Raw genomic sequence first — 221,654 nt, 5'->3', positions numbered from 1 at the left:
GACGGTGTGTTACGGCTTCGTCTGCCGGCGCCGCGAGATGCTCGACTTCAGCGCGGCCGACCGGGCGGCCCTGGCCAGGATCATGGCCACTGGCCGCGCCAACGCCGCCGCCGAACGCGCGGCCGTGCAGAAGGCCGTGATCTGGTTCGACCGCCGGATGGGGCCGATCCTCGGCACCGACAAGCGCGTGGCGAAAGCCGACTTCCGCGCCAACGACGACAAGCACAATTACGATTGCTGGGACACCACGCGCAACACCACCAGCCTGATGCTGGTGATGCAGTCGTGGAATCTGTTCAAGTTCCACGACGTGGGGGACCCCCACTATCGCGGTTTTCAGCTGATGCAGACGCCGCACAATACCGCCGTGCTGGTGGAGCGCGCGACCAAGGTGGAATGGGCCGTCGATCTCTGGCCCCGCGGCTATCTGCAGCCGCCTGACGTCATGACCGTCGCCAAATGGGTGACGGAAGATTGAACGGCTGAGTGTTCGTGCCGCGCGCGATCCAAGGCGGCCGGAGAAAAGTTCAGCGTCGTGACGCGCGGGCGCCGTGCCCGCTCCGCCGAACGTCACGTCGTATGATGTTGGATCGGCCCTCACTCCCGGATCGTGTCCGAGAGTGCGCCGCTGATCTCGCGCGGTGCGCTAGACCTTGAGGTTCTCGGCTGACGTCTTGCCGCGATTGGCGATCTCTTCGTATTCAACAGACTGGCCTTCGTTGAGGCTCTGAAGACCGGCCTTCTGAACTGCTGAAATATGCACGAAAATGTCCTTGCCGCCTGTAGCGGGCTGGATGAATCCATAACCCTTGGTCGGGTTGAACCACTTCACTGTACCTTTGGGCATTCCAGTCGTCTCCGCGGAATCAATCGAAAACAGACCAGTCGGTCCCCGCACAAACCGGCTTGTCCGTACCGCACAGGATAGCAGTTTGAAAAAAGCTGGGTAGATCAAACCACGGTGTGTTTTCGCCCGGAAACAACCCGGTTTGCAGGGTTTTGCTGCCGGATTGCCTGTTTCGTGGTCAATTGATGCGCTGCAAAAGAGATCGGTTCCAGTGAACCGATTTGGATCAACGGCCCCCGCGCGGGGTTTCTGCCGGTGCGCGGGGGATGAATCGGCCGCGTCTCAATAGGTCGCGGAGAGATACTCGACGATCTTGCTGACGTCGGCCTGGTCGATCGGCGCGCCGTAGACCTTGATCATCTTGGTCACCTCGGCCTGCCAGAAGTCCTTCTTGAACTTCTCGCCCTGCGGCTGGGTCTTGATGTAGTCGGCCGAGTGGCAGGCGGTGCAGTTGTTCTGCACCACGTCGAGGTTGGGACCCGGCTTGAAGGTCGCGGTCTCCTCGGGAAGCGTATAGTTGACGGGCGCGGCCATCGTAGCTCCGATCGACAGCATGGCGATCGCGGCGAGGGAGGCAAGCAGCTTGCTGGTCATGATGCTTCTCCTCAGGCCGCGGTGACGCGCACGGTTTCGACGACGTTGCGCAGATAGCCGGCGGGATTCCACAACGGGTCCATCGGCTGGGTGTCGCCGGCATTGTTGGTGGCGCGCACCTTCAGCTCCGAGGCGCCGGCCGGCAGCGCGACCTTCAGCTTCCATTCGCGGAATGCGTATTTGCCGAGATACTTGCCGAGCTTGGCCGGTGTCCAGCTCTTGCCGCCGTCGGTCGAGACCACGACCTCCTTGATGCCCTTGCCGCCGTCGAAGGCGATGCCGCGCAGCGTGATGCGACCGGCCTTCAGCTTGGCGCCGTCGGCAACGCTGGTGATGAACGAGCGCACCGTGAAGCGGTTGATCGGGATCGTCGCCTTTGGTGCGGTGCCGGGCTCGACCGCGTTGTTCGGCGTGTCCGGAATCCGGTAGGCGGACTTCATCCAGAAGCCCTCGAACACGCTGTCGATCACGGTGATCTCGTTGAGGTGCTTCACCCAATAGGTGCCGTAATAGCCGGGCACCACGAGGCGGAGCGGGAAGCCATTGAGGAACGGCAGGTCCTCGCCGTTCATGCCCCAGGCCAGCATCACCTCGCCGTCGCGCGCATGGTCGATGTCGAGCGCTTTCACGAAGTCGGGCGTCGTCTCCATCACCGGGCCGTCCATGCCGTTGAAGGTGACCTGCTTGGCGCCGGCCTGCACGCCGGCCATGTCGAGCACGGTCTTCAGCGGCACGCCGTGCCAGCGCGCGCAGCCCATCGCGCCGTTGCCGAGCTGGCCGCCGGCGACGCGCGGATTGAAGAAGCCGCGGCTGTTGCCGGAGCACTGGTTGACGGCGACGAGCTCGACGGCTTTCAGCTTCCGGATCTCCTTCAGCGACAGCTTGAGCGGCTTGTCGACCTTGCCCTTGATCTCGAGCGTGAACTTGTCCGGGTCGAGATCGTAGGGGACGCCGGCGAGATGATAGCGGACGAAGAACGCGTTGTTCGGCGTGAGCGGCCCGTCGTTGAAGATCGCAAACGGCGTTTCCAGCTGCGGCGGCCGCGCGGTCAGGCCGATCATCGTGCGCTTCTGCGGGTAGCGCACCAGCGGCCGTTCGCCGTTGCCGAAGGGCATCGTCACGGTGTCGAGGGCCAATGCGCCCCTTGATCCCAGCCCCGTCACCAAGGCGGCCAACCCGGCGCGCTTCATCAAGTCTCGTCGATCGAGCATTCCGCTTCCTCCGAAGCTATTCTGTCGTGGGCTGGTCATCACCAGGCTCACTCTGCCTTGCGCGCCTTCGCATCATGGAATGCGCGCACGACAAATGACGCATCGGGCAATTGCAAGTCAATTGAGCTTTCGCAGCGTCCAACGCCGCTGCGTCGCAATAACGAAAGCCCCGGTCGCATCAGACGACCGGGGCATTTCCATCAAGACGAAGGTTGGATCAGTAGCAGACGTTCACGGTGCGATAGCGATAGCCGTAGGGCGTCAGCACCAGGCGGGTGACGTAGCAGCCGGAATCGACGAAGCCGACCGAGATGCCCGGGCCGCCCCAGAAGTGATGGTGGTACGGATGCCAGAAGAACGGTTTGGCGGAAGCCGAGGTCGGCGCCAGCGCGGCGGCAGCAAGCGTTGCAGCAGTGGCGAGAGCGAGCGTGACTTTGCGAAGCATGGTCGTCTCCTTCAGGTGCGCGTTGAGCTCTGTCGCGGCGCGGTTGCAGTGTTACCCATCGCCGGTCAGTCGCATCCGGCATAGGACGCGTTCGAGCATCTCTGCTCAACGCAGCTTCGGATGTGCGGCAGGTCACATTGAGTGAAGGGGACTGAACCCGGTCAGGCCGCGACGGCACGCCGGTCGTCGACCAGCGCCGACAGGACGCGCGTCGACTCGACGGTGCGCACCGTCATCGGCTCGTTGCGGCCGCGGATCGCGACTTCCTGCGCCGGCAGGGCATCGTCGGCAAGGCCCGCGGTGGCGCGCACCTCGTCGGAGATGACCGCCTCGGAGGCCAGCGCCTTGGTCATGTCCTGCAGCCGCGCCGCGACATTGACGGCGTCGCCGAGCGCGGTGAACACCATGTGGTCGCGATAGCCGATATCGCCGACGATCACCTCGCCGCCATGGATGCCGATGCCGAAGCGGATCGGCTCGCGCAGATCGTGGCTGAGAAACTGGTTCAGCTCGTCGATATTGGTTGCGATCAGTGCGGCCGCGCGCAGCGCCTGGCGGCAAGCCACCTGGCGGTCGGTGCTCAGCCCGAACAGCGCCAGCATGCCGTCGCCGATGAACTGGTTGGGCCGGCCGCCGGCTTCCAGCACCGCCTGCGACACCGCGCCGAGGAAGCGATTGACGATGAACACGGTGTCGAACGGCAGCCGCTTCTCGGCAAGCTGCGTCGAGCCGCGCATGTCGACGAACATGCTGACGAGATATCGCTCCTGGCCGACCCGCGTCGGATTGCCGGCGTGTGCGTTCGCCGACATCGTGTGCGGCAGGAACAGCTGGAAGAAGGTCAGGTCGCCGGTCGGCCGCAACTGGCAGGCCAGCCGGATCGACGGATCGTCGGTGCCGACCCGGTGCAGCACGAAGGCCTCGCGCGGCGAGGGCTCGGGCAGCGCGGCGTGATCGCCGATGATCCGGATACGGCAGGTCGAGCAGCGTGCACGGCCGCCGCAGACGCTGGCATGGGGAACGTTGTAGCGCAGGCTGGCTTCCAGCACGCTCAGTCCCTTCGGCACCCGCAGCGTGCGGCCGTTGCCGTAGGACAGCGCGATCATGCCGCCGCGGCGCTCCAGCAGCGCACGCGCGCCGCGCGCCAGCAGCACGAGGCCGAGCAGGCCGAGATAGCCGATCGTCAGGTCATCGGTGATTCGCTCGAGCATGGTCCCTTGGGCCGCCGTCCCGAGCTTCTGCACCGAGAGCTCCTCGCGCCGCCAGTCGGGATCCTGATAATCCGCGATGGTGGCGCGGCCGGCCTGATAGATGCCGAGTATCGCCAGCGTCGGGATCAGCACCGCCGTCGCGAGCAGGAACGGCGCGGCGCGCGTAAAGAACGCCCGCAGCCGCAACCAGAAATACAGGCCGATGCAGCCATGGACCCAGGCGATCACCAGCACCGCCAGCATCGTCCAGAGCCGGTTCGGCGAGGCGATGAAGAAGGTGTACAGCTCCTGCGGGTAGAGCTTTTCGTGCCCGTACAGGGTCTGGCCGAGCCGCACGCCGACGACGTGCGCGACGATCAGCATTGGGATGCTGAGGCCGAGCGTCAGCTGCAGCGGCTCGATCGCCTTCCAGCGGAACTCGCGGCGCTGGTACAGCGCCCAGATGCCGAGGCCGGTATGCACCAGGCACGCGGAATAGAACACGATCGCGACCGGCAGGAACTGCCAGAACTCGGTGTGGTAATGCACCCCGATCGCCATCGCCTCGGTCGAGATATTGCCGAGCGCGTGGTTGAGGAAATGGCTGATCAGGTAGGCGAACATGATCGTCCCCGTGACCAGGCGAACCTGCCGCTGGCCGATGCCGCGGGCCATGTCCTGCAAATGTTCGCGCGAAGGGGACGCCATGTGATTCATATCGGCAATTCTAGTGCTTAATTCCCGCGCTGAACACCACCGCCGGTCCGGACACGCTGCGGTAGCGGGCATTGCAGCACGTTGACACTCCGTTAAGAGTCGAACAAAAAGCGCCGTGACGATAGCCCATCCCGATAACATCAGCGTCAAGCCGGCCCGGTTGCGTGCGCCGGATTGGCGTGGCGTCATTGCCGTGATCGCCGCCATGACCGCGATGCGGCTGGCCTATGCCCATGCGCTCGATCTGCGCACCGACGAGGCCTATTACTGGACCTGGTCGAAGGAGAACGTGCTGTCGTTCCTCGACCATCCTCCGATGGTCGCCTGGTTCATCCGTTTTGGCACAGCTATTCTCGGTGACACCAATCTCGGCGTTCGCCTCAGTGGCATCGTGGCGATGCTGGCGACCCAGCTGCTGCTCGCGGACATCGTCCGCCGCGTGACATCGAACAATGTCCGCGCCGTGATGCTCGCGCTGCTGCTGCCGGAGGCGGCGCTGTATTACGGATTGTTAATGGCCAAGGTCGCGCCGGATACCGCGCTGATCCCGTTTTCGGTGGCGATGCTGTGGTCGCTGGTGCGACTCGCGCAGAGCAATGACGGGCGCTGGTGGCTCGCCGCGGGGCTGTTCGCCGGGCTGTCGCTGCTGTCGAAATTCACCGCGATCATGTTCGCGCCGGCGGTGCTCGCCTTTGCGCTGGTGCCGGACTGGCGCTGGCGCTGGCTGCGCAGCCCGTATCCCTACCTCGCCGCGCTGATCGCGATTATCGTGTTCTCGCCGGTCTTGATCTGGAATGCGGAGCATGACTGGGCCTCGTTCCGCTTCCAGGCGGTGCGCGCCACCGTCGAGCGCGATCTCACCTTCCGCACGCTCGGCGAGTTCATCGGCATGCAGTTCGGCCTCGTCGGCTTCGTGCTGCTGCCGGTGACGCTGTTCGGCACGGTGCTGACGGCATGGCGCGGCTATGTCAGGCGCGAGCCGGTCGCGATCCTGCTCGCAACATCGGTGCTGGTGCCGTTCGTCTATTTCCTCTGGAAGTCGCTGACCTTGCGGGTCGGCGACACCTGGCCGATGTTCCTGTGGCCGGCCGGCTTTGCGGCCGTTGCCATCAACGTCACGAAGATGCCGTTCGAGGGCTGGTCGCTCGGGCTCATCAAATCGACGATCTCCTGGGCGCGGACCGCGATCGCATCGGGCATCGTCTTTGTCGTCTGCGTCTTCCTCTATTACATGTTCGCGCCGTGGAATCTGATCGGCCGCACCGATCCGATCGGCACCGAGGCGGGCTACGATGTGGTGGCCGCGCGCACGTTGGCGCAGGTGCAGGCGACCGGTGCGAGCTGGGTCGCGACCACGGACTATCGCACCTATGCGATGCTGCGCTGGATGCTGCGCGGGCGGGTGCCGGTCGTCGAGATCAACGAGCGCGGCCGTTTCCAGGGCTTTGCCGATCCCGGCATGAGCGAGATCCGCGACCACGCCGGCATCTATGTCGGGCGCGAGCCCGAGAACAATCTGCCGCTGTGGAGCGAAACATCCGCGCTACGCCAGCCGCTGGAGCGCGTGACGCGGAGCTGGCGCGGCATGGTGATGGACACCTACGCGCTGGAGAAGATCTCGGGCTGGACACCGGACCTGTCGCCGCCGCCGGACACCACCTTCTTCCGCTGGCGCGTGCTGGCGATGTTGAGCGGACCTTGCGAGATCCCCTTCTCCCCTTGTGGGAGAAGGTGGCAGCCGAAGGCTGCCGGATGAGGGGTATGTCTCCGCGCGAGCGGTGCTTGCGGAAAGAAACTCCTCACCCAAGCGGGTTCTTGACGAGCAGCTGAGCTGCCCTCTCCCACAAGGGGAGAGGGCGCAGTAATGGGCACCGCTTTGGGCAGGAAAAAGAAGAACTATTCCTCTTCCTCGCGCTTGCGGATCAGGTCCTTCGCGAGATCGGTCAGCGCGGGGCGCGGCAAAGCACTGAAGGGAAGCGGGCGGGTGACGTCGATTGCCGCGAGGCCGAGGCGGGCGGTCAAGAGGCCGTTGAGCATGCCTTCGCCGAGCCGCTGCGAGAGTTTTGCCGCGATGCCGTGGCCGAGCATCTGCTGGATCAGGCTGTCGCTCGCGGCCATGCCGCCGGTGATGGCGAGATGCGCGATGACGTGGCGCAGCAAGCGGATCATGCCGAGTGCGCCGGGCCGGCCGCCATAGAGCCGCGCCAGCTGGCGGATCATCCGCAGGCTCGCCACGAACACGAACAGCACGTCGAACAGCGCGCGCGGGCTGACCGCGGTGACGACGGAGACGCGCTGCGCGGCTGATGACACCAGCCGCCGCGCCTCCTCGTCGAGCGGCGTCATCAATTCGCGTTCGGCGAGGCGGATCATGTCGGCGCCGTCGATGATGTCGTCGGTGTGGCTCTGCAGCGTGCTGCGGGCGCGGGCGAGTTGCGGGGTCTGGTGCGCGAGCTTGAGCAGGTCGGCAACGATCGCGCGGCTCGTGGCGCGGTCGTCGCTGATCAGCACCTCGGCGGCGCGCAGATGCAGCTTCTCGATGGTCGCAAGCCGCGCCAGGCCGACCAGCTCGCGCATGGTGACGACCGCGAGCGCCACCGTGGCGATCACGGCGAGCCCCAATCCGAGCACGCCGAGGCCCTCGTTGCGCGCGAATAGATCCTCGACCAGGTTGATGACGCCGAGCCCGCTGCCGAGCACCACAAGGCCCGCGACCGCGCTCCAGAACAGCGTGCCCCAGCGGAAGCCACGGCGCGCCGGCAGCATCGGCGTATCGACCGGCACCGGGAGCTGCGCGGGCTCGGCTTCGGGCACGATCTGGATCGTGCCGCGGGAGAGGCGGCCGGCCTCGTCCGGATCCATCACGACCACGCCGGGATCGTCGAGCTTGAACGTCGCCGGCCGCCGCGGGGGCGTCTTCTCGTTCATTGCAGCTTGTCTCCGATCAGGAACTGGAGGGCGCGGTCAAGGCGAATGTGAGGCAGCGCCGGCTCCGCATCGCCACTTCGTTCCAGCTTCGGCGGCCGGAAACGCAGGAAACGAAAGTCGGCGGTATCCGCGCCGGCACTCGAGAGGCCGCGGAATCCGCCGTTGAACAGCTCCTCCGGATTGTCGGGCAGGTCACCGGGAAAGGTCGCGACCTCGGTCTCGCCGTCAAGCGTCTCGCCATTGGCAACTTCGCCCTCAGCCGGCGTGCCGAGGATCGACGGCAGCCGGTCGCGGCCGCGTGCGACCTGCGCCTCGCGCGTGGCGCGCACCGCGGCGAGCGCCACGACGTCGATGCCGGCGCCGGCATATTCGGCGCGCTCGGTGGCCCTGGCCACGATCCGCCGCAGCACGGATTCCAGCCGGTCATGGCTCTGGTGGTGCAGATGGTCGGCCTTGGTCGCCGCGAACAGGATGCGGTCGATGCGCGGCCGGAACAGCGCGCTCAGGATCGTGCTGCGGCCGATCCGGAAGCAGTCGAGGATGCCGGCCAGCGCCGCCTCGAGATCGTGCAGCGCCTCGGGACCGGCATTGAATGCGGCGAGCGCATCGGCCAGCACGATCTGGCGATCGAGCCGCGCAAAATGATCGCGGAAGAACGGACGCACCACGACATCCTTGTAGGCCTCGTACCGCCGCCGCATCATCGCCCACAGCGAGCCGTCGGGCGCGCTGCCGTCCGCCGGCACGTCGAGCGGCGCAAAGGTCAACGCCGGCGTATCGGCGAGATTGCCCGGCATCAGGAAACGGCCGGGCGGTAGCAAGCTCATCGCGAAGCGCTCGTCGCGGCAGGCGCGCAGATAGTCGGTGAACAATCTGGCTTCGGTGCGTGCGGCCTGCTCGTCCTCCTTGGCCTCGGGCTGCAGCGTTGCCAGATGGGCGTGCCAGGGTGCCGCGAGCTTGGCGCGCAGCGGCTCGCGCGACAATGCGAGGCTTTCCGCGGACCATTGCTCATAGCTCTTGTTGAGCAGCGGCAGGTCGAGCAGCCACTCGCCGGGATAGTCGACGATGTCGAGCGTCAGCGTGCGGTCCGCGCTATTTTGCCGCTGATACTCGATCACCAGGCGAAGCTCGGAGATGTCGGTGGTCGAGCTCGGCCAGCTCCGCTCCTCGATCAGGGTGCGGACATGGTTCTCGTAGGCGAAGCGCGGCACCGCATCGTCGGGCTGCGGGGCGAGATAGCCGCGCGCGATCCGCCCGGAGCTATAGGCCTCGAACACCGGGAAGCGGCCGCCGCGGGTCAGGCCATGCACCAGCGCGGTGATGAACACGGTCTTGCCGGCGCGCGACAGGCCGGTGACGCCGAGCCGCACCGTCGGGTTGAAGAAACCCTCGCCATAGTCGAGCAGCGCCCGCGCCGAGAGACGCGCTTCCTCGACGATATCTGCGAAGCTGGGGGGCATGGAGGGTTAACGGAAACCCGGCAAAGGGGGCCAAAAGGGTGGGCGATCACCCGCAAGGTGGCGATTATCCAGGCAAAATCAAGCTTCACATTTCCGGCGCCTTTGCGGGCGAGGGATTGAACGCTGGGCCGCGCTCGCAGTACCCATATTCATCGCCGCACAGGAAAGCGTTACGGCATGACGGTCTTCCGCCTGAAGCAACTTGCCTCGAACTCGATCCACGCAGCCGGCGCCGCGCTGTGGAACTATGACCGCGCCGAGCTGATCGCCGACGGCGTCGTTCATCTCATCGGCGTCGCCTTCGGGCTGGTTGCCGCCACCGCGCTGATCGTGCTGACCGCGGTCTATGCCGGCCCGTTCGACGTTGCCGTGGTCTCGGTCTATGTCGCGGGCCTGCTCGCGATGCTGACGCTGTCGGCGACCTACAATCTCTGGCCGGTGTCGCGCGCCAAATGGGTGCTGCGGCGCTTCGACCATTCCGCGATCTATCTCTTGATCGCCGCGACCTATACGCCGTTCATCGTGGAACTGAAGGACAGCTATTTCGCGCTCGCGCTGCTCGTCGGCGTGTGGTGCGTCGCGATCGTCGGCATCTGGCTGAAGCTGCGCTACCCCGGCCGGTTCGACCGGCTGTCGATTGGGCTCTATCTCGCGATGGGCTGGAGTGGCATCATGCTCTACGACCGCGTCGTGAAGGCGCTGCCGGCGATGGCGCTCGGCTTTGTGCTGGCGGGCGGCATTCTCTACAGCTTCGGGGTGATCTTCCACTCCTGGCGGCGGCTGCGTTTCCAGAATGCGATCTGGCACGGCTTCGTGCTGCTCGGCGCCGCCTGCCACTATACGGCGGTATTCGACGTCGTGCTGACGAGCTGAAGTTCTCGCCATCTGCAGCGGATGAGCTATCATGCTTCGTGATAGCGCATTCAGCCCTCTCACCGTCGCCCCCGCGCAACGGCGAAGCCGTTGTCGCTGGAGGAGCCGCGCAGGGGCGTCTCGAAGGGTCGACGGCCACCAGCCGGGCCGTGCATCCTTCGAGACGCGCTCCGCGCTCCTCAGGATGACGGATGTAGGGGGCGAGGTGAGCAAAGTGAACGACAGTGTGCAAGCAAAGGTATCGGGAGGACAGCCATGCAGGTGGCAGGTAAAGTCGTGGTGGTCACCGGCGGTGGCAATGGCATCGGCAAGGCGCTGTGCGAGGCGTTCCATGCCGGGGGCGCATCCAAGGTCGTGGTGGTCGACCTCGATCATGCGGCGGCCGAGAAGGTCGCGGCCTCGGTGGGTGGCGCCGCGTTCAAATGCGATGTCGGACAGGAGAAGAACATCCTGCATGTGATCGACGAGACCGAGCGCATGTTCGGCCCGATCGCGCTGTTCTGCTCCAACGCCGGCATTGGCGGCGGCTTCGACCCGCTGTCGAAAAATGCCGGTGGCACCTCGGACGAGCCGTGGTCGCGAAGCTGGGCGATCCATGTGATGGCGCATGTCTATGCCGCGCGGCATCTGGTGCCGCGTATGAAGGCGCGCGGCGGCGGTTATTTCCTCAACACGATCTCGGCCGCGGGCCTGCTGTCGCAGGTCGGCAGCCCGGCCTATTCGACCACCAAGCACGCAGCAGTGGGCTTTGCCGAAAACCTCGCGATCTCGCACCGCGCCGACAACATCAAGGTCTCGATCCTCTGCCCGCAGGGCGTCGACACCAACATGCTGCGCTCGATCCCGAAGGGCCCGCAATCCGGCGACGGCGATCTCACGGCGGAGCAGGTCGCGCAGGACGCGCTCAAGGGTATCGAGCAGGAGACCTTCCTGATCCTGCCGCACCCGCAAGTGCTCGGCTACATGCGCAAGAAGGCCGAGAACTACGACCGCTGGATCGGCGGCATGGCCAAGATCCAGGCCAAGATGCGGGAGAGTTACGGGAAGTGAGACCGGTAGCCCGGATGGAGCGAAGCGCAATCCGGGGCCGAACGTCGTTGCGAGAATCCCAGATTACGCTGCGCTCCATCCGGGCTACGAGACCCCCGTAGGATCCCCGCTCAATTCTTCTGCGTGTAGAGCAGCGGCACCGCGGAATCCACCATCACCTCGATCAGGCTGGCGCCCCGATGCGACAGCGCGCGCTGGTAGGCGGCGGGAAGATCGGCCGACTTCGTCACCCGCATTGCGTCGCAGCCCATGCCTTCGGCGAGCTTGACGAAATCGATGCCAGGCAAATCGAGGCCCGGCACGTTGCGGACCTGCATGACCTGACTGAACGAACGCATCGCGCCATAGCCGGAATTGTTCATCACGACGACCGTCAGCGGCAGCTTGCGCTGTGCGGCGGTCCACAGCGCCTGGATCGAATACATCGCCGAGCCGTCGCCGATCAGGCAGACCGTGCGCCCTTTGCTGCGGCCGAGCGCCATGCCGACCGCCGCCGGCAGGCTGTAGCCGAGGCCGCCGCTCGCCATGGTGTAAAAACTGTCCTGGCCGCGCATCGGCATCGCCTTCTGCATCAGCGGGCGATGCGACGGCACCTCCTCGACCAGTGCGTCGTAGGGTCCCATCGCGGCCGAAAGTGCATGCAGCGCATATTCGGCGGGGATCGGGTCGCCGGCCGCGGGCGCCGGCGGCAGCACGCGGCCCGCGGGCGCGGAGCGCTTGGTCTCCGGCAGCATATCGAGCAGCGCCGTCAGCGCCGGCTTCATGGTCGCGACGATGCTGTGGCCGGTCGGCGTCATCGCGGCCGCATCGGGATCGTCGGTGATCTGGAAGATCGCCGTTGTGCCGTCGAAGATCGCGGCATGGCCCTCGACATGGAAGGTGAAGACCGGCGCGCCGACCACCAAGACGAGATCGTGCTCGCGCAGCGCGTCGGACAGCTGGCCAGGTGCGGCATGCAGGAAGCCGGCAAATTGCGGATGGCGCTCAGGGAACGAGCAGCGCGCCGAGAACGGGCTGGCCCAGACCGCGGCTTTCGTCTTCTCGGCGACCTTGACCATAAGGTCGACGGCTTCGGCACGATCGACGGCGGGACCGACGACGAGGCCAGGGCGCCTGGCCGCGCCCAGCGCGGTCGCCAGCGCCTGCATCGCCGACAGATCGGGGCCGACCTCGCGGCTGACCTGGCGCGCCTCGAGCGGCTGCGTCGCATGCGCCCAGTCGTCGATCGGCACCGAGACGAAGGTCGGCCCGCAGGGCGGCTGCATCGCGATGTAATAAGCGCGCGCGATCGCCGCCGGCACGTCCTCGGCGCGCGCCGGCTCGACGGCGAACTTGACGTAAGGCCGCGGAAACTCCGAGGCACGCTCGGCATAGAGGAAGGCCTGCAGCGGCATGATCGAGCGCGCCTGCTGGCCGGCGGTGATCACGAGCGGGGTCTGGTTGCGATAGGCGTTGTAGATGTTGCCGAGCGCGTTGCCGACGCCGGCCGCCGAATGCAGGTTGACGAAACCGGCATTGCGCGTCGCCAGCGCATAGCCGTCGGCCATGCCGACGACGGAGGCTTCCTGCAGGCCGAGCACGTAATCGATGTCGTCGGGCCAGTCGCTCAGGAACGGCAGCTCTGTCGAACCGGGATTGCCGAACACCTTTTTGATGCCCCAGGCGCGCAGGAGGCCGAAGGTAGCGTCCTTGACGGTGACGGTCTTGCCTTTGCTGGCCTCGGGTTTACGGGATGACATCAGGCGGTTCCCATTCCTGTCTTGTTACGTTCCGTCATTGCGTGTCGCAAAAGCGGAAAGGCAATCCACCTCTCGATGGATTGCCTGACGATGTCAAGCCGCAGTCCCCATAGTTGCCGCAGCAACGGCCGAAAGTTGCGGTCTGCTAGTTGGATTTTTGCAGCGCGGCGGTCTGCTTGTCGAAATCCTGCTGGAGCCCGGTCACATAGCTGGTGTTTTCGCCTCTGCGTGCTGGCAATGCCGATCGCAAGCGGCGGGCGGCAAGCCGCCAGTCAAGGCGGCCGTCCGTCCGGCGCATGCCTGTTCCGCGTTCAGCTGGCGTATTGCGCGATGCCGTTGCCGAACGACCAGTTTTCCTTGGCGACCTCGACCAGGTTGATGAAGATATCGTCTGGACGTCCCTGCAGCTGGCTCTGGAAATCGTCGACGATCCGCTTGTAGAACGCCTTCTTCATCTCGACGGTACGCCCGGCATTCAGCGTGATCTGGATCAAGACGAGATCGTCGCTGTAATTGTTGCCGAGATAGTTGTCGGCGTAGTTGAGGTCGCCGCGATCGTGCTCGGTGATGACCTGAAACTTGTCGTTCTCGGGCACGTTGATCACCTCGCGCATCGCCTTGTAGACGATCTCGCCGAGCGTCTTGCGATATTCGGCGGACTTGCCGCGCTTCAGGTCGATACGAACGAATGGCATGGTGGTCTCCTGTGCTATGCGGGGCTCGGCCGGATCGGCCCGGTGTGATCGAGACGCTGCGACGATGCGAAGGCTCTCGCGTCGTCCGCTCGCGCCGGCGGCGTCGGGGAATTCAGCGGGTTGCCTTGAAGGCCTCCCATCGGGCATCGCGCTCGCGTTGATATTTTGGCGTCCGCTCGCCCACCATGTCGGCGCGACGGACCGGCTCGCCGCAGGACTCGCAGACCGGACCGAGCCCGGCCGGCTTGCCGCAGACGAGATGGGTGTAGTTCATTGCCCGGCCTTCGCGCGGTGACTTGCACCAGGTCTCGCCCCAGGCGCGCAGCGCCATCATCACCGGAAAGAACGCTTCGCCCTTCTCGGTGAGGTGATATTCGTGGCGCAGCGGACGCTTGTTGTAGACGCGCCGCGTCACCAGCCCGTCCGCTTCCAGCGTCTTCAGGCGCGCGGTGATCATTTGCGGCGTGCCACCGGTCTGCGCCTGAATCTCCTCGAAGCGATGATTTCGCGCGAACAATTCGCGCAGAACGAGTACGGTCCAACGGTCGCCCACGACGGCTTCGGCGCGCGCGACAGGGCACAGCGTTTGGTCAGTCATGTTGCCCTTCATTCTGCTCATCACGTTTACTTCATCAGGCTTGTTACTATGATTTTCATAGCAATATGGCGCGGCATCGTCGCAAATGCAATGGGCCGTTGATGGCCCGGTCTGTCATCACCAGGGAGCTAGCCATGACCACCGAACAGGCGCCGACAGCGGCCAAAGTCGATTTGAAGCTCGAAGTCGTCGTCATTCCGGTCTCGGATGTCGACCGCGCCAAGCGCTTTTACCAGGACCTGGGCTGGCGCCTTGATGCCGACTTCGTCAGACCTGACGGTTCGCGCGCCCTGCAGCTGACGCCGCCAGGCTCGCCGACCTCGATCCATCTCGGCTCGGGACCCGCGCTGCCGCGCTTCCTCATCGTCAACGATATCGAAGCGGCGCGCACCGAGCTGATCGCGCGCGGCGCCGATGTCAGCGAGGTGTTTCACCGCGGCGCGGAAGGTCGCATCAAGGGCCCGGACCCGGAACGTCCGAGCTACGGGTCGCTCGCCACGTTCAACGATCCCGACGGCAACGTCTGGCTGCTGCAGCAGGTGACGCAACGCCTGCCCGGGCGGGTCGACGGCAACAGCACGAATTTCTCCTCCGCGGCCGATCTCGCCGCTGCGTTGCGCCGCGCGGCAGCAGCCCATGGCGAACACGAGAAACGGACCGGCGGCCACGATGCGAACTGGCCCGATTGGTACGCCGAGTACATCGTCCGCGAACAAGCCGGCAAGCCGCTGCCCGAGTGAACGGAGCGCGTCGTTGAAGCAAATCCAACCGCTGCCTGATGGCCAAGGAGTGATCGATGTCCCAGATCATCTATCCACGCGAGCGAACCGCGCTGCTTCTCGTCGATCCCTACAATGATTTCCTCTCCGAGGGCGGCTTGGTGTTTCCGCGCATCAAGCCGATCGCCGACGAGGTCGGGCTACTCGACAATCTGCGCCGGCTCGACGGCGCGGTCCGGGGCGCCGGGATCCAGGTGGTGATCGTCCCGCACCGCCGCTGGGAGCTGGGCGACTATGCGGATTGGGATCATCCCAATCCGACCCAGCGCTTGATCATGCAGCGCCATAGCTTTGCGCGCGGCGAATGGGGCGGCGATTGGCATCCGGACTTTGCCCCCAAGCCCGGCGACCTGATCGCCGGGGAGCATTGGGGGCAGAGTGGGTTCGCCAACACCAATCTCGATTTCCTGCTCAAGCAGAAAGGCATCACGCACGTGATCGTGGTCGGGCTGCTGGCCAACACCTGCATCGAATCGACCGCGCGCTTCGCGATGGAGCTCGGCTACCACGTGACGCTGGTGCGCGATGCCACCGCCGCTTTCTCGCACGACATGATGCACGCCGCTCATGAGCTGAATGGCCCGACCTACGCCCATTCCATCCTGACAACCACGGAGGTGATCGCGGCGTTGCCGGCGGCCTCTCGTTCCAAGGAGACAGTCAAATGACTGCGACATCGAAGACACCGGCTGCAATCGCAACAGGCCAATCGACCCAGGGAGCCATCGACCGGACCCGGCGCAGGCTGTTGACGGGCGCGGCGCTGGGCCTGGCTGCTGTCGCAGGTGCCGCCAGCCTGTTCCCCTCGCATCCCGTCGGGGCGGCGGAGAATGATGCGATCCGCCCGTTCCGCGTCGACATTCCCGAGGAGGACCTCGCCGACCTTCGCCGCCGTCTGGCCGCGACCCGATGGTCCGACAAGGAGACCGTCAATGACGACTCCCAGGGCGTTCCGCAGGCGATGCTGCGAGATCTCGTCCGCTACTGGCAGACCGACTACGACTGGCGGAAGGTCGAGGCGCGGCTCAACGCGCTGCCGCAATTCATCACCGAAATCGACGGACTGGACATCCATTTCATTCACGTACGTTCCAAGCATGACAACGCGTTGCCCCTGATCGTCACGCATGGCTGGCCGGGTTCGGTCATCGAGCAGATGAAGATCATCGACCCCCTGACCGATCCCACCGCACACGGCGGCAGCGCGTCGGATGCGTTCCATCTCGTGATCCCGTCGATGCCGGGCTACGGCTTCTCCGGCAAACCGACCACGGTCGGCTGGGATCCCCAGCGCATCGCGCGGGCCTGGGTTCAGTTGATGAAGCGGCTCGGCTACAGCAAGTTCGTGGCGCAGGGCGGCGATTGGGGATCGCCGGTCTCCAATGAGATGGCCAAGCTGGGTGCGCCGGAGTTGCTCGGCATCCACGTCAACCTGCCTGGCGTCGTTCCGCCCGAGGTCTTCAAGGCGGTGAGCACCGGCGGCCCTGCGCCGGACAACATGTCCACGGAGGAGCAGCACGCCTTCGACCAGCTCAAGCTTCAATTCGCGAAGCGACGCGCCTACGCGCAGATCATGGGCACGCGCCCGCAGTCGCTCGCGGCCTTTGCGGATTCGCCTGCCGGCCTCGCTGCCTGGCTGCTCGATCACGGCGACCGCTATGCGCAGCCGGCCTCCGCAATGCAATCAGCCGTGCTCGGGCGCGACGTCAACGGGCATTCCGCCGGCGCACTGACCCGCGATGACGTGCTCGACAACATCACACTCTACTGGCTGACCAACACGGCGATCTCGTCGGGCCGCCTGTACTGGGAGAACAAGACCAACTTCTATCTGCCCGCCAATGTCACGGTCCCGGCTGCCGTGACCGCGTTTCCCGGCGAGAGCTTCGTGGCGCCGAGGAGCTGGGCGGAAAAGGCCTACCACAAGCTGATCTACTTCCATCAGGCCGAAGCCGGCGGTCACTTCGCCGCGTGGGAGCAGCCGGACATCTTCAGTCGAGAGGTTCGGGACGCGTTTCGGCCGCTGCGCAGCTGATCTGAACATTCAATGGAACCGAAAGGAGTATTCATCATGCCGAAGCTCGCACTCATCGCCAACGTCGAGGTCGCGCCGGAAAAGAGGGATCAGGTGCTGGCGCTGCTGTCGGCGCATGGCGCCCGGTCGCTCAGCGATGAACCGGGCACGCTGCACTTCGAGATACTGGTGCCGCGCGAAGACGCCGCGAAGCTCCTGATCTACGAGGTCTACCAGGATGACGCCGCGTTCGAGGCCCATCGCAACGCGCGCTCGATCGCGCAGTTCCGCGAGGAGTCCGCAGGGCTCGGTATCAAGATATCGGCGACGCGGTGCACGCCCGCGGCGTAAGCTCGGTCGCGAGCAGCGTCACGCCTGGTTGAGGCTAGCGCCGCGATCCGACAGCAGCTTCTCGGCCTTCGGCGTCAGCTCGTATAGATCGCCGTCCTTGGCGACGTAGCCCTCCTTGATCAGCCGGTCGACTTCACCCTGCACGTCGTCGGCAAAGGCAATGGATTGCGCGATGTCGCAGAGAACCGCGACCTGTTCGTCTCTAAGCATGGCGTCCTCCGTCACGGCGGGGAACGCGCTGGCCGGCGTTCGGTTCCAGTAGCAGCCGAAACTGGATCACACCATCTGACGCAACAAGCCGATCAGGCGGCCGCATTCATCGTCGGTGCCGACCGTGATGCGCAGGAAATCCTCGATCCGTGGTTTCTGGAAATGCCGCACCAGGACGCCGCGCTCGCGCAGTTTCGCGGCGAGATCGGCGCCGCGGTGGCCGGGATGGCGGGCGAACACGAAATTCGCCGACGACGGCAGCACGTCGAAGCCGAGCTCCGTGAGGCCGCGGGCGAGCGCCTCACGGCTGCTGATGATGCGTTGCCGGGTCTCTTCAAACCACGCATCGTCCCCGATCGCGGCGACGGCGCCGGCGATCGCAAAGCAATCCAGCGGATAGGAGTTGAAGCTGTCCTTGACGCGCTCCAAGGCCTCGATCAACGGGCGCTGGCCGATGGCGAAACCGACGCGCAGTCCCGCCAGCGCGCGCGACTTGGACAGCGTCTGGATGACGAGCAGATTGTCGTGGCGCGCGACCAGCGGCACGGCGCTCTCGGCGCCGAAATCGACATAGGCCTCGTCGACCACCACGAGACGGTCGGGCTGTTCGGTCGCCAGCGCCTCGATCGCGGCCCGCGGCAGCGCGATGCCGGTCGGCGCGTTCGGATTGCACAGCAGGATGGCGCTGCCAGGCCGCCGATAGTCGGCAAGGTTGATCCGCATCGCGGCATCGAGCGGAATCGTCTCGTAGCCGACGTCATAGAGGCGGCAATAGACCGGGTAGAAGCTGTAGGTGATGTCGGGGAACAGCAGCGGCGCGTCATGCTTCAGCAGCGCCGGAAAGGCGTGCGCCAGCACCTCGTCCGAGCCGTTGCCGACGAACACCTCGTCTGCCGTGACGCCGTAGCGCGTCGCGATCGCCTCGCGCAGGGCGGTCGCGCGCGGGTCCGGATAGAGCCGCAGCCGATCCGTGGCCGCGGTGATCGCCGCCACCGCGCGCGGCGACGGCGGGTAGGGGTTCTCGTTGGTGTTGAGCTTGATCAGGCCGCCGATCTTCGGCTGCTCGCCGGGCACGTAGGGCGACAGATTGTGGACGACCGAACTCCAGAAGCGACTCATGATCCCGTGATCCGTGGCTGAATGCGATCACAATAGGGAATACGAGGCGTTGATGAAAGCGCCTCGTATTCCCGTCGCATCTTGATGTGAGGCGCGCGCGCGACTACCAGGTCGCTGTGCCCTTCATGGTCGGCTGGCCCTCGGCATTCGCGGTCCACAGCTCCATGCCGCCGTCCTTGTCGTTGGCATTGATCGAGAACTCGCTGCCCTCGAACAGCGGCTGCACACCGCGATAGCTGAGCTTCTTCGGCGGCTTGCCGCCGCGGAGCTTCGCGGCGAGCTCGACGATGAACGAGGCCTGCAGCGGGCCGTGGAAGATCAGGCCCGGATAGCCCTCGACCTTGGTGACGTAGTCGCGATCGTAGTGGATGCGGTGGCCGTTGAAGGTCAGCGCCGAGTAGCGAAACAGCAGCACAGGATCGGAAACGTGGCTCTCGCGATGCTGCGCGGCCGGGGCAGGCGGCGGCGCCTTGGCAGGCGCTGCGGCTTGCGTGCTCGTCATCTCGCGATAGACGATGTCCTGCCGCTCACGGATCGCAAGCCCGCGCGAGGTCGTGACCTCGTGATTGACCGAGACGAAGCACAGCGTGCCGGTCGAGCCCGATTTCACGGTGACGTCCGCAATCTTCGAGGTTCGCCTGGCGTCATCGCCGATGCGCAACGCGTCGAAGAATTCCAGCTCGCCGCCGGCCCACATCCGGCGCGGCAGCGGCACCGGCGGCAGGAAGCCGCCACGGGTCGGATGGCCGTCGGGACCAAGCTGCGACATCGGAAACACGGGCTGCGCCAGGCACCAATGCGTGGTCCAAGGTGCGGCATCGCCGGCCTTCGGCTCGCCGATCTCCTGGAACAGCGTCGCGCGCAGCCCCATCACGAGATACTTGGTGACGACGTCGGAGGATTCGGTGGTCTTGCCGATCCACTGGCGGAGATGATCGAGGTCGAGTTTGTCGGTCATGTCTGTGTTGCCCGGGCAGGAGGGATCTCAGGAACGTTTGATGCGCTCGCCGATCGCGGGCACCTTGCCGTAGTGCCTGTTCTCGCCGACCACGATCGCAGCCGGTGCCGGATAGCTCACCTTGCCGTTCGGCGTGTCGACCTCGATGCGGCGCAGATGCGGATGCCTGGCGAGGTCGTCCATGCTGTTGACCTCGGCGAAGGCGATGTCGGCCTCGGCGAGCTTGGCCAGCAATTCCTCGCGCGTCAGTCTGCTGAAACTGTCGCTGACGATGCCGTCGGTCAGCGCGCGGTTGCGCACGCGCTCCACCATGTTGGCGAAGCGCGGATCGTCGGGCAGGCCGGGCTGGCCCAGCACCTTGGCGCATAGCGTCTTCCACTCGCGCTCGCTCTGGATCGAGATCAGGATCTCCTTGCCGTCCCTGGAGCGGAACACGCCATAGGGCGCGATCGAGGGATGGGCGAGGCCGATGCGTTTGGGCGACTTGCCGTCCTCGGCGTTGAGCAGCGGCACCGTGAGCCAGTCGGCCATCACGTCGAACATCGAGATCCGGATGTCGGCTCCCTCTCCGGTGCGGCCGCGGCCGATCAGCGCTTCGAGGATCGCGGCGTGCGCGGTGGCACCGGTCGCGACATCGACGATCGACATGCCGACGCGCGAGGCGCCCTCGGGGCCGCCGGTGATCGAGGCCAGCCCGCTCTCGGCCTGGATCAGGAGGTCATAGGCCTTGCGGTCGGCGTACGGACCGGTGTCGCCATAGCCGGTGATGGTGCACATGACCAGCTTCGGGTAGTCTTTGCGCAGCCGCTCGCGCGAGAAGCCGAGCTTGTCCATCGAGCCCGGCTTGAGATTCTGCAGCAGCACGTCGGCGCCCGCGATCAGCTGCTCGAGCTGCGCGCGGCCTTCCTTGGTCGCGAGGTCGACCACGGCGGAATCCTTGCCGCGGTTGAGCCAGACGAAATAGCTGCTCTGGCCCTTCGCCGCGGCGTCGTAGCCGCGGGCGAAATCGCCTTCGGGGCGCTCGATCTTGATGACATGAGCGCCGGCGTCGGCGAGGCGTGACGAGCAGAACGGCGCGGCGACTGCCTGTTCGACGGCGATGACGGTCAGTCCCTCAAGCGGCAGCATGATCTGGCAACTCAGTAGGAGCGGGGCATGCCGAGCACGTGCTCGGCGACGAAGGACAGGATCAGGTTGGTCGAGATCGGCGCCACCTGGTAGAGCCGCGTCTCGCGGAACTTGCGCTCGACGTCGTACTCCTCGGCGAAGCCGAAGCCGCCATGGGTCTGCACGCAGGCATTGGCCGCTTCCCAGGAGGCATCGGCCGCCAGCATCTTGGCCATGTTGGCCTCGGCGCCGCAGTCGAGGCCGGCTTCGTATTTGCGGGTGGCTTCCTTCACCATCAATTCGGCCGCGCGCATCGAGGCGTAGGCTTTCGCGATCGGGAACTGGATGCCTTGGTTCTGCCCGATCGGCCGGCCGAACACGCTGCGCTCCTTGGCGTAGTCGGTCGCCTTTTGGATGAACCACTTGGCGTCGCCGACGCATTCGGCCGCGATCAGGATGCGTTCGGCATTCATGCCGGACAGGATGTAGCGGAAACCCTTGCCTTCCTCGCCGATCAAATTCTCCGCCGGCACCTTCATGTCGGTGAAGAACACTTCTGTCGTGGCGTGGTTCATCATGGTGCGGATCGGGCGGATCTCCAGCCCCTTGCCCTTCACCTCGCGCATGTCGACGATGAACACCGAGAGGCCGTCGGTGCGCTTTTTCGACTGCTCCTTCGGGGTGGTGCGTGCGAGCAGCACCATCAGGTCGGAATATTCGGCGCGGCTGGTCCAGATCTTCTGGCCGTTGACGACGTAGTGGTCGCCCTCGCGGCGTGCGAAGGTCTTCAGCGACGATGTATCGGTGCCGCTGGTCGGCTCGGTGACGCCGAACGCCTGCAATCGCAATTCGCCGGTCGCGACCTTCGGCAGGTACTTCGCCTTCTGCGCATCGTTGCCGTGCCGCAGCACGGTGCCCATCGTGTACATCTGGGCGTGGCAGCCGCCGCCGTTACAGCCCGCGCGCTGGATCTCTTCCAGGATCGCCGCCGCGGCCGACAGCTTCAGGCCCGCGCCGCCATACTCCTCGGGGATCAGCACCGAGAGATAGCCGGCTTCCGTCAGCGCATCGACGAACTCCTTCGGATAGGCCATCTGGCGGTCGAGCTTGCGCCAGTATTCGCCGGGAAACTGCGCGCAGAGCTTTGCGACGGCGTCGCGGATGTCGGAATGGTCGTCCGTGTGTTGTTCGTGTGCGGTCATTGGTTCTTCTTGTCGCGAGGTTACGCAGACGCCGGGTGAAGCGCCCGCTGTTGTGGGACCCCGGTAAACTCCCTATGCTGTTTTGTTATAGCGTATGAACCTGCCTTCCAGGATTGGCAAGTATGGATTTCCGCCAGCTTAGGACCTTTGCGTGCGTCGCGGAACTCGGGAGTCTGAGCAAGGCATCGGATACCTTGCGGGTGGCGCAGCCGGCGCTGAGCCGGCAGATCAAGCTGCTGGAGCACGAGCTGCGCACCGAATTGTTCACGCGCAACGGCCGCGGCATGGTGCTGACCGATGCCGGCCGGATGCTGCTGGCGCGCACCGGCGGTATCGTGCGGCAGATCGACCAGATCCGCGACGACATCCAGTCCGCCGGCGGCGCGCCGTCCGGGCGCGTCGTGCTCGGGCTGGTGCCGACGGTGAGCTGCGTGATCTCGGCGCGGCTGGCGCGGCGCACGGTGGAGCGCTATCCCGGCATCTCGCTCTGCATCGTCGAAAGCTACAGCGGTCATCTGATCGAATGGCTGCATCGCGGCGAGATGGACCTTGCGGTGATCTACGGCCCGTCGGTCGATCTGCATCTGGCGGTGCAGAGCCTTGGCCGCGACTCGATCGTCGCGGTCGGCCCGCGCGGCAGCGGGCTGAAGCAGAAGAAGCAGGTCGACATCGGCTGGCTGCTGCGCCAGCGCCTGGTGCTTCCAAGTCATTCGCACGGGCTCCGCGCCATGATCGAGCACGCGGCGGCGAAGAAGAAGGTCACGCTCGACGTCAAGCTCGAGGCGGATTCGTTCCGGGTGCTGACCAGTCTGGTCGAGGAGGGGCTCGGATACACCATGCTGCCGCCGTCCTCGGTGCGCGGCGAGGTCGCCGATGGCCGGCTCGAGACCGCGCCGATCGCCCGTCCCGCGCCGCGGCGCGAGCTGACGCTGGCCTCGCCGGTCGAGCATCCCGGCTCCAATGCGATCACGCTGATCGCCAAATTGCTGCGCGAGGAGGTCGCCGCGTGCCGCGCCGAGGGGCTCTGGGATATCCAGCTCGCCTGAGCGCGCTGGCGGCGTAGCCCTATCATCGTCATTGCGAGGAGCGACAGCGACGAAGCAATCCATGCCTCCGCGCATGCCGCGCGATGGATTGCTTCGCTTCGCTCGCAATGACGGCGGTGCGTGCATTGTGATCTCAGCGCACCTGGAAACCGAGATGGCCGCGGAAGCGATTCTTGAGATACGTACCGTCGCGCGGCGGCAGCGCGCGCTCGACTTCGCCGGCCGCGATACGGATGCGCGCCAGCCGCGGGCCGCCAGCGAGATCGCGCAAGCTTTTGCGGAAGCGATCGATGCCGGCCATGTCGGCGATATCGGATACATGGCCGATGCCGGCGCCGCTTGCGATCACCTCCAGCTTCGCCCCGAGGCCGGAATGGCTGAGCTGCATCCCGGTCTCGCCGAAATGGCCGTTGTCGAGCACCGCGATCGAGAGATTGCCGGGCTGCTTGGTGGCGATGGTGAGGAGGCTGCCGATCCCCATCAGCTGCTCGCCGTCGCCGGTGACGACCAGAACCGGCCGCTTCGGCTGCGCCAGCGCGAGCCCGAGACCGACCATCGCGGCGCCACCCATCGCGCCCCAGAGATAGAAATTGCCGGGATGCTCGCCGGCATCGAACACATCGTAAGACGAGGAGCCAAGCCCGGAGATCACGAGTAGATCGCCGCGGTCGGCGAGCAGCGCCTTCACGGCGGCGCGGCGATCGAGCGTGCCTGTTGATGCCGACATCAATGCGTCTCCTTCGTCCACTTCTTGCGGCCGATCATCCGCTGCGAGATCAGCACCGCGACCTGCTGGTCGCCGTCAAAGGCGAGCAAGGCGGCCGCCGAGATCACCTCCTCGGCGTCATCGGGATGGTCGAGCCGCAGCACGGTGGTGCCCATGATCTCGAACGCCTGCGGCGTCGCGCGGCCCATCGGGATCTGCCAGGGATTGAACTCGGCCCATTCGCCGCGCATCGTCACCAATGTCAGCAGCGGGAAGCGGCAGCTCGCCATCAGTGAGAGCATATTGATGCAATTGCCGACGCCGCTCGATTGCATCAGCAGCACCGCGCGGTCGCCGCCGAGCCAGGCGCCGGCCGACAGCGCGACGCCTTCTTCCTCGGTCGTCAGCACCGTGGTCTTGATGTCGGCATCGGCATGCGACAGCTTGATCAGCTTCGAGTGTCCGGCGTCGGGGACGTAGGACACCTGCGCGACGCCAAAATTCTTCAGCGTGCGGTAGATCGCAACCGGCCAGTCGGTGCTGGTCGCGCTGTCCTGGTGAACGGCAATCTGGTCCATCATGGCCTCGGCTCGGGCCGCACATTGGCGCGTCCTCGCCGAAGCCTTTACCGCGCGGGCAGCCTTACTTCCCTTCGCATCTGGCTCGCGCAGCTATACCGGATTTGTATACCCGCGCGCGACCTTCGAACTCAGGGGTTCGGCAGCAGGAACCTGCCGTACTGCTTGCTCGCGACGACCGCGGCGGCGGCCTCGCCGATGACGCGCATCGCCGCCAGCATTGGCCACGGCCCAAGGCTGATCCGGCGCACGCCGGCGCGGGCGAGCTCGCCGATCTCGGGAACGCCCCGCGTTACCATGATGTTGACCGGCGCCGGCGACAGTTGAACGAGCCGCTCGATCAGCGCGAGCTCGGTGAGCCCCGGCACAAAAATGCCATCTGCGCCCGCATCCGCATAAACCTTCGCGCGCCGCACCGCTTCATCCAGGCATTGCTCCGGCGAGCCGAATTTCAGCAGAAACGGATCGGTCCGGGCATTGATGAAGAGACGAACTCCGAGCTGTCGCGCAGTGTCCCGCACCGCCCTGATCTTGGCGGCATGCAGTTCGGGGCTGACGAGCTGCCGCTTGCCGCCGAAGAGCCCGTCCTCGATATTGACGCCGATCGCGCCGGCCTTGAGGATTCGCGCCGCCGAACGCGTGGTGGCATCGGGAGTGTCGCCATATCCTGCCTCCAGATCGATCGATACCGGGACTGTTACGGAAGCAGTCATCCGCGACACCAGGCCCTCCACCATGTCGAGCGGGGCATTCTCGCCGTCGGCATAGCCGAGTGCGGAGGCGACCGCACCGCTGCTCGTTGCGATGGCTGGCGAGGTCTTCGCGATCGCCTTGGCGGTCGCGACATCCCAGGCGTTGAACAGGACGAGCGGATCGCCCGTCCTGTGAAGGGCATGAAAGGCTTCGGCGTATTGCTGCTGTGTCGTGGCGTCCATTGCGCGCACTCCCGCTTGGAGAATTTTGAAAGATGTCGCGGCTGAGCGGCCGCTGCCTGCGGGCGCTCAGTCGGCGGCGTGGGTCTTGAACCAGTCCATGATCAGGCCGTTGACCTCGGCCTCACGCTCGAGATGCGGGAAGTGACCGACATCGGGCAGGACGATGCGCTGATGTGGCCCCTTGAACAGCGGCTCTTCCTTGATCGAATAGCGCGCGGTCGGATCGTTGCCGCCATAAATCGTCAGCGTCGGCGTATGCATGTCGTTGATCGGTAGCCGGCCCGCAACTCCGGCATCGACCAGGCCGTTGTAGTATTTCAGCGCCGCCTTCATGGTGCCGGGAGAAGAGAGCGTCTGCTTGACCGAGCGGAGATGCGCGTCGTTCTCTAGGGCTGGCGACCATAACTTCCAGAGGTAGTCGACGAAGGGAAGTCCCTCGATGTTGACCGCCGCGTGCGCGCCGGGCACCGTAAAGAAATAGACGTGGAAGACCGATCGAACGGCATCGGGATCGCTCCTGAGGCTCGGGATCGTGACCGGGTGCGCGGTGTTCATCACCACCGCGGCCTTGATCGCAGACGGCGCCGTGGCCAGCACCTGGAATGTCGAGGTGCCGCCCCAATCCATGCCGACGACGTATGCCCGTCCGTCGTCGCTCAGCGCGGCGATCAGCGCTTCGAGATCCTGTCCCAGCGCGATCGGATCGAAGATGCCGTCGGCCGGAATCTCGGTCGGCGCATAGCCGCGCAGAAACGGCGCGACCGCGCGATAGCCCGCATCCGCGAACACCTGCAACTGCTTGCGATACGACCAGGCATTGTCGGGGAAGCCGTGCATGAACATGACGAGCGGCCCGCTGCCCTGTTCGAGATAGGCGAAGCCCACGCCGTTGGCCTGCACGTATTTCAGGGCGGGTTCGCCGCCGGCGGCATCAGGCGTTGCCAATGCGGTGCTTCGGATCGTCATCGCTCCACTCCATTTTTCGTCGTTGCTATGCTCTGGGATAAATATGTGCGTAGCGCACGTATCAGGTCAAGTTGTTTTTTGTGCGCAGCGCACATATTATTCTCGGCATGGAAAACGGAATCGCCAATCTGCTGGGCGCGCTGTCGCTCGCTGTCATGGATCGTATCGAGCAGGGCGCGCGCGAGGTGGTCGGCCGCGGCGGCGAGACGCCGGCGGCCCTCATCGTCATCGGCTATGGCCAGGGCATGACCAACGACAAGCTGAGGCGGATCCTCGGCCTGTCGCATTCCGGAACGGTCCGCCTAGTGGATCGTCTGGTGTCGGATCGGCTAGTCGAACGCCGCCCGGGCAAGGACGGCCGCGAGGTCGCCTTGCACCTGACTTCGACCGGCGCCGCGGCCCGCAACAAACTGCTGGCGTCGCGGATATCAGCCGTGACGTCGCTGCTCGACGTGCTGTCACCGGCCGAACGCAAGCAGCTGGCGATATTGATCCGCGAACTGCTGGGACGGCAGGACACCTCCGAGATGGATCGCTTCACCATCTGCCGGATGTGCGACGACCGGGTCTGCACCAATTGCCCATTGCCGACCAGCAAGGGCCAGCACGCGCACTAGGCTGGCGCGAACGAAGCGAGGCTCAACCCGGGATGCGCACCGGCAGGTTCTCGATGCCGCGCACGAAGCTGGAATAGACTCGCTTCGGCTCGCCGACCACCTCGATGCGGTCGAAGCGCTTCAGCATCTCCTGCCAGACGATCTTGAGCTGCAGCTCGGCGAGCCGCATGCCGACGCAGCGGTGGATGCCGAAGCCGAACGACAGATGGATGCGAGGCCGGGCGCGATCGATGATGAATTCGTTTGGACGATCGATCACCTCGTCGTCGCGGTTGCCTGAGACGTACCACATCACGACGCGGTCGCCCTTCCTGATCGTCTTGCCGCTCAGCTCGGTGTCCTGCAGGGCGGTGCGCCGCATATGCGCGAGCGGCGTCTGCCAGCGGATCACCTCCGGCACCATGGTGTCGATCAGCGCGGGGTTCTCCTTCAGCTTCCTGAACTGGTCGGGATGCTCGTGCAGCGCCAGCACCGAGCCGCTCATGGTGTTGCGCGTGGTGTCGTTGCCGCCGACGATCAGCAGGATGATGTTGCCCATCAGATTGTCGGGGTCCATGTGCCGCGTGGCGTCGCTATGCGCCATCATCGACAGCAGGTCGTTCCTGGGCGGCGCGTTGACACGTTCGTTCCACAACCTGGAGAAATAGGCGTAGCACTCGTCCATTTCCTGCCGCCGCTGTTCCGGCGAATTGACGATGCCGCTCTTCGGCAGCGCGGTTGAGACGTCGGACCAGCGCGTCAGCTTGCGCCGTTCTTCCCAGGGGAAGTCGAACAGCGTCGCCAGCATCTGGGTGGTCAATTCGATCGAGACGCGCTCGACGAAATTGAAGGTCTCGTTGCGCGGCAGATTGTCGAGCACGCTCGCCGAGCGCTGGCGTATCAGCTTCGCCAGCTCGTCGAGATGATCAGGCGTGAACATCGGCGACACGGTCTTGCGCTGATGGGCGTGCTTCGGCTGGTCCATCGCGATGAAGCTCGGATAGTCGTAGCCGGGCGGCACGTCGCGGATCGAGATGCCGCCGAGCGTGGAGTCCGAGGAGAAGATGCCGTGGCTGGTGTCGACATGCATGATGTCGTTGTACTTCACGACCGACCAATAGGGCTCGATCGGCGCGTTGGTGCAGTAGTGCACCGGCTCTTCCTTGCGCAGCCGCTCGAACCAGGGCCACAACGTGTCGTTCTGGAAGAGTTTTGGTGCGCCGGGATGGAAGTCCTTCAGTGGCGTCGCATAGGCTTCGTCGCGCGCCTGGCGGAGCAGATCGGCCCGGTCGGCACGGATGGCGGTCTGAACGTTCATGGTTCCTTGATCCCGGTTGGCTCGCGACGCATCAGGCGGCGATGCGCACTGGCAGCGTCTCGTAGCCCTTGATGAAGCTGGAATACACCCGCTGCGGCTCCTCCACCACCTCGATGGTGTCGAAGCGCTTGAGGATCTCCTCCCAGATGATCTTGAGCTGCAGCTCGGCGAGCCTGAGACCCACGCAGCGGTGGATGCCGAAACCGAATGAGATGTGGGTGCGCGGCCGGGCGCGGTCGATCAGGAACTCGTAGGGCCTCTCGATCGCCTCTTCGTCGCGGTTGCCTGAGACGTACCACATCACGACCTTGTCGCCCTTCTTGATCTGACGGCCGCGGAACTCGACGTCGGTGAGCGCGGTGCGCCGCATATGGGCGAGCGGCGTCTGCCAGCGGATCACCTCGGGCACGAAACTGTCGATCAGTGCCGGATTCTCGCGCAGCTTGCGGTACTGCTCCGGATGCTTGCTCAGCGCGTAGATGCTGCCGGACAGCGTGTTGCGCGTGGTGTCGTTGCCGCCGACGATCAACAGGATCAAATTGCCGAGGAAGTTCTTCGGATCCATGTTTCGCGTGGCGTCGCTGTGCGCCATCATCGAGAGCAGATCGCTCTTCGGCGGCTGGGCAGCGCGTTCCTTCCACAGCCGTGCGAAATAGGTCGCGCATTCCATCAATTCGGCCTGCCGCTCGTCCTCGGTGGCAACGAGGCCGCCGGCGCCGGGCAGGGTCGTCGCGACGTCGGACCAGCGCGTCAGCTTGCGGCGGTCTTCCCAGGGGAAATCGAACAGCACCGCGAGCATCTGCGTGGTCAGCTCGATCGAGACCTTGTCGACCCAGTCGAACACCTCGCCGCGCGGCAGATTGTCGAGACACTCGGTCGAGCGCTTGCGGATGTTGATGGCGAGCTCGTCGAGATGCGTCGGCGTGAACATCGGCGCCACGGTCTTGCGCTGCGCCGAATGGCGCGGCTGGTCCATCGCGATGAAGCTTTCGCGGCGCAGGTCCGGCGGCACGTCGCGGATGGTAATGCCGCCGAGCGAGGCGGCCGAGGAGAACACCGCGTGGTTGGTCTCGATGTCCATGATGTCGTTGTAGCGGGTGATCGACCAGTACGGACCGAACATCGAATCCTTGCACCAGTGCACCGGATCCTCTCGGCGCAGCCGGTCGAAATACGGCCAGAAGGTATCGGTCTTGAACAGCTCGGGATCGCCGGGATCGTAATCCGAAAGCGGAAGCGTGTTGGCGCGTTCGCGTGCGGCATCCAGATTGGTGCTGTCGACCAGATCGATGGTCCCGTGCATGAGCGGCTCCTCAATCGTTGCGCGCCGGGGCGTCGCCGGCGCGGCATGTTTTACCGAATTACATTCTCATTCCATCGTTTGCGCAAGTGCCCTCAGCGCGCATTTGGCCGCATTGATGCCGGGCCAAAGCGGCCGAATCCGGGCTTTTCGCGCCGATCGGGGGCGGCGGCGTGACGCGGCCTGTTTGAAACGATGTTTGATTCTGGTCCAGCGTCGCGCGGACGGCGCGGCTATTGGCTCGCTGGTTTTTCGCAGGGATAGGTGTCCTGCATGCCCCACAGCAGCAGGGACGCGACCAGCACGTCGCCTTTCGCGCCCCGCTTGTCGGCCGATTTGAGCATGATCTCCTCGGTCTGCTCGGCAGCGGGCGCTTTGGTACGGCGGTGGTCGATGCCCGATCGACGACCGTGCTTCCGGCATGCCATTAAGGCGTGGCCAACCGCACCCCGCCAAAAAATCACCCCGCGATCTCGACCTTGTGTGAAACCTGCATCACACTCAGAGCGACAAAGCTGTGCTCTTTGTAGCGCAGAGATTGTCACGTTTTGGAGCTACCCCGTGAACGATATGAGCTGGACCCCGCTGGGGCCGCCGCAACCACCACCGGTTCCGCCGCCGATGCCGGTGGCCTTTGCAGGAAACCGGAAGGACTTCTTCCGCCTGGTCGCGCGCGGCGCGGGGCTCGAGCTCGTCACGCTCGGCTTCTACCGGTTCTGGCTGACCACCGACATCCGTCGTCACCTCTGGTCGCACACCCAGATCGATGGCGACGCGCCGGAATATACCGGCCGCGGCAAGGAACTGCTGATCGGCTTTCTGGTCGCGCTCGCGATCCTGATCCCGATCTATGTCGGATACTTCCTGATCGGCATCGAGGCGGAGCATCTCAAGGCGTTCGCCTCGCTGCCGCTGGTCGCCTTCTTCTATCTGTTCGGGCAGTTTGCGATCTACCGCGCGCGGCGCTACCGCCTGACCCGGACGGTGTGGCGCGGCGTCCGCTTCTGGATGAGCGGCTCGGGCTGGCTCTATGCGCTCAAGGCCTCGCTGTGGGGCCTCTTGGTCGTGTTCACGCTCGGCCTGGCGCTGCCATGGCGCGAGGCGGCGCTCGAACGCTACAAGATGCGGCATTCCTATTACGGCGATCTGCAAGGCTCGTTCGAGGGCCGCGGCTGGGATTTCTTCAAGCGGGGCTGGTGGCTCTGGCTGCTGATGCCGTTCGCGCTGTCGTCTTACGTGTTTGCCCCGTTCGCCTATGCCGCATTCAAGGCGATCGAGTGGCGCTGGTGGCTGTCGGGCATCCGTTTCGGCGAGGTACGGCTGGAATCGACGCTTCCGCGCAGCGCGCTGGTCGGCCTGTACTGGAAGGTGATCGGCTGGATCGTGCTGCTGTTCGCGGTGTTCGCGGCCTATCTCCTGCTCTGCATCTTCCTCGCCGCCCGCATCGACGGCTCCTCGATCGAGAGCTTCTTCAGGACCGAGGCGTTCGCCAGGAGCATTCCCCTGATCGTTCTGCTCGGCATCGGCTATCTTGCCTTTGCGCTGGCGATGAACGTGGTGATGCGGGTCTATCTGATGCGCGATCTCTGGCTCCGGGTGCTGTCCTCGACCATCGTGCACAACATCGAGGCGGCGGCCAACGTCACCGCGCGCGGCGATCTCGCCAATGCGCTCGGCGAAGGTTTTGCCGACGGCCTCGACGTCGGTGGCTTCTAGCGCCATGGAATCCGATTCCAGCCAGACCAACTCCGCGGCGACGCCGGCTCCTGGCGGCGTCTTCTTCGACGGCCTGTCGAACCGTCGGCGCATCGTCGCGCTCAGACTGTCCGATACGCTGGAGATCAGGGAGGGCGGCGAACTGCTGGGGCGCTGGCCGTTTGCCGACATTCGCCGCGCCGATAGCCCGTCCGGCCTGTTGCGGCTGAGTTGCCTGACCGCGCCGGCTCTGGCGCGGCTTGAAATCCGCGATGCGCAGCTGATCGCGGCGCTGGTCGCGCGCTGCGAGGCACTCGAGGCGGACCTGCCGAACCGCAAGGGCGTCGCCGCGATCGTCGGCTGGTCGCTCGCGGCTGCGGTGTCGATCGTGCTGGTCGTGCTGTTCGGCGTGCCGCTCGCCGCCGAGCGGCTGACGCCGCTGGTGCCCGACGCTTTCGAGCGGCGGCTCGGCGACGTCGCGGAGGCGCAGGTCAAGGTGGTGTTCGACGGCAAGCCGTGCAGCAACGCGGCAGGACAAGCGGCGTTCGCGAAGCTGGTCGGCAAGCTGCGGGAGACCGCGGGCCTCGACAATTCGGTGCAGTCGGGCGTGCTGGCGACCTCGGTGCCGAATGCCTTCGCGCTGCCGGGCGGCAAGGTCTATCTGTTCGACGGGCTGCTCGAGAAAGCGGAAAATCCCGACGAGATCGCCGGCGTGCTGGCGCATGAGCTCGGCCATCTCCGGCATCGCGACAGCATGCGCGAGCTGATCCACAATGGCGGCACCTCGTTCCTGATCGGGCTGTTGTTCGGCGACGTCACCGGCTCCGGTGCGCTCATCTTCGCCTCGCGCTCGCTGGTGACGTCGTCCTATTCGCGCGACGCCGAGACCAATGCCGATAGTTTCGCGATCGAGACCATGCACAAGCTCGGCCGTCCGGCGAAACCGATGGGCGAACTGATGTTCCGTGTCACCGGCAAGGAAGGCGGCAAGGGGCTCTCGCTGGTCTCAAGCCATCCTTTGACCGAGGACCGCCTCGCGCGCATGGACAAGGCCGATGCCGGCAGCCGGCCGAGCGGCCCGCCGCTGCTGTCATCAGCCGAATGGCAGGCGCTGAAGGGCATCTGCGGATCGGGCAGGGGCAAGGTGTGAGGCCGGCGATTTTCTGAATTGGGATTTCGAGAACTGGAGCGATCCCATGCCGCTTGACGACAGATACTGGTTTCCCGCCAAGCGCTACGGCTGGGGCTGGGGACCTCCGAACAACTGGCAGGGCTGGTCGGTTCTGGCAGGATTCGCGGCGCTGATTGCGGTCGGCGCCGCGCTGATCCTCCCGCACGCTCCGGCTCGCTTCATCGCCTATGTCGTCGTGCTGAGCGCCTTGCTCACCGCCGTATGCTGGTGGAAGGGCGAGCCGCCGCGCTGGCGCTGGGGCGGCGACTGACCCAACCGCTACTTCACCAGCCTGAACTTGCCGCCCTCGACCTTGATCAGGAATGCCGACCGCTCGTCATAGCCGTTGTGATCGGTCGGGCTCATCGTCGAGAGGCCGTTGTTCAGATAGACGTCCTTGCCGCGCTCGAGCTCGTCGCGCAGCGCGGCGCGGAATTCCGGCGTGCCGGGCTTGGCCGTCTTCAGCGCGTTCGCCGCCGCCCGCTTGAACAGCGTCACGGCGTCCCACAGATGCGCGCCGAAGATGTTCGGCTTTTGCCCGTTGACCTTCTCGTAGCTCGCCACGAATTCGTCGCGCGCCTGGCGGAACGGATCGTTCGCCGGCAGATCGTCGGCGATGGTGAAGGCCTCGCCGGTGAAGATCGCGCCCTCGACATTGGCGCCGCCGAGCTTGATGAATTCCTCCGACGCAACGCCGTGGGTCTGGAAGATCTTGCCAGCATAGCCGCGGCTGCGCAACGCTTCCTGCGGCAGCACCGCCGGCGTGCCCGCGGAGGCGATGAACACCGCCTCCGGGTTGGTCGCGATCACCTTCAGCGCCTGGCCCATCGCGCTGGTGTCGGCGCGGGCATAGACCTCATGCGTCGTGACGGTGAGGCCGAGCTGAGGCGCCAGCCGCGACACCTCGGCGTAATAGCCTTCGCCATAGCCGTCGGAGACGCCGATATAGCCGAGCGTCTTGATGCCCGATTTGGCGATGTATTTCAGGATCGCCGCCGCCATTAGGTCGTCATTGGGGACCACCTTGAACGCCCAGCGGCGGCGCTCGTCCATCGGGCGCACGATCGCGGTCGCCGCCGCGAGCGAGATGATCGGCGTCCTGGATTCGAAGGCAACGTCGAGCATCGGCATGGTCACCGGGGTCAGCGAGGAGCCGATCAGGATGTCGACGCCGTCCTGGATCACGAGGCGGCGGGCATTCTGCGTCCCCTTGGTCGGATCGGACTCGTCGTCGAGTGCGATGTAGACCACCTTCTCGCCGCCGATCTCCTTCGGCAGCGCGGCGATGGTGCGCATCTGCGGCTGGCCGAGCGCCGAGCCCGGCCCGGATCCGGACACCACGACGCCGACCTTGATGTCGGCCCGCGCGTCCGGCGCGACCAGCAGCGCGCCTGCGAGTACCCAGAGTCCGGCCATCGCCAACTTCATTGCAATTCCTCCCGGTCAAATGCTTTTTGTCGTATGGTGGCCGACGATAGCCAACCGGCCTTCAGTTTGGCATCATACCAATTCCGCCTGATGTGTCTGTCCCCTCCGCGGGGGACATGATCGGCTGCGGGCGGGCGCTGAAACCTGGCGTTTACCACTCCCTTAAAGGCCGTGAGAACCAATTTCCCTAATCGGGCGGCAACGACCTGCTGTTATCGAAGGAGGGGAAAAGGGAGTACGAACATGTTCAGCATCGTTCGGATCCTGGTCTTGATCGCATGTGCGCATGCGGGATCCGCGTACGCGGAAATGCCGTCTGACGGCTCGCGGCCTTTGCAAGCAGTTCACGCAGTCCACGCCGATGGGTGAGCCTCATCCGATCGCGCCCGAGCACGCGCGCGCCATCTGCGAGGAGATCGGCGAGCGGCTGCGCCATGCGCTGCGCGGCGATTACGCCGATCTGCCGCCCAGGCTGCAGGAGCTGATGAACGCACTCGCGCTGCAGGATCATGAGGCGCCGTCGGCGGCGCCGGTCATGGCGCGAGCGTTGGTGGTCGCGGCCTAGAGCATGATCCGGACCGGAACGGCCGCGTTGGCGAAAAGTGCGAACCGGCTTTCCGAAAAGAGCGTGCTCAAACAAAGAGCTCAGGCGCGATGACGCTTCAGTCTGATCTCCTCGCGCTTTAGGCCCCGGTTCACGGTGACCGACCGGCCGCGCCGCCGCCTCACACGTTCTTCGCGACCTTCCGCGTCCGCGTCGGGCCGGCGCCGGCGATCGCCGGCTTGATATTCCACACCGCGCGCACCGCCGTGAAGGCGTGCGCGATCACCGGCTCCTGGCGGCGGGCGGCAAGGCAGGCGAAAGAGAGATCGCAGGTGAGCTTTACCTTGTCGGCGACCACGAACTGATGCGGGCGCGCCATCCGCGGCGCCAGCACGCTGTCGCGCGCGAGGCTGAGGCAGAGGCCGGATTCGACGAAGTCGATCATCGCCTCTTCCTGATCGGTGTAGCCGACGCGCTTGGGTAAGGCGCCGAGCGGACGGAAGATGTCGTCGAGCAGCCGGCGGTGGCCGGAATGCGGCGGTGTCGCGAGCCAGGGCAGCTCGGCGAGTTCCGCCCAGCCCTTGCCGATCACCCGATCCCGCCAGCCGATCGGCGCGATCACGCGGTAGTGGTAGCTGAGCAGCGGCGCCAGCTGGTAGCGGCCATCGGCGATGGTCCGTTCCGCGAAGCTGTGATGGACCAGCTGCTCCGGCGGCGTGGCGTCGACATAGTAGCCGACGTCGAGCTCGCCCCGGCCGACCTGCGCCAGCACGTCGTCGCTGACGCCATGGCGCAGAAACACTTCGGTGCGTTGCGAGGACATCGCAAGGCTGCGCACGAACGGCCCGAGCCGGGTGAACTCGGGGTCGAGGATGGTGCCGACGCGCAGCGTGCCGCGCTGCGCCTCGTTGAGCTGATCCGCCATCGCCTTGAAGTCGGATGCGGCCGCCACCGCCCGGTGCGCCAGCGGCAGCAGCGCGGCGCCGGCCTCGGTCAGCGTGAAGCCGCTCGGCGTGCGGTTGAACAGCAGCAAGCCGGTGCTTTCCTCGAGCGCCTTGAGTTGCAGGCTGACCGCCGGCTGGGTCAGTTTCAGCATCGCTGCAGCACGCGATACAGTGCCTTCACGGGCAACCGTGATGAAGCAACGCAAGGCCTGGGTACGGGGAAGCTCGGTCATTGTGTGGGCTTATAGCACACTTTTTCGCCGTGCATCCGACCTGCGCAGTGCATTGTTGTGTAATTATAATACAACCAATGCGAGAAGTCAGGATGGCCGCCACGCAACCATGCCTTCGGTGCGCGCCCGCACCGCCGGCGAGGCGAGGCAGGTCGCAACCGCCTCATAGCCCGCCGCGCCGGGCACCGGCGTGACGGAGATCGGCACGCTGTGATTGGCGGGGCACAGGATGATCGCTTCATCGTCGCCGACCGCGTCGAGGTCCAGGATCGCGTTGGAGCGCGTGAGGAAGAACAGCGGCCGCGCCGCAGGTCCGCGGCGGCGCAGATGCGCGATCACGGCTTCCTGGCTTGCCGCATCGAGCCCTTGCTCGAGCATGTCGATCACCAGGATGGTGTCGCCGTCGGCTTCGAGCGCGGCGAGCAGGGTGGTCAGCGCGACCGAGTCCACCGCGCCATCGGCGAGCAGGACGGCAAGGCTCGCCTCGACCCTCGCTTTGTGTGCCGGGTCCGCATCGAGCCGCGCGCGAACGGCCGCGCCGCCGCCGGCGGTGCGGTCCAGCCCCACGAAACTGGCGCCGGGCAGCACTTCGGCCAGCCGCTGCGCGAGGCGCGTCTTGCCGCTGCCGAGCGGGCCGACGATGTAGTTCAGCAGTTTGATGTCGTGCAGCTCGAAGCGCTCGCCGCCCCACGGCCACGGCAGATCGAATGCGACGCCGATCCCGGGTCTTGTCCTGACTGCACCGATGAGGTCGTGCGTCGCGGGCATCTTGCCGCGGGCGAGGTCAGCCCGCAGTCGTCGCACCTTGGCGATGCTGTCGCCGGATTGGCGGATGCCCGCTTCGAGCGCGGCCTGGTGCGCGGCCAGCACGCGATCGAGGACGGCGGCGTCGCCGCTCAGGATCCGCGCCACTTCATTGATGCTGAGGCCGAGCCCGCGCAGCGCGACGATCTCGGCGCCGCGCGCCATCTCGGCCGCACCATAGGCGCGCCATCCCGCCGGCGAGCGGGTGGGCGCGATCAGGCCGCGCTCCTCGTAGAGGCGCAGTGCTTTCGCCGAGATCCCGAGCTGCCTTGCAGCTTCGGACGGGCTGAGGAAACGGGCAGCAGGAGCATTCATCGAATCACCTCGCGTTGTCTGACCGCACCTCTATGGAGGCGGCCGCAGGGGCAAGGTCAAGCGGCGAGGGTGGTGATTCCCACGTTGCGAATTGAGCAGTGAGGTAAGCACGCCGGTCAGGCTCCCTCTCCCCTTGCGGGAGAGGGTGGGGAGAGGGGGGCCCCCGGGCGAGATCGATCGATGAGCGCATCGCTCTCGCATCTTGTTCGCTTGTCGTCGCGACGCATACGGAGAGCGCACGTCGCGTGGCACCCCTCTCCCCCAAGAGGGAGCCCTGCTGCCGGTGCTCACCTCACGTGCGCGTTCCGCTTGATTCACAAGCGGTGCAACGTTCTCGATGTCGTCCCTACGAAAGCAGGGACCCATAACCACGAATGGTTGTGGTGAGCAATGTTGGTATGACGAGTTCCCTCAATAACATCCGCCGCGGAGTATGGGTCCCTGCTTTCGCAGGGACGACAGCGGTGTGTGCCGCGAGCGTCTGTGCCCATTGCGGCAAAAGCTCACCCTCACTCCAGATGGTTCACCTTCGCCACCCAGGCGCGGACGTCGGTGAGCACTTCGGGCAGCGCGGCCTTGACCTCCTGGACGTTCATGCCGGGCTTGATGCGGGGATCGTAGAGCAGGTTGAGCAGGTATTGGTCGTAGATGTCGAAAAAGCCCATCGAGACGCTGTCGTTGAACATGGTCCACGGCACCGTCGCAGTGTCGTTGATCGGGCCGAGCGACTGCAGCAGCTCCTCATAGGCGCAGTCGAGGAAGACGAAATCGCCGTTGTCGACGGTGAGGATGACGTCGGAATGCTCGATCTCGTAGTTCTCGTTCTTGCGGAAGCCGGACAGGCATTGCGGGTCGAGCGAGGTGCGGATTTCCTTGGCGCGCTCCTGGCCGTAGAAGGTCGCGATGGTGCGGTTTAGCTCGCGGTCGCGCACCAGCTTGACCACGACATTGGCAGCGTCGTTGTCGTCGGTCATCGCGATGTCAAGATGCTGCACCTTGGCTCGGATGTCGGCGATGACCTTGGCGAGCTGGACCTTGCGGTCGGCACGGTTGCCGTCGGCGAACACGCGCACCGGCCTGTCGTATTTGCGGATGCGGTCGACCCGGCCGGCGAGATGATATTCGGCGCCGAACGCGGTCTTCAGGAAGCCCTCGACGATCTCGGCGTCGGTGAAGACCTTCTTCTCGTTGCGCTGGCGCGCCGCGATGGCCGGTACCTCGGCGGCGGCCGGCACGGTGCTATCGGTGAGGCAAACGGCGAGCGCTGCGGCGAGAAGCAGAAGTATCGAAGGACGATGCTGAGACATTGCGACGACGCTGCCGCAAGGTTTGCGACAGCGCAAGCTGCGATTGACGATCTCGCCGGATGGAAGCGCCTGGTTCCGTCGAAATCGACGCGGTCAGTTCTTCACCACCACGGTGGCGCCGACCGAGACGCGATCATAGAGGTCCTTGACGTCCTCATTGGTCATCCGAAAGCAGCCCGACGAGACCGCCTGGCCGATCGTCTCCGGTTCGTTCGAGCCGTGGATGCGGTACAGCGTCGAGCCGAGATACATCGCGCGCGCGCCGAGCGGGTTCTCGATGCCGCCGGCCATGTGGCGCGGCAGATCGGGGCGGCGGCGCAGCATCTGCGACGGCGGCGTCCAGGACGGCCATTCCTTCTTCGCGGAGATGCGGTGCACGCCGCTCCAGCGGAAGCCGTCGCGGCCGACGCCGATGCCGTAGCGCAGCGCCTGGCCGTTGCCCTGCACCAGATAGAGCCGGCGTTCGGCGGTGTTCACCACGATGGTGCCGGGGGCATAGTTGGTCGGATAGTTGACGGTGGTGCGCGGGATCGGGCTTGCGCCGCCACCGCCGAAGAAGCTCGGGGCTTCGGACTGGTAGCCCCGGGAGTCGAAGAACTGGGCCTGGGCCTGGCCGGCGCCTGCCAGGATCGTGAGCGCGGCAAACATCAAGGCAATCTTGCGCATCGTCGTCGTCCTCGCGAACAATCAAATATTCCGCCAAAAAGGCCACAACCGCCGGCCTTTCGCAAGCGACGAAGCCGTGACTTCATGCACTTTCGAGCAACACGGTTTAAAAAGGCAACAGACCGGAAGCGATAGCTGCATTGTCCCGCCAAACCTTTGACGAAGCGGACGAAGAATGGTTGATCTGGAGCGTTTTCAAGCGAAGCGGAAACCGGTTCGCGTCAAGGAAACGCGGCCAAGCAAAAGCTTGAGCGTTTTCAGAAAACGCGACCAAACAAAAGGATACCAGCATGCTCCGATTCGATCGGATCATGCCCTGGAGCGACCTCAAGAACATCTCGAAACGGGAGCGTGAGCATGAACGGTGCGGAAAGTCTGGTGCGGACGTTGGTTGCGGGCGGCGTGGACGTCTGCTTCACCAATCCCGGCACCTCGGAGATGCATTTCGTCGCGGCACTGGACAAGGTCCCCGGCATGCGCTGCGTGCTCGGCCTGTTCGAGGGTGTGGTGACCGGTGCGGCCGACGGCTATTTCCGTATGAAGGGAACGCCGGCCTCGACGCTGCTGCATCTCGGGCCCGGCCTTGCCAACGGCCTCGCCAATCTGCACAACGCCAAGAAGGCGCATTCCGGCATCGTCAACATCGTCGGCCAGCACGCCACCTATCACATCGAATACAACGCGCCGCTGACATCGGACATCGAAGGCCTGGCACGGCCGATGTCGGCCTGGGTGCGCACCTCGCCGGACGCCAAGTCGGTCGCCCGTGACGGCGCCGCCGCGATCGCCGCGGCCAGCGGCGCACCGCCGCAGGTTGCGACCCTGATCCTGCCCGCCGACACCGCGTGGAACGAGGCCGACGAGGTGGCGCAGGTGCCTGTGGAATCGCAGCGCCGGAACTATTCGCCGCAGGCGGTCGAGAGCGCCGCCAAGGTGCTGCGCAGCGGTGAACCGACATTGCTGCTGATGACCGGCAGCGCGGTGGCAGAGCCGGCGCTGGCGCTGGCGGCGCAGATCGCCGGCAAGACCGGCTGCAAGGTCATGGGTCAGCTGGCGAGCCCGCGGATGGCGCGGGGGCGCGGGCGGTTTTCGATCGAGCGGGTGCCTTATGTGGTCGAGCTGGCGCTCGCGGCGCTGAAGGGCTTTCGACACATCGTTCTCGTCGAGGCCAACGAACCCGTCGCGTTCTTCGCCTATCCGAACAAGCCGAGCCTGCTGAAGCCGGAGGGATGCGAGGTGCATCGCATGACCTCGATCGGCGAGAATTCGGTGGCGGCGCTGCAGGCACTGGCCTCGGCGGTTGGCGCCAAGCCGGCCGATGTGAAGCCGCAGGCGACCGTCGAACTGGTGAAGCCGACCGGTGCCTTGAACCACGCGTCGATCGCTCAGGCGATAGCGGCTGCGGTTCCTGACAATGCCATCCTGGTCGACGAATCCATCACGACCGGGCGCGGCTTCTTTCCGCTGACGGCGGGCGCCGCTCCGCATGACTGGATTCAGAACCTGGGCGGCTCGATCGGCTATTCGACGCCGGTCGCGACCGGCGCCGCGATCGCCTGTCCGGACCGCAAGGTGATCTGCATGGTCGGCGACGGCAGCGCGATGTACACGATCCAGTCGCTGTGGACCCAGGCGCGCGAAGGGCTCAACATCGTCACCATCGTCTTCGCCAATCGCATGTACCAGATCCTGCGCGGCGAATTCGATGGCGTCGGCGCCGGTGAACCGGGCAAGCGGGCGCAGGACATGCTGAGGATCGACAGCCCGACGCTGGATTTCGTCGCGCTCGCCAAGAGCATGGGCGTGCCGGGCCGGGCGGTGACCACTGCCGACGAGTTCAACAAGGCCTTGGCGGAAGCCGTCGCCGAGCCGGGCCCGCGGCTGATCGAAGTGCAGGTGTAGCAGCGCAATTTGAAAAGGCCGCGGCGGTGGTCCAGTCCAGTCGGAGGCGACAATGCAGACCGAGCTGAACAAGCTGATCGCCGCGGTCGCGGAATTCTACGCGCAGGAGACCTTCCTGCTGGAGCGCGATCTCGGCGAGCGAACGCTCACCCACCGGCTTGCGGTCCATGTCGAGCGGCAGTTTCCCGGCTGGCAGGTCGATTGCAACTACGACCGGCTCGGCGAGCGCACGCTGCGGCTGCCGCGCGGCTCGGGGAGTTCGACCGACGACCATCTCGGCAAGTCGATCTATCCCGATATCGTCGTGCACCAGCGCGACATCCCGAACAATCTGCTGGCCATCGAGCTGCGCAAGGACAGCAATCACCAGCCGCTCGACCACGATCAACGCAAGCTGCAGGCGCTGACCGATCCGAATGTGTGGTTTGCCTATGCGATGGGCATTCTGGTGATCGTCGGACGGCACGGCGTGAGCTTTTCCGAGATCTATGCCGGCGGCGCCGTCGACAGCGCCACGTCGCGCTGGTTTGCGGCGCGGATACGCGAGAGCGGGCTCGAAGGCGGGCGCGACGACGGCGCCCAGCATTAGGCCTGTCGATGAATCGTTCAACGCATCGCAGTGATAGCCCGTTTGGATCATGCGTTGCTGCTGCACGCGCGTCAAAACAGAACGTGCGGGAGGTGGAGCAATTTCTGGAGCTGGTGGTCAATTTTCAGAACGATCCGATGGCGGTGCGGATTATCGGCTCTGCGCCTCTTTCGCTCCCTCTCCCGCACTTGAATTCAGTTCTCGCGGCCCCGACAATCACTGCCCCAAGCGGCCGGCGCATGTGATCGCGACGCGATGCGATGGGCGAGGCGGCATCCGCACCGAGACAGCAACAAAAAAGGCCGCCTTCGGGCGGCCTTTTCCGTGATCGCCAGATTCGCGATCGGCTATCGCGTTTGTTTCTGTTTATTGCTTGGCCGCATCGTCGCCGGTCGCGGCGGCGCCGCCCTTTGCCGCTCCCTTGGCGCTCGACTTCTTCTTGGCTTTCTTCTTCGGCGCCATCTTGGTCGCCTCGCCCTTGGTCGCCGTGTCGCCGCTTTGCGCTGCGGGGGCCGGGCTCGCGGCCTTGTCCTGCGCGAGCGCTGTGGACGAGACGAAGGCAAGCGCCGTGGCGGCGAGGATCAGTGTTCGCATCGGATGGTTCTCCCAAGTTGGTTTCCGGCGCCCCTCAACGGGACAGAATGTCGCAGGTTCCGCAGCGTCGATCAGCAGTCCGTGAGCTGCCCGTGAACGGTGCCGCCGGCGCGAGATGGACGGAACCGGGAACCGCGCGCCGCGTTATATCGCTGGGCAGGAGTTCCGAGGAGAGGCGCCATGCGTTGGCGATCAGTGACGGAAACCACCAATACGGTGCTCGACACCGCCCCCGAGGATACCTTCTACACGGTGGGCTGGACCATCAGCGGGCTGGCGACACTGGCCGCCATCGTCGCGGTCTGGATGTTCGGGATCTGAGGGCGAACGATCCGCCCAGGCGACCGGCTGATAGACGCCGGCGCGCGGTCGTGGCCTGCGCCCGGTCGGCTATTTCCGCAAAATGATCAGCGCTTCCCGGTAGAGCTGCGAGAAACCGAGCAACAGCGAGCTCGACAGCAGGAACGTCGCGATGCTGTCATAATCGTCGGCCGTCGGCCAGGCGAACTCGAAATAGGGGGGCATGAACACCCACCACACCAGCGGCACCGTGATGATGGTGGCAAAAGCCCCAGCCGGCGCGCCGCCCAGCAGCCCAGCGATCAGGATCGCTGGCACGAAGGCCGCGAAATGGAGCTGCATGCCGAAGCTTGCGAACATCTCCTGCGTCGCGGTGGCGAGCACCACGGCCAGCAGGGCGACGACGAACGTCGACAATGACCAAGGCCGCAGCTTCAGAATGTAGTCGTTGCCCTTGCGCATCGAGACGTCCCGGCCTCCGCGAGTTCCGGGACGGTAGCCGAGGAGGCCTGCAAACAAAACCCCGTAGGACTCCGAGGGTCAGCATTGTGCTCGGCACAGTGAAAAGGAACCGGCCCGGTCAAGCCGCCGCCGCATTGTCGCGCTTATTGCGTTGCAGCAGGGTGATGGTGGGACGACACGATGCTGGAATTCTTGATTGTCGTGCTGGTCACCGGGATCGGGTTCGTATCGGGGTACGGCGTGCGCGAACTGATCTCGCGCCGCAGACGGCGGTCTGCTCCGCAGGTGCACCCGCCGAAGGTTCGCGCCGCGAATGACGACATCTCCGCCCGCGGCTGGTATCGGCCGGCCGGCGCGCAAGGCGCCGACCAAGCCACCCTGCCGCCTGACGAGCTCGACGGCGCGGTTCGCGACCTGCTCGGCGAGCTTGGCCGGCGTAACGCCAGGCCGTCATCCGCCCCGCACCGCCGTCGGCAATGAGCTGGATTGGCCGGGGCCGCCGCGGCGTCGGCTACTGTGCATGGGGTTGCTTTCGACATTTTCGATCAGGCGGTCACGATGGCCACCAGAATGTCGACAATCGTCCGCGCTCGGGGGGCCGAAGGGCATGGTGGACGCACAAGGGATCGAACCTTGGACCTCTCCCGTGTGAACCACAATCCGTAGATCCAGGCAGACCGCACGCAGCCATAGTGTTGTCGAAATAATTCATTCTATTACATCGGCTTATGTTCGTTTTGACCCCAATGGGCCATAAGCGGCCATACTGCATTTTGTGTGCCCCCGTTGTGCCCACCGCAGTTTTTCCCTTGGGGCACACAAATCGGGGAAGGTCTGTGCCCTTGTGTTCTTTGAGAGGCCGTCCTTCCACGCTGGGTGCGCCCCGAGACGCGAAAAGCGAAGGAAGGTCAATGACCACTTTCCCGTCGCTTGGATGATCCGGGCGTCTGCGGGGCACACCGCGACAGGGAGCGCAGGACCATGCCGGAGCAACTGACACTCACCGACGCCGTAATCCGCAACGCCACGTTGCCGCCAGGCAAGGCGCAGCATTATCTCCACGACGACAAGCTGCCCGGCCTCGCCTTGCGCATGCGTGCCACTGGCGGTCGAACGTGGGTTTATCTCTTCTCCAAGCCAGGAGTGAGGGGAACCCAGCGCAAGACCCTCGGCCCGTGGCCCAAGTATAATGAGAAGGCCGCCCGCAAGGCCGCCACTATCGCCGCTGGTGAGGTGTTCAAAGGCGTGGACCCGAACGATGCTAAACGCGAGGCGAGGCGGCAACAGTCCGCCGAAAAGCTGCGCACCATGCTTGCTGACCTCATCGTTGAAGGTGGTCCCTACGAGACGTCGTTGACCGGACGCCAGGTCGTCAACTGGAAGCCGGCAATGTCCGCGTTGCGGCGCGGGCTCAAGGAGCACGCAGATAGTGGCGTCGGAGACCTGACGCGCCGGCAAATCATGGCAGCGGTCGACAGGGTTACCAAGACCGGTAAGCGTGGCGCAGCCAAGGACCTGCGCAAGCACACCCACACGTTCCTCGAATGGTGCGTTAGCGAGGGCTATGTCGACCACAATGTGCTTGCAGGTTATCGCGAGCCCAAGGAAACCCGTGCGCAAAGGGTCGGACGCCGAACGAAGGGCCGCGCCTTAACTGACGAAGAAATCATCAAGGTCTGGCAGGCATCCGGCAAGCTAGGGACCTTTGGGCTTCTGGCAAGGACGTGCTTGCTCGGTGGTCCGCGCCGGAGCGAGCCAACCATGATCGAGTGGTCGAAGCACGTCATGGAGGACCGCATCACCTTCGATGCGGCATGGACCAAGATGGGCCTATACCACGATGTACCGCGTACTCATCTCGTTGATGAGGTGCTCACTGCCGCGAAACATTTCCAGCGGGCGACTTCAGACTATGTCTTCCCGTCACCGAAGACCGGCGGCCAGATGTCGGGCTTCACCAAGATGGTCAATCGTTTGATTAAGGAAGCGGGTGTTGACAAGTTCACCATGCATGATTTGAGGCGCAGTCTGCGTACTATCATGTCCCGCTGCGGCTACGACAATGAGATCCAGCGGCTGTGTGTCGGGCAAAAGCCAGGCGGAATTGATCAGGTCTACAATCACGACGAACAGTGGATCATCCGCAAGATGGCGTTCGAAGCGGCGCATGATTACATCGCGGAGCTGGTCGGTGCGATACGGAGTGGCAAGGTGGTGCGCCTGCAAAGAACGAACCCGCTCGATCCGATCAAGGCCGAGTTGCTCGGCCGTCTCCGGGAGCACTATGCGGCTGAGATGGCTTAGCGGTTTTGTCGCCTCCGGCCAAATAGTTGCGCACCGCGTCTACTCGATAGAGCGGGCGCCCGTCGACGTGGCGCCATTTCAGTGGGTGGTTTGGATTGCGTCGCCACTGCTCCAGAGCGCCGGGCGTGCGCCGGATGACCGCGGCCGCCTCCAATGCCGTCAAATTTGAGCTTCCCGGCAGCGTTTCGATATCGAAAGCCGCGGGCGGCGGCACGCCACGGTTCTTCCGGTAGCGCTTTGTGGCGCGCCCGCTATTCCCGCAGACTTGCGAGCCAAAGGCCTCAATCCGGTTCTTTTCGCCCTCGCCGCCCATGCCTGTTTCCCGACCATGATCGGTCAGAAACATTAAGGTCGAAACTTTTCGAGCAAAAAGGAGATTCTGGCAGATGTAGCGGCTGGGTGGCTGTGGCGTACAAATAGGACGAGGCATTTGCCGTCGCCACGAGGATGGCGAGCAACTAGATTCAAGTTTGTTCCCGATCAAACCGAGCTTGCGTCCCTGTCACGCCGTGAAGCATCGCTCTGACGCTTAGAATCTCATCAGTTGGTCTGGTCGAGATGGTAGTCAAGCAAACCAAATTCTCTCTGCCCGAGCGATCGCCGGTGATCGGTGCCCGAGCCATCGGTAATTCGCGAGCCACTGTTGTCAATTGGGATTGGAGGACGTTGCATTAGGATGCGATGAAGCGTCCCCGCACTTTCTTGGAATACGGGCAAAAGCGATGGATCACGTTCGCACAGGACACCAGCGATACACAGTGCAAGGGCCTCCACGCCCAAGCAAGAAAAGATGGCAGCAGATCCGTTAGCTCAAGCGAAGATGCCCTCCATCAACGGAGCTTTGATGCGTCCGAATGAGCCGAAGCCGCGGAAGGCGTCATCAGCCAATTCCTCATCGGGACGATAGGCAAAATGGCCCTCGCCGGGGGAGCGGCGTCAACTCATGCTCGCCAACCGTGCGATTGACGCTCACCGGCAAAGCAAACTTAAGGCCGCATGATAAATCCAATGAGCACGTTCGACCCGGAGCGACACCCCGTGAGGACTCCAGTTCGAGAAGGGGCGGAGTCCACTATCACGATGCGACCTTTTCCAGCTTTTGGGCTGGCAAGGCCGTAACGTATTCCGCCCAACGCTCGAGTGCCTCGCGCATCTCGGCCACGTACCGCGCTCGGTTATATACACCAGCTACGCCAGCCCGGTGGCCGCTGACGTGGTTTAGGATCGCCTCCACTATGTGGGGCAACACGCCAAGCCGGTCGGCCATCACCGTGGATGCCGATCGGCGAAGATCATGAACGGTCCAATGGGGTGGGGATCCACCCAGGGCGTCCGCAACGCGCGCATCAAGCGCCGCCTTCGACTTTGACCAGCCGGAGAACCCACGATGCGGGTCGCCGCTGCGTCGCGGTCCCTCACCAAAGAGAAAGTCTCGGCCTTTTTGGCGCGACGGGAGCAGGGCCAAGGCGGCTGGAACCAACGGTAGCAAGTGTTCGCGATGATTCTTGGTCCGGGCAGCCGGCAGCGTCCACTGCCCCGAACCCGTATTAAGTTCGGCCCATTGCATGTTGCCCACTTCATTACGGCGTTGGGCCGTGAGCAGCAACAAACGTACGATGCGTCCGTAATCGTCATCACCGCAGGCCCCCCAGACGGCTGATAGCTCCGTCTCTGTGAGGACCCGTTCGCGACTTCCCGGCTGCGCGGGTCGATTGGTGCCGAGAACCGGGTTCGCGGGAATGTCGAGTCCCTCGCGAATGGCCCAGTTGAACATTGAGGACAGGGCGGTACGGGCGCGGGCTGCTGAGACCTGTCCGTGACGTGATGCGATGTCAGCGATACGAGCCGAGATATGACGCCGCGCGATTTGGAAGACCGAGACAGGATGCAAAGGTTTCCAACTGACCAACAGGTACCGTTCCATTCCCGAATAGGTCCCGGGCCTCAGCCTTTGTTTGGCGTACCGGAGATATTGATTTGCGATCACCCGAAGGGTGTCGGCCGCCTGCATGCGGGCTTTGGCTTTCTCGCCCGCCGGATCTTTGCCATCGGCAACCAGGCCCAAAAGCCGCTTGGCCTCCTTGCGTGCGAGCTCGGGTGTCCAGGGGGCGCCGTGAGGACCGATCGTGATGAAGCGCTGTCGGCCGAACACTCGGTACTTGAGGACGTAGGTCGCCTGGTCACGCTGACGCCGAACGCCAAAGCCTCGCACCGCTTGGCGGTGGTCCGCGTCCCAAATAGCTTCGCCTGGCTTGAGCGCTTGTACTGCGCGAATCGTTATACTCGAGACCGCCATCGGTCGCCTCTGTAGCTACCACGTAGCTACCACCATCGCGCCAATTGGAGCGCAGATAAGGCGAGGCGCGGCGGGCTTACATATTGATAATAATGAGATTTTCGTACAAACGGCGGGAATATCGTAATACCGGCGAAGCCTTTGTTTTGTCTGTGGAACAGGAGGTCGGTGGTTCGAGCCCACCCAACTGTACCATCCACAAGGTCAGCCGCTGCGATATCGCAGGATCGCTCGCCGTCTGCTCATCGCCCGTGGCGTGGCATCTCGCCCGCTTGCACTTCCGCGTGCCTTCACCCACACTCCGCGAAACGACGCCTTAACGACGCCTTAACGACGCCTAGTGACACCTTTGGGGGGATGCATGGGGATCGCCAGTTCAAGGAGATTTTCGTTTGCGTTGATGCTCTCGATCGCCCTTGCAGCTTTGTTGCTACCGGACCGAAGCGAGGCCTACACGCCCGACCAGCAGCAGGCGTGTACGCCGGATGCGTTCCGGCTTTGTGGGCCCGAGATTCCCGACGTCGATCGCATCACGGCCTGCATGATCAGGAACAAGGCGCAGCTGTCGCCGGCCTGCCGCGCGTTCTTCCGCGGAGGTCCCGAGCCGCGCGAGGCGAGCGAGCGCGAGGAGCGGCCGCCGGTCGCTGCGAAGCGGAAGGTCCACAAATCGCACAAGGCGAAGAAGTCCTCCCACTGACGTCCACCAACGAGCTGGTTCCCATCGCGCGCACGCAAGAGCCGCAAGTCCGGTACGTTGTCGCGATGCGAACCTTGGCGCGAAGGCGCGCGCTGGATTCCTGGCTGCGATTTCAAGACCGCGATGCGCGACAGACTGACGCCTTGTGACGCTGTCACGCAGCATCATCTCTGGGGCATGTGTTGTTTGCCAAATCCGTTCCCGCTTGCGGATCGGATGGAGAGAGGCACGTGAGCCAGTACTACAAGCAAGAGATCGATCGGCACTTCGCCTGGTTCGAAGCCAGGCTTCCGGAAAAGCCGGCACGCTTCGTCGCGTGGCTGCGCAAGCCGTCGTCGCGCTATGTGCGGAATCCGCTCGCGATCCTCCTGATCATCGGCGGCATCTTCAGCTTCCTGCCGGTGCTCGGACTCTGGATGCTGCCGCTCGGACTCCTTTTGTTCGCGCAGGATGTGCCGCTCTTGCAGAAACCGACCGCGCAATTGCTCGGCTGGATCGAGCGCAAGTGGATCGCGCGCCAGCGCGCCAAGACTGCCGAAAAACGCTAGGGGTGAGTCATATCAAACGCTTAGCGCTTCCATTTGCGGTTGCGTCATAAGTATAGTGTGACTCAAAAAGCAGAATGCACCGGTAATCTTGGCCGCTTTGCGGATTGCAAGAAGTTTCTTCTTTCGCGAATCAGCATGCTGATTCATTTTCGCCTCCTGGGGTCAATCTGGAGGCCAACGTATGAACGTGATTGTTTTCGCTTCGCGTAAGGGGGGCTCGGGAAAAAGTACCCTGGCTGCTCACCTCGCCGCGCAAGTGCACAAGGCAACGAAGCCCTGTCTGCTGATCGATGCCGATCCGCAGGGCTCGCTGACGCTCTGGCATAAATTGCGCGGCACCAACGAGCCGGCGATCAAGACGGCAGTCAACTCGGTCAGCGGGATCATTGCCCAGGCCAAGCGCGACGGCATCGAATGGGTGTTCATCGACACGCCGCCGAATCTGTCGGCCGTGGTCGACGACTCCATCAAGAATGCGACGATGGTGATCATTCCGGCGCGGCCCGGTGTGTTCGACGTCAACGCGGTGCAGGAAACCATCCAGACCTGCCGCTCGATGCGCAAGCCCTATGCCGTCGTGATCAACGGTGCGCCCGCGCAGCGCGACGGCGCCGAAAGCCGCATCGTCGCGATCGCCCGTGAGGCGCTGGCGAAATTCCGCGCACCGGTGTGGAGCGGCCAGATCACCAACCGCGCCGACCTTCTGATGGCGCTCGGCCAGGGTGAAGGCGCCCGCGAATACTATGCGGAAGGCCGCGCTGCCGCAGAGATCAATCGGCTGTGGGCCGCGATCGAGCGCTCGATCAAGGCGATCCGCGGCACGGCGTCGGCATCCGGCGCGATGCACAAGCAGGCGGCGTAACAACGCCGCTCTGGTTCGAACTGGAAAGAACGCGCGGCACTCGCGCGTTTTTTGTGTGCTGAGGTAACGAGGCAATCTCGAATTGCCTCGGCCTGAGCTCGTACTTCCGCGATGGATGGCGTTACGCCACCATCAGCAGATAGAATGCGATCACCGGCGCCAGGGTCAGGATCACCGACCAGATGCCGACAGCCCACAAAATATCCTCGGTCGTGAAGGCCGGCTCGGCAGCCGGCCTCACGGCAATAAAACCATTCCTGGAATTCACGACGCCCCCGCGTTGGTCTTAAGCGCAATGCGGAGGTTGATACGCGAGCGGCTTTAAGATCCCGCCCGGAATTTCGCTGGCATTTTCGCGCGGGTGCTACTTCGGATTAACCACAGCCGGGGCGGCAGGCCGCGTCCGGCGGGAGGCCGAAGGCCTCAAGCGCGACGAGATTGGGCTGAATTGTCATCGCGCTTTAGCTCTTTGTTTGAGCATGATCTTTTCGGAAAACCGCTTCGCACTTTTCCGGATCATGCTCTAGTGCATGCTTCCGTCGCGATCGCGGATCGCGCCGAGATGCTCGTTGATCCGGAATACGATCAGGATGAACTCGGCGGCGATGCGCGAGAACACGATGCCGACGAACACGCTGGCGATCGAGGCGAGCAGCTGGATGAAGCCGACGAACGGGCTGATCGCCATCGCGGTGAGGCTCCACAGGATGCCGGAGATCCCGAACAGCACGATGACCGCGATCACCAGCCAGTAGAACGTCTTGATGATCGTGGGCGTGATGAAGCGGTCCCACTGAAACAGATCCTGGAAATCGAACATCATGGTTCTCCCGGCCAGCCGAAATATGATTCGCGTCGCGTGCATCCTACTGCGTCACCTCCGGCGTGATCACTTCGTCGCGGGCCGCGCAGCAGGCGTCCGTCAGAACGAGGCGTGTCTCGCCGGGCCAATGGTTCGGGGCGGCACCAAAGCGCCGCCGCACCCAAGGGGGTCGATACCGCAGAAGCCCGATCAGTCTCGCCAAAGCCAAGCCCCGGACCGGGCGCCGGCAGTCCAGGGCGAGCTATGCGAGTGGGCTGGTTGTGATTGCTGCAAATAACGGCCACAATCGGGCTCCCCTCCATCATATCCTCACTCAATGACCACGCTGACCTTCGAAGACTTCAAGCCCGGCCGTTTCGGCACGTTCGGCCCGCGCCATGTTTCGCGCGAGGAAATCCTGGCCTTTGCCGCCGAATTCGACCCGCAGCCGATGCACCTCGACGAGGAGGCGGCGAAGAAATCCATGCTCCGCGGCCTGTCGGGCTCGGGCTGGCATCTCGGCTCGCTGATGATGCGGATGATGTTCGACGGTTTCATCGGCCGCACCGCCTCGTTGGGGGCGCCCGGGGTCAACGAGATGCGCTGGGTGGCGCCGCTGCGCCCGGGCGACGATTTGACGCTGGATGTCGATGTCGTCGAGGCGCGCGTCTCGAAGAGCCGCCCCGAGACCGGCATCGTCACCTTCAAGAGCACGATCCGCAACGCACGCGGCGAGATGCTCTGCGAGATGGAGGCGCCGATCATGATCAGCCGCCGTGATGGTTTGAGCGCATAGGAGACATCATGCGCTTTTTTGAAGATATGGAGATCGGCGCCCAGCGCGCGTTCGGCTCATTCACCTTTACCGCCGAGGACATCAAGCGGTTTGCCGCCCAGTTCGATCCTCAGCGCTTCCATCTCGACGAGGAGGAGGGGCGCAAGTCGCTGTTCGGCGGGCTCGCCGCGTCGGGTTGGCACGTCGCCAGCGTCTGCATGAAGCTGCTCGTCGCCGACGGCAAGCGGCTCGCCGCCGAAGCCGCCGCGCGCGGCGAGACGGTTGCGGTCTGGGGACCCTCGCCGGGTTTCCGCGAGCTGCGCTGGATCCGCCCGGTGCTGGCCGGCGACACCATCAGCTTCACCAACCAGGTCGAGACCAAGCGCACGTCCGAGAAGCGGCCGGAATGGGGCATCATTCAAGCCCGCAATACCGGCGTCAATCAGCGCGATGAGGTGGTGTTCTCGTTCCTCGCGACCGCGTTCGTGCCGCGCCGGAATCCCGGTTCCTGATGTTGCTCCAGCGCCCCTGATGTTGCACGGACGCCATGGTCGGCAGCTAGTTCTGCTGCCGACGTAGTTGTGCGTTGCGTGGAACTGATTTTTTGCTAACGCATTTTGAACCTTTGTCCCTGCCTATGGTTTGCGGGCACGGACATCTGGGCAAGCACTACTGGGGATACCATGGCAGATCGTAGCGCGCTGAAACTCGTCGGAATCATCTTCGCGACGGTCACGGTTGTCGTGATGCTGGCCACCGGAATGGTCGTGAAGGGCTTTGCCGACGGCAATTATTCCTTCGAGACCACGGCGAGCATCGATCGCTGATCGACTATCTGTAACCGTCGGCGCTCTCCGGAGCGCCCGGCAGCGCATTCGCGCTCTTCAATGTGACCCGTCGGCAGGCTGCGTCACACTTCCTTCAAGTATTCTTAACGATTCCAGATCAGCACCAGCACGATGGTCGCGGTGGCCAATATGCCTATGAACCGGATCATCATGGTGCCGATGCCCTGCTGCGGCTGACGCAGCGGTATCGGATCGGCGTTCTCCGGCCGGACGCTCTGCATGAATTCTCTCCAAATGAATGCCGCCACGTCGCGGTCCGGATGCAAATTCCGGATCGGACGCGGGCTCGCCATCTCAAGTTCAAATCGGCTTCTGCAAGAATCGATGCCGCACAGTTTACGCCGTGCTGAATAATGAATCGTTCTGCGCCGAATCGGCCCGCGCAAAACAAGGCCGCCGCCCCTTGTTCGGGAGGCGGCGGCCATCAGTCCCGAAAACTGATCGGGATCAGCTGTTGCGCAGGCCGTCGGCGGCACGCTTCCACTGCGAGACGTTGTCGGCAATCATCCGCGTCGACTTCATCGCGGCCTGGCTGAGCTGGGCATAGCCGGAGATCTCGCGCTGGACGCGCTGGCCCTCGGCATGCAGCAGGTCACGCAGGCTCTCGAGCTCGCCGATCAGCTTCTCGATCTCGGCGAGCGAGGTGCCGGCGACGCGCTGGATCAGCGAGTTGACGTTGCTGACGGTGGCATCGGTATTGGTGTCGGTCGGCGCGGTCTCCGGGCTCGCCACCGGCCGGCGCAGATAAGCGATGTCGTTGCGCACGAAGTCGCGGATGCCGGCTTCGACTTCCGAGACCGCAGCAAGGTTGGAATCGACCTCGGAAGTCGTTTCGACTTCGGCTTCCTCGGTACGGTTGGTGGCGTTCATCGGCTTTCCCCTGGTTCGCAATAGCGAAGCGCGGCTTGTCCCCCGCACGACGAATTGATGAAGTTACGGACCTATCAGTGCCGCCGAATTTGACCGCATCTGGGCCAAGTTGGGGCAATGCCTGATCATTAGCGCGACAGGGCTAACAGATCGTTCACCATGAGCGCTTGAAGCCGGCGCCGATGCTCTTGTTGATCGTGCCCTGGGCGGTCTCGCCGACCGATCCGGAGACGGTGACGCCGTCGAACAGCTTCTGCTCGGCGCCGACCCGGCGCAGCCACCTGTCCTCGGCCGTCGACAGCGTCTGGCCGGCGGTGATGCTGGTGCCGGTGTCGGTAACGGACAGGCGTGCCGACTGATCGGTGTCGTAGCTGCGCGACGGATGGCCGTCGACGCCGGGCACCGGGACCACCCCCTGCTGGATCAAATTGTAGCCGCTCTGCAGCGTCAGTGAATACTGCTCCGACAGCGGCACCGATTTGCTGAGCGAGGTGCCGATCTTGCTCTGGTCGGCGCCCGGATCGACCCGCGCCTCGACCGAGGTCTTGTCCCAGATCGAAGCCACGCCGCCGGCCGAGATCGACGCCCAGGCCGAGCCGCCGGATTGCGGCAGGCTGCCGCCATTGGCGAGCCGCTCCGACAATTGCTCCGACGTCGTCATCGTGCCCTGTTTGGCGACCGTCATGTCGGCGCCGATGCGGGTGTCGAGCAACGGCGAGATCGATTGCTTGACCGACACCGCCGACGAGCCGTTGGCATTGTTGTTGGTCGACCAGGACGGATCGTTGCCGGCGACGCTGCTGCGTTTGGCTGCACTTTTCGGCGCCAGCGTGGGCAGGCTGGTGGAGTCGGTGTCGAGCTGGCTCCAGTCGAGCTTGCTCTGGTCTATGTCCTTCAGGATGTCGGCGTCATTGGCATCGGCTGCCGGCGGCGCCTCATCGGCGGTAGCCTCGGCGTCGTCAGCGGGGCTGCCTTTCGCGACCTCTTGCGCAGCGGGAGCGACTGGCCATGGTGAGGTCTGCGCCGTGGCCGAAGACGCTATCGCCATGCTGAAGCCGGCCGCCAGCACCGGCAGCCTTGCCCAGCCAAATCGCAATGTGGAAGTCATTCCCAGCCCGCAAATTCCAGAACGGCAGCATGCATTTGCCGTGGTGCAAGAATGTGGCAATGGCGCCGCAAAGGCAAATGATCAACGCGTGATCGTCATGTCCGGGACAAGCGTGCGCGTACGCAAGGCCCCCGCGCGGCCGGTTCGGGGCTGGTGAAACCGGCCGCGTCCCGCCGGAGCGCCGAACACGCGAAGACGCGCTTCGCGCTCGAGCCCGGACATGACGAAGGCGTGAAATCGTTCGGACTGTCAGACCGCGATGCGCGGCAGGTGGATCGGGTAACCGACCGTCTGCTCGACCAGGTCGAAACTGTCGACCAGCACGCGGAAGCTGGTGAGCTTGCCGAACTTGAATTGCGCGAAATGCGCGATCCTGAGCGAGATCGGCTTGTTGGAATCCAATGCCGTCAGCGAATAGCGCAGCATCGAGGCTGCGGAATCCGCGCCCAGCATGATCGACTCCCGATCGAAGCGGTGAACCCTGAGGTTCTCGCCGATCTGCCTGATCACCTCGAGCACGGCGGCCTTGCCGCGGCGCGAGCCGAAGAAGGAAAACAGGTCGATCGGCCCATAGATGGCCCATTCGATCTCGTCATCGAGCAACGGCTCGATGTCTGCAAGCTGGCGTTCGTTGATCGCGCGATGCAATGCACGCGAAAAACGCCAGAGGCTATGCTCTGTCATTTTGGTCTCGTCCTGAAACTGGATCGTCAAAGCAAACGGATGGCGGGCGGTCAGCGCCGACGCCCTGCCAGGTTGCTGCACGTCACTATTGCCGCCTCAAATAGGGCGGAATGGCCAAAACGCAAATGACTTTTTTGCAATGCACAATTGCGCCGCACTTGACCGGAATGTGACCGCCCGCCCGCTTGTCACCGCAATTCAGCGGTCGCGTTGCCGCAGCGGCTGCTGCTCGATCACGATCTCGGCGTCGCGGATCGCCACCACCGCGAACAGCAGCGCGCCGCCGATGCCGCCGATCGCGGCGCCGAGCGGCATGAAGGTGAAAAACACCAGCGTTCCGCTGTCGAGACCCGAGGTTTTGGCGAGTCCGATCCAGGTGAGCCCGGCTCCGATGCCGAGAGCGGCGCCGCCAAGGACGCCCAGTGCAAGGCCAAGCACAGCGAGCAATGCGACTTTCATGCTGATTTCAGCCCCGACCGCAACAAGCCCAGTGATAGGTCAGCGCCGGGCCTGCGAGGTTCAACGCTGGCGGGGACGAATTTGCGGGGCGGGGGCGCCCGCATGCTTTGCCAGATTTCCCGGGAGCTAGCCCGCGCTTGGCCCGATCAGCGTCGCCGCGACGTCGCGCTCCAGCACCTGCTGGACGAGGTCGAATGTGTCGATGATCTCGCGGATCTCGGTGATCTTGCCGTCGCGCAGCGTGTAGAACACCGCAACGTCGAACTGCACGACGCGGGCGTTGTTGCGCTTGCGGAAGAACACCCGCAGCTGGGCCGCGACCTTGTCGCCTTCGGCCACAACCATTGGCGCCTCGTAGCGCATGTCGGAATAGCGCTCGTGGATCGTGGTCCACATCTGGCGCAGCGCGCCCTTGCCGCGGTGCTGGCCCATATGCGGAAGAATGTCGATCGGCGCGTTGGCCAGAAATGCGACGTCGTCGCTGCAGCGGTCCAGCGCGCCCTCGATGCCGCCGGCATAGTAGACGTCGAGGAAGTTCAAGACGCGCTGCCGGTTCAAATCCTCGCCCATGATCTGCTCCGCCGGTTCAGTCCGCCTCGCCTTTGACTGGCCTTTGACTTGCCTTGGCCCGCATTGTGAACCGAAGCGTTCCACTCTCAAACATATGTTTTGACGTACGAGACGCAATTAGGTTTGGCAACCGCAGCGTGTATTGCGGCGATCTTCCGTCCTGGATGAGCCCGGCCAACACGAACGATGGCCTGCCGTCGCAGGGCGCACGACCGAAATATCGAAAGCAACCCCATGCATAGTAGCCGGCGGCTGCCGGCATTCGACCCGACCACTCGACATGTCGGGCAACTCGGTGATGTTTTCGATTATTCAGAAATATTGCCAGCGCTTCGCTCCGGGGCTACGCCGTAGCTCTGTCACGGTGCGCTAATCCGCCGGCGCGGCCTTGCCGGTCAGAAGATCGATCGTGAACCGCTTCGTCTTCTCCGAGCCCGGCGGCACGAAGGCCTCGCCGGGCGCAAGGTCGTGGTAAAGCTCCTTCGGCTTCGGAAAGCCTTCGCCGCAGGCGGTGCGGATGGTCTCGTCGTCGGCGAGGTCGACGTCGACCGCCACCGTGTTGCGCCGCGGCCCCGGGGCGAGGTGGGAGAGGCTGAAATATTTCGGGCCCTCGTTGCACATCACGACATTGGAGCCGTAGGCGCTGACCGCATCCTCGGCCCTGAGCAGGAAGTCGGGCGCGATCTCGATCCGCCGGCCGGACTTTCTGGAAAACTCCATCCTCGCCACCGCGCTCTCGACGATGCCCTGGCCCATGTGACCGACTGCGCAGATCAGCAGGTCCTGCCGCTCGTCCTTGGGCAGGACGATGCAGTCGTGGCCCTGCGCGCCGGGCAGGAAGCGGATGAAGCGAGTGGCCGTGCCGTTCTGCTCGAACAGCGCGACACCGCCGAAATCGGTCGCGTGCGGCTCGCATTCGCTTTCATAATTGACGGCGAGCAGCGCGTTGCCAGCGGCGAGGAAGCGGCCGACATAGCGCTCCTGGGTCAGCTTGACGTCGCAGGCACGGCCGTCGGGATAGGATTTCGCCCGCGTGCAGGTCGATCCCTTGATGTTGGCAGTGGCGCAGAATGTCGCGAGCAGCGCGCGGTCGTTGTCGGCCGCGCGGGCCGGGCTCGGTATGACCAGCATCGCCGCGCCGAGCGCCGGCGCGAGAAAGGCCGCGATGAAGGCCGGGAGGAGAGCAATGTGTGATGTCCGCATGATCTTCAAGACGCTGTCCGCAATGCGGCGGCATTTAGAGCATGATCGTAACAGGCGCGCAGCGAATTTCTGCGGCAAAGCGACGGGAACCGGCAGGGTGGCTTGGCCGTTAATGCCTGAGAATTCCATTGGAGCCGCATCATGAAATCGATTCTTCTCGCGTCCGTCATTGCCATCAGTGCGATTGCCGCCACCTCGCCCGCCGACGCCAAGGGCTGCATCAAGGGCGCTGTGGTCGGCGGCGTCGCCGGTCATTATGCCGGCCATCACGGCGTGCTCGGCGCCGCCGCCGGCTGCCTCTACGGCCGCCATCACGCCAAGGAGCAGGCAAAGGAGCAGCAGCGCCAGCAGCAACAGGCGCAACCGTCGCAGCAGGAGAAGCTGTAAGGCTTGATCGGTTGTAATGTCTCGTTGCCGGAACGCCGTCCGCTTGGGCGGCGTTGTCCGCTTGCGTAACGGAGACGATGATGACGAAACCTTCGAACAAGACCATCCAGCCCGTTCCCGAAGACAACAAGAGCCACAAGGGCCCCGGCAGCACCCCCGGCGTTCCCCTCGATACGACCAAGGGCCATCGCGACGACGAGAAGCACAATATCCGCGAGCAGGCCGCGCACGGCAATCTGATCCAGAACACCAGCAACAAGCGGTCGGGGTAGGGCAAGGCGGTGCCATATCCCCGGGCGCGTCGTCCTGGAGAAAGCCAGGACCCATAACCATCGCTTTCGATTGTAAACGGGATCGTGGCCCCAGCGTCGCGCGACAATGCGCGTCCGGGGTAATGGGTCCCGGCCTTCACCGGGACGACGAGGGGAATCCGATTCACCTGTCAAACAGCGATGAGGATGTGCGCACTCGTTCTCGCGACATGAATCGCCCGAGCTTTGCATTTCGCTTGCCCTCTCATCAGGCAGAGGGCGCAGGGAAGACCGGGTGCCGATCGCACCCATGGGCCCCGAGCAATGGATAGAAAGCTCGGGGGTAGGACCACAGGTGTAACCGGAAACAACCCGGCCTTCCCTGCGCGATGGTTGTGCGGCTTATACGTGCTCACCCCGGCGAGACTTGGCTTTGTTGTCACCGTCTCCGCACGCGCAATGCGCAATGGGAAAGACACCTGCCACTAGGGTGTCAGGCCTGCACGATTTCGCCGTCGCCTGATCGCGCACTCGTCAGTTGCGCAATCGGCGTCCACCGCATCTCACCGCAACACTCCTGACGATGCGCAGCGCCCCTCGATCGGGTGAGACATGCATATTGAACATCTGAGTTGGGTCAAACGCGAAGCGAAAATTTGCCCGTCGGGGTGATTTGTCGCACCCGGCGATCGCGTGCCGGGCGTGACGCGCATCACGCCGCGGCCCGGCGCGCGCGGCTAGCGTGGCGGCATCGGATCACCCGATCGCCTGACGAGGGAAAGACCGCCATGAACGCCATCGCCGCACCTAAATCATCCGCGCTAAACCGGCTCGAAGGCTTCGCGCTCACCGCCATCCTGCAGGGCCTGCCGACCTTCGCCGCCGCCGTGCTGGTGCTGAAGATTCTTGGCGCGCGCGAGATCGTCGGCGAACGCTATGGCGCCGCGATCTTCGTCGTGCTTGCCTCGCTGATCTACGCTGCGATCATGCCAAAACTTGCCGCCAAATTCCCAAGGCGGTTTGGGAACGCCTATGCGCCGATGTTCTTCAACGCGGGCCTGTCGTTCTCCGAAAAGATCGCGAGGTGGCGGACCCAGCCCAACGTCTCGCTGCAACTCGTGACCACGATGATCATGCTGTCGCTGTTGGCGGTTGCGGTGGTGAGTGCGGGGTGAGACAGTTGTGCTGCGGGTCGCACAGAATTCCAACTACAAACACCGATGATTGAACGCAAGTTGACCGAGGAATCAGGTGACAATCAATCTTCGTCTTCCTCGTCCTCATCCACAGATAAACACGGCGATTGGAAATACGCTTGCGTCTGATCCTCAGCACTTTTGGTATTACAATAACGGAATTACGATCATTGCCAACGGCTTCAAGAGGCAGGCCATTGGCGGCAATGATAGATCCGTCGGTATTTTTGATTGCACTGGTGTGACCATTGTCAATGGCGCCCAAACGGTGGGTACGATTGGCCGCTTTCTGACTGGCGATGAGAGCGTGTCGTTCCTTCAGGCGCGCGTTATCGAAGTTAGCGATCCGGAATCATTGCTCGGAAAGCAAATCACCCGAGCCTCAAATACTCAGAACAAGATTGATGCGCGCAACTTTGTGGCGCTCGATCCTGAACAGGAGAGAATTCGGACCGAACTTTTGATCGAGAAAATTATCTATGAGTATCGAGAAGGAGAGCCGCTCGAGTCCACCGTTGACGGGTTTGAATTTATCGAGGCCGTGACGACTCTGGCCTGCGCTAGCAATGAAATGTCGTTTGTGGCTCTGTCAAAAGGATATGTTGGCGGCCTTTATGCCGACATAACGACGACGCCGTATAAAGCTCTTTTCAATCCTTCTACATCGTCACGACGTCTTTGGAGTCTTGTCCAGTTGGCGCGAAGGATCGACAAGTCGATAAAGGCGAAGGCAGATCCGTCGCTTCCAACTCAGCGAGGGCTTGTTGTTCACGGCAATCGATTCACGCTGCACTGCATTCTGCGCCGGATTGGGAAGAGTGCAGATCTCGATGCTGGTGAGGCAATCTCGGAAGGTGTTCTGGATGACGCTGTCTCGCACGTGCTATCCGGGGTTGGTCAGATTATCGACAAGGATTATGCAGACGCATATCTCGCGCCTCTGTTTAAGAACGTGAAGAAATGCACTGACATCCGCGAGAAGTACGAGAAGCTTTAGAGCAAGAATTTCTCGTTACCGCTTCTTCCACCCGCCGCGCTTGCCCGGCGTTCCTCCGCTAGACCGCGGCGACGGCCCGAACTCCGGGCCCGACTGCCGGGAGTCGGTCGGCTGGATGATGCGGCTCGTGGTGCCGAACGGCTTTGCGGGAAGCGCGCCGCTCGGGCGGAAGGGCAGCGATTCCGGGCCGTGCATCTCGTCGAGGTCGGGCTTGTGCACCCGCGAGCCGGACTTGCCGCCGCGGCTCGCCTTGAGCGAGGTCTGCGCCGACTTGTTCTTCAGCGCACTGACCGGCAGGTTGGCGGCGTCGCCGTATTTCCGGGTGCCGGCATAGGCGCCGGCCTGCTTCTGGACGTTGCGCTGCTTGGCGGTGGGGTCGTCGACCACGGCCATCTCGGTGGCGCGCAGCCGCTTGACCTCGTCGCGCAGCCGCGCGGCTTCCTCGAAGTTCAGGTCGGCGGCGGCCTCGCGCATCCGGGTTTCGAGGTCGCTGAGAACGGCCTCGAAATTGTGCCCGATCGAGATCACGTCGTCGGCCATGCCGCCGTCGCCGATCTCGACCAGCACGTGGTCGCGCTCATAGACCGAGTTGAGGATGTCGCCGATCGACTTCTTGACGCTCTCCGGCGTGATGCCGTTGGCCTCGTTGTACTCGACCTGCTTCTCGCGGCGGCGGTTGGTTTCGGCGATGGCGCGCTCCATCGAGCCGGTCATCTGGTCGGCATAGAGGATCACCTTGCCGTCGACGTTGCGCGCGGCACGGCCGATGGTCTGGATCAACGAGGTCTCGCTGCGCAGAAAACCTTCCTTGTCGGCGTCCAGGATCGCGACCAGCGCGCATTCGGGAATGTCGAGGCCTTCGCGCAGCAGGTTGATGCCGACCAGCGCGTCGAACGCGCCGAGGCGGAGATCCCTGATGATCTCGATGCGCTCGATGGTGTCAATGTCTGAGTGCATGTAGCGGACGCGGATGCCCTGCTCATGCAGATATTCGGTGAGGTCCTCCGCCATGCGCTTTGTGAGAACCGTGATCAGCGAGCGATAGCCCGCCGCCGCCGTCGCACGGACCTCGCCGACGAGGTCGTCGACCTGGGTGCGCGCCGGGCGGATGTCGACGGGGGGATCAATGAGCCCGGTCGGGCGGATCACCTGCTCGACGAACACGCCGCCGCTTTCGTTCAGCTCCCAGCCACTCGGCGTTGCCGACACTGCGACGGTCTGCGGCCGCATCATGTCCCATTCCTCGAAGCGGAGCGGGCGGTTGTCCATGCAGGAGGGCAGGCGGAAGCCGTATTCGGCGAGCGTCGCCTTGCGGCGGAAGTCGCCGCGGAACATGGCGCCGATCTGCGGGATGGTGACGTGGCTCTCGTCGGCAAAGATCAGCGCGTTGTCGGGGACGTATTCGAACAGCGTCGGCGGCGGCTCGCCGGGGCGGCGGCCGGTGAGGTAGCGCGAATAGTTCTCGATGCCGGCGCAGCTTCCGGTCGCTTCCATCATCTCGAGGTCGAAGGTGGTGCGCTGCTCGAGCCGCTGCGCCTCCAGGAGGCGGCCCTGGTCGTTGAGCTGGTCGAGCCGCGCCTTCAATTCCGACTTGATCGACTTGATTGCCTGCACCAGGGTCGGGCGCGGCGTCACATAGTGCGAATTGGCGTACATCTTGATGAACTCGAGCTCGTCCTGCTTGTGGCCGGTGAGCGGATCGAATTCCTCGATGGTCTCGATGGTGTCGCCGAACAGGTTCACGCGCCAGGCGCGGTCCTCATAGTGCGCCGGGAAGATGTCGATCACATCGCCTCGGACGCGGAAGGTGCCGCGGGTGAAATCGGCCTGGGTGCGCTTGTATTGCAGCGCGACCAGGTCTGCGATCAGCTGCCGCTGGTCGATGCGCTCGCCCTTCTTGAGCGCGAAGGTCATCGCGGTATAGGTCTCGACCGAGCCGATACCGTAGATGCAGGACACCGACGCGACGATGATGACGTCGTCGCGTTCGAGCAGCGCGCGCGTCGCCGAGTGGCGCATGCGGTCGATCTGCTCGTTGATCGAGGAATCCTTCTCGATATAGGTGTCGGTCCGCGGCACATAGGCCTCGGGCTGGTAGTAGTCGTAATAGCTGACGAAATACTCGACCGCGTTGTCGGGGAAGAAGCTCTTGAACTCGCCATAGAGCTGCGCGGCCAGCGTCTTGTTCGGCGCCAGGATCAGCGCCGGGCGCTGCGTTGCCTCGATCACCTTGGCCATGGTGTAGGTCTTGCCCGAGCCGGTGACGCCGAGCAGCACCTGGGTGCGGTCGTTGCGGCCGATGCCTTCGACCAGTTCGGCGATCGCAGTCGGCTGATCGCCCTTCGGCTCGTAGGACGATTTGATCTCGAAGCGCACGCCGCCTTCGGATTTCTCCGGGCGCGGCGGCCGGTGCGGGGTCCACACCCGCATCGAGCCGTCGTCCTTGCGGAACTCGGGGCGGCCGTCGCGGATCAGGTTCTCCAGCGCGTCGGCGGTCGCCTTGACCCCGAGCGCCTCCATCTTGCTGCGCGGCGGACGGGCCAGCGCCTCGTCATCGTCCTCGGCGGTCGGCAAGCCGAGCTGCCGCGCCAGTTCCGGATCGAGCGTCGGGATCGTGGCCGAGGTGCCGTAATTGGCCTGCGGGGCTTCATCGAGCCCCTCGGGTCTGGTTCGCGCGCCCGGCGGTTGCGGATTTTGTCGCAACGGCATCGGATAGGGATCGGCGGAACTCTGGGGGAAGTTCTTAGGCGTCGACGCCCGCGCGCGATGCGCCGCGGCCTCGCCGCCGGCGCGGCGATCCCAGGAATTGTCCGGCGGCGGCTGCAGGCCGGTGCCCGAACCCATGCCGGCATCGCCGCGATTGATCGCGGGATTGAGCAGCTCGGCCAGTGCCGGTCCGATCGGTTGGACTTCGGGCCGGTGTGCCTTGGATTTGGGGGATTTGCCGGGCTTTTTCGGAGTGTTCGGTGCTTTCGCCATGGCCGGAATATGGGACGAGTCCGGCAGCGAGAAAAGGGCAATCGACGGTGGGATTGGCGCGCAGGCGAGGCTGCTGACAGCAGGCTGTCAGCAGGCGGCGCGTTCCGGCGCCTCAGGCGCGCGGCAGGTCGACGATGTCGAGATGAATCGCGCCGCAGCCGTCGCAGCGCATGGTCCAGTATTCGGCGGCGCGGCCGGGAATCACGCGCAGCAGCGAGAGCCGGGCGGCGCATTCCGGGCAGCTGGTTCTGACCTGCGCCGGCCAGACCGGATCCGGCTTGCATTCCGGGGCGATTGCGACCACGACATTGCCGGTCACTCCGACGGCATTGTCATGCCATACCGTTGTGGGAACCGGTCGATAGTCCGCTTCGCGTCGTCGATCGCCGCATCCGGATCGGACCACGCAAAGCCGATGTCGAGCATCGGAAACGGCATGCCATCGATGACGACCGGCCTTTGATCGACCCGTTGAATCCTGGCGTGCCATTGCCCCTTCCCCACCTCGAACGATTTGATCTCAAAACCGCTGTAAATCATCGCGACCTCGGGATGCCCTTCTCATAGGAAGCACGGGCGCAAGGCGCCCTATGTGAACCAGATCACAAATCGCGCGGTTTATTTCCGACGGGCAAAGCAGTTCCAGCTTTTTGCTTTGGCATGGTCTTCAGCCAAACCGCACCAACGCGCCAATCAGGCGCGGGCCGCGATGTGATCGGCGAGCACGGCCGCGTCGTCGCCAACGCCCGACAGGAACGAGGATTTCATCTTCGACAGCCATTGCAGGCCGAGAAAATACAGGCCCGGCTCCTCCGAGACGCCGTGGCGGTGTCGTGGTGCTCCATTGCCGTCCAGCACCGGTATGTCGATCCAGTTGAGATCGAGGCCGTAGCCGGTGGCCCAGATCACGCTGCTGATCTGCTCAGTGCCGAGGTCGATGGTGCGCAGCGGCGCAGTGAGGCACGGCGGATCGGGCAGGCGGACGCGCGCCAAGGGATCGTCGGGATAATCCAGGCCGCGAGCTGCGATGAAGTCGTCGACGATCCCGAGGAAGGTCGCGTAGTAGGCATCGCCATTGGCGATGTTGGTGGCGAGATCGGGCGCGATGGCGAGCACGCCGTCGCGCGCCGCCGTGACGCGGCCGAGCAGCGTCACGCCGTCGGCGGCAAAGCGGCGGAAATCGATGGTGTGGCCGCCATGGGCGCCCGTAATCACCGGCAGCAGGCGTGATGGGCCGCGCTGCTCGACCGGCGTCTCGTCGATGCCCATCTCGGCCAGCCACCACAACAGGTCGCGGCCGCGATAGCGGCGCGGCAGGCGGTTGTGACGTCCGACCGAGAGGAAGACATGGCGTCCGGCGCGCACCAGTTCATCGGTGATCTGCGCGCCCGAGGCGCCGGCGCCGATCACCAGCACCGCGCCGTCAGGCAATTGCGCGGGATTCTTGTAGCCGCTGGCACGGACCTGAAACAGGCCGGGCTGCTCGCGCAGCACGTCGGGCCGCAGCGGCCGCTGATACGGGCCGGTGGCGATGACGACGTTGCGGGCGGCGATGTTGCCGCTGGCGGTCTCGGCAAGGAAGCCGCCGGCGTCGCGGCGCAGCTTCGTCACCTCGACACCGCAGCGGATCGGCGGCGCGACGAAGGCGGCGTAATCCTCGATGAAGGCGATGATGGACGCGGTGTCCGAGAAGCCGTCGGGATCGCTGTGCGGATACGCAAACTCCGGCAGCCGCACCGACCAGTTCGGAAACTGGAACATCAGGCCGTCCCAGCGTTCGCTGCGCCAGCGCTCGGCGATCCGCCGCCGCTCCAGCACCAGATGGGCGATGCCGCGCTGCTTCAGCCGATGGCTCATGGTAAGCCCGGCCTGGCCGCCGCCGATCACCAGCGTGTCGATGGTCTCCTCACGCATTGCGCGCTTCCTTGCGGCGCGCGGCCGGCTCCGCGGCGGCGCGGATGATCCAGCGCCGGAACGCGGCGAAATCGCGCTGCTCGGCGTGGAAGCCGCGATAGACCAGATACCAGCGCATCCCCTTCGGCACGCTGAGCGCGAACGGCGCCACCAGCCGGCCGGCGGCGAGATCGTCGTCGATATAGGGCCGGATGCCCATCGCGATCCCGAGCCCGTCGCTGGCTGCCTGCAGCGCCTGGCCGTAGAACTGGAATTCCGGCCCGCGCGCCGTCAGGCGCGGCACGCCCGCAGCCTTCAGCCAGGACGGCCAATCGTCGGGCGAATGCGCGACGCGGATCAGGCTCGGCCCCTTCAGGTCGGCCGGGCGCTTCAAGGCGTTGGCGAGCCGCGCGGTGCACACCGGCATCAGGTCGGCGGCGAACAGCGGCTCGGCGACCAGGCCCGGCCACTGGCCGTCGCCGAGCTGGATGCCGCAGCTCCAGTCGTCGGCGAACGGCACCGCCATGCCGCCGGTCGTGATCCGCACCTCGATGTCCGGCTCCGCCTTGCGGAACTCGGCGAGGTGCGGGATCATCCATTTCAGCGCAAACGTCGGTCCGACGCCGACGGTCAGCACGCGTGCGCTCGCGGACGCCGTCACCTGTGCGGTGAGACTCGCCAGCGCGTCGAAGATCGGCGTCAGCCCGCCCTGATAGGCGCGGCCGGCCGGCGTGGTGACGAGGCGGTTTGCCTTGCGCTCGAACAGCGCGACGCCGAGCCGCTCTTCCAGCAGATGCACCATCCGGCTGATCGCGGCGGCCGAGACGTTGAGCTCGCTGCCCGCGGCCGCGAAGCTGCCGGTCCGCGCCGCGGCCTCGAATGCCTTGATGCCGTTGAGAAAGAGCAGCCGCCGCATGAACCCTCAGGAAAACTGATGCAAGGGCAAGATAACTCAGTTTGCCGGCAGGGGCCAAGCGGCGCAGAAATACCGCAGACGATGAATCCCTGCTGACCCGGCGAGGACCAAATGACTGAGACCACGGACGCGCTGGTGCTCGATCTCGTGGAATGGGTTGCGCGCGAGCCGCGGCCCTATGCCGAGGTGCTCGAGGTCTGGCGCACCTCATGCCCGCGGCTGACGATCTGGGAGGACGCGGTCGACCGCGGCTATGTCGCGCGCCGTCCCTCGGTCGAGGGCATGCGGGTGATGGTGACGGAGCGCGGCGAGACATTCTTGCGCGCGCATGGGCGGATGCATTAAGGCGGCGAGCCCATCATCACCGCCGGTTCAATGCGCGGGCGCGGCGAGCCGCGGCCGGATGATCTCCACCATGCGGTCGGCCGACGTGCCCGGCGGAAAGAAGCCGAGATAATTGCCGTCGCGGTCCATCAGGTAGATGTAGGCGGTGTGGTCGACGGTGTAATCGCCGGCATCCTTCAGCGGCACCCGGGCATAGTAGACCCTGTAGGCATCGGCGACATTGCGGATCGCATCATCGCTGCCGGTCAGCCCGATCAGCCGCGGGTGAAACAGCGGCACGTACTCCGCAAGATGCGCCGCCGTGTCGCGCGCGGGATCGACCGTGATGAAGATCGGCTGCACCTGATCGCCGTCGGGGCCGAGCTTGTCGAGCGCAAGGCCGATCGCCTGCAGATCGGTCGGGCAGACGTCGGGGCAATAGGTGAAGCCGAAATAGACCAGCACCAGCCGGCCGTGGAACTCGCTGTCGGTGCGTTCATGACCGGCCTGATCGGTCAGTGCGAACGGGCCGCCGACCGGCTCCCTGTTCCACATCAGGATGTCCATGATCTCGGCGGCCGAACGCGTCGATTGCCGTGGCGCATCGCCGGCCAGCGCGGACGCCAGCGCCAGCCACAGGCCGGCGCCGGCGTACACGATGCCGCGCAGGATCGGCGGGATCATATGCCGAGGGAGAGGCGGCTGCCGGTTGTCGTGACCAGCACCTTGTCGCCCATCTGCGCGGTCGCCTCCTGCACGAAGTTGAGCCCGGAGCAATGCATCGGGACCACCACGTCAGGCTCGAGCTTCTTGATCTCGGCGACCACCTCGGTGAGGTAGTCCCTTGGGGCCGGCCCGAGGTGGAAGCCGCCGACGATCGCGTGCACTTTCTGGATGCCGGAGACCTCCTGCGCCTGCTTCACCGAATTGACGATGCCGACATGGCCGCAGGACGAGATCACGACGAGGCCGAAGTCGCGCACGTTGAAGCAGGTCGCGTGTTCGTGGATGTGCTCGTCGGGCACGATCTTGCCTTCCATCTCGGCCGGCAGATAGTGGCCGGCGTTGCAGCCGAGCCCGTCCTTCATGCTGAACTCGACCCAGGTATTGGGCAACACGCGCTCGATGCTGCGGCGGGTGATCTTGCCGGTCGTGAAGGCGTGGCCGGCGATCACGGTCGGGGTCTCGCACAGCACGGTGGTGATGCGTTGCGACGCGAGCTGGCGCCGGTCCAGCGTGCCGAAATCGGTGAACTGGCCCTTGGTCGGCGTCGCGCTGACGCGGTGGCAGAAGTTGTCTTCGCCGCCGGCATAGAGCTTGACGTCGGCCGGCAGCTTGTCGCGGAATTTGTCGAGGAAGCCGTTGAGGCCGCCGAAATGGTCGTAATGCCCGTGGCTCACGATCAGCGCGTCGATCTTCGCCGGATCGACGCCGACCAGCGCCATGTTGTTGAGCAGCACGTCCGGCGTGTAGCCGTAGTCGAGCATCAGCGTGCGCTGGCTGCCCTTGGCCTCCGACTCCAGCCACAGCGACAGGCCCCATTCGTTATGCAGCGACTTCTGGTAGTCGGCGGCACGCGGCGGCGGCGCGATCGTGACGCCGCCGGACTGCTTCGGCTTGAAGAACAGGTCGTAGCTGGAATCGACCAGCACGCGGATCGAGAGCTTATCGACGGTCGGCACCTGGATCGGCGCCGCACTCGCGATCTCGACACAGGAGAATGCGCCCGCAGCCGCGGCGCCGGCGAGTGCCGCGGAGCCCTTCAGAAAGTCGCGCCGTGCCAGATCCTTGAGCATCGCAATTCCTCCCTCTGCAAAACATCGACATGAAAACAAATTCAAACTGTTCGGACAGCTTAGGCCCGATCGCACGCCCGCTCAATTGGTTGATCACAATTGCGCGCGGATGGCAGCCTGCACCATTGACTTGGCATCCGGATTATTCAAATTCATGCAAACGCATCTTTCACTGCGCGACATCTCGCGACAACAGGATCACGCCCATGATCGACCTCCACTACTGGTCCACGCCGAACGGCCACAAGATCACGATGTTCCTCGAAGAGACCGGATTGGAGTACAGGATTTTCCCGGTGAACATCGGCAAGGGCGATCAGTTCAAGCCGGACTTTCTGCAGGTCGCGCCGAACAACCGCATCCCGGCGATCGTCGATCACGCGCCGAAGGGCGGCGGCAAGCCGATCTCCCTGTTCGAGTCCGGCGCGATCCTGCTCTATCTCGCCGAAAAGACCGGAAAATTCCTGCCCGCCGATCTCTACGGCCGCTATGACGCAATCCAGTGGACGTTCTGGCAGATGGGCGGGCTCGGGCCGATGGCCGGGCAGAACCATCATTTCCGCAACTACGCGGTCGAGAAGCTGCCTTACGCGATCGACCGCTATGTCAACGAGACCAACCGCCTCTACGGCGTGCTCAACAAGCGGCTCGCCGACCGCGAATTCGTCGCCGGCGATTATTCGATCGCCGACATGGCGAGCTATCCCTGGGTGGTGCCCTACAAGAACCAGGGCCAGGAGATCGACGACTTCCCGCATCTGAAGCGCTGGCTGGAGACGATCGGCAAGCGCCCGGCGACCGAGCGCGCCTATGCCAAGGCGAAGGAGGTCAACCCGAATTTCGGCCAGCCCGCGATCCGCACCGAGGAAGAGCGCAAGCTGCTGTTCGGGCAGACCGCAGCCGTGGTGCGGTAGGGCGAGGCTCTCTCCCCGTCATTGCGAGCGAAGCGAAGCAATCCATCTCTCCGGCTTAACGGATGGATGGATTGCTTCGTCGCTTCGCTCCTCGCAATGACGGACGTGGGAGCAGCGCAGTCACGCCCCGACATACTTCGCCGGCCGCCGCTCCTTCCACGCCGCGAGCCCTTCAGCCAGATCGCGGCTCGGCACGAGCGCGGCGAACTGCTCGCTCTCGACCAAGAGGCCTTCGGCGATCGGCATATTGAGGCCGCGGGTCGCCGCGGTGATGGTGCCGGCAACGGAGCCGGGCGAATGCCTGGTGATGCGGGCGGCGAGTTCGCGCGCGACGCTCAGCAATTGATCGTGCGGCACGATCCGGTTGATCAGCCCGATCTCGCGCGCGTGCTCGGGCGAAAACGGATCGCCAGCGAGCAGCAGCTCCAGGGCGCGCTTGCGTCCGGCCAGCCGGGGCAGCCGCTGCGTGCCGCCGAAGGTCGGGGGCATACCGAGCTTGATCTCGGGCTTTGCAAACAGCGCGCGGTCGCTGGCGATGGCGAGATGCACCGCCTCGGTGATTTCGCAGCCGCCGCCGAAGGCAAGCCCGTTGACCGCGGCGATGACTGGCTTCTTGAAGGCTTCGAGCCGCGCGGTCATGGCCTGGCCGCGGCGGACGAAGTCGCGCACCGCGATCGCCGCGCCCTGTCTGACGCTTTCCGAAAATTCCTTGATGTCGGCGCCCGCCGAGAACGCACGCTCGCCGGCACCGGTCAGGATCACGGCGCGCACGCTGGCGTCGCCCTCGATGCGGTCGAGTGCCGCCATCAGCTGGTCGATCAGCTGGTAATTGAGCGCGTTGAGCTGCGCGGGGCGGTTCAGGGTGATCAGGGCGATCCCGTCGTCGATCGCGAGCAGGATGGGGTCGGGCATGGCGCAGTCTCCGGCATGGGTGTTCGTGGCCCGAACCTAGTGGCTGGCCGAATTTGTGTATATTCACTGGTGAGTATACATACGTGGGATGCCCAGACCCTCCGAGCCGACCCGCGAGCGCATCATCCAGGCGGCGAATGCGCTGTTCTACAGCGAAGGGATCCGCCGCGTCAGCGTCGACGAGGTCGCCGCCAAGGCCGGCCTCACCAAGCGCACGCTGTATTATCACTTCAAGAGCAAGGACGATCTGGTCGCCGCCTACCTTGCCGCGCGCGATCAGCCCAATCTCGCGCTGTTCCGCAAATGGTTTTCGGAAACCGAGGGCGGCGTGCCGGGGAAGGTCGAGGCGATCTTCAAGAATCTCGCGCGCTCGGCGCGGCATCCGAAATGGAAGGGCTGCGGCTTCCTGCGCACCTCGGCCGAGCTTGCCAATATGCCCGGCCATCCCGCGATCCGGATCGGCGCCGCGCACAAGAAGAAGTTCGAGGATTGGCTGCGCGCGACCTTCGCGGAGCAGGGGGTCAAGGATCCGCTGAAACTGGCGCGGCAGATCCTGCTGCTGCTGGACGGCTCGTTCGCCGTGGTGCTGCTGCATCGCGACGCCAGCTACATGGAAACGGCGGGTGAGGCTGCGCGCACGCTGATCGAGACGGTGCTGGGGAGGCCCGGGCGCAAGCGGGGCTAGGATATGCACCGCATAATGGCCGCCCGTTGCGGTCGCAAGGAGACGACAAGGAATCCGATCCGAAATGTGCTGTCGTCTTTGGACCAGCAACAGTCTTCCGTTTTCGTGAGTATGTCATCCTCCGCGCCGAAGGGTCTTCCATGCCAGAAGAACAGCGGCAAGAATGGAGATGGCACAAAAGACGCTGGTCCCCAACATGCGGACCCCTGGACGCGGTTCGTTGATCCACACGAGGGCGGCCAGACACAGAAACGCCGGGACTGCACAAGCTTGTGTAGCGATGTATTGCTTCCGCAATGCCGCCGGCGCACGGGAACTCCAGATGAATTCCTCGACCTCAAATCTGCGAGAAAAGGTGTCTATCGGCTCCTGTGGATACGACTTTGCGAGCTCCGCCATCACGGACATGAATCCCCATCCGGCAATGCCGATGAGCGTGATGGCAAGCAAGCACAACAGGAACGACATCTCTCATCCATACCACCTGCGATATGAGCCTGAATAGTCGGCTACAGCGCGCCGCGCGCCTGCAGCAGCGCCAGCACCGCGTTGAGGTCCGGCAGCACGGCCGCGCATTTCGCGCGTGTCGCATCGGTCGGCGGCGCCATGTCCGGCACCATCAGCGTGATGGCGCCGGCGGCGTGGGCGGCGGCGACGCCGTGGTTGGAATCCTCCACCGCGATGCAGGCCGCAGGCCTCACGTCGAGCCGCGCGGCCGCCTTCAAATAGAGCTCCGGATCCGGCTTGCCGTGGGTCACGTCATCGAGCGTCAGCAGCGTCTCGAAGCGGTCGCGGATTCCGGCGAGCGCGAGATGGCGCTCGGCGGTGCGGCGGGATGACGAGGTCACGATCGCGGTCCGGCAGTCGGCGGCGGCGAGGCCGTCGAGCAGCGCGATCGTGCCTGATTTGAGCGGCAGGCCGGCATCAAACATGCGGTCGCGGGTCATGATGAAGGCGCGATTGACCTCGGCGAGCGGAAACCCCACGCCGTAGCGGTCGCGCAGCATCGCCTCGCAGACCGGGCCGGGAAGCCCGACCATCGAATGGCACAGCGCAACGACGCCATCCGTGTAGCCGCACGCATTCAGCGCCGCGACCAGGCTGTCGAAATAGACCTTCTCGGTGTCGAGCAGCGTGCCGTCCATGTCGAGCAGGACGGCGTCGACGGTCCAGGGTGCGTTCACGAGGCGCTCACCGCTGCTTGCTGTTCCGCCAGTTTCCGCAAGCATGCGGGGCACAGGCAGTCGCCGCTATCGGTCGGCATCGGCAGGCGGAAGCTCTCGTCGGAACACCAGCACGATCCCGTGAGCGAGCAGGAAAATTCACTGCCGCATGCCGTGCACGCAAGCCGGCGCGGTGATGTCTGTTCGGAACGATGGTGTGACGAGAGGTCCATTCTAACCGCGATTTAATGCGCGAATTAATCTCGGGTTCATCCCGGACCGCGCTATGATGCCGAGCAACAGATATAGCCGGGATGGACGGCCAAGGGAATCGTTTAAGGGAATTCTGATGGCCCGTGATTCGCAAGCCGCGCTGATTGCTCTCAACCGGTTTGGATTTGGCGCCCGCGGCGGGGCGTCCGGTGATCTCATCAACGCGGCCTCCGATCCGCGCGGTTTCGTGCTGGCGGAGCTGGCGCGTCCGAACGGCGCGCTGCTCGAAGTGCCGGGCCTGCTTTCGACGCCGGAGCTCGGCAAGCAGGTGTTCGACTATCAGTTCGAGATCCAGCAGGCGCGCAATGCCGCGAAGACCGCGCAGCAAGGCGCGAGCGAGACGCCGCCGCAGGCGCCGGACGCGACGCCGCTGCAGCGGCGCAATCTGTTGCTCTCGACTGCCGCCAAGGAGATCGCCGGCAAGGATCCGGCGATGCAACCGCAGCCGGCGGATGGCGCCAATGCGGCAATGATGCCGTCCGCGACGATGCAGCCACAAGCTGCTCCGCCCAAGCCGCCGGCGCAGCCGCTCAACATCATCCAGAAAACGTTTCGTGCCGAGGCGCTGGCGCGGCTGCAGCGCGGCGTGGTCGCCGATTGCGGCTTCGTCGAGCGGCTGGTGGTGTTCTGGTCCAACCACTTCTGCATCTCGGCCAACAAGGGCGCGCTGGCGCGGATGTGGGCCGGCTCGTTCGAGCGCGAGGCGATCCGCCCGCACGTGCTCGGCCGTTTCTCGGACATGCTGAAGGCCGTCGAGCAGCATCCGGCGATGCTGTTCTTCCTCGACAATCAGCAATCGCTCGGTCCGGAGTCGCGCGCCGGCATCAACCGCAACCGCGGCCTCAATGAAAACCTCGCGCGCGAGATCATGGAGCTGCATACGCTCGGCGTCGGCGGCGGCTACACCCAGGACGACGTCACGGCGCTGGCGCGGGTCATCACCGGCTGGACCTTTGCCGGCCGCAAGGGCCAGTTAGGCGCGCCCGGCAGCTTCGTGTTCAATGCCAATGCGCATCAGCCCGGGTCGCAGCAGGTGCTGGGCAAGACCTATGCGCAGGCCGGCCTCGCCCAGGGCGAGGCGGTGCTATCAGATATCGCGCGACATCCCTCGACCGCAAAGTTCATCGCGACCAAGTTCGCCCGTCATTTCGTCGCCGACGATCCGCCGCCGGCGCTGGTGGCGAAGCTGCAAGACACCTTCATCAAGACCGACGGCGATCTCAGGGCACTGGCCACCGCACTCGTTCAGTCCACCGAGGCCTGGCAGGCGCCGCTGACGAAGATGCGCTCGCCTTACGAATTCCTGCTCGCCTCCGGCCGTTTGCTGGCCCGCAATCCGGAGGATCCGGGTCGCTATCTCAACGGTCTCAATGTGCTCGGTCAGCCGCTGTGGTCGCCGGCCGGGCCAAACGGTTTCCCGGACACCGCTGCGGCCTGGGCCGCGCCTGAAGGCATCAAGCTCAGGCTCGACATCTCGGCGCAGCTCGGCTCCCAGCTCGCCGACCGGTTCGACCCGCGCGACCTGCTCGAATTGATCGCGGCGGATGCCGCTTCTGCAGAGACGCGGCGCACCATCGAGCGCGCGGAATCGCGGCAGCAGGCGCTGGCGCTGCTGTTGATGTCGCCGGAATTCCAGAGGAGATGATCATGGATTGCTCCGAGAGCCTGATGCTGCAGGCGACGTCGCGGCGCGCGCTGCTGCTCGGCGGTGCCTCGTTCGCGGCCTGGGCTTATTTGCCGAAATTTGCGCGCGCCGCCGATGGCCGCGATCCGCGCTTCGTCACCATCATCCTGCGCGGCGCGCTCGATGGCCTTGCTACCGTGGCACCGGTCGGCGACCCCGACTATGCCGGCCTGCACGGCGCGATCGCGCTGAAGGCCGACGGGCCGAACGCGGCCGTGATGCTCGATTCCTTCTTCGGCCTGCATCCGGCGATGCCGGAATTTTCGCGGATGTACCGCGCCAAGCAGGCGGCGGTGGTTCATGCGGTTGCGACCTCCTATCGCGACCGCTCGCATTTCGATGGCCAGGACGTGCTGGAGAGCGGCTTCCCCGGTCCCGGCCGGGTGCAATCGGGCTGGCTCAACCGCGCGCTCGAAGCATTGCCAAAGGGCGAGCGGGTGACGAGTGCGCTTGCCGTCGGCCCGACCACGCCGCTGGTTCTGCGCGGCGCCGCGCCGACCGTCGGCTGGGCGCCGACCGCGCTGCCGCAAGCCGCTGACGACACCGCGATGCGGCTGCTCGATCTCTACCAGCATCGCGATCCGGCGCTGGCGAGCGCACTGACGCAAGGCTTGCAGCTCGAGAAGCAGGCGCAGGGCAACGAGATGAAGCCGCAGCCCGGCGGTGGCGCCGTGGCGGCGATGCGCCTCGTGGCGCGCGGCGCCGCCAAGCTGATGGCGGCGGATGACGGCCCACGGATCGGCGCGCTGGCCTTCGACGGCTGGGATACCCACGCCAACGAAGGCGGATCGGTCGGCCGGCTCGCGCAGCTGCTCGGCGGGCTCGACGGTGCGCTGGCGGAATTTCAGAGCGGTCTCGGCGCGCGCTGGCGCGACACCGTGATCGTGGTCGCCACCGAGTTCGGCCGCACCGCGCGCATCAACGGCACCGAGGGCACCGACCACGGCACCGGCACCATCGCGCTGCTCGCCGGCGGCGCGGTCAACGGCGGCCGCATGATCACCGACTGGCCGGGCCTCAAGCCCGCCAATCTCTATCAGGCCCGCGACCTCGCCCCGACCACCGACCTGCGCGCCGTGATCAAGGGCGTGCTGCACGACCAGTTCGGCCTCGGCGAGCGCGTGCTGGCCGACGCGGTGTTTCCGGACAGCGCGCCGGTGAAGCCGATGAAGGGGCTGGTGGTTTAGGACTCGCTCTACCGTCATTCCAGGGCGCGATCTAGTCGCGCGCCCGGAATCCATCGGGCCACAGCGTAGGCGGTGAAATGGATTCCGGGCCTGCGCCTTCGGCGCATCCCGGAATGACGAGATATGTGATCTCGGCAAGGATGCTGCGCATTGTCACACAACCAAGCGCCAGCAAGGGTGCTGCCCTACCGGCGACCGCGCAGGGCAGTGTCACAAACGCAATGTCATGAAAGCAGTGCCGCAAAAAAAGCGGTCCCGGTCAGACGCGGCGACGGACGGGGACCGCTCGGGGCGCGAGATCTGAGACGGGGGGCCTGATCTTACGCAAGCGGAAGCCTAGCCGGGCTTTGTAACGCGCCGGTGACATCTTTATTCGATCCACACGCTGCGCAGGCGCGCTCAGAGAATCTTGCGATAGATGACGAAGCCGGGTCTGTCCGCGACCTTGTCATAAAGCTGCATCGCGGTGTGGTTGGTCTCATGCGTCTGCCAGTAGACGCGCGGCGATCCCGCGAGCTTGGCCTGCGCGTAGACGCCGTTGATCAGGGCGCGGCCGACGCCCTTGCCGCGTGCGGCCTCGCTGGTGAACAGATCTTGCAGATAGCAGGTCGGCGCAATCGCCGTGGTTGAGCGATGAAACAGGTAATGCGTCAACCCGAGCAGCGTGCCGCCGGCGTCGGCGACCAGCGCATGCATCGGCTCGTAGGCATCGAAGAAGCGCTGCCACGTCATCGCGGTGATCTCGGGCGCGAGCGCAGTCGGTCCGGATCGTTCATAGAAGGCATTGTAGCCGTCCCACAGCGGAAGCCATTGGGCGTAATCGTCGCACGTGACGAAGCGGATGGTGACGTCGTCGGACATGAACGAACCTTGGATGATCCCGCGTTGCGCGATGCGTGCGCATCGATCGCGACGGTTCTACCGCCGCTATCGCGTGGGATCAATTGCCGACGCGGTCGCGGCTCACCCGGTGCGTCACTCGGCGGCGCGCATCAGCCGCGCCAGATGGCGCTCGCGCCCGGCGCGCTGTGCGCGATATTCGTCGGCTCTCGCAGGATCGTCGGTGTGCCGCACGAGGTCGGTCACCGGCGTGTAGCTCAGCATGCGGCCACCGTCCGGCAGCGCCGTGCAGCTGAAGCGCAGCACCTGGCCGTCGGCGAGATTGAGATTGATCGGCGTGGAATCGCCGGATCGCATCATCGCGATGCGCTCGGCGATGAACGCGCTCAACTCGTCCTCCGGCAATTCGTAGGCGCCGGTGTCGCGGCCATGATACATCAGCGCGACGAACGGCGGCTTGCTGTCGGCTTGCGCGTCGGACAGCGCGAAATAGTCGCGGAAGGCGCGGTTGATGAATTCGGCGCGGGTGTCGGCGTCGAGCAGCACGATGCCGATGTCGACCTGGTCGAGTGCGGCGGCGAGCCGCGCCGAGCTTGCGTGATGCTGCTGGTCCGCGGCAAAGGCGTCGATCCATTTCTGCCGCAGCATTCCGGTGATCAGGGCGGTGCCGGCCGCGGTCGCGGCCAGCATCAGCATCCGCGCGACGTCGGCGGTGTCGTAGCCGGGCAGCGCACGGTGGTCGAGGAAGAACAGCGCCGAGGCAGCCACCGCGATTGTGGCGGAGATCAGCCCTGAGGTGATGCCGCTGACCGAGCTGGCGAGCGCCACGATGCAGACGAACAGCGGCGCAGGGTTGGGGACGGGGACAAGGAGACGATCGATCAGGAAGGCGGCGAGCGCCGTGATCGCCGTGAGGGCCGGACCTGAAATTGCACGCCAATCAAACCGCACGCGCGTTCTCGCTATCTGTCAAACGAACGATAAAGCGGTAGTTTGACGACAGCTCCGCAACGGCGCCGGGATTTCCGCCCCGACCGTTAAGCCGGCCTTGCGCGGGCCGAACCAGCTTTCGCTGCTTTCAAATCAAATGATATGCAGATCGGCACGGAACCCGGTTCCGGGCCTTCGGGTTACCGCGTGCCGTGCTTGCAAGAGGACATCGATGCCCGCCATTTCGCCTTCGCTGCTGCCGATCCTGATGCTGTTCGCCTCGAACGTCTTCATGACCTTCGCCTGGTACGGCCATCTCAAGTTCAAGGATCATTCGCTCCCCATCGTCATCATGGTGAGCTGGGGCATAGCCTTCTTCGAATACTGGCTGGCGGTGCCGGCCAATCGCTGGGGCAGCGAAGTCTACAGCGCGGCGCAACTCAAGACCATGCAGGAGGTGATCACGCTGGTCGTGTTCGCCGGCTTCTCGGTGCTGTATCTGAAGGAGCCGCTGGGCTGGAATCACGCGCTCGGATTCGCCTTCATCGCCGCCGGCGCGTTCTTCATCTTCCACAAATGGAGCTAGCGCTCGCGCTCAAAAGTGCTTTAGCGGTGCGGGGCCGGTCTGGCGGCAGGCGTCGTGACATGCGCGGGGTGCGCGCGGTCTTCGCCCTGCGTGCCGGTCACGATCAGGAGCGAGGCCGCAAGCAGGATCGCCACCGACAGCGTCACGGTCACAAGTCCGACGGGGGTCTTCATCATGTCGCGCCGCTGTCTCTCCCACGCCTTGCCGCGGATCAGGTGCCAAAGAAATTTGCTGGATTACGCCGGGATCGATGTCGCCATGCTGATGTTGCTCGACAAGACCGTCACGGCGACCACTAGGCACAGCGTCAGTGCGCCAAGCGCGAGCGACGCCGCGATGGCGCTGGTCAGGCGGGATGATGCCACTGGGGCAGGGCGGCCATGGAAGCCTGCCGTGCCGGACCACCGTGTCATGGTGTAAATCCCTCAGGCCGCGAGCGAATCACTCGCGACATCCGCGCGAATCTGCCCAGCGTCACCGGCAACATTGCGGCGGCGAAGCCCCCCGAAAACGGCGAAAATGCGGCGCTGGCGAGGGTTTTGCCCGTTGTTTGGGCAGTTTTCCCGCTATCCCCGGAATTCAGACCGAGTTGTTCAAACGCCTGCCACAAGGCGGGCCTGAGGCTCGGCCCCGGCACTAGGCTGCCAATCCATCGAGACAAATCCGGGCGTCTGCTCGACCCGTTTCAGCCAGGCGCGGATCGACGGGAAGGTCGCCAGGTCGAAGTCGCAGCGGTCGGCGACGTGGGTGTAGCCGTAGAGGGCGATGTCGGCGACCGTAAATTGTTCGGCGGCGAAATAGGCGTGCCCCTTGAGGTGATTTTCCATCACCTGCAGCGCCGCATAGCCGCGCTCCATCCAGTCCTCCAGTGCGTGGGTCTGCAGGTCGCGCCCGCCCTTGACCAGCGACAGCCAGAAGTAGGCGGCGCCGATATTCGGCTCCAGCGCGTGCTGCTCGAAGAACATCCATTGGAGCGCCTCGGCGCGCTCGATCCGCGACTCCGGCGCCAGCGGCGTGCCGATCGCGACGTACCAGAGGATGGCGTTGGACTCGGCGAGATAGCGGCCGTCGGCAACCTCGAGCAACGGCACCTGGCCGCTCGGATTCTTGGCCAGGAAGTCCGGGGTGCGGCTCTCGCCGTGCAGGATGTCGATCTCGATCGCCTGGTACGGCGTGTTCAGCACCGCAAGCGCCAGCCGGACCTTGTAGCTGTTGCCAGAGCGCTGCATCGAATAGAGCTTGTACATTGCGTCGGGATTCACTCGGGTCAGGAGACGGTACGCTTCAAAGTTGCGCGGCCTGTCACACCGCAACGCCGCTAAACAATGATGCCGACGGGGGTGCGTCGCAAGCCCTGAAACGTGGAAAAAGTCGAAACGTCTACCGCACTGCACACCCGCAGAACGATTCCATCAACACGGCAGAACAACAGGGATCACGGCCGCGCGACGCTGTGCATGGTGCCGGTCGATGCTGTCGATGCCGAGGTCGATAGGTTGGCCGGCGCGCGGCAGTTCACAAACGTTAACGCCATCCCGGTCGCGCGATGTGCCCTTGGCGGCCGCACCGGACCGCCTGCGGTCGACGCCATCAGACACGCGCCACGCGGCAATTGTCCTCGGAGCAATCCGCGCCAGCGCACGCGGCCGCAGGCCTTGCCGGCAAGGCTGAAGCGGCCACAGCGGGCTTGCCGGATATGAGTCATTTGAGGCTGGAACTTGCGGAATATTGCGCGTGTCGCGCACCGTGCGGGAAAGTTTTCGTGCTTGACCGCCAAGCTTCTTGCGATGCAGCGGCGACAGGCCTAGGGTGCCGCGATCCCATTCAAATCAAGTCGTGGCCCAACGGCTCACGACGTTTGCCAGGAGATGATAATGGCCTTCCTGTCCGCTGCGCTCGACCGTGTGAAGCCGTCCGCGACGATCGCGGTCACGGACAAAGCACGCGCGCTGAAAGCCGCGGGCCGCAACGTCATCGGCCTCGGCGCCGGCGAGCCTGACTTCGACACGCCCGCCAACATCAAGCTTGCGGCGATCCACGCGATCGAGGCCGGCAAGACCAAGTACACCGATGTCGGCGGCATTCCGGAGCTCAAGGAAGCCATCATCAACAAGTTCTCGCGCGAGAACGGCCTGAGCTACAAGCCGAACCAGATCATCGTCGGCACCGGCGGCAAGCAGGTGCTCTACAACGCGCTGATGGCGACCATCAATCCGGGCGACGAGGTGATCATCCCGGCGCCGTACTGGGTCAGCTATCCCGAGATGGTGGCGCTCGCCGGCGGCGAGTCGGTGCCGGTGGTTTGCCCGGCCTCGACCGGCTTCAAGCTGCGCCCGGAAGATCTCGAGAAGGCGATCACGCCGAAGACCAAATGGGTGATCCTGTGCTCGCCGTCGAACCCGACCGGCTCGGCCTATACGAAGAGCGAGCTCAAGGCGATCACCGACGTGCTGGTCCGGCATCCGCATGTCTGGGTGATGACCGACGACATGTACGAGCACCTCGTCTATGACGACTTCGTCTTCACCACCGCGGCGCAGGTCGAGCCGAGCCTCTACGACCGCACGCTGACCGTGAACGGCGTGTCGAAGGCCTATTGCATGACCGGCTGGCGCATCGGCTATGCCGGCGGCCCGGCGCAGCTGATCAAGGCGATGGCGACGATCCAGTCGCAGTCGACCTCGAATCCGTCGTCGATCGCGCAGTGGGCGTCGGTCGAGGCGCTCAACGGTCCGCAGGACTTCATCGCCGCGAACAACAAGGTGTTCAAGGAACGCCGTGACCTCGTGGTGTCGATGCTGAACCAGGCGAACGGCATCGAATGCCCGCGGCCGGAAGGCGCGTTCTACGTCTATCCGTCCTGCGCCGGCACCATCGGCAAGAAGGCGCCATCGGGCAAGGTGATCGACAACGACGAAGCCTTCGTCACCGAGCTGCTCGAGAGCGAAGGCGTTGCGGTCGTGCAGGGGTCGGCGTTCGGCCTTGGACCTGCGTTCCGCATCTCCTACGCCACCAAGACCTCGGATCTCGAGGATGCCTGCAAGCGCATCCAGCGCTTCTGCGGTAATCTGCGGTAGTTGGTTTCGAACCGGTAAACGCTCCCGCACCTGGTGCGGGAGCGTTTCTGTTTGTGCATTGATGAAGCGCAGCGGTAAAATCGCAGAGTCAAATCACAACCCGCTCATCTCACGTGCGTGTGCGCGAACATCGATGCCACACGCAGGAAGTTTTTACGGCCTCTTTGCGAACTGCCTTGTTTTGGACACGAGCCTTGCTTTGTGTCCGCCGCACAAATTCCAGTTCAGTTCACCTTGCGGAGACAGATAATGCGACTTTCGACTCTCACCCTTGCAGCGCTTGCGTTGCTGGCGCCGTTCGCCACTGCCAACGCGCAGCAGCCTCAGGTTCAGGCTGGGGTCCTGCAATGCCATGGCGGCGAGAATGTCGGCTTCGTCGTCGGCTCTGTCGCCCGCCTCGAATGCGTGTTCCAGAGCGGCGGCCGCCGCCCCGAGCCCTATGTTGCGACCGTGAAGCGGATCGGCGTCGACCTCGGCGTCACCGCGACGACCCAGCTCGCCTGGGCCGTGAGCGCGCCGACCACGGTGGTTCCGCGCGGTGCGCTCGCCGGCAGCTACGGCGGCGTCGGCGTCAACGCTTCGGTCGGCCTCGGCGCCGGCGGTAACTTCCTGTTCGGCGGCCCGAACAACGCCTACGCGCTGCAGCCGATCAGCGTGCAGGGCCAGACCGGCCTCAACGTTGCGGCCGGCATCGCCGGGATCGATCTCGAGCCGGTCCGCACCGCGGGTCCGCGCCGTCATCATCGCCACCACCGTCATCATCACCACCACTAAGCTGGTTGGTGTTCGATCAAAGAGGCCCGCGGAAGCGGGCCTCTTTTTTTGTTGTCCGCTGTCCGTTGCCCGACCAGGATCGGCAGGCTCGAATGAAGGAGCAGTGCCGCCACATCCCGCAACAATCGGTGGTCGAGCACCGCAAATTCTGGCTGTGCATCCGATGTTGTGGCATAGGATGCGCAAGGCGCCGCAGACACGGCGCCGTTCCGTTGTTTGCTCGCGTCATGCCTCTCAGCCGGAGACTCTCCATCATGCGTCGCTTTACTCTCCTTGCCGGTGCCGCCATCGCCGCGCTGACCGCAATCGCTGGCGCCAGCGCCCAACAACCGAGCCAGCGCGTACAGGTCGGCGTCCTGGAATGCCGTGGTGGCGCGAGCGTCGGCTTCATCGTCGGCTCGGTGACCCATCTCGGTTGCGTGTTGCGTGCCAATGGCCTGCCTGAGGATCGCTACATCGCGACCATCCAGAAGGTCGGCGTCGATCTCGGCATCACCCAGGAATCGGCGCTGGCCTGGGGCGTCTACGCACCGGTGGAGCGGCTCGGGCCGGGTGCGCTCTCCGGTAATTATGCCGGCGCGCAGGGCAGCGCGACGCTTGGCGTCGGCGTCGGCGGCAACGTGCTGGTTGGCGGCTCCGACAACACCATCGCTCTGCAGCCGCTCAGCGTGCAGGGCCAGGTCGGCGTCAACATTGCCGCCGGCCTCGAGAGCCTGGAGCTCCGTCCGGGGCGCTAACGGCGCGAAGCGATCGGCGCGCGGCTTTGCGGCGCGCCGCCGCACCGCAGCGAGTTTTCCGGCTTGCCAAAATCCCGGGACGGGCGGACGATCAAAGGTCGCCGACCCAATCATGGGCCGAGCTCCAACACGAGGAGGCGGCAATGGGACAAGACGTCAGAAGTCCCCGAGGTCCACGGTGCATCGCATTGGTGGGCCCTTTCCAAAGCGGTAAAACCACACTTCTGGAAGCGATCCTGGCGCGCACGGGCGCCATCAAGACTGCCGGCAGCGTCGATGCCGGAACCTCCATCGGCGATGCCAGCCCCGAGGCGCGTCAACACAAGATGGGCGTAGGCCTGACCGCCGCCACCACCACCTTTATGGGGGACAGCTACACCTTTATCGATTGCCCCGGCTCGATCGAATTCGCGCACGACATGCGTGCCGCGTTGCCGGCGGTCGATGCCGCGGTCGTGGTCTGCGAGGCTGACGAGAAGAAGCTGCCGCAGCTGCAGATCATCCTGCGCGAGCTCGAGGACCTCGGAATTCCCCGTTTCCTGTTCCTGAACAAGATCGACCGCGCCAACAAGCGCGTCCGCGAGACGCTTGCGACGCTGCAGCCGGCCTCGCGCGTGCCGCTGGTGCTGCGCCAGATCCCGATCTGGAATGGCGATCTGATCGAAGGCTTCGTCGATCTCGCGCTGGAGCGCGCCTTCGTCTATCGCGAGCACAAGCCCTCGGAGGTAATGGTGCTGGAGGGCGGCAATCTCGACCGCGAGAAGGAAGCGCGCTTCTCGATGCTGGAGAAGCTCGCCGATCACGACGATGCGTTGATGGAGCAACTGCTGGAGGATATCCAGCCGCCGCGCGATGCCGTGTTCGACGATCTCGCGCGCGAACTGCGCGAAGGACTGATCTGTCCGGTGCTGCTTGGTGCGGCGAGCCGCGAGAACGGCGTGCTTCGCCTGATGAAGGCGCTGCGCCACGAGGCGCCCGGCGTTGCCGAAACCGCCAAGCGGCTCGCCGCTAAGGACCAGAAGGATGCGCTGGCCTATGTGTTCAAGACCGTGCATCTGCAGCACGGCGGCAAGCTGTCTCTGGCGCGCGTGCTCGCAGGCCGGCTCGACGACGGCGCAACGCTGCAATCCTCAAGCGGCGAGACTGGGCGCGTCTCCGGCATCCTTGCGGTCTCGGGCACGCATGACAGCAAGCGGCCGTCGGCCGAGGCCGGCGACACGGTTGCGCTCGGCAAGCTCGACGCGATCAAGACCGGCGATACGGTCTCGAGCGGCAAGACGGCCCCGGCCTCGCTGGTGAAGATCGAGCCCGCCGCGCCGGTGCTGTCGATCTCGATATCAGCGACCGACCGCAAGGACGACGTCAAGCTCGGCCAGGCGCTGCTGCGGCTGAACGAGGAGGATCCGTCGCTGACCATGATTCAGAACCCGCGCACCCACGACACCGTGCTGTGGGGGCAGGGCGAGATGCATCTGCGCGTCGCGCAGGAGCGGCTGAAGGACCGCTACGGCGTCAACGTCAAATCGCATCCGCCGGCGATCGGCTACCAGGAGACCATCCGCAAGGCCATTACCCAGCGCGGCCGGCACAAGAAGCAGTCCGGCGGCCATGGCCAGTTCGGCGATGTCGTGCTCGACATCAAGCCGAAGCCGCGCGGATCTGGCTTCGAATTCCACGAGAAGGTGGTCGGTGGCGCGGTGCCGCGCAACTATATCGGCGCAGTGGAGGAGGGCGTCGTCGACGCGCTGGCGCGTGGCCCGCTCGGCTTTCCTGTGATCGACGTCGACGTCACGCTGACCGATGGCTCCTATCACAGTGTCGACTCGTCCGATCTCGCGTTCCGCACCGCGGCGCGGATCGGCGTCAGCGAGGGACTGCCGCAGTGCCAGCCGGTGCTCCTTGAGCCGATCCACATGGTCGAGATCGTCTGCCCGACCGATGCGACCGCCAAGATCAATGCGATCCTGTCGGCGCGCCGCGGCCAGATCCTCGGCTTCGACACTCGCGAGGGCTGGAGCGGCTGGGACTGCGTTCGCGCCACGATGCCGGAATCCGAGATCGGCGACCTCATCGTCGAGCTGCGCTCGGCGACCGCCGGCGCCGGCACCTTCACCCGCCAGTTCGACCGCATGGCCGAAGTGACGGGTCGCGCCGCCGACCAGATCATCGCCGCGCATCGCGACGCGGCGTGAACAACTCGCCGTCATTCCGGAGCGCTCGCGTGAGCGAGCGAACCCGGCATATCGAGATTCCGGGTTCGACGCTGCGCATCGTCCCGGAATGACGGGAGATGGGGAGATCGTTGGCAGCGCGTCCGCAGCCAGCTAGCTTGCGTCCCTGATGGGGGCGCAAGGACAGCATGCTTGAATCCCGCCGTAACCTGGCGCTGGCCTGCGCGCTCAGCGCGCTGGCCGGCTATGTCGATGCCATCGGCTACCTGCATCTCGGCGGGCTGTTCGTGTCCTTCATGAGCGGCAACTCGACGCGGCTCGGCGTGACGCTCGCCGAGGGCCATTGGCAGCATGCCCTCGAAGCGCTGGAACTGATCGTGCTGTTCGTCGCGGGGGCTGCGGCCGGCAGCTTGATCGTGCTCAGCCGCATTGCGCGTCGCCAGCCGCTGATCCTGCTCGTCGAGGCGCTGCTGCTCGCGGCTGCGGCCGGGGCCTATGCAAATGGCCTGCCGGGCACGGCGGTTGCGGCCATCGTATTGGCGATGGGGCTCGAGAACGCGGTGTTCCAGCTCGAAGGCGGAGCCGGGCTCGGCCTGACCTATGTCACGGGAGCGCTGATCAAGGCCGGGCAGCTGATTGCCGCGGCGCTGACCGGCGGCGGGGGCTGGGCCTGGTTGCCGAACGTCCTCCTATGGGCGGCGTTGGTCGCGGGCGCGCTTGCCGGCGCGTTGGCCTACCACTGGATCAATCTCGCCGCGATCTGGTTCGCCGCGGCCACCGCGTTCGCCCTCAGCGCGCTGGTTGCCGCAACCGCGAAGCGGACGGATTGACAGCGCGCCTGCCTTGGCCGATGTCACGACCATGACATCCCAAGGCAACATCCAAGGCAACATTCAAGGCAAAACTCGCGCCGCGTGCCTGATCGGCTGGCCGGCGGCGCATTCCCGCTCGCCGCTGATCCATCATTACTGGCTGCGCACGCTCGGCATCGAGGGCGGCTATGTGATCGAGGCGGTGCCGCCGGAGGATTTCAAGGATTTCCTGTTCCGCCTGTCGCTGCGCGGCTTCGTCGGCGCCAACGTCACCATCCCGCACAAGGAGCAGGCGCTGGCGCTGACGGCGCCGGACGCGCGCGCCCGCGCGGTCGGCGCCGCCAACACGCTGTGGTTCGCCGACGGCGAGTTGCGCTCGACCAACACCGATGTCGAAGGCTTCATCAACAATCTGGACGCCTGCGCGCCCGGCTGGGACAAGATCGAGGACGCGCTGGTGCTAGGCGCCGGCGGCGCGTCACGCGCGGTGGTGTTCGGCCTGATCGAGCGCGGCATCAAGCGCGTGCATCTGGTCAACCGCACCATCGGCCGCGCCCGTGTGCTGGCCGACCAGTTCGACGCGCGCGTTCATCCGGCGACGTGGGACGCGGTTGGCGAGTTGCTGCCGCGCGCAGGGCTGCTGGTGAACGCCACGTCGCTCGGCCAGCATGGCCAGCCCGCGCTCGAGGTGGATGTGGGGTTGCTGTCGCAACATGCGGTTGTTTCCGATATCGTCTATGTGCCGCTGGTGACGCCGCTGCTCGCGGCGGCGGAGGCGCGCGGCCTGAAGACGGCAGATGGGCTCGGCATGCTGCTGCACCAGGCGGTGCGCGGTTTCGAATTGTGGTTCGGCCAGCGCCCGCAGGTCACGTCGGAATTGCGTGCGCTTGTCGAGGCCGATCTCACAAAGACTTGAGGCCCGGAATAGCGTCTCCGGCTCGGGGTCTCGTGTTAGTCCCCCCGCGTTCCCTCCCGGAGATCACCATGCCTGCCAGCAGTTCCCATCTCGTTCGTCCGTTCATTGCGTTTGCGATGGTGACGACGTCCACACTTTACGCGCTTGCGCAGCAGCCGCCGACGCCGACGCGGGTGCGCGGAATCGTCGAGAGCGTCGATGGCGATACGCTGGCGGTGAAGTCGCGCAGCGGCGAAGACGTCAAGTTGCACATGGCAGGCAATATGGTGGTGCTCGGCCTCACCAAGATCGCGCTGTCCGACATTAAGGTCGGTTCCTTCATCGGCACGACCACGGTGCCCGGCCCCGACGGCGTGCCGAAGGCGGTCGAGGTGCATGTCTTTCCCGAAAACATGCGGGGCACCGGTGAGGGTTCGCGGCCGTATGATCTGAAGCCCAACAGCAGCATGACAAATGCCACCGTCGCGGAATCCGTCGTCGGCAATGACGGTCATACTTTGCTGGTCAAGTACAAGGACGGCGAGAAGAAGGTGCAGGTCACGCCCGACACACCTGTCGTGACCTATGTTCCCGGCGACAAGGCGGACCTGAAGACCGGGGCCAAGGTGATCGCCTTCATGAAGAAGCTGCCCGACGGCTCGTTTGAAACCGACCGCGTCAACGTCGGCCGCGACGGCTTGACGCCGCCGATGTGACGCTTGGTGTGTCGTTTGTAGCCCGGATGCAGCGTAGCGAAATCCGGGGCCTATCTCCGCGGTGCGATCGCCCCGGATTGCGCTTCGCTGCATCCGGGCTACGGGATGACAGTTTCGTTACCGCGGTAACGGCCCTCTCATTTGGCTCGTAGTTGTCGTGCGTGCCACCTCTCCCACGAAGCAGGTAGCCGCGCGGAATACCTTCAACTTCCCGGTGTTCCCTGATTCGCCAGCCCAACCCATGAGGGACACCATGTCGAAATCGACGCTGTTCGCCGCACTGCTTCTCGTTGCCTTCACTTCAGCCGCATCCGCCCAGCAGCCGCCGATGGTGCGCATCCGCGGCACCATCGAGGCCGTCGACGGCGCGATGCTGTCGATCAAGTCGCGCGACGGCGATGACGTGAAGGTGCGCACCACCGACAACGTCGCAGTGTTCGGCGTCGCCAAGACCGATCTGTCCGAGATCAAGGCGGGTTCCTATATCGGCGTCACCGCGATGCCCGAGCCGGACGGAACGCAGAAGGCGATCGCGGTGCATATCTTCCCGGAAAACCAGCGCGGCGCCGCCGAAGGCTTTCGCCCCTGGGACTTGCGCGCCAACTCGACCATGACCAACGCCACCGTCGCCGAGACGGTGGAGGGCACCGACGGACAGAACATCACGGTGAAATACAAGGACGGCGAGAAGAAGGTCGTGGTGCCGCCCGGAACCCCAGTCGTCACCTTCGTCTCCGGCGACAAGTCGGAGCTGAAGCCAGGCGCCAAGATCATCATCTTCGGCGCAATGAAGAAGGACGACGGCACGCTGGAAGCCAACCGCGTCAATGTCGGCCGCGACGGCATCGCACCGCCGATGTGACGCTTGCGCTTACCCTCTCCCCTTGTAGGAGAGGGTCGCTTCGCGGAGCGAAGCGGGGTGAGGAGTCTGTCTCCGCGGAGAGAACCCCTCATCCGGCGCGGATTGCATCCGCGCCACCTTCTCCCACGAGGGGAGAAGGGAAGTAAGTATGCATCCGGGCTACGGCTGCGTCGGCAGCCCTAAACCGCCAGCACCTTGTCGTCGATCTCGGCGATGGTGTTGACGCCGCATAGCCCCATCGTGGTGGTGAGCTCCTTGCCGAGGATGTCGAGCGCCTTGGCGACGCCGGCCTGGCCGCCGGCGCCGAGGCCGTAGGCATAGGCGCGGCCGATCATGCAGGACTTCGCGCCGAGCGCCAGCGCGCGCATGATGTCCATGCCGGTGCGGATGCCGCCGTCGAACATGATCTCGAGCTGTGATCCGACCTCGTCGACGATCTCCGGCAGCACCTCGATCGAGGACGGCGCGCCGTCGAGCTGGCGGCCGCCATGGTTGGAGACCACGATCGCCTGGGCGCCGCTCTTGGCGGCGAGCTCGGCGTCCTCGACATCGAGAATCCCTTTCAGGATCAGCTTGCCCGGCCAGATGCTGCGGAGCCAGTCGATGTCCTTCCAGTTCAGCGTGGTGTCGAACTGTGATGCCGTCCATTCCGACAGCTTGACGATGTCGTCCATGCCTTTGACGTGGCCCGCGATGTTGCCGAAGGTGCGGCGCTTGCCTTGCAGCACGCCGGATACCCATGCCGGCTTGGTCGCGAAATCGATCAGCTTCGACAGCGACCATTCCGGAGGCACGGTCATGCCGTTCTTGATGTCCTGGTGACGCTGGCCGATCACCTGCAGGTCGACGGTCAACACCAGCGCCGAGCATTTCGCTGCGATCGCGCGCTCGATCAGCGACTTGATGAAGCCGCGGTCCTTCATGACGTAGAGCTGGAACCAGAACGGCTTGTCGACGGCGGCCGCGATATCCTCGATCGAGCAGATCGACATCGTGCTCTGGGTGAACGGAATGCCGGCCGCCTGCGCCGCGCGGCAGGCATGGATCTCGCCGTCGCCATGCTGCATGCCGAGCAGGCCGACCGGCGCCAGGATCAGCGGCATCGCCGAGGGCTCACCGAGGATCGTGGTCGCAAGGGTACGCTTGGACACATCGACCAGGATACGCTGGCGGAACTTGATCTGCTGCAGGTCCTCGGAGTTCGCGCGCAGCGTGTCCTCGGTGTACGAGCCGCGGTCCGCATAATCGAAAAACGCCTTCGGCACCCGGCGCTTGTGCAGCTGGCGCAGATCTTCGATGCAAGTAATGTGCTTCATGGACGTTCCCGGCCCTTCTTCTATGTCGCAAGTTCGATGGAGACGTCTTGCGGGTGTTCGGTCGTGCCGTCATCTAGCATGGTTGGATGGTCCACCAAATCTGAAGACGGATAGGAGAGCACGATGACGCAATCAGGCTCCAAGCCGAAACCGGACGACAACGCGGAGAAGCGCCGGCTCGACGAGGCCCTCGAAGAGGGTCTGGAGGAGACGTTTCCCGGTTCCGATCCCGTCAATGTCACCCAGCCGGCCCCCAGCAAGGGCGACCAACACGTCAAGCGAGGCGGAAGGATAGGGGACGGCGTTCGTTCGCGCGGTTGCCGAAGATCCAATAATGTTATATCTCTCAGTGCCTTAAGATCGAAGCGCAGGGTTTGTCCGCGGTAATGATTCATCATATTTTTTGAAGTCATTTTAGCGCCTGGCAGTCTATAAGGCCGATGCACGCTACACTGGTAAGCGTTCAGGACTCTCTCGCCGGATGGTTCGAGAGGTCCATCTTGGGGGTACTATGAGCCGCAAATATTTCGGGACCGATGGAATTCGGGGCCGCGCCAATGGGCTGATCACGCCGGAGCTCGCGCTCAAGGTGGGGCAGGCCGCAGGGTTGGTGTTTCAGCGTGGCGACCATCGCCATCGCGTCGTGATCGGCAAGGACACGCGGCTGTCCGGCTACATGATCGAATACGCCATGGTCGCGGGCTTCACCTCGGTCGGCATGGACGTGCTGCTGGTCGGCCCGATGCCGACGCCGGCGATCGCGATGCTGACCAAGTCGATGCGCGCCGATCTCGGCGTCATGATCTCGGCGTCGCACAATCTTTTCGAAGACAACGGCATCAAGCTGTTCGGCCCGCAGGGCTTCAAGCTCTCCGACGATGTCGAGAAGCAGATCGAGCAGCTGCTCGACGAATCGCTCGACCGTCGCCTGGCGCAGAGCGCGAGCCTCGGCCGCGCCCGCCGTATCGACGGCGTCCATGACCGCTACATCGAATTCGCCAAGCGCACCCTGCCGCGCGACCTCTCGCTCGACGGCCTGCGCGTCGTGGTCGATTGCGCCAACGGCGCCGCCTACAAGGTGGTGCCGGAAGCACTGTGGGAGCTCGGCGCCGACGTGGTGCCGATCGGCGTCGATCCCGACGGCTTCAACATCAACAAGGAATGCGGCTCGACCTCGCCGGAAGCGCTGTCGCGCAAGGTGCGCGAGATGCGGGCCGACATCGGCATCGCGCTTGATGGCGACGCCGATCGCGTCATCCTGGTCGACGAGCGCGGCCACATCGTCGACGGCGACCAGCTGCTCGCGGTGATCGCGCAGAGCTGGAAGGAAGAGGGGCGCCTCGCCAAGCCCGGCATCGTCACGACCGTGATGTCCAATCTCGGGCTGGAGCGTTTCCTGCAGGGTCTCGGGCTTTCGATGGTCCGTACGCCGGTCGGCGACCGCTATGTGCTCGAGCAGATGCTGAGCGGCGGCTACAATCTCGGCGGCGAGCCGTCCGGCCACATCATCATGTCGGACTATTCGACCACCGGCGATGGCTTCGTCGCGGCATTGCAGGTGCTGGCCGTGGTGCAGAAGCTGCGCCGCCCGGTGTCGGAGATCTGCCGGCGGTTCGATCCATTGCCGCAGATCCTGAAGAACGTGCGCTATCGCACGGGCAAGCCGCTCGACGACGCCGAGGTCAAGTCCGCGATCACCGACGGCGAGAAACGCCTCAACGGCCATGGCCGTTTGTTGATCCGCCCCTCCGGCACCGAGCCAGTGATCCGCGTCATGGGCGAGGGTGACGATCGCATCCTGGTGGAAGAGGTCGTCGACAACATCGTCAGCGCCCTCGGCCACGCCGCCGCGGCATAAAGAGTTGGTGATCCGTCATCGCCGCGCGAAGGCTTTGCTTTCGTCGCTGGAGGTGCTCGCGTAGCGAGCTTCTAAGGATGCACGGCAACCAGGCGGGCCGTCGCCCTTCGAGACGCCTGCTCCGCAGGGTGACGGTGTGAGAATTGTCGCGAGCGGCCTCTTCTCGCGCCGTCGTCCTGGCTTTCGCCAGGTCGACGCTGAATGCATTCACATTCTCTCAGGGTGACGGTGATGGAGTCCCGCGCCTGTCGAGCTATTGCATCCTGTGTCTCAGTCGCGAAGCTCGCTGACGCGGTGCCTTCCTTAATCCTTCGCTAACACTCAGCGCTTGCGTGCGCTGCAAACCGCGCGCTTGCGTCAACGCTTCATTAGCACCTGTGGCGAGATCGCCATCTTCCACTGCTGCACGCGCGCGTTTATGGACCCATAAGCAACAGCCGCGGAATTCGGTGAGAGAAAATCAACCTTAAAAATTAGGGTTAAGTGCCGCTTAAACATTTGCTGCCATCGTCCGTCCGTGAGTTTCAGACGTGAGGCCTTTCGTGTCGCCTCACTTGGGCCAAAAGGACGAAGCCAATGCGTAGCGTAAAGACCCTGATCGCCGCCGGAGCGGCATCTCTGTTGTCCTCGGCGGCGTTCGCTGCCGACATGCCGATCATGCCGCCGCCCCCGATGGCGTATGCTCCTCCGCCGGTCCAGGATTTCGGCGGCTGGTATCTGCGCGGCGACATCGGCATGACCAACACCCAGGCCAAGCTGCACGTCAACGCCTACGACACGCTGCCGGCCGGCACCGCGTTCAACCAGTACGGCCACGGTTTCGACAGCGGCATGCTGTTCGGCCTCGGCGTCGGCTATCAGTTCAACAGCTGGTTCCGTGCCGACATCACCGGCGAGTATCGCTCCAAGGTGAGCTTCAACGGCACCGACTTCTTCACGTTCCCCGGGCCGAGTTCGCTGGGTGACACCTACCACGGCGGCGTTCAGAGCTGGGTCGGTCTCGCGAACATCTACGCCGATCTCGGCACCTGGGGTTGCTTGACCCCGTTCATCGGCGCCGGTGTCGGTGCCGCGGTGATCAAGACCTCGGCCTTCTCCGACGTCACGACGTTCCCGAGCGGGTCGGGCCTGACCAGTTCCTTCATCGCCGACGGTGCGACCAAGACCAACTTCGCCTGGGCGCTGCATGCCGGTGTCGCCTACAAGGTCACCAACAACTTCACGGTTGAACTGGCCTATCGCTACCTCGACATGGGCACGGTCGGGCAGGGCCAGGGTCACTTCTTCGACGGCACGCCGACCGGTCCCTCGAGCTTCCAGTACCGCGACATGACCTCGCAGGATGTGAAGCTCGGCGTTCGCTTCGCCTTGCCCTGCTGCGACGTGCTGCCCCCGCCGCCGCCGCCCCCACTGATCCGCAAGGGTTAATTCGAGGGTTAATTTCGAAGCCTTCACGGTTAACGATTGAAACGGCGCGGGATCATCCCGCGCCGTTCTTCTTTGCCAAGTCATGTCGCGAGCTTCTGCAACTTGAGTGGTCGAAAGCCGCCGGCGACAACGATTGGTTAAGGTTAACAGGCGATGATCAACGCGCATTCGGTGAGTGGGATGGAGCGTTGCAATGCGTAGGTTCTTGCTGGTGGCGATGATGTTGGGCGCGGTGACCGGCGCGCAGGCGGCGGACATGCCGGATTTCCTTCGCGGCAGCCTTCCCGCCTCCAGCGCACCGACCAGAAACTGGGACGGCTGGTATGCCGGCGGTCAGGTCGGCCAAACATGGATCAACACCGACTTCGGCGGCAGCGTTGCTTCCCTGACCAATTCCATCTTCCGCAACACGACGCTGCAGGGGCCGACGTCCCAATTCAATCTGCTGGGCCGGGTCAACGCGCAGAGCTCGGGCTTCGGCGCATTTGTCGGACGCAACTATCAGTTCGACGACGCCGTGGTGGGTGTCGAAGCGAACTACACCTATTGGTCCGGATTGACGACTACGACTTCCGGAAGTCTAGGCCCCATTCAAGTCGCTCAGCCTAACCTGGTCCTTCCAGCCGGCGCCACTGCCGCCGACGGCGTGACGTTGAATGGAAGCGCGTCGCTGAAGCTCAAGGACGAGATCACGTTCCGCGGCCGCGCGGGTTGGGCAACCGGTGACTTCCTGCCCTACGCCTTCGGCGGCCTTGCGGTCGGCCGGATGGATGTTTCGCGCACGGTCACAAGTTCCGTGAACAGAACGATTAACTTTGCCGACGGCACTTCGACCACCTTTGCGCTGCCGCAGTTTGCCCAAACCGCAACGGATGCGAAGACGGACGCCTACGTTGCCGGCTGGACCGCTGGTCTCGGCCTGGAATACATGCTGTGGAACTGTGTTTTCGTGCGCGGCGAGTGGGAATACGTCAAGTTCAGCCCGGTCAAGAACACGGCGGTCACGCAGAACAGCGTTCGTGCGGCCATCGGCTACAAGTTCTGACGCGCGCACTTCGCTTGACACCGCAATCTGCGGCTGATCCGATGTTGCTCCGCAAGCGGAGCGACCTCACATGAAAATCCACGGCGACACCAATTCAGGCAATTGCCTGAAGGTGAAATGGGTGTGCGACAAGTTGGCGCTGCCGTACACATGGGTCGAGATCGACACCATGAAGGGCGGCAGCCGAACCGCGGAATTCCTCAAGCTGAACGGCTGGGGCCAGGTGCCGACGGTGGAGCTGGACGACGGCCGCACACTCGCGCAATCCAACGCCATCATCCGCTATCTCGCGCGCGGCAGCGATCTGATTCCCGGCGATCCCTATCGCGCGGCGCAGATGGATGCCTGGATGTTCTGGGAGCAAAACAGCCACGAGCCCTATGTCGCCGTCTGCCGCTTTCAGGCCGTGTATCTCGGCAAGCCCGTGTCGGAGATCGATCCGAACCTCATCAAGCGCGGCTATGGGGCGCTCGACCAGCTTGAGCGGCATCTTGCGGGTACGAAATTCCTGGTCGGCGATGCGTTCTCGCTCGCCGACGTCTCGCTGCTTGCCTATACGCGCGTTGCCGAGGATGGCGGCCTTGCGCTCGAACGCTATCCCGTGATCCGCCGCTGGATCGCCGACGCCGAGCATGTGCTCGGCCTGCCGGCGGTGCGCTGAGCTCTGGTGAATATCGATATGACGGAAGCTTCATCGATCACGATCCGCCGCGCCCACCGCGAGGATGTCGCGGCCATCGTCGGCATGCTGGCGGACGATCCGCTCGGCCGTTCGCGTGAGCGGATCGAGGACCCGCTGCCGCAAAGCTATTACGATGCCTTCGCGCGGGTCGAGCGGGATCCGAACCTGCAGCTCGTCGTCGCCGTCGACGGGGAGGGCGCCGTCGTCGGATGCTTGCAGCTTGCGGTCCTGCCGGGCATCAGCTCGCAGGGCTCTTCGCGCGGCCTGCTCGAAGACGTGCGCGTCGCAACGCACTGCCGCAGCCGCGGCATTGGCGAGCAGCTCGTGCAGTGGGCGGTCACGGAAGCACGCGCGCAAGGCTGCACGCTCGTCGAGCTGTTGACGCATCACACCCGCGTCGATGCGCAGCGCTTCTACGAGCGGCTCGGCTTCGCGCGCAGCCATGTCGGCATGACGCTGCGCTTCTGACCTGCGCGAGTTGTGCCGCACTTACGGCAATGCCTGCGGTAGCCGCTGCTGCGCGATCCGGTTAACAGCCAATAAACTAAGCCGGCCTCCGTGAATTTACGGGTCGGAACGAGTCCGGTATGTCGGGCGTCTCCCACGGGGCGGCGGCGACTGGGGATTTGAATGTCGGAATATTCGATCGTGCGGGTCGGCAACGAGTACATCGTGCAGGCCGGCGATAAGAGCATTTTGAAAATATCGAGCCGGCGCAAGGCAGTTAGGATCATGACTCTCGCGGCAGATCTGCTCGATCAGGAGACGATGCAGCAGGTCGAAGACGCTCCATCAATCAGCCGTGATCTCCCGATCGTTCCGGAATAGTCGGAACTTCCTTGACGTTTTGGGGCCCTTCCACTATTTCCGACGGCGGGAAACCTCTCCCCACCGAGAGGCAGCTATCTGGAAGGGTAGACTATGACTGCAGCGAAGCCCGCTTCGCGGCCGAATGTGCCGCATTTCTCCTCCGGTCCCTGCGCCAAGCGCCCCGGCTGGAACCCCAACAATCTCAAGGACGCCGCCCTCGGCCGCTCGCATCGCGCGAAGGTCGGCAAGGCCAAGCTCAAGCTCGCGATCGAACTGACGCGCGAAGTGCTCGAGGTGCCCGCGGACTACAAGATCGGCATCGTGCCGGCGTCGGACACCGGCGCGGTCGAGATGGCGCTGTGGTCGCTGCTCGGTGCGCGGCCCGTCACCACGCTCGCCTGGGAGTCTTTTGGTGAGGGCTGGGTCAGCGACATCGTCAAAGAATTGAAGCTGAAGGACGTCACCAAGCTGAACGCGGCTTACGGTGAAATCCCCGATCTCTCCAAGGTCGACCAGAGCTCCGACGTCGTGTTCACCTGGAACGGCACCACCTCGGGTGTGCGCGTGCCTGATGCCAACTGGATCAGCGCAACCCGTGAAGGCCTCACGATCTGCGACGCGACCTCGGCCGCCTTCGCGCAGCCGCTCGATTTCGCGAAGCTCGATGTCGTCACCTTCTCCTGGCAGAAGGCGCTCGGCGGCGAAGCGGCGCATGGGATGCTGATCCTCAGCCCACGCGCGGTGGAACGGCTCGAGACCTACAAGCCGGCCTGGCCGCTGCCGAAAATCTTCCGCCTCACCAAGGGCGGCAAGCTCAACCAGGGCATCTTCGAAGGCGAGACCATCAACACGCCGTCGATGCTCTGCGTCGAGGACTATCTCGATGCACTGAACTGGGCGAAGTCGATCGGCGGCCTGAAGGCGCTGATCGCGCGCGCCGACGCCAACACCAAGGCGATCGCCGACTGGAAGGCGCGGACGCCCTGGATCGACTTCCTGGCCAAGGATGCCGCGATCCGCTCCAACACCTCGGTGTGCCTGAAGTTCACCGATCCCGCGATCACCTCGCTTCCCGCTGACGCCCAGGCCGACTTCTGCAAGAAGCTGGTCGCGCTGGTGGAGAAGGAAAACGCCGGCTTCGACTTCGCGTACTACCGCGATGCGCCAGCGGGCTTGCGGATCTGGTGCGGCGCGACCGTCGAGGCCAAGGACGTCGAGCTGCTGACGCAGTGGATCGACTGGGCCTTCGCCGAAACCAAGGCGGCACTGCCCAAGGCGGCATAAGCAGCTTCGTTCGCTTTCATTGTCATGGCCGGGCTTGACCCGGCCATCCATCAAAAAGGATGGACCCGCGGGTCAGGCCCGCGGGTGACGCATCCCATACATGCGGCATCGATGGAACATCCCATGACAAAACCCAAGGTTCTGATTTCCGACGCGCTGTCTCCCGCCGCCGTGCAGATCTTCAAGGATCGCGGCGTCGAGGTCGACTTCCAGCCCAATCTCGGCAAGGACAAGGACAAGCTCGCCGAGATCATCGGCAATTATGACGGTCTTGCGATCCGCTCGGCTACCAAGGCGACCGCCAAGATCATCGAGAAGGCGACCAGGCTCAAGGTGATCGGTCGCGCCGGCATCGGCGTCGACAATGTCGAGATTCCGGCCGCGACCGCCAAGGGCATCATCGTGATGAACACGCCGTTCGGCAATTCGATCACGACCGCCGAGCACGCCATCACCCTGATGCTGGCGCTGGCGCGCGAGATTCCGCAGGCCGACGCCTCGACCCAGGCCGGCAAGTGGGAGAAGAACCGCTTCATGGGCGTCGAGATCACCGCCAAGACGCTGGGCGTGATCGGCTGCGGCAATATCGGCTCGATCGTCGCCGACCGCGCGCTCGGCCTGCGCATGAAAGTGATCGCGTTCGATCCGTTCCTGTCGCCGGAGCGCGCCAAGGACATCGGCGTCGAGAAGGTCGAGCTCGACGACCTCCTGAAGCGCGCCGACTTCATCACGCTGCACACGCCGCTGACCGAGAAGACCCGCAACGTGATCGACGCGGCCGCAATCGCCAAGATGAAGAAGGGCGTTCGCATCATCAACTGCGCCCGCGGCGGCCTGGTCGACGAGCAGGCGCTGGTCGATGCGCTGAATTCCAAGCATGTCGCGGGCGCCGCCTTCGACGTGTTCGTCGAGGAGCCGGCGACCTCGAACGTGCTGTTCGGCCATCCCAACGTGATCTGCACCCCGCATCTCGGCGCCTCCACCACCGAAGCGCAGGAGAACGTCGCGCTGCAGGTCGCCGAGCAGATGTCGGACTATCTGCTGTCGGGCGCGATCTCGAACGCGGTCAACTTTCCCTCGATCACGGCGGAAGAGGCGCCGAAGCTGAAGCCGTTCATCGAGCTCGCCGAGAAGCTCGGCTCGTTCGCGGGCCAGCTCACCGAGAGCGGCATCCTCAAGACCACGATCACCTATGAGGGCCACGTCGCCGAAATGAAGATCAAGGCGATCACTTCCGCGGTGCTGTCGGGCCTGCTGCGGCCGATGCTGGGCGAGGTCAATGTGGTTTCGGCGCCTGTCGTCGCCAAGGAGCGCGGCATGGTGGTGGACGAGGTCGTCCGCGCCGCGCAGAGTGACTATGAAAGCCTGATCACGGTCACCGTCGCCACCGAGCGCCAGGAGCGTTCGGTGTCCGGCACCGTCTATGCCGACGGCAAGCCGCGCCTCGTCGACATCAAGGGCATCCGCGTCGACGCCGAGTTCGGCAAGTCGATGATCTACGTCACCAACGAGGACAAGCCGGGCTTCATCGGCGCGTTTGCGAGCCTGCTCGGTGATGCGAAAATCAACATCGCGACATTCCATCTCGGTCGCGTCAAGCAGGGCGGCGACGCTATTGCGTTGGTCGAGGTCGACGGTGCAGTGCCGGCGGATCTGCTTGCCAAGGTGCAATCGCTGCCGCAGGTGAAGCAGGCCAAGGCGCTGACGTTCTAAAATGGCGTTCGGACAAGGCGTTTCAAACACTGTTTGAGCGGCTCTCGTCATCGTCCGGGACGTGCCGGACATGACGATGAAGATACCGCTCAAGCACCTCCAAATTCCGATCTGCGGAACATGGCGCCGCCTCCGGGCCCGGAGGCGGCGTTTGTCGTTCGGGGGCGTCTGGTATCCCTGTTGCAGCGGCCAAAATATGTGTACGAAGGCGTCAAGACGCGCCACTATCCGGCGATCTCAGAGGGAGAAAACAATGCGTGAAGCCGTAATCGTTTCCTACGCGCGCACCGGCCTGGCGAAGTCCGGCCGTGGCGGATTCAACATCACCCCGCCGATGTCGCTTGCCGCGCATGCCATCAAGCACGCGGTCGACCGCGCCGGCGTCGACAAGGAGTACGTCGAGGATTGCTACCTCGGCAATTGCGCGCATGGCGCGCCGAACATCGGCCGCCAGGCGGCGCTGCTCGCCGGCCTGCCGAAGTCGACCGCCGGCGTCTCGGTGAACCGCTTCTGCTCGTCGGGCCTGCAGACCATCGCGATGGCCGCCAACTCGATCCGTTCCGACGGCTCCGATTGCATCGTCGCCGGCGGCGTCGAGAGCATCTCTATACCCGGCGGCGGCACGCCGAAGGAATCGATCGATCCGGACCTGCTCAAGACCGCGCCCGACATTTTCATGGCGATGATCGACACCGCCGACATCGTCGCCGAGCGCTACAAGGTCAGCCGCGAATACCAGGACGAGTATTCGCTGGAGTCGCAGCGCCGCATGGCGGCCGCGCAGCAGGCCAACAAGTTCAAGGACGAAATCGTCCCGATGAAGACCAAAATGAAGGTGGTCGACAAGGCGACCAAGGCCGAATCGATCGTCGACTACATCGTCGATCGCGACGAGTGCAACCGCCCCGAGACCACGCTGGAAGGCCTCGCCAAGCTCGAGCCGGTGAAGGGCCCGGGCAAGTACATCACCGCCGGCAACGCCAGCCAGCTGTCCGACGGCGCCGCCGCGGTGGTGCTGATGGAAGCCAAGGATGCCGAGAAGCGCGGCCTCAACCCGCTCGGCCGCTTCGTGGCCTGGGCCTCGGCCGGCTGCGAGCCCGACGAGATGGGCATCGGTCCGGTGTTCGCCGTGCCGAAGCTCTTGAAGCGCCACGGCCTGAAGATCGACGACATCGATCTCTGGGAGCTCAACGAGGCCTTCGCCAGCCAGTGCCTCTATTCGCGCGACCAGCTCGGCATCGATCCCGAGAAGTACAACGTCAACGGCGGCTCGATCGCGATCGGCCATCCCTTCGGCATGACCGGCGCCCGGCTTACCGGCCACCTCTTGCAGGAAGGCCGTCGCCGCAAGGCCAAGTGGGGCGTCGTGACCATGTGCATCGGCGGTGGTCAGGGCGGCGCAGGCCTGTTCGAGATCTACAGCTAAGCGCGATCGATCCTGATCGTGTCAGAACGAGCGGCCCGGCGGCAACGCCGGGCCGCTTTTATTTGAAGTCGGTTCTTACGCCGGCAAATCCGCCGCGCGTTCGCCGAACTCGAGCGCGGCGATCCGTTCGAGCGTCTGCCTGAGATCCGCGGCCTGCTTCGCGCCGAAGGCGGTCTCGAAGCGCTCCTGCGCCCCACGCCAGGCGGCCTGCGACTCGTCCAGCCGGGCTTCGCCGCGTTTGGTCAGCCGCACCAGGCGGGCTGCGGCGGTCATTCTTGTCGACGGTGATGGTCAAGAGGCCGTCGCGCTCCAGCGGCTTGAGATTGTGGTTGAGCGCGGTGCGGTCGAGCACCAGGGCTGCGGCCAACTCACCCATCGTCGGCGCGCCCGAACGTCTGATGTGGACCAGAATGGCACGCTGCGTACCGCGCAGCCCGGATGTCGCAAGGACCTGATCGTAGAGCTGCGACACGCGCCGCGCCGCCTTGCGCAACGCCGTGAGATTGCACCGGCCGGGTTCCGTTTTCACCATCGCTGCCTCCAAACGAGGCTTGACAGATACATGCATGTGCACCTATTGGCAATAGATGCATATGCAGGTACTTGGAGGGCGTGATGTCGAAGGTAGAGGCGGAGACCATCGGGTTGGCTGTCGGGACTGCTGCCCGGCCGCGATCCCGCGCCGCAACGCCGCGTCAGGTGCTTGCGATCGTATCGGTGGGCATCTGCCTCGCAAACCTCGACCTGTTCATCGTCAATGTCGGGCTGCCGAACATCGCGCAGGAATTCCGCGGCGCCTCGCTCGAGGATTTGTCCTGGATCCTCAATGGCTATGCGATCGTCTATGCGGCGCTGCTGGTTTTCTTCGGTCGACTCGCCGAACGCCATAGCCGCAATCTGAGTTTCCTGCTCGGCGTCGCGCTGTTCACGGCCGCGTCGGCGGCCTGCGCGCTTGCGCCCAACGTCGAATTGCTGGTCGCCGCCCGCATCGCGCAGGCCGCCGGTGCGGCATTGATGACCCCGACCTCGATCGGCCTGCTGCTGGCGTCGTTTCCGCCCGACCAGCGCGCCGGGGCGGTGCGCACCTGGACGGCGGTCGGCGGCCTTGCCGCCGCGCTCGGGCCGCTGGCGGGCGGCGTGCTCGTCACCTTCGACTGGCGCTGGATCTTCATCGTCAATGTCCCGATCGGTTTGGTCGCGCTCATCGTCGGCTGGCTGAAATTGCCGGAAGTGCCCGGTCACGAGGTGCCGCGCCCGAGTTCATGGGCGGCGCTGCTGGTCACCTGCGGCATCGGCGCGCTGACCCTTGCGATCGTGAAGGCCAATGACTGGGGATGGGGTTCGCGCAGTGTCGTGCTTGGCTTTGCCATCGCGGTTGTCTCGCTCGCGGCCTTTACGTGGCACTGCCTCAACTCGAAGAATCCCTTCGTCGATCCTGCCTTGTTCAAGGTGCGGCCGTTCACCGGGGCGACGTTCGTCATGGCGCCATACTCGGCGGCTTTCGGCGCGATGCTGCTGTCGGTGGCGTTGTGGGAGCAAACGGTGTGGGGCTGGTCGGCGCTGAAGACCGGCCTTGCGATCGCGCCGGGTCCGCTGCTTGTCCCGTTCACTTCGTTGTTGTTTGCCCGCCGCCTGATCGCACGATTTGGCGCCGCCGCCGTCGTGTCCGCCGGGATCGCGTCGTTCGCGGGCGGCCTCACGATCTGGGCGACGTGGCTTGGAATTGAGCCAAACATGCCTGCCTTTGTGGTCGGCATGATGTTCACTGGCATCGGCGTCGGGCTGACCTTTCCGACCCTGATGGGCGTCGGCGCGGGTTCGCTGCCACCATCGTCGTTTGCGACCGGCTCCGGGGTCATCAACATGATCCGGCAGGCGGCGCTCGCGATCGGCGTCGCGATCTTCGTCGCGATCCTGGCAACGCCGGTCTCGATGACCGAGCGGATCGCGGCGTTTCATCGCGGCTGGTGGATCATGATCGCCATCACCATTGCCGGCTTCGTGCCGAATTACCTGTTCATCCGACGCAAGGCGGATCGCTAAACCCGAAGGACGCGGCTGCGCCACATGGCAGCCGCGAGGGCGCCATCGTCGCGCCGCACCGAAACCTCAATCGAACCAGTCGCTTCCTCGCTGCGTCTCACCACGAGAAACGGCCGCCTTTGAGCCGGGCGTGCCGTCGGTCTCGCGCGATGCGATGTTTCCCGGAGGGATGTGATGCGAAAGATTACGAATTGTCTTGTGACCACCAGCCTGGTGCTGGCGGGTGCGCTGGTTGCCGGGCCGCTGCATGCGGCCAATCTCGACGCGGCGTCGCAGGTTGACGCCGTCACCGTCTATCCCGATGGCGCGAGCGTCACCCGCCTCATCACGCTGGACCTGCCCGCCGGCGACAACACGCTGGTCGCGAAGGATTTCCCGATGGGCCTCGATCCATCCTCGCTCCGCGTCGAGGGCGAGGCGGGCGGCAGGCTGACGATCGGCGCGATCGACGCACGGCCGCCGCGCCCGGTGGAGCCGGCGAACCTGCCCGAGATCGACAGGCGGATCGAGGCGCTGCGGGATCAGCGCGAGGATCTGCAGGGGATCATCGCCTCGGCCGAGGCGCGGCGGAAATTCGCCGAGCATTTCGCCGAGGCTTCGCCGGTCGGGATCGGCGAGAAGGGCGAGGCGCGTCCGGTCAGCGAGTGGCGCGCCGCGTTCTCCGCAGTCGGCGACGAAGTCGCGACCGCCGCCACCGCGATCCGCGACGCCGCGCGCAAGCAGCGCGACATCGATCGCGAGATCGCGCGCCTCGAAGCCGATCGCGCCGCCAAGCCGCCGAGCAAGCTCGAGGTGCGGATCGAGTTGGCCTCCGCCGCCGCGACTCGTGCGACATTGCGGGTGACCTATGCGGTACGCAACGCCCGCTGGATGCCGCTTTACGACGCCCGCCTCGATACCGGCGCCAAGGATCGCAAGCCGGCGATCGAGCTGGTGCGCCGCGCCGAGATCACCCAGTCGACCGGCGAAGACTGGTCGAACGTTGCGCTCGCCGTCTCCACCGTGCGCGTCGCCCGCGGCGGCAGCGCGCCCGATCTCCATTCGCTGATCGTGCAGTATCCGCAGCCGCGGCCGGTGGCGGCCGCTGGCAAGGTGCTGGACAGCGTGCAACAGCGCGCGGCTTTGGCGCCCGCACCAGCGGCCGACGCACTCAGGGAATTCCGCCTTGGTGCAGGGGCGCTCATAGCGGAACAGGAAGCCACCGCCGACGTCGGTGCCTTCCAGGCCACCTTCAAGATTCCCGGCCGCGTCAGCGTCTCCGCCAATGAGGGCGCCAAGAGCCAGCGCATCTCCACAGTGACGATCGCCCCCGATCTCGCAATCCGCGCCGTGCCGGCGATTGATCCGACAGCGTTCCTGGAGGCGAGCTTCGTGCAGTCCGACGAAGCGCCGCTATTGCCGGGGCAGGTCTCGATCTATCGTGACGGCATCTTTGTCGGCCGCAGCCGGATGGCGACCGCCGCCAAGGACGAGACCGTGCGGCTCGGCTTCGGCGCCGACGACAAGGTCAAGATCGAGCGCACGGTGGTGAAGCGCAATGAGGGCTCCGCCGGCCTGATCGTGACCACGTCGAAGACCGACGAGCGTGCGTTCAAGACCACGGTACGCAACGGCCACGATTTCCCGATCAAGGTCGCGATCCAGGACCAGCTCCCGGTCAGCGAGAACGACGATATCGTGGTCGAGATGTTGTCGTCGTCGACGCCTGCGACGACGACCAATCTGCGCGACAAGCGCGGTGTGCTGGAATGGGCGTTCGAGGCCAAGCCCGGCGAGGTCCGTGACATCAATTTCGCCTGGCGGATGCGCTGGCCCAAGGACAAGGGCGTCGTGATGGTGCCGGCGGGCTGATCTGCATCGGGTGCACGAGGAGTGACGCTTGGCGGGAGGGCGCGGGCTAGAAGCCGGCGTCCTCCTCCAGCCATTGCTGGTTGTCCCAGCGTGCGCGGCGGCTGGCGACATAGTCGCGAACATCGTCCATGAACCGCACCTTGCTGGCGAGTGCGCCGATGAAAGCGGCGACCGTCGCGATCAAGGGCCATAGATGCATCAGCAGGGAGGCGGGTATCTGGTTGGCAAATCCAGCCTGCAGCGCGCTGGTGACCAGATAAGCCAACACGCCCCACGCCGCGGCCAAAATCGTTGCCACGACCTCATAACTGTTTTGATGAAATCTCACCAACCGTCGCATCAACGCGAGGTAGGCAAAATAGACGATCACGCCGAGAAACAAGGCGACCAATCCCGGCGGAAGTCCCCAGCTCTGGTCCCAGCCCAGATACGCAACGAAGCCCGCGGCAATGAACGCCTCGATGTAGGTCAGGCTGGATTTTTCTCTCATGATTTGCCCCAAGCGATTCAAGTATCCGCCGAGGCTATCATCATCTAGCGCGTTGCTAGAAGTGTAATCGTCAAACAACTTTTCGATTATGCTTGATCTGCTCGTCGCGCTGGCCGGCGTCGAGGAGACGGGACCAACTCCCGTAAGTTCGCTGTCATGCCCTGCCTTGAGCGGGGCATCCAGTACGCCGCGGCCTTTCGCGGGAACGACAACTGCCTCTGGAATACTGGATCGCCCGGTCGAGGCCGGGCGATGACACCGTGTTTGCGGCGAACGCGCCGTCACTTCGCCCTCAGGAAGTCGCCGACTTCGAGCAGCACGAACTCGTCGTCATCGGCCTTGTTCGGATCGCGGCTCGAGGAGAACGGCAGGTTGTTGTCGTTACCGACGATGATGTGGGTCTCGTCGACGCGGTCGACGTTCTCGATGGTGAAGAACGGGAACGTGTAGACACCGTCGTTGAGCGGCTTGCGCGCCTTCCTGTTGGGATCGCGGATCTTCATAAGATCGATATAGGCGATCTTGCGCACCGGCTTGCCGACATTGGCGTCCGACAGCTCGATCTTGTAGACCCGCTTGAACTTGGCGAGATCAGGGAAGCAGTTCTCGCCGCGCTGGCCTTGCGGGCAGGCCTTGTCGGCGGTGCCCTCGCCATTGTCGCGCTCGATCACGAGGCCCTGGACCGGATCGATCATGTTGAAGTCGCCGATCGCATTGCCGTTCTGCTCGAATACATACTGCCAATAGCGCCCGGTGAACTTCTCCGCCGCGACGTCGAATTCGAGGATGCGCGAGGCTTCCTTGCCGTCGATCTTCTCCCAGTCCTTCTTGTCGGCATCCCACAGCGGCCCTTCGAGCAGGCCGTAGAGGAATTTGCCGTCCTTGGAGGACGCAAAGCCCTCAAAACCCTTGGAGCGGCGCAGATTGACGTTGGTGTAGGTGGCCCCGGGCGCGCCGGGTGATTGCACGGCCCAGTGGTCCGGCGAGCGCACCGGCTTGCCGTCGGCGACCGTCTCGAACACGGCGAGGATCTTGCCGCTCTTGTCGGCCTTGAGGATATAGGGCCCGAATTCGTCGCCGATCCAGAAGGTGTCGTTGATGATCTGGAAGCCCTCGGTGTCGAAGTCGGCGCCGGTCAGGTAGCGCTTGGCGGTGTCCTCAAGCACGATGCGGAACGGCACCTTCTTGTCGGGATCGTGCAGGAACACGGTCTCCTGGCGTTCGATCTTGCCGCCGGCCCAATCCATCTTGTAGCGGTTCAGGTAGAGCATCGAGTCCGCCGAGTTGTAGCGCGCGCCCATGCCGTTGTCGGTGATCACCCAGAACGAGCCGTCGGGCATCGCCTTGATGCCGGAATGGCCCTGCAGCGGCTGGCCCTTGAACGGCAGCGACACGCCGGTCGGCCGCTCGTAGGACTTGCCCATCACGGTGGCGATCGTATCGACGCGCTTGCCTGTGGTGTACTTGCCCGAGGTCTTCAAATCGTTCGGGGCATCGGCGGGGGCGTCGATGAAGCTCTCCGCCGGCATCACGGCGTGTCCTGCCAGCGTCGCCGGGAATTCGCCCTCGCTCTGCGCGAACGCCGGCGTGGCGAGCAGGATCGAGGCGACGGAACAGAGCAATGACATGCGCATGGTTGATCTCCCAAAGGACAAACGATGCGGTGTTCTCCGAGCCGCCTGTTACATCCGGCTGACAGTTTTGTGAATCCGCGGTGTCGCGACGGGACAAGCCTTGCGGCGTTACGTCGCCTTGTCCGTCGGCCGCATCGTCTGCGGCAGCAGGAACGGCACGCCACCCCCGGTGTGACCGATCGTGGCGTCGATCTCGAATACCTTGCGAAGCATATCGGCCTGCATCGCGGCGGCGCGGTCGCCGTCGACGGCCAGGCGGCCGCGATGCAGCAGCAGGATGCGGTCGGCGAACCGCATCGCGAGATTGAGGTCGTGCAAGATCGCGATCACGGCGGTGCCGCGAGCGGCGCGCCGCCGGGCGGTCTCGACGAGGTCGATCTGATGCCGCAGATCGAGGCTCGATGTCGGCTCATCCAGCAACAACAGCCCCGGCCCATGCAGCGCCTCGCCGCAGGCGAGCTGCACCAGCACGCGGGCGAAATGCGCGCGTTGCTGCTCGCCACCGGACAGCGTCGGCAACTGCCTGAAACGGAAATGCGCCAGCGCGACCTCGTCCAGCGCGGCGGCGACCAGCGCCCGCGTCACCGCGCGCGGGCTTTCGCCGGCGCCCATGCTGACGATCTCCTCGACCGTGAACGGGAAGCTGACGTTGACGTGCTGCGACAGCATCGCACGGTGCTGCGCCAATTCGCGCGGACCATAGGCGCTGAGGTCGCGCTGCCTGAGCCGGATCGTTCCGCGCGACGGACGGAGATCGCCCGACAGCATCCGCAGCAAGGTCGATTTGCCGGCGCCGTTGGGGCCCACGATCGCGACCATCTCGCCGGCGCCGATCTGCAGCGAGACCGCATCGACCAGGATGGCGCCACTGGTCGTCATCGATACCGACTGCGCCTCCAGCAGCGCGCTCACAGCGACACCAGTCCGCGCTGGCGCAGCAGCATGGCGAGGAAGAACGGCGCGCCGATCGCGGCGGTCAGGATGCCGATCGGCATCTCAGCGGGCGCCACGATGGTGCGCGCCACCGTGTCAGCGCCGACCAGCAGGATCGCGCCGAGCAATGCGGACGCCGGCAGCAGCAGGCGATGCGAGGGGCCGATCACCAGGCGCAGCAGATGCGGCACCACGATGCCGACGAAACCGACCACGCCGCAGACCGAGACCGCGACGCCGGTCATCGCCGACACCAGCACGATCGAGATCCGCTTCAGCCGTTCGACATCGACGCCGCTGTGAAACGCCTCGGCCTCGCCGAGCACCAGCACGTCGAGCCCGCGAGCGATCCAGAGGCAGGTGATCATAGCAATGGCCAGCACCGGCGCCAGCGCCGTGAGCTTGCTCCAGGTCGCGCCGCTCAGCGAACCCAGCATCCAGAAGGTGATGTCGCGGAGCTGGCGGTCATCGGCGACGAAGACCAAGACGCCGATGCCGGCATTGGCGATCGCGGCAATCGCGAGCCCGGCCAGCAGGAAGATCGCAATCGAGGTCCGGCCGCCGCGGCTGGCGATGCCATACAGCACGACGGTCGTGATCAGCGAACCGGCGAAAGCCGCGATCGGCAGCAGTTGATGCTGCAGGAAGCGCAGGCTCTCGCCGAGATGGCTGTCGGTGAAGACGATCGCCACTGCGGCGGCAAACGCGCCGCCGGAGGAGACGCCGACCAGCGCGGGGTCTGCGAGCGGGTTGCGGAACAGGCCCTGCATGATTGTACCCGATAGGGCAAGGAGTCCGCCGACCATCGCGGCAGCCGCGATCCGCGGGATCCGGATCGACCACACCACGAGCTGGTCGCGCGCGAGCAGCGGGTTGGCCATGCCGTCGGTCCATAGCCCGAGCGCGGCGGGCAGCCGTGCCAATGGAATGCCGGCAGCCCCGACCGTCAGGGCGACCAGCGCGCTTGCCGCGAGCGCCGCAATCAGGCAGAGCAAAACGAGTGTCGCCGCCGGCCGCAGCGACATGCCGGAGCGCCGTTGGGTCGCACGCGTGCGGCGTTCGGCCAGCACGCTCATTGCCGGCAGCTCGCGGTCAGCGCCGCCGGCTTGAAGCTGGCGGCCTCCGGCGCCAGCGCCGGATAGAGCTTGACCGAGAGGTCGCGCGCCGCCGCCGCGGTGCGCGGGCCGAAGCCGAGCAGATAGAGCCCATCCATCGAGATGAAGGCCTTGTTGGCCGCGACCGATGTCAGCGCGAAGGCCGGATGCGCGAACACGGCCTCCGACGTCAGCGAGTCCTTGCCGCGATCGATCGACAGCACGACGTCCGGTTTCGCCGCCACGATAGCCTCGTCATTGACCGGCTTGTAGCCGTCGTAACCATCGATCGCGTTGACGCCGCCCGCGAGCTGGATGATCTCGTCGGCAGCGGTCTTGTGGCCCGCGGCCAGCGCCCGGCCGTTCAACAGCGACATCACGAACATCACGCGCACCGGTTTCGTGACCTTGGCGCGCAACGCGCGCAGTTGCGCGAGGTCGCTCTCCACCGCCGTGGCGAGGCAAGCGGCGCGGGGATCGGCGCCCATGGCATGGCCGACAAGCTTTATCTTCTCGACCAGCCCGGCTTCCGAGAACGTCTCCGGCACCAGCACCAGCGGCACTTTCGCCGCTTCCAGCACGTCCATAGTCTCCTTCGGCCCGGAGCCCTGCACCGCAAGCACCAGCGACGGATGCAGGCCGAGTACGCCCTCCGGCGACAACTGGCGCATGTAGCCGACGTCGGGCTTCTCACGCAGCGCGGACGGCGGGTAGAGGCTGGTCGCATCGACGCCGGCGATGCGGTCCTCGAAGCCGAGCGCATAGAGGATCTCGGTGATCGCGCCGCCGATCGAGACGATCCGCGTGGGATCGTCGATCACGACGTCGCGGTCGCGCGCGTCATGCACGGTGATGCCCTCGGCCATTGCTGCGCCCGTCGGCAGCAGACAGGTGAGTGCGAGCAGGGCGAGCGTGCGACAAATTGTCATCGGGGCCGTCACTTGGTCAGGATCAGCTTGTTCTGCGAGGTCAGCCGCAAGCGGTAATGCTCTTCGCCATGCACGATGATGATCTCGCGCTCGGTCGAGAACAGCTCGCGGCTGTCGAGGCGATTGCCGTGCATGACGAGCGCTTTGGCGGCGTCAGACGCTGATACGGCCGGCTTTCCCGCCGCGCCGGTGTTGTCTCCGGAAGTTGCCGACATGCTCGTGGTGCTGCGCCTTCGAAACCTTCAAATGATGCTTGCTTGTATAAGCGGGCGAAGGCGCATTCCAACGGCCGCACTTTACAATCGATGTAAACAGCGCCGCCGCGTTCTTGACCGTTTTGTTGCCGGCTCGTAACCAATCATCACACGATGCGAGCTTGTGGCTTGCATCGCAACGTAGCCAGCAAGCCGCTCGGTGGAGCGCACGCCAGCCAAACCAGAAGAGCGATGATCGGGCTGGGGCTAGAATGGCTGACGGGGCTAGGGTTTCGCGCGCCTTGATTTTAGGTGCGTCGGTGTTTTCATTTTCGGCAGCGCTGCCGGCAAGCGGTTTTGCGCAAACCGCCGATGCGTCGGCGGCGCGCCCCGCGTCCGAGCGGCCGAAGCAGGCCAAGCGGAAGCCGAAGCCCGCGGCCGAACCGCAGGCGGCGGCGCCTGCGATGAATGCGCGCGCGCAGATCGGCGCGGTGCCGGTGCAATCGCTCGACACCATCACGGCCGTCGCGTCCAAGACCGAGGAGCGCGCGATCGACGCGCTGGCGCCGGTCAGCTCGGTCACGCTGGAGAAAATTCAGGGCCTGCAGCCGAACCGGGTATCCGACATCTTCTATAACGTGCCCGGCGTCTCGTTCCAGGAACGCGGCGACGATCCGGCAACCGTGATCAACATCCGCGGTTTGCAGGATTTTGGCCGCGTCGCCATCGTGGTCGACGGCGCGCGGCAGAACTATCAGCGCACCGGCCACAACGCCAACGGCTCGTTCTTCCTCGATCCCGAATTGATCGGCGGCGTCGACGTGGTGCGCGGCCCGACCGCGAATATCTACGGCTCCGGCGCGATTGGCGGCGTTGTCTCGTTCCGCACCAAGGACATCGACGATGTGGTGCGTCCCGGCGAACGCTGGGGCGTCGACATGTCGGGTTCCTACGGGTCCAACAAAGACCGCGGCATGGGCTCGGTGTTCGGCGGCGTGCGCGCCGATCCGAACGTCGACGTATTCGGCGGCGCCGTCTATCGCACCCAGAGCAACTACAAGGACGGCGCAGGCACCGAGATCGGCAACACCGGCAACGATATCGCGGCCGGCCTGATGAAGGTGACGATCCGCCCGGCCGAAGGTCACGAGTTCAAGATCGGCGGTGTCTTCCAGGACTACCAGTACAATATCGGCCAGCAAAACCGCGGCCCGACCACCACGGCGGCGCCGCTGGCAGCGATCGCAGGCTCCTCGGTCTACGCTTCCGATGCAAGGAATTACACGGGCACGCTGAGCTGGCGATATTCGAAGCCCGACGACATGCTGTTCGACTGGAACATCTCGGTCTACGGCAACCGCACCGATAACGACCAGGTCAAGACCTACAACAACCGTATCACGTCAGGCGGCGGCGTCTGCACGCTCGCCAATCCCGGCAACAACATCTCCGGCTGCGTCGGCGACAAGCGCGGCTATTCGCTCGACACCGTCGGCCTCGACGTCAACAACACCTCGCGCTTCAACTTCGGCGACTGGCGCAACGCCGTGACCTACGGCTTCGACACCTTCCGCGACGATGTCGAGACCTTCGACTCGCGCGGCAATTCCAACATCACGACGCCCGGCGGCCAGCGTACGGTGTCCGGCGGCTTCGTGCAGTTGAAGCAGAACTATTCGAGCTGGCTCGAACTCGTCAGTGCGGTCCGCTACGACCATTACGAGCTCAGCTCGATCAACACCACGACCAGCGGCGATCGGCTGTCGCCGAAGATCACGCTCGGCGTCACGCCGGTGACCGGCTTCACGCCCTATGTCAGCTATGCCGAAGGCTATCGCGCGCCGTCGATCACCGAGACGCTGATCGCGGGCGGCCATGCCACCGGCGGCGGGCCGGCGCTGTTCAACTGCCCCGACGGCACCAGCGGCCTGTTCTGCTTCCTGCCAAATGCGGCGCTGCGGCCCGAGGTCGGCAAGAACAAGGAAGCCGGCATCAATTTGAAGTATGACGGCATCTTCACCGCGAATGATTCATTCCGTGGCAAGATCAACGTGTTCCACAACGACGTCGATGGCTACATCGACCTCGTCGCGTCGGCGCCGACCACGACGCCGTTCGGACGCTTCAGCCAATTCTACCAGTACCAGAATATCGCCCACGCCCGCATCGAGGGCTTTGAGCTCGAGACGATGTATGATGCAGGTGACTGGTTCGTTGGCGTCGCCGGCCATCTGATGCGCGGCCGGAACACCGCGACCAATGTCGGGCTCGCCACCATCACGCCGCGCAAGGTGACAACGACGGGCGGCGTCCGCCTGCTCGACCGCTCGCTGATCATCGCCGCGCAATGGTCCTCGTTCGGTGCCAACAACGACCCGCCGGCGGGCTATCTGCCCTCGACCGGCTACGAGCTGGTCAATCTCTATCTGACCTGGAACGCCACCAAGGACATCACCTTCACGGCGTCGGTCGACAATCTCTTGAACCAGTACTATCGGCCCTATGCGATCCCGGGTTCCTCAAGCGACGGCACGACGCAAAACGACGTGCTGTTCTCGAGCCCCGGTCCGGGCACCGTCTACAAGGCCGGGCTCAGGATTCACCTAGGTGGAGCGTAACGCGACGAGCCGATCAATCCATGCAGGTTGCTCCGGCCGCGCTGGTGCCCCCGGCGCGGCCTTGGCGCATTCCTTGGCGCATTCATGATATCAACGAGATCAACCGGCAGGATGCGAGGCATCCGCCGTCAAACAGGAGAAGGCTTCATGTTCATCGCAATGAACCGGTTTCAGGTGATCAGGGGCAAGGAGCAGGCGTTCGAGACGGTCTGGAAGACCCGCGAATCCTATCTCGGCGATCTGCCGGGCTTCATCGAGTTTCACCTCGTGAAGGGCCCCGAGGCCGAGGATCATACGCTCTACGCGACCCACACGGTGTGGGCCAGCAAGGCGGCATTCGAGGATTGGACCAAGTCCGAAGCGTTCCGCCGCGCGCATTCTCGCGCCGGCAACGAGACCGGCGGCAGCCTCTATCTCGGCCATCCCCGATTCGAAGGCTTTGAGGTGCTGATCACCGAGCGCGCCAAGAGCCCGGCGTGACGGAGGCGGCCGTGCAGAACGCGGAGCCAGCCGGGTTGACGGCCTACATGGCCGACAATCCCGGCGCTGTCATCGAGGACGTCGCGCGCGAGCGCAACGTGACGCCGCGCGCGGTGCTGGAGGCGCTGCCGGGCAACATGGTGCGGTTCGGTGCCGGTGAGTTCGCCGCCGCGATGCACGACATCGCGGAATGGGGCGAGGTGATGCTGATCGTGCACACCGATGACGCGATCTTCGAGTTCACCGGCGCCATACCGAAAGGCGAGGTGGGCCGCGGCTATTTCAACCTGATGCAGCCGAAGGGCCTGCACGGCCACCTCCGGCATGAGCGCTGTGCGGCGATCGCGTTCGTCGAGCGGCCCTTCATGGGCAAGGTGTCGGCCTTCATCGCCTTCATCAATCTCGACGGCGGCATCATGTTCAAGGTGTTCGTCGGCCGCGACGAGACGCGCGCGCTGCGCAGCGATCAGCTGGCACGTTTCCACGCGCTGGCAGACTGCCTCGCACCGAAGGCGGGCTGAGACCGACGAAGGACGGGAGGCGACCATGTCGCATCGCAGGCTTGGGCGACGGATCGGGATGTTGGCCGGGGCCACGTTCGCAATGCTGCCGGGCGCGAGCCTTGCCGCAGCCGACGCCGCGCTGCTGCCGCGCAATCTCTCGCCCTGGGGCATGTTCGAGAACGCCGACATCGTCGTCAAGGCTGTCATGATCGGCCTCGCCTTCGCCTCGCTCGTCACCTGGACGGTCTGGCTCGCCAAGACCGTCGAGATCCGCCGCAAGACCACGCTCGCCCGGCAACGGATCGGGCTGCTGGAGCGCGACACGCAGCTTGCCGAGGTCGAGCAGGCTAGCCGCGACGGCAGCGATGCCGTCGCGCAGATCGTGCAGTCGGCGTCGCGCGAGGCCGCGCTGTCCGGCGGCATGTTCGACGACGGCTTCAAGGAGCGCATCGCGCTGCGGCTCGAGCGTGTCGAGGCGGCGATGTCGCGGCAGATCGCGCGCGGCACCGGGCTGCTCGCCACGATCGGCGCCACGGCGCCGTTCGTCGGCCTGTTCGGCACGGTGTGGGGCATCATGAACGCCTTCATCGGTATCTCCGAGGCCCATACCACCAATCTTGCGGTGGTCGCGCCTGGCATCGCCGAGGCGCTGCTGGCGACCGCGCTCGGCCTGGTGGCTGCTATCCCGGCGGTCGTGATCTACAATCATCTGACCCGCTCGATCGCGGCCTACCGAGCGCTGCTCGGCGACGCCTCTGTCATGGTGATGCTGCTGGTCAGCCGCGAGGGCGATCGCAGCCTGTTCCGGCTGGCGCGCGCCGCGGAGTAGCCAATGGGCGCGAAGCTCGGATCAGGCGGCGCATTCGGTGGCCGGCGTCGCGGTGACGACGATCTGGCCGAAGCGCATGAGATCAACGTCACGCCGTTCATCGACGTGATGCTGGTGCTGCTGATCATCTTCATGGTGGCGGCGCCGCTTGCGACCGTCGACCTCGGCGTCGATCTGCCGGCCTCGACCGCCGAGCCGCAGCCGCGGCCGGACAAGCCGGTGTTCGTCACGGTGAAATCAGACCTTTCGGTCGCGGTCGGCGAGGATCTGATCGCGCGCGATGCGCTGACCTCGGCGCTCGATGGCGCCACGCAGGGCAAGAAGGACGAGCGCATCTTCCTGCGCGCCGACAAGGCGGTCAGCTATGGCGACCTGATGGAGGTGATGAACCTGCTGCGCAATGCCGGCTATCTCAAGATCGCGCTGGTCGGCCTCGACGGACGCAGCTAGCGCATGATCCGGAAAAGTGGATACCGGTTTTCCGGCAGGATCATGCGCCAACAAGACATGTTCCGATGAACGCGTATGCGCTTCATGATGCGGGCGACGATACCGGGCTGCGGCGGTGGGGCCTGTCGGCGGCCGCGATCCTGGCCGCGCATGCGGCGCTGATCGCGCTCGGCATCACCTGGGTGTCGGCGCCGTCGCCCGGTGTGGCGGTGCCCGCCGTGCTGGTCGACCTGACGCCGATCACATCGGCGCCGACGATTTCCGAGACCGAGCTACCGCCGGGCCTGGCGATGCAGGAGGCCGACGCCACGCCGCCGGAGCCTGCCGCCGCGCAGCCCGTTCCGGAGGAGATCGCGCCGACGCCACTGCAGGAAAAGCCCGAGGTGACGGCGCCGCCGGAGCAGAAGCCGCAAGCCACGCCGCCGAAGCCCGAGCCTGCGCAACTGGTTCCGGAGCGGAATCCCGAACCTATCAAGCCGAAGGTGGTCCGCCGGGAAGCAAAGAGGCCGTCAGAGGCGACGCCGGCGCCACGCACCAGCGCGCCGAGCCGGGCCGAGCGTCAGGCGCCGGCGGCATCCGCGATCAGCGCCGGCGCCGCGGCGTCGGCGATCGCAGCCTACAACGCACGCGTCCGCGCGCATCTCTTGCGCTTCCATGCCTATCCGGCCGGCGGCAACGGCCAACGCGGCGTGGTCCGCCTGGTGTTTACGCTCGGCCGCGGCGGGCAGGTGCTGTCGAGCCATCTTGGCGGCTCATCCGGCAATCCGACCTTCGACGCGCGGGCGCTGGCGATGGTGCGCCAGGCTCAGCCGTTTCCGGCGTTTCCGTCCGAGGTCGCGCAGGGCTCGATGGCTTTCAGCGTGCCGGTGGCGTTCGTGCCGCGCTAGAGCATGATCCGGAAAAGTGTGAAGCGGTTTTCCGAAAAGACCATGCTCAAACAAGAAGCTAAAGCGCGATGACGATTCAACCCAATCTCATCGCGCTTTAGTCTTAGCCACATCTGTCATGACAAGGAGCGAAGCGACCAAGCAATCCATCGGTCCGCACATGCGGTGCAATGGATTGCTTCGCTTCGATCGCAATGACGAGGATGGGCTGTGCCCCAGCTACTCCTTCACCGCCCCCGTCAGCGACGACACGTAGTAGTCGACGAATAGCGAATAGAACAGCGCGACCGGCAGCGAGCCGAGCAGGGAGCCCGCCATCAGCGCGCCCCACTGGTAGACATCGCCGGTGACGAGTTCGGTCAGGATCGCGACCGGCACGGTCTTGTTGGCGCCGCTCTGGATGAAGGCGAGCGCGTAGATGAACTCGTTCCAGGACAGCGTGAAGGAGAAGATGCCGGCCGAGATCAGGCCGGGCACCGCCAGCGGCAAGGTGATCCGCCACAGGATCTGCAGCCGCGTCGCGCCGTCGACCAGCGCGCATTCCTCGAGCTCATAGGGGATCGACTTGAAATAGCCGATCAGCAGCCAGGTGCAGAACGGCACCAGGAAGGTCGGATAGACCAGGATCAACGCCAGCGGCGAATCGAACAGGCCGAACTGCACGATCACGGTGGCGAGTGGAATGAACAGGATCGACGGCGGCACCAGATAGGCGAGATAGATGCCGAGCCCGACATAGGGGCTGCCGCGGAAGCGCAGCCGCTCGATCGCGTAGGCGGCCAGCGTCGAGGCGAACAGCGACAGAAAAGTCGAGCCGATCGCGACCAGCATGGTGGTTTTCAGCCAGCGCGGATACGAGGTGTCGAACAACAGATGCTTGACATGCGCGAGCGTCGGCGAGGTGATCCAGAACGGATTGTGCTCCTTGTAGTTCAGGAGCTCCGCGTTCGGTTTGAACGAGGTGATCGCCATCCAGTAGAACGGGAACAGCAGGATCAGGACGAAGCAGGCGAGCGGCAGATAGATCATCACTGCGCGCCGGGCGCCTGAGTCCCACGACATCGTGTCCGGTGCGGCGCGGGCGACGTTCGATGCTGCGACGTCAGTCATTGGCTTCTCCCTGCTGCCATTTGCGTCGCGCGAGGCCGAAATAGCTGAACAAGGTCGCGAACACCAGGAACGGGATCATCGAGACCGCGATCGCCGCACCTTCGCCGAGCTCGCCGCCGGCGATGCCGCGCTGGAATGCCAGCGTCGCGAGCAGATGGGTCGAATTGACCGGGCCGCCGCGGGTGATGGCGTAGACCAGCTGGAAGTCGGTGAAGGTGAAGATGATCGAGAACGTCATCACGATCGCCAGGATCGGCATCATCATCGGGAAGGTGATGTAGCGAAAGCGCTGCCAGGAGGTGGCGCCGTCGAGCATCGCCGCTTCATAGAGCGAAGGCGAGATGGTCTGCAGCCCGGCCAGCAGCGAGATCGCGACGAACGGGATGCCGCGCCAGATATTGGCCGCGATCAGCGAGAACCGCGCCGGCCAGGGCGAGCCGAGAAAGTCGACATTGCTGTCGCGCAGGTGCAGCACCTCGACCAGCAGATAGGAGATGATCGAGAATTGCGGATCGTAGATCCACCAGAACGCCAGCGCGGAGAGCACTGTCGGCACGATCCATGGCAGCAGCACGATGGCCCGGATCAGGCTCTTGAGCGGGAAATGGTTGTTGAGCAGCAGCGCCAGCCAGAAGCCGAGCGCGAATTTTCCGAAGGTTGCGACCGCGGTGTAGAAGATCGAGTAGAACACCGCGTTCCACCACAAGGGATCCTTGAGCAGATACTGGAAGTTCTCCAGCCCGATATAGACGCCGCGCTGGCCGATCGTGGTGTCGGTGAAGGCGAGCCAGATGCCGAGGCCGAGCGGATAGGTGAGGAACACCAGCAGCAGGCCGATCGCGGGCGCCAGGCACATCACGATCAGGAACGGCTTGTAGTCGAACAGGCGTGCGAGCCAGCCCGGTTGCCGGAGCGCGTGTCCTCGCGAAGGTAGCGTCGTTACAGACATCCGATGCTCGTCCGCTGTGGTCATTGCGAGGAGCTCGCGACAAAATTGCGAAGCAATTTTGCGCTGAAGCGACGAAGCAATCCATTCCTCCGCTGTGGCGCTATGGATTGCTTCGCTTCGCTCGCAATGACGGTTGATACAGTTTCGATGACCGCCGCTACCGGTTCTGCCGCCGGAAATACCGCTTGGCGCGCTGCTCGGCTTCCGCGGCTGCAGCTTCCGGCGTCGCGGCGTCGGTTGCGACCGAGGCGCACATCTGCACCAGCACATAATCGGCAGTGACGGCACCGGTCGCGGTCGAGATCGGCCCCTTGTAGCCGTTGTAGTAGGGGCTCTTCATCGTGTTCCTGAAGATCGCGACCTTGGGATCGCCCGACCACACCGCAGCATCGACGTAGGCAGCGAGCGGTTGCGACCAGTAGCCGGAATTGGCGTTGAGCCAGGGCTCGTACTGCTCCTTCTCCAGCATGAATTGCAGGAACGCCTTCGCCGCGTTGGGATAGGGGCTGTGCTTGAACACCATCGCATTCAGCGTCAGGCCCGACATCGGCGAGGTCGATGCCAGCCCCTTGGGCAGCAACTGATGCTGGGTGTCGTCGGCGATCGCCTTGGTGGCCGGATCGTTCTTCAGCGAGAAGTACAGCGAGACGCCGTTCGCGGTGAGGCCGATCTCCTGCGACGAGTAGGCGCGGTTGTTGGAGACGTCGTTCCAGGACGGCGTGCCCGCGATGAAGGTCGGATAGAGCTCCTTCAGATATTTCAGCGCGGCGATCGTCTCCTTGCTGTTGACGATGATGTTGCCCTCCTCATCCAGCAGCGCGGCGTTGTGCGACCACAGCAGCCAGTTGGCGAAGCCGTTGCCGTCGCCGACCGCGTTGCCGAGCGCAAAGCCCGCCGGCTTGCCGGCAGCTTTCAGCTTCCTGCAGAGATCGAGAATGCCGGCGTGGTCCTCCGGCACCTTGTCGAAGCCGGCGGCATTGACCAGCGACTTGCGGTAAACCAGCGGGCCGCCGGAGGCGCCGAACGGCAGGCCGATCCAGCTCTTCGATTTCGAGCGCATGCCGTAGCGCTGCGCGAGCGTCAGCCAGCCGCCGTACCGATTGCCGAGATAATCGGCGACGTCGGTCAGCTCGATCAGCTTGTCGATATAGATGTGCGGCGCATCGCCGAAGCCGATGATGATATCGGGGCCGGCACCGGAATTCGAGGTCACCGCGGTCTGCTGGTTGATGTCCTCCCAGCCGACGAAGTCGACCTTGACCTCGACGCCGGTCTTGTCGGTGAACTTCTTGACGTTGGCGCGGAACACGTCCTCGTCGGCCTGGACGAAGCGCACCGGCCGCAGCATGCGCAGGGCCGCGCCCTTTTCGATCGGCAGCGACGGCGCCGCCACGTCGGCGGCCTTCACCTTCGACGCTTCCTGCGCCGAAGCGCCGGTAATTGCCAGTGCCGCCGCCGAAGCTCCCAGCGCCAGCGCGTCGCGACGCGTGACCTCGTACGTCATGCCGTTTGCACTCCCTGCTTCTATTGTTTCCTTCCCGGCGTTGCCCGCCGGTGAAGGGCCTTGTCGTCTCGGTGCGCCCGCCGCGCGAGAGGCCCGCGTTGCCAGCGAGGCGAGGCTTCGCGCGCAACGCGTCGCCCGCCTAGCTGTTCGGACCGCGATCCATGCTGACGGGCTGCCAGCGGCGCAGCGCGGTGTTTTGCAGCACCGACGGGTTGACGCAGCTTACCGGCCACATGCCTTGCAGCACTAGTGACAATTCGTAGCCCACGCGGCGCTTGCGTGCCTCGTCAAAACGTGCCGATGCCGAGGCGACATGGGCGGTCAAGGTAACATTGTCCATCCCGAGCATCGGATTGTTGTGTGACGGCGGTTCCTTCTCCAGCACGTCGAGCGCGGCGTGGGCGATCCAGCCCTCTTGCAGCGCCTTGATCAGCGCTTCCTCATCGACGGTGGCGCCGCGCCCGGTGTTGATGAAGATGGCTGATCTCTTCATCTGACGAAAATGCTTCTCGGTCAGCATGTGATGCACCTCGGGCCGCGCAGGCGCGTGCATCGAGACGAAATCCGACTGCGACAGCACCTCCGACAGCGTCGACGGGATCACGCCGTGGTCGTACATCAGCGTTTCCTGGATGAAAGGATCGTAGGCCATCATCCTGAGGCCGAACGGCGCGGCGCGCTTGGCCACCGCGCGGGCGACGCGGCCGAACGAGATGAAGCCGAGCGTCTGGCCCATCAGCCGCGGAATCTTCAGGAGCGCCGGGCGGCCCTCGGCCCAGCGGCCTGAGCGCACCATCTTGTCCTGCTCGATCAGGCGGCGGAAGCCGGCGAGCAGCAGCATCATGGCGTGGTCGGCGACCTCCTCGATGAAGGTGTCGGGGATGTTGGTGACGGGGATGCCGCGGGCGGTTGCGGCCTTGACGTCGACCGAGTCGACGCCGACGCTGCCGAGCGTGATCACCTTGCAGTTCTCGAGCGCGTCGATCACCGCCTTGGTGATCGGCATGCCCTTGGCGTAGATCGCGTCCGCGGTGCGTGCGGCGGCGATGAATTCGGCTTCGTTGGCCGGCGCCTCGACGATCTCGGCGCCGATTGGATCGAGCGCCTCGCGCTCATAGTCGTAGCCGCCGCCGGCGACCGTGAAGCTCGCGCCCTTCGGCGTCACTACCCTGAATTTCGACATTGTCTGCTCCCGATGTGAGGTCTTCTGTTCTTGATTCTTGCTGGTTTGTTTCTTGGTCTTGTTGCTTGTCGGAGCGGGGCTTGCGTCACCGCCTTCCCATACTTCTACGCGAGCTGTGCTGTTGCCTCCACAATTGCCGGTTGGTCCGCGGCCCGATTCTCCGGGCTTCTACGGGGAACCTCCGTAACCATCGGGTAAAAGGTCTCACATTACGGTGAACGGAATCAATCCGCCAATTGCGTCGCGTTTCCCGCCTCTTCTGGAGATCCCCGTGAAGCTGTCAAATCTGAAGATCACCCCCAAGCTCGGCATTCTGGTGGGGGTGACCCTCCTTGGTCTGTGCACGGCCGGCATCCTCGCCGGTCAGCTGATGCAGCGTGAGATGACGAACGCTCGCATCGACCAGGCCAAGGCCATCGTCGAGATGGCGAAGAACATGGCGGCGAGCCTGAAGAAAGAAGTCGATGCCGGGAAGATGACCAAGGAGGCTGCGCTCGCCGAGTTCGGCAAGCGCGCCAACGCCATGACCTACGACAACGGCTCGGGCTATCTGTTCGGCACGGACTACAACGGCATCACGGTGCTGGCACCCGATCCGAAGCAGGTAGGAACCAACCGCATGGACGTCGTGACCAATGGCCGCAAGCTGTCGCAGGAGCTGATGGACGGCGTGAAGGCCAAGGGCGACATTCTGCTGTTCTATGAATATGTGAAGCCCGGTCAGGAGACGCCGATCCGAAAGCTTGGTTACGCGGTCGCGGTGCCAGGCTTCGACATGTATCTCGGCACCGGCGCCTATCTCGACGATATTGACGCCAAGATGCGTCCGATTGCCTGGTTGCTCGGACTTGCGATCCTCGGCATCGGCGTCATCTCGAGTTCGGTCGCCTGGCTGATCGGGCGCAGCATTTCCCGGCCGCTGAACCTGCTCGGTGCCCGCATGCGCGACATCGCGGATGGCAAGCTCGACGGCGACATTCCCGGCGTAGGCCGTGGCGACGAGGTCGGCGGGATGGCGGCAACCGTCCAGGTCTTCAAGGACAATGCGATCCGTATCCGCGGCCTCGAGCAGGCCGAGGCCGAGACCCAGGCGCGCGCCGCGTCCGAGCGCCGCAGCGCGATGCAGGACCTTGCCAGCGACTTCGAGCGCAGCGTGAACGGCATCGTCCGCACGGTCGCCTCCGCCGCCGCCGGCATGCAGACCACGGCGCAGTCGATGACCGCAACCGCCAGCGACGCCAGCGCCCGGGCCGCGACCGTGGGTGCCGCTTCCGACTCTGCCTCCAACAATGTCGGCACCGTCGCCGCCGCCGCCGAGGAGCTCTCCAGCTCGGTTGCGGAGATCTCCCGCCAGGTGGCGCGCTCCAGCGAGGTCGCAAGCCGGGCGGTGGCCGATGCCGAGCGCACCAATGCCACCGTGCAGGCGCTCTCCACCGGCGCCGAGAAGATCGGCGAGGTGGTCAAGCTGATCCACTCGATCGCCGCCCAGACCAATCTGCTCGCGCTCAACGCCACTATCGAGGCGGCGCGCGCCGGCGAATCCGGCCGTGGCTTCGCGGTGGTCGCTTCCGAGGTGAAGGCGCTGGCCAACCAGACCGCGAAGGCGACCGAGGAGATCTCGGCGCAGGTCGCCGCGATGCAGGCCTCCACCGGCGAGGCGGTGACCTCGATCGGCGGCATCACCGCGACCATCGCGCAGATGAGCGAGATCACTGCCTCGATCTCGACCGCGATCGACCAGCAAGGCGATGCGACGCGCGAGATCGCGCGCAACATTCAGCAGGTCGCAGCCGGCTCGAGCGAGATTTCCGCCCATATCGGCGGCGTCACGTCCGCGGCCGCCGCCACCGGCACCGCGGCCGGCGACGTGCTGTCGAATGCGCGCGAGCTCGACACCCAGTCGGGCATGCTGCGCAACGCGGTCGACGAGTTCCTGCAGAAGGTCCGCGCGGCGTAACGCCTGGGCGATCGATCGACGTCATCCGAATGCCCGGGCTTTCGCTCGGGCATTCGCGTTTTGAGTCGCCTGCTGCTTCTCCGATCCGGGCGCAGGGGATCAGCTTCTCCCACAACTCCGGGGCCGGCCGCAGGGGTGCGCGGCCAAAATATCGAAAACAACCCCATGCACAGTAGCCGGCGGCGGCCGCGCTCGTTCAGGTAACTTGACACGTCGGGCAACTCACCGTCATATTCCGATAGTCAGAAATCCGGCCGTTGAGACGCTACGATCCTTCCGGAAAGACCCGCGCGACGTGAAACGCCTTGGTGGTAATGAGCCACCTGCCGTCGATCCTGTGAAACACCAGGTGGTCGATGAAGCCGGTCTGGCCGGCCCTGACGCGCACCTTGGCGAGGGCGAGATCGGACGCGATCTGTTCGATGCTGATGATGGCCTCCTCGCGCGGCGATTTCATCGACGCCGGCGAGGGACGGCTGCGGATGAAGTCGCGGAATTCCGCGGCCGACCGCACCGTGTGCTTGCCGTCCCGGATGCCGTGCACGATACAGGCATCGGAGAAGACGTCACGAAACCGGCTGTCGTCGACGTCATACATCAGGTTGAAATATCCATCGATCGCGGCTGCGATGGCCTGGATGTCGCTCATTGCAAAATCTCCTTAAGCGATGATGTAGCGGTGGACTCACCGGACCAGACCGGTGATCTGCGCCGACAGTGGCCGATATGGTGGCGGAGTGCTACGACTGGACGGTCATCTCTTGGATGACTGAGAGGCATCGGCATGGACGAAGTTGACGGTCGGCTGGTCGGCGGCCTGGTGGTGCTCGCAGCGCTGGCGGATGCGCGCAGCTTTGGCCGCGCTGCCGAACGGCTCGGCATGACGCAATCCGGGGTCAGCAAGGCGATCGCCAAGCTCGAGGCGCGCCTCGATGCCAGGCTGGTCCACCGCACCAGCCGCGCCGTCGAGCTCACCGAGGAAGGACGCGCGCTGTATGAGCGGGTTGCGGCGCATCTGGCCGGGATCGGCGAGGCGGCGGCGGAGACCGCGAAATCGCGCGATGCGGTCCGCGGCAGGCTGCGGGTCAATGTCGACCCGCTGTTCTCCCGCATGGTGCTCTCGCCGAAGCTGAGCGAGTTCCTGCTGCAGAACCCGGGCATGGAGCTGCGTATCGAGACCCGCGACCGGATCGCGGATCTGGTCAGCGACGGTTTTGATCTGGCGGTGCGCTTCGGCGAGCCGGTGCCGTCGGCGCTGATTGCGCGCCGCGTGCTGGAGGCGCGGGTGCTCACCGTGGCCTCGCCGATCTATCTGGAGCGACACGGCCGGCCGCTTGATCCGCGGGAGCTGGCGAGCCGCGACCATCAGTGCATCCAGGCCATCGACGCGGCGACCGGGCGTCCGTTCGATTGGGAGTTTTGGCGCGGCGGCGAGGTCGTGCCGGTCGCGGTCCACGGCCGGCTCACCGTGACCGATTCAGGAACCAAGCTCGGCGCTTGCCTGGCCGGCTTCGGCATCGCGCAGGTGATCGATATCGGCATCGACGATCACCTGCGGAGCGGCGCGCTGGTGGAGCTGTTTCCGGATTGGCCCGACGAGCGCTTTCCGCTCTACGTCTATTACGCCTCGCGTAGCCACGTGCCGGCCAAGGTGAGGCGGTTTATCGACTTCATCACGGACACGCTGGCGGCAAAGCCACATTCGCCACGCAAATCCGCCGGCCTGCGCAAGGTTGGCTAGCCATGCCTTCGGCTAGTGCTTCGCCGATCCCTGCCGAGAGGCGATGATGACGCCGGCGAGCACCAGCGCGTAGCCGATCAGATGAAACGGCGCGAGCGTCTCGCCGAGCAGCAGGATCGCCATCGCCGAGCCGAACACCGGCACCAGATGGAAGAACGGCGCCGCGCGGTTCGGCCCGATCAACGCGACGCCGCGGTTGAAGAACAGATAGGCGAGCGTGGACGGGAAGATCAGCGTGTAGCCCAGCGTGGCAAAGGTCAGAACGTCGAGCTTCAGCGTCACGCCGTTGGCGAATTCCCAGATCGCCACCGGCAGCAGCATCAGCGCGCCGCAGCAGGTGGTGAACGAGATCAGCGAGAGCTGGTGGATCTTCGGCCGCCGCGGGATCAGCGCCGAATACAGCCCGAACGACACGAGCGAGGCGCCGAACATGATGTCTCCGCGGTTGAAACTGATGCTGGCAAGCGCCGAGAAGTCGCCGCGCAGGATGATGGTCAGCATCCCCGCCAGCGAGATCGCGATGCCGGCAAGCTGCGCCGGCGTCAGCCGCACGCCGAACAGGATCAGCGACCACAGCGCCACGAACAGCGGCCCGGCCGACTGGATCAAGAGCGCGTTCAGCGCCTCGGTATATTGCATCGCCCAGTAGGAGATCGCGTTGTTGAACGCGAAACCGACCGCGGACAACAGCAGCATCAGAGGCAGCGCCCTGCGCAGTTTCGGCCAGTCCTCCTTCAAATGCGGCCAGGCGAACGGCAGCAGGATCAGGAACACGCCGAGCCAGCGGATCGTGGTCAGCGTGACCGGCGGCACATGGCTGCCGACGTGCCGCGCCAGCACGATGTTGGCAGCCCAGAACAGCGACGTCAGGCTGAGCAGCAGATAGGGCTGGTTATTGAGCCAGTGCAGCGGCTGATGGCGCTGGGGTGTGGCGGGTGCGGGCAAAGCGGTCATTGTCTGGCGGATGTTGTGCCCGAATCCGCAGTCGCCACAAGACGAAAGAGCGGATTGGAGCCATGCATGCGGTGTCATCGCCGCAGGACACGACGTCGAATGCAGAACTATCCCCGTCACCCTGAGGAGCGCGAAGCGCGTCTCGAAGGGTCGACGGCCGGGCTGGTGGCCGTCGACCCTTCGAGACGGCCGCGGTGCGGCCTCCTCAGGGTGACGGGGATAGGTATTGCATGTGTCTCGGATGCCCGCCTATCTCTGCGGTCCAGACAACGAGATGTCGCGCTCGGCGCGAAATACGTTGCTGTAGAGATTGGCGATCCACTGTCGTCCGGTCGAGGTGATGTTGAGGTGGCGGATCGCTTTCTGCACGTGCGGCGCGACGCTGTCCCAGTAGAAGCGCGGATAGAGGTCGACGAGATCGGCCGGCGAATCGTAGCCGAGCTGGCGGTTCAATCCGGCCTCCTCGAATTCGAGGTACAACGCGTTGGCCTTGCGGATGTAATGGGGATCGCCGAGCTGGCCGATCAGGTCGGCCGCGCGCAGCAGGATGGCTTCCTCGCCGAACTCCTCATTGCCATCAGGTGCGCTCTGCGGAAAGCGGGTGCCCTCGATGGCGCGCACGATGCGCTCCTTGTCGAGCAGCGCGACGCCCTTGAGCCGCTCCATCACGAACATCTTGGAGCGGTCGACGTGATAGGACATCAGCCCCGCATCCGACGAGCCGCGCGGCAGGATCACCTTGCGGCCGTCGGCTGAGACCAGATAGCCGTTCTCGTCGTCGGCATCGAACAGTCCGCGCACGTAGCCGATGTCATGGGTGAGGCAGGCGACGATGACATGCGCATAATCCTCGGCGCTCATGTGCGCGTGCAGCGCGCGGCCGCGCAGGATGGCGTGGCCAGCCAGGGTCACCAGCATGGTGTGCTCGACATTGTGGTAGAGCGCGTCGCTGTTGCCGATGCATTCGATCGCGATCCGCGCGATCGAGGGCACCATCTCGACAAGCTGGGTCTGCGAAGAGCCGAACCGGCGCTGCATGTATTCACCGAGGAATTTGCCGAGCGCGTCGGCCGCAAGTTCGGGAAGGGTCATCACGGCATTGACCTCCGAGAGCTGACGCGAGCTTACGGCCCGGCGATATTTCAGGCTAGTCCGGCGATGTGACATAATCGTTGCGGTCGGCCGCAGTGGTCTGGCCGACGTGACCGTATTATTCCGGGGTGGAGCAGCAGCTGATGGGTGTCGATCTATTGAACGTCAAAGGCTTGAGCGAACTGGATCAAGAGGCTCCGGTCGTGATGGTCAACCTGATGCGATTTCGCCAGCGGTCGCTCGACGGCGACGGCTCGGGCTGGGATGCCTATCTGCGCTACAGCGCGCTCACGGTCCCCATGATCAAGGCGCGCGGCGGCACGCTGCTCTGGACCGGCAGCGCCGAGACGGTCGCGCTGGGCGAGCCGGCCGGCCAGCGCTGGGATTATCTCGCGCTGGTCTATTACCCGAGCGTCGCTGCCTTCCTCGACATGATGACCTCGGCCGACTACGAGACCCGCTGCGACCCGCATCGCCGCAACGGCTGCGAGGAGCACGTCATCATCGCGACGCGCGAGGCCTACAGCAAGTTCAAGGTCGGGTGAGGTGTGCGTGCTCCCTCTACGTCTTTGCGAGCGAAGCGAAGCAACCCATACCTCCAAGCGCGGAGAGATGGATTGCTTCGTCGCTTCGCTCCTCGCAATGACGGCTGAGGGATCGCTATGGCTCACGTCCGCGGCCCAATCAGCGGCTCAAGCGCCGCGCGGCAGGCCGTCTGCAGCACCCGGCAGACCTCATCCCTTGACCGCCCCGCGCTCAGCGAGGCGAAGGTCGGATAGCTCGTCAGCGTGAAGATCAGGTCGACGGTGTCCTTGCGGGCCTGCGGCGACGCGCTCTGGCGCGCGATGCGGTCGATCAATGCGGCGACGCCATGGCGGCGGCGTTCATTGCGCTCGCGCAGCACCTCGGCGAATTCGGGATCGGTCGCCATCGCGTCGTGCAGGCGGCCGACCGCGGAATCGCGGCTCCAGAAGCCGCAGAAGATCTCGACGAGACGATCGAGCGCGGCGCGCGGATCGGCCATTGCCATGGCATCGGCGAGCTGATGCAGCCCGCCATGGCGCGCGATCTCGTCGAACACGGCTTCGAGCAGCCCGCGCCGCGAGCCGAACTGGTTGTAGACGGTCAGCCGCGTCACGCCGGCGGCCTTCGCCACCGTATCCAGCGAGAAGCGCGCGATGCTCTCGCCTTCGCGCAGCGTGCGCGAGGCGGCCTCGATCACGCGCTCGCGGGTTTCGGCGGCGGCGGCACTGCGCGCCGGGCTCACATAGCTGCGCGGCAGCATCGGTCGGCCTTGCTTTTGTCGGATTGACTATACATTATGTATATCTAATTTCCAATGCCCTTGGAGCGAAACCATGCAGACCGCACTCATCATAGCGCTGTCCCTTCACGTCCTGTCATCGGTGTTCTGGGCCGGCTCCAGCTTCACTTTGGCACGCACCGGCGGCCTCGGCGGCGAAAAATTGCTGTTTCCGCAAATCGGCGCCGCGACGGTCGCGATCGTGACCGGCGCCACGCTCTGGCGCCTGGCCCATGAAGGCTCGTTCGCTCTGTCGGAGCAGATTTTGGCCGGTGGTGCGAGCGCCGCGCTGGCCGCGATCGCCGTCCAGATCATCGTCGGCGGCGGCGCGGTCCGGCAGCTGCACAGCAGCGCGGGCGATACGTCGGCTGCGCGTTCCAGGCTGGCGGTGGCGCAGCGCATCGCGGCCGGGCTGCTCGCGGTCACCGCGCTCTGCATGGGCGCGGCGCGCTATGCGTGAGTCTAGAGCCTTTTCCTTTCCGACAGAATCGGAAGGGGCTCCAGACTCTTGTTGTGACGCGTTTTCTTCACGCGAACCGGTATCCACTTCGCTCGAAAACGCTCTTAGAACTTCCGCACCAGATCGGGGGTAATCTCCTTCAGGCTGCGGATGCCGAGCAGCGCGAGGTCGCGGTCGATCTCGGCGTGCAGCAGCGAGATCGCGCGCGACACACCGGCCTCGCCTGCGACCACGGCGGCGTAGAGGAACGGCCGGCCGACCCAGACGAAGTCGGCACCGAGCGCGAGCGCCTTGATCACGTCGGTGCCGCGGCGGACGCCGCCGTCCATCATGACCGTCATGCCGCCCTTCTGCGCCGCGATCTCAGGCAGCGTGCGCAGGGCGGAGACAGTGTAGTCGAGCTGACGGCCGCCATGGTTGGAGACCATGACGCCGTCGCAGCCGTGCTCGCGCGCCAGCCGCGCGTCCTCCGGCGAGATCAGCCCCTTGACCACGAGCTTGCCGGGCCAGCGCTTGCGGATCAGCTCGACATGCTTCCAGGCGAGCTGGTCGCGGCTGCCGATGTTGCGCATCAAGTTCTTGGACAGCACCGGCGGGCCCCGCTTGGCGTCCATGTTCTCGAAATGCGGCATGCCGTGATTGAGCACGGTGCGCGCCCACGTGTTCAGCAGCCAGTCCGGATGGGTGATGGTGTCCCAGAACACCCGCGGCGTGATCTCGAGCGGCACCTGGAAGCCGTTGCGGATGTTGTTCTCGCGGTTGGGCGGCACCGGCACGTCGGCGGTGACGACGAAGGTGTCGTAGCCGGCTGCCGCGACGCGATCGACCAGCGCCTCGATGCGCTCGGGAAGCCCGGCGAGATAGGCCTGGTACCAGGCCTGCTGATTGGCGGCGCGGACGTCTTCCAGCGTGATCAGCGAGGAGGCCGAGAGGATCATCGGGACATTGGCCGCGGCCGCGGCGCGCGCCAGCACGATGTCGCCGCGATAGGCGCACAGCGCGGACGAGCCCATCGGCGGGATCCCGAACGGCGAGGCGTAGCTCTTGCCGAACAGCGTCGTGGTCTGGTCGCGCCCGGAGACGTCGTTCAGCACGCGCGGCACGAAGCCGTATTCGTCGAATGCGCGGCGATTGTCCGACCGCGCGGCGTCGGTCTCGGCGCCGCCGGAGATGTAACCGTAGAGGAATTTCGGCAGCAGCCGCCGCGCCTGCGGCTCGAAATCGTCGAGCGTGAGATAGCGCCGCAAATGCCGGGGCACGGCGATCGCTGCGCGGTTGACGGTGGCGGGAGGTGGGGAGGGCGCTGCGGTCCGGTCGTGCACGTTGGGCGTTTCCGTTGTTCTTGGGTGTTGTTCTTGGTTCTTGGCTGGAAAGCGAGGCTAGCGCCTGGCGGCGGGCGGGACAAATTTCTCGTTGAATGTGTTGACGGACTGGCTGACGTCGCTGAGCGTCTTGCGGGTCTCGGCGATCATGGTGCCGGACTTCTTGTCGAAGCTCTGGATCAGCTCGCGCAGCGAGATCACGGTCGGCAACAGCTCGCCGCCATATTTGTCGCTGCCGAAGCTCTTCAGGAACTTGTCGGCCGAGGTCAGCTTGGAGTCGACAGTGCTGATGCCGTCGTCGGCGGCATCGATGAAGCCCGCGATCAATTCGCCATTGCCGGACAGCGAGTTGGTGAAGTTCTCGAGCCCGAGCAGCGAGTCCTTGATGTCGGCCTCGTTCTCGGTGATGACGCGGTCGACATTGCGCAGCGCGACGCGCAGTTTCTCCTGGATGCCCATCGTGCCTTCGGCGTCGGCGGTCAGCTCGGGAATGCCGTCGGCGCCGAGCGGCGGCGGCGGGGCTTCGTCGGTGCCGCCGGTGAAGGAAATCGAGGCGATCCCGGTGAGGCCCTGGAATTCGAGGCCGGCCTGGGTGTCCTTCTTGATCGGAGCGTTGCCCTCGATCCGCGTCATCGCCACCACGCGGTGGCGGTCGAGCCTGATCGAGACCACCTCGCCGATCCGCACACCGGCGAAGTTGACGCTGGCGCCGCGGCGCAGGCCCGACGCCGAGCCCTCGAACACGACGCGGAACGGCACCATCCGCTTGATGCCGGCATAGCGCTGATAGCCCAGCCAGCCGCCGAGCGAGCCGGCGATCAGGGCCAGCGTCAGGGTGCCGATCACAACATTGCTGGCGCGTGCCATGCAGACATCCGTTCGCGAAGCAGGGCTCGATCAATAGCGGATTTGCCGGCGCCCGTCACCGCGCCTGCGGACGCGGGGGTAGCTCAGGCCGACTGCCTCCGCGACGCCGCGAAGACGCCGGCCAGCACCAGCGCGAAGCCGATGAAGTGGAAGGCCTGCGGATGCTCGCCGATGAACACGATCGACATGATGGTGCCGAACACCGGAACCATGTGGAAGAACGGCGCGGCGCGGTTGGCGCCGATCAGTTGCACACCGCGGTTGAAGCACAGATAGGCCACCGTCGAGGGGAACACCGCGACATAGAACAGCGACAGCAGGTTGCCGGCCGTGAGCTGCATCACCGGACGCGTGCCCAGTTCCCAGATCAGGAACGGGATCAGGAACAGCGCGCCGCAGCCGAAGGTAAAGGCCGCGACCGATAGCCCATGGATCCTGGGCCGCTTCAGGGTCAGCACCGAGTAAAACGCGAAGATCACCAGCGCGGCGATGAAGATCAGGTCGCCCTTGTTGAACTCGATCTTCGACAGCGTCGTGAGATCGCCGTGCAGCAGGATCACCAGCACGCCGGCGAGCGACAGCAAGACGCCGCAGAGCTGCGCCAGCGTCAGCCGCGCGCCGAGCAGGATCAGCGACCACAGCGCGACCATCAGCGGCACGGAGGATTGCAGCAGCAGCGTGTTGAGCGCCTGGGTGTGTTCGAGCGCCCAGTACTGCAGCGTGTTGAAGGCGCTGATGCCGGTCATCGACAGCAGCATCATGACGCCGAGATTCTTGCGGATCGCGGGCCAGTCGCTGGCGAGGTGCTTCCAGGCAAACGGCAGGATGATCAGGAACGCCACGAACCAGCGCAGGAACGACAGCGTCACCGGCGGAATGTGGCCGGCGGCGAGCCGGCCGACGATCGCATTGCCGGCCCAGCACATCGCGGTGATGCAGAGCAATAGATACGGCTGGTTGGCGATCCAGGAGCCGGACGCAGGCGTTGTGGTGGAATCGGTGGCAGACATGCGAAAGGCCCGGGTTCACGACGCCGCGGCCCGCCCGCCCGGCCGTCGCCGGGCCGGCATGGATCTCCCCGGCGCCCCGTCACAGACACGGATTCTGCCGTTCTATCAATGGGGATCGACGCATCGCGACCATGCGCGATGGCCCCTTACGGAAGGCGCGATGACGCTTTGCCAGGCGGCGTACCAGCCGATCTGCCGGAAACCTCTAGCGGGTTTCCGGCGGCGTGGTCTGGCGCTTGACGATCTGCTCGGCGAGCTCGATCAGGATCCGCTTGGTGTCGGGGTCGTTGACGTCGCGGAACACCCGCAGCATGCGCAGTTCGAGCAGGGATTGCAGCGATTCCGACGCCAGGCCGCCGTGTGCCAGCGCCGTGGTGGCGGGCCGGCGATTGAGGAGATCGGCGGCGATCCCGAGCATCTCGGCGACGGTGGCCAGGCGCCCGGTATCGATTTTTACGGTGCCGTCCACGCCGTTCTTTTGCAGGGAGGCTCCCGCGCACAGGATCTCGGCGAGATCTGCCTGCGACAGCCCGATTTCGCGCCAGCGCGCCTGCACCAGTTGATCGATCTGGTCGTCCTGCGATGTGCTCATGGTGCGCTTGGGCGATCTCCAGCTACGTCCGTCGACAGCATGTCCGCAACGTTGATTGGTAGCAAATGGAACTGCGGTTCGTCGTCACGGGATTTCTACGGATCATCCGGATCGACGATCGGTCCCGCCGCATCGGGCGGCGTCCACGACAATCCGCGCTTTCACGACGGCCGGGCGGTCCACCGGGCGGGCACTGCAATACGCACCCACAGTCCAAGATCCCTGTCATCGGGCCGCAGCCTTATTATCAAGATCGTGCGCGAATGCAATCTGGGATGTCGTCGAGGCAAATCCAACCCGGATGTGTGACCTTGCCACAGTTCGCGGCGTTGCCGGCGGGCGGTGCGATATCTTGCAAAGGGAAGCAGCGCGCACGAAAGCAGTCCTCGGAACGCCGCGACGGTCGCGCGGCGCCGCTCACAGGTCGATGATCCCGAGCGCGATGCTCTTTGCCACCCCATGCGTCTTGTTGGAGGCTTCGAGCTTGCGCAGCGCCTGCTTGATGAAGCCTTCGACGGTCTCCGGCGAAATACCGAGGATTTGCGCGGTGTCGGCCACGGTCTTGCCGCGCGCGGCCCAGGCGATCACTTCCTTTTCCCGGGCCGTGAGCTTGATGGTTTCGGCGGCTTCGGCGGGCTTCAGGATGGTCGGCGCGTTGCGCTGGTCGCGGTTGACGATGTCCATCGCCCGTTGCACCCAGTAGATCATCAACAGATGCAGTTCATGGCGATGGCAGATGAACAGCTTGTCGAAGTCGCGCGGCTGGTCTTCCCAGAAGAACACCGTCGAACTCGAATGCACGGCGCCGAGCCGGTCGCGATAATGGAACGGCACCACGAAGCCGTCCTTGAAGCCGAACTCGCGGGCGGCATCCATCGTCTTCATCTCGGGCGCCCGCTTGTGCCCGCTGCGCTCCGGCAGCTTCAGGCTGCTCCAGCTGAACGGCGTGTTGGTGCGTCGGGACCGTGCCAGCGCCGGGTCGGCATGGACGAATTCGTTCTGCACATACGCCCGCTTCCAGGCGTCGGGATAGGTGCCGACATGATAGGGCAGATCAAGATCGGGCCGGCCGGCATCGACAAAGGCGAAGCCCGAGAAGCCGTAGTTCTGGATGACACGGTGCAATGACGAGCTGAGCTCGTCGATGGTATCCGACGCCTCGATGGTTGCAATCGCGTCTACCAGGCCCATGACGAAAACCCCCGGTTTCCGGGGGTACCACAGTTAACCCCTTTTGTTCCAGATGTTCCGCATTTGGAGGAAAGGATAATGCCGAATGCATTGGACGGATATCATGCGCTCATCACCAGGGAAGAGCTTGATCCGGCGCATGTCGGGGCGATGTTGCGGCTGCGCAAGCGGCTGTTCGTCGACCATTGCGGCTGGCTTCTGAGCACGACCGGCGACGTCGAGCGCGATCAGTTCGACTGCTGGTATACCGAGCACTGCCTGTTGTTCTCAGGCGCCGAGCTGGTCGGCGGCTTCCGGGCGATCCGCACCGACTATCCCTATCTGACCAAATCGGTGTTCCCGCAGCTTGCGGTGCGCCGCTTTCCGAGCCGCCGCGACGCCTGGGAAATCAGCCGTTTCGGCGTGCTGCCGTGCGGCGCGAGGTCGCGGACGGCGCGCGTGAACTACGCGCTGATGTTCCGCTTCGCCGAGCTGCGCGGGGCGGCGGCGCTCGTGGCGCTCGCCGACCTTTCCTACGAGCGCTTTCTCACCCGCATGGACATCCGCACCCGCCGCTACGGCCCGCCGCAGGTGATCGGCAATGATCGTATGGGCCGCCCGCTGACGGCGCTCGCCGGAGAAATCCCGCTTGGTCTTTCCGACAATCCCGGCCTGACCAAATTCCTCGACCTTGGACGGCAATTGGAGATCCACGATGCCTCACATGTTCTCGGACGTTCGAGCATTCCAGCGTGACCCGCTGCGTCTGCTGCTGACGCGCGGCAACGAGGCCGAACCGGGGTTCGTGCCCCTGCGGCTCGGTCCTGCGCCTGTGTTTCTGGTGAACGATCCCGATCTGCTGCGCCCGATCCTCAAGGCGCCGGAGACCGACATCGGAAAGGGCAAGCTGATCAAGAAGCTGACGCCGGTGCTCGGCCGCTCTTCGCTGATGCTGAGCGGCGAGGAGCACAAGCGGCGGCGCACGGTGCTGCAGAAGCACATGGCTAAGGGCAGCGTCGAGAAATTCCTGCCGCATATGTGCGCCGAGATCCGCGCGGTCGGCGCCAGTCTGGCCCGGCTCGGCTCGTTCGATCCGCACCATGTCACCGCGATGCTGGCGTTGCGGACCATCTGCGTCGCGATCTTCGGCTCCCAGGTGATGTCGTCCGGCGACGAAGAAGCGCTGGTGCAAGCCGTCGGCGTGATCGAGGATGATCTCGCCGAGGAGATGTTCCGCGCCTTGCCGTTCGGTCCGGTGGCTTGGTACCGGCGCCGGCAGAACCGGGTCTGCGCCAAGCTTGCGATGTCGACGGTGGTGCAACGGCTGCGCCGCAAGGCGGGCTCGAGCAGCGCGCTGCGCGACCTTGAGGCGCTTGGCCTCAGCGATCGCGATCTCGAGGACGAGATCCTGACACTGCTGCTGGCCGGCCACCACACCACGGGATCGACGGCGGCGTGGATGTTCTACCAGATGGCCGCCGATCCCGCCCTGATGGACGACATTGCCGACGAGGCGGCGGAGTGCATCGGCGACGACGGCGAGCTGCGGCTTGATGCGGTCAAGCACGCCAATCTGAGCGCGACGTTCGTCAAGGAGGTCTGCCGGCTCTATCCCAGCGCCTGGTGGTTCTCGCGCGAGGTGATGCAGCCGGTGACGATCGGCGGGCGCGAGCTCAAGGTCGGCACCTCGCTGTTGATCTGTCCCTGGCAATTGCAGCGCGATCCCAGGCATTTCCCCGATCCCGACCGCTTCCTGATGACGCGGCGCTACAACACCGACGCCTACATCCCGTTCGGCGCCGGCCCGCGTGCCTGCGCCGGGATGGGGGTTGCGATGCTCGAGCTGCAATTGCTGGCGCTCGAAATTGCCGCGGCCTATCGCTTCACCGCCGTGAGCCCGAATCCGGCGCCCTGGCCGAAAGCCTCGGTGACGCTGATTCCACCGCCGATGACGATCGACATCGAAGTCCGCGAGATTCCATCGCGCATCCTGCATCTCGGCGAGGAAGCCGAGCGGCTGCCATACATTCCACCCGCCAATGCGGCGTCCATCAGCTCATTACAATCGGTATCCCAATGACAACACACATCACGACGGCCGGCATCGGGCAGAGGGCCATGGATCAAGTGCAAATGCGCAGTCTGCGCGACGTCATCGCGGTCTTGATCGAGCAGCGCAGCATCGTGACGGCCTCCGGCGCGACCTTCGCCGCACATCTGCTCGATCTCGCGATCATGCAGCTCAGGCTCAACGTCAACGATATTTCGGCGGAGGAATTGACCGGCCTGTCCGATTACGTTGGCGCGGAGTTTACCAGGGACAAGTCCTCGCATTGATGGCGCGAGCGGGTCAAAACGACAATCCGGAGCTTCGGTTCTGATCCGTCAGGACCGAAGCTGCTCTAGTCCTGCGTCGCCACCAGCGCCTTCATCGTGGCGCCGGCGGCGAGCGCGGCGTCGTTCGGATCGATCTCGATCTGCAGGCCGCGCTGGCCGCCATTGACGAACACGGTGACATGGGTGAGCGCGGTCTCGTCGATCGCGGTCGGCACTTTCTTTTTCTGGCCGAACGGGCTGATGCCGCCGACATGGTAGCCGGTCAGCCGCTCGGCATCGGCCGGGCGCATCATCTTCGCCGACTTGCCGCCGAGGGCTGCCGCAAGCTTCTTCATGCTGAGCTCGCAATCGGACGGCACCACGGCGCAGACCGGCTTGCCGTCGACCTCCGCCATCAGCGTCTTCAGCATCCGGTTCGGGTCGACGCCGAGCGCCTCCGCGGCCTGCAGCCCGATGCTCTCGGCGCTGGAATCGTAGACATAGGTGTGGAGCCTGAAGGCAATGCCGAGCTTGCGCAGCGCCATCGTCGCTTGTGTCGAACTGGGCATGGATCCTGCCGGTTGATATGGCCGAATGATCGCCGCAATGGGCCCGCCGATCAATCGGCCGTAAGGTCAGTCCAAGGTCGGCCCATGGTCGGCCCAAGGCCACCCCAACATTAAATTCCTGCCCGGCCGGCGCAGCCCGGCCCGGCATGGAATTTTCAGGGGATATCAAAGGCTTGTTGCTAATCTAAAAGGCGTAAACGACCCCGTTCTTGCTTGCGCAGCCGACCCGCTTCCTTTATCCGGTAGGCGCCTTGCGTGCGCGCGGCCGGGCGCCGCGATTTGGGCTGGGCATATCATGCATGGTCGCTGTGGGCGGACGCGTTTTCGCCGCGATCATGGTCTCTGAAACAGCTGAAGGGAACATCTTCGCAATGGCCAATGTTGTCGTCGTCGGCGCCCAATGGGGCGACGAGGGGAAGGGCAAGATCGTCGACTGGCTGTCGGAACAGGCCGACATCGTCGTGCGCTTCCAGGGCGGCCACAATGCCGGCCATACGCTCGTGATCAACGGCGAGACCTACAAGCTGGCGCTGCTGCCCTCCGGCGTGCTGCGCCCGAACAAGCTCGCGGTGATCGGCAACGGCGTGGTGTTCGATCCGCAGGCCTTCCTCGACGAGGTCGCCAAGCTGAAGGGACAGGGCGTTGCGGTCGGACCGGACAATCTGCGGATCGCGGAGAATGTGACGCTGATCCTGCCGCTGCATCGCGAGCTCGACGCCCTGCGCGAATCCTCCAACGCCATCACCTCGATCGGCACCACCCGCCGCGGCATCGGCCCGGCCTATGAGGACAAGGTCGGCCGCAGAGCCATCCGCCTGATGGACCTCGCCGACCTCGACACCCTGCCGCACAAGATCGAACGGCTGCTGGCGCACCACAATGCGCTGCGCCGCGGCCTCAATCTGGAGGAGATCGACGGCAAGGGCATCCTGGCCGAGCTGACGGCGCTGGCGCCGAAGCTGCTGCCCTATGCCGAGACGGTGTGGCGCCTGCTCGACCTCAAGCGCCGCGAGGGCAAGCGCATCCTGTTCGAGGGCGCGCAGGGCGCGCTGCTCGACGTCGACCACGGTACCTATCCCTATGTGACGTCGTCCAACACGGTGGCGGCGCAGGCTGCGACCGGGACCGGCATGGGCCCGGGCACGGTCGGTTATGTGCTCGGCATCTGCAAGGCCTACACCACCCGCGTCGGCCAGGGACCGTTCCCGACCGAGCTGCATGACGAGATCGGCGAGGAAATCGGCCGCCGCGGCAAGGAGTTCGGCGTCAACACCGGGCGCAAGCGCCGGGTCGGCTGGTTCGACGCGATGCTGGTGCGGCAGACCGTCCGGACCTGCGGAATTGCCGGGCTGGCGCTGACCAAGCTTGATATTCTCGACGGCTTCGACAGCATCAAGGTCTGCATCGGCTACAAGCTCGACGGCAAGGAAATCGACCATCTGCCGGCGGGCGAGGGCGCGCAGGCCCGCGTCGAGCCGATCTACGAGATCATCGAGGGCTGGAAGCAACCGACCGCCAATGCGCGGTCCTGGGCGGACCTGCCGGCCCAGGCCATCAAGTATGTCCGCCGGGTCGAGGAGCTGGTCGGGTGCCCGGTCACCCTGCTTTCCACCAGCCCGGAACGTGAAGATACTATTCTGGTACAGAATCCGTTCGAGGCTTAACGGGATATTACCTATATCCCACCAATTGTGTGGAAATGGCTGACTACTACCCGCTGATCGCCCGTGCCATCGCCGGATTGGACCCCAACGCTCCCGGCGAAGCCCGCCGCGCGCTGTACGCGCGGGCGCGGACGGCGTTGATCCAGCAACTTCGCGGCGTGCAGCCGCCGCTCTCGGAGTCCGAGATCACCCGCGAGCGGCTGTCGCTGGAAGAAGCGGTGCGCAAGGTCGAGTCCGAAGCCGCGCAGCGCGCCCGCGACGCGTCGCGTCCTGGCGGCGGGGCTGCCCGCAGCAGCGACCCGCTGCGCCGGGCCAATCCAAGACCGCCGGAGGCAAATACAAGGCCGCCGGAAACCAATCCCGCCGACACTGCCGCGCGGCCGCGGCCTCCGGCCGAGCCGCGCCCGCCGCGGAATTTGCGTCCCGATGCGCCGCCGACGCCGCCGCGGCCGCAGAACCCGCCGGTCCCGGCCGGCTCCGATACCCAGGCGCCGCAGGCCCGGCCGGCGCCGCCGCGCCGCGGACCCGAAGGCGCGCAGCCGCCGGTGCCGCCGGCCGCCCCGGGCGTGCGCGGCTTCCGTGACATCACCGCCGACGCCGACGATCTCGGGCGGGCTGCGGCGCAGGCCAGCCGCAACGCGCGCAAGACCTACGCCAACGTGCCGTCGCCCTCGCCGGAATTCGACCGGCTCGAGCCGAGCCTTGAAAACCGCGGCGGCGATCCCGAGGCGCCGTATTCCTACGACGAGTCGATCGAGGAGGCGGAGCGCTACGCCCCGCAGCCGCCCCAGGCGCCGCCCACGCGGACGCGGGTCAGCAATGCCGAGCGCGAGCCGAAGCGGCCGCGCGTCGGATCGATGTTCCCGTTCAAGACCGCGATCGCGATCGGCATCCTGCTGATCCTGATCGGCACCGGCTTTCTGTTCCACCAGCAGGCCACCACCTTCGTCAGCAGCCTGTTCAAATCCTCCGCCCCCGTCGAGGCGCCGAAGGATGCCGCGGCGACGCCGTCAAGCAAGAAGATCACCGACCGCGTCGGCCAGCCGTCGTCGTCGGGCGAGCCGGTCGCTCCGGTGGCGCAGCGCGTGGTGCTCTATGACGAGGACCCGTCGGATCCGAAGGGCAAGCAATATGTCGGTTCGGTGGTCTGGCGCACCGAGCAGGTCAAGGGATCGGGCAACCAGAAGCCCGACATCGCCGTGCGCGCCGACATCGATATCCCCGATCGCAAGTTCAAGATGACGATGTCGTTCCGCCGCAACACTGATACGTCGCTGCCGGCGAGCCACACCGCGGAATTGACCTTCATCCTGCCGCAGGACTTCGCCAATGGCGGCGTCGGCAACGTGCCGGGCATCCTGATGAAGTCCAACGAGCAGGCCCGCGGCACGCCGCTGGCCGGGCTCGCGGTCAAGGTCACCGACGGCTTCTTCCTGGTCGGCCTCTCCAACGTCGACGCCGACCGCTCGCGCAATCTGCAGCTCCTGAAGGAGCGCTCCTGGTTCGACGTGCCTCTTGTCTACACCAACCAGCGCCGCGCCATCATCGCGATCGAAAAGGGCGCCCCCGGCGAGCGCGCCTTCAACGACGCGTTTGCGGCGTGGGGTGAGTAGCAGCCGGAAGCTCACCTCGGTGCTCACGATCTCATCGCCCGGCTTGGTCCTGGCGATTCCGTATCGCAGCGAAGTCTGGCTGTTGCAGCGCATTCGAGCGCTGGCTCCGGAAACATTGCGGAGCGCTTTGGATTTTCCCTAGCACCGTCGCGCGACTGCGTTACACTTGACCGACACCGGGCAGGGGCACGCCATGAAACGCTATCTGATCTTCGCAGCCGTCGGGCCGTTCATCGGCGGCTTCCTGCTGCTGCTCATGACCACCTATCAGTCCGGCTACTGGACCGAGACCAACGGCGGCGAGGTGGCGAAGCTGCTCGTCGTGTTCGTGAAGTCGCTGCAATACAATTATCTGTTCGGCATCGTGCCGTCGCTGATGTTCGGCGCGATCGACGACATCCTGATGCATATGCGGCGGATCACGCCGACGGTGCGGATGCTGATGGTCGGCGCGGTGGCGTTCGTCGGCGCGGCGCTGACCTACGCCTCGCACGGCTCCGAAAGCGGCCCGGTGCAGTTCATCCTCTACGGGCTGGTCGGCTTCATCCCGGGCGTGATCACGTCCTGGCTGGCGCATCGATATGCCGAGGAGCTGCACGCGCCGGCACAGCATGCATCCCAGCATTAGGGCGTGCGCGTCCGATTTTTGAAAAGCGGAAATCGTCGGCCTTGGTGCGATCGGCGATGTCCGGCCTGTCGTCGCATTGGCGCGTCGCGGTCGGACCGGAGGCTTTGCCCGACGCGGGGCGAGGTTGGGGTCGCGCCGTTATCATAATCTTGTCAACCGGATTAGTCGCCGGCCGGCAGCGGCGCGCATCGACCTTCATGGAACTGTCACATGCGCGTCATGTAAACGTAGTCCCAATGTCACATGGCCGCTTTTGTCCTCCCGCGGCCGTGAGGGCGATCATATGAGCGATGTAGCGTTACCTGGTTCGATCGAGCCCGCGCGACGCCGCGGCCCCGATCTCGAGAAGGGCTTTCATCCTCTCACTGGCATTATCTATCTCGGCGTGATCGGCGCCGCGCTGCTGTTCGTGGCCTACAGCATCTACGCGGACGTTGGTGCGACGGGCAGCGGCAAGACCTCTTATGCGGCGTTTCTGCTGCTGTTCGTGGCGCTGCTGATCTCGCTCGGCTTCGAATTCGTCAACGGCTTTCACGACACGGCGAACGCCGTTGCGACCGTGATCTACACGCGTTCGATGCCGGCCCACATTGCCGTGGTCTGGTCTGGGCTGTTCAACCTGATCGGCGTCCTGCTCTCCAGCGGCGCGGTTGCCTTCGGCATCGTCTCCCTGTTGCCGGTCGAATTGATCCTTCAGGTCGGCAGCAGTGCCGGTTTTGCGATGGTGTTTGCGCTGCTGATCGCCGCCATCATCTGGAACGTCGGCACCTGGTACTTCGGCTTGCCTGCCTCGAGTTCGCACACGCTGATCGGATCGATCATGGGCGTCGGTATCGCGAATGCGCTGATGCACGGACGGGAGGGGACGTCAGGCGTGGATTGGTCGCAGGCCGTCAACACCGGCAAGGCGCTGCTGCTGTCGCCGCTGTTCGGATTTGCGCTCGCGGCCGTCCTGCTCTACGGGCTGAAGACCGCGCTGCTGCGCGCAACGCCGGCGCTGTTCGGCGAGCCGCAGGGCGATCAGCCGCCGCCGTGGTGGATTCGCGGCATCCTGATCCTGATCCTGACCTGCACCCTGGTCAGCTTCTTTCATGGGTCGAACGACGGTCAGAAGGGCATGGGTCTCATCATGCTCATCCTGATCGGCGTGGTCCCGACCGCCTACGCACTCAACCGCGCGATGCCTATCAGCCAGATCGCGGCGTTCACCGCGAACTCGGCTGCGGCGAGCAAGGTCATCGAGGATAGGGGAGCCGATCGCAGGGTGACCGGCAATCCGCGTCCGGCGGTGACGAACTACATCGCGCTTCGGCAACTCAGCGACGATACCTATCCGTCACTCTCCGTTCTCGTCGGCGAAATCCGCGACCAGGTCGTGCAGTACGGTTCGCTGGCGAAATTCCCGGCGGAGACCGTCGGCAACACGCGTAACGACATGTATCTGGTGTCGGAGGCGCTTCGCCTGCTGATGAAGAGCAGCGACAGCGGGCTGAACGATGCCGATGTCGCGACGCTCAATCGCTACAAGGGCTCGCTGGATGCTGCCACCAAATTCATTCCGTCCTGGGTGAAGATCGCAGTCGCCATCGCGCTCGGCCTCGGCACGATGGTCGGCTGGAAGCGGATTGTCGTGACGGTGGGTGAGAAGATCGGCAAGACCCATCTGACCTATGCGCAGGGTGCCTGCGCCGAGATCACGGCGGCGGCGACCATCGCCGCGGCAGATGGATACGGCCTGCCGGTGTCGACGACGCATGTGCTGTCGTCCGGCATCGCCGGCACCATGACCGCGAACGGATCCGGCCTGCAATGGTCGACAATCCGCAACATCGCGATGGCCTGGGTTCTGACCCTGCCGATGGCGATGCTGATCTCGGGCGTTCTCTACTTCGTTTTCGCGCATCTATTTTAGCCGGAGCAGCAAGACAACTGGATGCCTGAGATTTGCATCCGGGTTCGGGGAAAGGAATTTCGAGTGGCAGATGCAAGCTTCAGCCTTCTGACGGGCAACGATATCGAAACGCGCCTGGTGCGGGCCGGCGGCGTCATCTTTCGCGAGGGTGAGCAGGCCAACGAGCTGTTCGTGATCAAGAGCGGCTACGTGCGCATTCAGGTCGGCAACAAGACCATGGCGGACCTGCCGGCCGACACGATCTTCGGCGAGATGGCATTGATCGACAACGAGCCAAGAAGCGCGACCGCGACGGCGCTCACCGATGTGGAGCTCGTCCCGGTCTCGGAAAAGCAGTTTCTCTTCCTCGTCAGCCAGACGCCGCACTTTGCGCTGAAGGTGATGCGGACGCTGGCCCAGCGGCTCAGGACCATGAACAAGGGCGTCTATTGAGCGAGGCGACGATCGCGTCCCGCGCCATCGATTTCAATCGTTGCTTTCGCCGCCGCTTCGGCTTGACGCCGTCGGCGGCGGACGGCAGGTGGTGCGGCTTGAGCAGCCAACAAGGTGACACACTGGTAATGTGACGCAACTTGAACCATCTGCTCGCGTTACCATGTGATGGCCATGCCCGAGGACGACATTTTCTCCCCCCACGCCACGCGCTCGCGGCCGCCCTTCGGCGGGGCGCAGGCGCGCGGCAAGGTCATCGATCAGGACGGGCGCGAGCTCGGCGATGGCCCGCTGCATCCGCAGTTCCAAGGTTTTCAGGGAGCCTTTCAGGAAGGCTTCCGCTTCGACTTCCGCAACTCCACCGCCAACCCGTTCGGCAATCTGACGCGCGAGGAGCGGCTGGCACGGCTCGAGATGATCGCCAAGCTGCTCGACGTCGCCTTCGTCGTGCCGGGCACCAATGTCCGCTACGGCATCGACGGGCTGATCGGCCTGATCCCCGTGGTCGGCGATCTCATCACGACGGCGATCTCGCTGTGGCTGGTGCGCGAGGCCCGTCTGTTGGGCGCGCCCTGGCACATCACCGCGCGGATGCTTGCCAATGTCGCGGTCGACGGCGTGGTCGGCATGGTGCCGGTGGCGGGCGATGCCTTCGACGTCATGTTCCGCGCCAACATCCGCAATGTGCGGATGCTGCGGCGCTGGCTCGACAAGCAGCCGAGACTGTAACTCTCAAACAAAAGCCCCCGGACATCGCCGAGGGCTTTTCGTTGGGCATAGAGCAGAAGAGCTTATGCGGCGTCGGCGTCGGTCTGGGCCGGTTCGGGGCGCGCGCGGCGCGGCAGCGGGAAGGCCTCGCTCTCATACAGCGAGCGGATGCCGTTCTGGTCGAAACGGGCTTCCTCGACCTGGAGATAGGCGCCGTTCAACGAGTCCGCCGGCAGCTGCTCCATCGCGAACTGCACGGCCTCGGCGGCAGTGCCGAAACGGCGGTAAGCGAAGCCGGCCCGCTTCTTCTTGCGGATCGCGGCAGGGAACAGTTCGGCTGATGTGTTATAGTTGAACGGACGCAGCGGACGCATGGTCGACGACCTCTTGTGTTCTTGGCATAGAGCGGCGAAAGGGATTTTGGGGGACGGCGGCCTATTATCGGCGGCGCGCCGTACATGTCATTTCGATCCCTAATATAGGCCTCTTTGACAAAAATGCGACCCCGGAAGCGCCCCCGACAGGGCACATGCTGAATCCGCGCATAGCACGCGGGTTATCAAAATAAATCCGTTTATTTCAATGGCTTATGGCCATTAAATCTTGTCGAGCCAGGCCAGGATCACGACCACGATCAAAATCACCCCGAAAAGGCCCATTCCGGAGTGGCCGAGACCATAGCCATAGCCGCGGATCCGGCCGCTATAGCCGCCCAGCAGGATAACCAGCAGGAGGATAATGAGGATCAGTCCGAGCGACATGGCGCCCTCCTCAGAACAGGCGGCAGCCGCTCGGCGAGACGCCGACGGCCCCGCGAATTCGGAGCAAAGCACATTCCGGGGCGATGCGCAGCATCGAACCCCAATTCGCAACTGCGAATTGGGGAATCTCGAGATTCCCTGATGCGCAATTGCGCATCTGAGGTTCAGTCCGGAGCTTGCCAACGGGCGGCGCAAAGCGCCGACCCGTTGCGACTCCCGGGATTTGGGACTCCCCGGGATGACGGCTTCGCCGTCACTTCTCGTTCAGCTTCAGCGCCGCCGAGTTGATGCAGTAGCGCAGGCCGGTCGGGCCGGGGCCGTCGTTGAAGACATGGCCGAGATGGCCGTCGCATTTCGAGCACAGCACCTCGGTGCGGATCATGCCGTGGCTCATGTCGCGCTCCTCGTCGACATGGCTCTCGACCGCGGGCTTGGAGAAGCTCGGCCAGCCGCAGCCGGAATCGAACTTCTGGTCGGACTCGAACAGCGTCTGGCCGCAGCCGGCGCAGACATAGGTGCCCTTGCGGGAATCGTGCTCGTATTCGCCGGTGAACGGCCGCTCGGTCGCCTTTTCCCGCAGCACGGCGTACTGCATCGGCGTCAATTCCTTGCGCCACTCGGCCTCGCTCTTGCGGACCTTGCCGTCGGTCTTGGTATCGGACATTCAACCTCCTCGGTTTGATCGTCATTGCGACGAGCAAAGCGACGAAGCAATCCATCTGTCCGCTTGCGGCACCATGGATTGCTTCGCTTCGCTCGCAATGACGGTGATTGTTCCCGTCAGTTGGTGACCTTGGTGCTGCCCACCAGCGTCGGCTTCTCGATGTAGTTCTCTGCAAAAATCTTCTTCAGGTTCTCGACCTTCGGGACGTCGTTATACGCAATATAGGGCTGGTTCGGGTGCAGCGTCAGGTAGTCCTGGTGGTAGCTCTCCGCCGGATAGAACGCCTCCAGCGCGCCGACCTTGGTGACGATCGGCTTCTTGTAGACCTTGGCCGCATTGAGCTGGGCGATGTAGGCGTCCGCCACCTTCTTCTGCTCGTCGCTGGTGGTGAAGATCGCCGAGCGATACTGCGTGCCGGAGTCCGGGCCCTGGCGGTTGAGCTGGGTCGGGTCGTGCACGACCGAGAAGAAGATCTGCAGGATCTTACCGTAGGAGATCTTCTGCGGGTCGTACTTGATCTCGACGGACTCGGCGTGGCCGGTGGTGCCGGTCGAGACCTTCTCGTAGTCGGCATTCGCCTTGCTGCCGCCGGAGTAGCCGGACACCGCGCTGACGATGCCCGCGGTGTGCTGGAACACGCCCTGCACACCCCAGAAGCAGCCGCCGGCGAGCACCGCGGTCTTGATGCCGGTTTCCGGCGCGCTCGCGGCCGGCGGCGGGATGATCACGGCGTCCTCGGCGGCAAGCGAGGGCGCAACGGCAAAAGCTGCGATGGCCAGCGCGCCGATCGCGGCAGCGCAAAGCGTGAGGCGGCTGAGGGAGCTTTTGGGCATGGGTTCCTCGTGGGATCGCAATTGGGGGCCAGTCTAGAGCGGGAGCGGGCATTGGCAAACCGGGCCGGGCTGCTCCGACGCTTCAAAATACGGGCGAGGGCGCGTTTTGTTACGGCGCCGGCCACACGGTTTCGTGAGGGAAATGCCGGTCATTCAAGGCGATGACGGGTCTATCGCGAATGCGCGGGACTTCACACCACCACGCTGAGCCGCTTCGCCGCCCGCGTGATACCCGTGTACAGCCACCGCGCGCGCGAGTCCTGGAATGCAAAGCTTTCGTCGAACAGCACTACATCGTCCCATTGCGAGCCCTGCGACTTATGCACGGTCAGTATGTATCCGTAGTCGAACTCGTCATAGGGCTTGCGCTGCTCCCACGGAATGCCCTCGATGCCGCCATCGAAACATTCGCCGCGCACCGAGACCTTGGTGACCTTGTGGCCGAAATCCTCGTCCGGCATCACGCGCATGGTGATGATCTTGGACTTCGACTGCGCACGCGCCTTGACCCGCCACAGCCCGCCGTTGAACAGCGCCTTCTTGCGGTTGTTGCGCAGGCAGACCAGCTTGTCGCCGGCGACCGGGAGAGGATCTTCGATGTTCAGCCGCTGCCGCATCCGCATGTTGTAGGCGCGGCGGGTGTTGTTGCGGCCGACCAGCACCTGGTCGGCGCGCATCACGCGGTCCGGATCGAGCTCCTTGCGCAACACCACCTCGCTCTCGCCATGGCGGCCGATCTCGAGCTCGCGGCCCTCGCGGATGTCCATCGACATCCGCACGATCGGATCGTCCTGCGCCTGGCGGTGCACCTCGGTCAGCATCGCGTCCGGCTCGGCGTCGGTGAAGAAGCCGCCGCCCTGGATCGGCGGCAATTGCGCGGGATCGCCGAGCACCAGCAGCGGGCAGTCGAACGACATCAAATCGCGGCCGAGCTCGGCGTCGACCATCGAGCATTCGTCGATCACGATCAGCTTGGCTTTCGATGCCGGCGCATCGTCCCACAGCTCGAAACTCGGCTGCTCGACGCCGGACTCGCGGGCGCGGTAGATCAGCGAGTGAATCGTAGAGGCGTTGTCGCAGCCCTTGTTGCGCATCACCAGCGCCGCCTTGCCGGTGAAGGCCGCGAACTTCACCTCGCCATCGACCCCTTCGGCGATGTGCTGGGCGAGCGTGGTCTTGCCGGTTCCGGCATAGCCGAACAGGCGGAACACCGGCGGCGTCCCGTTCTGGCCGGGCTTGGCCTTCAGCCAGTCGGCAACGGCTTTCAGCGCGGAATCCTGATGCGGCGTAAAGGTGGTCATGGGGCTTTCGGAAGAATGAGCGCGCGATCGATAGCGCCGCGACTCACACCCGTACAAGCTAAACATTCATGCGTCCCAGGCAAGCCGTCTCCCGCTGCACGGAATTGGGGTTTCGCGCCCGAGGCTAGACTTGATCCCGCGTGGCACTAGACTGACCGAAAACAACAGGGGTCGGGACCACCACAGGTGGTCGGCACGACCTTGGGAGTGACGCCATGAAATTCGGCATCTTTTACGAGCTGCAACTGCCGCGCCCCTGGAATGACGGCGACGAGCTCAGGCTCTACCAGAATGCACTGACGCAATTGGAGACCGCCGACCGGCTCGGCTACGATTATGCCTGGGTCGTCGAGCATCATTTCCTCGAGGAATATTCGCACTCGCCGGCACCGGAATCCTTCCTCGCCGCCGCGAGCCAGCGCACCAAAAACATCCGGCTCGGCCACGGCATCTTCCAGCTCACCACCAATCATCCCGCGCGCGTCGCCGAGCGGGTCGCGGTGCTCGATCTGCTCTCTAACGGCCGCTGCGAGTTCGGCATGGGCGAAAGCGCCTCGATCACCGAGCTGACGCCGTTCGGCCGCGACATGGAGACTAAGCGCGAGGTGTTCGAGGAAGCCGTCAGTGCGATCTTCCCGATGTTCACCAAAATCGGCACCGAGCATCACGGCAAGTATTTCGACATCCCGCTGCGCAACGTCGTGCCGAAGCCGGTGCAGAAACCGCATCCGCCGCTCTGGATGGCCTGCTCGCAACTGCCGACGATCGAACGCGCCGGGCAGAACGGATTCGGCGCGCTCGGCTTCCAGTTCGTCAGCGCCGAGGCGGCGCATGCCTGGGTGCACGCCTATTACAACGCGATCACCAAGCGGCTGAAGAAGCTCGCCGACTACGAGATCAATCCGAACATGGCGCTGGTCTCGTTCTTCATGTGCGCGGAGACGGATGAGGAGGCGCGCAGGCGCGCCGACGGCGCCACCTTCTTCCAGTTCGCGCTGCGCTATTACGGCCAGGCGCAGAACCGGCAGCGCCCGGCGCCCGGCACGGTCAACATGTGGGACGAGTACAACAAGTGGAAGCGGGAGAATCCGGAGGCGCAGGAGGCCGCGCTACGCGGCGGCCTGATCGGTTCGCCGGAGACCTTGCGCAAGAAGCTGCGGCGTTTCCGCGCCTCGCATATCGACCAGGTGATCCTGCTCAACCAGGCCGGCAAGAACACCCATGAGCACATCTGCGAGTCGCTCGAGCTGTTCGGGAAAGAGGTGATGCCCGAGTTCCAGCACGATCCCGAGTACGATGTCTGGAAGAAGGGCGTGCTCGACGGCTCGATCCAGCTCGAGGAGATCGACACCCAGGCGTTCTCGGACCGCTATGGTAAACTCGCGGTCAATGTCGGACCGAAAACCGCAGCCGCCGGCTGATCGATTCCTGTGCAGCGACCTCGCGTTCCCGTGAAGAAAATAATTCGCTACGCGCGACCTGCGACTTGAACGAAACGACACGCGCGATGCCCGCACCGAAGTGCAGGCATCGCTATTTTTGTGCGGTGCTCGACAGCTTCATTCGCGCGCCCCATCATCCTGACAACGCATGATCGCGTGTTGAGAAACGCGCTTGATCGTCAGGAGAGTCTTGGAATGAAGCGTCGTGAGTTCCTCCAGCTGTCGCTCGCCACAGCCGCTGCCGTTGCGCTGTCGGGGCGCGCGCAGGCCCAGGCGGACGCGAAGGAAATTCGTATCGGCTACCAGAAGAACGGCGTGCTCGTTATCACGCGGCAGCGCGAAGCCTTGGAAAATCATTTCAAGCCGCAGGGCATCAGCGTGAAATGGGTCGAGTTTTCGTCGGGGCCGCCGATGATGGAGGCGATGAATGTCGGCAGCGTCGATTACGGCGCGGTCGGCGATTCCCCGCCGATCTTCGCCCAGGCCGCTGGCGCGGCCATCGTTTATGCCGCGGCTCAGCCGATCATGAACGGGTCGGGCATCCTGGTGCCGCAGAATTCGGCAATCAAGGACATCGCCGATCTCAAGGGCAAGCGCGTTGGCTTCACCAAGGGATCCAGCGCACATAATGTCGTGATCCAGACGCTGGAGAAGGCCGGGCTGACCTATGACGACATCACGCCGGTCTACCTGACGCCGCCGGACGCCGGCCCCGCCTTCGCCAACGGCGGCATCGACGCCTGGGCGATCTGGGACCCCTATTTCGCGATCGCCGAGACCAAGCAGAACGGCCGCATTCTGGTCAACAGCCGCGATGTCACCAAGACCAACGCGTTCTACATCGCCAACCGCGACTTCGCGCGGAATCGCGGTGCGATCCTGCAGCAGATCGTCGATGTCACGGCATCGAGCGCGAAATGGGCCGAGGCGCATCCCGACGAGGTCGCGAAATCGCTGGCCGCGGTCACCGGCGTGCCGCTCGATATCCAGACCATCGCGGCGCGGCGGGCCGGTTTCTCGGTCGGCCCCGTGACCGACGATATCATCGCGACCCAGCAAGGCGTCGCCGATCGCTTCTTCAAGCTCGGCCTGATTCCGAAACAGATCGCGATCCGTGACATCGTCTGGCGCAACCCCCAGACCTGATCGGCGCGCTTGGTCAATTCGATGCAGAGGATATTCCCATGACGCGTTTATTTCGACGCTGGGTTGCCCGCGCGGTGCTCTCGGTCAGCATCGTCGCGGCGACCGTCGGCGCCTCCTACGGCCAGGAGAAAGTCGTCCGCATCGGCTATCAGAAATACGGCAAGCTGGTGCTGCTGAAGAGCAAGGGGTCGCTCGAGGAGAAGTTGAAAGCGGTCGGCACCAAGGTGGTGTGGACCGAGTTTCCGTCCGGGCCGCCGCTGCTCGAAGCGCTCAATGTCGGCGCGATCGATTTCGGCAACACCGGCGAGGCGCCGCCGATCTTCGCGCAGGCCGCCGGTGCACCGATCCAGTATGTCGCCTACGAGCCGCCGGCGCCGAAAGGCGAGGCGATCCTGGTGCCGAAGGACAGCCCGATCAAATCGGTCACCGATCTGAAGGGCAAGAAGGTCGCGCTCAACAAGGGATCCAACGTCCACTATTTGCTGGTGAAGGCGCTGGAGAAAGCCGGCGTCAAATATTCGGAGATCGAGCCGGTGTTCCTGGCGCCGGCCGATGCCCGCGCGGCGTTCGAGCGCGGCGCGGTCGATGCCTGGGTAATCTGGGATCCGTTCCAGGCCGCGGCCGAGGCCGCGACCGGTGCGCGCACCGTTACCGACGGCGTCGGCATCGTCGCGAATTATCAGTTCTATTTCGCCTCGAAGAAGTTCTTACAGACCGATGCGAAGATCGTCGAACTCGTGCTGGCGCAGCTGAGTGAAGTCGATGACTGGGCTAGGGGCGACATCCACGCCGTGGCCGAGCAGCTGGCGCCGAGCATCGGGCTGTCGGTACCGGTGGTCGAGGTCGCGCTGAAGCGGCAGGCCTACGGCATCAAGCCGGTCACCGACGCTGTCATCGCGGATCAGCAGCAGGTCGCCGACACGTTCTTTGCGCTCGGCCTGATCCCCAAACCAATCAAGATTTCCGACGTCGCATGGAGGCCGGGCACATGAGCACCCCAACCAACGCCAACATCCTCTGGTTCCTGCCGACCCACGGCGACAGCCGTTATCTCGGCACGTCGGTCGGTGGCCGCGAGGTCAACTTCAACTATCTGCGCCAGATCGCGCAGGCCGCCGACCAGCTCGGCTATTACGGCGTTCTGCTGCCGACGGGACGGAGCTGCGAGGATTCCTGGGTGGTGGCCTCAGCCGTCGCGCCCTGGACCGAGCGCCTGCGCTACCTCGTGGCGGTCCGGCCCGGCCTGCAGTCGCCGAGCGTCGCCGCGCGCATGACCGCGACCTTGGACCGGCTGTCGAACGGCCGTCTCTTGATCAACGTCGTCACCGGCGGCGATCCGATCGAGAACAAGGGCGACGGCATTTTCTTGGGTCACGACGAGCGCTACGCCGTGACCCGCGAATTCCTCAACGTCTACAGTGATCTGCTCGCGGGCAAGACGGTCAATGTCGAAGGCCAGCACATCAGGATCGAGGACGGCCGCCTGCTGTTCAATCCGGTGCAGTCGCCGCGCCCGCCGCTGTATTTCGGCGGCTCCTCGGATGCCGGCATCGACGTCGCGGTCGACACCGTCGACAAATACCTGACCTGGGGCGAGCCGCCGGCGCAGGTCGCCGAGAAGATCGCCAAGGTCAAGGCCGTTGCCGCGCAACGCGGCCGCAAGCTGTCGTTCGGCATCCGCCTGCACGTGATCGTGCGCGAGACCAATGCGGAGGCGTGGAAGGCCGCCGATGAACTGATCCAATACGTCACCGACGACACCATTGCGACCGCACAGAAGATCTTCTCGCGGATGGATTCGGTCGGCCAGCAGCGAATGGCGCAGCTGCACGGCGGACGGCGCGACAAGCTCGAGATCAGCCCGAACCTCTGGGCCGGCGTCGGCCTGGTGCGCGGCGGGGCCGGCACCGCGCTGGTCGGCGATCCCGAGACCGTCGCCGCGCGGATCAAGGAGTATCAGGACGTCGGCGTCGATACCTTCATCATGTCGGGCTATCCGCACCTCGAGGAAGCCTATCGCTTCGCCGAGCTGGTGTTCCCGCTGCTCTCGCTCGGACACGGCAACAACGTGACGCCGATCCGGGTCAACACCGGGCCGTTCGGCGAGACCATCGGCAACGAATATCGGCCGCAGAAACAGGCATCGCAATCATGAGTCTCATTGACAGTCTCCCGCGCGTCGGCGCACCGAAATTACCGAAAGTCGACGGCCTGATCCCCTGGATCGTGCCGCTTGCGATTGTGCTGATCTGGCAGCTCGCCTGCGTCACCGGTTTCGTGCCCTCGCGCGTGCTGCCGGCGCCGACCGACGTTGCGCTTGCCGGATGGAAGCTGCTGCTGTCGGGTGAGCTGGTCCGCAACATCTGGGTCAGCTTCTGGCGCGCCTCGATCGGCTTTGTGATCGGTGGCGGCATCGGCTTCGCGTTCGGGCTCGCCAACGGGCTCTCGCAGCTGTCGGCGAAACTCACCGACACCACGCTGCAGATGGTGCGCAACATCCCGCATCTGGCGTTGATCCCGCTGGTCATCCTGTGGTTCGGCATCGACGAGTCGGCCAAGCTGTTTTTGGTGGCGCTCGGCGTGTTCTTCCCGATCTATCTCAACACGCTGCACGGCATCCGCACCGTCGATCCGCAGCTGATCGAGATGGGCCGCATCTACGGCATGACCGACGGCGAGCTGTTTCGCCGGGTGATCTTCCCGGGTGCGCTGCCCTCGATCTTCGTCGGGCTGCGCTTTGCGCTCGGCATCATGTGGCTGACCTTGATCGTCGCCGAGACCATCGCGGCCTCGTCGGGCCTCGGTTACATGGCGATGCAGGCGCGCGAGTTCATGCTGATCGACGTCGTGGTGCTCTCGATCCTGATCTATGCCTTGCTCGGCAAGCTCGCCGACAGCGCCTCGCGGGCGCTGGAACGGCTGACCCTGTCGTGGCACCCCGCCTTCCAGAAGAAGTGAGAATGAGAATGCAAGAAGCGCTTCGTTTCCAGCCCGCAGGTGCCGAACCGGTCGGCCAGGCCGACATCGTCGTGAAGGCGCGGCATTTGCGGCGCGTGGCGGAAGGCGCGGCCCGCGGCCTGTCGCTGACCATCCGGGGCCTGCGCAAGGCGTTCGGCGACAATGAGGTGCTGCGCGGCATCGACCTGCACATCCCGGCCGGCCAGTTCGTTGCGATCGTCGGCCGCAGCGGCTGCGGCAAGAGCACGCTGCTGCGCCTGGTCGCCGGCCTCGACGCGCCGACGGCGGGAAGCATCGCCTTCGGTGAACAACCCCGGGCGCAGGACGTCCGCGTCATGTTCCAGGAGCCGCGCCTGCTGCCTTGGGCGCGAGTGCTGTCCAATGTCGAGGTCGGTCTGGGGCGCGAGCGCGCGTCGGCGGACGCGCAGGCGCGCGCCGAGCGGGCGCTGGTCGAGGTCGGCCTCGGCGACAAGCGCGAGCAGTGGCCGTCGGTGCTCTCGGGCGGCCAGAAGCAGCGCGTGGCGCTGGCGCGGGCGCTGGTCTCCCAGCCGCGCGTGCTGGCGTTCGACGAGCCGCTCGGCGCGCTCGATGCGCTGACCCGGATCTCGATGCAGCAATTGCTGGAGCGGGTCTGGCGCGACCAGGGCTTTACCGCGATCCTGGTGACGCATGACGTCGCCGAGGCGGTCGCGCTCGCCGACCGCGTGCTGGTCATCGAGGACGGCCGGATCGCCGAGGATGTCACCATCGACCTGCCGCGCCCGCGCCGGCGCGGTTCGGCCGAACTCGCCGCGCTGGAAGGCGAGATACTGAAACATCTGCTCGAGGGCAGCGAAGACACATTCGATCTGTGAGGCCGCCATGAATTCCATCGTCCGCAATGTTTCGATCGAGCCCGCGGTGGCGGCCGATGAATTCCGAGGCGCGATGCGCCATCTCACCGGCGGCGTCAGCGTCATCACGGCGGGCCGGGGCAAGGACATCTCCGGAATGACGGTGACCTCCGTCTCGTCGCTGTCGGTCGAGCCGCCGTCACTGATCGTCAGCATCAACCGCGCTGCCTCCTCATGGCCGCTGATCGCGCGCCACGGCGTGTTCGGCGTCAACATCCTGACCGCGGATCAGCTCGACATCGCCGAACGCTTCACCGGCAAGGGCGGCCTGAAGGGCGCCGACCGGTTCACCGGCGCCGAATGGACGACGCGCGCCTCGGGCGCGCCGTTGCTGGTCGGAGCCCTGGCTGCGATCGACTGCGAGGTCGAGGAGGTCATCGAGCGGCACTCGCACGCGATCGTCATCGGCCGCGTGCTCGATGTGATCGCATCGGAGCGCACCGCCGCGCTGGCGTATTGGCACGGCGAGTATGTCGCGATCGACCGTAACGAAGATGCGGCGCGGCTGGCCGAGGTCAGCCTGCCGTCACGGCACGTCCATGCCCGCGGCGTGGGCTAGCGCTCGTCGCTGGTCCGGATCGGACTTTAGTAGACTGAGCTCAGCGACGCCGGGCTGTCGATGATCACAGTGCTGCCACGGACGCCAGCCCATACGGCCTGGATGGTCTGAGCCGCATTGCCCAGCGGAATGCCGACGACGAGCGTGGTCGGGATGCGGCCAAAGCTCGACGGGGTCTCGTTATAGGTGAAGCTCGCGACGACAGGCGAGACCTTGCCATTGATGGTGACGCCGAACATGCCGCCCGGAATATCGGTGCCGGTGGCGTAGGGATTCGGAACGTTGAGCGTAATGATCGCGGTGGTGCCGACGCCCTCCGGGATCGTCAGGTTGAGGCCTTGCATCGGCGTGAAAGTGCCGGAGTTGGTGGACAGGGTGCCGCTGGTCTGCGCGTAAAGAGCCATATCACTCTCCAGTTGTTTAAATATGAAAGAGCAATAGGAGATTGAATAAGGCAACTAGCCGCAAGATTCAAGCGATCAACGGCGAAGGCGGCCGGCGCGGCATGTTGGCCGTGGCGCTGGCACGGCAAGCGCTCTAAAAGCCGCAGACGTGTTGGAGACGTGACGGTTTGATGAAGCGCGTGGGAACCTGGCTGTTCTATCTCGTCGGCGCAATCGCCGTCGCCTATCTCGCGCTCTATGCGTATGTGACCTTCACCGGCCGCGACATCACACCCGGCGATCCAATCCGGATCTTTCGCAAGCCGGATGCGCCCAATTATTCGTGAGGCTCGGCAAGCGGCGGGGCTTTCTCCGCCGCTCTCCCTTTCTTAGCCGGCGCTCGCCATGCGCTGATAATCCGGCGCACCATTGCCGGCCGGGGTGATCGGGATGCCGCCGTCGGCATATTCGTTCAGCTTGTTGCGGAGCGTGCGGATCGAGATGCCGAGGATGTTGGCGGCGTGAGTGCGGTTGCCGAGGCAGTGCTTCAGCGTTTCCAGGATCAGGTCGCGTTCGACGTCGGCAACGGTGCGGCCGACCAGCGCGCGGGTGACCTGCTCGGCGGCGAGCGTGGCATGCGCGACCGCGGGCGCGGTCTTGGCGAGGTCGAGACGGTCGCCGTCCGGGGTCAGGATCGCCTCCGGGCCGATCTCGTCACCCTGCGCCATCAGCACCGAGCGATGGATGGTGTTCTCGAGCTCGCGGACGTTGCCCTGCCAGCGGTTGGCGGTCAGGATCTGGCGCGCCTCGGCGGAGACCGGGCGCACCGGCAGGCCGTTGGCCTCGGCATATTTCTTGGCGAAATGCTGCGCCAATTCGAGGATGTCGGCCGGACGATCGCGCAGCGGCGGGATCTTCAGGTTGACGACGTTGAGGCGGAACAGCAGGTCCTCGCGGAAGGTGCCTTCGCGCACCGCCTCCGACAGGTTGCGGTTCGAGGTCGCGATGATACGGATGTCGACCGGAACCGGCTTGGTGCCGCCGACGCGGTCGATCACGCGCTCCTGGATGGCGCGCAATAGTTTCGATTGAAGGCGGACATCCATCTCGGAGATTTCGTCGAGCAGCAGCGTGCCGCCGGTCGCTTCCTCGAACTTGCCGATGCGGCGCGCCACCGCGCCGGTGAAGGCGCCCTTCTCATGGCCGAACAGCTCGGATTCCAAGAGGTGTTCCGGGATCGCGGCGCAGTTGATCGAGATGAACGGCCGCTTGGCGCGGGCCGAGCGGGAATGGACATAGCGCGCCAGCACCTCCTTGCCAGTGCCGGACTCGCCGGTGATCATCACGGAGGCGTCGGAGCCCGCGATCTGCTGCGCGAGCTTGATCACCCGGCCCATCGCCTCGTCGCGATAAATCAGGTCGCGGGCATCGTTGGCGACCGCGGCGAGCACCGCTGCGATCAGCTCGGGGTCGGGCGGCAGCGGGATGTATTCCTTGGCGCCGGCATGGATCGCGGCGACCGCGGCGCGGGCATCGTTGGAGATGCCGCAGGCGACGATCGGAACGTGGATGTGCTCGGCTTCGAGCCGCATCACGAGGTCGCGGATGTCGAGGCCGACATCGACCAGCAGGAGGTCGGCGCCCTTGCCGCCGCGCAGCACACCCATCGCCTGCTCGGCGGCCTCGGCGTGGGTCACCGAGGCGCCGTTGTCCATCGCGATCTTGGTCGCGGTCGTGAGCTGGCCCTTCAGGGTGCCAACGATGAGAAGCCGCATGATGATCTCCTGTTCGTCTGGTCGCGCAGGTTCCGCGCGCTACCGTCTGGTTGTTACGAGCGTTCTGACTTGATGATTTCCGTCATGGTCACGCCGAGCTTGTCTTCCACCAGCACCACTTCACCACGCGCCACCAGACGGTTGTTGACGTAGATGTCGATCGCCTCGCCGACGCGGCGGTCGAGTTCGAGCACGGTGCCCGGTCCGAGCTTCAGGAGGTCGCCGACGTCCATCTTGGAGCGGCCGAGCACCGCCGAGACCTGCACCGGCACGTCGAACACGGCCTCGAGGTCGGCGGCGATGCGCGCGGCATTCTCGTCCTCGTTGTAGCCGATGTCGTCGATCCCGGGCGCGTCGGCGGCGTTGAGATCGGGAAGCGGGACGTGGGTGTCGGTGTCGCTCATGGTTCAGCCTCAATCGCCTTCAGCCAGCCTCGCTGCGGGACGCCAGATAGCGCCCGACGAGTTCGTTGATTTTGCCTTCGATCGCAGCGCGCTCCAGCACGACGCCGCCATCGGCCCATTCGATGCGGCAGTCGCCGGTCGCAATCGTCGGCTCGGCCAGGATCACCAGGCGGCCCTGGAAGCCCGACTGCGCCGCCATCCGCTCGATGTTGTCGTGCGCCGCCTCGTACAGCGCATCATTGATGCGGACCACGAGATGCGGCGTCGCCACCAGATGCGAGAAGCAGTCGGAGACCAGCGCAGTGATCTCGCCGAGCGGCTCGCGCGCGATCAGTTCGGTGCAGAGCTTGCGGGCGACCGCGACCGCGACATCGACGGCCTCGGTCTCCATCCGCGTCTCGATGCCGGCAAAGCGGGCGGCGATGCCCTTGATCGCGGTGCCGATCTCTTCCAGCGCCTGCGCCGCCCGCCGGTCGCTCTCGACCTTGGCCTCGCGCAGCGCGGCCTCGTAGCCGGCGCGATAGGCACGCGCCTCGGCGTCGGCAACCTTCTGCGCGACCTCAGCCGGAGTGGGGGCGCGCTCGCGCGAACGGTCCGGCGCCGAGAAATCCGTGTCGAACAGGAATTTTGCGGGCGCGGCCATCAATACACCAGCTCGTCGTCGGCGCGGTTCTTGGTCAGGGTGATCTCGCCGCGGGCGGCGAGGTCCTTGGCGAGGTTGACCAGCAGCGCCTGGGCCTCGTCGACGTCGCGCAGGCGCACCGGGCCCATCGCGGCCATGTCGTCCATCAGCATCTTGCCGGCGCGCGAGGACATGTTGCCGAGGAAGAAGCTGCGCACCTCCTCGTTGGCGCTCTTCAGCGCCACGCCGAGCTTGTCCTTGTCGATGTTGCGCATCAGCGTCTGGGCGGAGGCGGTATCGAGCTTGATCAGGTCGTCGAAGGTGAACATCAGCGCCTTGATGCGCTCGGCGGATTCGCGGTTTTCCTCTTCCAGCGAGGTGATGAAGCGGGTCTCGGTCTGGCGGTCGAAATTGTTGAAGATCTCGGCCATCACCTCATGGGCGTCGCGGCGGCGGGTCTGCGACAGGTTCGACATGAACTCGGTGCGCAGCGTCTGCTCGACGCGCTCGATCACTTCCTTCTGCACCGCCTCCATCCGCAGCATGCGGCCGACCACGTCGAGCGCGATGTCCTCGGGCAGGATCGCCAGCACGCGCGCGGCGTGCTCCGGCTTCAGCTTCGACAGCACCACGGCGATGGTCTGCGGGTATTCGTTCTTGAGGTAGTTGGCGAGCACCTCTTCCTGCACGTTGGAGAGCTTCTCCCACATGTTGCGCCCCGCGGGACCGCGGATCTCGTCCATGATTCCGGTGACGCGCTCGGCCGGCAGATATTGCTGCAGCAGCCGTTCGGTGGCGTCGAAATTGCCCATCAGCGCGCCGGAGGCCGACATCCGCGAGACGAATTCCAGCATCAGGTCCTCGACCACGTCGGCCTCGACGGTGCCGAGCGTCGACATGTGGACCGACAGCTCGCGGACCTCCTCGTCGTCGAGCATCGACCAGATCTTGCCGCCATACTGCTCGCCGAGCGCGAGCATCAGGATCGCGGCGCGCTTGGGGCCGGGCAGCGGCTTGCCCTTGGGCCTGGCGCTCTGCCGGTTCGCCAGCGTCGAGAGGACGGTGGCGATGTCGTTGGCGTTGGTGGTCTGGGGTACGGCGGCCATGTCAGTTCTCTACCGGCTCGCTCAGCCATTGACGGACGATGGAGACGGTCTCGTTCGGATTGCGTTCGGCAAGTTCGCCGACCCGGTGCACGGCCTGGGCGTGGACCTGGCCCTGGATCTGGGCGACGTCGATCAATTGCGCCGCGCCGCTGCCGCTCGGGATCAGCGCCTGGCCGGACGCACCGGCGCTTTCGGCATGGGCTTCGGCGAGCGCGGGCATGCCCGCACCGCCGCCCAGCGCCGGGATCACGTCGGCGGCCACGATGCGCTTGACCAGCGGGCGGACCACCATGAACAGCACGACGAGGCCGAGCATCATCATGACGCCGAGCTCGATGACGTACATCACGTCGTCCTTGGTGAATTGCAGCATGCCGAGCAGGCCGGTCGGCTCGGCGATCGGCTGCGCGGCCGGCGGCTCGGCAAAACGCAGGTTGACGACCTCGACCTGGTCGCCGCGCTTCTGGTCGAAGCCGATCGCGGAGCGGACCAAAGCGGCGATGCGGTCGAGCTGCTCCTTGGAGCGGTCCTGGTAGACCATCTCGCCTTTTTCGTTCTTGGCGTAGGCGCCGTCGACCAGCACCGCGACCGAGATGCGGTTGACGCGGCCCGCCTCGGTCACCTCGGTCTTGGTGGTGCGGGAAATCTCGTAATTGTTGGTTTCCTCGCTCTTCTTGCTCTGGTCGCGGGCGCGGGCGGCGTTGTCCTGGTTCTGGTTGCCCGGCAGCTCGTTGTTGACGGTGACCTGCCCGGAATTGTCGGCGGTGAGGCTACTTTCCTCGCGGGTCTGGGTCGAGCGCAGCACGCGGCCCTCGGGATCGAACTTGTCCGAGGTCTGGGTGATCTTGTTGTAGTCGAAGTCGGCGGAGAGCTGGACGCGGGCGCGCCCGGCGCCGACCACCGAGGAGACGATGTCCTCGACCTGCTTGCGCATCCGCTTCTCGAACGCGGCGCGGCGCTCGTCGCCGACCGCGGCATCGGCATCGGATTGGGCGCCGTCGGCGAGCAGCTGGCCGGCCTCGTCGACGATCGAGACCCGCTGCGGCTTCAGCCCGTTGACGGCGGAGGCGACGACATGGCGGATCGCCTTGATCTGCTGCGGCTCCAGCGCGCCGCGCACCCTGAGCACGATCGAGGCCGACGGCTCCGGCGTCTCGCGCGAGAACAGCGGCTTTTCCGGCAGCACGAGGTGGACGCGCGCGGCCTGGACGCGGTCGATGGCGCGGATGGTGCGGGCGAGTTCGCCCTCCAGCGCCCGCAGGTGATTGATGTTCTGGACGAAGCTGGTGGTGCCCAAGGCGTCCGACTTGTCGAAGATCTCGTAGCCGACGCCGCCGCCCTTCGGCATGCCGCCCTCGGCGAGCTTCATTCGCAGCCGCGTCACCTTGTCCTTCGGCACCATGATCGCAGCGCCGTCATTGCGCAGCTCGAACGGGATCGCCTGGCGCTCCAGCTCTTTGATAATGGCTGAGGAATCCTCGGTCGACAGGTCGGTGAACAGGGTGGTCATCTGGGGCGTGGTGACGCGCATGATGACGAAGGCGAAGAAACCAATCAGGGCCGCAGTGACCGCAACCATGGCCGCGAGGCGGGCCGCACCTAGACCTCTGAAGAAAGCAACCAGACTTTGCACCAACGGCCCCCAGGGATTCGGCCCACGCGGGTCCGACTGGGCAAATATTGCCTAGGGTATGGTTTCCATATGGTTAACGAAGGTTAAGAACCGCGGCAAAAACGCGGACATGAAAAAAACCGGCTTCGCAAAGCGAGGCCGGTTTTCGTCAAATACCACTCTTTAGGAGAAACTTACTGCCGGTACTGCTGGATACGTGTGGTGCGCAGTCCGGCCAGACCATGCTGGTCGATCGAGAACTGCCAGGAAAGGAATTCATCGACGGTCAACGTGTAGCGGCTGCAGGCCTCCTCGAGGGAGAGCAGGCCGCCGCGGACCGCAGCGACGACTTCGGCCTTGCGGCGGATGACCCACCGTTTGGTACCGGGGGCCGGCAAATCCGCAATCGTTAACGGGCTGCCGTCAGGCCCGATGACGTATTTCACCCTCGGGCGATGGGGTTCTGTCATGGCGTACTCACAAACTCTCAACCACTGAACTCGCGATAGGTAACCTACGCCCACCGGTTTAAAATTTGCCTAAGCCCAAGGCTTCAATACGATTCTCGTTGGAAGGGCCGGGAACAGGGGCTGGGTTGGTGGCTGGTGAGCCGATTGTCCGCCCGGCGTCAGAGCAGCTGAGCAAGCGGCACCCCTCTCCCTAACCCTCCCCCGCAAGGGGGGAGGGAACCCTCCCGCCGGTACGCCCCTTCACATCCTTTACGTCCAATTCTCGCGCGACGGGTCCACGCAACGTGAGGTGGGCACATCGGTCGGGCTCCCTCCCCCTTGTGGGGGAGGGCTGGGGAGAGGGGTAAGCAGAGATCGATTTGGATTTGTTCGAGCAATCACTGTTGCGCACGTCACATGAACGTTCGTCGCATCTTCTACGCATTTCACTGATCCTTGATCGCGATTGCAGGACCGCGGAGGCGGCGCGCGTAACCAACCGCCTTTGCCTGCGTAGGAGAGGTTGTACGCGCGCCGCAACCGCGCGTTTCCCCTGATCCTTCGATCCGAGTTCCAATCATGTTGATGAACAGACGCACCTTCTCGACTGCCTTGCTTGCTGGAACTGCCGCTTCGCTGGTGTCCTCGCGCGGCATCGCCGCACCCACGCCGCCGGCGCAGGCGCGCAACGTCGTGCTGGTGCACGGACTGTTCGCCGACGGCTCGTGCTGGTCCGAGGTCATTCCGCGCCTGCAGGCCGCGGGGCTCAATGTGACGTCAGTGCAAAATCCCTTGACTACGCTGCCGGAGGCGGTCGCCGCGGCGCAGCGTGTGCTCGATCGTCAGGACGGCCCGACGGTGCTGGTCGGCCATTCCTTCTCCGGCATGATCGTCACCGAGGCCGGCGTGCACCCCAATGTTTCGGCGCTGGTCTACGTCGCCGCGCGCGCACCCGATGCGGACGAGGACTACACCGCACTGGCCAAGACCTATCCGACGCCGCCCGCGAGCGCCGGCATCGTGTTCGATGGCGACGAGGGCCGGCTGAGCGAAGCCGCGTTCCTGCGCGATTTCGCCGGCGACCTGCCGGAGGCGAAAGCAAAGGTGCTCTACGCGGTGCAGCAGCCGTTCCACAAGCAACTGCTGGCAGGCAAGACCAGCCAGGCGGCCTGGCGCAGCAAGCCGAGCTACTACGCGGTCTCGACCGAGGACCGCACCATCAATCCGGATCTCGAACGCTTCATGGCCAAGCGGATGGGCGCCACCACGATCGAGGTGAAGGCCAGCCATCTGGCGCTGATCTCGCAGCCCGACCCCATTGCGCGGCTGATCCTCGAGGCCGCGGGCCGGTCGGCGTGAGGGGAGGGCGTCCCGGTCCCGCCGAGCGGTCGTTCATGGGCTTGCCTCCGTGTTGCGTCCAGCCGGAGCAGAAACCGAAGCTCGAACGGAATGGTTGCGTCGCGAACGCGTACGATTGAACGTGGCAAACAGCCGATGTCCGGCACGTGTCCAATTTTGATCAAGGGCGATACGTCGATGGAGCGATGACGGCTCTCAGTTGTGGATCGAGAACGGTCCTGCGTGCGCGATCCCCAACATTGTGATCTGCAACCGCGGCGGAAATGTCCCGATCGACTGCGACCCCCGCGGGCTTGCGCTTGGCGCCGAGCGCGTTCAGGAGCGCCGCGACGGCGATCATCGTCAAGACGCCGACGAGACTGAGCGCGATCTGCACCGAGGGCCGGTTCGAGATGTCGAGCAGATCGAGCTGGCTGGCCAGCGCGAGCAGAACGCCGAGACAATAGATCGGCAACGAGTTCTCGCCACACCACCGCGCGCTGCGCAGGATCGGCGTCGATAGTCCTCGCCATCCCGCGGGGACGAGCCATGACGTCACGACTGCAAGAGCCAGGAAATGCAGGAGCCGCAACGGGCTCAGATTCGATTTGTCCAATGGAAAGACCAGGTCCGTCACGGCCTGAAGCGCCTTGATGTCCCGGCCGAGCGCCAGGACGAGGATCGTCGCCAGAAAGAGCGCGGAAAGGATCAGCGCGGGGCGCGATGTCATCCATCCCCGGATTGTTCTCCCCTCGATGACGGACCATGCGCCCAGCACGATCAGAAACTGCCATGCCAGTGGATTGAAGAACCAGAAGCCGTCGGGCCAGGCAGCAACGTGCCAGCCGAGGATGTGCACCAGCGCATAAAGCAGCAACGAAAGGGCAAGCGTCACGTTTGGCGCGCGCAGCAGCAGCCACAACAACGGTGCGAACATCACGTGACAGATCACGAACACCGGCAAGACATCGGTGTTGACCGGGCGGAATTGCAGAATCGCGGCGTGCGCAAGCGTCGCGCCCGGACGTTCGAACAAAACCCGCGTATTGCTGTCGTCGGCAAGATCGCCGCCGGCGATGTAGACGAGGACGGCGCAAGCGAGCGTAAGCAGGAGGAACGCGACGTAGATGTCCCATCCGCGCCGCAACGAACGGCCGATCACGCCTCTCCAGCCGTCACGTTGACGGGCTCGGCCGTAGGCCAGCGCGCACGTCACGCCCGAGATGAACATGAATATCTCGGCGGCGTCGCAGAAGCCGTAATTGCGCAGCGTCAGCCAGCTTCCGACGTTATTCGGAACATGGTCGAGAAAGATCCACCACAACGCGATCCCGCGACAGACGTCGATGCGCAGGTCGCGGCCGGTCGATCTGAACTCCGGCGGAGTATCGCCGATCAATCGCTTCGAGGTGTCGGTTCGATCATGCATCTGTCGATCCGTCGGTCATGCGCACGGCCGCATCGGGCACAGGTCCATGGGACGCTTGGATGCTCCAAGCCGTGCGCGTGCCGGACTAGCCTCCGGCCAAGCCATGGGATTGGACGCTCCGGCTACCCGAGGGTTGGCGGCGCTTTCGCCGGCCAGCCGCAATCACAGGGCCCGGAACGATCGCCGTCTTCCGGCGGCGGCTGCAAGACTTCGCCGACGAGCGGTATCAAAAGCTGCCTTCGCATTTCGGCGAGGCGGGCACGACAGTACTCGTGATAAAGCATGTCGAATAAAGTGGACATGATCGAACGCCTTCCTGATCACTGAGGTTGACTTCCCACGTGACAGATTTCGACCATTTCAACCGGCGGCAAAAAGCCAATAGTGCCGCAGGCATTTTATGTCCGACAAATTCTGCTTGGCGTTTGGCCAAAGCGGCGAAATAAGATCGGTATCGGCAATCTTTCAAAAATGACCTGCCCGCGGCTCCGTAAACCGGATCAATTGCGAACAGGGGCATCAGCTGTTCTACGCCAGCGCGCCGCCAGGGATGTCCAATGAATCCGCGGCGGCAATTACAGATAGAGCCATCACGACCGTCTCCTCTTAAGGGAGAAATAAGGGCCGTGACTTTCGCGACCAGTATAAACGTATTATTCTGACCGACAGGTGAACCAGTTCACATCAGCATCGATCGCAGGCAATTCAGACTAGCAGATCGGTAGCATGCCTTCTTGGACTTGCGCGCACGGATCGAGAGAACGCCGGTGCGTGAATTGCAAAATGCAGACATGAAAATGGTGTGCCGCAGCATTTCATCCTGATGCTCTGTGAAGGCTGGAGATCGCCATGCCTACGGACGCAGCCGATTTTGCATCGTATCGATTTTCGACGCGCGACCTTCCGGAGCGCATTCGTCTCCCTCTCTGGCGCGAGCACTTTGGGCGATGCGTGGTGCACGCTGACATCGAGCCTCTGTCGAATATTCCAATCGAGGCCCATGCATCGCTTCAGGCGGTTCAGGGCCTGCGGATGCTCTCGCTAAGGGGCACGTCGATGCGTTTTGAGCGTTCGCAAGCGAGTCTTGCCGATGGTGATGATTCCGTCGGCGTCATTTTCTGCTCTCCCGGTAGAAGTCAGCTATCGCAGTGCGGTCGGGACGTCGAGCTTCGTGCTGGCGATGCGATTGCTATCCTGCATTCCGAACCAGCCATCGTCACCTACGTTGATGGACTACAATTCGGGCTGGCGGTGCCGCGCGCGGACCTCGAGCAGCGCGTGTCGGATATCGAAAGCCTGGTCATGCAGCCGATTGGGCGCCGCAAGGAAGCATTCCGGTTATTCGCGACCTATCTGAAGTCAGTTCTCAAGGCGCGAGCACTGACTTCCCCGAAACTTCGTCAGACGGTCGTGACCCATATCCACGATCTCGTCGCACTCGCGATCGACGAGTGTCCTGCCCTGGGCGAGAGTAGCGCGAGCGCCGTCATGGCTGCGCGGCACGATGCGGCCCTCGACTACATCACGATACACTTCCAGGACCCTGGGCTCAGCGTTCAAACGGTCGCACGCTGCCAGGGCATCTCGCCGCGCTACCTCCAGCGTCTGATGGCGTCATCCGGAACGTCATTCACCGAGCGCCTGAATGAACTGCGTCTCCAGCGGGCGCTCGAATTGCTGACCGGGTCGGACGCCGGCCGTCGGCGGATTTCCGATATTGCGCTCGAGGTTGGCTTCTCGGACGTGTCGCATTTCAATCGCTTGTTCCGAATTCGCTTCGGCGATTCTCCGCGAGGCGTTCGCCTTGCCCAAAGGGGGGCCAACCGAGCCGTGCAAGCGTGATCAGGACGTGTGCCCGCCAAGAAGATCGATCGAAGGGACGGTGAGGTCATCGGGCCAGCCGCGCCGCCGGCAAAGGCCTGACCTGTCAAACAAGACTGGCGTTCGAGGCCCGTCAGTGCGGCGAGATAGCCTCGCTTTGTCATTTCACTCCGGCCGCGCTGTTACTCGCCTGCAGTCCGGGGCAGCCGTTCCCGAAGCACTGCGATTTCAAGCATAACCGTGATGGCGATGGTTCTGAGGCGCGCATTCTCGGTCATCGTCTCGGCGAGCTGCGAGTGAGGTGTCACCGCACGCCGTGGCGTGGTCTGGGCGGGGTCTGGCTGGATCGGGCGTGTCGGGGTCACTGGCTAACTCTTGCCGGCGGTCAAAGCGCGCAGCCTGGGCAGCTGCGGAGTTTCAGGGCGGAAGCGTCGTTCAATTGCAGAACATGAGGATAACGTCCGCTTGCTTACAGGAAGCTGACGTGTTGCAATTTATTGCTGATTGATATTTGTCGATGCCGCGCGCCGCCCCCATGGGGGTGTCGGGTAGGATTTTTCCGTGCCTCTTGCGAGAGGAGAGGGCGGAACGGAGCGCAAGGCTCGGACAAATCATGTCGCGAGAATGCGGGGTGCGGATCACAGGCCGCGCACCCCATTCACTGTCGTCCTTGCGAAGCAGGGACGACAGGCGTGCATGCGGCGCCTCATGACGCGCAGAAGCGCACACGCAATTCCCGCGGAGGCGAGCGCCGGATTGCCGGGATGCAGCGACGCCTTTGCTTAGCTGCTGCTGCTCGTCGCGCCGCGGACCACGCGCTTGATCTTATCGGTGGTGTAGGTCTGGCCGCCGATCGAGAGCAGCGGCGGGGTAGCGGTCAGGTCGACGGAGTCGACGACGCCCTGAATCTCGGTCGAGATCGCAAGCGGGTTGCCCTTGGAATCCTTGCCTGTCGCGGTCAGCGTGTAGGTGCCGGCCGGCCATTGCGTGCCGTCCGTGCCCTTGCCGTCCCAGACGAAGCTGGCGTTGCCTTGGTTCAGGTTGAAATTGCCGGAATAGGCGGTCTGGCCGGTCGCGCTCGTGATCGTGATGGTGGCGCTGGTGGCTTGCGGGGATACCAGATTCCAGGTCGCGGATTTGTTGAACTGGGTCTTGCTGCCGTCGACGGCCACGGTGTTGCCGACATAGACCAGCGCCTGGGTCGATTGCGCGCTCTTCTCGATCGCGATCAGCTGCTTGAGCTGATCGTTCGACTTCAGCTGCTGCTCGACGCCGGCGAACTGCACGAGCTGCTGGGTGAACTGGTTGGTGTCGAGCGGATCGAGCGGGTTCTGGTTCTTCAACTGGGTCGTGAGCAGCGTCAGGAAGGTCTGGAAATTGTCGGCGATGCCCTGCGACGAGGTCGTCAGGCCGCTGCCGGTGCTGCTTCCCGAGCTGGTTCCGTTGCTGGTGCCCGGTGCCGAGACAACGGGCGTCGGCATGGTTGCATCGACTGCCATGGTGAACTCCTTACACTCTGATATCGACGCCGCCGAGAGCGCCGGTTGGGCGGCCATAGGAGCGGCCTGCCGCTGCGGCGGGGACGCTGTCCTCCTCGGTGACGATCAAACGATGGGCGTTCGGATTGGACTGGCCATTGTTGTTCTGGCCCGACTGCGACTGGTCGCGCAGGCTGAACTGCAATCCGCCATTGCCGGTCGACAGGCCGGCATTGTCGAGCGCGCGCTGCAGCTGGTTGGCGTCCTGGCGCAGCATCGACAGCGTTTCCGGCCGTTCGACGGTGAGATGCGAGGTCACCTGGCCGTTGCGATCGACATCGATGCGGACATCGATGCGGCCGAGCTCGGCGGGGTCGAGCCGGATCTCGAAGCGGCTCTTGCCGCTCTTGGCAGAGGCGGCGATCTGCATCGCAAGCCCGCTGAGCGGCACGGCGGCTTGCGCCGCGTTGGTCACGGTCAATTGCGCGGTCGCAGACGGCGTCGTCTGGCTGGCCGGCAGTTGCGTCTGGAGTGCATTCGGCGCCTGTGCGCCGGGATCGGGCGTCGTGAGCTGGGCCTGCGCGGCCGCGTGGCCACCGACCGGCGGTGTCGGCGCGGCGTCGCCGTCTCCGCCTGTATCGGCCTTGATGGCATCCGCTGCGCCGTCTGCTGTGGCCTTCGCCTTGCCGGATACAGCCGCCGGCTGCGTGGCTGCGGGAACAATGTTCGTTGGAGCAGCCTGTGCGGTCGCGTTGTTGCCCTGGGCCGCGCCGTCCTGGCCAGTTGGCGTTGTCGCGGTCGCGTCCTTTGCGGCCACCTGTGCCTTGGCTTGCGTCGTCGCCTTCGTGGCCGGCGTTCCGGCGGCGACGGTGGCGGCGAGGGTCGCATCGCCGGTCGCCGTCGCTGCGCCTGAAACCGTTGCCGCATCCGTCGTGATGACCTGTCCCTCGGTCTTGACGCCGGCCGCCTTGGCGACCTTGTCGGCATTCGCCGCGGTGGTTGCCGCCGTTGCGGTGTCGGCGCCGGCAGGCGCACCGCTGCCGGCCGCGGCAGCAGGGCCAGCGATGGCCGAGCTTGCCGCGATAGCCGCAGCCGCGATTGCGAGCGGTGCCGCCGGCTGGCCGGATGGCGGGGTCGCCGTCGCCGTCGGGTCGGTGGCTGCTGCAGTTGCAACTGGAACGGCAACCACGGCGTTGGCCGCTGCCGCATTGGACGGATCCGGCTCCGGCACGGCTTGCGTCGTGGCCTTGTCGCCGGTGGATTGCGTATCGGTGCTCGACTTCGAGTCGTCCGATTTCGATTTCGACTTGGTCTTGCGCGGCGCGTCGCTGTCGCTATCGACCTTGTTGTCATCGCGCGAGCTGCCGGAATCCCGCGGCGCCCGGTCGGGGGCCGTGCTGGTGTCGCGGGAGCGTGGATCGGTCGTCGAGGTCGAGTCGTCGGACCGGCGCGCGGGCGCTGGCTGCGGGTCGTACCGGTTGTTGTCGCTGGTGGGCGCGGTGTTGCTGTCGACCAGCGAGGCAAAGCCGTCGTTCCCCGCCCGCGAGGCGGGATCTGGCCGTGCCGACCGCGGCGTCGCGCCCTGAAAAGACCGGCTTGCCAATGCTTCCGACGTCACGCTGACCACCGCCAACCCTCGCAAATGAGACTTCCGGTGTTTTGTCAGCAAGGAGTGGGCCAACCATCGGTAGTGATAAATATTCAGCTATTTCAATTGTTTAAGGGTCGCGCGCGGAGCCCGGAACCGGTTCCCGGCAGGCCCGGTTTTTGCCCGGCGGCAAGATTTGCCCCCCGCGCACGGCGGCTACGGATTCCGCCGGATTGCCTCGCCGGAATACGGCCTATATTAAAGGTGGCCTTCGATGCGTCCCGAACCGACCGAACCGGTCTTGGACGCGTTCCAAGGCTCTCTGGACAAAGGCTTTTCCCAATTTCGTCGCGGAGCGCATGACTTCGCCGCGACAGTGACCAATGACCGCTTAGAGATGCTCAACAGTCTGGATCTTGAAGGCCGCCCTGGAGACACGCGGATCGTCGTTGCCATGTCCGGCGGCGTCGATTCGTCGGTGACGGCTGCGCTGTTGAAGTCGCAGGGCTACGACGTGGTCGGGATCACGCTGCAGCTCTACGACCACGGCGCTGCGACCCATCGCAAGGGCGCCTGCTGCGCTGGCCGCGACATCCACGATGCGCGCAACGTCGCGGAGCGGATCGGCATCCCGCATTACGTGCTCGATTACGAAAGCCGCTTCAAGCAATCGGTGATCGACAATTTCGCCGACAGCTACGCGCTCGGCGAGACCCCGGTGCCGTGCATCGAGTGCAACCGCTCGGTCAAGTTTCGCGATCTGCTCGCAACCGCGCGCGAGCTCGGCGCGCAGGCGCTCGCCACCGGACACTATGTTGCCTCGCGCCGGCTCGCCGACGGATCGCGCTCGCTGATCTGCGCGGCCGATGCCGATCGCGACCAGAGCTATTTCCTGTTCGCCACCACGCGCGAGCAGCTCGGCTTCCTGCGCTTCCCGCTCGGCGACATGACCAAGCCGCAGACCCGCGAGCTGGCGCGGCGCTTCGAGCTCGAGGTCGCCGACAAGCAGGACAGCCAGGACATCTGCTTCGTGCCGACCGGCCGCTACACCGACATCATCGGGCGGCTGAAGCCGAATGCGATCGCGCCGGGCGACATCGTCGATCTCGCCGGCAATGTTATCGGCCAGCACCAGGGCATCGTTCATTTCACCGTCGGCCAGCGCAAGGGCCTCGGCATCGCATCAAGCCACCCGCTTTATGTGGTCAAGCTCGATGCGGCGACGCGCCGCGTCGTGGTCGGGCCGCGCGAGGCGTTGCGGATGGATCGCATCGCGCTGCGCGACGTCAACTGGATCGGTGATGGCGCGCTGGATCGCGTGATCGGCGAGGGTATCGAGATCTATGTCCGCGTGCGTTCGACGCGCGCGCCGCAACCGGCATGGTTGCGCGCCACGGACGCCGGCTATGAGGTCGAGCTCGTCGCCGGCGAGGAGGGCGTATCGCCCGGCCAGGCCTGCGTGTTCTACGACGCGGCGTCCGGACAGGCGCGTGTGCTCGGCGGTGGCTTCATCAGGAGTGCCAGCGCGAGCCGCGTCGTGCGGGCCGCGACGCGGGATGCGATGGCGTCGCTCGCGGAAGCGGTTCGAGGATAGACAGAAGCAGCTTCGGGGCAGGGAATGGCTGGGGACATCGACCGCGAGGGGGTCGAAAAGGCGTATGGCCGCTGGGCGCCGATCTACGATCTGGTGTTCGGCAAGGTGTTCGATCAGGGCCGTCAGTCGACGATCGCGGAAGCCGACCGGATCGGCGGACGCGTGCTCGACGTCGGCGTCGGCACCGGGCTGTCGCTCTCGGAATATGCGCGCACGACAAAGCTGTGCGGCGTGGACATTTCCGAGCCGATGCTGCGGCGGGCGCTGAAGCGCGTGCGCGCGCTGGGGCTCAGCAATGTCGAGACGCTGGCGGTGATGGACGCCAAGAACCTGGCATTTCCGGACGGGTTCTTCGACGCGGTGGTCGCGCAATACGTCATCACCGCGGTGCCGGATCCCGAGGCGACGCTCGATGATTTCATTCGTGTGCTGAAGCCGGGTGGCGAACTGATCCTGGTCAATCACATCGGCGCCGAGAGCGGCCCGCGCCGCATCTTCGAGCTCGCCTTCGCGCCGCTGGCGCGGCGGCTCGGCTGGCGTCCGGAATTTCCCTGGGAGCGGCTGACCAACTGGGCCGCGAAGCACGGCGGCGTCAGCCTCGCGGAACGCCGGCCGATGCCGCCGATGGGGCATTTCTCGCTGATCCGCTTCCGCAAATCGTGAGGCTACGGCGATTTTGCGAGGGAACATCGGCGCATCGTCCCGGTTTTCCCCTCATGAGGATCAATCGTACGCTCGCTTTGTCCTGTGCCCTGATGCTGGCGCCCGTCGTTGCCGCCGCGCAGGCGCCGCCGACGCCAGCCACGCCGCCAGCCCAGACCGCGCCGCCGGCGCCGCAGCGCGCCGCCGCGAATTGCGCGCCGCAGCAGCCTTCGCATCCGGGGGCTGCGGTGCCGGAAGGAACCACAACCGGGCAGGGTGGCCAGCCGCTTGGTGACAAGCTCGCCAAATCCGACGGGGTGTTGTGCCCGCCGGCCGGTATCGACCCCGAAATGCGCGCGCCGACCCCACAAGGCGGCAACACGCCGGTGATTCCGCCGCCCGGCAGCCCCGGCGGCGACCCCGCGGTGAGGCCGAAATAGCCTCTCCCTGCAATAAGTTGCCGCCTCGCCCCGGTTTGCTTGACAGGCGCGCGTACCGTTCTTTATATGCCGCGCGTTCGCACCCGCGGCTTGCATGCCGCCGATCGCGAACCCGTGGCGGGGTAGCTCAGCTGGTTAGAGCACGGGAATCATAATCCTGGGGTCGGGGGTTCGAGTCCCTCCCCCGCTACCACCTTTGCCCCCACACTTCTTTGACGCGGTTGGGATAAGCCTCTTCCTCCGTCAGGGCGCCGAGCAGACCCGCAACCTGCACGGTTACACCGCCTGCCTGCGCGGATCTCGGGGGACGGTGACGGTCTCGACGAGCCCTTTGATGCTTCGGCGGCCTCGCACCGACACCCTGCTAGCGCTTCCTCAAGCCGGCCGAGCTGCGCCTCATTATCGCTTTGGGATGGACGGATGCAGCGCAACTTCCCTTGGTGCCGGCGCTGCAACTCCTCAGATATCTGCTTTCGTCTTGGTCCGGTTCGATCGTGTTCGCGGCGTTTCATCCGCCGTGGCTCCGATACGAAACCGTTGCGGTCGAATCTCGACGTTCAGCCGGTATGATGGGAGCTTTTCGGGTCTTGAACTGAAGCTCGCGCTTCCCCAGACCGTCCGCCAAACCGGTGTCGACCCAATCGGCCGGAGGATGTCGGATCCGTTACTCTTCGCAATTCAGGAGCCGGCTCATAACAGAGAGTGGTTCAAATCCCGTGCAGACGCTATGAGGTGGTCGAGTCCATTTAGGAAATGACGTCTGCATCTCATGCCGTTTCGATGGCGTTTCTGGTTCCGCGGCTTTTTCTCCCTAGGCATGTTCTGGGCTTGTGCAGTGTCGGCGCAGCCGGCGAGTCAGGCCTGGTTCGACATTCCCTCGCAACCGCTCGCGTCGGCGCTCGACGCCTTTGGCAAGACGACCGGCGTCGTCATCGCCTACAATGGCAATCTTGCGGTTGGACGGCTTTCGAATCCGGTGAAAGGCCAGTTCTATCCTCAGCAAGCCATTCTGCTTCTTCTGAAAGGCAGCGGATTGGTCGCAGACTACACGGCATCCGATGCCATCGTCGTCGTTCCGGCGCCGAATGAAACTTCTGTGACACGATCGCCATCGGCGATCGCGCAAGCGGCCTTGTCACAACAGAGCGCTATTGAACGGCGATACTCGGCACTGCTACAGGAGCGGCTCAACAATGCCTTGTGCGCTCAGCGTGTGACGAGGCCCGGCACGTACCGGGCCGCAATCAGCTTTTGGGTCGGACCTTCTGGCAGTGTGACGAGGGTGAAGCTCTTAGGGACGACCGGCGATGCGCAACGGGATGCTGCGATTGCGGAGGCAGCGCTTCGCGTAGCCGTAGGTGAAGCTCCCCCTGCGCAGATGACGCAACCCTTCACCATGGTTATCCTGCCGCAAGCGTCCGGCGGCACCGTCGACTGTCCGCGGGCTGAAGGCGGCCGACAAGATGAGTGAGGACGAGAGGTTCTCGAACTCTCCCGATCATGAGCCCGCTGCGGACAACGACAGTTCGCGGACGCTGCGGGCGCTCTTGATCGAGCGCTATCAGGACTTGAAGTCGCGCCTGGCACGTCGGCTGGGTTCGCTGGAATGGGCGGAAGATGCCCTGCAGGACACCTATCTGCGTCTGAACGGCAGGGAGATCGTTGGCGACGTCCACAATCCGGCCGCCTACCTGCTTCGATCTGCCTTCCATATCGCGCTGAATCAGCGGCGCGCCGACAACCGACGCCTCAATACGGGGGAGGTCGAGGCGCTGCTTGATCTCGCCGACGATGCGCCCGATGCCGTGCGCGTGATTTCTGCCCGCGCCGATCTCGAAAGGCTCAAGCGGGTAATGGCCGAACTGCCGCCGCGCCCGCGGGCTATCCTGTTGGCCGCCCGGCTCGAAGGATTGTCCAGGCAGGCAATTGCCCGGCGCTTCGGAATCTCCTTGAGCCTGGTGGAAAAGGAATTGAGGAGGGCGCAGGAACATTGCGTTGCCCGTTTCAAGAAAATCCAGCGTTCGGAGTAGAAAATTGTGCGGTTCGCGCTTCCCAGGAGTGTCTATGTTGCGGGAGGGCCGCTGGTTCGCCCGCAGCGGACTGCAACTGCAGTCCTCACGATGATCGGCAAATGCAACGTTGATGATTGAAAGCGACCAACATCACGACGAGCTTCCCGCGCTGGAGCGCGAAGCCCACGCCTGGGTTCGGCGCTTGACGTCCGGCGAGGCGAGGACGTCCGATGCGGCGGCGCTGCAGCGATGGTGCAGCCAGAGTCCAGCCCATGCGGCCGCTTTTTCCGAAGCCAGCCGTTTCTGGAAGGCGTTCGGGCCCGCCGGTCGGAGCCTGCTCGCGGACGAGAGAGTGACGAACCTCGGACCGCGCGCCGGCGGCAGAACGTCGAACCTCAGTCGCCGCGCGGTGGTGGGAGGTGCGCTGGCGGCCACGGCAGCCGGGATCATGGTGGTGCACCCGCCACTCGATCTGTGGCCGTCCCTGTTCGAACTGCGGGCTGATTACCGCACCGGCGTCGGCGAGCAGCGTGAGGTGGCCGTGGTGGACGGCGTCGTGGTCCAGATGAACACGCGCACCAGCATCTCGCTGGGATCGGGAGATGCGTCCGGCGCGGTCGAACTGATCGCCGGCGAAGCCTCCTTCAAGGTTGCCGATCGGCGCGCAGAGATATTCAGTGTGATCGCGGCGGGTGGAAAAACCACGTCGACGGGAGCGCAGTTCGACATGCGCGTTGAGGGGGCGGGCGTCCGTGTCACCTGCCTCGCGAACGAGGCGCATGTGGAGCATCGGACACAGCGGATGGTCCTCAGATCCCGGCAGTGTGTGACCTACGGTGACAGCGGATTTGGCGATGTCGTCGCGATCGACCCGTCGATTGCCGCTGCCTGGCAGCAGGGTCTGATCATCTGCAACATGATGCCTTTGACGGATTTGATTCAGGAACTGAATAGATACCGATCCGGCCGCATCGTGCTGCTGAATGCGCAGTTAGGGCGTAATCCCGTCAACGGCCGCTTCAGGATCGATCGTCCCGACGAGGCCTTGGTGCAGATCGAGCGGGCATTCGGCATTCACGCCCGCACACTGCCCGGCGGACTGGTCTTGCTCGCCTGAGCCTTCTCGCCAAGATCTTGTTCCACGCACGTCCTTCACGCCAACCGGCGGCGCCCCCGGGATCAGTCTCAGCGTGCTGCATCGCGACCACGTTCTGACGCTCCGGGGTGGTGACACAAAACATTCATAAAATTCCCTTGAGGGGTTCGGCGCTGGGAGGTGTCACGACAGTGAGCCAGCGGTCATCACAGTGATCGCAAATCGGCCTGGTCAGGATTTCCAATGTACGTCGATCGTGTGATTTCCCGTGTATCGCGCGCCCTGCGCAACGCTTCGTGGTTTCGTTCGCCGCAGAACCGTCCGGTGAGCGGAAGAGCGGCTCCGGCAATGGCCGGCGTTCGGACACCCCGGTCGCGCATCAACCGGGCCGAGGCACCGACGCTTCGCTCCGTACGCCTCTGATCCGCTCCTTATTCGCTCATTCCATTCCCAGAGGATACCGATGCCGTCTCGCCGGAAAGCCATCCGCCGTTCTCGTCTTGACCTGCGTGGGGTCGCGCCGCTTCCTCCGCGGCAGCGGATCGGACTGGTATCCCGTTCCGTGCTGCTCGCCGGAACGAGCACGCTGGCGCTGCTGCTGAGCGGGCTTGAGGACGCTTCCGCGCGGCCGTTCGGCAATTTCGCGACGACGACGTCGGCGCCGGCGATCGCCAGCGACGCGGCAACCGCCGCGGCCCGGCAGGCGACGGAAGTCGCCAGGCAAAGCCAGGGCGCGCTGATGCGGGCGACCCAGGCCATCCAGGCGCTGCAGGCCGCGCAGTCCGCCGCACGCAGCGCCGCCGCGGCCTCGCAGCGATCGGCCACGTTGCCGCAGGTCGCGGTGCCGAACGGCCTCGGGCCGGGCGGGCTTCAGGTGGCGCCGGGCGCTGCGCCCGGCTCGGGCCTCTGGCAAGGCGCCGCGCTGCCGAGCCAGAGCGCCAGCGGCGGCCAGACCACGGTCACCGTCAATCAGACCGCGCCGCAGGCGATCCTCAACTGGCAGAGCTTCAACGTCGGCAGCCAGACCACGCTCAATTTCAACCAGCAGGCCGGCAACTGGACCGCGCTCAATCGCGTCGTCGGCAACATCGGACCGAGCCAGATCCTCGGCCGCATCACCGCGCCCGGCCAGGTGCTGGTGATCAACCAGAACGGCATCATCTTCGGCGGCGCCAGCCAGATCAATGTCGGTTCGCTGATCGCCTCGACCGCCAAGATCACCGATGGCCAGTTCCTCGCCAATGGGCTCTATTCGATCCAGAGCGGCACGACCTATCTGCCGAGCTTCACCGGCGCCGGCGGCAAGATCGTGGTCGAGAGCGGCGCGCTGATCACCACCAATGCGCCGTCCTCGGTCACGTCAGGCGGCGGCTTCGTGCTCATGATGGGCACCGAGGTCGACAATGCCGGCGCCATCACCACGCCGAAGGGGCAGACCCAGTTCGCGGCTGGCGACGATTTCATCCTGCGTGCCGGCTACGGCACCAACACCAACCAGAACTCGACTACCCGCGGCAACGAGATCGCGCCGCTGCTGCGCAGCGGCAGCGCCAGCGGGACCGTCACCAACACCGGTCTCGTCCTCGCCCAGCAGGGCGACATCACGCTGGCCGGGCATGCCGTCACCCAGGACGGCATTGTTCTCTCCACCACCTCGGTCAATCAGCGCGGCACCATCCATCTGCTCAACTCGGCGTCGGATACGACCGGCAGCGTCACCCTGACCAGTAACGGCATCAGCCTGATCCTGCCGGAGACCGATGCCGCAGCCGCGCTGGTTTCGGGCATCGATCCGAGTGTGACCGCGTTCAATTCGCAGCGCGATGCCCTGATCGCCTCGGCCAAGCCGAACCTGCTGGCGACCGGCCAGTTCGACAACCTCTCGACATTGGCCGATCGGCCCGATCAGTCGCGCATCGAAATCGTCACCGGCGGCACCATCGATTTCAGGAACGGCTCGCTGACCATGGCGCAGGGCGGCCAGGTGGCGGCCTCCGCCGGCAAGCGGGTGTTCGCCGAGACCGGCGCCGTGATCGACGTCTCCGGCACCACCGGCACCGTGCTGCCGGCGTCCGCCAACATGGTCAAGGTCAACGTCCAGGGCAACGAGCTGCGCGACAGTCCGCAGAACCGCGACAGCGGCACGCTCATCAACAGCAACATGTGGATCGACGCCCGCGATCTCACCTTGGTGCCGGCCGGCACCGGCGGCTATGCGACCGACCGCTACTACACCGCGGGCGGCCTGCTCGAGGTGTCGGGCTATCTCAACAACACCGGCCACAGGATCGGCGAATGGACCGCGGTCGGCGGCAGCATCACGCTGGCGGCGCCGGAGGTGGTGGCGCAGCGCGGCGCGATCTTCAATATCTCCGGCGGCGCGGTGCAGTACCAGGGCGGCTATGTGCAGCAGACGATGCTGCTCGGCAGTGACGGCCGCATCTACAATGCCGACAATGCGCCGGCCAATTTGACCTATGTCGCGGTGGCCAACGGCTTCATCGTCAATCACGCCCACTGGAACGTCGTCGAGGTCTATCTCAGCCCGTTCGGCAAAGGCCGCTCGCGCTGGGAGAACGGCTACACCGTGGGCCGCGACGCCGGCAGCCTCGTTCTCGCGACCCCGACCTCGATCTTCGAGGGCACGATCCTCGCCGGTGTGATCGACGGCGAAACCCAGATCGCCAAACGCCCGGCCGGCGTCACCGACGGCTACAAGTTGACCCAGAACACCGTGCCGCTCGCCGGCACGCTGGCGCTCGGGCAGTACAACCCCTATGGCCTCGCCGGCGCCTACGCCACCGATGTGACGTTCGGCAATTTCGCGCCGGTCACCGGCAATCTCGGCTTGACCTCCGCGCTGCCGACGGACCGCGCCAACACGGCCTGGTTCGACGCACCGACGCTGAACGGCTTCGGCCTCGGCGGCGTCAACATCAACACATCAAACAAGATCGCGATCAATGCACCGCTCGAGTTCTCGGCCGGGGCGCAGGTCAAGCTGATCGCGCCGACCGTCGATATCGCAGCCGACATCGCCGCGCGCTCCGGCAGCGTCACGGTCAGCAACATCCTCAATGCCGCAACCGGCACGGTCACGCTGACCAATGCGACCGGAGGCGCGTCGCTGACGCTGGAATCCGGCGTTACCATCGATACCCGCGGGCTCTGGGTCAATGCGCAGCTTGACCCGAACAGCGTGTCAGGTCTCGGCTTCCTCGACGGCGGCAACGTCACCTTCGACTCCACTCAGGACGTCACGCTCGCCGCCGGCAGCGTCATCGACGTGTCCTCCGGCGCAGCCGTTCTTGCCACCGGCAAGACGCAAGGCGGCAAGGGCGGTAACGTCACGATCACGGCGGGCCATGCCCAGCAGGATGCCGGAACCCCGGGCGACGGAAACCTGGTTCTCGACGGTTCGATCCGCGCCTTCGGCGTCACCGGCGGCGGCACGCTGACGATTTCGACGCCCGGCAACATCCTCATTGGCGACAATGCCGAACTCGCGGGTGGTGTGCTGCCCGCAGGCAAACCAGCACCCGCTGCCGTGAAGCTGAAGCAATCGTTCACGGTTCCCGCAGGCCAGCCTCTGCCGACGTCGCTGACGCTGAACTTCACCACACTGGTGTACGACACGCCGATACCGGCGGACGTCACGATATCCGCCGCGCCCACCGTACCGACCGGTGCGGATTGGACCATACCGCAAGGTATGGACGGCCTGCAGAGCCGGGATGCCAATGGCGGAACCCAATATTGGAGTTCGGGCAGCGTGCTTCCGGCCGGGACGATCATCACTGGCTGGAGCGGCACGGGTCGCATTCCTGCGGGAACAGTCATTCCATCCACTGTCTTCCCGAATGGCATTCCGGTCGCGCCCTATCAAGTCACCTATGCGGCAGGCTCAATTCAATCAACGCCGATGACCTATCCGGTCGGCGCCGTTATTCCGGCCGGTGTGGTGCTGCCGCTGACGGTCCAGATCACGCCGGCACCTGCGCTCAATCCGTCGTTCTTCACCGCCGGTTTCTCCAATTACGATATCAATGGCGGCCTGGGTGTTGTGGTTGCCGACAACACCGTGGTTGCGGCCGCGATGCCGGTTTACCGATTCACGGCAAGCAGCTACGCGGCACCGGCCGGCGCCGATCCGTCGTCGGCGTTGACGCTGTGGACGCTGCCGCTGTTCACCGCGGATCCGGTCAAGGCCACCCTGACCCAGCGCGGCGGCGCGAGCCTCACGCTGCGATCGCTCATCAGGTCGGGCGGCGGAGCGCTCGCGGGCGGCGGCGCGATCTTGGTTGGCGACGGCGCATCGCTCAGCGTCGATCCGGGCCAGAGCATCACGCTCGATGCCTTCGATCAGATCAGTGTGTTCGGCAGCCTCACCGCGCATGGCGGCAGCATCAATCTGGTCAATGATGCCTACGGTTCGCCGGTGCGGACCGGCTTCAACTTCGACCAGAGCGGCAACAGCCGCGGCGTTTCGATCTGGGTCGATGCCGCTGCCAAACTCGATGTCTCGGGCTTGGCCTATCAGGCGTCCGATACATCAGGACATCTATTCGGGAAGGCGACGGACGGCGGCTCCATCACCATCAATGGTGGCGGTGCCTTCGTGATCGTGCGTCCGGGCGCCGAGCTGAGTGCGGACGGCACGCAGGTCGCGATCGATCTCGCGGCGGGCGGTACGGCTCCAAGCCGCCCGCAGATGGTCGCGACGAATGGCGGCTCCATCACCTTGGCCTCGCAGAGCGGGCTCTATCTTGATGGCGACATCCACGCCTTCTCCGGCGGTGGCAGCGCTTCCGGCGGCAGCCTGTTGGTCGCGCTCACGACGCCGAACTTCGACGCGAATTACTTCCCCAAGGTGACGACGTCGGCCAATGTGGTCGTTCCGAGCCTGATGACCGTGGTGCAGGCGCGTCCGGATTCCTCGTTGCCGGAGGGCATCGCGCCGGCAACGGCCGCGCCGCATCTGGCGTTCGGCCGGGCGACCGTGAGCGCCGACATGGTCAAGGCCGGCGGGTTCGACAGCCTGACGCTGACGTCCGGCGACTATATGGCGTTCTCCGGTAACGTATCCCTTTCGTTGGGCCGGAGCTTGACGCTGACGGCGGCGGCGTTCACGTCGGGGCCCGCGGTGTCCGGACCGATCGATCCCTCGATGCCGGCCACCATCGGCGACGTGAAGGTGTCGGCTCCCTACATCCTGTTTCGTGAAGCGACGGCCGTCGTCCCCGATAATACCGTCAGCGGCAGCATCCGCAATCCCGGTGGTGCGGCCTTGCCGACCACTGCGACGTTCGAGGCCGACGCAAACCAGATCGACATCCAGGGTCTCATCGGATTCTCGGCGCGCGCGCCGGAAAACATGTTTGGGCCGGGTTTCCTGACGACGAAGTTTGTCAGCCAGGGCGACATCCGCTTCCTGTCGATGCCCGGGGTTGCCGCGACACAGTTGTCGACCAGCGGCAATCTCGAACTGCTCGCCGCGCAAATCTATCCCGCGACCAACGCGGTTGCCACCGTGATCGCAGGCAGTGGAAATTCTGATCCGACGGCGACGCTCACCATCGGACGCACCACCGATGCCATTCCGGACGCTCCGCTCTCCGTGTTCGGCCAGCTCGCGTTCCAGGCGCCGGTGATCGAGCAGAGCGGCATCGTCCGTGCACCGCTCGGCCTGTTGACCTTCGGCACGAGCTGGCCGGTCTACACGCCACATGTCGATCTGCTGCCCGGCAGCCTGACTTCGGTTTCGATGGCAGGCCTGACCATTCCCTATGGCGGGACGATCGACGGCGTGACCTACACGTACAACGGCACCAGCATCCGTCCGATCGGCGTCACCAATTTCAACAACAACGGCCCGCAATCCGGCATTATCCTGGATGGCCAGTCGGTCAACGTCGCGAGCGGCGCGATCCTCGATCTGTCGGGCGGCGGCACGCTCGCCGGCGCGGGTTTCGTGTCCGGACGCGGCGGCTCCGTCAACGTGATCAACACGCCGCTCGTCAACGCCAACCCTGCTGCTCCCGTCAGCAAGGCGAGTGACACGGTCTACGCCATCCTGCCTGGCTATAGTTCAAGTTACGCGCCGATCGCGCCCGAAAACGGCGCCGGCGATCCCGCGATTGGTCAACAGGTCACCATTCCGTCCGGTGTTCCGGGACTGCCGGCGGGAACGTACACGCTGCTGCCCTCCAACTACGCGCTGCTGCCCGGCGGATACCGTGTCGAACTCGGCGGCAGCACCACGACGCCGGTCGGCAGCCCGATCACCATCGGTAACGGCACCTACGCCGCTTCGGTCGCCGCCGGCATCGCCAACACCGCGATCAAGGGCAGCTTGCCGGTGACGGCGCTGATCACCGCGGGCACCTCGGTCCGCAAATATTCGCAATTCAACGAGCAGAGCTACAGCGATTTCCTGCTTGCCAACGTGGCGCAATTCGGCGGCGTGCGTCCGCTGCTGCCGAGCGACGGCAAGACGCTCGAGATCGTGTTCGAGAGGCCGAACGCCACCCCGATCGGACCTGTGCTCACATTCGACGGCACCGCGCTGTTTCAGGGTGCGCAGGGCGGTAACGCCGGCCAGGTGGCGTTGCTGAATGTCGGCGAAATCTATGCTGGCGCGCCGACCCAGGGATTTTCCAGTCCCTCGGTCGACGCCGCCGATCTCAATGCGCTCAAGGCGCCACGCCTCCTGATCAACGGAATCGTCGTCATCGCGAATGGCACGCTGTCTCTTAATCAGGTTCACGGTCAGGATCTCTTCATCCGCGATGGCGTCTCCCTTTCCGCCGGCGAGATGTTCTTTATCGGTAACAATATCAGCGTCGGCAACAACGTGACGCTCAGCACCGTCGGACAGGGCGCAGTGCCATTCGATTCCGTGACCACCGGCATGAGCTATGCGGTCAACCAGTTCACTGTGCTGGCACTGTCCAATGGTAACGTCAACTTCCTGCCCTCGAACGTCGGCAACGGCTCGATTACCATCGGCGCCGGCTCGTCGCTCTATTCCGAAGGGACGCTGGCGTTCGTCACCAACGGCGCTTCTGCGATCGATCCGACCGCCCATTTCGGGTCGAGCAACATCGCGCTCGCGGTCGGCACCATCAATATCGGCGACGCCGCGACCGTGGCCGCGGCGGGCGCACCCGCCGGATTGATGTTCGATCAGACGCTGTTCAACACTCTTCTCCATGGTGATCCGCTGCACGGCGCGCCGGGGCTGAAGACCATCACATTGTCTGCGGCGAATTCCATCAATCTGTTCGCAAGTGCCGGTCTGGATGCCACCGGCAGCGGTGTCAACCTGGTGCTGAACACCTCGGCGATCTATGGCTACGGCACAGCCGGCGACAGCTCGACCATCGCCGCCAACAAGATCACGTGGAATGGCCTGAGCGGTACGACCCCGCCGGCGATCGCCGCAGGCGGGCCGGGCACCGGAGCAGGTGCCCTCAATATCGTCGCGGACGAGATCGACTTCGGCCGGTTTGCCTCGCTCGACACATCGACCGCGAGCCGCGTGATCTACGGCTTCAGCAACGTCAACATCACCGCCAACTCGAGGATCGTCTCGGCCGGCAACAGCAAGCTGTTCGTCTACCAGTCGCCAAGCGCCGATCCTGCTGCCGTGTTCGGCCAGAGCGGCAGCGGCGGCAACCTGACGCTGGCGACGCCGCTGCTGACCGGTGCGCAGAAATCGATCATGGCCTATGCCACGGGCGGCGCGCTCGATGTCGTCGCGCCCGCGGGCATCGCGCCAAGCGCCGCCGGGTCCACCGTGGCCGGCGCCGAGATCGACCTGACCGGCGGCAGCGTCGGGATCGACAGCACGATCCTGTTGCCGAGCGGCAAGCTGGTCGTCAATGCGACCGGTGATATCGCACTCGGCGGTGCAAGCCGCATCGACCTCGGCGGCCGGCCGTCCGCGATCCAGAAGGCGACGGTCTATGGGTTCGGTGGCACCGCGATCTTCAACAGCGTACAGGGCAGCCTGACGCAGTCTGCCGGCGCCGTGATCGATATCTCCGCGACCAATGCCGGTGCCGGCTCGATCAGCATCGCTGCGGCGAATGGTCAGGTCACGCTGGGAGGCGAGCTTCGCGGCGCGGCGACGGGCGGTTACGCCAGCGGTGACTTCAGCGTGTCCAGCGGCACGCTTTCGAGTTCCGACTTCGCAGCGCTCAACGCCCTGCTGACCCAGGGCGGCTTCTTCGACGCGCGTGCCTTCGACATCAGGAACGGCGATCTCGTCATCGGCGACGGCGTGAAGGCCAGCAGCGTGACGGTCTCCACCGACAACGGCAGCCTCACCGTCGTCGGCACCATCGATGCGTCCGGTGCCGCACCCGGCACCATCCGGCTCTCCGCCGGCAACGGGCTCGCGCTGGCGCCGAGCGCCGTGCTCGATGTTCACGGCACGGTGCTCCAGGTCGACAGCTACGGCCAGCCGATCGAAGCGAGGAACCGCGGCCACATCGAGCTGACCGCGGCGGGCGGCGCTCTCACGCTGGCTTCTGGCGCGACCATGAATCTTACCGCGCCGAACGGCGTTGCCTATGGCGACGTGGTGCTGAACGCACAGCGCACCGGCGAGACCTCGGGCGATATCGCCATCAACGCCTCGGGTCCGCTCAATATCAAGGGCGCCTACAGCATCGCGCTCAACGCGTTCTGGACCTATGACCTGCCGGGCGGCAGCAGCATCAGCCAGGCGACGCTCGACGGCTACGACATCGCGAGCACGGCGTTCATCAATGCCGCATTGGGTAACGCGGGATTGGCGACGCGCGTCGCGGGCCTGTCCGCTTTCGGCAGTGCCTACCATCTGCGGCCGGGCGTCCAGATAACGTCGAGCGGCGCCCTCTCGACTTTGGGCGATATCGACCTTGCGAAATATCGCTACGGCGCGGGCGCAGATCGTGATCCGAATTCGGCGAACTATGGCGGAGGCGAGCCGATGGCTCTTGTGGTCCGCGCCGCCGGCAACCTCACGATCAATGGAAGCATATCGGACGGGTTCAAGTCGACTCCGGGAAAGCCAGCGGTCTACACTCCGATCGATATCTCGAAAGATCCCAACGCGCAGCTGTGGTCGCCCAGCGACACCGGCCTGAACAATTCCAGTTACGTCTATTCCAGCAGCGTGACGCTGATGATTGACTGGACGGTGCCGGACGATGAGTTCTACCAGTCTATGGTCTCGATGTATGGGATCCCATTCGTCGATATCAACGGCCATCAATATGGGCCGGGTAACACCATTCCGGCCGGCACTACGCTGAATCCCGGACCTTCGTTAGGCGGGAACGGCTACTTGATCTTCGATATTGCGACTTTGCCTTCCCTCGGAGCGGTGGTCGTACCCGGAATTCCCGGCGCAGCTGCCACGTCGGCGGCAGCGGCAATGCTCGCGCCCGGTTCGCACTCCGCATCGGTTCGCCTCGTGGCAGGTGCGGATCTTGCCGGTGCCGACCAGCGCGCGTTGCAAACGACACAAGCGCTGAACGGGAGCGGCAACCTGACGCTGAGCGATCCGGCCTACAATTCGTCACGCAACGGCACGTTCTTCAGCGTGCTGCGCACCGGCACCGGCAGTCTCGATTTGCTGGCCGGCGGCAGCTTCAGCGAAGCCACGCCATATGGCGTCTATACGGCTGGCACGCAGGCGGCGCCGATCCTGGCGGCCGACGGCAGCAATCCCTACGACCTCGTCGGTGTCACCAGCAGCGGCAACTCGCACGCCTGGTACCCCGAGCATGGCGGCGACCTCCTGCTCACCGCGCAACGGGATATCACCGGCAATCTCCAGATCGCGGACAACAACACCCGGTTCGCCGACTCCAATCTCACCGCCAACTGGCTCCGGCTGCAAGGCGGTGGGGCCTCCGCCGATCCGGCTGCGTGGTGGATCAATTTCGGCTCGCTTGCGAAGACCTACCCTTATAGCATCAGCCAGCAATTGATCGGCTTCCAGGGGATCGGCACGCTTGGCGGCGGCAATCTCACCGTGACCGCGGGCGGCAATGCCGGCGTGACGGGCAACGGCTCGACCGGCCTCGACCTGGCGGTCGCGTCGACCGGCCGTGTTCTGGCGAATGGCACGCTGGTCGAGACCGGTGGCGGCAATCTGGTCGTGAGGATTGGCGGCGGACTCAATCCGGTGGTGCCAAGAACACCTGACGGTCAGGGTCAGGTGCCGGACTATTTCGGCTCGATCACCAACCTGCGTGGCGACACCACCGTCAGTGCCGGGTCGGTCGGCGCGCTGGCCGTGAACACCTGGTCATCCAATTTCGTTTCGTACGATCCGCGCGCCGCTGATCCCAACGTCTTCAAGCGCTCGCTCAAGACGCCGGGGCCGCTCGTCATGCCGGGCGACGGCAGCGTCAGCATCACGACGCGCGGCGACCTCGTGCTCGGCGGCGCGGGGGACGCCGGCATGGCGTCGCCAGTCGATCTGAACGGCATTGCGTATACGGTGCGCAACGCGGACGGCACTACGACGCTCCAGAGCCGCGGGCAATCGAACTTCACATTGTGGACGCCGGCGACCGCGATCGATCTCTACGCGGCGGGTGGCGATGCGGCCGTATTGGGCGGAATTTCCTTTGGCGGCACGGCTTTCTTTCCGGGAACGCTGATCGTTGCGGCCGCCAACGGCGACATTCGGTTCTTGGAGCCTGCGGCCGGCGGCGGAGTGCCGACAATCGAACTGATGCCGTCGCCTCGCGGCCAACTCGAATTGCTGGCGGCCGGGTCAATCTACGGGACGAGCCAGGCCGTGGCGATGTCGGGCGCGGACATGAGCACGTTGGCGACGCCGTTCAATCCCGTCTTTGCCACCGGCGTCAACGGCGGCGGCAGCAGCAACGCGTGGGCGAACGCCGCCAATCGCATCAATCCGATCAGTCCAATCGCCTTCGGCGAGGACATGCCCATCTCCAACCTGCACGCAGGGGATGATCGGCCGGCCCTGGTCTACGCCGGCATCGACATTGTCGATCTCACCCTCGGCCAGGCGCAGCCGCAGAACCCGAGTGCCGGCCAGTATTTCTATCCGACCCACAGTACCTGGTATATCGCGGCCAAGCCGTTCGAGGTGATCGCCGGCCGCGATATCGTCGGCACCGGTCCCGTGCCGAGCGTGTTCCTGAACAACGGAGCGGACGATATCTCGCTGATGCAGGCCGGTCGTGACATCTTCTATCAATCGGTCACCGTCCTCGGCCCCGGTCTGTTTCAACTGCAAACCGGCCGCAATCTGTATCAGGGCTTTTACGGCTCGCTGGTCAGCGCCGGCGATATCGTCAATCAGAAGGGCGGTGCGGGAATCGTTGCGATCGCCGGTACCGGCGCCAACGGCCCCGACTACACCGATTTCGCCAAGCTGTATTTCGATGCCGCGAACCAGCTTCCCGGCGACGGCACGCCGCTCGCGGGCAGCGGCAAGGTCGCAAAGACCTACGCCGACGAGCTGTACGATTGGCTGCGCGACCGGTTCTCGCCGAGCCGGAATTATTCGTACGACGGCCAGTCCTACGTCTTCACGGGCGCGAAGCAGGATGCGCTCGCTTTCTTCCTGACCTTGCCGGCACAGCAGCAGGGCGTTTTCGTCCGGCAGGAATATTATACCGAGCTGAAGGAAAGCGGTCGCGAGTACAACAACGAGGACAGCCGTCGCTACAGGAGCTATTTGCGCGGTCGCGAGGCGATTGCCACCCTGTTTCCGGATAAGGATGCGCAAGGCAATCCGCTGGCGTATTCGGGCAAGGTCACCATGTTCAGCGGCTTTACGAAGGACGCTCTTGGCAACACGTATCTTGCTGACGCCGGCATTCAGACGCAGTTCGGCGGCGACATTCAGGTCCTCAATCCGGGAGGGCAGACCATTATCGGGGTCGAGGGCGTGACGCCGGGTCCCGGCGCTGGCCTGATCACGCAAGGCCAGAACAGCAATATCGATGTCTATTCGCTCGGCAGCGTGCTGCTCGGCCAGAGCCGCATCATGACCACGTTCGGTGGCAACATCCTGGCGTGGTCGGCAATCGGCGACATCAACGCCGGCCGCGGCTCGAAAACGACGGTGATCTATACGCCGCCGCTGCGCACCTATGACGCGTATGGCAATATCAAGCTGTCGCCGGCGGCGCCGGCCAGTGGTGCCGGCATCGCGACGCTCGCCCCCATTCCGGGGACGCCGCCGAGCGACGTCGACCTGATCGCGCCGCTCGGCACCATTGATGCGGGCGAGGCCGGCATCCGTGTCTCGGGCAACGTCAACCTCGCCGCGCTGCAGGTGGTCAACGCCGCCAACATCCAGGTGCAGGGCACCTCGACCGGCATTCCGACGGTGCAGGGGCCGCCGGTCGCAGCACTGACGGCGGCGTCGAACACCACCGCCGCCAGCCAGCAGGCCGCGGCGCCGCCGCCGAAGAACAATGACCAGCCTTCGATCGTCATCGTCGAGGTGCTCGGCTATGGCGGCGGCGATGGCGCCGCGCCGGATCCCGCGAAGGAGGAACAGAAGCGGCGTACGCAAGAGCAGCACAGCTACAACCAGAACAGCCTTCTTCAGCTCGTTGGCAATGGTTCGCTTTCGGAAACGCAAAGGCAGGCGCTCACCGTGGAGGAAAGAGCGAGCCTCGAGACACGCTGAGGAATAGTTTGGGGTCCTGAACGTGGCTGATACCAACCAGGCTCGGCTGCGCGACCAGCTGGTGCAGAACTATGACGGCCTCATTGCGAGACTGACGCGCCACCTAGGCTCCTCAGACTTCGCCTATGAGGCCCTGCACGAGACATTCCTGCGGCTGGATCGGGTCACAGACGCGGTCCCGGTTCGCAGTCCGGCCGACTATCTCTTTCGCATCGCCATCAATGTCGCGAAGGACCGACGCAAGGCCCAGACCTATCGCCTCGGCGTGTCCGAGGTCGATGCGCTGCTGGATGTTTGCGACGAGCAGCCCGATGCTGCGCGGGTGGTCGAGGCGCGCTCCGAGATCGCAGCCTTCAAATACGCGTTGGCCGGGCTTCCGGACCGGCCTCGCCAGGTGCTTGAAGGGATTTCGATCGAGGGTGTAACGCCGCAGGAGGTCGCGGTCCGTCTGCAAATCAGCCTTCGTACGGTCGAAAATGACCTCAGACTGGCCTTACGGCACTGCGCAACCGTTCTTGGCCGCACGGTGGTCCGTCGTCTCGGCGGACCACGGCTGCGGCCGTAACTGGTTGCGGCGGCACCTACTTCAACATTGTCGCGACATTGTCCTTTGTCACGACGTCGAGACCGGTGTGGATGATCTGCGGCACCTTCTGCCCCTTCTTGATGGCAAGCAGCGTATCCATCGCCTTCTCGCCCATCTCGAACGGACGCTGGCCAATCAGTGCGTTGGCATAACCCTCGTTCAGAAGCTCGAGCTGCATCTTGAGGGTGTCGGCCACGACGAGCGTGAACTTGCCGGCGTCGATGTCCTTCTTACTCTTGCTGGCGAATGCCTTGAAGCCTTCCGGCGCGAACATCGGCCAGCCGCCGACCGGGATGATCGCAGCAAGGTCGGGAGTTGCGGTGCGCAGATCGGTCATCTGCTGGACGCCCAGGGCAGGGTCGTCGTTGCAGAAGGTTGGCGATCCCCCGACTTCGGTCCACTTCGAGCCCTTGAGTGCTTCGCGCACGCCATCGACACGTTCGGCGAGGTTCGCCGCTCCCGGCCCGCCGGAGATCATCGCGTATTTGCCGCCATTGGGCCGGAGCTTCAGCAATTGCTTGCCGAGCGCGACGCCGAACTCCTTGTTGTCGGTGCCGATATAGACAGTCCGCTTCGAGCCGGGTGCGTCCGAGTCGAACGTGATCACGGCGATGCCGGCCGCCGTCGCCGCCTCGATCGACTTGGTCATCGCGGCGACGTCGGCGACCGAGATGGCGAGGCCGTCCACCTTTTGGGTGATGAAGTCCTGGATGATCTGCGCTTGCGTCGCCGGCTCGTGCTCGACGGGACCCTTGTAGATGCATTCGATGTTGCCGAGCTCCTTGGCGCGCTTCTGGCAGCCGTCGCGCGCGAAGTCGAAGAACGGATTGTTCATCGCCTTGGGCACGATCACGAATTTGTAGCTCTGGGCAAAGCCGGGCGTCGCCATCATGGCGAGGACCGCGGCGGCAAGAAGTGTCTTCCTCATTGCTTCCCTCCACATTTTCTTGTGCCTATTCCTTGAAATCAGCAATTCCCGGAGGCGGATAGGCCGACATTGGTGGTCCTCCGGGGACGAACTCTTCAGGCCATGCGCGAGCGGAGGCGATCGACCAGCACCGCTGCGATGATGATCACGCCCACCAAGGTCTGCTGCCAATAGGAGTTGACTTGCGCGAGCACGAGGCCATTGCGGATCACCTCCAGCAGCACGCAGCCCACGATAGCTCCGAGCGGGCCGCCGGCGCCTCCGGCGAGATTGGCGCCGCCGATGACGGCAGCAGCGATGACGTTGAGCTCGTAGGACGTCGCCATGTTTGCCGGCGCCGATCCCAGCCAGCCGCAGATGATGATGCCTTGCAGGCCCGCCGCGAGCGCGCAGATCACGTAGATCCCGATTTTCACCCGCACGACCGCAATGCCGGTCAGGGCGGCCGCCTTCTCATTGCCGCCGACGGCAAAGACGTGGCGGCCGAAACTCGTGTGGTGCAGCACGACCGCCATCGCCACCGCAAGAACGACGAGGTAGATGAACGGTGCGGGCAAGCCGAATACGACGCCCGACGTCAGCGTGTAGAAATAATCGGCTTCGGGGCCGCTGGGAAAGCTGCCGCGGCCATTGGAGACGACGTAGCCGAGGCCGCGCACGATCGAGAGCATGCCGAGCGTGGTGACGAACGGCGACAGCCCGAGCACCGCGATGCAGAAGCCATTGACGAGGCCGACGATCAGCGCGACGCCGAGTCCTGCGAGGATCGAGACCAACAGGATCAATCCGGGCACATTGGCGATCACGGTCTTGCCGTCGCCGGCCAGATGTACGAACCATCCCGCGCCGGGCAGGCCCGGTGTCGAGATCTGCGTCATGACCATCGAGGTGATCATCGCGGAAAAGCACATCACCGAGCCGACCGAGAGGTCGATACCGCCGGTGATGATGACGAACGTCACGCCGAGCGTGGCGATGGCGATGAAGGAAAAATTCTTCGCCACGTTCTGTATGTTGCCCTCGGTGAGGAAATAGGGGCTGGCGAAGTTCATCACCACGAACAGCGCGACCAGCGCGAGCAGGACGTAGCCGGTCTGTGAGGCAAATAGGCCGCTCTGCCACCATCTGGCCTTGCCGACATTGGTGAAGGTGATGGGAGATTCCAGGGGCGTGGCCATCACGCAGCCTCCTTCGCTCCCGTGATGAGGGAGGTGACTTCCTCGGGGCTGGTGTCGCCGATCGCCTTGTCGGCGCGTTTCTCGCCGCGGCGCATGACGACGACGCGGTCGCAGACCGCGAACACGTCGGGCATGCGGTGCGAGATCAGCATCACCGCGACGCCCTGTTCCTTCAGGCGATGGATCAGGCTCAACACCTGCTCGACCTGGCGGACCGAGATCGCGGCCGTCGGCTCGTCCATCATCACGAGCTTGGCATTGGACAGCCGCGTCCGTGCGATCGCGACCGCCTGGCGCTGGCCGCCCGACATCTGCTTGACGAGATCGTGCGGCCGGGTCTCCGAACGCAGTTCGCCGAACAGCTCCAGCGCGCGGGCCGCCATCGCCTTGTGGTCGAGAAGCGCGAACGGACCAAGCTTGCGCTTGAGCTCACGGCCGAGGAAGACATTGGCCGCTGCCGTGAGATTGTCGGCGAGCGCGAGGTCCTGGTAGACCACTTCGATGCCGATCGCGCGGGCGTCGATCGGGCGGGCGAAATGAACCACCTTGCCGTCAAAGCGGATCTCGCCGTGACTTGGTGGGAAATTGCCGGCGATGATCTTGACCAGCGTCGATTTGCCGGCACCGTTGTCTCCCATCAGGCCGACCACTTCGCCGGGAGAAACGCGCAGGTCGACGCCATGCAACGCGCGAATGGCGCCGAACTCCTTGCCGATGCCCTTCAACTCAAGGACCGCGAGCCCGGCATCGTGAGGGGTTACCATGGTTGGTTTCGCTCAGACATGCTGGCAACCCCTCCCGATCAGAAGTGCACCAGCGTGCGCAGACCAAGGACCCAGGCATTCTCGGTCTTGATACCCGCGGCGTTGTAGCCGCGCCCGCCGGGATTGATCACGTACTGGGCGTCGAACTTGAGGTTCATCCAGCCGGTCGCCTGCCAGCCGTACCAGGCTTCGATCGGCACTTCGTTTCCACCCGCATTCAGGGTGAGCGCCGCCGAATTCACGTGCGTCGTACCCACCGCGAAGCCGACTTCGTCTTCCGGGCGCCAAGAGAACGTTCCGGTGTGCCTGAAGCCCAGGGCGACCTGGTAGTCCTGATACGACGTCCGATGATCGGCGACGGTCGTATTGAGGAACATGTACCAACCCTGTGCCTTTGCACCCTCGACGGTCAATCGCTGCAGGATCGATTCGTAGATGCCGTAGCGGCCGCGTTGATCGCCCAGATTCTGATCCGAGACACCACCCATGCCGGGGGCGATTGCGATGATGCCGGGCAGGCCGCCGTCGATCGTCGACGCGCTGTCATACCAGCCGCCGAATCTCCAGGTCCCGTTCAGGGGACCGCTCGGCGCCCAGACCACCTCGACCGGCACCAGCACGCCGGAGGCCCGGCTCGAACCGGGGACGCCCGGCAGGAAGTAAGTCGCGGAGTCCGACGTCGTCAGATAGTTCGGATTGGCGTCGTAGACGCCGACCGAAAGCTGCCATTCCTTCGTGAAGTTGTAGTGTGCAACACCGGCCCATTGGCTCACCGGCCAGTTGTAGATGTAGCCACCCTGGATGTTGCCGGGCTGGCCGCCGCAGAACGTCAGGTTGATGAATTCGCACAGGCCGAAGAAGAAGTCGGAGCCGACCGGAAGACGGCCGCCCTTCAGTTCAAGGCGGTCATCGAACAGCTTCTGCGAATAGTAGAGTTCGGTGAGGCGAAGAATACTGCCGCGGCCGAACACTTCGTTGGTCAGTTGCAGCGCCGGAATGCCTGCCTCGTCATTCAGGTTGCGGCCGAAGCGGTCGACCAGCGTGAGGCCGACCGTACCGCCCTGGATGCCGGCCAGCTTCGCCATGTCAAACTTGGCCTGGAAGAACAGCTGCCCGGCCTGGGTCGCGGTGTTCCTGTTGCCACCCGACAGGTTGCCGACGGCTTCATCGCCCAGCGTCAGGGCCAGCGAGATACCCCGCTCCTTCAGCTGCGTCCTGCCGAGATCGCCGAACAGATACGGTCTTGTCCAGAAATCATCGGTCTCCGTGTAGGGCACAGGCGGAGCCTTCGTTAAGAGATCGGCCGCATGCGCGCCGACGTTGGACAGAGATAACAAGGCGATCCCCACGCCGCACGCTCGCGCGATGTTTACAGACCAAGGTGACATTTTCTGCACTCCCAGCGTCCCCGGCTTTGTCCATTTTTGCGTCACGTTCCTGCCCAAAGCCCTTCAGCCTGGAACGTGCCCCCGTCAGTGTAGCGACACGTCAACTTGAGATAGAAAATCTACGCGCACCAAACCATTCGGGACGGTGGTGAGGTCTGCCCGCGGCCGGGCTCGGCTCACAGCGCCGACATGGACGCGAACGTCGGATGCCCGATCAGTCTTGCGCATCGAACTCTTCCCCTGTCCCTCTACCCAAGTCGCCGCGGTCGTATTCCCGATCCTGATTCTTCGTCATCGAGTTAAGCCTGGTCGCCCGCGCTCGTCGGCAACGCTGACGCGCCACGGGGAGATGCGTTTTGCAGAATTGTGGTTTCCCTTGATCGAGGCGCCGTGCGGGCGAGGCCGGCCAGCGCCGCCTTGCGCCTGCGCCGGGCCTGCAATTGCTGATCCGCCAGCACGCCGATCAGAATCACGGTTCCCATCACCGCGAAGTTCAGGGAGTTCGGAATGCCCAGGATGTTCACGAGGTTCTGCAGCACCTGCAGCAGCGCTGTCCCCAGCACGATGCCGAGAATCGAGCCTTCGCCGCCGCGCAGGCTGCAGCCACCGAGGACGGCAGCCGCAATCGCATAGAGTTCGTAGAAATTACCGAAGGAACTCGGAGAGACCGAGTTGGTGTAGAAGACGAACATGACCGTCGAAACGCCGGCGAGGCCGCCGCTGATGACATAGGCGGTCGCGATCACGAGATTCGTCCTGATGCCGGAGTAGCGCGCCGCTTCCTCGTTCTTGCCCACCGCATAAAGCCAGCGCCCGTAGACCGAACGATGCAGCAGCACGCCGAGGACCACCGCGAGGATGATCAGGAAGATGAAGGTGTTCGGAATGCCTGCAACATTGCCGGAGGCGATGTTGCTCAACGTGCTGGCCTCGTCGCCGTAGCCGAAGCCGCGCGTGGAATCGCTGGTATAGTAGCGCGCGGCACCGCGATAGATCAGCAGCCCGCACAGCGTCACGATGAAGGGCTGCATCTTCAGCCGGGTGATCAGGAAGCCCTGGATGCCGCCCAGCGCGAGCCCGCCCATCAGCACCAGCAACAGCGCGAACGGCCAGGGCACCTGGTACGTCGTCAGCAGGTCGATGAAGACGACACCGAGCAGCGCGAACATCGAGCCGAGCGAAAGATCGATGCCCCCGGTGATGATCACCAATCCTTCGCCCAGCGCGAACACACCGAACAGGCCGATCAAATTGGCCATGTTCAACAGGTTCACGAACGACAGGAAGGCCGGATTGATCGCGCCGGTGATGGCGGAGATCACCGCCAGCAGCAAGAACAGGCCGAGTTCCTTCTTCATCATGGCGCAGCGGTCTCCAGGTTTTCGAGCGCCTGGCCGACCGCCAGCCTCAACACGTTGTATTCGCTGAACTGGTCGCGCTCGAGCACGCCGCTGACGCTGCCTTCGTGCATCACCGCGACCCGGTCGGAGACGCCGATGACCTCTTCCATGTCGGATGAGATCATCACGATGGCGACGCCCTGGTCGGCGAGGCTGCGCATCAGGGCGTAGATTTCGCTCTTGGCGCCGACATCGATGCCGCGGGTCGGCTCGTCGAAGAACATCACGCGCGGCTGCATGGAAAGCCACTTGCCCAGCACAACCTTCTGCTGGTTGCCGCCGGAGAGCGTCACGGCTTCGATGTCGATGCTCGGCGCCTTGATCGACAGCCGTCTGGCCTGTTCCTTTGCGATCTTGCGCTCGGACGTGCCGTTAACCAGCCACATCCGCGCATAATCCAGCAGGCTCGCGAGCGTCACGTTCTCCCGGATCGGCAGCTCCAGCACCAGGCCGGATTTCTTGCGGTCCTCCGGCACCAGGTAGATGCCCTGCCTGATCGCATCGCGCGGCGAGGCGATACCGACCGCTGCATTGTCGATCCTGATCTCGCCCCCCAGCAGCGGGTCGATGCCGAAGACGGCGCGGGCGAGAGAGGTGCGGCCGGCACCGACGAGTCCGGCAAGGCCGAGGATCTCGCCGCGCCGCACGGAAAGGTCGATCTGCCGGTCGGGAAAGGCCGTCGTCACAACGCCGGCGATGTCGCAGCCGCCAGGCTGCGGCGCGTGCGCCGGCGGCGTGTACAGCGCTTTGAGGTCGCGGCCGATCATCAGCCGGATCATCGCGGCATGGCTCAGCTCGGCGCGCGCCAGCTCGCCCACGGTGCGCCCGTCGCGCAGTACCACGACGCGATCCGCGCAGCTCATGATCTCGCCGAGCCGGTGAGAGATGTAGATCACCGAAATGCCGTGGGCCTTCAGGTCGGCAATCACCTCCAGCAGCCGTTCGGTCTCCGAAATGGTCAGGCTGGAGGTCGGCTCGTCCATGATGATCACGCGGGCGTCGATCGAGAGCGCCTTGGCGATCTCCACCATCTGACGCTCCGCGATCGACAAATTGTCGACCAGCGTGCTCGGCGTGAAATCGGCGCCCAGCCGCTCCAGCAGCGGTGTCACGCGGGCGCGCATTTCTGCATTGTCGACTAGCTTCAGCGGGCCGCCGGCAAGCTTCTCGCGCCCGATGAAGACATTGGCCGCGACGTCGAGATTCTCGAACAGGTTCAGCTCCTGGTGCACAAAGGCGATGCCGGCGAGGGTCGCCTCGTTCACCGTCATCCTGGCGTGATCGATGCCGCCGATGCGGATCACGCCCGCGCTCGGCGCGATCACGCCCGCCAGCACGCGCATCAGCGTCGATTTTCCGGCGCCGTTCTCGCCGATCAGGCCCAGCACCTCGCCGCGGCAGACGCGCAAATTGACATCGTCGAGCGCCCTGACGCCGGGGTAGGTCTTGCTGATTCCGCTGAGTTCGAGCAGCGTCTCCGCCATTCGGCACGTCCTCCTGCAGCCCCCCGGCGGCCTGAGGCGGCCGGGCGGTCAAGCCGACTTAAGTTACTTCTTCAGCAGTTCTTTCAGGTTTGCGGCGAACTCCGCGACGTTGGTCTTGCTGATCACCTTGGTCGGCACGATCAGCTTGCTGTCCTTCGGAATCCAGGACTTGTCGCCGTTCAGCGTCTTGATGATGTTGGTGGCAGAGAGATAGCCGAACTCGTAGGGCTGCTGCACGACCGTGGATTCGATCGTGCCGTCGGAAATGCCCCGCAGCGTCCGCTGGTCCTCGTCGAAGCCGACGATCTTTACCTTGCCGGCCTTGCCCGCGGCCTTCACCGCATCATAGATCAGCGGGGTCTCGTAGCTCCACAGGCCGGAGAGCAGTGCAATGTCGGGATATTTGACGAGCACGTTCTCCATGTTCGCCTTGGCCTTGGCAAAATCCACCTGGTCGGTGAACACGTCGACCAGCTCGACCTTGGTACCGGCGATCGATTCCTTGATGCCCTGGACGCGCTCGCGGGCGTTGTCGGCATCCATCGTGCCTACGAACAGCGCGATCTTGCCGCCGTTCGGCAGCGCCTTCTTGATCTCCTCGCCGGCCTGCCGTCCGGCCGCGACGTTGTCGGTGCCGATATAGGCGAGACGGTTGCTCTGCGGTGCGTCGCTGTCCGTCGTGATCAGCACGGTCTTGGCCGCGACCTTGTTGAGTTCTTCGGTCGCATGCGGCGCATCGTCGACCGAGATCGAGATGCCGGCGACGCCGCGAACCAAGAGGTCGTCCAGCTCGCGCCGCTGGCCAGCCGCGGTGCCTTCGTTGGTGACGATCAGCTCGATATTGTATTCCGGGTGCTCTTTCTGCGCCTTCTCAAGCCCGCGGCCCGCGATGGTCCAGAAATCGGCCGCGACATTGGTCACCAGCGCGATGGTCTTTTTCTGCTGCGCCTGTGCTATCCCCGTAGTCATCGCGAGCGCGGCTGCGCCCGCCAACAGCGGCACGATCAATCTTTTCATTGAGTCATTCATATGCACCTCCCTGTCGACACCCCCGGTAAGGGGATTTCACGCCCGGCGCTTTTCGCGCCTTATTTTATTCACGTAACTAATAAATTAGCGCGACGAAATGTCCAGTCAAGGATGTTCGCGTTTGCGTATTCAAGCAAAAATAGTGGGAATGTGATGTATTTCGGCCGCTATCGACGCTTTTTGGCCAACGTCTGAGGCTCATCCGTTGAATAATTTTATCAAGCGAATTAAAAAAGCCGGCATGAACGAGCAGTCCGAACCGCTGAGACGTGCTTCTAGTCTGGCCCGCGGATCGAACCGTGGCCGTCTCGTCGAAGTCTTGCGGCGTCAGGGGCCATTGCCGCGCGTCGAGCTCGCCCGCAGCACGGGACTGAGCTTTCCGGCCATTTCGGCCATCACGTCAAAGCTGATGGCGGAAGACCTGCTGTGCGAAGCCGAGACGGACGCGGCGGCGTCGTTGCCCGACGATACCGACGAAGAGGACGCGGATGGGCTGAACGGCCGCCGCCGCGGCCGGCCGGCGGTCCTGCTGACCCTGAACCCCGAGTTCGGCCGCATCATTGCCGTCTCGCTGCGCATGAACCTGATCGAGACATTGCTCGCCGATTTCAGTGGCTCTGCCCGGGCACAATCGCGGCTCGAGCTCACGACCCGCGGGCTCGATGCCGGCGGGTTATGCGACCTCGTGACCGCGCAGATCGACGCCATGCTCGATGAGACGGCCACGCCGCGGGACCGGCTGCTCGGAATCGGGATTGCGCTGCAGGGCATCGTCGATGCCGACACCGGCCGGCATCTGTGGAGCCCGGCGCTGTCGATCACCGACGTCGATCTGGCAAAACCGATCCGCGAGGCATTCGGCGTTGACGTCGTGATGGCGAACGACGCGGTCGCGGTGGCGCTGGCCCTCGTGGCGGCCGAGCCGGCGCTGGCGCAGGGCCTCACGGCGACGCTCATGGTCGGTCACGGCATCGGCATGGGCATCGTCGTCGACGGTGAAGCGCGCTGGGGGGCCGGCGCGGGCAGCGAGATCGGCCATGTCAAGTTGACGCCGAACGGTCCGCAATGCCGCTGCGGTCAGCGCGGCTGCATCGAGGCCCATCTCGCCGACTATGCGCTCTACCGCGACGCCCGCACCTTTCTCGATCTGCCACCGGCGGTGTCCCAGCAACCATCCGAGGCGCAGATGGCCCTGTTGCGCGCGCGGGCACGCGCCGGCGATCCCCGTCTCGAACAGCTGTTCCGGCAGGCGGGCTACGCACTTGCCGAAGCGGTAGCCACGACGATCTCGGTGTTGCGCCCGCATCATTTGATCCTCGCAGGTCCCGGCCTGCAGGCGTTTGACATGATGCGCGCTGCCTATGAGGAGCGGCTCGAGCAGGCCGTGTTGCCGTGGCTGCTCAAGTCCACTGCGATCCATGTTCGTCCGAGCGAGTCGGCGACGATTGTCGACGGCATGGTGCGGCGCACGCTGCGGGTTGTGGACCGAAATCACATGGAGACGACCGAGTGAACCTCGGGAGCTGCGGCTCCTGTCTTGAGCCGCAGCAACGCAACCGACGCGCTTCAGGCGCCAAAGCGAGAGAATGCCAATGCAGGGTGCCATCTATCCAAGCCTCAAGGACCGGACCGTCCTGGTCACCGGTGGCGGTTCCGGTATCGGCGAGGCCATCGTCCGCCAGTTCATCAGCCAGGGCGCGCGGGTCGGCTTCATCGATATCGATGTGACGTCTTCGGAGCAGCTGCTGTCCGATTTGGGAGCGCATGCCCGCGTGCACTTCGAGCACGCCGACCTGCGCGACATCGGCGCGCTGCGACGCGCGGTTGCCGGTATCCGCGAGGCGCTCGGGCCGATCACCATCCTGGTCAACAACGCGGCGCGCGACGACCGTCACGCGATCGAGGACGTCACACCGGAATTCTGGGACGAGCGCTTCGCCGTCAACCTGAAGCATCAGTTCTTCAGCGCCCAGGCGGTCGCACCCGACATGAAACAGGCAGGGGGCGGTTCGATCGTCAACATCGGCTCGGTGAGCTGGGTGATCGGTCAGGGCAACATGCCCTGCTACACCACGGCCAAATCTGCGGTTCAGGGCCTCACCCGCGCGTTGGCCCGCGATCTCGGGCCGCACAACGTGCGGGTCAACTCCATCCTGCCCGGATGGATCATGACCCAGCGGCAGCAGGATCTATGGTTGACGCCCGAAGGGGTGGCCGAGCTGATGCAGCGCCAATGCCTCAAGCGCAAGCTCGTGCCGGACGACATCGCCCGTGTCGTCCTGTTTTTCGCCGCCGACGACAGCGGCGCCTGCACCAACCAGAGCCACATCGTCGATGGCGGCTGGGTCTAGCGATCGCATCACAACTGGGGGAAGGACCCTCGTCGATCAGCCCGCGCCTGAGGCGGTCAACGCGTCGCGAAGCGCCTGACGCGCTTGTTGAGCGTGACGAGTTCGTCGACCGTCAGGCCGATGCCGTCCTGACGCGCGTGTCGCGCTCTTTGTGGAGATGGCAGGGCGGTCGACCGCGGCTCGCCATCTCGTCGGCGACGTACCGCCATGTTCCCGCGCTGGTTTGCAAGGTGCGGATTGCAACGTCGCCACCTATTCCGTATACGTCGTAGAATTGTCCGACCGGATGGTCAATGAATCGCCACGCCGGACATGGCTTTGGGCCGGTGGTGATTTGCCCCTCGAGGCGAGCGCCGAATAGCCGGCAGGTGGAACTGACAGGACATGGCCCGATCGCGCGCCAAGGATTACGACGACAAGCGTCTCTCGATGCTGCATCGCTCCGCCGAGCTGTTTGCCGCGTCGGGCTATGTCGGCACGTCGATGAACACCATCGCCGACGCCTGCGGTGTCTCGAAGGCGCTGCTCTATCACTATTACCCCGACAAGGAGGCGATCCTGTTCGATATCCTGTCGTCGCATCTCGAGAAGCTCGTGGCGGCGGTCCGGAAGGCGAGCGCATCGGCCGGCGATCCGGTTGAGCGCTTCAGGACGATCGTGGCGACCTTGCTCGAGCTCTACCGGCATGCTGACGCCGAGCATCAGGTCCAGATTGCGAGCCTCAAGCTGCTGCCGAAGGACAAGCAACAGCCGCTGCTTGCGAGCGAGCGGACCCTGGTCGGGATCATGTCGGATGCGCTCGCCGCGGCTGTGCCGACGGCCAAGCAGAAGCGCGTGCTCAAGCCGTTAACGATGAGCGTCTTCGGCATGCTGAACTGGCACTACATGTGGTTTCGCGAGGGCGGGCCGATGACCCGCGCCGAATACGCCGACTTCGTCGCGCAACTGGTGTTGGCCGGCGCGGAAGAGGCGGCCATCACCCGGCCGCGCAGCAAGGCAAAGCCCGCCGGCCGCAGCCGGCAGGCCGAGTTGCTCTGAGCGTTACGACCGCATCGCGTTCATCGTCAGAAGCTCGTAGGTCGCCGCGGTCTCGCCGGTGCCGGTCGTGATCTCGACGTCCCAGCGCACCTCGCCGTACTGTTTGTTGCGCGGCGTCTTCTCCTTCGCGGTCAGCCGCACCTGGATCTGTTCGCCCGGCTGCACAGGTTTGACGAAGCGCAGCGAGTCGAGCCCGTAATTTGCGAGCACCGGTCCGTAGTCGGGATCGACGAACAGGCCGGCTGCGAACGACAGCAGCAGATAGCCATGCGCGACGCGACCCGGGAAGAACGGATGCCCCCTGGTCGCTTCCTCGTCCATGTGGGCGTAGAAGGTGTCGCCCGTGAAATGCGCGAAGTGCTCGATGTCGTCGAGCGTGATCTGCCGCGCCTTGGAGACCAGCGTGCGGCCGATCTCGAGATCGTCGTAGTGGTAGCGGAACGGGTGCAGGTCGCCTTCGAGCATCGGGCTGCCCTTGAACCAGCGGCCGGTGACGCCGGACAGCATCGCCGGCGAGCCCTGCAACGCAGTGCGCTGCATGTAATGCTGCAGGCTGCGGACTCCGCCCAGTTCCTCCCCGCCGCCGGCGCGGCCCGGGCCGCCGTGAACCATCTGCGGCATCGGCGAGCCGTGCCCGGTGTGCTCGGTCGCGCAGTCGCGGTCGATGATCGCGACCCGGCCGTGAAAGCTGCCGATGCCGAACGCAAGTTCGGTCGCGGTCGGGATGTCGTGGGTGTAGACCGATGCGACGAGGCTGCCGCCGCCGCGATTGGTCAGCGCGATGGCCTGGTCGAGATCGTCATAGCCCATCACGGTGCAGACCGGCCCGAACGCCTCGATCTCATGCACCGCGGTTGCGGCCACCGGTTTCGTGCAGTGCAGCAGCAGCGGTGGGACGAAGGCGCCGCGCTTGGCGTCGGCGTCGACCAGCGGGAAGTTGTCGGGATCGCCGGCCACCAGTTCGGCCTCGGTGCGAAGCTTCGCGACATGGGCAAGCACATCGCTGCGCTGGGCGAGGCCGACCAGCGGTCCCATCCTGACCTTGTCGTTCTCGGGATTGCCGATCGTGACCTTGGCGAGACGCTCGCGCAGCGCCGTGACAACGGCGTCGATCTGCGCCGACGGCGCCAATGCGCGGCGGATCGCGGTGCATTTCTGCCCGGCCTTGACCGTCATCTCCTTCGCCACCTCCTTGATGAAGAGGTCGAACTCCGGGGTTCCCGGCACGGCGTCCGGCGCGAGGATTGCCGCATTGAGCGAATCCCGCTCGGCGATGAACCGGACCGCTTCGCGCGCGATGACCGGATGCCGTTGGAGCTTTTGCGATGTGTCGGCCGAGCCGGTGAAGGACACCACGTCCTGGCAGGTGAGGTGATCGAACAGGTCGCCGGTTGATCCGACGATGAATTGCAGGACGCCTTCGGGCAGCGCGCCGGATTCGGTGATCATCCGCGCCAGCTCGTAGGCAACGTAGGAGGTGACGGTCGCGGGCTTGGTGACGACGGGTACGCCGGCGAGCAGCGCCGGCGCCAGCTTCTCCAGCATACCCCAGCACGGGAAGTTGAATGCGTTGATATGCACGGCAACGCCGTGCAACGGCGTGACGACGTGCTGGCCGGCGAATGCGCCGCCCTTGGAAAGCCCCTCGACATTGCCGTCGAGCAGGTATCTGGTATTCGGTAGCTCGCGGCGTCCCTTGCTGGCATAGGCGAACAGCGTGCCAATGCCGCCATCGACGTCGATCATGGCGTCGGTGCGGGTCGCGCCGGCATGGAGCGAGAGTTTGTAAAGCCGGTCCTTGTGCTGGCTCAGATAGTCGGCCAGCGTCTTCAGCAGGCCGGCACGCTGGTGGAACGACAGCTTGCGGAGATTCTTGCCGCCGATCGCGCGGCCATAGGCGAGGATCTCGCGCATGTCGAGATCGCTCCTGGTCGCGAGCGCGACCACGTCGCCGGTGACGGCGCTGCGGATCTCGGTGGCGAATTCTCCCGCGCCGGACCACTTTCCGCGAACGAAGCTGTCGAGTTTCATGGTCTTGTCGGACGACTGCGCGCCGCTGGGCTGAGGCTGTGTCATCGAAATTGGGATCCTCTGACTGGTGATCATTGATGCGTATCGACTTGCCGGCGGAATGTTCAATCTGCGGTTAGGCTCGTCCGGTGAAGCGTGGCGCGCGTTTTTCAAGGAACGCGGTGACGCCCTCGGCATAGTCTGCCGACCGGCCCGCGCGTCCCTGCAGGTCGCGCTCAAGCGTGAGCTGCGCATCGAGCGTGTTGGTCTCGGAGGCATCGAGCGCCTGCTTGATCAACGCAAGACCATCGGTCGGTTGCGTCGCGAGCGAGGCGGCGAGCGCATGGGCCTCCATCATCAGGTCGGAGTCCTCGACCACTTTCCAGATCATGCCCCATGTCTCCGCCCGCTCCGCGGAAACCGGTTCGGCCAGCATGGCCAAGGCACGAGCCCGCGCCGGGCCGACGAGCCGCGGCAGGAACCAGGTGCCGCCGGAATCCGGGACGAGGCCGAGCTTCGCGAAGGCCTGAATGAACTTGGCCGATCGCGCGGCGATCACGATATCGCAGGCAAGCGCCACGTTCGCGCCGGCGCCCGCGGCCACGCCGTTGACGGCGCACACGACCGGCATCGGAAGGCTGCGCAGCTTGCGCACCAGGGGGTTGTAGTAATTTTCGATCGGCACCGAGAGATCAGGCGTTTCGCCCGGCGTGAACACGTCGTCCGAGAGATCCTGCCCGGCGCAGAATCCGCGCCCGGCTCCGGTCAGGATCAGCGCGCGGCAGGATTTGTCCTGCTCGGCCGCGGTCAACGCGGCCATCAACGCTTTGTGCAGATCGGCGCTGAATGAATTCAGGCGGTCGGGTCTGTTGAGGGTCAGGACGCGATATCCGGCGCGGATATCGGTCAACACCAAATTGCTGACCATGATTACCTCCCGTTGCGGCTTCTGATGACCGAGGTCGCATGACCTGCGAACCGGATTACTATTGACCGTCCGGTCAGTCAATTATATTTATCCGCGCGCCCAGTCGGACGGCGTCTTCGGGCCGATCGGAGCGAACACGATTTTAGTCCCGGTCGCGAATTCGGGCGCAACAAATACAATTTGATCGGAGCAGTTTCGCGCGCGTTGCACGAGACCGCGCATTTGCGAAGCTTATGCGCAACCCTTGACACTTGTCAGATCGAAGCATCGGTGGAACCGGTGAAAGGTTCACATTCAACGTCGCGTTGCATGGCCCCCATGCTGCGGTGTGCGCCGCCACAAATCAGCCGTATATGAGCGGCGACGTCCGCCGCCATGAGGGCGAGCCGATGACAATGCAGTCGGGCGATATCACAGGATTCCGGTTCTCGACCGCGCATTTCGGCGAGCGCGATCGCCTGCCGATCTTTCGCGAGCAGATCGGGCGCATGATCGTCAAGCTCGATCCGGAGCCGCTCCACGACGGCGCGTTTCACGCCGAAGCGAATGTACGCGAGTTGTCCGGGCTCGGCATCGGATCCTGGGCGTGCAGCAATCTCAAGATCGCAAGACCGCGCGAATTGCTGGACGGCACCGACGATTTGGTGCTGACGATCATCACGAGCGGCAACACCCGCGCCTCCCAGCGCGGCCGCGATATTGAGCTCGGTCCGGGTCAGGCAGTGCTGCATTCGAGCGCGGAAGCGGGCAACATGGTGGTCCCGGTGTCGCCGAGCCGCTTCGTCGGTCTCCGGCTGCCACGCATGGCGCTGGCATCGCTGGTCAACGATCCCGAGGACATGCTGATCCGCGCGCTGCCAGCGAACACCGAGGCGATGCGCCTCCTGGCGCTTTACATCAGGGAGCTCGACGACAGCTACCAGCTTTCGACTCCGGAGTTGCGCGGCGCCGTTGTCAAGCATCTGATCGATCTCGGCGCGCTGATCATCGGCGCCAACCGGGATGCAGCGGCTGCTGCGGAAGACGGCGGACTCGCGGCTGCGCGGCTCGCCGCGGTCAAGGCCGACATCAGCGCCAATCTCAGCTATGGCGACCTCTCGCTGCCCGCGGTGGCTGCCCGGCTGAAGCTGACGCCGCGCCGTATTCAGCGGCTGTTCGAGAACGCGGGTTCGACATTCTCGGAATTCGTGCTCGGCCAGCGCCTCGCACGCGCGCATCATTTATTGACCGACCCGCGCCACAGCCGTAGTACCATCGGCACGATCGCGTTCGAGGTCGGGTTCGGCGACCTGTCCTACTTCAATCGCACCTTCCGCCGGCAATACGGCATGACGCCGTCGGATATTCGCACGGTGCCGCGGCGTTCCTGACCGAATGTCTCGGGTCCTCGGCCGCGCAGACGCGTGGCGGGTTGCTACGGTTCGCCGCATCCGGGCAGCCGCCGGACCTGTTCGATCAGCCGCCGCTGACGTTCTGCCGACAACACCGGCTCATTCGCGCACATCAACATCGCGCCGCACGCAGCCTTCGGTTCGGCAGGCCATGCGATGCTGCCGTCGATCGCGGCGTCCGAGCGGGCGATCATGAGCGGGCGGCTGGTCTGAGACGACCCTGCCGCCTGATAAGCCTGCGACAGGCGGCGACAAATGTCGCATATGTCCAAATCACTGTCGCGTCGGTCCGTGCCGCACGTCCGCGAAGCACCTAAAAGGCCGTTCCCGCCTGTTCTTGCCTTCGGGACGATTCCACGAATGCACGGGCAGTTTCGAACGGAGCGGGGTGCGACGAGGAAATCAATGGATCACATCACCTTGCCATCGTCGCGTGACGCTGCCGCGGCTCGAACCTTCAAGTTGACCCCGCACGAGTCGGTGACCGTCCGTGAAGTGCGTTCCGATCATCTGACTGTGGAGGTCGTCTATTCGCCGGGCGGGCGGCCACCTCCCGCGCATTTCCATCCCGCGCAGGACGAGCATTTCGAAATCCTTGCCGGCCGCCTTCACGTCGTGCTTGACGGACAGAAGAAGGAACTCGGTCCGGGTGCAACATGTGACGTGCCGCGCGGTACGCCACATCGCATGTGGAATGCTGGCAGCGATCCGGTACGCGCGGTCTGGGTCACGACGCCGCCGAAGCGAACCCTCGAACGGTTTATGGCGCTGGATGGTTTGCAGCGCACGGGGCGCGTCGGCCGCGACGGAATGCCAGGATTGTTGGCGTTCGGCGTGTATCTGACTGCCTATCGCGACGTGTTTTGCCTCGCCGGTCCGCAGTGGCTGCTTCGTCCCGCGCTCGCGGGCCTGGCGGTCATCGGTCGGCTGCGCGGTTATCAGCCTCCTGCATCACGGGTCTTGAAATCGGTTCGGGAAGAATAATGGCTCCGCCTCGCTTGATCGCTCGCCATCTCGCTCACCCGCGCGGCGTCTTCGGCCGTTTTGTCGGCGGCCTGATGAACCGGCGCAACAGCCGGATGAACCGCTTTGCGCTGCAATTGCTCGATGTGAAGTCCTCCGACCGCGTGGCCGAGATCGGGTTCGGTGGCGGCGCTACGCTCGGCCCCTTGCTGGATCGCGCTGCTCATCTGACGGCGGTCGATCGCTCGCGGGATGTGGTGGCGTGGGCGACTGCGCGATATCGGATTGCGATCGATGCCGGACGCGCCGACTTCCGGATCGGAGAAATCGAGGCCTTGCCGCTTCAGAGCGGTCAGTTCGACAAGGTATGCAGCGTCAACACGGTGTACTTCTGGCGATCGCTGCCTGCAGGTGCCGGCGAGCTCAGGCGGGTGCTCAAGGCAGGTGGCGTGCTTGCGCTCGGCTTCCTGCCGGCCGATGCGATGGGGCGCTTGGGATTTCCCAAAGACATCTTCACCTTTCGAACCACAGGCGATGTTGAACATGCCTTGCGGCAGGCGGGGTTCCGAGCAGTCGAGATCCATCGTCCCGAGCCTGACACGGCCTGGAATGTAATCGTTGCGCGATAGGAGGAGTGGTTGCCGTTCAAGATCGTTCGCAGCGAAGGCTGCGCGTGCATCGATACTGAACGCAGGGAGAGCTCGCGATGCAGCGAACCTGTTCGGCTCTGCGCGCACTCATTCAGGAAGGATTGCGCTCATGTCGGTTTCGCTCATTCGATCAGCATCAGTGCTTCTCTGCCTTCCAGCGGGAATAGCGCCGACCGAGGCCGCGGGTGCGAAACCTGTGCTCAGGATCGAGAACGGGTTCCAGCAGACCGTCGTGGTCTCGGCCGGGAGCGAACTCTCGTTTGGACCACCGCGGCAATCGGCGATCCAGCCTGGTGGCACCAGCGCCGGCGAAATCACGATCTCGCTTGCGGCCGGCCCTGCCGCCGGTATCGCCAAGCTGCATGTTCTCGAGCGCAGCGCTGTCCCGATCGGATTCACGGTGACGGCCTGGCAGGGCCGGAAATCGATCGCCGTCGTCAAGCTTTGCGCTCATCTCGAGATAAACAGTTGGGTCGTTCTGCCGATCGAGACGACGCATGTCGACGTCTCCGATTTTTTCCCGGTCAAGGACGGATGCGATTGACTGCCGCGAGTTTGCTTCCCCAATCAAGAGAGAGGGAATGAACATGCCTCCGAGAGCCAAAGGGGCTTTTCTAGTCCTGCTTGCCGGGCTGATGCCCTGGTGCGCGCGGGCGAACGACACCTCCGCCGCGCTGGAAACCGGAGGCCTGCGCTTCAAGCAAGACCCTGATATCGTGATGCGCTCGGAGGATCTGTTCATCTCCGAGAAGCAGATCCGGATCGTCTACCGCTTCTTCAACACCTCGGCCGCCGACAAGACCATCATGATCGCGTTCCCGATGCCTGACATCGTCGGCAAGGACGGGGATGAGAATATCGGGCTTCCGACCGACGATCCCGAAAACATCTTTGACTTCCACGTCAGCGTCGACGGCAAGGCGGCCGCGACGCGTCTCGAGCAGACGGCGCTCGCGAACGACGTCGACCAGACGGTGCTGCTGCGGAAGCTCGGAATTCCGCTGATGCCGATCAGGGGGCCCGCGGGCGAACTGCTCGACAAGGTCCCGAAATCAAACTGGCCGGAACTCGTCAAGCTCGGCGTCGGTGCCATCGAGACCTACGGGTCGGGTGGCCCGATGCAGGATCACCTGGTGCCGACCTGGACGTTGCGCTCGGCCTATACCTGGACGCAGACCTTCCCGGCGGGCCGGGAGATCACGTTCGAGCAGACCTATCGTCCGAGCGTCGGCGGCTCGGTGCAGACGATCATCGGCGCCGACAACTGGCGCAACAATCCGGAAGCGCGGGAATTCCTCGCGTCCTATTGCATCGACGACGACCTGATCCGCAGCATCGAGCGGGCGCGTGCGACCAGGCACGCACCCTATCCGCCGTTCAGTGAACGGTCGATTGCCTATGTGCTCTCGACCGGCGCCAACTGGGCGGCACCGATCGGCGACTTCCACCTCACCATCGACAAGGGCGAGCCGAACAATCTCGTCAGCTTCTGTGCCGATGGCGTCAAGAAGACCGGACCAACCCGCTTCGAGGTGAGGCACACCAATTTCAGGCCGTCGCGCGATTTGAAGATTGTCATCTTCGTTCCGAATCCAAATTAGCGCCGGCGCGTTCCAGCCATGACGAATGCGGCCCTCTGCCTGCTGCTCTGGACCTGCGCCCTGGCTGGCCCGGCATCGGCGCAGTCCACCGATCCGCATCATCCGACGGTGCTCGGCCTGGGTGTCAATCGCGCCAACATCACCAATGATGTCCGCGGCCATTATTACACCTTCATGGCGGGGCCGGGCCATGTCGACGTCGAACTGGCCTTCAAAGAGATGGGCGTGTTCGGTCGTCCGCTGCCGCAGTATCTCAACTTCGACTTCTGGAATGCGGACGGCGTTCGGCTGTCGCATATCGAAGTCCTGTCTCAGGGCGCCGTCGCTCACCGCCACACCGATGCTGATCTGCCGGCGCGACAGCGCATCAACCTTGCGGTCTCGACGCAATGGGGCGCGATCAAGGTCGGCGGCTATTACGAGATCGAGCTGAAAGGCGCGGTCGAGGCCGCGGCGCCGGTCGGCGCAAACGTCAAGCCGGCCGAGCCCGAACCGCTGGTGCGGCCGTGATCGGACAACGACCAGCTACGTGCTGTCGCGCACACAGGGTGATTCCAGGCACCAATGCACGGCAACGTGTTTCACATTGTTGCCCAATGTCGCATATGTCCAATCCCCCGTCGCCCCAGTCCGAGCCTGCTTGCCATCGCGCGCATACAAGGCAGCCCCCGGTGATCGTTGCGGTCGGCGATATGAGTCGGCTGCGATGCATTGAGGCGACTTGAGACCATCGAGGAGAATGTGATGAAGTCTGCACTTCGAGGATACTTTCTTGCGCTTGGCGTCAGCTTGGCATTGTCCGGCGCGGCCATGGCCCAAGATATCAGTGTTGCCGTGGTTGGGCCGATGACCGGCTCGGAGGCGAGCTTCGGCCAGCAGTTCAAGAACGGTGCTGACCTTGCCATCGCCGACATCAATGCGGCGGGCGGCGTGCTCGGCAAGAAGCTGAAGCTGGAAGTCGGTGACGACGCCTGCGATCCGAAGCAGGCGGTGTCGGTTGCCGAGAAGATGGCGGGCGCGAAGATTCCGTTCGTGGTTGGGCACTTCTGCTCGTCGACCTCGATCCCCGCCTCGGACGCCTACGCCGAGGGCAACGTGCTGGAGATCACGCCCGGCTCGACCAACCCGCTGTTCACCGAGCGCGGATTGTGGAACACGTTCCGCGTCTGCGGCCGGGATGACCAGCAGGGTATGGTCGCGGCGGCCTATATCATCAAGAACTACAAGGCCAAGAACGTCGCGATCATCCACGACAAGACGACCTATGGCAAAGGTCTTGCCGACGAGACCAAGAACGCCATCAACGCGGCGGGCGTGAAGGAAAAGCTCTATGAAGCCTACACCAAGGGCGACAAGGATTTCGCCGCGCTGGTGTCCCGCTTCAAGAAGGAATCGATCGATTTCGTCTATGTCGGTGGCTACTACGCCGAAGCAGCGTTGATCCTGCGCCAGATGCGCGAGCAGGGCGTCAATGCCGTGCTGATGGGCGGCGACGCCCTGGTCGACAAGCAGTTCGCCGCGATCGCGGGTCCGCTTGCCGAGGGCTCGCTGTTCACCTTCTCGCCGGATCCGCGGAAGAAAGTGACCGCGGCCGCGACCTTGAAGAAGTTCAAGGACAAGGGCATCGATCCGGACGGCTACACGCTCTACAGCTATGCCGCGTTCCAGATCTGGAGCCAGGCCGTCGCCCGCGCCCAGACCACGGACGCCAAGAAGATCGCAGCGACCATCAAGAGCGGAAACTGGGACACCGTGCTCGGCAACATCAGCTACACGCCGAAGGGTGACATCACCCTGATCGATTACGTCGTGTACCGCCGCGACAAGGACGGCAACTACACCGAGCTGCCGGCCGCCGGTCAATGATCGCTGGCCGCGACATCGGCGCTCCTCCCTGATCGATGTCGCGGCTGTGCCGGGTCACAGCGCCAACGGACCAACCCTCTGCCAGCCCCGGAGGTGTTGGCGCTGTGACGCCCGGTCCGCGACCGAAAAGGCAGATTGCCGCGTCAGTCAGCGCGTCGAGCTGATCCCGCAATAACGATTCCCAAAACGATCCCATTCCATCGGATTTCGATCGATCACGGCAACCCAAGAGCCAGCAAGAGGCAACACGTGTCTGACATCAGCCTGAGCAATGGCGGCGGCCGCGGCGGCTCAGCCGATTGGCGCGCCACGGGACAGTCCCAGGGGGCGTCCCACTCCTATCCGTTGCTGGTTCGCGATCATGGTTTGGCGACGGCGCTGAAGCTGTTGGTCGAAACCTTGCCCTACGCGCTGGCGCGCTGGGGCGTGCTGCTGGCCTTTGCCGCGGCGTGCGCCCTCTGGGCCGTGGTTGCGGTGGGCGGCGCAGTCTGGCTCGGCACCCACGTTGCCAGCGTGTTCGGCTATTGCTGGCTGCTTGGCGTTCTGTTGCTCGGCGGATGGATCTGGGGCGCCATCCTGCGCTACACGCTTCACATGATCGCCTGCGGCCATGTCGCCGTGCTGACCGAGCTGATGACGCGCGGCAGCATCGGCAATGGCACCGAGGGGCAGTTTGCCTATGGCCGCCGGATCGTGATGGACCGGTTCGGCGAGGTCGCGGTCCTGTTCGGGCTTAACGCGCTGATCCGCGCCGTGCTCCGTGCGTTTCACAATGCGCTCGACACGCTTGGCGATTGGCTGCCGGCGCCGGGCATGAAGGCGATCGTCGGTCTGCTCAACACCATCCTGTCGGCCGCGACGCGCTATCTGGACAAGGTCGTGCTGTCCTACGATCTGGCGCGCGGCGGCGACGATCCGAGGCGCAACATCCAGGACGGACTGGTCTATTATTGCCAGAACGCCAAGCCGATCCTGGCGACGTCGGTCTGGATGGTCATCGTCGAGCGGATCCTGAGCATCCTGCTTTGCCTGGTGCTGCTGGTCCCCGCCGGAGTGGTGACCGTCTGGTCGCCGGAGGCTGTCAGGGAGTACGGCGCCATGTTCACCGTCTTCACTGCGGCCCTGCTGGCGGTGACGGTGCGCGCTGCATTCATCCAGCCGCTATTCCTGATCTGCATGATGATCCGCTTCCACGCGCTGATCGAGAACCAGCCGATCAATTCGACCTGGGTCGGTTATCTCGACGGCCTCACAGACAAGTTCCGGCAGATCGGACGCTGAGATCGGCGGACGGTAGCTCGCGCCGAGCGGCAAGCCAGCCGGCCGGTGTCTAATGCTGATGGAATTTCGTAACGGTGATGTTCGGTGACCGATATTACACTCGACAATGACGGCGTCAGGCTTGCTGCTTCGGTCGTTGGCCCGGCGGACGGTGAACCGATCCTGTTTCTGCACGGACTGTCGCTCAGCCGGGACACATGGCAGGAACTCGGCGATCGGCTGAAGGATCGATATCGGGTCTGGACGCTGGATTTCCGGGGACACGGGCACTCGGATCGGGCCTCGGGCTACTCGCTCGCCGATTATGTGTCGGACGCCGAGACCGCATTGGCCGCGATCGGGCGTCCGGCGGCGATCGTCGGACACTCGCTCGGCGGCTGCGTTGCCGGGGTGCTGGCGCAAAGTGGCAATGCCAGCGTGCGCGCCGCCTTGCTCGAAGACCCGCCGTGGTATCTTGGCCAGCCAGGCGAGTGGGAGAAGTCGGCATTCCCAAAACTATTTGCGATCGTCAGCGCGCGTCAGTCCGCGTGGCAGCAGGCGCGCGCGCCGCTCGGCACGTATCTGGCGTTCGTTGCAGACTCTCCGACGCCGATGGGCGGGATCGGCCGCGATCATTTCGGTCCCCGTCATCTGCTGAGCCATGCGTCTGCGCTGCAGCGACAGGACGGGCGGTGCTGGGCGGACGGAAACGTTGGTACCTCGGTTCTTGCGGCGATTCCGACCAAGCGGGAATTCCTTTGTCCCGTCAGGATCATTCAGGCCGACCCTGGATGTGGGGCGGCCCTGCTGGAGGACCACGATGCGCGCTTCGCTCACGACAATCCGCGTGCCGACATCGTTCGCTACGAGAGTTGCGGCCATTCACCCCACCGCTCCATCGCGTTCGAGCAACGTTTCGCGGCGGATCTGCAGACTTTCCTGTTGAGCCTGCAGCCGGAGTGAGCACGGCCGCGGCAGCCTCTATTTTACGAACCGAAGACGGGTAGATCCATGCAAGAGACGTCCGGCTATGATCCGAACTACGTGATGGGGCGTTCGGCTGCGGAAACCGACAGGCTCAAGCGCCAGTCGCAGCTCTATGATGCGTCCACATGGCAACTCCTGAAGGAGGCCGGGCTCTCGCAGGGCATGAAAGTGCTCGACATCGGAAGCGGAGCCGGCAACGTATCCTTCATTGCCGCGGGCCTGGTCGGCGAAAGCGGAGCGGTGGTCGGGGTCGACAGCAACCCCGCCATCGTCGAAGAAGCCGCGGGCGCGGCGCGCTCGCTCGGCCTCCGCCACGTCTCGTTCCAGGTCGGAGATATCAGCACGATCGAGCTGGATCGGGATTTCGATGCGGTCGTCGGCCGGCTCGTGCTGATCTATGTGAAGGATCCCGCGGCATTGATCCGGCGCTTGCTCGGGCATATCAAGCCCGATGGCATCGTGGCGTTCCAGGATCTCGACTGGGGCGAGGGGCCGATCGCCAATCCGCCGTCGCCGCTGCTGTCGCAGGCTTGGGGCACCGTGAAGGAGATGTTCCGCCGGGCGGGTCTGAACAACCGGATGGGATTGTCGTTGCATGGCGCCTTCGTCGCCGCCGGGCTTCCGGCGCCACGCATGAGCCTGTTTGCGCCGGCCGGAGGCGGGACGGATTTCGATGGTTACGACTATATGGCGAGCGGCCTGCGCAGCAACCTGCCGCATATCGTCAAGCTCGGTGTCGCCACTGAAGCCGAGCTGGCGCTGGATAGCTTTGCCGACCGCTTGCGCACCGAGGTCGTCGCCATGCAGGGCGTCTTTGCGCTGCCGACCTTCGTCGGCGCATGGTCGCGCAGGCGGCCGGGCTGACTTCAGGCGTTGCCAACGACAGCGTCGATGAACGTCGTGGCCAATTCCCTCAACTGCTTGCGGCTGTATCCGGCGCGCTCCATCACGGCCAGCCCGCGCGTGTACGTCACGATGACGCGTGCCAGCCGGTTCGCATCGGCCGCGCTACGCTTGCCCGGCGCCGTGCCGATGACCTTGGCGATCTGCTGTTCAAGCCGCGTGAGCATGTCCTGCACGCGCTGACGGACATCTGCGCTTGAAATGGCCGCGTCGAGCGCGGTGCGCGTGGTCAGGCAGCCGCGCGGCGGCGAGCCGTCGGTCATGTTAACGATGATCATGTCGAAGAAGTGCCGCAGCCCCGCCGCAGCGTCGCCGTGGGACAGCGCGTTGCCGGCCGCCTCCAGGAATTGCCTGGCATACCGATCGAAGGCGCGCAGGAAGATCGCTTCCTTGTCGCCATAAGCGTTGTAGAGGCTGCCGCGCTGCACGCCGGTCGCCGCCGCGAGGTCTAGCATGGTCGCATCGTGCAGGCCCTTGCGCCAGAACACGTCGAGCGCGGTTGCGATGACCTCGTCCTCGTCAAACTGTCGTATGCCCACCATTCGGTTCGCTCCATCAAACCATCCTTGACACTGTCGTCAAGATTAACAATGATGTCAAGAATGATGCCAAGGAGGTCCAGATGATCACCGCCGTCACGACGTTCAGATTGCCGAAGCCGGTCACGCGCGAGGAAGCGCGCAGCATCTTCCTGAGCACCGCACCGATCTATCGCGGCGTCCAGGGGTTGTTTCGCAAGACCTATGTGCTGTCGGAGGACGGCATGACGGCCGGCGGCATCTATTTCTGGAACTCGCGGAGCGAGGCGGAAGCGCTGTACACCGATGCCTGGCGCGCCCGTGCCCGCGAGAAATATGGCGCCGATCCGACCGTCGCCTATTTCGAAAGCCCCGTCGTGGTCGACAATGTCGCCGAGCAGATCGTTGCCGACCACGAATAGTATTGCATCGTCACGTCAAATTCAAAGGGCGCGGAACTCTTGACGGCGCATGCCGGGCGCATCTGCTTGTGTTGGAGGCGTCCGCAAGGCTACTTTCCCTGCAAGTAAGAAAACTGCGAGGGAGCCGTCACGGTGAACCAATCTCCATCCTCACGTCCAGCGCTACCACGTCGCAGGCTCGGCCGCACCGGGCTCGATGTCTCCATACTCGGTTTCGGCACCGCGCCGCTCGGCGATCTGTTCGCGCAGCTCGATGATGCCACCGCGATCGCCGCGGCGGAGCAGGCGTTCACGCTGGGCATCAACCTGCTGGATTCCTCCCCCCTCTATGGCCATGGCCTCGCCGAGCACCGCAGCGGCACGGCGTTGCGCCGCGTGGCGCGCGACGAAATCGTCGTCTGCACCAAGGTCGGGCGTTGGATGGACCCGTTCCGCAGCCGCGGCGACGGCTCGAATTTCGTCGGGGGCGCGCCGCATCGCGCGGTGGTCGATTATTCCTATGACGGTACGATGCGCTCGGTGGAGCAGTCATTGCTGCGGCTCGGTACCGATCGCATCGACCTGCTGCTGATCCACGACGTCGACGTCTGGACCCACGGAGCTGAGGCCATTGAGGCGCGGTTTCGCGAGGCGATGGAAGGCGCCTATGTCGCGCTCGACAAGCTCCGCTCCGAGCGCGTGGTCCGGGGTATTGGAATCGGCGTCAACGAGGCCGAGATGTGCGTGCGCTTCGCCAAGGCGGGGACGTTCGACACCATGCTGCTCGCCGGCCGCTACTCGCTGCTGGAGCAGCCGGCGCTCGCCGAGTTCCTGCCGCTGGCGGAGCAGCAGGGCATCGGCATGATGCTCGGCGGCGTGTTCAACTCGGGCATCCTGGCGACCGGCGCGGTTGCCGGCGCCAAATACAACTACAAAGACGCGCCACCCGACGTGATGCAGAAGGTCGCGGCGATCGAGCACGTCTGCCGCGCGCATGGCGTGCCGCTGCCGACCGCGGCGCTGCATTTCGCGCTGGGCCATCCGGCGGTCGCGAGCCTCGTGCTCGGCGCGCAGACGCCGCAGGAGGTCGAGCGCAACGTCGCCGCCTTGTCGTCGCCGGTCCCGGCCGCGCTGTGGCGCGATCTGAAGACCGAGGAGCTGCTCGACCAGCACGCGCCGGTGCCGGCATGATGCGGATCGACGCCCACCACCATGTCTGGACGCTGGCGCGCGCCGATTACGGCTGGCTGACGCCCGAACGCGGGCCGATCTATCGCGACTTCGGCCTGGCCGATCTCGCGCCGCATCTCGCCGCGGCCGCCATCGAGGGCACCATCCTGGTGCAGGCCGCGCCGACCGAGGCCGAGACGGCGTTCATGCTCGACGTCGCCAACGGTGCCGAGCTGGTGCGCGGCGTGGTCGGCTGGATCGACTTCGACGCCGCCGATGCCGCGGCGCGGATCGATGCGATCGCCGATCGCGAACTGCTGGTCGGCCTGCGGCCGATGGTGCAGGACATCGCCGACGACGACTGGCTGCTGCGGCCGGAACTGGCGGCGCCGCTCGAGGCGATGGTTCGGCATGATCTAGTCTTCGACGCGCTGGCGCTGCCGCGCCATCTGCCGCGGCTGGTTCAGGTGGTCGATCGCCATCCGGATCTACAATTCGTGCTCGATCATTTCGGCAAGCCGCACCTCGCAACCGGCGACATCGCGGCCTGGAAGGACCACATCGCGAACCTTGCGTCACGGCCCAACGTCGCCTGCAAGCTGTCGGGCCTTGCGACGGAGGCAGCGCCAAACTGGCAGGTTGCCGATCTGCGCGAGGCGGTGGATCACGCGCTGGCATGTTTCGGCCCGAAGCGGATGCTGTGGGGCAGTGACTGGCCGGTCGTCAATCTCGCCGGCGGCTATGCGCACTGGTTCGCGGCGGCGGAGACCTTGCTGGCTGATTTGTCAAGTGACGAGAGGAGCGCGATTTTCGGCGGCAATGCGGCGCGCATCTATTTGTCAAGCCGCGGGCGGTCGCCATCCCGGAAATAGATCGCAGCCTGCGCCTCATTTGATCCACAGCGCGCCTTGATGAATCAATCCGGGATGGTTCATAAGCGGCGTCCGCGACGCCGGTGATTTGGCGGCGCAACGGGGTGAGAGAGACAGGCGTGGCAAAGATCCATCATCAGATTGCGCAGGAGCTTGGGGTTCGCGATGAGCAGGTCGAGGCGGCGGTGACGTTGCTCGACGGCGGCGCCACGGTGCCATTCATCGCGCGATACCGCAAGGAGCTCACCGGCGCGCTAGATGACGCCCAGTTGCGCACTCTGGAAGAGCGGTTGACCTATCTGCGCGAGCTTGAGGAGCGCCGCACCGCGGTGCTCAACTCGATCCGCGAGCAGGGCAAGCTCGACGCTGCGCTCGAAGCCCAGATCATGGCGGCCGACAGCAAGGGTCGTCTGGAAGACATCTATCTGCCGTACAAGCCGAAGCGCCGCACCAAGGCCGAGATCGCCAAGGAGGCCGGACTCGAGCCACTCGCCGATCTCCTCTTGACGCAACCGCAGAACGATCCGAACGAGGCGGCTGCTCCCTTCGTCAATGCCGAGAAGCAGGTCGCCGACGTCGCAGCTGCACTGGACGGTGCGCGCGCCATCCTCGTCGAACGCTTCGCCGAGGATGCCGACCTGATCGGCGCCCTGCGCGAGGAGATGTGGTCGAACGGCATCATGGTCTCGACCGTCCGCACCGGCAAGAAGACCGACGGCGAGAAGTTCAAGGACTATTTCGATTTCTCCGAGCCGCTGCCGAAGCTGCCGTCGCACCGCATCCTGGCGCTGTTCCGCGGCGAGAAGGAGGAGATCCTCGACCTCGCGATCAAGCCGGAAGCACAGGAGCCGGTCGCCGGCGTGCCCGGCCTCTACGAACTCAGGATCATGAACCGGTTTGCGATCTCCAACCAGGGCCGCAAGGGCGACAAGTGGCTGACGGAGACGGTACGCTGGGCCTGGCGCACCAAGATCCAGATCCATCTCAACATCGATTTGCGGATGCGGCTGTGGACCGCGGCGGAGACCGAGGCGGTGCGCGTGTTCGCCTCGAACCTGCGCGACCTGCTGCTGGCGGCGCCGGCCGGCCCGCGCGCCACCATGGGGCTCGATCCGGGCTATCGCACCGGTGTCAAGGTCGCAGTGATCGATGCCACCGGCAAGGTGGTGGCGCACACGGCGATCTTCCCGCACGAGCCGCAGCGGCGCTGGGACGAGGCGCTGGCCATCCTCGGCAAGCTTGCGATCGAACACGGCGTCGAGCTGATCGCGATCGGCAACGGCACCGCTTCGCGCGAAACCGACAAGCTGGCCGCCGAGCTCGTGAAGCGGCTGCCCGAGCGCAAGATGACCAAGATCGTGGTCTCCGAAGCCGGCGCGTCGGTCTACTCGGCTTCCGCCTTTGCCTCGAGCGAACTGCCCGATCTCGACGTCACCATTCGCGGCGCGGTCTCGATCGCGCGGCGCCTGCAGGATCCGCTGGCCGAGCTGGTCAAGATCGAACCGAAGGCGATCGGCGTCGGTCAGTACCAGCACGATCTCGGCGAAGCCAAGCTGGCGCGCTCGCTCGATGCCGTGGTGGAAGACTGCGTGAACGCGGTCGGGGTCGATGCCAATACCGCCTCGGTGCCGCTGCTGGCGCGGGTGTCGGGCATCGGCGCGGGGCTGGCGCAGAGCATCGTGCAGCATCGCGACGCCAACGGCCCGTTCAAGTCGCGCAAGGCGCTGAAGGACGTGCCGCGGCTCGGGCCGAAGGCGTTCGAGCAGTGCGCCGGCTTCCTGCGCATCAGCAATGGCGAGGACCCGCTCGATTCATCCGGCGTGCATCCGGAAGCCTATCCGGTGGTGCGCCGCATCCTCGAGGCGACCAAGAGCGACATCAAGGCGCTGATCGGCAACGCCGACGTGGTGCGCGGGCTGAAGCCGCAATCCTTCGTCGACGACAAGTTTGGTCTGCCGACCGTCACCGACATTCTGCGCGAGCTGGAAAAGCCCGGCCGTGACCCGCGTCCCGCGTTCAAGGCGGCGGTGTTCAAGGATGGCGTCGAAGAGGTCAAGGACCTCAAGCAGGGCATGATCCTCGAGGGCACGGTGACCAACGTCGCCGCCTTCGGCGCCTTCGTCGATATCGGCGTGCACCAGGATGGCCTGGTGCACATCTCGGCGATGTCGCGGAATTTCATCAAGGACCCGCGCGAAGTCGTGAAGCCGGGCGACATCGTCAAGGTTAAGGTGCTGGACGTCGAGGTCGCGCGCAAGCGCATCGCGCTGACCTTGCGGCTCGACGATGAGGTCGGAGCCAAGAAGGACAATGCGGGACAGTCACGAGATTTCTCGCGCGGCTCGGCCAAGATGACGTCGTCGGCGTCGCGCCGTCCGCAGGAACAGTCCGGCGGGGGCGCGCTCGCCGACGCGCTGCGCCGCGCCGCCGAGAAGAGCGGGCGCGGCAAGCCGACCTAGGTCAAGCCAGTCCTTCCTCGACGAGCGCTTGTTCGACGGACGGCAAGCTTTTCATGCGGGCGAAATAGGCCTGTAGCCGTTCTGGGACCTCGATCCCGTGTACGGGCGCCCATTTCAGCGCCCAGAAAAGATAGGGGTCGGGGATCGTCATTCGATCGCCCAACAAGAAAGCCTTGTCGCCGAGCTGCTGCGCGAGAACAGCGAAATGCTTGATCAGCAGGTTCCGCGCGCGTTCCTTCTCGGGCGTTGGCAGGTTCTTGAAGAAGGGTCGCAAGCCGCCATGGATCTCGGTGGCCATGAAGGAGATGGCCTCAAGCGCGCGCCAGCGCGTGAGACCATCCTCGGGGAGCAACGCCTCGCTCCGGTGTGCAATGTAAGCCAGAATGGCGAGGTTCTCGGTCAGCACCGTTCCGTCGTCGAGCTCCAGCGCGGGCACGTAGCCCTTGGGATTGACTGTCAGGTAGTCGCGCCCGTCTTCGGTCCGCTTGTCGCGATTGATGCTGATCAGCTTGTAGGGAAGGCGCGTCTCGATCAGTGCGATGTGGTCCGCCAGGCTGCAGGCACCGGGGGCGTAGTAGAGGATCATCATAGTTCTCCGTACGTGGTCCGACTTGTTGACCAACAGCAGATGCGTGACTATGTCGTCAAACGCATATCTTCAGGACCAGGTCATATGGATGTGCCCGTGTCGGTCGATGCTTCCGCCGGTTGTCGCTGGGTGAGCGAGATTCTCAATCAGGTCGGCGACAAGTGGACAATTCAGGTCGTGGTGGCGCTTCGCGATCGGCCGCGGCGCTTCAACGACATCAAGCGTCACGTCGCCGGCATCTCGCAGCAGATGCTGACGCGCACGCTCAAGGCGCTTGAACGCGACGGCATGGTCGCGCGCACGGTCCGCTCCAGCACGCCTCCGCAGGTCGAGTATGCATTGACCGAACTCGGGCTCTCGCTTTCAGGGACAGTGCGGCAGCTTGCGGAATGGGCGGTCGCGCACCGTACAATCATTCGTGAAAACCGTCAGCGATACGACACCAGCCGCACTTGAAGCGCGACGAAGTCGGGTTGAAGAGCGCCGTCATTGAGCAGGTCTCGCCGAAACTAAATCCGGCGTCAGAATCTGGCGCATTTGTCAGTTGAAGTCGGCCTCACGCTTGCGTCTTCTGATCATGCTCTGCATGCCGCGCCACGAGGTTCGCCGCGGTCCCAATCAGGGAGGATTTCATGACGAACAGGCTCTTCACGTTTCTCACCGCGGCGACGCTCGCCGTAAGCGTTGCACTTGCACCCGCTGCCCTCGCTAGAGGCGGCGGTGGCGGCGGACATGGCGGCGGCGGTGGCTTCGGTGGCGGCCATGGCGGCAGCTTTGGTGGTGCCATGGGTGGTGGTATGCATGGCGGCGGCTTCGGCGGCATGCATGGTGGCGGAATGGCGTTCGCCGCGATGGGCGGCGGCGGGCATTTTGCCGGTGGGCATTTCGGCGGCGCTCGCTTCGCAGGTGCACCGACATTCGGCCCGCGCTTTGCCGGCGCCGGATTCCACGGCGCGCGCTTCTTCCATCATGGCGGCTTCTTCCACCACCACCGCTTCCATCGCTTCGCCTTCTTCGGCGGGCCCTACGTCTATGCCGATTACTACAACGGCTGCTACCGCAGGGTATGGACCTCTTACGGTCCGCAGTGGATCAATGTGTGCGGCGACTATTGGTGATCGCCCAATCAACCGCACCGTTGTCGCGGTCGTCGCCAGGCGTTCCATCCAGCCCCGGAATGGGATAGTCTGGCGGCGACCGTTGCGGGGCGCTCGGAGAGTTCGAGAACTCGGGGAGTTCAGGACAACTCGGAGAGTTCAAGAACATGACTGGAGCTCACCGCCGCATTCTCGTCGTCGAGGACGATCCGGAAACCGCCGGTCAGCTCGTCGAGGAGCTCACCACCAGCGGTTATGAGGTGGATCTGGCGGCGAACGGCCGCGAGGCGTTGAGTCAGGGGGCGGCGCGCGACTATGCCGTGATCACGATCGATCGCATGCTGCCCGACATCGACGGTATCACGGTGATGCGCCAGATGCGCGACGACGGCATCGCGGTGCCGTTCCTGATCATCAGCGCGCTCGGCGAGGTCGATGATCGTGTGCGTGGCTTGCGCGCGGGCGGCGACGATTACCTGGTCAAGCCGTTTTCGTTTGTCGAGCTGCTGGCGCGACTGGAAGCGCTTGGCCGCCGCAGTGAGACCGTTGCAAAGGAGACCATCCTGCGGGTCGGCGATCTCGCGGTCGATCTGATTGCGCGGACGGCAAGCCGCCGCGGTCGCAAGATTCCGCTGCTGCCGAAGGAATTCCAGCTGCTTGAATATCTCGCGCGCAACGAAGGCCGAGTGGTGTCGCGCGCCATGCTGCTGCAGCATGTCTGGGACCTGCACTTCGATCCCTCGACCAACATCATCGACGTCTATGTCGGTCGGGTGCGTCGCAAGGTTGACGACCAGCAAGCCTATCCGCTGATCCACACGATCCGCGGCATCGGGTACTGCCTCCGTGCTCCTGGCTAAAACCCTCCGATCGTCGACCTTCCGCCTGGCGTTGATCGCCATCGGCGTGTTCGGCCTGATCGTGTCCGCGATCTTCGCCTATGTCTACTGGTCGACGCTGTCGTACGTGCGCGACAGGTCCGACCGCGCCATTATGGCCGAGCAAGCGAGCCTGTATGACACCTATGCGCGGTCCGGCCGCGATGGCCTGACCGCGTTGATCGCACAACGCATCGCGAACAAGGGTCTTGCCGATCAGGTTTATCTGCTGGTCGGCCCCGGATCCGTGGTGCTTGCGGGAAATCTCACGCAATGGCCAGCAGACGCCGTTGGAGATGGATGGACCGAATTTCGAACCTCGCTGCCACAGCGGCCTTCGGCAACCGCGCTGGTGCGCGCTGTGACCAAGACTTTGCCGGGCAGTGATCGGCTGCTGGTCGGGCGCGACATCAGCGATCTCGACGGCTTCATGGCACAGATCAGGGCCGCAGGCATCGCCGTCGTCATGCTGATTATCGGCCTTGCGGCGGCCGCCAGCATCGGGGTCACACGGCGAACCGTCGGGCGGATCGAGTCGATCAATGCGACCAGCCGCGCCATCATGCTCTCCGGCCTCGATCAGCGTATCCCGCTCCATGGCAGTCACGACGAATGGGATCGCGTCGCCGAGAACCTCAATCTGATGCTGGATCGCATCCAGACCCTGATGGGAGACATCAAGCAGGTCAGCGAGAATATCGCCCACGATTTGCGCACGCCGCTGACCCGGATGCGCGGCCGGCTCGAGAAGGCCTATCACGCCCCACGCAACGGGGAGGGCGATGCGGCGCTGATCGGCGACACCATCGCCGATCTTGACGCGGTGCTCGGGATGTTCGCATCGATCACGCGGATTTCCGAGATCGAGACGCGGGCCCGCAAGGGCGCGTTCCGCATCGTTAACCTGGTCGAGATCGCAGGCGAGGTGGTCGAGCTCTACGATGCCGCCGCCGAAGAGGTCACCACCCATCTCGACCTTGCCGGCGATCCGGCGGTGCTGGTCACCGGCGATCGCGACCTCTTGTTCGACGCCATCGCCAATCTCGTCGACAACGCCATCAAGCATGGCCGTCCGGGCGGACGGGTGACCGTGACCTGCGACAACGACGAGGGCGAGCCGGTGATTTCGGTCGCCGATAACGGTCCCGGAATTCCCGCCGAACAGCACGATCAGGTCTTCAAGCGCTTCTACCGGCTCGAGCAGAGCCGCTACACGCCGGGCAACGGCCTCGGCCTCAGCCTGGTCGCCGCGGTCGCGAGCCTGCACGGCGCAAAGATCGAATTGCGCGACAACGCGCCGGGGTTGTTGTGCAGGCTGGTGTTTCCAGCAGCGGAAACGTAGATCTTTCGTTATTCCGGGGCGCGCGCAGCGCGAGCCCGGAATCCATTGCTCCGCGCATAATTCGGCTCGATGGATTCCGGGCTCGACGCTTCGCGTCGCCCCAAAATGACGAAGGGGAAGGGCGACAACCCGACGGGCAACTCTTCCACCGCAAACTAACCGTCGTTCTGGCCTTCGCCAGGACGACGATGTGGTGAGAGGAGCTTAAAACCGCGCCGCCATCTCCGCGAGCCTCCGGTGCGCGGCTTCGCGGGCCGTGCGGATCGGCTCGGTGGGTCCGGTGGTCGGGCCGATCGGGACGAAGCGCACGTCGCTGATGCCGATGAAGCGCAGCACCTCGCGCAGATAGGGCGTCGCCATATCGATGCGGCCGCGGTTCATGCCGGTGACGAAGTCGCTGCCGCTGGCGATGATCGCAACCGTCGGGCGGTCCTTGAGCAGCGGCAGATAGCCCAGCGCCGGATCGAAGCGGAAGGTCAGCCCGGGTTGGATGATGACATCGAGCCACTGCTTGAGCTTGTAGGGAATCGAAAAATTCCACATCGGCGTCGAGATCAGCACGCGGTCGGCCAGCGACAGCCGCAGGGCCAGGCGTTCGGCGACGGCAAAGGCATCTTGCTGCGAATTGGTGAAGGCCTTGCCGCCGATCCGGGCGTATTTCGCTTCGAGCAGATGGCCCTCGAACTCCGGCAACGGCTCGCGCCACAGGTTCGTCGCGTCGATCTCCCAGTTCGGCCGTACCTCCCGGAAGTGATCGAGAAAGACGCGCGCGCCGGCCGCCGATTCCGAATCGGCGCGGGGAGAGCAGTCAAGATGCAGCAGCTTCGGCACCGCGCCTCCTCAGCCCAGCGCCTTGATAACTGTGTCGGCGTTGGTCACGACGGAGACATTCTGGAGCGCAAAATTGATCGCCGCGTTGTGCCAGTCTGCATTCATGGTCGAGCAGCAATCCTCCGGAACGATCATGAAATAGCCCTTGTCGGCGCCGGTACGCGCGGTGTGCTCGACCGACATGTTGGTCCAAGCCCCGGTGTTGATGATCATGTCGCGGCCGGTGGCTTTCAGGATGGTCTCGAGCCTCGTGCCTTCCCATGCGCTCATCCGCATCTTCTCGACCACGAAGTCGCCCGGACGCGGTTCGAGCCCCGAGACCGGCGCGGCGCCCCAGCTGCCGCGCACCATTGCCTTGCTGTCGACCAGCCCCTCGAACAGCGGCGCGTTGAGCGTCACGCCGGGCGCGCCCGGCTCGACCACGAACCAGACATGGATGATGGCGACGCCGCGCGCCCGCGCAGCCTCCGCGACGCGGCGGACATTCTCGACGACATGCTGCTGGCGGGCATGGGCCGGCGCGCCAGAGTCGGCGAATGCGCCGCCTTCCATGATGACGTCGTTCTGCATGTCCTGGATGATCATCGCGCAGCGCTGCGGATCGATCTGCATCTCGCCGGCGGCAAGATTGGGCGCGGGCGAGGACGACGCTACGGCGCCGGTGCTGCCGCGCTTGCCGGTCATATAAGGCTCGTTGCGCGGCCCGACCTTGGTCGGGATCGCGTAGACCGAATGGGTCGCGGTCAGATAGAGCGTGCGGAAATCGGCGCCGCCCCAGGCAAGGTTGGCGACGAGTTCGGGCAGGCGGACCTTGCCGAGCAGATCACCAGCGGGCGAGTAGACCCAGACGCCGCCGGGCGCGGTAACCCAGACATTGCCGCGCTGATCGCACTTCATGCCGTCGGGCAGGCCGGGTTCAAGCTCGGAGCGGATGCCTGAGGCGAATACCCGCGGATTGCCGAGCGCGCCGTCGGGGCTGACGTCGAAGGCGCGGATTAGCGCTTGCACGGTGTCGTTGACGTAGAGGATGCGCTCGTCGGGCGAGAAGCACAGCCCGTTCGGCTGTTCGAACAGATAGCGGTCGACCAAGAGCTTCGGCGCACCGCCGCCGGGCGGCACGCGATAGACGCCCTGGAAGCCGAGCTGGCGTGGCCGCTCGACGCCATAGACCGGCATGCGGCCGTACCAGGGATCGGAGAAGTAGATCGCTCCGCTCGAATGAACGCAGACGTCGTTCGGGCTGTTGAGCTCTTGGTTCTCGTAATGCGAGGCCAGCACTTCGCGCCGCCCGTCGGGGCGCTCGCGGATCAGCGATGACGTCGCGTGCTCGCAGACAATCAAGTTGAGCTCGGCATCATAGGTCATGCCGTTGCACTTATTCGACGGGCGCCTGACCTCGACTACGCCGCGTCGTGCATCCCAGCGCCGGCGCACGTCGCCCGGCATGTCGGAGAACAGCAGGAAGTGATCGACCGGATGCCAGATCGGTCCTTCCGTGAAATCGAAGCCGGTGCCGACCTGGCCGACCGGCGCGTAGGGGTCGATCAGGTCTTCAAACTCGCTGCGCAGCGTGACATGCGTCATCGCATCAAGCCTCCGCCCCTACGCCGGGAACCAGTTGCGCTGCGGCAGGCTCTGCACGATCGGGCCCGGCACCTGGTCATGCAGGCGGCCGACCACCATGCCGCCCTCGATCTTCGCCGGGCGATCGTGCACCGGCAGCAGATAGCGTGAGTTGTTCAGGAGCCTCTTGATCGACGCCTTCTCCGCTCGTTTGCTGGTGCCATGATTGCCGGTGGTGCGTGGCTCGGCGTCGTGGATTTCGTTGAATGGATTCACGATCTGGTCGTTGAAATCGTAGATCACGTCGCCGCAGATCGTGGCGATTCCATCGGCAGTGTGGACGTGGATGTTCATCGAGCCTTCCGTATGGGCGTTGGCGGCGTCGCAATAGACGCCCGGCATCAGCTCGACCGGGCCGGTGATCTCGAGGTCGAGGAGGCGCAGCGCGCTCTTGGTGTGCAGGCGGTCGATCAGGTGCTTGATGTCAGGCGCGGGATATTGCGGGTGCATCAGGCCGGAGACGGAATATTCCAGCTCCTTGCGGTTGAGAACGACGGTCGTGTTCATCGGGAACAGATCGTCCTTGCCGGCATGGTCGATGTGCAGATGGGTGTGGCAGACGAAGCGGACGTCGCCCATCCGCACGCCGTGGCGGGCGAGCTGGTTCTCGATCATGTTCTCGTGGAACTGGAGGCCGCGCATGCCGAGCGTCTCCATGATCTGGTTGGAGCGATAGCCGGTGTCGACCAGCACAGGGTAGGGGCCGCCGAGGATCAGAAATCCGAGCGTCAGCACGCGGCGGGTGCGGCCGCAATTGTGCCCGAGCACGAGGAAGCTCGATTCCAGCTCGATATCGCCATAGTCCAGAATCTTGATCTCCAACGGCATCGCTCGCCCTCCCGTGTTCGTTGTTGTGTTCGTGTTCGCAGCGCGGCTATGGCCCCAGCCGATAGACCTGCGCCGCCGTCGTGCTGAAGATCGCCTCGCGCTGTTCGCGGCTGAGCCGTTCGGCTGCCGCCTCGAAGGCCGCGATGAGATCGCGGTAGCTGGTCCACAGCTTCTCGATCGGAAAGTTCGAGCCGAACAGGCAGCGCTCTGCGCCGAAGATCGCGACCGTATCGATCACGACACCGGCGATATGCGCGGCATCGTTGCGATGGATGAAGGTGCCGAGCCCGGACAGCTTGGACACCACGTTGGGACATTGCGCGAGCCGCGCCATGCCGGCGCGCCATGCGGCGCGGCCTTGCGGCGACAGATCCTCCAGCATGCCGGCATGCTGCAGGATGAAGGTCACGTCGGGGCAGGACTCCGCAAGCCCGGCGGCAGCAACCATCTGCGGCGCGAACACCTGCAAGTCGAAACTCCAACCATAGTCGGCGAGGTGGCCGATATTGCGCCGGATCACCGGATCGGTACAGAGATCGGGACGAGCTGCGAAGCGATAGAGCGGATTTTCGTGCCAGTGCAGCTGCATGCGCACGCCGCGCACCAGTGGATAGCGCTTTAATCGATCGAGCTGCGGTCGGACGTCGTCGACGGAGAAGTCGGCATAAGCGACGAGCGCGTGCGGCCAACCGTGAGCGTCGGCGGTCTGCTGCACCCAGGCGGCCTCGTCCTCGAATTGGACGTTCGGCCAATTGGTCTGGACATAGACCGAGCGGGTGACGCCGGTGCCCTTGAGGTCGTCGAGATACTCTTCGATCGGATAGTCGCGGCGGATCGGCTCGTAGGGGCCGAAGATGCGCGGCTGCATCGGGCCGGACAGCCAGGCGAGATCGGCCTGACGCCAGATGTGATGATGTCCGTCGACAATGCCGGTCACGCCGCTCTCCTTGTTGCAAGCGACAGCAGATGCGCGACGACTGCCGCGCTCGATCCGCCGTCCACGAGATCATCGACGAAGCGCTGGATCGCGATCAGCGCCTCGGTTTGCGGCTTGAAGCCTGGCGCGGTCGCGAGCGGCGTCAGCCAGCTGACGCGCCAGGCTCGGCGCGACAGTTTTGCGACGGCGTCGCTCAGCGCGGCCGGATCGCCGCGCTCCAGACCGTCGGAAACGATCACGACAGCGGCGCCACGGGCATATCCGCCGAACCTCGGTACGGCGAGGAAGGCCTGCAGCGCGTCGCCGATCCTCGTGCCGCCGTCCCAGTCACTGACCAGGAAGGATGCCGCGCTCAGTGCC

221 protein-coding genes, 1 tRNA gene and 2 pseudogenes (2 of these 224 running past the window's edge) are annotated in these 221,654 nt (G+C 64.8%); 114 read left to right on the top strand and 110 right to left on the bottom strand.

Translation table 11 applies throughout. The features are described from left to right. Positions 1-478: the 3' portion of a hypothetical protein gene (locus ACVISU_RS13020; protein WP_050404115.1), read on the top strand. The gene continues 173 nt to the left of window position 1, outside the view; 478 of the gene's 651 nt are visible here — the last part of the coding sequence; the start codon falls outside the window, past its left edge; its stop codon occupies positions 476-478. Between the two features lie 168 nt (positions 479-646). Here the strand turns inward: ACVISU_RS13020 and ACVISU_RS13015 are convergent, their stop codons facing one another. The 5 genes from ACVISU_RS13015 to ACVISU_RS12995 form a co-directional block, all read right to left on the bottom strand. After that, entirely contained in the window at positions 647-847 is a 201-nt protein-coding gene (locus tag ACVISU_RS13015) for a cold-shock protein (RefSeq protein ID WP_021079749.1), read from the bottom strand. 282 nt (positions 848-1,129) lie between these two features. Further along, entirely contained in the window at positions 1,130-1,441 is a 312-nt protein-coding gene (gene sorB / locus ACVISU_RS13010) for a SorB family sulfite dehydrogenase c-type cytochrome subunit (protein WP_050404116.1), read from the bottom strand. A gap of 11 nt (positions 1,442-1,452) precedes the next feature. Then, positions 1,453-2,652 (bottom strand): SorA family sulfite dehydrogenase catalytic subunit, encoded by a 1,200-nt coding sequence (sorA, locus tag ACVISU_RS13005; RefSeq protein ID WP_456707198.1) that lies wholly within the window; start codon positions 2,650-2,652, stop codon positions 1,453-1,455. A 217-nt stretch (positions 2,653-2,869) separates the two neighbouring features. Further along, a complete protein-coding gene (locus tag ACVISU_RS13000; protein ID WP_050404118.1) occupies positions 2,870-3,097 on the bottom strand; it encodes a hypothetical protein in 228 nt (75 codons plus the stop codon). Between the two features lie 161 nt (positions 3,098-3,258). Then, positions 3,259-4,995 (bottom strand): adenylate/guanylate cyclase domain-containing protein, encoded by a 1,737-nt coding sequence (locus ACVISU_RS12995; RefSeq protein ID WP_456707197.1) that lies wholly within the window; start codon positions 4,993-4,995, stop codon positions 3,259-3,261. A 214-nt stretch (positions 4,996-5,209) separates the two neighbouring features. Between ACVISU_RS12995 and ACVISU_RS12990 the strand changes: the two genes are divergently transcribed. Further along, entirely contained in the window at positions 5,210-6,760 is a 1,551-nt protein-coding gene (locus tag ACVISU_RS12990; RefSeq protein WP_347336823.1) for a glycosyltransferase family 39 protein, read from the top strand. A gap of 140 nt (positions 6,761-6,900) precedes the next feature. Here the strand turns inward: ACVISU_RS12990 and ACVISU_RS12985 are convergent, their stop codons facing one another. Together ACVISU_RS12985 and ACVISU_RS12980 are read right to left on the bottom strand one after the other, a co-directional pair. Continuing rightward, positions 6,901-7,932 (bottom strand): YcjF family protein, encoded by a 1,032-nt coding sequence (locus ACVISU_RS12985; protein WP_456707196.1) that lies wholly within the window; start codon positions 7,930-7,932, stop codon positions 6,901-6,903. Further along, positions 7,929-9,392, bottom strand: a complete 1,464-nt coding sequence (locus ACVISU_RS12980; protein WP_456707195.1) for a YcjX family protein — start codon at positions 9,390-9,392, stop codon at positions 7,929-7,931. The genes ACVISU_RS12985 and ACVISU_RS12980 overlap by 4 nt, the downstream gene beginning before the upstream one ends. A gap of 177 nt (positions 9,393-9,569) precedes the next feature. Here ACVISU_RS12980 and trhA point away from each other — a divergent pair, with 177 nt between their 5' ends. Together trhA and ACVISU_RS12970 are read left to right on the top strand one after the other, a co-directional pair. Further along, a complete protein-coding gene (trhA, locus tag ACVISU_RS12975) occupies positions 9,570-10,265 on the top strand; it encodes a PAQR family membrane homeostasis protein TrhA (RefSeq protein WP_050404121.1) in 696 nt (231 codons plus the stop codon). Between the two features lie 255 nt (positions 10,266-10,520). Then, positions 10,521-11,315, top strand: a complete 795-nt coding sequence (locus ACVISU_RS12970; protein ID WP_456707194.1) for an SDR family oxidoreductase — start codon at positions 10,521-10,523, stop codon at positions 11,313-11,315. Positions 11,316-11,425: 110 nt separating this feature from the next. Here ACVISU_RS12970 and mdlC read toward each other — a convergent pair whose 3' ends face one another. From mdlC to ACVISU_RS12950, 4 genes are all read right to left on the bottom strand, one after another. Next, positions 11,426-13,054, bottom strand: a complete 1,629-nt coding sequence (mdlC, locus tag ACVISU_RS12965; RefSeq protein ID WP_456707193.1) for a benzoylformate decarboxylase — start codon at positions 13,052-13,054, stop codon at positions 11,426-11,428. Between the two features lie 145 nt (positions 13,055-13,199). After that, a complete protein-coding gene (locus tag ACVISU_RS12960) occupies positions 13,200-13,352 on the bottom strand; it encodes a hypothetical protein (RefSeq protein ID WP_456707192.1) in 153 nt (50 codons plus the stop codon). Between the two features lie 13 nt (positions 13,353-13,365). After that, complete coding sequence (locus ACVISU_RS12955) at positions 13,366-13,749, bottom strand: tautomerase family protein (protein ID WP_050404124.1); 384 nt, start codon at positions 13,747-13,749, stop codon at positions 13,366-13,368. Positions 13,750-13,861: 112 nt separating this feature from the next. Continuing rightward, positions 13,862-14,347: a winged helix-turn-helix transcriptional regulator gene (locus ACVISU_RS12950; protein WP_456707191.1), complete on the bottom strand. Its 486-nt coding sequence runs from the start codon at positions 14,345-14,347 to the stop codon at positions 13,862-13,864. Between the two features lie 134 nt (positions 14,348-14,481). On the opposite strand from ACVISU_RS12950, the gene ACVISU_RS12945 reads away from it, so the two are divergent. The 4 genes from ACVISU_RS12945 to ACVISU_RS12930 are packed head-to-tail and all read left to right on the top strand — an operon-like array spanning position 14,482 to position 17,491. Further along, positions 14,482-15,087: a VOC family protein gene (locus ACVISU_RS12945; RefSeq protein ID WP_456707190.1), complete on the top strand. Its 606-nt coding sequence runs from the start codon at positions 14,482-14,484 to the stop codon at positions 15,085-15,087. Positions 15,088-15,143: 56 nt separating this feature from the next. Beyond that, positions 15,144-15,794, top strand: a complete 651-nt coding sequence (locus ACVISU_RS12940) for an isochorismatase family cysteine hydrolase (RefSeq protein ID WP_456707189.1) — start codon at positions 15,144-15,146, stop codon at positions 15,792-15,794. Continuing rightward, positions 15,791-17,161 (top strand): epoxide hydrolase family protein, encoded by a 1,371-nt coding sequence (locus tag ACVISU_RS12935; RefSeq protein WP_456707188.1) that lies wholly within the window; start codon positions 15,791-15,793, stop codon positions 17,159-17,161. Before ACVISU_RS12940 ends, ACVISU_RS12935 begins: the two co-directional genes overlap by 4 nt. A 36-nt stretch (positions 17,162-17,197) precedes the next feature. Beyond that, on the top strand, positions 17,198-17,491 hold the full coding sequence (locus ACVISU_RS12930; RefSeq protein WP_456707187.1) for a putative quinol monooxygenase: 294 nt from the start codon (positions 17,198-17,200) through the stop codon (positions 17,489-17,491). An 18-nt stretch (positions 17,492-17,509) separates the two neighbouring features. On the opposite strand, the gene ACVISU_RS12925 is transcribed toward ACVISU_RS12930, so the two are convergent. The 5 genes from ACVISU_RS12925 to ACVISU_RS12905 form a co-directional block, all read right to left on the bottom strand. Further along, on the bottom strand, positions 17,510-17,701 hold the full coding sequence (locus ACVISU_RS12925; protein WP_456707186.1) for a hypothetical protein: 192 nt from the start codon (positions 17,699-17,701) through the stop codon (positions 17,510-17,512). A 66-nt stretch (positions 17,702-17,767) separates the two neighbouring features. After that, positions 17,768-18,820, bottom strand: coding sequence for a histidinol-phosphate transaminase (gene hisC, locus ACVISU_RS12920; RefSeq protein ID WP_456707185.1), 1,053 nt, complete (start codon positions 18,818-18,820; stop codon positions 17,768-17,770). Positions 18,821-18,923: 103 nt separating this feature from the next. Next, positions 18,924-19,778: an FAS1-like dehydratase domain-containing protein gene (locus ACVISU_RS12915; protein ID WP_456707184.1), complete on the bottom strand. Its 855-nt coding sequence runs from the start codon at positions 19,776-19,778 to the stop codon at positions 18,924-18,926. Between the two features lie 27 nt (positions 19,779-19,805). Beyond that, positions 19,806-20,906: a CaiB/BaiF CoA transferase family protein gene (locus ACVISU_RS12910; RefSeq protein ID WP_456707183.1), complete on the bottom strand. Its 1,101-nt coding sequence runs from the start codon at positions 20,904-20,906 to the stop codon at positions 19,806-19,808. An 11-nt stretch (positions 20,907-20,917) separates the two neighbouring features. Continuing rightward, positions 20,918-22,087: an acyl-CoA dehydrogenase family protein gene (locus ACVISU_RS12905; RefSeq protein WP_050404133.1), complete on the bottom strand. Its 1,170-nt coding sequence runs from the start codon at positions 22,085-22,087 to the stop codon at positions 20,918-20,920. A gap of 122 nt (positions 22,088-22,209) precedes the next feature. Here ACVISU_RS12905 and ACVISU_RS12900 point away from each other — a divergent pair, with 122 nt between their 5' ends. Beyond that, on the top strand, positions 22,210-23,133 hold the full coding sequence (locus ACVISU_RS12900; protein ID WP_456707182.1) for a LysR family transcriptional regulator: 924 nt from the start codon (positions 22,210-22,212) through the stop codon (positions 23,131-23,133). A gap of 133 nt (positions 23,134-23,266) precedes the next feature. On the opposite strand, the gene ACVISU_RS12895 is transcribed toward ACVISU_RS12900, so the two are convergent. The 4 genes from ACVISU_RS12895 to ACVISU_RS12880 all read right to left on the bottom strand — a co-directional run bounded on the left by ACVISU_RS12895 (position 23,267) and on the right by ACVISU_RS12880 (position 26,318). Then, entirely contained in the window at positions 23,267-23,860 is a 594-nt protein-coding gene (locus ACVISU_RS12895; protein WP_456707181.1) for a thiamine pyrophosphate-dependent enzyme, read from the bottom strand. Then, complete coding sequence (locus tag ACVISU_RS12890) at positions 23,860-24,420, bottom strand: phosphonopyruvate decarboxylase (protein WP_456707180.1); 561 nt, start codon at positions 24,418-24,420, stop codon at positions 23,860-23,862. The genes ACVISU_RS12895 and ACVISU_RS12890 overlap by 1 nt, the downstream gene beginning before the upstream one ends. A gap of 128 nt (positions 24,421-24,548) precedes the next feature. After that, a complete protein-coding gene (locus ACVISU_RS12885; protein ID WP_456707179.1) occupies positions 24,549-25,352 on the bottom strand; it encodes an isocitrate lyase/PEP mutase family protein in 804 nt (267 codons plus the stop codon). A 66-nt stretch (positions 25,353-25,418) separates the two neighbouring features. Beyond that, positions 25,419-26,318: an alpha/beta fold hydrolase gene (locus ACVISU_RS12880; RefSeq protein WP_456707178.1), complete on the bottom strand. Its 900-nt coding sequence runs from the start codon at positions 26,316-26,318 to the stop codon at positions 25,419-25,421. Between the two features lie 107 nt (positions 26,319-26,425). Here ACVISU_RS12880 and ACVISU_RS12875 point away from each other — a divergent pair, with 107 nt between their 5' ends. Then, complete coding sequence (locus tag ACVISU_RS12875) at positions 26,426-26,935, top strand: MarR family winged helix-turn-helix transcriptional regulator (protein ID WP_456707177.1); 510 nt, start codon at positions 26,426-26,428, stop codon at positions 26,933-26,935. Positions 26,936-26,957: 22 nt separating this feature from the next. Here the strand turns inward: ACVISU_RS12875 and ACVISU_RS12870 are convergent, their stop codons facing one another. The 3 genes from ACVISU_RS12870 to ACVISU_RS12860 form a co-directional block, all read right to left on the bottom strand. After that, positions 26,958-28,232, bottom strand: coding sequence for a cytochrome P450 (locus ACVISU_RS12870; RefSeq protein ID WP_456707176.1), 1,275 nt, complete (start codon positions 28,230-28,232; stop codon positions 26,958-26,960). Between the two features lie 31 nt (positions 28,233-28,263). After that, the gene (locus ACVISU_RS12865) at positions 28,264-29,535 is read right to left on the bottom strand and encodes a cytochrome P450 (RefSeq protein ID WP_456707175.1); all 1,272 of its coding nucleotides are present in this window, start codon (positions 29,533-29,535) and stop codon (positions 28,264-28,266) included. Between the two features lie 230 nt (positions 29,536-29,765). After that, positions 29,766-29,960, bottom strand: coding sequence for a hypothetical protein (locus tag ACVISU_RS12860; protein WP_456707174.1), 195 nt, complete (start codon positions 29,958-29,960; stop codon positions 29,766-29,768). Positions 29,961-30,102: 142 nt separating this feature from the next. Between ACVISU_RS12860 and ACVISU_RS12855 the strand changes: the two genes are divergently transcribed. The 3 genes from ACVISU_RS12855 to ACVISU_RS12845 are packed head-to-tail and all read left to right on the top strand — an operon-like array spanning position 30,103 to position 32,669. Next, positions 30,103-31,248 (top strand): DUF898 family protein, encoded by a 1,146-nt coding sequence (locus ACVISU_RS12855; protein WP_456710817.1) that lies wholly within the window; start codon positions 30,103-30,105, stop codon positions 31,246-31,248. Positions 31,249-31,252: 4 nt separating this feature from the next. Continuing rightward, complete coding sequence (locus ACVISU_RS12850) at positions 31,253-32,377, top strand: M48 family metallopeptidase (RefSeq protein WP_456707173.1); 1,125 nt, start codon at positions 31,253-31,255, stop codon at positions 32,375-32,377. A gap of 46 nt (positions 32,378-32,423) precedes the next feature. Further along, positions 32,424-32,669 (top strand): hypothetical protein, encoded by a 246-nt coding sequence (locus tag ACVISU_RS12845; protein ID WP_050404144.1) that lies wholly within the window; start codon positions 32,424-32,426, stop codon positions 32,667-32,669. A gap of 8 nt (positions 32,670-32,677) precedes the next feature. On the opposite strand, the gene ACVISU_RS12840 is transcribed toward ACVISU_RS12845, so the two are convergent. After that, on the bottom strand, positions 32,678-33,826 hold the full coding sequence (locus ACVISU_RS12840) for an ABC transporter substrate-binding protein (RefSeq protein WP_050404145.1): 1,149 nt from the start codon (positions 33,824-33,826) through the stop codon (positions 32,678-32,680). A 361-nt stretch (positions 33,827-34,187) separates the two neighbouring features. Here ACVISU_RS12840 and ACVISU_RS12835 point away from each other — a divergent pair, with 361 nt between their 5' ends. Beyond that, positions 34,188-34,391, top strand: a complete 204-nt coding sequence (locus ACVISU_RS12835) for a hypothetical protein (RefSeq protein ID WP_050404146.1) — start codon at positions 34,188-34,190, stop codon at positions 34,389-34,391. 160 nt (positions 34,392-34,551) lie between these two features. On the opposite strand, the gene ACVISU_RS12830 is transcribed toward ACVISU_RS12835, so the two are convergent. The 4 genes from ACVISU_RS12830 to ACVISU_RS12815 form a co-directional block, all read right to left on the bottom strand. Continuing rightward, the gene (locus ACVISU_RS12830; protein WP_050404147.1) at positions 34,552-35,547 is read right to left on the bottom strand and encodes a LysR family transcriptional regulator; all 996 of its coding nucleotides are present in this window, start codon (positions 35,545-35,547) and stop codon (positions 34,552-34,554) included. Positions 35,548-35,634: 87 nt separating this feature from the next. Beyond that, a complete protein-coding gene (locus tag ACVISU_RS12825) occupies positions 35,635-36,666 on the bottom strand; it encodes a MerR family transcriptional regulator (protein WP_050404148.1) in 1,032 nt (343 codons plus the stop codon). A 509-nt stretch (positions 36,667-37,175) separates the two neighbouring features. Next, a complete protein-coding gene (locus tag ACVISU_RS12820; RefSeq protein ID WP_050404149.1) occupies positions 37,176-37,973 on the bottom strand; it encodes a DUF2927 domain-containing protein in 798 nt (265 codons plus the stop codon). A gap of 93 nt (positions 37,974-38,066) precedes the next feature. Further along, the gene (locus ACVISU_RS12815) at positions 38,067-38,639 is read right to left on the bottom strand and encodes a L,D-transpeptidase (protein ID WP_050404150.1); all 573 of its coding nucleotides are present in this window, start codon (positions 38,637-38,639) and stop codon (positions 38,067-38,069) included. 357 nt (positions 38,640-38,996) lie between these two features. On the opposite strand from ACVISU_RS12815, the gene ACVISU_RS12810 reads away from it, so the two are divergent. Together ACVISU_RS12810 and ACVISU_RS12805 are read left to right on the top strand one after the other, a co-directional pair. Then, positions 38,997-40,541, top strand: a complete 1,545-nt coding sequence (locus ACVISU_RS12810; protein ID WP_456707172.1) for an acetolactate synthase large subunit — start codon at positions 38,997-38,999, stop codon at positions 40,539-40,541. 52 nt (positions 40,542-40,593) lie between these two features. After that, the gene (locus tag ACVISU_RS12805; protein WP_456707171.1) at positions 40,594-41,130 is read left to right on the top strand and encodes a hypothetical protein; all 537 of its coding nucleotides are present in this window, start codon (positions 40,594-40,596) and stop codon (positions 41,128-41,130) included. A 366-nt stretch (positions 41,131-41,496) separates the two neighbouring features. Here the strand turns inward: ACVISU_RS12805 and ACVISU_RS12800 are convergent, their stop codons facing one another. Further along, positions 41,497-41,724, bottom strand: a complete 228-nt coding sequence (locus ACVISU_RS12800; RefSeq protein WP_456707170.1) for a hypothetical protein — start codon at positions 41,722-41,724, stop codon at positions 41,497-41,499. Between the two features lie 180 nt (positions 41,725-41,904). On the opposite strand from ACVISU_RS12800, the gene ACVISU_RS12795 reads away from it, so the two are divergent. Next, positions 41,905-42,045 (top strand): hypothetical protein, encoded by a 141-nt coding sequence (locus ACVISU_RS12795; RefSeq protein ID WP_157113342.1) that lies wholly within the window; start codon positions 41,905-41,907, stop codon positions 42,043-42,045. Positions 42,046-42,114: 69 nt separating this feature from the next. On the opposite strand, the gene ACVISU_RS12790 is transcribed toward ACVISU_RS12795, so the two are convergent. Continuing rightward, positions 42,115-42,486: a DUF4118 domain-containing protein gene (locus ACVISU_RS12790; RefSeq protein ID WP_050404154.1), complete on the bottom strand. Its 372-nt coding sequence runs from the start codon at positions 42,484-42,486 to the stop codon at positions 42,115-42,117. 180 nt (positions 42,487-42,666) lie between these two features. On the opposite strand from ACVISU_RS12790, the gene ACVISU_RS12785 reads away from it, so the two are divergent. Both ACVISU_RS12785 and ACVISU_RS12780 read left to right on the top strand, forming a co-directional pair. Further along, positions 42,667-42,966, top strand: a complete 300-nt coding sequence (locus ACVISU_RS12785) for a hypothetical protein (protein ID WP_050404155.1) — start codon at positions 42,667-42,669, stop codon at positions 42,964-42,966. Positions 42,967-43,467: 501 nt separating this feature from the next. Beyond that, on the top strand, positions 43,468-44,790 hold the full coding sequence (locus ACVISU_RS12780; RefSeq protein WP_456707169.1) for a tyrosine-type recombinase/integrase: 1,323 nt from the start codon (positions 43,468-43,470) through the stop codon (positions 44,788-44,790). Positions 44,791-45,865: 1,075 nt separating this feature from the next. Here the strand turns inward: ACVISU_RS12780 and ACVISU_RS12775 are convergent. Then, positions 45,866-47,086, bottom strand: coding sequence for a tyrosine-type recombinase/integrase (locus tag ACVISU_RS12775; RefSeq protein ID WP_456707168.1), 1,221 nt, complete (start codon positions 47,084-47,086; stop codon positions 45,866-45,868). Between the two features lie 400 nt (positions 47,087-47,486). On the opposite strand from ACVISU_RS12775, the gene ACVISU_RS12770 reads away from it, so the two are divergent. From ACVISU_RS12770 to ACVISU_RS12760, 3 genes are all read left to right on the top strand, one after another. Then, positions 47,487-47,783, top strand: a complete 297-nt coding sequence (locus ACVISU_RS12770; protein WP_456707167.1) for a hypothetical protein — start codon at positions 47,487-47,489, stop codon at positions 47,781-47,783. 230 nt (positions 47,784-48,013) lie between these two features. Beyond that, positions 48,014-48,331 (top strand): hypothetical protein, encoded by a 318-nt coding sequence (locus tag ACVISU_RS12765; RefSeq protein ID WP_456707166.1) that lies wholly within the window; start codon positions 48,014-48,016, stop codon positions 48,329-48,331. 181 nt (positions 48,332-48,512) lie between these two features. Then, the gene (locus ACVISU_RS12760; RefSeq protein WP_021081815.1) at positions 48,513-49,193 is read left to right on the top strand and encodes a ParA family protein; all 681 of its coding nucleotides are present in this window, start codon (positions 48,513-48,515) and stop codon (positions 49,191-49,193) included. Between the two features lie 121 nt (positions 49,194-49,314). Here the strand turns inward: ACVISU_RS12760 and ACVISU_RS12755 are convergent, their stop codons facing one another. Further along, complete coding sequence (locus tag ACVISU_RS12755; RefSeq protein WP_172803621.1) at positions 49,315-49,461, bottom strand: hypothetical protein; 147 nt, start codon at positions 49,459-49,461, stop codon at positions 49,315-49,317. A gap of 255 nt (positions 49,462-49,716) precedes the next feature. After that, a complete protein-coding gene (locus ACVISU_RS12750) occupies positions 49,717-50,013 on the bottom strand; it encodes a DUF4282 domain-containing protein (protein ID WP_050404422.1) in 297 nt (98 codons plus the stop codon). A 319-nt stretch (positions 50,014-50,332) separates the two neighbouring features. Between ACVISU_RS12750 and ACVISU_RS12745 the strand changes: the two genes are divergently transcribed. The 3 genes from ACVISU_RS12745 to ACVISU_RS12735 all read left to right on the top strand — a co-directional run bounded on the left by ACVISU_RS12745 (position 50,333) and on the right by ACVISU_RS12735 (position 51,597). Next, positions 50,333-50,791 carry a MaoC family dehydratase gene (locus ACVISU_RS12745; protein WP_456707165.1) on the top strand — a complete coding sequence of 153 codons (459 nt, stop codon included), beginning with the start codon at positions 50,333-50,335 and terminating at the stop codon, positions 50,789-50,791. An 8-nt stretch (positions 50,792-50,799) separates the two neighbouring features. Beyond that, positions 50,800-51,282 (top strand): MaoC family dehydratase, encoded by a 483-nt coding sequence (locus tag ACVISU_RS12740; RefSeq protein ID WP_050404369.1) that lies wholly within the window; start codon positions 50,800-50,802, stop codon positions 51,280-51,282. A gap of 171 nt (positions 51,283-51,453) precedes the next feature. Continuing rightward, entirely contained in the window at positions 51,454-51,597 is a 144-nt protein-coding gene (locus tag ACVISU_RS12735; RefSeq protein ID WP_016841369.1) for a hypothetical protein, read from the top strand. A gap of 104 nt (positions 51,598-51,701) precedes the next feature. On the opposite strand, the gene ACVISU_RS12730 is transcribed toward ACVISU_RS12735, so the two are convergent. From ACVISU_RS12730 to ACVISU_RS12720, 3 genes are all read right to left on the bottom strand, one after another. Next, positions 51,702-51,839, bottom strand: coding sequence for a hypothetical protein (locus ACVISU_RS12730; RefSeq protein ID WP_456707164.1), 138 nt, complete (start codon positions 51,837-51,839; stop codon positions 51,702-51,704). Between the two features lie 226 nt (positions 51,840-52,065). After that, entirely contained in the window at positions 52,066-52,488 is a 423-nt protein-coding gene (locus ACVISU_RS12725) for a hypothetical protein (protein WP_097673101.1), read from the bottom strand. Positions 52,489-52,642: 154 nt separating this feature from the next. Continuing rightward, on the bottom strand, positions 52,643-53,596 hold the full coding sequence (locus ACVISU_RS12720) for a hypothetical protein (RefSeq protein WP_456707163.1): 954 nt from the start codon (positions 53,594-53,596) through the stop codon (positions 52,643-52,645). Here ACVISU_RS12720 and ACVISU_RS12715 point away from each other — a divergent pair. Continuing rightward, positions 53,535-53,753, top strand: coding sequence for a hypothetical protein (locus ACVISU_RS12715; RefSeq protein ID WP_456711004.1), 219 nt, complete (start codon positions 53,535-53,537; stop codon positions 53,751-53,753). The genes ACVISU_RS12720 and ACVISU_RS12715 overlap by 62 nt on opposite strands. 92 nt (positions 53,754-53,845) lie before the next feature. Here ACVISU_RS12715 and ACVISU_RS12710 read toward each other — a convergent pair whose 3' ends face one another. The 4 genes from ACVISU_RS12710 to ACVISU_RS12695 all read right to left on the bottom strand — a co-directional run bounded on the left by ACVISU_RS12710 (position 53,846) and on the right by ACVISU_RS12695 (position 56,512). Further along, on the bottom strand, positions 53,846-54,280 hold the full coding sequence (locus ACVISU_RS12710) for a nuclear transport factor 2 family protein (RefSeq protein WP_050404372.1): 435 nt from the start codon (positions 54,278-54,280) through the stop codon (positions 53,846-53,848). A gap of 198 nt (positions 54,281-54,478) precedes the next feature. Beyond that, a complete protein-coding gene (locus tag ACVISU_RS12705) occupies positions 54,479-54,739 on the bottom strand; it encodes a hypothetical protein (RefSeq protein ID WP_456707162.1) in 261 nt (86 codons plus the stop codon). A 126-nt stretch (positions 54,740-54,865) separates the two neighbouring features. After that, the gene (locus ACVISU_RS12700; RefSeq protein ID WP_050404374.1) at positions 54,866-55,309 is read right to left on the bottom strand and encodes a nuclear transport factor 2 family protein; all 444 of its coding nucleotides are present in this window, start codon (positions 55,307-55,309) and stop codon (positions 54,866-54,868) included. A 369-nt stretch (positions 55,310-55,678) separates the two neighbouring features. Next, positions 55,679-56,512 carry a hypothetical protein gene (locus tag ACVISU_RS12695; protein WP_456707161.1) on the bottom strand — a complete coding sequence of 278 codons (834 nt, stop codon included), beginning with the start codon at positions 56,510-56,512 and terminating at the stop codon, positions 55,679-55,681. A gap of 141 nt (positions 56,513-56,653) precedes the next feature. On the opposite strand from ACVISU_RS12695, the gene ACVISU_RS12690 reads away from it, so the two are divergent. The 4 genes from ACVISU_RS12690 to ACVISU_RS12675 all read left to right on the top strand — a co-directional run bounded on the left by ACVISU_RS12690 (position 56,654) and on the right by ACVISU_RS12675 (position 59,343). Further along, positions 56,654-56,899: a hypothetical protein gene (locus ACVISU_RS12690; RefSeq protein WP_050404375.1), complete on the top strand. Its 246-nt coding sequence runs from the start codon at positions 56,654-56,656 to the stop codon at positions 56,897-56,899. An 80-nt stretch (positions 56,900-56,979) separates the two neighbouring features. After that, positions 56,980-57,171 carry a hypothetical protein gene (locus ACVISU_RS12685; protein WP_244522109.1) on the top strand — a complete coding sequence of 64 codons (192 nt, stop codon included), beginning with the start codon at positions 56,980-56,982 and terminating at the stop codon, positions 57,169-57,171. A 767-nt stretch (positions 57,172-57,938) separates the two neighbouring features. Beyond that, positions 57,939-58,325 carry a hypothetical protein gene (locus tag ACVISU_RS12680; protein ID WP_456707160.1) on the top strand — a complete coding sequence of 129 codons (387 nt, stop codon included), beginning with the start codon at positions 57,939-57,941 and terminating at the stop codon, positions 58,323-58,325. A 76-nt stretch (positions 58,326-58,401) separates the two neighbouring features. Beyond that, positions 58,402-59,343 (top strand): AIPR family protein, encoded by a 942-nt coding sequence (locus tag ACVISU_RS12675; RefSeq protein WP_456707159.1) that lies wholly within the window; start codon positions 58,402-58,404, stop codon positions 59,341-59,343. A 15-nt stretch (positions 59,344-59,358) separates the two neighbouring features. Here ACVISU_RS12675 and uvrB read toward each other — a convergent pair whose 3' ends face one another. The 5 genes from uvrB to ACVISU_RS12650 all read right to left on the bottom strand — a co-directional run bounded on the left by uvrB (position 59,359) and on the right by ACVISU_RS12650 (position 65,131). Next, positions 59,359-62,322: an excinuclease ABC subunit UvrB gene (gene uvrB, locus ACVISU_RS12670; protein ID WP_456707158.1), complete on the bottom strand. Its 2,964-nt coding sequence runs from the start codon at positions 62,320-62,322 to the stop codon at positions 59,359-59,361. 112 nt (positions 62,323-62,434) lie between these two features. Then, positions 62,435-62,641: a hypothetical protein gene (locus ACVISU_RS12665; protein ID WP_430641577.1), complete on the bottom strand. Its 207-nt coding sequence runs from the start codon at positions 62,639-62,641 to the stop codon at positions 62,435-62,437. Further along, positions 62,638-62,862 carry a hypothetical protein gene (locus ACVISU_RS12660; RefSeq protein ID WP_050404380.1) on the bottom strand — a complete coding sequence of 75 codons (225 nt, stop codon included), beginning with the start codon at positions 62,860-62,862 and terminating at the stop codon, positions 62,638-62,640. The genes ACVISU_RS12665 and ACVISU_RS12660 overlap by 4 nt, the downstream gene beginning before the upstream one ends. A 153-nt stretch (positions 62,863-63,015) precedes the next feature. Next, on the bottom strand, positions 63,016-64,236 hold the full coding sequence (locus ACVISU_RS12655; RefSeq protein ID WP_456707157.1) for an NAD(P)-binding domain-containing protein: 1,221 nt from the start codon (positions 64,234-64,236) through the stop codon (positions 63,016-63,018). Next, positions 64,229-65,131, bottom strand: a complete 903-nt coding sequence (locus ACVISU_RS12650) for a LysR substrate-binding domain-containing protein (protein ID WP_050404382.1) — start codon at positions 65,129-65,131, stop codon at positions 64,229-64,231. The genes ACVISU_RS12655 and ACVISU_RS12650 overlap by 8 nt, the downstream gene beginning before the upstream one ends. Positions 65,132-65,242: 111 nt before the next feature. Here ACVISU_RS12650 and ACVISU_RS12645 point away from each other — a divergent pair, with 111 nt between their 5' ends. Beyond that, positions 65,243-65,476 carry a hypothetical protein gene (locus ACVISU_RS12645; RefSeq protein WP_456707156.1) on the top strand — a complete coding sequence of 78 codons (234 nt, stop codon included), beginning with the start codon at positions 65,243-65,245 and terminating at the stop codon, positions 65,474-65,476. 27 nt (positions 65,477-65,503) lie between these two features. Here the strand turns inward: ACVISU_RS12645 and ACVISU_RS12640 are convergent, their stop codons facing one another. Together ACVISU_RS12640 and ACVISU_RS12635 are read right to left on the bottom strand one after the other, a co-directional pair. After that, positions 65,504-66,139: an SCO family protein gene (locus tag ACVISU_RS12640; RefSeq protein WP_456707155.1), complete on the bottom strand. Its 636-nt coding sequence runs from the start codon at positions 66,137-66,139 to the stop codon at positions 65,504-65,506. Beyond that, positions 66,136-67,251, bottom strand: a complete 1,116-nt coding sequence (locus ACVISU_RS12635; protein ID WP_456707154.1) for an MBL fold metallo-hydrolase — start codon at positions 67,249-67,251, stop codon at positions 66,136-66,138. Before ACVISU_RS12635 ends, ACVISU_RS12640 begins: the two co-directional genes overlap by 4 nt. A 206-nt stretch (positions 67,252-67,457) precedes the next feature. Here ACVISU_RS12635 and ACVISU_RS12630 point away from each other — a divergent pair, with 206 nt between their 5' ends. Beyond that, a complete protein-coding gene (locus ACVISU_RS12630) occupies positions 67,458-68,165 on the top strand; it encodes a glutathione binding-like protein (RefSeq protein ID WP_456707153.1) in 708 nt (235 codons plus the stop codon). 120 nt (positions 68,166-68,285) lie between these two features. Here the strand turns inward: ACVISU_RS12630 and ACVISU_RS12625 are convergent, their stop codons facing one another. Next, positions 68,286-69,077 (bottom strand): crotonase/enoyl-CoA hydratase family protein, encoded by a 792-nt coding sequence (locus tag ACVISU_RS12625; protein WP_456707152.1) that lies wholly within the window; start codon positions 69,075-69,077, stop codon positions 68,286-68,288. A gap of 88 nt (positions 69,078-69,165) precedes the next feature. Between ACVISU_RS12625 and ACVISU_RS12620 the strand changes: the two genes are divergently transcribed. Further along, the gene (locus ACVISU_RS12620) at positions 69,166-69,762 is read left to right on the top strand and encodes a TetR/AcrR family transcriptional regulator (protein WP_456707151.1); all 597 of its coding nucleotides are present in this window, start codon (positions 69,166-69,168) and stop codon (positions 69,760-69,762) included. 114 nt (positions 69,763-69,876) lie between these two features. On the opposite strand, the gene ACVISU_RS12615 is transcribed toward ACVISU_RS12620, so the two are convergent. After that, a complete protein-coding gene (locus ACVISU_RS12615; protein WP_456707150.1) occupies positions 69,877-70,230 on the bottom strand; it encodes a hypothetical protein in 354 nt (117 codons plus the stop codon). Positions 70,231-70,271: 41 nt separating this feature from the next. Continuing rightward, complete coding sequence (locus ACVISU_RS12610; RefSeq protein WP_456707149.1) at positions 70,272-70,946, bottom strand: HAD family hydrolase; 675 nt, start codon at positions 70,944-70,946, stop codon at positions 70,272-70,274. A gap of 328 nt (positions 70,947-71,274) precedes the next feature. On the opposite strand from ACVISU_RS12610, the gene ACVISU_RS12605 reads away from it, so the two are divergent. Beyond that, positions 71,275-72,843, top strand: a complete 1,569-nt coding sequence (locus ACVISU_RS12605) for a DUF1800 domain-containing protein (protein ID WP_456707148.1) — start codon at positions 71,275-71,277, stop codon at positions 72,841-72,843. Continuing rightward, complete coding sequence (locus tag ACVISU_RS12600; RefSeq protein WP_050404391.1) at positions 72,840-74,069, top strand: DUF1501 domain-containing protein; 1,230 nt, start codon at positions 72,840-72,842, stop codon at positions 74,067-74,069. The genes ACVISU_RS12605 and ACVISU_RS12600 overlap by 4 nt, the downstream gene beginning before the upstream one ends. Before the next feature lie 399 nt (positions 74,070-74,468). Here the strand turns inward: ACVISU_RS12600 and ACVISU_RS12595 are convergent, their stop codons facing one another. Together ACVISU_RS12595 and ACVISU_RS12590 are read right to left on the bottom strand one after the other, a co-directional pair. Then, positions 74,469-74,930, bottom strand: a complete 462-nt coding sequence (locus ACVISU_RS12595; RefSeq protein WP_050404392.1) for a GNAT family N-acetyltransferase — start codon at positions 74,928-74,930, stop codon at positions 74,469-74,471. A 114-nt stretch (positions 74,931-75,044) separates the two neighbouring features. Beyond that, a complete protein-coding gene (locus ACVISU_RS12590; protein ID WP_456707147.1) occupies positions 75,045-75,860 on the bottom strand; it encodes a PAS-domain containing protein in 816 nt (271 codons plus the stop codon). A 211-nt stretch (positions 75,861-76,071) separates the two neighbouring features. Here ACVISU_RS12590 and ACVISU_RS12585 point away from each other — a divergent pair, with 211 nt between their 5' ends. Beyond that, complete coding sequence (locus ACVISU_RS12585; RefSeq protein ID WP_097673131.1) at positions 76,072-76,425, top strand: DMT family protein; 354 nt, start codon at positions 76,072-76,074, stop codon at positions 76,423-76,425. A 20-nt stretch (positions 76,426-76,445) separates the two neighbouring features. On the opposite strand, the gene ACVISU_RS12580 is transcribed toward ACVISU_RS12585, so the two are convergent. From ACVISU_RS12580 to ACVISU_RS12570, 3 genes are all read right to left on the bottom strand, one after another. Beyond that, a complete protein-coding gene (locus tag ACVISU_RS12580; RefSeq protein WP_172803619.1) occupies positions 76,446-76,601 on the bottom strand; it encodes a hypothetical protein in 156 nt (51 codons plus the stop codon). Positions 76,602-76,661: 60 nt separating this feature from the next. Further along, entirely contained in the window at positions 76,662-76,838 is a 177-nt protein-coding gene (locus ACVISU_RS12575; RefSeq protein WP_456707146.1) for a hypothetical protein, read from the bottom strand. A gap of 180 nt (positions 76,839-77,018) precedes the next feature. Further along, positions 77,019-77,672, bottom strand: coding sequence for a glutathione S-transferase family protein (locus ACVISU_RS12570; RefSeq protein WP_050404396.1), 654 nt, complete (start codon positions 77,670-77,672; stop codon positions 77,019-77,021). A gap of 627 nt (positions 77,673-78,299) precedes the next feature. On the opposite strand from ACVISU_RS12570, the gene ACVISU_RS12565 reads away from it, so the two are divergent. From ACVISU_RS12565 to ACVISU_RS12530, 8 genes are all read left to right on the top strand, one after another. Next, the gene (locus ACVISU_RS12565) at positions 78,300-79,502 is read left to right on the top strand and encodes a pyridoxal phosphate-dependent aminotransferase (protein ID WP_050404397.1); all 1,203 of its coding nucleotides are present in this window, start codon (positions 78,300-78,302) and stop codon (positions 79,500-79,502) included. Positions 79,503-79,751: 249 nt separating this feature from the next. Next, positions 79,752-80,276 carry a DUF992 domain-containing protein gene (locus ACVISU_RS12560; protein WP_050404398.1) on the top strand — a complete coding sequence of 175 codons (525 nt, stop codon included), beginning with the start codon at positions 79,752-79,754 and terminating at the stop codon, positions 80,274-80,276. A gap of 254 nt (positions 80,277-80,530) precedes the next feature. Next, positions 80,531-81,013, top strand: a complete 483-nt coding sequence (locus ACVISU_RS12555) for a DUF992 domain-containing protein (RefSeq protein WP_050404399.1) — start codon at positions 80,531-80,533, stop codon at positions 81,011-81,013. A 143-nt stretch (positions 81,014-81,156) separates the two neighbouring features. After that, the gene (locus ACVISU_RS12550; RefSeq protein ID WP_456707145.1) at positions 81,157-83,205 is read left to right on the top strand and encodes an elongation factor G; all 2,049 of its coding nucleotides are present in this window, start codon (positions 81,157-81,159) and stop codon (positions 83,203-83,205) included. Positions 83,206-83,372: 167 nt separating this feature from the next. Beyond that, positions 83,373-84,014, top strand: coding sequence for a YoaK family protein (locus tag ACVISU_RS12545; RefSeq protein ID WP_456707144.1), 642 nt, complete (start codon positions 83,373-83,375; stop codon positions 84,012-84,014). Positions 84,015-84,045: 31 nt separating this feature from the next. Beyond that, positions 84,046-84,912 carry a shikimate dehydrogenase gene (locus tag ACVISU_RS12540; RefSeq protein WP_456707143.1) on the top strand — a complete coding sequence of 289 codons (867 nt, stop codon included), beginning with the start codon at positions 84,046-84,048 and terminating at the stop codon, positions 84,910-84,912. A gap of 68 nt (positions 84,913-84,980) precedes the next feature. Beyond that, a complete protein-coding gene (locus ACVISU_RS12535; protein WP_456707142.1) occupies positions 84,981-85,607 on the top strand; it encodes a hypothetical protein in 627 nt (208 codons plus the stop codon). A gap of 253 nt (positions 85,608-85,860) precedes the next feature. Further along, positions 85,861-86,469 (top strand): single stranded DNA-binding domain-containing protein, encoded by a 609-nt coding sequence (locus ACVISU_RS12530; RefSeq protein WP_050404403.1) that lies wholly within the window; start codon positions 85,861-85,863, stop codon positions 86,467-86,469. A gap of 179 nt (positions 86,470-86,648) precedes the next feature. Here the strand turns inward: ACVISU_RS12530 and ACVISU_RS12525 are convergent, their stop codons facing one another. Next, positions 86,649-87,785 (bottom strand): alpha-hydroxy acid oxidase, encoded by a 1,137-nt coding sequence (locus ACVISU_RS12525; protein ID WP_456707141.1) that lies wholly within the window; start codon positions 87,783-87,785, stop codon positions 86,649-86,651. 511 nt (positions 87,786-88,296) lie between these two features. Between ACVISU_RS12525 and glmM the strand changes: the two genes are divergently transcribed. From glmM to ACVISU_RS12480, 9 genes are all read left to right on the top strand, one after another. Further along, positions 88,297-89,643 carry a phosphoglucosamine mutase gene (gene glmM, locus ACVISU_RS12520; RefSeq protein WP_050404405.1) on the top strand — a complete coding sequence of 449 codons (1,347 nt, stop codon included), beginning with the start codon at positions 88,297-88,299 and terminating at the stop codon, positions 89,641-89,643. Between the two features lie 576 nt (positions 89,644-90,219). Next, positions 90,220-91,071, top strand: a complete 852-nt coding sequence (locus tag ACVISU_RS12515; protein ID WP_456707140.1) for an outer membrane protein — start codon at positions 90,220-90,222, stop codon at positions 91,069-91,071. A gap of 193 nt (positions 91,072-91,264) precedes the next feature. Continuing rightward, entirely contained in the window at positions 91,265-92,116 is an 852-nt protein-coding gene (locus tag ACVISU_RS12510; RefSeq protein WP_456707139.1) for an outer membrane protein, read from the top strand. A gap of 70 nt (positions 92,117-92,186) precedes the next feature. Further along, a complete protein-coding gene (locus ACVISU_RS12505) occupies positions 92,187-92,777 on the top strand; it encodes a glutathione S-transferase family protein (protein WP_456707138.1) in 591 nt (196 codons plus the stop codon). An 18-nt stretch (positions 92,778-92,795) separates the two neighbouring features. After that, positions 92,796-93,266, top strand: coding sequence for a GNAT family N-acetyltransferase (locus ACVISU_RS12500; RefSeq protein ID WP_456707137.1), 471 nt, complete (start codon positions 92,796-92,798; stop codon positions 93,264-93,266). Between the two features lie 162 nt (positions 93,267-93,428). Further along, positions 93,429-93,626, top strand: a complete 198-nt coding sequence (locus ACVISU_RS12495; RefSeq protein WP_456707136.1) for a hypothetical protein — start codon at positions 93,429-93,431, stop codon at positions 93,624-93,626. A 93-nt stretch (positions 93,627-93,719) separates the two neighbouring features. Then, the gene (locus ACVISU_RS12490; RefSeq protein WP_456707135.1) at positions 93,720-94,892 is read left to right on the top strand and encodes a phosphoserine transaminase; all 1,173 of its coding nucleotides are present in this window, start codon (positions 93,720-93,722) and stop codon (positions 94,890-94,892) included. 123 nt (positions 94,893-95,015) lie between these two features. Beyond that, positions 95,016-96,605, top strand: coding sequence for a phosphoglycerate dehydrogenase (gene serA / locus ACVISU_RS12485; protein WP_456707134.1), 1,590 nt, complete (start codon positions 95,016-95,018; stop codon positions 96,603-96,605). A 253-nt stretch (positions 96,606-96,858) separates the two neighbouring features. Next, positions 96,859-98,031, top strand: a complete 1,173-nt coding sequence (locus ACVISU_RS12480) for a thiolase family protein (protein ID WP_456707133.1) — start codon at positions 96,859-96,861, stop codon at positions 98,029-98,031. Positions 98,032-98,106: 75 nt separating this feature from the next. On the opposite strand, the gene ACVISU_RS12475 is transcribed toward ACVISU_RS12480, so the two are convergent. Further along, on the bottom strand, positions 98,107-98,304 hold the full coding sequence (locus tag ACVISU_RS12475) for a hypothetical protein (protein WP_456711003.1): 198 nt from the start codon (positions 98,302-98,304) through the stop codon (positions 98,107-98,109). A gap of 46 nt (positions 98,305-98,350) precedes the next feature. Further along, positions 98,351-98,563 (bottom strand): annotated as a pseudogene (locus ACVISU_RS12470) (MarR family transcriptional regulator); the annotation flags it as partial. An 83-nt stretch (positions 98,564-98,646) separates the two neighbouring features. Here ACVISU_RS12470 and ACVISU_RS12465 point away from each other — a divergent pair. Both ACVISU_RS12465 and ACVISU_RS12460 read left to right on the top strand, forming a co-directional pair. Next, positions 98,647-100,074 carry an MFS transporter gene (locus tag ACVISU_RS12465; RefSeq protein ID WP_456707132.1) on the top strand — a complete coding sequence of 476 codons (1,428 nt, stop codon included), beginning with the start codon at positions 98,647-98,649 and terminating at the stop codon, positions 100,072-100,074. Between the two features lie 174 nt (positions 100,075-100,248). Continuing rightward, on the top strand, positions 100,249-101,925 hold the full coding sequence (locus ACVISU_RS12460) for a mucoidy inhibitor MuiA family protein (RefSeq protein ID WP_456707131.1): 1,677 nt from the start codon (positions 100,249-100,251) through the stop codon (positions 101,923-101,925). 46 nt (positions 101,926-101,971) lie between these two features. On the opposite strand, the gene ACVISU_RS12455 is transcribed toward ACVISU_RS12460, so the two are convergent. The 6 genes from ACVISU_RS12455 to hemP form a co-directional block, all read right to left on the bottom strand. Then, positions 101,972-102,700 carry a threonine/serine exporter family protein gene (locus tag ACVISU_RS12455; protein ID WP_157113582.1) on the bottom strand — a complete coding sequence of 243 codons (729 nt, stop codon included), beginning with the start codon at positions 102,698-102,700 and terminating at the stop codon, positions 101,972-101,974. Further along, positions 102,697-104,049 (bottom strand): esterase-like activity of phytase family protein, encoded by a 1,353-nt coding sequence (locus tag ACVISU_RS12450; RefSeq protein ID WP_456707130.1) that lies wholly within the window; start codon positions 104,047-104,049, stop codon positions 102,697-102,699. The genes ACVISU_RS12455 and ACVISU_RS12450 overlap by 4 nt, the downstream gene beginning before the upstream one ends. A gap of 108 nt (positions 104,050-104,157) precedes the next feature. Then, entirely contained in the window at positions 104,158-104,961 is an 804-nt protein-coding gene (locus ACVISU_RS12445) for a heme ABC transporter ATP-binding protein (protein WP_456707129.1), read from the bottom strand. After that, complete coding sequence (locus ACVISU_RS12440; protein ID WP_456707128.1) at positions 104,958-106,058, bottom strand: FecCD family ABC transporter permease; 1,101 nt, start codon at positions 106,056-106,058, stop codon at positions 104,958-104,960. Before ACVISU_RS12440 ends, ACVISU_RS12445 begins: the two co-directional genes overlap by 4 nt. Beyond that, positions 106,055-107,005, bottom strand: coding sequence for a heme/hemin ABC transporter substrate-binding protein (locus tag ACVISU_RS12435; protein WP_456707127.1), 951 nt, complete (start codon positions 107,003-107,005; stop codon positions 106,055-106,057). Before ACVISU_RS12435 ends, ACVISU_RS12440 begins: the two co-directional genes overlap by 4 nt. 8 nt (positions 107,006-107,013) lie before the next feature. Further along, positions 107,014-107,220, bottom strand: a complete 207-nt coding sequence (gene hemP / locus ACVISU_RS12430) for a hemin uptake protein HemP (protein WP_050403255.1) — start codon at positions 107,218-107,220, stop codon at positions 107,014-107,016. A gap of 251 nt (positions 107,221-107,471) precedes the next feature. On the opposite strand from hemP, the gene ACVISU_RS12425 reads away from it, so the two are divergent. From ACVISU_RS12425 to ACVISU_RS12400, 6 genes are all read left to right on the top strand, one after another. Further along, positions 107,472-109,817 (top strand): TonB-dependent hemoglobin/transferrin/lactoferrin family receptor, encoded by a 2,346-nt coding sequence (locus ACVISU_RS12425; RefSeq protein WP_456707126.1) that lies wholly within the window; start codon positions 107,472-107,474, stop codon positions 109,815-109,817. A gap of 147 nt (positions 109,818-109,964) precedes the next feature. Continuing rightward, positions 109,965-110,297: an antibiotic biosynthesis monooxygenase family protein gene (locus ACVISU_RS12420; protein WP_050403256.1), complete on the top strand. Its 333-nt coding sequence runs from the start codon at positions 109,965-109,967 to the stop codon at positions 110,295-110,297. A 47-nt stretch (positions 110,298-110,344) separates the two neighbouring features. Then, entirely contained in the window at positions 110,345-110,818 is a 474-nt protein-coding gene (hutX, locus tag ACVISU_RS12415; RefSeq protein WP_456710816.1) for a heme utilization cystosolic carrier protein HutX, read from the top strand. A gap of 58 nt (positions 110,819-110,876) precedes the next feature. Continuing rightward, a complete protein-coding gene (gene exbB / locus ACVISU_RS12410; RefSeq protein ID WP_456710815.1) occupies positions 110,877-111,629 on the top strand; it encodes a tonB-system energizer ExbB in 753 nt (250 codons plus the stop codon). Positions 111,630-111,632: 3 nt separating this feature from the next. Next, positions 111,633-112,079 (top strand): TonB system transport protein ExbD, encoded by a 447-nt coding sequence (gene exbD, locus ACVISU_RS12405; protein ID WP_050403258.1) that lies wholly within the window; start codon positions 111,633-111,635, stop codon positions 112,077-112,079. A gap of 65 nt (positions 112,080-112,144) precedes the next feature. Next, positions 112,145-112,966, top strand: a complete 822-nt coding sequence (locus tag ACVISU_RS12400; RefSeq protein ID WP_456707125.1) for a TonB family protein — start codon at positions 112,145-112,147, stop codon at positions 112,964-112,966. Between the two features lie 219 nt (positions 112,967-113,185). Here the strand turns inward: ACVISU_RS12400 and ACVISU_RS12395 are convergent, their stop codons facing one another. The 4 genes from ACVISU_RS12395 to ACVISU_RS12380 form a co-directional block, all read right to left on the bottom strand. Continuing rightward, entirely contained in the window at positions 113,186-114,028 is an 843-nt protein-coding gene (locus ACVISU_RS12395) for a carbohydrate ABC transporter permease (protein ID WP_456710814.1), read from the bottom strand. 40 nt (positions 114,029-114,068) lie between these two features. Then, positions 114,069-115,025 (bottom strand): carbohydrate ABC transporter permease, encoded by a 957-nt coding sequence (locus tag ACVISU_RS12390; protein WP_050403286.1) that lies wholly within the window; start codon positions 115,023-115,025, stop codon positions 114,069-114,071. Positions 115,026-115,182: 157 nt separating this feature from the next. Then, the gene (locus tag ACVISU_RS12385; protein ID WP_456707124.1) at positions 115,183-116,529 is read right to left on the bottom strand and encodes an ABC transporter substrate-binding protein; all 1,347 of its coding nucleotides are present in this window, start codon (positions 116,527-116,529) and stop codon (positions 115,183-115,185) included. A gap of 139 nt (positions 116,530-116,668) precedes the next feature. Continuing rightward, the gene (locus tag ACVISU_RS12380; RefSeq protein ID WP_456707123.1) at positions 116,669-117,712 is read right to left on the bottom strand and encodes a C-terminal binding protein; all 1,044 of its coding nucleotides are present in this window, start codon (positions 117,710-117,712) and stop codon (positions 116,669-116,671) included. A 271-nt stretch (positions 117,713-117,983) separates the two neighbouring features. Between ACVISU_RS12380 and ACVISU_RS12375 the strand changes: the two genes are divergently transcribed. Beyond that, positions 117,984-119,669, top strand: coding sequence for a methyl-accepting chemotaxis protein (locus ACVISU_RS12375; protein ID WP_050403263.1), 1,686 nt, complete (start codon positions 117,984-117,986; stop codon positions 119,667-119,669). A gap of 265 nt (positions 119,670-119,934) precedes the next feature. Here the strand turns inward: ACVISU_RS12375 and ACVISU_RS12370 are convergent, their stop codons facing one another. Further along, the gene (locus tag ACVISU_RS12370) at positions 119,935-120,318 is read right to left on the bottom strand and encodes a nuclear transport factor 2 family protein (protein ID WP_456707122.1); all 384 of its coding nucleotides are present in this window, start codon (positions 120,316-120,318) and stop codon (positions 119,935-119,937) included. A gap of 135 nt (positions 120,319-120,453) precedes the next feature. On the opposite strand from ACVISU_RS12370, the gene ACVISU_RS12365 reads away from it, so the two are divergent. Beyond that, on the top strand, positions 120,454-121,410 hold the full coding sequence (locus ACVISU_RS12365; protein WP_456707121.1) for a LysR family transcriptional regulator: 957 nt from the start codon (positions 120,454-120,456) through the stop codon (positions 121,408-121,410). A 12-nt stretch (positions 121,411-121,422) separates the two neighbouring features. Here the strand turns inward: ACVISU_RS12365 and ACVISU_RS12360 are convergent, their stop codons facing one another. Next, positions 121,423-122,364 (bottom strand): DMT family transporter, encoded by a 942-nt coding sequence (locus ACVISU_RS12360; RefSeq protein WP_456707120.1) that lies wholly within the window; start codon positions 122,362-122,364, stop codon positions 121,423-121,425. A gap of 249 nt (positions 122,365-122,613) precedes the next feature. Further along, positions 122,614-123,459, bottom strand: a complete 846-nt coding sequence (locus ACVISU_RS12355) for a metal-dependent phosphohydrolase (RefSeq protein WP_456707119.1) — start codon at positions 123,457-123,459, stop codon at positions 122,614-122,616. A gap of 140 nt (positions 123,460-123,599) precedes the next feature. Between ACVISU_RS12355 and ACVISU_RS12350 the strand changes: the two genes are divergently transcribed. Then, the gene (locus ACVISU_RS12350) at positions 123,600-124,001 is read left to right on the top strand and encodes a DUF1330 domain-containing protein (protein ID WP_050403288.1); all 402 of its coding nucleotides are present in this window, start codon (positions 123,600-123,602) and stop codon (positions 123,999-124,001) included. Between the two features lie 122 nt (positions 124,002-124,123). Here ACVISU_RS12350 and ACVISU_RS12345 read toward each other — a convergent pair whose 3' ends face one another. After that, positions 124,124-124,741, bottom strand: a complete 618-nt coding sequence (locus tag ACVISU_RS12345; RefSeq protein ID WP_456707118.1) for a TetR/AcrR family transcriptional regulator — start codon at positions 124,739-124,741, stop codon at positions 124,124-124,126. A gap of 73 nt (positions 124,742-124,814) precedes the next feature. Between ACVISU_RS12345 and ACVISU_RS12340 the strand changes: the two genes are divergently transcribed. Then, positions 124,815-125,219: a hypothetical protein gene (locus ACVISU_RS12340; RefSeq protein WP_456707117.1), complete on the top strand. Its 405-nt coding sequence runs from the start codon at positions 124,815-124,817 to the stop codon at positions 125,217-125,219. A 104-nt stretch (positions 125,220-125,323) separates the two neighbouring features. Here the strand turns inward: ACVISU_RS12340 and ACVISU_RS12335 are convergent, their stop codons facing one another. From ACVISU_RS12335 to ACVISU_RS12315, 5 genes are all read right to left on the bottom strand, one after another. After that, on the bottom strand, positions 125,324-126,478 hold the full coding sequence (locus ACVISU_RS12335; protein ID WP_456710813.1) for an alpha-hydroxy acid oxidase: 1,155 nt from the start codon (positions 126,476-126,478) through the stop codon (positions 125,324-125,326). 120 nt (positions 126,479-126,598) lie between these two features. Continuing rightward, on the bottom strand, positions 126,599-127,408 hold the full coding sequence (locus tag ACVISU_RS12330) for an MlaD family protein (protein WP_456707116.1): 810 nt from the start codon (positions 127,406-127,408) through the stop codon (positions 126,599-126,601). Between the two features lie 83 nt (positions 127,409-127,491). Beyond that, positions 127,492-128,418, bottom strand: a complete 927-nt coding sequence (locus tag ACVISU_RS12325) for a DMT family transporter (RefSeq protein WP_456707115.1) — start codon at positions 128,416-128,418, stop codon at positions 127,492-127,494. 205 nt (positions 128,419-128,623) lie between these two features. After that, the gene (locus tag ACVISU_RS12320) at positions 128,624-129,010 is read right to left on the bottom strand and encodes a hypothetical protein (RefSeq protein ID WP_050403272.1); all 387 of its coding nucleotides are present in this window, start codon (positions 129,008-129,010) and stop codon (positions 128,624-128,626) included. A gap of 417 nt (positions 129,011-129,427) precedes the next feature. Continuing rightward, positions 129,428-130,201 (bottom strand): helix-turn-helix transcriptional regulator, encoded by a 774-nt coding sequence (locus ACVISU_RS12315; protein ID WP_050403273.1) that lies wholly within the window; start codon positions 130,199-130,201, stop codon positions 129,428-129,430. A gap of 78 nt (positions 130,202-130,279) precedes the next feature. Between ACVISU_RS12315 and ACVISU_RS12310 the strand changes: the two genes are divergently transcribed. From ACVISU_RS12310 to ACVISU_RS12300, 3 genes are read left to right on the top strand one after another with little or no spacing between them, the layout of a single operon-like run. After that, positions 130,280-130,936, top strand: coding sequence for an acyl-homoserine-lactone synthase (locus ACVISU_RS12310; RefSeq protein ID WP_050403274.1), 657 nt, complete (start codon positions 130,280-130,282; stop codon positions 130,934-130,936). Continuing rightward, entirely contained in the window at positions 130,896-132,260 is a 1,365-nt protein-coding gene (locus ACVISU_RS12305) for a cytochrome P450 (RefSeq protein ID WP_456707114.1), read from the top strand. Before ACVISU_RS12310 ends, ACVISU_RS12305 begins: the two co-directional genes overlap by 41 nt. A 38-nt stretch (positions 132,261-132,298) precedes the next feature. After that, positions 132,299-132,517, top strand: coding sequence for a hypothetical protein (locus tag ACVISU_RS12300; RefSeq protein WP_456707113.1), 219 nt, complete (start codon positions 132,299-132,301; stop codon positions 132,515-132,517). Positions 132,518-132,582: 65 nt separating this feature from the next. Here the strand turns inward: ACVISU_RS12300 and ybaK are convergent, their stop codons facing one another. Continuing rightward, on the bottom strand, positions 132,583-133,065 hold the full coding sequence (gene ybaK, locus ACVISU_RS12295) for a Cys-tRNA(Pro) deacylase (RefSeq protein WP_050403276.1): 483 nt from the start codon (positions 133,063-133,065) through the stop codon (positions 132,583-132,585). Positions 133,066-133,436: 371 nt separating this feature from the next. On the opposite strand from ybaK, the gene ACVISU_RS12290 reads away from it, so the two are divergent. The 6 genes from ACVISU_RS12290 to ACVISU_RS12265 all read left to right on the top strand — a co-directional run bounded on the left by ACVISU_RS12290 (position 133,437) and on the right by ACVISU_RS12265 (position 140,043). Continuing rightward, positions 133,437-134,729 (top strand): adenylosuccinate synthase, encoded by a 1,293-nt coding sequence (locus tag ACVISU_RS12290; protein WP_456707112.1) that lies wholly within the window; start codon positions 133,437-133,439, stop codon positions 134,727-134,729. Positions 134,730-134,764: 35 nt separating this feature from the next. Beyond that, the gene (locus ACVISU_RS12285) at positions 134,765-136,342 is read left to right on the top strand and encodes a hypothetical protein (protein WP_456707111.1); all 1,578 of its coding nucleotides are present in this window, start codon (positions 134,765-134,767) and stop codon (positions 136,340-136,342) included. Positions 136,343-136,535: 193 nt separating this feature from the next. Then, positions 136,536-136,970, top strand: a complete 435-nt coding sequence (locus ACVISU_RS12280) for a DUF5413 family protein (RefSeq protein WP_050403291.1) — start codon at positions 136,536-136,538, stop codon at positions 136,968-136,970. 283 nt (positions 136,971-137,253) lie between these two features. Further along, entirely contained in the window at positions 137,254-138,882 is a 1,629-nt protein-coding gene (locus ACVISU_RS12275; RefSeq protein WP_456707110.1) for an inorganic phosphate transporter, read from the top strand. A gap of 63 nt (positions 138,883-138,945) precedes the next feature. Then, entirely contained in the window at positions 138,946-139,314 is a 369-nt protein-coding gene (locus ACVISU_RS12270) for a Crp/Fnr family transcriptional regulator (RefSeq protein ID WP_050403279.1), read from the top strand. Between the two features lie 168 nt (positions 139,315-139,482). Continuing rightward, a complete protein-coding gene (locus ACVISU_RS12265; protein WP_456707109.1) occupies positions 139,483-140,043 on the top strand; it encodes a DUF4112 domain-containing protein in 561 nt (186 codons plus the stop codon). A gap of 62 nt (positions 140,044-140,105) precedes the next feature. Here the strand turns inward: ACVISU_RS12265 and ACVISU_RS12260 are convergent, their stop codons facing one another. The 5 genes from ACVISU_RS12260 to ACVISU_RS12240 all read right to left on the bottom strand — a co-directional run bounded on the left by ACVISU_RS12260 (position 140,106) and on the right by ACVISU_RS12240 (position 143,581). Further along, positions 140,106-140,396, bottom strand: coding sequence for a hypothetical protein (locus ACVISU_RS12260; protein ID WP_050403281.1), 291 nt, complete (start codon positions 140,394-140,396; stop codon positions 140,106-140,108). A 222-nt stretch (positions 140,397-140,618) separates the two neighbouring features. After that, positions 140,619-140,783 carry a DUF3309 family protein gene (locus tag ACVISU_RS12255; RefSeq protein ID WP_021076985.1) on the bottom strand — a complete coding sequence of 55 codons (165 nt, stop codon included), beginning with the start codon at positions 140,781-140,783 and terminating at the stop codon, positions 140,619-140,621. Between the two features lie 253 nt (positions 140,784-141,036). Continuing rightward, positions 141,037-141,447, bottom strand: a complete 411-nt coding sequence (gene msrB, locus ACVISU_RS12250; protein ID WP_050403282.1) for a peptide-methionine (R)-S-oxide reductase MsrB — start codon at positions 141,445-141,447, stop codon at positions 141,037-141,039. Between the two features lie 116 nt (positions 141,448-141,563). Then, positions 141,564-142,280 (bottom strand): peptide-methionine (S)-S-oxide reductase MsrA, encoded by a 717-nt coding sequence (gene msrA / locus ACVISU_RS12245; protein ID WP_456707108.1) that lies wholly within the window; start codon positions 142,278-142,280, stop codon positions 141,564-141,566. Positions 142,281-142,471: 191 nt separating this feature from the next. Continuing rightward, positions 142,472-143,581: an ATP-dependent DNA helicase gene (locus tag ACVISU_RS12240; protein WP_050403283.1), complete on the bottom strand. Its 1,110-nt coding sequence runs from the start codon at positions 143,579-143,581 to the stop codon at positions 142,472-142,474. A gap of 215 nt (positions 143,582-143,796) precedes the next feature. Here ACVISU_RS12240 and ACVISU_RS12235 point away from each other — a divergent pair, with 215 nt between their 5' ends. From ACVISU_RS12235 to ACVISU_RS12205, 7 genes are all read left to right on the top strand, one after another. Then, positions 143,797-145,002, top strand: coding sequence for an LLM class flavin-dependent oxidoreductase (locus ACVISU_RS12235; RefSeq protein WP_456707107.1), 1,206 nt, complete (start codon positions 143,797-143,799; stop codon positions 145,000-145,002). Positions 145,003-145,218: 216 nt separating this feature from the next. Then, the gene (locus ACVISU_RS12230; RefSeq protein ID WP_456707106.1) at positions 145,219-146,169 is read left to right on the top strand and encodes a sulfonate ABC transporter substrate-binding protein; all 951 of its coding nucleotides are present in this window, start codon (positions 145,219-145,221) and stop codon (positions 146,167-146,169) included. Positions 146,170-146,207: 38 nt separating this feature from the next. After that, positions 146,208-147,161, top strand: coding sequence for a sulfonate ABC transporter substrate-binding protein (locus ACVISU_RS12225; protein ID WP_456707105.1), 954 nt, complete (start codon positions 146,208-146,210; stop codon positions 147,159-147,161). Beyond that, positions 147,158-148,324 carry an FMNH2-dependent alkanesulfonate monooxygenase gene (gene ssuD / locus ACVISU_RS12220; RefSeq protein ID WP_456707104.1) on the top strand — a complete coding sequence of 389 codons (1,167 nt, stop codon included), beginning with the start codon at positions 147,158-147,160 and terminating at the stop codon, positions 148,322-148,324. Before ACVISU_RS12225 ends, ssuD begins: the two co-directional genes overlap by 4 nt. After that, a complete protein-coding gene (locus ACVISU_RS12215) occupies positions 148,321-149,127 on the top strand; it encodes an ABC transporter permease subunit (RefSeq protein WP_050402878.1) in 807 nt (268 codons plus the stop codon). The genes ssuD and ACVISU_RS12215 overlap by 4 nt, the downstream gene beginning before the upstream one ends. Positions 149,128-149,135: 8 nt before the next feature. Next, on the top strand, positions 149,136-149,981 hold the full coding sequence (locus ACVISU_RS12210) for an ATP-binding cassette domain-containing protein (RefSeq protein WP_456710812.1): 846 nt from the start codon (positions 149,136-149,138) through the stop codon (positions 149,979-149,981). Positions 149,982-149,988: 7 nt separating this feature from the next. Further along, the gene (locus ACVISU_RS12205; RefSeq protein ID WP_456707103.1) at positions 149,989-150,579 is read left to right on the top strand and encodes a flavin reductase family protein; all 591 of its coding nucleotides are present in this window, start codon (positions 149,989-149,991) and stop codon (positions 150,577-150,579) included. Between the two features lie 26 nt (positions 150,580-150,605). On the opposite strand, the gene ACVISU_RS12200 is transcribed toward ACVISU_RS12205, so the two are convergent. Beyond that, positions 150,606-150,983, bottom strand: a complete 378-nt coding sequence (locus ACVISU_RS12200) for a hypothetical protein (RefSeq protein WP_456707102.1) — start codon at positions 150,981-150,983, stop codon at positions 150,606-150,608. A gap of 170 nt (positions 150,984-151,153) precedes the next feature. Here ACVISU_RS12200 and ACVISU_RS12195 point away from each other — a divergent pair, with 170 nt between their 5' ends. Then, positions 151,154-151,309: a hypothetical protein gene (locus tag ACVISU_RS12195; protein ID WP_172803616.1), complete on the top strand. Its 156-nt coding sequence runs from the start codon at positions 151,154-151,156 to the stop codon at positions 151,307-151,309. Positions 151,310-151,351: 42 nt separating this feature from the next. Here ACVISU_RS12195 and flbD read toward each other — a convergent pair whose 3' ends face one another. The 6 genes from flbD to sciP form a co-directional block, all read right to left on the bottom strand. After that, positions 151,352-152,737, bottom strand: coding sequence for a sigma-54-dependent transcriptional regulator FlbD (gene flbD / locus ACVISU_RS12190; RefSeq protein ID WP_050402882.1), 1,386 nt, complete (start codon positions 152,735-152,737; stop codon positions 151,352-151,354). Positions 152,738-152,790: 53 nt separating this feature from the next. Then, entirely contained in the window at positions 152,791-153,141 is a 351-nt protein-coding gene (fliN, locus tag ACVISU_RS12185; RefSeq protein WP_050402883.1) for a flagellar motor switch protein FliN, read from the bottom strand. A 19-nt stretch (positions 153,142-153,160) separates the two neighbouring features. After that, a complete protein-coding gene (locus ACVISU_RS12180) occupies positions 153,161-153,784 on the bottom strand; it encodes a FliH/SctL family protein (protein WP_456707101.1) in 624 nt (207 codons plus the stop codon). Beyond that, entirely contained in the window at positions 153,784-154,869 is a 1,086-nt protein-coding gene (fliG, locus tag ACVISU_RS12175; protein ID WP_456707100.1) for a flagellar motor switch protein FliG, read from the bottom strand. The genes ACVISU_RS12180 and fliG overlap by 1 nt, the downstream gene beginning before the upstream one ends. A gap of 1 nt (position 154,870) precedes the next feature. Beyond that, positions 154,871-156,448 carry a flagellar basal-body MS-ring/collar protein FliF gene (gene fliF / locus ACVISU_RS12170; protein ID WP_430641576.1) on the bottom strand — a complete coding sequence of 526 codons (1,578 nt, stop codon included), beginning with the start codon at positions 156,446-156,448 and terminating at the stop codon, positions 154,871-154,873. Positions 156,449-156,675: 227 nt separating this feature from the next. Then, positions 156,676-156,951 (bottom strand): CtrA inhibitor SciP, encoded by a 276-nt coding sequence (gene sciP / locus ACVISU_RS12165; protein ID WP_002714638.1) that lies wholly within the window; start codon positions 156,949-156,951, stop codon positions 156,676-156,678. 558 nt (positions 156,952-157,509) lie between these two features. Between sciP and ACVISU_RS12160 the strand changes: the two genes are divergently transcribed. Then, complete coding sequence (locus ACVISU_RS12160) at positions 157,510-158,289, top strand: alpha/beta fold hydrolase (RefSeq protein ID WP_050402885.1); 780 nt, start codon at positions 157,510-157,512, stop codon at positions 158,287-158,289. Positions 158,290-158,449: 160 nt separating this feature from the next. Here ACVISU_RS12160 and ACVISU_RS12155 read toward each other — a convergent pair whose 3' ends face one another. Further along, a complete protein-coding gene (locus ACVISU_RS12155) occupies positions 158,450-159,697 on the bottom strand; it encodes an OpgC family protein (RefSeq protein ID WP_456707099.1) in 1,248 nt (415 codons plus the stop codon). 849 nt (positions 159,698-160,546) lie between these two features. Here ACVISU_RS12155 and ACVISU_RS12150 point away from each other — a divergent pair. Next, the gene (locus tag ACVISU_RS12150; RefSeq protein WP_456707098.1) at positions 160,547-161,539 is read left to right on the top strand and encodes an AraC family transcriptional regulator; all 993 of its coding nucleotides are present in this window, start codon (positions 160,547-160,549) and stop codon (positions 161,537-161,539) included. Positions 161,540-162,300: 761 nt separating this feature from the next. On the opposite strand, the gene ACVISU_RS12145 is transcribed toward ACVISU_RS12150, so the two are convergent. Next, positions 162,301-163,017 (bottom strand): flagellar hook assembly protein FlgD, encoded by a 717-nt coding sequence (locus ACVISU_RS12145; protein ID WP_050402888.1) that lies wholly within the window; start codon positions 163,015-163,017, stop codon positions 162,301-162,303. A gap of 10 nt (positions 163,018-163,027) precedes the next feature. Next, positions 163,028-164,638 (bottom strand): flagellar hook-length control protein FliK, encoded by a 1,611-nt coding sequence (locus ACVISU_RS12140; RefSeq protein ID WP_456707097.1) that lies wholly within the window; start codon positions 164,636-164,638, stop codon positions 163,028-163,030. Between the two features lie 343 nt (positions 164,639-164,981). Here ACVISU_RS12140 and mnmA point away from each other — a divergent pair, with 343 nt between their 5' ends. From mnmA to ACVISU_RS12095, 9 genes are all read left to right on the top strand, one after another. Beyond that, positions 164,982-166,178, top strand: coding sequence for a tRNA 2-thiouridine(34) synthase MnmA (gene mnmA / locus ACVISU_RS12135; RefSeq protein ID WP_456707096.1), 1,197 nt, complete (start codon positions 164,982-164,984; stop codon positions 166,176-166,178). A gap of 24 nt (positions 166,179-166,202) precedes the next feature. Then, a complete protein-coding gene (locus ACVISU_RS12130) occupies positions 166,203-166,841 on the top strand; it encodes a class I SAM-dependent methyltransferase (RefSeq protein WP_050402891.1) in 639 nt (212 codons plus the stop codon). A gap of 53 nt (positions 166,842-166,894) precedes the next feature. Next, positions 166,895-167,260, top strand: a complete 366-nt coding sequence (locus ACVISU_RS12125) for a hypothetical protein (protein ID WP_456707095.1) — start codon at positions 166,895-166,897, stop codon at positions 167,258-167,260. Between the two features lie 116 nt (positions 167,261-167,376). After that, positions 167,377-167,453, top strand: a tRNA-Met gene (locus ACVISU_RS12120). A gap of 576 nt (positions 167,454-168,029) precedes the next feature. Next, the gene (locus ACVISU_RS12115) at positions 168,030-168,731 is read left to right on the top strand and encodes an energy transducer TonB (RefSeq protein ID WP_456707094.1); all 702 of its coding nucleotides are present in this window, start codon (positions 168,030-168,032) and stop codon (positions 168,729-168,731) included. Beyond that, entirely contained in the window at positions 168,724-169,290 is a 567-nt protein-coding gene (locus ACVISU_RS12110) for an RNA polymerase sigma factor (protein WP_083992023.1), read from the top strand. Before ACVISU_RS12115 ends, ACVISU_RS12110 begins: the two co-directional genes overlap by 8 nt. 112 nt (positions 169,291-169,402) lie before the next feature. Then, positions 169,403-170,389, top strand: coding sequence for a FecR family protein (locus ACVISU_RS12105; protein WP_456707093.1), 987 nt, complete (start codon positions 169,403-169,405; stop codon positions 170,387-170,389). A 541-nt stretch (positions 170,390-170,930) separates the two neighbouring features. Further along, positions 170,931-183,044 (top strand): filamentous haemagglutinin family protein, encoded by a 12,114-nt coding sequence (locus tag ACVISU_RS12100; RefSeq protein WP_456707092.1) that lies wholly within the window; start codon positions 170,931-170,933, stop codon positions 183,042-183,044. A gap of 22 nt (positions 183,045-183,066) precedes the next feature. After that, on the top strand, positions 183,067-183,609 hold the full coding sequence (locus ACVISU_RS12095; protein ID WP_456707091.1) for an RNA polymerase sigma factor: 543 nt from the start codon (positions 183,067-183,069) through the stop codon (positions 183,607-183,609). Between the two features lie 16 nt (positions 183,610-183,625). Here ACVISU_RS12095 and ACVISU_RS12090 read toward each other — a convergent pair whose 3' ends face one another. The 7 genes from ACVISU_RS12090 to ACVISU_RS12060 all read right to left on the bottom strand — a co-directional run bounded on the left by ACVISU_RS12090 (position 183,626) and on the right by ACVISU_RS12060 (position 191,801). Next, positions 183,626-184,558 (bottom strand): sugar-binding protein, encoded by a 933-nt coding sequence (locus ACVISU_RS12090; RefSeq protein ID WP_456707090.1) that lies wholly within the window; start codon positions 184,556-184,558, stop codon positions 183,626-183,628. A gap of 95 nt (positions 184,559-184,653) precedes the next feature. After that, positions 184,654-185,736 carry an ABC transporter permease gene (locus ACVISU_RS12085; RefSeq protein ID WP_456707089.1) on the bottom strand — a complete coding sequence of 361 codons (1,083 nt, stop codon included), beginning with the start codon at positions 185,734-185,736 and terminating at the stop codon, positions 184,654-184,656. Further along, on the bottom strand, positions 185,736-186,500 hold the full coding sequence (locus ACVISU_RS12080) for an ATP-binding cassette domain-containing protein (protein ID WP_050402339.1): 765 nt from the start codon (positions 186,498-186,500) through the stop codon (positions 185,736-185,738). The genes ACVISU_RS12085 and ACVISU_RS12080 overlap by 1 nt, the downstream gene beginning before the upstream one ends. Positions 186,501-186,538: 38 nt before the next feature. Next, positions 186,539-187,888, bottom strand: coding sequence for a carbohydrate porin (locus ACVISU_RS12075; RefSeq protein WP_050402338.1), 1,350 nt, complete (start codon positions 187,886-187,888; stop codon positions 186,539-186,541). A 299-nt stretch (positions 187,889-188,187) separates the two neighbouring features. Further along, positions 188,188-189,249, bottom strand: a complete 1,062-nt coding sequence (locus tag ACVISU_RS12070) for an ABC transporter permease (RefSeq protein ID WP_456707088.1) — start codon at positions 189,247-189,249, stop codon at positions 188,188-188,190. After that, positions 189,246-190,772, bottom strand: coding sequence for a sugar ABC transporter ATP-binding protein (locus tag ACVISU_RS12065; RefSeq protein ID WP_456707087.1), 1,527 nt, complete (start codon positions 190,770-190,772; stop codon positions 189,246-189,248). The genes ACVISU_RS12070 and ACVISU_RS12065 overlap by 4 nt, the downstream gene beginning before the upstream one ends. A gap of 63 nt (positions 190,773-190,835) precedes the next feature. Continuing rightward, complete coding sequence (locus ACVISU_RS12060; protein ID WP_456707086.1) at positions 190,836-191,801, bottom strand: sugar-binding protein; 966 nt, start codon at positions 191,799-191,801, stop codon at positions 190,836-190,838. 241 nt (positions 191,802-192,042) lie between these two features. Here ACVISU_RS12060 and ACVISU_RS12055 point away from each other — a divergent pair, with 241 nt between their 5' ends. From ACVISU_RS12055 to ACVISU_RS12045, 3 genes are all read left to right on the top strand, one after another. After that, positions 192,043-193,314, top strand: a complete 1,272-nt coding sequence (locus ACVISU_RS12055) for an ROK family protein (RefSeq protein ID WP_456707085.1) — start codon at positions 192,043-192,045, stop codon at positions 193,312-193,314. A gap of 79 nt (positions 193,315-193,393) precedes the next feature. Further along, positions 193,394-194,152, top strand: coding sequence for an SDR family NAD(P)-dependent oxidoreductase (locus ACVISU_RS12050; protein ID WP_050402334.1), 759 nt, complete (start codon positions 193,394-193,396; stop codon positions 194,150-194,152). A gap of 384 nt (positions 194,153-194,536) precedes the next feature. Then, a complete protein-coding gene (locus ACVISU_RS12045; protein ID WP_456707084.1) occupies positions 194,537-195,190 on the top strand; it encodes a TetR family transcriptional regulator in 654 nt (217 codons plus the stop codon). Positions 195,191-195,193: 3 nt separating this feature from the next. Here ACVISU_RS12045 and paaZ read toward each other — a convergent pair whose 3' ends face one another. Beyond that, positions 195,194-197,221 (bottom strand): phenylacetic acid degradation bifunctional protein PaaZ, encoded by a 2,028-nt coding sequence (paaZ, locus tag ACVISU_RS12040; protein ID WP_456710811.1) that lies wholly within the window; start codon positions 197,219-197,221, stop codon positions 195,194-195,196. A 115-nt stretch (positions 197,222-197,336) separates the two neighbouring features. Then, a complete protein-coding gene (paaG, locus tag ACVISU_RS12035) occupies positions 197,337-198,128 on the bottom strand; it encodes a 2-(1,2-epoxy-1,2-dihydrophenyl)acetyl-CoA isomerase PaaG (protein WP_456707083.1) in 792 nt (263 codons plus the stop codon). Positions 198,129-198,517: 389 nt separating this feature from the next. Here paaG and ACVISU_RS12030 point away from each other — a divergent pair, with 389 nt between their 5' ends. Then, positions 198,518-199,498, top strand: coding sequence for an AraC family transcriptional regulator (locus ACVISU_RS12030; protein WP_456707082.1), 981 nt, complete (start codon positions 198,518-198,520; stop codon positions 199,496-199,498). A 44-nt stretch (positions 199,499-199,542) separates the two neighbouring features. Here the strand turns inward: ACVISU_RS12030 and ACVISU_RS12025 are convergent, their stop codons facing one another. Beyond that, the gene (locus tag ACVISU_RS12025; protein WP_456707081.1) at positions 199,543-199,713 is read right to left on the bottom strand and encodes a hypothetical protein; all 171 of its coding nucleotides are present in this window, start codon (positions 199,711-199,713) and stop codon (positions 199,543-199,545) included. 211 nt (positions 199,714-199,924) lie between these two features. Here ACVISU_RS12025 and ACVISU_RS12020 point away from each other — a divergent pair, with 211 nt between their 5' ends. From ACVISU_RS12020 to ACVISU_RS11980, 9 genes are all read left to right on the top strand, one after another. Continuing rightward, a complete protein-coding gene (locus tag ACVISU_RS12020; RefSeq protein WP_456707080.1) occupies positions 199,925-200,503 on the top strand; it encodes a cupin domain-containing protein in 579 nt (192 codons plus the stop codon). Further along, positions 200,503-201,111: a class I SAM-dependent methyltransferase gene (locus tag ACVISU_RS12015; RefSeq protein WP_456707079.1), complete on the top strand. Its 609-nt coding sequence runs from the start codon at positions 200,503-200,505 to the stop codon at positions 201,109-201,111. Before ACVISU_RS12020 ends, ACVISU_RS12015 begins: the two co-directional genes overlap by 1 nt. Before the next feature lie 130 nt (positions 201,112-201,241). Continuing rightward, on the top strand, positions 201,242-201,676 hold the full coding sequence (locus ACVISU_RS12010; RefSeq protein WP_456707078.1) for a hypothetical protein: 435 nt from the start codon (positions 201,242-201,244) through the stop codon (positions 201,674-201,676). Positions 201,677-201,713: 37 nt separating this feature from the next. Then, positions 201,714-202,733, top strand: a complete 1,020-nt coding sequence (locus tag ACVISU_RS12005) for a DUF4424 domain-containing protein (protein WP_456707077.1) — start codon at positions 201,714-201,716, stop codon at positions 202,731-202,733. An 18-nt stretch (positions 202,734-202,751) separates the two neighbouring features. Continuing rightward, the gene (locus ACVISU_RS12000; RefSeq protein ID WP_456707076.1) at positions 202,752-203,243 is read left to right on the top strand and encodes a hypothetical protein; all 492 of its coding nucleotides are present in this window, start codon (positions 202,752-202,754) and stop codon (positions 203,241-203,243) included. A 234-nt stretch (positions 203,244-203,477) separates the two neighbouring features. Further along, positions 203,478-204,599, top strand: coding sequence for a branched-chain amino acid ABC transporter substrate-binding protein (locus tag ACVISU_RS11995; RefSeq protein WP_456707075.1), 1,122 nt, complete (start codon positions 203,478-203,480; stop codon positions 204,597-204,599). A 249-nt stretch (positions 204,600-204,848) separates the two neighbouring features. Beyond that, complete coding sequence (locus tag ACVISU_RS11990) at positions 204,849-205,880, top strand: hypothetical protein (RefSeq protein WP_456707074.1); 1,032 nt, start codon at positions 204,849-204,851, stop codon at positions 205,878-205,880. Positions 205,881-205,964: 84 nt separating this feature from the next. After that, a complete protein-coding gene (locus ACVISU_RS11985) occupies positions 205,965-206,822 on the top strand; it encodes an alpha/beta fold hydrolase (RefSeq protein ID WP_456707073.1) in 858 nt (285 codons plus the stop codon). Between the two features lie 48 nt (positions 206,823-206,870). Next, positions 206,871-207,710, top strand: coding sequence for a class I SAM-dependent methyltransferase (locus ACVISU_RS11980; protein WP_456707072.1), 840 nt, complete (start codon positions 206,871-206,873; stop codon positions 207,708-207,710). Between the two features lie 2 nt (positions 207,711-207,712). On the opposite strand, the gene ACVISU_RS11975 is transcribed toward ACVISU_RS11980, so the two are convergent. Further along, the gene (locus ACVISU_RS11975; protein WP_456707071.1) at positions 207,713-208,291 is read right to left on the bottom strand and encodes a TetR/AcrR family transcriptional regulator; all 579 of its coding nucleotides are present in this window, start codon (positions 208,289-208,291) and stop codon (positions 207,713-207,715) included. An 80-nt stretch (positions 208,292-208,371) separates the two neighbouring features. Here ACVISU_RS11975 and ACVISU_RS11970 point away from each other — a divergent pair, with 80 nt between their 5' ends. The 4 genes from ACVISU_RS11970 to ACVISU_RS11955 all read left to right on the top strand — a co-directional run bounded on the left by ACVISU_RS11970 (position 208,372) and on the right by ACVISU_RS11955 (position 213,169). Beyond that, entirely contained in the window at positions 208,372-208,689 is a 318-nt protein-coding gene (locus ACVISU_RS11970) for a hypothetical protein (protein ID WP_050402321.1), read from the top strand. A gap of 132 nt (positions 208,690-208,821) precedes the next feature. Beyond that, the gene (locus ACVISU_RS11965) at positions 208,822-209,859 is read left to right on the top strand and encodes an aldo/keto reductase (protein ID WP_050402320.1); all 1,038 of its coding nucleotides are present in this window, start codon (positions 208,822-208,824) and stop codon (positions 209,857-209,859) included. Beyond that, on the top strand, positions 209,856-210,710 hold the full coding sequence (locus tag ACVISU_RS11960) for an amidohydrolase family protein (protein WP_050402319.1): 855 nt from the start codon (positions 209,856-209,858) through the stop codon (positions 210,708-210,710). Before ACVISU_RS11965 ends, ACVISU_RS11960 begins: the two co-directional genes overlap by 4 nt. Before the next feature lie 119 nt (positions 210,711-210,829). Beyond that, the gene (locus ACVISU_RS11955) at positions 210,830-213,169 is read left to right on the top strand and encodes a Tex family protein (protein WP_456707070.1); all 2,340 of its coding nucleotides are present in this window, start codon (positions 210,830-210,832) and stop codon (positions 213,167-213,169) included. Position 213,170: 1 nt separating this feature from the next. Here the strand turns inward: ACVISU_RS11955 and ACVISU_RS11950 are convergent, their stop codons facing one another. Beyond that, complete coding sequence (locus tag ACVISU_RS11950; protein WP_050402378.1) at positions 213,171-213,755, bottom strand: glutathione S-transferase N-terminal domain-containing protein; 585 nt, start codon at positions 213,753-213,755, stop codon at positions 213,171-213,173. A gap of 42 nt (positions 213,756-213,797) precedes the next feature. Between ACVISU_RS11950 and ACVISU_RS11945 the strand changes: the two genes are divergently transcribed. From ACVISU_RS11945 to ACVISU_RS11930, 4 genes and pseudogenes are all read left to right on the top strand, one after another. After that, entirely contained in the window at positions 213,798-214,214 is a 417-nt protein-coding gene (locus tag ACVISU_RS11945; protein WP_456707069.1) for a winged helix-turn-helix transcriptional regulator, read from the top strand. Between the two features lie 176 nt (positions 214,215-214,390). Then, the gene (locus ACVISU_RS11940; RefSeq protein ID WP_456707068.1) at positions 214,391-214,876 is read left to right on the top strand and encodes a hypothetical protein; all 486 of its coding nucleotides are present in this window, start codon (positions 214,391-214,393) and stop codon (positions 214,874-214,876) included. Positions 214,877-215,022: 146 nt separating this feature from the next. Then, positions 215,023-215,715, top strand: a complete 693-nt coding sequence (locus ACVISU_RS11935) for a response regulator transcription factor (protein ID WP_212017317.1) — start codon at positions 215,023-215,025, stop codon at positions 215,713-215,715. 424 nt (positions 215,716-216,139) lie between these two features. After that, positions 216,140-217,075: pseudogene (locus tag ACVISU_RS11930) on the top strand (sensor histidine kinase); the annotation flags it as partial. A gap of 204 nt (positions 217,076-217,279) precedes the next feature. On the opposite strand, the gene ACVISU_RS11925 reads toward ACVISU_RS11930, so the two are convergent. The 5 genes in view from ACVISU_RS11925 to ACVISU_RS11905 are tightly spaced (at most 46 nt apart) and all read right to left on the bottom strand, a layout consistent with a single transcriptional unit that may run on beyond the window. Next, positions 217,280-217,906 (bottom strand): FMN-dependent NADH-azoreductase, encoded by a 627-nt coding sequence (locus ACVISU_RS11925; RefSeq protein ID WP_456707067.1) that lies wholly within the window; start codon positions 217,904-217,906, stop codon positions 217,280-217,282. 9 nt (positions 217,907-217,915) lie between these two features. Further along, entirely contained in the window at positions 217,916-219,490 is a 1,575-nt protein-coding gene (locus ACVISU_RS11920; RefSeq protein ID WP_050402312.1) for an isochorismatase family protein, read from the bottom strand. A gap of 18 nt (positions 219,491-219,508) precedes the next feature. Further along, positions 219,509-220,357, bottom strand: coding sequence for an MBL fold metallo-hydrolase (locus ACVISU_RS11915; RefSeq protein ID WP_050402311.1), 849 nt, complete (start codon positions 220,355-220,357; stop codon positions 219,509-219,511). A 46-nt stretch (positions 220,358-220,403) separates the two neighbouring features. Beyond that, positions 220,404-221,294: an amidohydrolase family protein gene (locus ACVISU_RS11910; protein WP_456707066.1), complete on the bottom strand. Its 891-nt coding sequence runs from the start codon at positions 221,292-221,294 to the stop codon at positions 220,404-220,406. Continuing rightward, positions 221,291-221,654, bottom strand: partial view of a vWA domain-containing protein gene (locus ACVISU_RS11905; RefSeq protein ID WP_456707065.1) — the 3' end only. It continues 761 nt past the right edge of the window; the window shows 364 of its 1,125 coding nt (coding positions 762-1,125); the start codon falls outside the window, past its right edge; the stop codon is at positions 221,291-221,293. Before ACVISU_RS11905 ends, ACVISU_RS11910 begins: the two co-directional genes overlap by 4 nt.

The organism is Bradyrhizobium sp. USDA 4452 (assembly GCF_054063575.1).
Note: the sequence above shows the minus strand (reverse complement) of the source record. Positions and strands in the feature narration are given on the sequence as shown.

What these genes read in the sequence shown, in the direction of transcription:
- ACVISU_RS12785 (WP_050404155.1), top strand. Translation starts at nt 42,667, where the DNA reads ATGCTGGAATTCTTGATTGTCGTGCTGGTCACCGGGATCGGGTTCGTA.
- ACVISU_RS12995 (WP_456707197.1), bottom strand. Translation starts at nt 4,995, where the DNA reads ATGGCGTCCCCTTCGCGCGAACATTTGCAGGACATGGCCCGCGGCATC.
- ACVISU_RS12370 (WP_456707122.1), bottom strand. Translation starts at nt 120,318, where the DNA reads ATGAGCGACATCCAGGCCATCGCAGCCGCGATCGATGGATATTTCAAC.
- ACVISU_RS12635 (WP_456707154.1), bottom strand. Translation starts at nt 67,251, where the DNA reads ATGCTCAAGGATCTGGCACGGCGCGACTTTCTGAAGGGCTCCGCGGCA.
- ACVISU_RS12955 (WP_050404124.1), bottom strand. Translation starts at nt 13,749, where the DNA reads ATGCCATTCGTTCGTATCGACCTGAAGCGCGGCAAGTCCGCCGAATAT.
- ACVISU_RS12320 (WP_050403272.1), bottom strand. Translation starts at nt 129,010, where the DNA reads ATGAGCACATCGCAGGACGACCAGATCGATCAACTGGTGCAGGCGCGC.
- ACVISU_RS12360 (WP_456707120.1), bottom strand. Translation starts at nt 122,364, where the DNA reads ATGACCGCTTTGCCCGCACCCGCCACACCCCAGCGCCATCAGCCGCTG.
- ACVISU_RS12715 (WP_456711004.1), top strand. Translation starts at nt 53,535, where the DNA reads ATGCTGAAGCCGGCCGCCAGCACCGGCAGCCTTGCCCAGCCAAATCGC.
- exbD (WP_050403258.1), top strand. Translation starts at nt 111,633, where the DNA reads ATGGGCGCGAAGCTCGGATCAGGCGGCGCATTCGGTGGCCGGCGTCGC.
- ACVISU_RS12030 (WP_456707082.1), top strand. Translation starts at nt 198,518, where the DNA reads ATGACAATGCAGTCGGGCGATATCACAGGATTCCGGTTCTCGACCGCG.
- msrA (WP_456707108.1), bottom strand. Translation starts at nt 142,280, where the DNA reads ATGCCCAAAAGCTCCCTCAGCCGCCTCACGCTTTGCGCTGCCGCGATC.
- ACVISU_RS12750 (WP_050404422.1), bottom strand. Translation starts at nt 50,013, where the DNA reads ATGTTCGATTTCCAGGATCTGTTTCAGTGGGACCGCTTCATCACGCCC.
- ACVISU_RS12530 (WP_050404403.1), top strand. Translation starts at nt 85,861, where the DNA reads ATGTCGAAATCGACGCTGTTCGCCGCACTGCTTCTCGTTGCCTTCACT.
- ACVISU_RS12940 (WP_456707189.1), top strand. Translation starts at nt 15,144, where the DNA reads ATGTCCCAGATCATCTATCCACGCGAGCGAACCGCGCTGCTTCTCGTC.
- hutX (WP_456710816.1), top strand. Translation starts at nt 110,345, where the DNA reads ATGGCCGACAATCCCGGCGCTGTCATCGAGGACGTCGCGCGCGAGCGC.
- sorB (WP_050404116.1), bottom strand. Translation starts at nt 1,441, where the DNA reads ATGACCAGCAAGCTGCTTGCCTCCCTCGCCGCGATCGCCATGCTGTCG.
- ACVISU_RS12910 (WP_456707183.1), bottom strand. Translation starts at nt 20,906, where the DNA reads ATGCTGCCGCTTGAGGGACTGACCGTCATCGCCGTCGAACAGGCAGTC.
- ACVISU_RS12735 (WP_016841369.1), top strand. Translation starts at nt 51,454, where the DNA reads ATGGCAGATCGTAGCGCGCTGAAACTCGTCGGAATCATCTTCGCGACG.
- trhA (WP_050404121.1), top strand. Translation starts at nt 9,570, where the DNA reads ATGACGGTCTTCCGCCTGAAGCAACTTGCCTCGAACTCGATCCACGCA.
- ACVISU_RS12560 (WP_050404398.1), top strand. Translation starts at nt 79,752, where the DNA reads ATGCGACTTTCGACTCTCACCCTTGCAGCGCTTGCGTTGCTGGCGCCG.
- ACVISU_RS12790 (WP_050404154.1), bottom strand. Translation starts at nt 42,486, where the DNA reads ATGCGCAAGGGCAACGACTACATTCTGAAGCTGCGGCCTTGGTCATTG.
- ACVISU_RS12495 (WP_456707136.1), top strand. Translation starts at nt 93,429, where the DNA reads ATGTCGGAATATTCGATCGTGCGGGTCGGCAACGAGTACATCGTGCAG.
- ACVISU_RS12695 (WP_456707161.1), bottom strand. Translation starts at nt 56,512, where the DNA reads ATGCGGACATCACACATTGCTCTCCTCCCGGCCTTCATCGCGGCCTTT.
- ACVISU_RS12740 (WP_050404369.1), top strand. Translation starts at nt 50,800, where the DNA reads ATGCGCTTTTTTGAAGATATGGAGATCGGCGCCCAGCGCGCGTTCGGC.
- ACVISU_RS12830 (WP_050404147.1), bottom strand. Translation starts at nt 35,547, where the DNA reads ATGACCGAGCTTCCCCGTACCCAGGCCTTGCGTTGCTTCATCACGGTT.
- ACVISU_RS12885 (WP_456707179.1), bottom strand. Translation starts at nt 25,352, where the DNA reads ATGGACGCCACGACACAGCAGCAATACGCCGAAGCCTTTCATGCCCTT.
- ACVISU_RS12345 (WP_456707118.1), bottom strand. Translation starts at nt 124,741, where the DNA reads ATGCTGCCGCGCAGCTATGTGAGCCCGGCGCGCAGTGCCGCCGCCGCC.
- ACVISU_RS12475 (WP_456711003.1), bottom strand. Translation starts at nt 98,304, where the DNA reads ATGACCGCCGCAGCCCGCCTGGTGCGGCTGACCAAACGCGGCGAAGCC.
- ACVISU_RS12365 (WP_456707121.1), top strand. Translation starts at nt 120,454, where the DNA reads ATGGACGAAGTTGACGGTCGGCTGGTCGGCGGCCTGGTGGTGCTCGCA.
- paaG (WP_456707083.1), bottom strand. Translation starts at nt 198,128, where the DNA reads ATGGTCAGCAATTTGGTGTTGACCGATATCCGCGCCGGATATCGCGTC.
- ACVISU_RS12685 (WP_244522109.1), top strand. Translation starts at nt 56,980, where the DNA reads ATGACGAAACCTTCGAACAAGACCATCCAGCCCGTTCCCGAAGACAAC.
- ACVISU_RS12125 (WP_456707095.1), top strand. Translation starts at nt 166,895, where the DNA reads ATGAGGATCAATCGTACGCTCGCTTTGTCCTGTGCCCTGATGCTGGCG.
- ACVISU_RS12825 (WP_050404148.1), bottom strand. Translation starts at nt 36,666, where the DNA reads ATGAATGCTCCTGCTGCCCGTTTCCTCAGCCCGTCCGAAGCTGCAAGG.
- ACVISU_RS12110 (WP_083992023.1), top strand. Translation starts at nt 168,724, where the DNA reads ATGAGTGAGGACGAGAGGTTCTCGAACTCTCCCGATCATGAGCCCGCT.
- ACVISU_RS12350 (WP_050403288.1), top strand. Translation starts at nt 123,600, where the DNA reads ATGGGTGTCGATCTATTGAACGTCAAAGGCTTGAGCGAACTGGATCAA.
- ACVISU_RS12210 (WP_456710812.1), top strand. Translation starts at nt 149,136, where the DNA reads ATGCAAGAAGCGCTTCGTTTCCAGCCCGCAGGTGCCGAACCGGTCGGC.
- ACVISU_RS12280 (WP_050403291.1), top strand. Translation starts at nt 136,536, where the DNA reads ATGAAACGCTATCTGATCTTCGCAGCCGTCGGGCCGTTCATCGGCGGC.
- ACVISU_RS12650 (WP_050404382.1), bottom strand. Translation starts at nt 65,131, where the DNA reads ATGCGGCGGCTGCTCTTTCTCAACGGCATCAAGGCATTCGAGGCCGCG.
- ACVISU_RS12105 (WP_456707093.1), top strand. Translation starts at nt 169,403, where the DNA reads ATGATTGAAAGCGACCAACATCACGACGAGCTTCCCGCGCTGGAGCGC.
- ACVISU_RS12440 (WP_456707128.1), bottom strand. Translation starts at nt 106,058, where the DNA reads ATGAGCGTGCTGGCCGAACGCCGCACGCGTGCGACCCAACGGCGCTCC.
- ACVISU_RS12225 (WP_456707105.1), top strand. Translation starts at nt 146,208, where the DNA reads ATGACGCGTTTATTTCGACGCTGGGTTGCCCGCGCGGTGCTCTCGGTC.
- ACVISU_RS11970 (WP_050402321.1), top strand. Translation starts at nt 208,372, where the DNA reads ATGATCACCGCCGTCACGACGTTCAGATTGCCGAAGCCGGTCACGCGC.
- ssuD (WP_456707104.1), top strand. Translation starts at nt 147,158, where the DNA reads ATGAGCACCCCAACCAACGCCAACATCCTCTGGTTCCTGCCGACCCAC.
- ACVISU_RS12020 (WP_456707080.1), top strand. Translation starts at nt 199,925, where the DNA reads ATGGATCACATCACCTTGCCATCGTCGCGTGACGCTGCCGCGGCTCGA.
- ACVISU_RS12565 (WP_050404397.1), top strand. Translation starts at nt 78,300, where the DNA reads ATGGCCTTCCTGTCCGCTGCGCTCGACCGTGTGAAGCCGTCCGCGACG.
- ACVISU_RS12745 (WP_456707165.1), top strand. Translation starts at nt 50,333, where the DNA reads ATGACCACGCTGACCTTCGAAGACTTCAAGCCCGGCCGTTTCGGCACG.
- ACVISU_RS12460 (WP_456707131.1), top strand. Translation starts at nt 100,249, where the DNA reads ATGCGAAAGATTACGAATTGTCTTGTGACCACCAGCCTGGTGCTGGCG.
- ACVISU_RS12500 (WP_456707137.1), top strand. Translation starts at nt 92,796, where the DNA reads ATGACGGAAGCTTCATCGATCACGATCCGCCGCGCCCACCGCGAGGAT.
- ACVISU_RS12925 (WP_456707186.1), bottom strand. Translation starts at nt 17,701, where the DNA reads ATGCTTAGAGACGAACAGGTCGCGGTTCTCTGCGACATCGCGCAATCC.
- fliF (WP_430641576.1), bottom strand. Translation starts at nt 156,448, where the DNA reads ATGGTTGCGGTCACTGCGGCCCTGATTGGTTTCTTCGCCTTCGTCATC.
- ACVISU_RS12970 (WP_456707194.1), top strand. Translation starts at nt 10,521, where the DNA reads ATGCAGGTGGCAGGTAAAGTCGTGGTGGTCACCGGCGGTGGCAATGGC.
- ACVISU_RS12595 (WP_050404392.1), bottom strand. Translation starts at nt 74,930, where the DNA reads ATGTCCGACGACGTCACCATCCGCTTCGTCACGTGCGACGATTACGCC.
- ACVISU_RS12775 (WP_456707168.1), bottom strand. Translation starts at nt 47,086, where the DNA reads ATGGCGGTCTCGAGTATAACGATTCGCGCAGTACAAGCGCTCAAGCCA.
- ACVISU_RS12380 (WP_456707123.1), bottom strand. Translation starts at nt 117,712, where the DNA reads ATGTCGAAATTCAGGGTAGTGACGCCGAAGGGCGCGAGCTTCACGGTC.
- ACVISU_RS12115 (WP_456707094.1), top strand. Translation starts at nt 168,030, where the DNA reads ATGCCGTTTCGATGGCGTTTCTGGTTCCGCGGCTTTTTCTCCCTAGGC.
- ACVISU_RS12265 (WP_456707109.1), top strand. Translation starts at nt 139,483, where the DNA reads ATGGCCATGCCCGAGGACGACATTTTCTCCCCCCACGCCACGCGCTCG.
- ACVISU_RS12640 (WP_456707155.1), bottom strand. Translation starts at nt 66,139, where the DNA reads ATGATCCCGCCGATCCTGCGCGGCATCGTGTACGCCGGCGCCGGCCTG.
- ACVISU_RS12890 (WP_456707180.1), bottom strand. Translation starts at nt 24,420, where the DNA reads ATGATGGACCAGATTGCCGTTCACCAGGACAGCGCGACCAGCACCGAC.
- ACVISU_RS12200 (WP_456707102.1), bottom strand. Translation starts at nt 150,983, where the DNA reads ATGGCTCTTTACGCGCAGACCAGCGGCACCCTGTCCACCAACTCCGGC.
- ACVISU_RS11975 (WP_456707071.1), bottom strand. Translation starts at nt 208,291, where the DNA reads ATGGTGGGCATACGACAGTTTGACGAGGACGAGGTCATCGCAACCGCG.
- ACVISU_RS12945 (WP_456707190.1), top strand. Translation starts at nt 14,482, where the DNA reads ATGACCACCGAACAGGCGCCGACAGCGGCCAAAGTCGATTTGAAGCTC.
- ACVISU_RS12145 (WP_050402888.1), bottom strand. Translation starts at nt 163,017, where the DNA reads ATGGCAGTCGATGCAACCATGCCGACGCCCGTTGTCTCGGCACCGGGC.
- ACVISU_RS12585 (WP_097673131.1), top strand. Translation starts at nt 76,072, where the DNA reads ATGCCCGCCATTTCGCCTTCGCTGCTGCCGATCCTGATGCTGTTCGCC.
- ACVISU_RS12305 (WP_456707114.1), top strand. Translation starts at nt 130,896, where the DNA reads ATGCCTCACATGTTCTCGGACGTTCGAGCATTCCAGCGTGACCCGCTG.
- ACVISU_RS11945 (WP_456707069.1), top strand. Translation starts at nt 213,798, where the DNA reads ATGCGTGACTATGTCGTCAAACGCATATCTTCAGGACCAGGTCATATG.
- uvrB (WP_456707158.1), bottom strand. Translation starts at nt 62,322, where the DNA reads ATGGCGAAAGCACCGAACACTCCGAAAAAGCCCGGCAAATCCCCCAAA.
- mnmA (WP_456707096.1), top strand. Translation starts at nt 164,982, where the DNA reads ATGCTCAACAGTCTGGATCTTGAAGGCCGCCCTGGAGACACGCGGATC.
- ACVISU_RS12850 (WP_456707173.1), top strand. Translation starts at nt 31,253, where the DNA reads ATGGAATCCGATTCCAGCCAGACCAACTCCGCGGCGACGCCGGCTCCT.
- ACVISU_RS12000 (WP_456707076.1), top strand. Translation starts at nt 202,752, where the DNA reads ATGACGAATGCGGCCCTCTGCCTGCTGCTCTGGACCTGCGCCCTGGCT.
- ACVISU_RS12180 (WP_456707101.1), bottom strand. Translation starts at nt 153,784, where the DNA reads ATGGCCGCGCCCGCAAAATTCCTGTTCGACACGGATTTCTCGGCGCCG.
- ACVISU_RS12875 (WP_456707177.1), top strand. Translation starts at nt 26,426, where the DNA reads ATGGAAAACGGAATCGCCAATCTGCTGGGCGCGCTGTCGCTCGCTGTC.
- ACVISU_RS12215 (WP_050402878.1), top strand. Translation starts at nt 148,321, where the DNA reads ATGAGTCTCATTGACAGTCTCCCGCGCGTCGGCGCACCGAAATTACCG.
- ACVISU_RS12680 (WP_456707160.1), top strand. Translation starts at nt 57,939, where the DNA reads ATGAACGCCATCGCCGCACCTAAATCATCCGCGCTAAACCGGCTCGAA.
- ACVISU_RS11915 (WP_050402311.1), bottom strand. Translation starts at nt 220,357, where the DNA reads ATGCCGTTGGAGATCAAGATTCTGGACTATGGCGATATCGAGCTGGAA.
- ACVISU_RS12420 (WP_050403256.1), top strand. Translation starts at nt 109,965, where the DNA reads ATGTTCATCGCAATGAACCGGTTTCAGGTGATCAGGGGCAAGGAGCAG.
- ACVISU_RS12465 (WP_456707132.1), top strand. Translation starts at nt 98,647, where the DNA reads ATGTCGAAGGTAGAGGCGGAGACCATCGGGTTGGCTGTCGGGACTGCT.
- serA (WP_456707134.1), top strand. Translation starts at nt 95,016, where the DNA reads ATGACAAAACCCAAGGTTCTGATTTCCGACGCGCTGTCTCCCGCCGCC.
- ACVISU_RS12060 (WP_456707086.1), bottom strand. Translation starts at nt 191,801, where the DNA reads ATGAATGACTCAATGAAAAGATTGATCGTGCCGCTGTTGGCGGGCGCA.
- ACVISU_RS12155 (WP_456707099.1), bottom strand. Translation starts at nt 159,697, where the DNA reads ATGCATGATCGAACCGACACCTCGAAGCGATTGATCGGCGATACTCCG.
- ACVISU_RS12950 (WP_456707191.1), bottom strand. Translation starts at nt 14,347, where the DNA reads ATGACTGACCAAACGCTGTGCCCTGTCGCGCGCGCCGAAGCCGTCGTG.
- ACVISU_RS12870 (WP_456707176.1), bottom strand. Translation starts at nt 28,232, where the DNA reads ATGAACGTTCAGACCGCCATCCGTGCCGACCGGGCCGATCTGCTCCGC.
- ACVISU_RS12960 (WP_456707192.1), bottom strand. Translation starts at nt 13,352, where the DNA reads ATGCGCCGGACGGACGGCCGCCTTGACTGGCGGCTTGCCGCCCGCCGC.
- ACVISU_RS12490 (WP_456707135.1), top strand. Translation starts at nt 93,720, where the DNA reads ATGACTGCAGCGAAGCCCGCTTCGCGGCCGAATGTGCCGCATTTCTCC.
- ACVISU_RS12235 (WP_456707107.1), top strand. Translation starts at nt 143,797, where the DNA reads ATGAAATTCGGCATCTTTTACGAGCTGCAACTGCCGCGCCCCTGGAAT.
- fliG (WP_456707100.1), bottom strand. Translation starts at nt 154,869, where the DNA reads ATGGCCGCCGTACCCCAGACCACCAACGCCAACGACATCGCCACCGTC.
- ACVISU_RS12065 (WP_456707087.1), bottom strand. Translation starts at nt 190,772, where the DNA reads ATGGCGGAGACGCTGCTCGAACTCAGCGGAATCAGCAAGACCTACCCC.
- ACVISU_RS12720 (WP_456707163.1), bottom strand. Translation starts at nt 53,596, where the DNA reads ATGACTTCCACATTGCGATTTGGCTGGGCAAGGCTGCCGGTGCTGGCG.
- ACVISU_RS12310 (WP_050403274.1), top strand. Translation starts at nt 130,280, where the DNA reads ATGCCGAATGCATTGGACGGATATCATGCGCTCATCACCAGGGAAGAG.
- ACVISU_RS12080 (WP_050402339.1), bottom strand. Translation starts at nt 186,500, where the DNA reads ATGGTAACCCCTCACGATGCCGGGCTCGCGGTCCTTGAGTTGAAGGGC.
- flbD (WP_050402882.1), bottom strand. Translation starts at nt 152,737, where the DNA reads ATGCGGCTTCTCATCGTTGGCACCCTGAAGGGCCAGCTCACGACCGCG.
- ACVISU_RS12905 (WP_050404133.1), bottom strand. Translation starts at nt 22,087, where the DNA reads ATGACCGCACACGAACAACACACGGACGACCATTCCGACATCCGCGAC.
- ACVISU_RS12580 (WP_172803619.1), bottom strand. Translation starts at nt 76,601, where the DNA reads ATGATGAAGACCCCCGTCGGACTTGTGACCGTGACGCTGTCGGTGGCG.
- ACVISU_RS12605 (WP_456707148.1), top strand. Translation starts at nt 71,275, where the DNA reads ATGGCCCGTGATTCGCAAGCCGCGCTGATTGCTCTCAACCGGTTTGGA.
- ACVISU_RS12400 (WP_456707125.1), top strand. Translation starts at nt 112,145, where the DNA reads ATGAACGCGTATGCGCTTCATGATGCGGGCGACGATACCGGGCTGCGG.
- sorA (WP_456707198.1), bottom strand. Translation starts at nt 2,652, where the DNA reads ATGCTCGATCGACGAGACTTGATGAAGCGCGCCGGGTTGGCCGCCTTG.
- ACVISU_RS12780 (WP_456707169.1), top strand. Translation starts at nt 43,468, where the DNA reads ATGCCGGAGCAACTGACACTCACCGACGCCGTAATCCGCAACGCCACG.
- ACVISU_RS12425 (WP_456707126.1), top strand. Translation starts at nt 107,472, where the DNA reads ATGGCTGACGGGGCTAGGGTTTCGCGCGCCTTGATTTTAGGTGCGTCG.
- ACVISU_RS12655 (WP_456707157.1), bottom strand. Translation starts at nt 64,236, where the DNA reads ATGCGTGAGGAGACCATCGACACGCTGGTGATCGGCGGCGGCCAGGCC.
- ACVISU_RS12160 (WP_050402885.1), top strand. Translation starts at nt 157,510, where the DNA reads ATGTTGATGAACAGACGCACCTTCTCGACTGCCTTGCTTGCTGGAACT.
- ACVISU_RS12205 (WP_456707103.1), top strand. Translation starts at nt 149,989, where the DNA reads ATGAATTCCATCGTCCGCAATGTTTCGATCGAGCCCGCGGTGGCGGCC.
- ACVISU_RS12810 (WP_456707172.1), top strand. Translation starts at nt 38,997, where the DNA reads ATGAACGGTGCGGAAAGTCTGGTGCGGACGTTGGTTGCGGGCGGCGTG.
- ACVISU_RS12615 (WP_456707150.1), bottom strand. Translation starts at nt 70,230, where the DNA reads ATGTCGTTCCTGTTGTGCTTGCTTGCCATCACGCTCATCGGCATTGCC.
- ACVISU_RS12690 (WP_050404375.1), top strand. Translation starts at nt 56,654, where the DNA reads ATGAAATCGATTCTTCTCGCGTCCGTCATTGCCATCAGTGCGATTGCC.
- sciP (WP_002714638.1), bottom strand. Translation starts at nt 156,951, where the DNA reads ATGACAGAACCCCATCGCCCGAGGGTGAAATACGTCATCGGGCCTGAC.
- ybaK (WP_050403276.1), bottom strand. Translation starts at nt 133,065, where the DNA reads ATGCCCAGTTCGACACAAGCGACGATGGCGCTGCGCAAGCTCGGCATT.
- ACVISU_RS12055 (WP_456707085.1), top strand. Translation starts at nt 192,043, where the DNA reads ATGAACGAGCAGTCCGAACCGCTGAGACGTGCTTCTAGTCTGGCCCGC.
- hisC (WP_456707185.1), bottom strand. Translation starts at nt 18,820, where the DNA reads ATGAGTCGCTTCTGGAGTTCGGTCGTCCACAATCTGTCGCCCTACGTG.
- ACVISU_RS12540 (WP_456707143.1), top strand. Translation starts at nt 84,046, where the DNA reads ATGACATCCCAAGGCAACATCCAAGGCAACATTCAAGGCAAAACTCGC.
- ACVISU_RS12275 (WP_456707110.1), top strand. Translation starts at nt 137,254, where the DNA reads ATGAGCGATGTAGCGTTACCTGGTTCGATCGAGCCCGCGCGACGCCGC.
- ACVISU_RS12045 (WP_456707084.1), top strand. Translation starts at nt 194,537, where the DNA reads ATGGCCCGATCGCGCGCCAAGGATTACGACGACAAGCGTCTCTCGATG.
- ACVISU_RS12730 (WP_456707164.1), bottom strand. Translation starts at nt 51,839, where the DNA reads ATGCAGAGCGTCCGGCCGGAGAACGCCGATCCGATACCGCTGCGTCAG.
- ACVISU_RS12845 (WP_050404144.1), top strand. Translation starts at nt 32,424, where the DNA reads ATGCCGCTTGACGACAGATACTGGTTTCCCGCCAAGCGCTACGGCTGG.
- fliN (WP_050402883.1), bottom strand. Translation starts at nt 153,141, where the DNA reads ATGAGCGACACCGACACCCACGTCCCGCTTCCCGATCTCAACGCCGCC.
- ACVISU_RS12025 (WP_456707081.1), bottom strand. Translation starts at nt 199,713, where the DNA reads ATGATCGCCCGCTCGGACGCCGCGATCGACGGCAGCATCGCATGGCCT.
- ACVISU_RS12600 (WP_050404391.1), top strand. Translation starts at nt 72,840, where the DNA reads ATGATCATGGATTGCTCCGAGAGCCTGATGCTGCAGGCGACGTCGCGG.
- ACVISU_RS12800 (WP_456707170.1), bottom strand. Translation starts at nt 41,724, where the DNA reads ATGCGAACACTGATCCTCGCCGCCACGGCGCTTGCCTTCGTCTCGTCC.
- mdlC (WP_456707193.1), bottom strand. Translation starts at nt 13,054, where the DNA reads ATGTCATCCCGTAAACCCGAGGCCAGCAAAGGCAAGACCGTCACCGTC.
- ACVISU_RS12535 (WP_456707142.1), top strand. Translation starts at nt 84,981, where the DNA reads ATGCCTGCCAGCAGTTCCCATCTCGTTCGTCCGTTCATTGCGTTTGCG.
- ACVISU_RS12935 (WP_456707188.1), top strand. Translation starts at nt 15,791, where the DNA reads ATGACTGCGACATCGAAGACACCGGCTGCAATCGCAACAGGCCAATCG.
- ACVISU_RS12435 (WP_456707127.1), bottom strand. Translation starts at nt 107,005, where the DNA reads ATGACAATTTGTCGCACGCTCGCCCTGCTCGCACTCACCTGTCTGCTG.
- ACVISU_RS12505 (WP_456707138.1), top strand. Translation starts at nt 92,187, where the DNA reads ATGAAAATCCACGGCGACACCAATTCAGGCAATTGCCTGAAGGTGAAA.
- ACVISU_RS12805 (WP_456707171.1), top strand. Translation starts at nt 40,594, where the DNA reads ATGCAGACCGAGCTGAACAAGCTGATCGCCGCGGTCGCGGAATTCTAC.
- paaZ (WP_456710811.1), bottom strand. Translation starts at nt 197,221, where the DNA reads ATGAAACTCGACAGCTTCGTTCGCGGAAAGTGGTCCGGCGCGGGAGAA.
- ACVISU_RS12820 (WP_050404149.1), bottom strand. Translation starts at nt 37,973, where the DNA reads ATGTCTCAGCATCGTCCTTCGATACTTCTGCTTCTCGCCGCAGCGCTC.
- ACVISU_RS12930 (WP_456707187.1), top strand. Translation starts at nt 17,198, where the DNA reads ATGCCGAAGCTCGCACTCATCGCCAACGTCGAGGTCGCGCCGGAAAAG.
- hemP (WP_050403255.1), bottom strand. Translation starts at nt 107,220, where the DNA reads ATGTCGGCAACTTCCGGAGACAACACCGGCGCGGCGGGAAAGCCGGCC.
- ACVISU_RS12545 (WP_456707144.1), top strand. Translation starts at nt 83,373, where the DNA reads ATGCTTGAATCCCGCCGTAACCTGGCGCTGGCCTGCGCGCTCAGCGCG.
- ACVISU_RS12015 (WP_456707079.1), top strand. Translation starts at nt 200,503, where the DNA reads ATGGCTCCGCCTCGCTTGATCGCTCGCCATCTCGCTCACCCGCGCGGC.
- ACVISU_RS12525 (WP_456707141.1), bottom strand. Translation starts at nt 87,785, where the DNA reads ATGAAGCACATTACTTGCATCGAAGATCTGCGCCAGCTGCACAAGCGC.
- ACVISU_RS12660 (WP_050404380.1), bottom strand. Translation starts at nt 62,862, where the DNA reads ATGATTTACAGCGGTTTTGAGATCAAATCGTTCGAGGTGGGGAAGGGG.
- ACVISU_RS12260 (WP_050403281.1), bottom strand. Translation starts at nt 140,396, where the DNA reads ATGCGTCCGCTGCGTCCGTTCAACTATAACACATCAGCCGAACTGTTC.
- ACVISU_RS12900 (WP_456707182.1), top strand. Translation starts at nt 22,210, where the DNA reads ATGGATTTCCGCCAGCTTAGGACCTTTGCGTGCGTCGCGGAACTCGGG.
- ACVISU_RS12285 (WP_456707111.1), top strand. Translation starts at nt 134,765, where the DNA reads ATGGCTGACTACTACCCGCTGATCGCCCGTGCCATCGCCGGATTGGAC.
- ACVISU_RS12070 (WP_456707088.1), bottom strand. Translation starts at nt 189,249, where the DNA reads ATGATGAAGAAGGAACTCGGCCTGTTCTTGCTGCTGGCGGTGATCTCC.
- msrB (WP_050403282.1), bottom strand. Translation starts at nt 141,447, where the DNA reads ATGTCCGATACCAAGACCGACGGCAAGGTCCGCAAGAGCGAGGCCGAG.
- ACVISU_RS12620 (WP_456707151.1), top strand. Translation starts at nt 69,166, where the DNA reads ATGCCCAGACCCTCCGAGCCGACCCGCGAGCGCATCATCCAGGCGGCG.
- ACVISU_RS12130 (WP_050402891.1), top strand. Translation starts at nt 166,203, where the DNA reads ATGGCTGGGGACATCGACCGCGAGGGGGTCGAAAAGGCGTATGGCCGC.
- ACVISU_RS12700 (WP_050404374.1), bottom strand. Translation starts at nt 55,309, where the DNA reads ATGGGCGAGGATTTGAACCGGCAGCGCGTCTTGAACTTCCTCGACGTC.
- ACVISU_RS12340 (WP_456707117.1), top strand. Translation starts at nt 124,815, where the DNA reads ATGCAGACCGCACTCATCATAGCGCTGTCCCTTCACGTCCTGTCATCG.
- ACVISU_RS12255 (WP_021076985.1), bottom strand. Translation starts at nt 140,783, where the DNA reads ATGTCGCTCGGACTGATCCTCATTATCCTCCTGCTGGTTATCCTGCTG.
- ACVISU_RS12090 (WP_456707090.1), bottom strand. Translation starts at nt 184,558, where the DNA reads ATGAGGAAGACACTTCTTGCCGCCGCGGTCCTCGCCATGATGGCGACG.
- ACVISU_RS12880 (WP_456707178.1), bottom strand. Translation starts at nt 26,318, where the DNA reads ATGACGATCCGAAGCACCGCATTGGCAACGCCTGATGCCGCCGGCGGC.
- ACVISU_RS12555 (WP_050404399.1), top strand. Translation starts at nt 80,531, where the DNA reads ATGCGTCGCTTTACTCTCCTTGCCGGTGCCGCCATCGCCGCGCTGACC.
- ACVISU_RS12865 (WP_456707175.1), bottom strand. Translation starts at nt 29,535, where the DNA reads ATGCACGGGACCATCGATCTGGTCGACAGCACCAATCTGGATGCCGCA.
- ACVISU_RS12860 (WP_456707174.1), bottom strand. Translation starts at nt 29,960, where the DNA reads ATGGCATGCCGGAAGCACGGTCGTCGATCGGGCATCGACCACCGCCGT.
- ACVISU_RS12985 (WP_456707196.1), bottom strand. Translation starts at nt 7,932, where the DNA reads ATGAACGAGAAGACGCCCCCGCGGCGGCCGGCGACGTTCAAGCTCGAC.
- ACVISU_RS12385 (WP_456707124.1), bottom strand. Translation starts at nt 116,529, where the DNA reads ATGACGTACGAGGTCACGCGTCGCGACGCGCTGGCGCTGGGAGCTTCG.
- ACVISU_RS11940 (WP_456707068.1), top strand. Translation starts at nt 214,391, where the DNA reads ATGACGAACAGGCTCTTCACGTTTCTCACCGCGGCGACGCTCGCCGTA.
- ACVISU_RS13000 (WP_050404118.1), bottom strand. Translation starts at nt 3,097, where the DNA reads ATGCTTCGCAAAGTCACGCTCGCTCTCGCCACTGCTGCAACGCTTGCT.
- ACVISU_RS11960 (WP_050402319.1), top strand. Translation starts at nt 209,856, where the DNA reads ATGATGCGGATCGACGCCCACCACCATGTCTGGACGCTGGCGCGCGCC.
- ACVISU_RS12550 (WP_456707145.1), top strand. Translation starts at nt 81,157, where the DNA reads ATGGGACAAGACGTCAGAAGTCCCCGAGGTCCACGGTGCATCGCATTG.
- ACVISU_RS12710 (WP_050404372.1), bottom strand. Translation starts at nt 54,280, where the DNA reads ATGACAGAGCATAGCCTCTGGCGTTTTTCGCGTGCATTGCATCGCGCG.
- ACVISU_RS12575 (WP_456707146.1), bottom strand. Translation starts at nt 76,838, where the DNA reads ATGACACGGTGGTCCGGCACGGCAGGCTTCCATGGCCGCCCTGCCCCA.
- ACVISU_RS11935 (WP_212017317.1), top strand. Translation starts at nt 215,023, where the DNA reads ATGACTGGAGCTCACCGCCGCATTCTCGTCGTCGAGGACGATCCGGAA.
- ACVISU_RS12390 (WP_050403286.1), bottom strand. Translation starts at nt 115,025, where the DNA reads ATGTCTGTAACGACGCTACCTTCGCGAGGACACGCGCTCCGGCAACCG.
- ACVISU_RS12075 (WP_050402338.1), bottom strand. Translation starts at nt 187,888, where the DNA reads ATGTCACCTTGGTCTGTAAACATCGCGCGAGCGTGCGGCGTGGGGATC.
- ACVISU_RS12980 (WP_456707195.1), bottom strand. Translation starts at nt 9,392, where the DNA reads ATGCCCCCCAGCTTCGCAGATATCGTCGAGGAAGCGCGTCTCTCGGCG.
- ACVISU_RS12150 (WP_456707098.1), top strand. Translation starts at nt 160,547, where the DNA reads ATGCCTACGGACGCAGCCGATTTTGCATCGTATCGATTTTCGACGCGC.
- ACVISU_RS12325 (WP_456707115.1), bottom strand. Translation starts at nt 128,418, where the DNA reads ATGTCTGCCACCGATTCCACCACAACGCCTGCGTCCGGCTCCTGGATC.
- ACVISU_RS12010 (WP_456707078.1), top strand. Translation starts at nt 201,242, where the DNA reads ATGTCGGTTTCGCTCATTCGATCAGCATCAGTGCTTCTCTGCCTTCCA.
- ACVISU_RS12625 (WP_456707152.1), bottom strand. Translation starts at nt 69,077, where the DNA reads ATGCCCGACCCCATCCTGCTCGCGATCGACGACGGGATCGCCCTGATC.
- ACVISU_RS12085 (WP_456707089.1), bottom strand. Translation starts at nt 185,736, where the DNA reads ATGGCCACGCCCCTGGAATCTCCCATCACCTTCACCAATGTCGGCAAG.
- ACVISU_RS12300 (WP_456707113.1), top strand. Translation starts at nt 132,299, where the DNA reads ATGGATCAAGTGCAAATGCGCAGTCTGCGCGACGTCATCGCGGTCTTG.
- ACVISU_RS12195 (WP_172803616.1), top strand. Translation starts at nt 151,154, where the DNA reads ATGAAGCGCGTGGGAACCTGGCTGTTCTATCTCGTCGGCGCAATCGCC.
- ACVISU_RS12450 (WP_456707130.1), bottom strand. Translation starts at nt 104,049, where the DNA reads ATGCGCATGTCATTGCTCTGTTCCGTCGCCTCGATCCTGCTCGCCACG.
- ACVISU_RS12990 (WP_347336823.1), top strand. Translation starts at nt 5,210, where the DNA reads ATGACCGCGATGCGGCTGGCCTATGCCCATGCGCTCGATCTGCGCACC.
- ACVISU_RS12230 (WP_456707106.1), top strand. Translation starts at nt 145,219, where the DNA reads ATGAAGCGTCGTGAGTTCCTCCAGCTGTCGCTCGCCACAGCCGCTGCC.
- ACVISU_RS12705 (WP_456707162.1), bottom strand. Translation starts at nt 54,739, where the DNA reads ATGAAAGTCGCATTGCTCGCTGTGCTTGGCCTTGCACTGGGCGTCCTT.
- ACVISU_RS12840 (WP_050404145.1), bottom strand. Translation starts at nt 33,826, where the DNA reads ATGAAGTTGGCGATGGCCGGACTCTGGGTACTCGCAGGCGCGCTGCTG.
- ACVISU_RS12290 (WP_456707112.1), top strand. Translation starts at nt 133,437, where the DNA reads ATGGCCAATGTTGTCGTCGTCGGCGCCCAATGGGGCGACGAGGGGAAG.
- ACVISU_RS12795 (WP_157113342.1), top strand. Translation starts at nt 41,905, where the DNA reads ATGCGTTGGCGATCAGTGACGGAAACCACCAATACGGTGCTCGACACC.
- ACVISU_RS12760 (WP_021081815.1), top strand. Translation starts at nt 48,513, where the DNA reads ATGAACGTGATTGTTTTCGCTTCGCGTAAGGGGGGCTCGGGAAAAAGT.
- ACVISU_RS12480 (WP_456707133.1), top strand. Translation starts at nt 96,859, where the DNA reads ATGCGTGAAGCCGTAATCGTTTCCTACGCGCGCACCGGCCTGGCGAAG.
- ACVISU_RS12240 (WP_050403283.1), bottom strand. Translation starts at nt 143,581, where the DNA reads ATGACCACCTTTACGCCGCATCAGGATTCCGCGCTGAAAGCCGTTGCC.
- ACVISU_RS12895 (WP_456707181.1), bottom strand. Translation starts at nt 23,860, where the DNA reads ATGTCGGCATCAACAGGCACGCTCGATCGCCGCGCCGCCGTGAAGGCG.
- ACVISU_RS13015 (WP_021079749.1), bottom strand. Translation starts at nt 847, where the DNA reads ATGCCCAAAGGTACAGTGAAGTGGTTCAACCCGACCAAGGGTTATGGA.
- ACVISU_RS12725 (WP_097673101.1), bottom strand. Translation starts at nt 52,488, where the DNA reads ATGAACGCCACCAACCGTACCGAGGAAGCCGAAGTCGAAACGACTTCC.
- ACVISU_RS11995 (WP_456707075.1), top strand. Translation starts at nt 203,478, where the DNA reads ATGAAGTCTGCACTTCGAGGATACTTTCTTGCGCTTGGCGTCAGCTTG.
- ACVISU_RS12855 (WP_456710817.1), top strand. Translation starts at nt 30,103, where the DNA reads ATGAGCTGGACCCCGCTGGGGCCGCCGCAACCACCACCGGTTCCGCCG.
- ACVISU_RS12770 (WP_456707167.1), top strand. Translation starts at nt 47,487, where the DNA reads ATGCTCTCGATCGCCCTTGCAGCTTTGTTGCTACCGGACCGAAGCGAG.
- ACVISU_RS12645 (WP_456707156.1), top strand. Translation starts at nt 65,243, where the DNA reads ATGACTGAGACCACGGACGCGCTGGTGCTCGATCTCGTGGAATGGGTT.
- ACVISU_RS12330 (WP_456707116.1), bottom strand. Translation starts at nt 127,408, where the DNA reads ATGGCACGCGCCAGCAATGTTGTGATCGGCACCCTGACGCTGGCCCTG.
- ACVISU_RS12915 (WP_456707184.1), bottom strand. Translation starts at nt 19,778, where the DNA reads ATGACCGACAAACTCGACCTCGATCATCTCCGCCAGTGGATCGGCAAG.
- ACVISU_RS12005 (WP_456707077.1), top strand. Translation starts at nt 201,714, where the DNA reads ATGAACATGCCTCCGAGAGCCAAAGGGGCTTTTCTAGTCCTGCTTGCC.
- ACVISU_RS12630 (WP_456707153.1), top strand. Translation starts at nt 67,458, where the DNA reads ATGATCGACCTCCACTACTGGTCCACGCCGAACGGCCACAAGATCACG.
- ACVISU_RS11920 (WP_050402312.1), bottom strand. Translation starts at nt 219,490, where the DNA reads ATGACGCATGTCACGCTGCGCAGCGAGTTTGAAGACCTGATCGACCCC.
- ACVISU_RS12050 (WP_050402334.1), top strand. Translation starts at nt 193,394, where the DNA reads ATGCAGGGTGCCATCTATCCAAGCCTCAAGGACCGGACCGTCCTGGTC.
- ACVISU_RS12395 (WP_456710814.1), bottom strand. Translation starts at nt 114,028, where the DNA reads ATGTCGTGGGACTCAGGCGCCCGGCGCGCAGTGATGATCTATCTGCCG.
- exbB (WP_456710815.1), top strand. Translation starts at nt 110,877, where the DNA reads ATGTTGGCCGGGGCCACGTTCGCAATGCTGCCGGGCGCGAGCCTTGCC.
- ACVISU_RS12510 (WP_456707139.1), top strand. Translation starts at nt 91,265, where the DNA reads ATGCGTAGGTTCTTGCTGGTGGCGATGATGTTGGGCGCGGTGACCGGC.
- ACVISU_RS11950 (WP_050402378.1), bottom strand. Translation starts at nt 213,755, where the DNA reads ATGATCCTCTACTACGCCCCCGGTGCCTGCAGCCTGGCGGACCACATC.
- ACVISU_RS12570 (WP_050404396.1), bottom strand. Translation starts at nt 77,672, where the DNA reads ATGTACAAGCTCTATTCGATGCAGCGCTCTGGCAACAGCTACAAGGTC.
- ACVISU_RS12815 (WP_050404150.1), bottom strand. Translation starts at nt 38,639, where the DNA reads ATGCGCAAGATTGCCTTGATGTTTGCCGCGCTCACGATCCTGGCAGGC.
- ACVISU_RS11980 (WP_456707072.1), top strand. Translation starts at nt 206,871, where the DNA reads ATGCAAGAGACGTCCGGCTATGATCCGAACTACGTGATGGGGCGTTCG.
- ACVISU_RS12515 (WP_456707140.1), top strand. Translation starts at nt 90,220, where the DNA reads ATGCGTAGCGTAAAGACCCTGATCGCCGCCGGAGCGGCATCTCTGTTG.
- ACVISU_RS12315 (WP_050403273.1), bottom strand. Translation starts at nt 130,201, where the DNA reads ATGGGCCTGGTAGACGCGATTGCAACCATCGAGGCGTCGGATACCATC.
- glmM (WP_050404405.1), top strand. Translation starts at nt 88,297, where the DNA reads ATGAGCCGCAAATATTTCGGGACCGATGGAATTCGGGGCCGCGCCAAT.
- ACVISU_RS12835 (WP_050404146.1), top strand. Translation starts at nt 34,188, where the DNA reads ATGGGTGAGCCTCATCCGATCGCGCCCGAGCACGCGCGCGCCATCTGC.